This window comes from Streptomyces sp. NBC_00569 (assembly GCF_036345255.1).
Classification (GTDB): domain Bacteria; phylum Actinomycetota; class Actinomycetes; order Streptomycetales; family Streptomycetaceae; genus Streptomyces.
In genome coordinates this window covers 9,774,229-10,004,914 of sequence record NZ_CP107783.1, presented here as the reverse complement: position 1 = coordinate 10,004,914, position 230,686 = coordinate 9,774,229, and the positions used below count along the sequence as shown (strand labels likewise).

197 protein-coding genes and 15 pseudogenes (2 of these 212 running past the window's edge) are annotated in these 230,686 nt (G+C 69.2%); 90 read left to right on the top strand and 122 right to left on the bottom strand.

Features of this window, described 5'->3' with window-relative positions:
• The 4 genes from OHO83_RS45175 to OHO83_RS45160 form a co-directional block, all read right to left on the bottom strand.
• Positions 1–112: the 5' portion of a DUF6381 family protein gene (locus OHO83_RS45175; protein ID WP_266681474.1), read on the bottom strand. It extends 77 nt beyond the left edge of the window; the window shows 112 of its 189 coding nt (coding positions 1–112); it begins with the start codon at positions 110–112; the stop codon falls past the left edge of the window.
• A gap of 248 nt (positions 113–360) precedes the next feature.
• Positions 361–1,014 (bottom strand): Type 1 glutamine amidotransferase-like domain-containing protein, encoded by a 654-nt coding sequence (locus OHO83_RS45170; RefSeq protein WP_266681472.1) that lies wholly within the window; start codon positions 1,012–1,014, stop codon positions 361–363.
• A 970-nt stretch (positions 1,015–1,984) separates the two neighbouring features.
• Positions 1,985–2,266, bottom strand: a complete 282-nt coding sequence (locus tag OHO83_RS45165) for a hypothetical protein (RefSeq protein ID WP_266681470.1) — start codon at positions 2,264–2,266, stop codon at positions 1,985–1,987.
• A gap of 2,327 nt (positions 2,267–4,593) precedes the next feature.
• Complete coding sequence (locus tag OHO83_RS45160; protein ID WP_266681468.1) at positions 4,594–4,965, bottom strand: hypothetical protein; 372 nt, start codon at positions 4,963–4,965, stop codon at positions 4,594–4,596.
• Between OHO83_RS45160 and OHO83_RS47195 the strand changes: the two are divergent.
• The 3 genes and pseudogenes from OHO83_RS47195 to OHO83_RS47190 form a co-directional block, all read left to right on the top strand.
• Positions 4,901–5,031, top strand: a pseudogene (locus OHO83_RS47195) (polyphosphate kinase 2); the annotation flags it as partial. The gene OHO83_RS45160 and the pseudogene OHO83_RS47195 overlap by 65 nt on opposite strands.
• Positions 5,032–5,537: 506 nt before the next feature.
• Positions 5,538–6,221 carry a snapalysin gene (gene snpA, locus OHO83_RS45155; RefSeq protein ID WP_266681466.1) on the top strand — a complete coding sequence of 228 codons (684 nt, stop codon included), beginning with the start codon at positions 5,538–5,540 and terminating at the stop codon, positions 6,219–6,221.
• A gap of 63 nt (positions 6,222–6,284) precedes the next feature.
• Positions 6,285–6,630, top strand: a pseudogene (locus tag OHO83_RS47190) (IS256 family transposase); the annotation flags it as partial.
• Between the two features lie 13 nt (positions 6,631–6,643).
• On the opposite strand, the gene OHO83_RS45150 reads toward OHO83_RS47190, so the two are convergent.
• The 3 genes from OHO83_RS45150 to OHO83_RS45140 all read right to left on the bottom strand — a co-directional run bounded on the left by OHO83_RS45150 (position 6,644) and on the right by OHO83_RS45140 (position 9,670).
• Positions 6,644–7,345: a class I SAM-dependent methyltransferase gene (locus OHO83_RS45150; protein ID WP_266681464.1), complete on the bottom strand. Its 702-nt coding sequence runs from the start codon at positions 7,343–7,345 to the stop codon at positions 6,644–6,646.
• A gap of 757 nt (positions 7,346–8,102) precedes the next feature.
• On the bottom strand, positions 8,103–9,101 hold the full coding sequence (locus OHO83_RS45145) for a hypothetical protein (RefSeq protein ID WP_266681462.1): 999 nt from the start codon (positions 9,099–9,101) through the stop codon (positions 8,103–8,105).
• Complete coding sequence (locus tag OHO83_RS45140) at positions 9,098–9,670, bottom strand: RNA polymerase sigma factor (RefSeq protein WP_266681460.1); 573 nt, start codon at positions 9,668–9,670, stop codon at positions 9,098–9,100. Before OHO83_RS45140 ends, OHO83_RS45145 begins: the two co-directional genes overlap by 4 nt.
• A 335-nt stretch (positions 9,671–10,005) precedes the next feature.
• Between OHO83_RS45140 and pyrE the strand changes: the two genes are divergently transcribed.
• A complete protein-coding gene (gene pyrE / locus OHO83_RS45135) occupies positions 10,006–10,533 on the top strand; it encodes an orotate phosphoribosyltransferase (RefSeq protein ID WP_266681458.1) in 528 nt (175 codons plus the stop codon).
• 90 nt (positions 10,534–10,623) lie between these two features.
• Here the strand turns inward: pyrE and OHO83_RS47185 are convergent, their stop codons facing one another.
• A complete protein-coding gene (locus OHO83_RS47185) occupies positions 10,624–10,950 on the bottom strand; it encodes a transposase family protein (RefSeq protein ID WP_443066089.1) in 327 nt (108 codons plus the stop codon).
• 146 nt (positions 10,951–11,096) lie between these two features.
• Here OHO83_RS47185 and OHO83_RS45125 point away from each other — a divergent pair, with 146 nt between their 5' ends.
• On the top strand, positions 11,097–11,747 hold the full coding sequence (locus OHO83_RS45125; protein ID WP_266681456.1) for an HAD family hydrolase: 651 nt from the start codon (positions 11,097–11,099) through the stop codon (positions 11,745–11,747).
• Positions 11,748–11,970: 223 nt separating this feature from the next.
• Here OHO83_RS45125 and OHO83_RS45120 read toward each other — a convergent pair whose 3' ends face one another.
• Entirely contained in the window at positions 11,971–12,186 is a 216-nt protein-coding gene (locus OHO83_RS45120; RefSeq protein WP_266681454.1) for a hypothetical protein, read from the bottom strand.
• Positions 12,187–12,943: 757 nt separating this feature from the next.
• Here OHO83_RS45120 and OHO83_RS45115 point away from each other — a divergent pair.
• Positions 12,944–13,159 (top strand): hypothetical protein, encoded by a 216-nt coding sequence (locus tag OHO83_RS45115; protein ID WP_266681452.1) that lies wholly within the window; start codon positions 12,944–12,946, stop codon positions 13,157–13,159.
• 352 nt (positions 13,160–13,511) lie between these two features.
• Here the strand turns inward: OHO83_RS45115 and OHO83_RS45110 are convergent, their stop codons facing one another.
• From OHO83_RS45110 to OHO83_RS45090, 5 genes and pseudogenes are all read right to left on the bottom strand, one after another.
• The gene (locus tag OHO83_RS45110) at positions 13,512–14,414 is read right to left on the bottom strand and encodes a DUF4344 domain-containing metallopeptidase (protein WP_266681450.1); all 903 of its coding nucleotides are present in this window, start codon (positions 14,412–14,414) and stop codon (positions 13,512–13,514) included.
• A 273-nt stretch (positions 14,415–14,687) separates the two neighbouring features.
• Positions 14,688–15,067 (bottom strand): annotated as a pseudogene (locus OHO83_RS45105) (transposase); the annotation flags it as partial.
• 215 nt (positions 15,068–15,282) lie between these two features.
• Complete coding sequence (locus OHO83_RS45100) at positions 15,283–16,032, bottom strand: hypothetical protein (RefSeq protein ID WP_266681448.1); 750 nt, start codon at positions 16,030–16,032, stop codon at positions 15,283–15,285.
• Positions 16,033–16,527: 495 nt separating this feature from the next.
• Positions 16,528–17,643, bottom strand: coding sequence for a PP2C family protein-serine/threonine phosphatase (locus tag OHO83_RS45095; RefSeq protein ID WP_266681446.1), 1,116 nt, complete (start codon positions 17,641–17,643; stop codon positions 16,528–16,530).
• Positions 17,644–19,265: 1,622 nt separating this feature from the next.
• Positions 19,266–19,862 carry a TetR/AcrR family transcriptional regulator gene (locus OHO83_RS45090; protein WP_266681444.1) on the bottom strand — a complete coding sequence of 199 codons (597 nt, stop codon included), beginning with the start codon at positions 19,860–19,862 and terminating at the stop codon, positions 19,266–19,268.
• A gap of 95 nt (positions 19,863–19,957) precedes the next feature.
• Here OHO83_RS45090 and OHO83_RS45085 point away from each other — a divergent pair, with 95 nt between their 5' ends.
• A complete protein-coding gene (locus OHO83_RS45085) occupies positions 19,958–21,202 on the top strand; it encodes an NADH:flavin oxidoreductase/NADH oxidase family protein (RefSeq protein WP_266681442.1) in 1,245 nt (414 codons plus the stop codon).
• Positions 21,203–21,572: 370 nt separating this feature from the next.
• On the opposite strand, the pseudogene gabD2 reads toward OHO83_RS45085, so the two are convergent.
• Positions 21,573–21,799: pseudogene (gene gabD2 / locus OHO83_RS45080) on the bottom strand (succinic semialdehyde dehydrogenase); the annotation flags it as partial.
• A gap of 69 nt (positions 21,800–21,868) precedes the next feature.
• Between gabD2 and OHO83_RS45075 the strand changes: the two are divergent.
• Positions 21,869–22,363 (top strand): GNAT family N-acetyltransferase, encoded by a 495-nt coding sequence (locus OHO83_RS45075; RefSeq protein WP_266681440.1) that lies wholly within the window; start codon positions 21,869–21,871, stop codon positions 22,361–22,363.
• 164 nt (positions 22,364–22,527) lie between these two features.
• Positions 22,528–22,857 carry a hypothetical protein gene (locus OHO83_RS45070; RefSeq protein ID WP_330280684.1) on the top strand — a complete coding sequence of 110 codons (330 nt, stop codon included), beginning with the start codon at positions 22,528–22,530 and terminating at the stop codon, positions 22,855–22,857.
• 46 nt (positions 22,858–22,903) lie between these two features.
• On the opposite strand, the gene OHO83_RS45065 is transcribed toward OHO83_RS45070, so the two are convergent.
• Positions 22,904–23,224 (bottom strand): DUF6191 domain-containing protein, encoded by a 321-nt coding sequence (locus OHO83_RS45065; RefSeq protein WP_266681436.1) that lies wholly within the window; start codon positions 23,222–23,224, stop codon positions 22,904–22,906.
• Between the two features lie 918 nt (positions 23,225–24,142).
• On the opposite strand from OHO83_RS45065, the gene OHO83_RS45060 reads away from it, so the two are divergent.
• Positions 24,143–24,301 carry a hypothetical protein gene (locus OHO83_RS45060; RefSeq protein WP_266681434.1) on the top strand — a complete coding sequence of 53 codons (159 nt, stop codon included), beginning with the start codon at positions 24,143–24,145 and terminating at the stop codon, positions 24,299–24,301.
• A 467-nt stretch (positions 24,302–24,768) separates the two neighbouring features.
• Here the strand turns inward: OHO83_RS45060 and tnpA are convergent, their stop codons facing one another.
• Positions 24,769–25,125 carry an IS200/IS605 family transposase gene (gene tnpA / locus OHO83_RS45055; protein WP_266681811.1) on the bottom strand — a complete coding sequence of 119 codons (357 nt, stop codon included), beginning with the start codon at positions 25,123–25,125 and terminating at the stop codon, positions 24,769–24,771.
• Positions 25,126–25,223: 98 nt separating this feature from the next.
• On the opposite strand from tnpA, the pseudogene OHO83_RS45050 reads away from it, so the two are divergent.
• Positions 25,224–26,379 (top strand): annotated as a pseudogene (locus OHO83_RS45050) (RNA-guided endonuclease InsQ/TnpB family protein).
• A 219-nt stretch (positions 26,380–26,598) separates the two neighbouring features.
• On the top strand, positions 26,599–26,769 hold the full coding sequence (locus OHO83_RS45045) for a hypothetical protein (RefSeq protein WP_266681432.1): 171 nt from the start codon (positions 26,599–26,601) through the stop codon (positions 26,767–26,769).
• A 372-nt stretch (positions 26,770–27,141) separates the two neighbouring features.
• On the opposite strand, the gene OHO83_RS45035 is transcribed toward OHO83_RS45045, so the two are convergent.
• Positions 27,142–28,371 (bottom strand): cytochrome P450 family protein, encoded by a 1,230-nt coding sequence (locus OHO83_RS45035; RefSeq protein ID WP_266681430.1) that lies wholly within the window; start codon positions 28,369–28,371, stop codon positions 27,142–27,144.
• A gap of 105 nt (positions 28,372–28,476) precedes the next feature.
• Here OHO83_RS45035 and OHO83_RS45030 point away from each other — a divergent pair, with 105 nt between their 5' ends.
• Both OHO83_RS45030 and OHO83_RS45025 read left to right on the top strand, forming a co-directional pair.
• On the top strand, positions 28,477–29,709 hold the full coding sequence (locus tag OHO83_RS45030; RefSeq protein ID WP_266681428.1) for an FAD-dependent oxidoreductase: 1,233 nt from the start codon (positions 28,477–28,479) through the stop codon (positions 29,707–29,709).
• A gap of 121 nt (positions 29,710–29,830) precedes the next feature.
• The gene (locus tag OHO83_RS45025; protein WP_323187162.1) at positions 29,831–30,091 is read left to right on the top strand and encodes a hypothetical protein; all 261 of its coding nucleotides are present in this window, start codon (positions 29,831–29,833) and stop codon (positions 30,089–30,091) included.
• A gap of 64 nt (positions 30,092–30,155) precedes the next feature.
• On the opposite strand, the gene OHO83_RS45020 is transcribed toward OHO83_RS45025, so the two are convergent.
• The 8 genes and pseudogenes from OHO83_RS45020 to OHO83_RS44985 all read right to left on the bottom strand — a co-directional run bounded on the left by OHO83_RS45020 (position 30,156) and on the right by OHO83_RS44985 (position 37,789).
• Positions 30,156–31,127, bottom strand: coding sequence for a cyclase family protein (locus tag OHO83_RS45020; protein WP_266681426.1), 972 nt, complete (start codon positions 31,125–31,127; stop codon positions 30,156–30,158).
• A 20-nt stretch (positions 31,128–31,147) separates the two neighbouring features.
• The gene (locus OHO83_RS45015; RefSeq protein ID WP_266681424.1) at positions 31,148–31,906 is read right to left on the bottom strand and encodes an IclR family transcriptional regulator; all 759 of its coding nucleotides are present in this window, start codon (positions 31,904–31,906) and stop codon (positions 31,148–31,150) included.
• Between the two features lie 107 nt (positions 31,907–32,013).
• Positions 32,014–32,289 carry a hypothetical protein gene (locus OHO83_RS45010; RefSeq protein WP_266681422.1) on the bottom strand — a complete coding sequence of 92 codons (276 nt, stop codon included), beginning with the start codon at positions 32,287–32,289 and terminating at the stop codon, positions 32,014–32,016.
• A gap of 27 nt (positions 32,290–32,316) precedes the next feature.
• On the bottom strand, positions 32,317–33,654 hold the full coding sequence (locus OHO83_RS45005; protein WP_266681420.1) for a TRAP transporter large permease subunit: 1,338 nt from the start codon (positions 33,652–33,654) through the stop codon (positions 32,317–32,319).
• Positions 33,651–35,045, bottom strand: coding sequence for a DUF1932 domain-containing protein (locus OHO83_RS45000; protein WP_266681418.1), 1,395 nt, complete (start codon positions 35,043–35,045; stop codon positions 33,651–33,653). The genes OHO83_RS45005 and OHO83_RS45000 overlap by 4 nt, the downstream gene beginning before the upstream one ends.
• A 683-nt stretch (positions 35,046–35,728) precedes the next feature.
• The gene (locus OHO83_RS44995; protein ID WP_266681416.1) at positions 35,729–36,571 is read right to left on the bottom strand and encodes an alpha/beta fold hydrolase; all 843 of its coding nucleotides are present in this window, start codon (positions 36,569–36,571) and stop codon (positions 35,729–35,731) included.
• 67 nt (positions 36,572–36,638) lie between these two features.
• A pseudogene (locus tag OHO83_RS44990) lies at positions 36,639–36,740 on the bottom strand (dihydrofolate reductase family protein); the annotation flags it as partial.
• A gap of 518 nt (positions 36,741–37,258) precedes the next feature.
• A complete protein-coding gene (locus OHO83_RS44985; RefSeq protein WP_266681414.1) occupies positions 37,259–37,789 on the bottom strand; it encodes a DinB family protein in 531 nt (176 codons plus the stop codon).
• Between the two features lie 496 nt (positions 37,790–38,285).
• On the opposite strand from OHO83_RS44985, the pseudogene OHO83_RS44980 reads away from it, so the two are divergent.
• Positions 38,286–39,103: pseudogene (locus OHO83_RS44980) on the top strand (IS5 family transposase).
• 9 nt (positions 39,104–39,112) lie between these two features.
• On the opposite strand, the gene OHO83_RS44975 reads toward OHO83_RS44980, so the two are convergent.
• The 7 genes and pseudogenes from OHO83_RS44975 to OHO83_RS44945 all read right to left on the bottom strand — a co-directional run.
• Positions 39,113–39,856 (bottom strand): MFS transporter, encoded by a 744-nt coding sequence (locus OHO83_RS44975; RefSeq protein ID WP_266681412.1) that lies wholly within the window; start codon positions 39,854–39,856, stop codon positions 39,113–39,115.
• Positions 39,856–40,098 (bottom strand): hypothetical protein, encoded by a 243-nt coding sequence (locus tag OHO83_RS44970; RefSeq protein ID WP_266681410.1) that lies wholly within the window; start codon positions 40,096–40,098, stop codon positions 39,856–39,858. The genes OHO83_RS44975 and OHO83_RS44970 overlap by 1 nt, the downstream gene beginning before the upstream one ends.
• Positions 40,095–41,300, bottom strand: coding sequence for a bifunctional class I SAM-dependent methyltransferase/NUDIX hydrolase (locus OHO83_RS44965; protein ID WP_323187161.1), 1,206 nt, complete (start codon positions 41,298–41,300; stop codon positions 40,095–40,097). The genes OHO83_RS44970 and OHO83_RS44965 overlap by 4 nt, the downstream gene beginning before the upstream one ends.
• A gap of 46 nt (positions 41,301–41,346) precedes the next feature.
• The gene (locus tag OHO83_RS44960) at positions 41,347–42,876 is read right to left on the bottom strand and encodes a methyltransferase domain-containing protein (protein WP_330280683.1); all 1,530 of its coding nucleotides are present in this window, start codon (positions 42,874–42,876) and stop codon (positions 41,347–41,349) included.
• Positions 42,877–42,979: 103 nt separating this feature from the next.
• Positions 42,980–44,323 (bottom strand): NUDIX hydrolase, encoded by a 1,344-nt coding sequence (locus OHO83_RS44955; protein WP_266681406.1) that lies wholly within the window; start codon positions 44,321–44,323, stop codon positions 42,980–42,982.
• Positions 44,324–44,498: 175 nt separating this feature from the next.
• Positions 44,499–45,140: pseudogene (locus OHO83_RS47180) on the bottom strand (methyltransferase domain-containing protein); the annotation flags it as partial.
• A 672-nt stretch (positions 45,141–45,812) separates the two neighbouring features.
• A pseudogene (locus OHO83_RS44945) lies at positions 45,813–46,337 on the bottom strand (hypothetical protein); the annotation flags it as partial.
• A 38-nt stretch (positions 46,338–46,375) separates the two neighbouring features.
• Here OHO83_RS44945 and OHO83_RS44940 point away from each other — a divergent pair.
• Both OHO83_RS44940 and OHO83_RS44935 read left to right on the top strand, forming a co-directional pair.
• The gene (locus OHO83_RS44940) at positions 46,376–46,519 is read left to right on the top strand and encodes a hypothetical protein (RefSeq protein WP_266681402.1); all 144 of its coding nucleotides are present in this window, start codon (positions 46,376–46,378) and stop codon (positions 46,517–46,519) included.
• 96 nt (positions 46,520–46,615) lie between these two features.
• Positions 46,616–46,825 carry a DUF6243 family protein gene (locus OHO83_RS44935; RefSeq protein WP_266681400.1) on the top strand — a complete coding sequence of 70 codons (210 nt, stop codon included), beginning with the start codon at positions 46,616–46,618 and terminating at the stop codon, positions 46,823–46,825.
• A 468-nt stretch (positions 46,826–47,293) separates the two neighbouring features.
• On the opposite strand, the gene OHO83_RS44930 is transcribed toward OHO83_RS44935, so the two are convergent.
• A complete protein-coding gene (locus OHO83_RS44930) occupies positions 47,294–48,025 on the bottom strand; it encodes an HAD family hydrolase (RefSeq protein ID WP_266681398.1) in 732 nt (243 codons plus the stop codon).
• Between the two features lie 753 nt (positions 48,026–48,778).
• On the opposite strand from OHO83_RS44930, the gene OHO83_RS44925 reads away from it, so the two are divergent.
• The 3 genes from OHO83_RS44925 (at position 48,779) to OHO83_RS44915 (ending at position 51,903) form a co-directional block, all read left to right on the top strand.
• Complete coding sequence (locus OHO83_RS44925; RefSeq protein WP_266681396.1) at positions 48,779–49,531, top strand: hypothetical protein; 753 nt, start codon at positions 48,779–48,781, stop codon at positions 49,529–49,531.
• 1,193 nt (positions 49,532–50,724) lie between these two features.
• A complete protein-coding gene (locus OHO83_RS44920; RefSeq protein WP_266681394.1) occupies positions 50,725–51,456 on the top strand; it encodes a TNT domain-containing protein in 732 nt (243 codons plus the stop codon).
• Positions 51,457–51,519: 63 nt separating this feature from the next.
• A complete protein-coding gene (locus OHO83_RS44915) occupies positions 51,520–51,903 on the top strand; it encodes a hypothetical protein (protein WP_266681392.1) in 384 nt (127 codons plus the stop codon).
• Positions 51,904–52,068: 165 nt separating this feature from the next.
• On the opposite strand, the gene OHO83_RS44910 is transcribed toward OHO83_RS44915, so the two are convergent.
• The 8 genes from OHO83_RS44910 to OHO83_RS44875 all read right to left on the bottom strand — a co-directional run bounded on the left by OHO83_RS44910 (position 52,069) and on the right by OHO83_RS44875 (position 62,432).
• Entirely contained in the window at positions 52,069–52,827 is a 759-nt protein-coding gene (locus OHO83_RS44910) for a PIG-L family deacetylase (protein WP_266681390.1), read from the bottom strand.
• Between the two features lie 251 nt (positions 52,828–53,078).
• Positions 53,079–54,275: an NAD(P)/FAD-dependent oxidoreductase gene (locus OHO83_RS44905; protein WP_266681388.1), complete on the bottom strand. Its 1,197-nt coding sequence runs from the start codon at positions 54,273–54,275 to the stop codon at positions 53,079–53,081.
• 113 nt (positions 54,276–54,388) lie between these two features.
• Entirely contained in the window at positions 54,389–55,357 is a 969-nt protein-coding gene (sigJ, locus tag OHO83_RS44900; protein ID WP_266681386.1) for an RNA polymerase sigma factor SigJ, read from the bottom strand.
• Between the two features lie 370 nt (positions 55,358–55,727).
• The gene (locus tag OHO83_RS44895) at positions 55,728–56,291 is read right to left on the bottom strand and encodes a lamin tail domain-containing protein (RefSeq protein WP_266681384.1); all 564 of its coding nucleotides are present in this window, start codon (positions 56,289–56,291) and stop codon (positions 55,728–55,730) included.
• 564 nt (positions 56,292–56,855) lie between these two features.
• Positions 56,856–58,505 (bottom strand): hypothetical protein, encoded by a 1,650-nt coding sequence (locus tag OHO83_RS44890; protein WP_266681382.1) that lies wholly within the window; start codon positions 58,503–58,505, stop codon positions 56,856–56,858.
• 136 nt (positions 58,506–58,641) lie between these two features.
• Complete coding sequence (locus tag OHO83_RS44885; protein WP_266681380.1) at positions 58,642–60,162, bottom strand: sodium:solute symporter family protein; 1,521 nt, start codon at positions 60,160–60,162, stop codon at positions 58,642–58,644.
• 27 nt (positions 60,163–60,189) lie between these two features.
• The gene (locus OHO83_RS44880; protein ID WP_266681378.1) at positions 60,190–61,458 is read right to left on the bottom strand and encodes a glucarate dehydratase family protein; all 1,269 of its coding nucleotides are present in this window, start codon (positions 61,456–61,458) and stop codon (positions 60,190–60,192) included.
• Complete coding sequence (locus OHO83_RS44875; RefSeq protein WP_266681376.1) at positions 61,455–62,432, bottom strand: 5-dehydro-4-deoxyglucarate dehydratase; 978 nt, start codon at positions 62,430–62,432, stop codon at positions 61,455–61,457. Before OHO83_RS44875 ends, OHO83_RS44880 begins: the two co-directional genes overlap by 4 nt.
• 78 nt (positions 62,433–62,510) lie before the next feature.
• Here OHO83_RS44875 and OHO83_RS44870 point away from each other — a divergent pair, with 78 nt between their 5' ends.
• The 4 genes from OHO83_RS44870 to OHO83_RS44855 all read left to right on the top strand — a co-directional run bounded on the left by OHO83_RS44870 (position 62,511) and on the right by OHO83_RS44855 (position 68,911).
• Positions 62,511–63,509, top strand: coding sequence for a LacI family DNA-binding transcriptional regulator (locus OHO83_RS44870; RefSeq protein WP_266681374.1), 999 nt, complete (start codon positions 62,511–62,513; stop codon positions 63,507–63,509).
• A gap of 141 nt (positions 63,510–63,650) precedes the next feature.
• Entirely contained in the window at positions 63,651–65,288 is a 1,638-nt protein-coding gene (locus tag OHO83_RS44865; protein WP_266681372.1) for a glycosyl hydrolase family protein, read from the top strand.
• Positions 65,289–65,603: 315 nt separating this feature from the next.
• Positions 65,604–66,302, top strand: a complete 699-nt coding sequence (locus OHO83_RS44860) for a hypothetical protein (protein ID WP_266681370.1) — start codon at positions 65,604–65,606, stop codon at positions 66,300–66,302.
• A 353-nt stretch (positions 66,303–66,655) separates the two neighbouring features.
• On the top strand, positions 66,656–68,911 hold the full coding sequence (locus OHO83_RS44855; RefSeq protein WP_266681368.1) for a SpoIIE family protein phosphatase: 2,256 nt from the start codon (positions 66,656–66,658) through the stop codon (positions 68,909–68,911).
• A gap of 219 nt (positions 68,912–69,130) precedes the next feature.
• On the opposite strand, the gene OHO83_RS44850 is transcribed toward OHO83_RS44855, so the two are convergent.
• Positions 69,131–70,303, bottom strand: a complete 1,173-nt coding sequence (locus OHO83_RS44850) for an RNA-guided endonuclease InsQ/TnpB family protein (protein ID WP_266681366.1) — start codon at positions 70,301–70,303, stop codon at positions 69,131–69,133.
• A 249-nt stretch (positions 70,304–70,552) separates the two neighbouring features.
• Between OHO83_RS44850 and OHO83_RS44845 the strand changes: the two genes are divergently transcribed.
• Entirely contained in the window at positions 70,553–72,145 is a 1,593-nt protein-coding gene (locus OHO83_RS44845) for an ABC transporter ATP-binding protein (protein ID WP_330280682.1), read from the top strand.
• The gene (locus OHO83_RS44840; protein WP_266681362.1) at positions 72,078–73,838 is read left to right on the top strand and encodes an ABC transporter ATP-binding protein; all 1,761 of its coding nucleotides are present in this window, start codon (positions 72,078–72,080) and stop codon (positions 73,836–73,838) included. Before OHO83_RS44845 ends, OHO83_RS44840 begins: the two co-directional genes overlap by 68 nt.
• A 554-nt stretch (positions 73,839–74,392) precedes the next feature.
• On the opposite strand, the gene OHO83_RS44835 is transcribed toward OHO83_RS44840, so the two are convergent.
• Positions 74,393–75,097 carry a TetR/AcrR family transcriptional regulator gene (locus OHO83_RS44835; protein ID WP_266681360.1) on the bottom strand — a complete coding sequence of 235 codons (705 nt, stop codon included), beginning with the start codon at positions 75,095–75,097 and terminating at the stop codon, positions 74,393–74,395.
• A gap of 127 nt (positions 75,098–75,224) precedes the next feature.
• On the opposite strand from OHO83_RS44835, the gene OHO83_RS44830 reads away from it, so the two are divergent.
• The 4 genes from OHO83_RS44830 (at position 75,225) to OHO83_RS44815 (ending at position 79,553) form a co-directional block, all read left to right on the top strand.
• On the top strand, positions 75,225–75,524 hold the full coding sequence (locus tag OHO83_RS44830; protein ID WP_266681358.1) for a hypothetical protein: 300 nt from the start codon (positions 75,225–75,227) through the stop codon (positions 75,522–75,524).
• Positions 75,521–76,720, top strand: coding sequence for an MFS transporter (locus OHO83_RS44825; RefSeq protein WP_266681356.1), 1,200 nt, complete (start codon positions 75,521–75,523; stop codon positions 76,718–76,720). Before OHO83_RS44830 ends, OHO83_RS44825 begins: the two co-directional genes overlap by 4 nt.
• 77 nt (positions 76,721–76,797) lie before the next feature.
• Positions 76,798–78,300 (top strand): sulfatase-like hydrolase/transferase, encoded by a 1,503-nt coding sequence (locus OHO83_RS44820; protein WP_330280681.1) that lies wholly within the window; start codon positions 76,798–76,800, stop codon positions 78,298–78,300.
• Between the two features lie 272 nt (positions 78,301–78,572).
• Complete coding sequence (locus OHO83_RS44815) at positions 78,573–79,553, top strand: threonine ammonia-lyase (protein ID WP_266681352.1); 981 nt, start codon at positions 78,573–78,575, stop codon at positions 79,551–79,553.
• Between the two features lie 93 nt (positions 79,554–79,646).
• Here the strand turns inward: OHO83_RS44815 and OHO83_RS44810 are convergent, their stop codons facing one another.
• Entirely contained in the window at positions 79,647–80,114 is a 468-nt protein-coding gene (locus OHO83_RS44810) for a GNAT family N-acetyltransferase (RefSeq protein ID WP_266681350.1), read from the bottom strand.
• A 665-nt stretch (positions 80,115–80,779) separates the two neighbouring features.
• Here OHO83_RS44810 and OHO83_RS44805 point away from each other — a divergent pair.
• Positions 80,780–81,037 (top strand): hypothetical protein, encoded by a 258-nt coding sequence (locus OHO83_RS44805; RefSeq protein ID WP_330280680.1) that lies wholly within the window; start codon positions 80,780–80,782, stop codon positions 81,035–81,037.
• 378 nt (positions 81,038–81,415) lie between these two features.
• Here OHO83_RS44805 and OHO83_RS44800 read toward each other — a convergent pair whose 3' ends face one another.
• Both OHO83_RS44800 and OHO83_RS44795 read right to left on the bottom strand, forming a co-directional pair.
• Positions 81,416–81,955 (bottom strand): DoxX family protein, encoded by a 540-nt coding sequence (locus OHO83_RS44800; protein ID WP_266681807.1) that lies wholly within the window; start codon positions 81,953–81,955, stop codon positions 81,416–81,418.
• 144 nt (positions 81,956–82,099) lie between these two features.
• The gene (locus tag OHO83_RS44795) at positions 82,100–82,840 is read right to left on the bottom strand and encodes a helix-turn-helix transcriptional regulator (protein WP_266681346.1); all 741 of its coding nucleotides are present in this window, start codon (positions 82,838–82,840) and stop codon (positions 82,100–82,102) included.
• A gap of 602 nt (positions 82,841–83,442) precedes the next feature.
• Between OHO83_RS44795 and OHO83_RS44790 the strand changes: the two genes are divergently transcribed.
• Positions 83,443–83,910, top strand: a complete 468-nt coding sequence (locus OHO83_RS44790) for an HIT family protein (RefSeq protein ID WP_266681344.1) — start codon at positions 83,443–83,445, stop codon at positions 83,908–83,910.
• A 60-nt stretch (positions 83,911–83,970) separates the two neighbouring features.
• Here the strand turns inward: OHO83_RS44790 and OHO83_RS44785 are convergent, their stop codons facing one another.
• Positions 83,971–84,105 carry a hypothetical protein gene (locus OHO83_RS44785; RefSeq protein ID WP_266681342.1) on the bottom strand — a complete coding sequence of 45 codons (135 nt, stop codon included), beginning with the start codon at positions 84,103–84,105 and terminating at the stop codon, positions 83,971–83,973.
• Between the two features lie 51 nt (positions 84,106–84,156).
• On the opposite strand from OHO83_RS44785, the gene OHO83_RS44780 reads away from it, so the two are divergent.
• The 5 genes and pseudogenes from OHO83_RS44780 (at position 84,157) to OHO83_RS44760 (ending at position 86,893) form a co-directional block, all read left to right on the top strand.
• A protein-coding gene (locus OHO83_RS44780; RefSeq protein ID WP_443066088.1) for an IS5 family transposase occupies positions 84,157–85,007 on the top strand; the annotation gives its coding sequence in 2 pieces (ribosomal slippage) (positions 84,157–84,514 and positions 84,514–85,007; 852 coding nt in all).
• Between the two features lie 157 nt (positions 85,008–85,164).
• Positions 85,165–85,419: a transposase gene (locus tag OHO83_RS44770; RefSeq protein ID WP_266681340.1), complete on the top strand. Its 255-nt coding sequence runs from the start codon at positions 85,165–85,167 to the stop codon at positions 85,417–85,419.
• 199 nt (positions 85,420–85,618) lie between these two features.
• On the top strand, positions 85,619–86,494 hold the full coding sequence (locus OHO83_RS44765) for a Na/Pi symporter (protein ID WP_266681338.1): 876 nt from the start codon (positions 85,619–85,621) through the stop codon (positions 86,492–86,494).
• Positions 86,473–86,601: pseudogene (locus tag OHO83_RS47175) on the top strand (thymidylate synthase); the annotation flags it as partial. The gene OHO83_RS44765 and the pseudogene OHO83_RS47175, both read left to right, overlap by 22 nt.
• A gap of 133 nt (positions 86,602–86,734) precedes the next feature.
• The gene (locus OHO83_RS44760) at positions 86,735–86,893 is read left to right on the top strand and encodes a hypothetical protein (RefSeq protein WP_266681336.1); all 159 of its coding nucleotides are present in this window, start codon (positions 86,735–86,737) and stop codon (positions 86,891–86,893) included.
• A gap of 105 nt (positions 86,894–86,998) precedes the next feature.
• On the opposite strand, the gene OHO83_RS44755 is transcribed toward OHO83_RS44760, so the two are convergent.
• The 3 genes and pseudogenes from OHO83_RS44755 to OHO83_RS44745 all read right to left on the bottom strand — a co-directional run bounded on the left by OHO83_RS44755 (position 86,999) and on the right by OHO83_RS44745 (position 89,787).
• Complete coding sequence (locus tag OHO83_RS44755; RefSeq protein ID WP_266681334.1) at positions 86,999–87,418, bottom strand: Imm1 family immunity protein; 420 nt, start codon at positions 87,416–87,418, stop codon at positions 86,999–87,001.
• 437 nt (positions 87,419–87,855) lie between these two features.
• Positions 87,856–89,078 (bottom strand): annotated as a pseudogene (locus OHO83_RS44750) (RNA-guided endonuclease InsQ/TnpB family protein).
• A 10-nt stretch (positions 89,079–89,088) separates the two neighbouring features.
• Complete coding sequence (locus OHO83_RS44745; protein WP_266681332.1) at positions 89,089–89,787, bottom strand: hypothetical protein; 699 nt, start codon at positions 89,785–89,787, stop codon at positions 89,089–89,091.
• Between the two features lie 274 nt (positions 89,788–90,061).
• Here OHO83_RS44745 and OHO83_RS47170 point away from each other — a divergent pair.
• Together OHO83_RS47170 and OHO83_RS44740 are read left to right on the top strand one after the other, a co-directional pair.
• Positions 90,062–90,268: pseudogene (locus OHO83_RS47170) on the top strand (hypothetical protein); the annotation flags it as partial.
• A gap of 549 nt (positions 90,269–90,817) precedes the next feature.
• Positions 90,818–91,531: a phosphatase PAP2 family protein gene (locus OHO83_RS44740; RefSeq protein ID WP_443066087.1), complete on the top strand. Its 714-nt coding sequence runs from the start codon at positions 90,818–90,820 to the stop codon at positions 91,529–91,531.
• A gap of 12 nt (positions 91,532–91,543) precedes the next feature.
• Here the strand turns inward: OHO83_RS44740 and OHO83_RS44735 are convergent, their stop codons facing one another.
• The 21 genes from OHO83_RS44735 to OHO83_RS44635 all read right to left on the bottom strand — a co-directional run bounded on the left by OHO83_RS44735 (position 91,544) and on the right by OHO83_RS44635 (position 119,112).
• Positions 91,544–92,878: a glutamate-1-semialdehyde 2,1-aminomutase gene (locus OHO83_RS44735; protein WP_266681328.1), complete on the bottom strand. Its 1,335-nt coding sequence runs from the start codon at positions 92,876–92,878 to the stop codon at positions 91,544–91,546.
• 7 nt (positions 92,879–92,885) lie between these two features.
• Entirely contained in the window at positions 92,886–93,437 is a 552-nt protein-coding gene (gene rfbC, locus OHO83_RS44730; protein WP_266681326.1) for a dTDP-4-dehydrorhamnose 3,5-epimerase, read from the bottom strand.
• On the bottom strand, positions 93,434–94,657 hold the full coding sequence (locus OHO83_RS44725; RefSeq protein ID WP_266681324.1) for a polysaccharide pyruvyl transferase family protein: 1,224 nt from the start codon (positions 94,655–94,657) through the stop codon (positions 93,434–93,436). The genes rfbC and OHO83_RS44725 overlap by 4 nt, the downstream gene beginning before the upstream one ends.
• Positions 94,654–95,601, bottom strand: a complete 948-nt coding sequence (locus OHO83_RS44720) for a glycosyltransferase family 2 protein (protein WP_266681322.1) — start codon at positions 95,599–95,601, stop codon at positions 94,654–94,656. The genes OHO83_RS44725 and OHO83_RS44720 overlap by 4 nt, the downstream gene beginning before the upstream one ends.
• The gene (locus OHO83_RS44715) at positions 95,598–96,908 is read right to left on the bottom strand and encodes a hypothetical protein (RefSeq protein ID WP_266681320.1); all 1,311 of its coding nucleotides are present in this window, start codon (positions 96,906–96,908) and stop codon (positions 95,598–95,600) included. Before OHO83_RS44715 ends, OHO83_RS44720 begins: the two co-directional genes overlap by 4 nt.
• 5 nt (positions 96,909–96,913) lie before the next feature.
• The gene (locus OHO83_RS44710) at positions 96,914–98,188 is read right to left on the bottom strand and encodes a DUF4910 domain-containing protein (protein WP_266681318.1); all 1,275 of its coding nucleotides are present in this window, start codon (positions 98,186–98,188) and stop codon (positions 96,914–96,916) included.
• A complete protein-coding gene (locus OHO83_RS44705; protein ID WP_266681316.1) occupies positions 98,185–99,210 on the bottom strand; it encodes an NAD-dependent epimerase/dehydratase family protein in 1,026 nt (341 codons plus the stop codon). Before OHO83_RS44705 ends, OHO83_RS44710 begins: the two co-directional genes overlap by 4 nt.
• Before the next feature lie 3 nt (positions 99,211–99,213).
• On the bottom strand, positions 99,214–99,861 hold the full coding sequence (locus OHO83_RS44700; RefSeq protein ID WP_266681314.1) for a PIG-L deacetylase family protein: 648 nt from the start codon (positions 99,859–99,861) through the stop codon (positions 99,214–99,216).
• Complete coding sequence (locus tag OHO83_RS44695) at positions 99,858–100,652, bottom strand: glucose-1-phosphate cytidylyltransferase (RefSeq protein WP_266681312.1); 795 nt, start codon at positions 100,650–100,652, stop codon at positions 99,858–99,860. Before OHO83_RS44695 ends, OHO83_RS44700 begins: the two co-directional genes overlap by 4 nt.
• Positions 100,649–101,899: a class I SAM-dependent methyltransferase gene (locus OHO83_RS44690; protein WP_266681310.1), complete on the bottom strand. Its 1,251-nt coding sequence runs from the start codon at positions 101,897–101,899 to the stop codon at positions 100,649–100,651. Before OHO83_RS44690 ends, OHO83_RS44695 begins: the two co-directional genes overlap by 4 nt.
• The gene (locus OHO83_RS44685; protein ID WP_266681308.1) at positions 101,896–103,137 is read right to left on the bottom strand and encodes a glycosyltransferase; all 1,242 of its coding nucleotides are present in this window, start codon (positions 103,135–103,137) and stop codon (positions 101,896–101,898) included. Before OHO83_RS44685 ends, OHO83_RS44690 begins: the two co-directional genes overlap by 4 nt.
• A gap of 2 nt (positions 103,138–103,139) precedes the next feature.
• Positions 103,140–104,444, bottom strand: coding sequence for an O-antigen ligase domain-containing protein (locus OHO83_RS44680; RefSeq protein WP_266681306.1), 1,305 nt, complete (start codon positions 104,442–104,444; stop codon positions 103,140–103,142).
• Between the two features lies 1 nt (position 104,445).
• The gene (locus OHO83_RS44675; protein WP_266681304.1) at positions 104,446–105,987 is read right to left on the bottom strand and encodes a right-handed parallel beta-helix repeat-containing protein; all 1,542 of its coding nucleotides are present in this window, start codon (positions 105,985–105,987) and stop codon (positions 104,446–104,448) included.
• Positions 105,988–105,995: 8 nt separating this feature from the next.
• A complete protein-coding gene (locus tag OHO83_RS44670) occupies positions 105,996–107,972 on the bottom strand; it encodes a heparinase II/III family protein (RefSeq protein ID WP_266681302.1) in 1,977 nt (658 codons plus the stop codon).
• On the bottom strand, positions 107,969–110,152 hold the full coding sequence (locus tag OHO83_RS44665) for a bi-domain-containing oxidoreductase (RefSeq protein ID WP_266681301.1): 2,184 nt from the start codon (positions 110,150–110,152) through the stop codon (positions 107,969–107,971). Before OHO83_RS44665 ends, OHO83_RS44670 begins: the two co-directional genes overlap by 4 nt.
• Positions 110,153–110,184: 32 nt before the next feature.
• Positions 110,185–112,113: an asparagine synthase (glutamine-hydrolyzing) gene (gene asnB / locus OHO83_RS44660; protein ID WP_266681300.1), complete on the bottom strand. Its 1,929-nt coding sequence runs from the start codon at positions 112,111–112,113 to the stop codon at positions 110,185–110,187.
• Between the two features lie 3 nt (positions 112,114–112,116).
• On the bottom strand, positions 112,117–113,628 hold the full coding sequence (locus tag OHO83_RS44655) for a Wzz/FepE/Etk N-terminal domain-containing protein (RefSeq protein WP_266681299.1): 1,512 nt from the start codon (positions 113,626–113,628) through the stop codon (positions 112,117–112,119).
• The gene (locus OHO83_RS44650; protein ID WP_266681298.1) at positions 113,625–114,992 is read right to left on the bottom strand and encodes a Wzz/FepE/Etk N-terminal domain-containing protein; all 1,368 of its coding nucleotides are present in this window, start codon (positions 114,990–114,992) and stop codon (positions 113,625–113,627) included. The genes OHO83_RS44655 and OHO83_RS44650 overlap by 4 nt, the downstream gene beginning before the upstream one ends.
• Positions 114,989–116,254, bottom strand: a complete 1,266-nt coding sequence (locus OHO83_RS44645) for a glycosyltransferase family 4 protein (RefSeq protein ID WP_266681297.1) — start codon at positions 116,252–116,254, stop codon at positions 114,989–114,991. Before OHO83_RS44645 ends, OHO83_RS44650 begins: the two co-directional genes overlap by 4 nt.
• Positions 116,244–117,560, bottom strand: a complete 1,317-nt coding sequence (locus tag OHO83_RS44640) for a nucleotide sugar dehydrogenase (protein ID WP_266681295.1) — start codon at positions 117,558–117,560, stop codon at positions 116,244–116,246. The genes OHO83_RS44645 and OHO83_RS44640 overlap by 11 nt, the downstream gene beginning before the upstream one ends.
• Positions 117,561–117,633: 73 nt before the next feature.
• Complete coding sequence (locus OHO83_RS44635; RefSeq protein ID WP_266681293.1) at positions 117,634–119,112, bottom strand: sugar transferase; 1,479 nt, start codon at positions 119,110–119,112, stop codon at positions 117,634–117,636.
• A gap of 857 nt (positions 119,113–119,969) precedes the next feature.
• Here OHO83_RS44635 and OHO83_RS44630 point away from each other — a divergent pair.
• From OHO83_RS44630 to OHO83_RS44620, 3 genes are all read left to right on the top strand, one after another.
• A complete protein-coding gene (locus tag OHO83_RS44630; RefSeq protein ID WP_266681291.1) occupies positions 119,970–120,425 on the top strand; it encodes an MFS transporter in 456 nt (151 codons plus the stop codon).
• Positions 120,326–121,222, top strand: coding sequence for an MFS transporter (locus OHO83_RS44625; protein ID WP_266681289.1), 897 nt, complete (start codon positions 120,326–120,328; stop codon positions 121,220–121,222). The genes OHO83_RS44630 and OHO83_RS44625 overlap by 100 nt, the downstream gene beginning before the upstream one ends.
• A 157-nt stretch (positions 121,223–121,379) precedes the next feature.
• Positions 121,380–121,919: a dihydrofolate reductase family protein gene (locus tag OHO83_RS44620; protein ID WP_266681287.1), complete on the top strand. Its 540-nt coding sequence runs from the start codon at positions 121,380–121,382 to the stop codon at positions 121,917–121,919.
• A 399-nt stretch (positions 121,920–122,318) separates the two neighbouring features.
• On the opposite strand, the gene OHO83_RS44615 is transcribed toward OHO83_RS44620, so the two are convergent.
• Positions 122,319–123,521: an outer membrane protein assembly factor BamB family protein gene (locus OHO83_RS44615; RefSeq protein ID WP_389566748.1), complete on the bottom strand. Its 1,203-nt coding sequence runs from the start codon at positions 123,519–123,521 to the stop codon at positions 122,319–122,321.
• Positions 123,522–124,628: 1,107 nt separating this feature from the next.
• Here OHO83_RS44615 and OHO83_RS44610 point away from each other — a divergent pair.
• Positions 124,629–125,288 (top strand): GNAT family N-acetyltransferase, encoded by a 660-nt coding sequence (locus OHO83_RS44610; RefSeq protein ID WP_266681283.1) that lies wholly within the window; start codon positions 124,629–124,631, stop codon positions 125,286–125,288.
• Between the two features lie 138 nt (positions 125,289–125,426).
• Here OHO83_RS44610 and OHO83_RS44605 read toward each other — a convergent pair whose 3' ends face one another.
• Entirely contained in the window at positions 125,427–126,548 is a 1,122-nt protein-coding gene (locus OHO83_RS44605) for a lipid II:glycine glycyltransferase FemX (protein WP_266681281.1), read from the bottom strand.
• On the opposite strand from OHO83_RS44605, the gene OHO83_RS44600 reads away from it, so the two are divergent.
• The gene (locus OHO83_RS44600) at positions 126,549–126,947 is read left to right on the top strand and encodes a hypothetical protein (RefSeq protein ID WP_330280679.1); all 399 of its coding nucleotides are present in this window, start codon (positions 126,549–126,551) and stop codon (positions 126,945–126,947) included.
• 351 nt (positions 126,948–127,298) lie between these two features.
• Here the strand turns inward: OHO83_RS44600 and OHO83_RS44595 are convergent, their stop codons facing one another.
• Both OHO83_RS44595 and OHO83_RS44590 read right to left on the bottom strand, forming a co-directional pair.
• On the bottom strand, positions 127,299–128,390 hold the full coding sequence (locus tag OHO83_RS44595) for a PP2C family protein-serine/threonine phosphatase (RefSeq protein ID WP_266681805.1): 1,092 nt from the start codon (positions 128,388–128,390) through the stop codon (positions 127,299–127,301).
• Positions 128,391–128,829: 439 nt separating this feature from the next.
• Positions 128,830–129,687 (bottom strand): phosphotransferase, encoded by an 858-nt coding sequence (locus tag OHO83_RS44590; protein ID WP_323187159.1) that lies wholly within the window; start codon positions 129,685–129,687, stop codon positions 128,830–128,832.
• 471 nt (positions 129,688–130,158) lie between these two features.
• On the opposite strand from OHO83_RS44590, the gene OHO83_RS44585 reads away from it, so the two are divergent.
• The 6 genes from OHO83_RS44585 to OHO83_RS44560 all read left to right on the top strand — a co-directional run bounded on the left by OHO83_RS44585 (position 130,159) and on the right by OHO83_RS44560 (position 136,490).
• Positions 130,159–130,683, top strand: a complete 525-nt coding sequence (locus OHO83_RS44585) for an ATP-binding protein (RefSeq protein WP_266681275.1) — start codon at positions 130,159–130,161, stop codon at positions 130,681–130,683.
• A gap of 380 nt (positions 130,684–131,063) precedes the next feature.
• Positions 131,064–132,203, top strand: a complete 1,140-nt coding sequence (locus OHO83_RS44580; protein WP_266681273.1) for a PQQ-dependent sugar dehydrogenase — start codon at positions 131,064–131,066, stop codon at positions 132,201–132,203.
• Positions 132,204–132,631: 428 nt separating this feature from the next.
• Positions 132,632–133,231 (top strand): hypothetical protein, encoded by a 600-nt coding sequence (locus OHO83_RS44575; RefSeq protein WP_266681271.1) that lies wholly within the window; start codon positions 132,632–132,634, stop codon positions 133,229–133,231.
• Positions 133,232–133,443: 212 nt separating this feature from the next.
• Positions 133,444–133,947 (top strand): DUF5987 family protein, encoded by a 504-nt coding sequence (locus tag OHO83_RS44570; RefSeq protein WP_266681803.1) that lies wholly within the window; start codon positions 133,444–133,446, stop codon positions 133,945–133,947.
• Complete coding sequence (locus tag OHO83_RS44565; RefSeq protein WP_266681269.1) at positions 133,944–135,539, top strand: GMC family oxidoreductase N-terminal domain-containing protein; 1,596 nt, start codon at positions 133,944–133,946, stop codon at positions 135,537–135,539. Before OHO83_RS44570 ends, OHO83_RS44565 begins: the two co-directional genes overlap by 4 nt.
• 12 nt (positions 135,540–135,551) lie before the next feature.
• Positions 135,552–136,490 (top strand): hypothetical protein, encoded by a 939-nt coding sequence (locus OHO83_RS44560; protein WP_266681267.1) that lies wholly within the window; start codon positions 135,552–135,554, stop codon positions 136,488–136,490.
• A 45-nt stretch (positions 136,491–136,535) separates the two neighbouring features.
• Here the strand turns inward: OHO83_RS44560 and OHO83_RS44555 are convergent, their stop codons facing one another.
• Positions 136,536–138,116: a GMC family oxidoreductase gene (locus OHO83_RS44555; protein ID WP_266681265.1), complete on the bottom strand. Its 1,581-nt coding sequence runs from the start codon at positions 138,114–138,116 to the stop codon at positions 136,536–136,538.
• A gap of 22 nt (positions 138,117–138,138) precedes the next feature.
• Here OHO83_RS44555 and OHO83_RS44550 point away from each other — a divergent pair, with 22 nt between their 5' ends.
• The gene (locus OHO83_RS44550; protein WP_266681263.1) at positions 138,139–139,503 is read left to right on the top strand and encodes a PucR family transcriptional regulator; all 1,365 of its coding nucleotides are present in this window, start codon (positions 138,139–138,141) and stop codon (positions 139,501–139,503) included.
• A 414-nt stretch (positions 139,504–139,917) separates the two neighbouring features.
• On the opposite strand, the gene OHO83_RS44545 is transcribed toward OHO83_RS44550, so the two are convergent.
• The gene (locus OHO83_RS44545) at positions 139,918–141,117 is read right to left on the bottom strand and encodes a PucR family transcriptional regulator (protein ID WP_266681261.1); all 1,200 of its coding nucleotides are present in this window, start codon (positions 141,115–141,117) and stop codon (positions 139,918–139,920) included.
• 113 nt (positions 141,118–141,230) lie between these two features.
• On the opposite strand from OHO83_RS44545, the gene OHO83_RS44540 reads away from it, so the two are divergent.
• The 5 genes from OHO83_RS44540 to OHO83_RS44520 all read left to right on the top strand — a co-directional run bounded on the left by OHO83_RS44540 (position 141,231) and on the right by OHO83_RS44520 (position 147,281).
• Positions 141,231–141,473, top strand: a complete 243-nt coding sequence (locus OHO83_RS44540) for a hypothetical protein (RefSeq protein WP_266681259.1) — start codon at positions 141,231–141,233, stop codon at positions 141,471–141,473.
• A gap of 116 nt (positions 141,474–141,589) precedes the next feature.
• The gene (locus OHO83_RS44535) at positions 141,590–142,513 is read left to right on the top strand and encodes a TauD/TfdA dioxygenase family protein (RefSeq protein WP_266681257.1); all 924 of its coding nucleotides are present in this window, start codon (positions 141,590–141,592) and stop codon (positions 142,511–142,513) included.
• A gap of 111 nt (positions 142,514–142,624) precedes the next feature.
• Positions 142,625–143,923 (top strand): MFS transporter, encoded by a 1,299-nt coding sequence (locus tag OHO83_RS44530; protein ID WP_266681255.1) that lies wholly within the window; start codon positions 142,625–142,627, stop codon positions 143,921–143,923.
• A 55-nt stretch (positions 143,924–143,978) separates the two neighbouring features.
• Positions 143,979–145,688, top strand: coding sequence for an aldehyde dehydrogenase family protein (locus tag OHO83_RS44525; protein WP_266681254.1), 1,710 nt, complete (start codon positions 143,979–143,981; stop codon positions 145,686–145,688).
• Between the two features lie 114 nt (positions 145,689–145,802).
• The gene (locus OHO83_RS44520; RefSeq protein ID WP_266681253.1) at positions 145,803–147,281 is read left to right on the top strand and encodes a long-chain-fatty-acid--CoA ligase; all 1,479 of its coding nucleotides are present in this window, start codon (positions 145,803–145,805) and stop codon (positions 147,279–147,281) included.
• A gap of 514 nt (positions 147,282–147,795) precedes the next feature.
• Here OHO83_RS44520 and OHO83_RS44515 read toward each other — a convergent pair.
• Both OHO83_RS44515 and OHO83_RS44510 read right to left on the bottom strand, forming a co-directional pair.
• Positions 147,796–149,724 (bottom strand): lamin tail domain-containing protein, encoded by a 1,929-nt coding sequence (locus OHO83_RS44515; protein ID WP_266681252.1) that lies wholly within the window; start codon positions 149,722–149,724, stop codon positions 147,796–147,798.
• A gap of 652 nt (positions 149,725–150,376) precedes the next feature.
• Positions 150,377–150,493: pseudogene (locus OHO83_RS44510) on the bottom strand (helix-turn-helix domain-containing protein); the annotation flags it as partial.
• Between the two features lie 158 nt (positions 150,494–150,651).
• On the opposite strand from OHO83_RS44510, the pseudogene OHO83_RS44505 reads away from it, so the two are divergent.
• Positions 150,652–151,447, top strand: a pseudogene (locus OHO83_RS44505) (IS5 family transposase).
• Positions 151,448–151,455: 8 nt separating this feature from the next.
• Here the strand turns inward: OHO83_RS44505 and OHO83_RS44500 are convergent.
• The 6 genes and pseudogenes from OHO83_RS44500 to OHO83_RS44475 form a co-directional block, all read right to left on the bottom strand.
• Positions 151,456–152,550 carry an alanine racemase gene (locus tag OHO83_RS44500; RefSeq protein ID WP_266681251.1) on the bottom strand — a complete coding sequence of 365 codons (1,095 nt, stop codon included), beginning with the start codon at positions 152,548–152,550 and terminating at the stop codon, positions 151,456–151,458.
• Positions 152,551–152,833: 283 nt separating this feature from the next.
• Positions 152,834–154,066 carry a threonine aldolase family protein gene (locus OHO83_RS44495; RefSeq protein ID WP_330280678.1) on the bottom strand — a complete coding sequence of 411 codons (1,233 nt, stop codon included), beginning with the start codon at positions 154,064–154,066 and terminating at the stop codon, positions 152,834–152,836.
• A 17-nt stretch (positions 154,067–154,083) separates the two neighbouring features.
• Positions 154,084–154,659: a helix-turn-helix domain-containing protein gene (locus tag OHO83_RS44490; protein ID WP_266681240.1), complete on the bottom strand. Its 576-nt coding sequence runs from the start codon at positions 154,657–154,659 to the stop codon at positions 154,084–154,086.
• A complete protein-coding gene (locus OHO83_RS44485; RefSeq protein ID WP_266681238.1) occupies positions 154,659–155,366 on the bottom strand; it encodes a metal-dependent hydrolase in 708 nt (235 codons plus the stop codon). The genes OHO83_RS44490 and OHO83_RS44485 overlap by 1 nt, the downstream gene beginning before the upstream one ends.
• Before the next feature lie 697 nt (positions 155,367–156,063).
• Positions 156,064–156,528 (bottom strand): TetR family transcriptional regulator C-terminal domain-containing protein, encoded by a 465-nt coding sequence (locus OHO83_RS44480; RefSeq protein WP_266681801.1) that lies wholly within the window; start codon positions 156,526–156,528, stop codon positions 156,064–156,066.
• Positions 156,529–156,564: 36 nt separating this feature from the next.
• Positions 156,565–156,702 (bottom strand): annotated as a pseudogene (locus tag OHO83_RS44475) (TetR family transcriptional regulator); the annotation flags it as partial.
• A 136-nt stretch (positions 156,703–156,838) separates the two neighbouring features.
• On the opposite strand from OHO83_RS44475, the gene OHO83_RS44470 reads away from it, so the two are divergent.
• Entirely contained in the window at positions 156,839–158,173 is a 1,335-nt protein-coding gene (locus OHO83_RS44470) for an NAD-dependent succinate-semialdehyde dehydrogenase (RefSeq protein WP_266681236.1), read from the top strand.
• A gap of 363 nt (positions 158,174–158,536) precedes the next feature.
• Here the strand turns inward: OHO83_RS44470 and OHO83_RS44465 are convergent, their stop codons facing one another.
• The gene (locus OHO83_RS44465) at positions 158,537–159,538 is read right to left on the bottom strand and encodes a CapA family protein (protein ID WP_266681234.1); all 1,002 of its coding nucleotides are present in this window, start codon (positions 159,536–159,538) and stop codon (positions 158,537–158,539) included.
• A gap of 93 nt (positions 159,539–159,631) precedes the next feature.
• On the opposite strand from OHO83_RS44465, the gene OHO83_RS44460 reads away from it, so the two are divergent.
• A complete protein-coding gene (locus OHO83_RS44460) occupies positions 159,632–160,072 on the top strand; it encodes an SRPBCC family protein (RefSeq protein WP_266681232.1) in 441 nt (146 codons plus the stop codon).
• Positions 160,073–160,218: 146 nt separating this feature from the next.
• Here the strand turns inward: OHO83_RS44460 and OHO83_RS44455 are convergent, their stop codons facing one another.
• Together OHO83_RS44455 and OHO83_RS44450 are read right to left on the bottom strand one after the other, a co-directional pair.
• On the bottom strand, positions 160,219–161,202 hold the full coding sequence (locus OHO83_RS44455; RefSeq protein WP_443066086.1) for a DMT family transporter: 984 nt from the start codon (positions 161,200–161,202) through the stop codon (positions 160,219–160,221).
• Positions 161,203–161,246: 44 nt separating this feature from the next.
• Entirely contained in the window at positions 161,247–161,855 is a 609-nt protein-coding gene (locus OHO83_RS44450; protein WP_266681228.1) for a TetR/AcrR family transcriptional regulator, read from the bottom strand.
• A gap of 150 nt (positions 161,856–162,005) precedes the next feature.
• On the opposite strand from OHO83_RS44450, the gene ltnD reads away from it, so the two are divergent.
• The 8 genes from ltnD (at position 162,006) to OHO83_RS44410 (ending at position 171,049) form a co-directional block, all read left to right on the top strand.
• The gene (gene ltnD / locus OHO83_RS44445; protein WP_323187156.1) at positions 162,006–163,196 is read left to right on the top strand and encodes an L-threonate dehydrogenase; all 1,191 of its coding nucleotides are present in this window, start codon (positions 162,006–162,008) and stop codon (positions 163,194–163,196) included.
• A 1-nt stretch (position 163,197) separates the two neighbouring features.
• Entirely contained in the window at positions 163,198–164,478 is a 1,281-nt protein-coding gene (gene otnK, locus OHO83_RS44440) for a 3-oxo-tetronate kinase (RefSeq protein ID WP_266681224.1), read from the top strand.
• Complete coding sequence (locus OHO83_RS44435) at positions 164,475–165,179, top strand: class II aldolase/adducin family protein (protein ID WP_266681222.1); 705 nt, start codon at positions 164,475–164,477, stop codon at positions 165,177–165,179. Before otnK ends, OHO83_RS44435 begins: the two co-directional genes overlap by 4 nt.
• A 66-nt stretch (positions 165,180–165,245) precedes the next feature.
• The gene (locus OHO83_RS44430) at positions 165,246–166,553 is read left to right on the top strand and encodes an MFS transporter (protein WP_266681220.1); all 1,308 of its coding nucleotides are present in this window, start codon (positions 165,246–165,248) and stop codon (positions 166,551–166,553) included.
• A gap of 31 nt (positions 166,554–166,584) precedes the next feature.
• Positions 166,585–167,379, top strand: coding sequence for a 2-oxo-tetronate isomerase (otnI, locus tag OHO83_RS44425; protein ID WP_266681218.1), 795 nt, complete (start codon positions 166,585–166,587; stop codon positions 167,377–167,379).
• Entirely contained in the window at positions 167,376–168,410 is a 1,035-nt protein-coding gene (gene denD / locus OHO83_RS44420; RefSeq protein WP_266681216.1) for a D-erythronate dehydrogenase, read from the top strand. Before otnI ends, denD begins: the two co-directional genes overlap by 4 nt.
• A gap of 5 nt (positions 168,411–168,415) precedes the next feature.
• Entirely contained in the window at positions 168,416–169,177 is a 762-nt protein-coding gene (locus OHO83_RS44415) for a FadR/GntR family transcriptional regulator (RefSeq protein WP_266681214.1), read from the top strand.
• A 732-nt stretch (positions 169,178–169,909) separates the two neighbouring features.
• Entirely contained in the window at positions 169,910–171,049 is a 1,140-nt protein-coding gene (locus OHO83_RS44410; protein ID WP_266681212.1) for a winged helix DNA-binding domain-containing protein, read from the top strand.
• A gap of 21 nt (positions 171,050–171,070) precedes the next feature.
• On the opposite strand, the gene OHO83_RS44405 is transcribed toward OHO83_RS44410, so the two are convergent.
• Positions 171,071–171,202, bottom strand: coding sequence for a hypothetical protein (locus OHO83_RS44405; protein WP_266681210.1), 132 nt, complete (start codon positions 171,200–171,202; stop codon positions 171,071–171,073).
• A 338-nt stretch (positions 171,203–171,540) separates the two neighbouring features.
• Between OHO83_RS44405 and OHO83_RS44400 the strand changes: the two genes are divergently transcribed.
• Genes OHO83_RS44400 through OHO83_RS44390 form a run of 3 tightly spaced genes read left to right on the top strand, consistent with a single transcriptional unit; the run spans position 171,541 to position 175,334 of the window.
• The gene (locus tag OHO83_RS44400) at positions 171,541–172,110 is read left to right on the top strand and encodes a 2Fe-2S iron-sulfur cluster-binding protein (protein ID WP_266681208.1); all 570 of its coding nucleotides are present in this window, start codon (positions 171,541–171,543) and stop codon (positions 172,108–172,110) included.
• Complete coding sequence (locus OHO83_RS44395) at positions 172,107–173,090, top strand: FAD binding domain-containing protein (RefSeq protein ID WP_266681206.1); 984 nt, start codon at positions 172,107–172,109, stop codon at positions 173,088–173,090. The genes OHO83_RS44400 and OHO83_RS44395 overlap by 4 nt, the downstream gene beginning before the upstream one ends.
• 9 nt (positions 173,091–173,099) lie before the next feature.
• Positions 173,100–175,334 (top strand): xanthine dehydrogenase family protein molybdopterin-binding subunit, encoded by a 2,235-nt coding sequence (locus tag OHO83_RS44390; RefSeq protein WP_266681204.1) that lies wholly within the window; start codon positions 173,100–173,102, stop codon positions 175,332–175,334.
• 74 nt (positions 175,335–175,408) lie between these two features.
• On the opposite strand, the gene OHO83_RS44385 is transcribed toward OHO83_RS44390, so the two are convergent.
• Positions 175,409–176,539, bottom strand: coding sequence for an RNA-guided endonuclease InsQ/TnpB family protein (locus tag OHO83_RS44385; RefSeq protein ID WP_366121846.1), 1,131 nt, complete (start codon positions 176,537–176,539; stop codon positions 175,409–175,411).
• Between the two features lie 466 nt (positions 176,540–177,005).
• Positions 177,006–177,737 carry a helix-turn-helix domain-containing protein gene (locus OHO83_RS44380; RefSeq protein WP_266681200.1) on the bottom strand — a complete coding sequence of 244 codons (732 nt, stop codon included), beginning with the start codon at positions 177,735–177,737 and terminating at the stop codon, positions 177,006–177,008.
• 367 nt (positions 177,738–178,104) lie between these two features.
• On the opposite strand from OHO83_RS44380, the gene OHO83_RS44375 reads away from it, so the two are divergent.
• The 3 genes from OHO83_RS44375 to OHO83_RS44365 are packed head-to-tail and all read left to right on the top strand — an operon-like array spanning position 178,105 to position 180,564.
• Complete coding sequence (locus OHO83_RS44375; RefSeq protein ID WP_266681198.1) at positions 178,105–178,776, top strand: DUF4097 family beta strand repeat-containing protein; 672 nt, start codon at positions 178,105–178,107, stop codon at positions 178,774–178,776.
• Between the two features lie 31 nt (positions 178,777–178,807).
• Positions 178,808–179,776 carry an ATP-binding cassette domain-containing protein gene (locus OHO83_RS44370; RefSeq protein ID WP_266681196.1) on the top strand — a complete coding sequence of 323 codons (969 nt, stop codon included), beginning with the start codon at positions 178,808–178,810 and terminating at the stop codon, positions 179,774–179,776.
• Entirely contained in the window at positions 179,773–180,564 is a 792-nt protein-coding gene (locus OHO83_RS44365; protein WP_266681194.1) for an ABC transporter permease, read from the top strand. The genes OHO83_RS44370 and OHO83_RS44365 overlap by 4 nt, the downstream gene beginning before the upstream one ends.
• A gap of 341 nt (positions 180,565–180,905) precedes the next feature.
• Here OHO83_RS44365 and OHO83_RS44360 read toward each other — a convergent pair whose 3' ends face one another.
• Complete coding sequence (locus tag OHO83_RS44360) at positions 180,906–181,787, bottom strand: LLM class F420-dependent oxidoreductase (RefSeq protein ID WP_266681192.1); 882 nt, start codon at positions 181,785–181,787, stop codon at positions 180,906–180,908.
• Positions 181,788–182,102: 315 nt separating this feature from the next.
• Here OHO83_RS44360 and OHO83_RS44355 point away from each other — a divergent pair, with 315 nt between their 5' ends.
• Positions 182,103–182,324 carry a response regulator transcription factor gene (locus tag OHO83_RS44355; protein WP_323187175.1) on the top strand — a complete coding sequence of 74 codons (222 nt, stop codon included), beginning with the start codon at positions 182,103–182,105 and terminating at the stop codon, positions 182,322–182,324.
• A gap of 291 nt (positions 182,325–182,615) precedes the next feature.
• Here the strand turns inward: OHO83_RS44355 and OHO83_RS44350 are convergent, their stop codons facing one another.
• A complete protein-coding gene (locus tag OHO83_RS44350; protein ID WP_266681190.1) occupies positions 182,616–183,098 on the bottom strand; it encodes a GNAT family N-acetyltransferase in 483 nt (160 codons plus the stop codon).
• A 615-nt stretch (positions 183,099–183,713) separates the two neighbouring features.
• Complete coding sequence (locus tag OHO83_RS44345; protein ID WP_266681188.1) at positions 183,714–185,099, bottom strand: aldehyde dehydrogenase; 1,386 nt, start codon at positions 185,097–185,099, stop codon at positions 183,714–183,716.
• Between the two features lie 188 nt (positions 185,100–185,287).
• Here OHO83_RS44345 and OHO83_RS44340 point away from each other — a divergent pair, with 188 nt between their 5' ends.
• On the top strand, positions 185,288–185,962 hold the full coding sequence (locus OHO83_RS44340) for a TetR/AcrR family transcriptional regulator (protein ID WP_266681186.1): 675 nt from the start codon (positions 185,288–185,290) through the stop codon (positions 185,960–185,962).
• A gap of 39 nt (positions 185,963–186,001) precedes the next feature.
• A complete protein-coding gene (locus tag OHO83_RS44335) occupies positions 186,002–186,694 on the top strand; it encodes an NAD(P)H-binding protein (RefSeq protein ID WP_266681184.1) in 693 nt (230 codons plus the stop codon).
• A 127-nt stretch (positions 186,695–186,821) separates the two neighbouring features.
• Here OHO83_RS44335 and OHO83_RS44330 read toward each other — a convergent pair whose 3' ends face one another.
• Genes OHO83_RS44330 through ilvN form a run of 4 tightly spaced genes read right to left on the bottom strand, consistent with a single transcriptional unit; the run spans position 186,822 to position 190,762 of the window.
• A complete protein-coding gene (locus tag OHO83_RS44330; RefSeq protein ID WP_266681182.1) occupies positions 186,822–188,126 on the bottom strand; it encodes a dihydrolipoamide acetyltransferase family protein in 1,305 nt (434 codons plus the stop codon).
• A 31-nt stretch (positions 188,127–188,157) separates the two neighbouring features.
• Positions 188,158–189,186 carry an alpha-ketoacid dehydrogenase subunit beta gene (locus tag OHO83_RS44325; protein ID WP_443066085.1) on the bottom strand — a complete coding sequence of 343 codons (1,029 nt, stop codon included), beginning with the start codon at positions 189,184–189,186 and terminating at the stop codon, positions 188,158–188,160.
• The gene (locus tag OHO83_RS44320) at positions 189,183–190,253 is read right to left on the bottom strand and encodes a thiamine pyrophosphate-dependent enzyme (protein WP_266681180.1); all 1,071 of its coding nucleotides are present in this window, start codon (positions 190,251–190,253) and stop codon (positions 189,183–189,185) included. The genes OHO83_RS44325 and OHO83_RS44320 overlap by 4 nt, the downstream gene beginning before the upstream one ends.
• 23 nt (positions 190,254–190,276) lie before the next feature.
• Positions 190,277–190,762 carry an acetolactate synthase small subunit gene (gene ilvN / locus OHO83_RS44315; RefSeq protein ID WP_266681178.1) on the bottom strand — a complete coding sequence of 162 codons (486 nt, stop codon included), beginning with the start codon at positions 190,760–190,762 and terminating at the stop codon, positions 190,277–190,279.
• Positions 190,763–190,971: 209 nt separating this feature from the next.
• Here ilvN and OHO83_RS44310 point away from each other — a divergent pair, with 209 nt between their 5' ends.
• Positions 190,972–191,433 carry an Lrp/AsnC family transcriptional regulator gene (locus OHO83_RS44310; RefSeq protein ID WP_227292180.1) on the top strand — a complete coding sequence of 154 codons (462 nt, stop codon included), beginning with the start codon at positions 190,972–190,974 and terminating at the stop codon, positions 191,431–191,433.
• A 91-nt stretch (positions 191,434–191,524) separates the two neighbouring features.
• On the opposite strand, the gene OHO83_RS44305 is transcribed toward OHO83_RS44310, so the two are convergent.
• Complete coding sequence (locus OHO83_RS44305; protein ID WP_266681174.1) at positions 191,525–192,292, bottom strand: FadR/GntR family transcriptional regulator; 768 nt, start codon at positions 192,290–192,292, stop codon at positions 191,525–191,527.
• A 23-nt stretch (positions 192,293–192,315) separates the two neighbouring features.
• On the bottom strand, positions 192,316–193,749 hold the full coding sequence (locus OHO83_RS44300) for an amidase (RefSeq protein WP_266681172.1): 1,434 nt from the start codon (positions 193,747–193,749) through the stop codon (positions 192,316–192,318).
• A gap of 124 nt (positions 193,750–193,873) precedes the next feature.
• Between OHO83_RS44300 and OHO83_RS44295 the strand changes: the two genes are divergently transcribed.
• From OHO83_RS44295 to OHO83_RS44260, 8 genes are read left to right on the top strand one after another with little or no spacing between them, the layout of a single operon-like run.
• Complete coding sequence (locus OHO83_RS44295) at positions 193,874–194,947, top strand: isocitrate/isopropylmalate dehydrogenase family protein (RefSeq protein ID WP_266681170.1); 1,074 nt, start codon at positions 193,874–193,876, stop codon at positions 194,945–194,947.
• Positions 194,948–194,952: 5 nt separating this feature from the next.
• Positions 194,953–196,476, top strand: a complete 1,524-nt coding sequence (locus OHO83_RS44290; RefSeq protein WP_266681168.1) for an ABC transporter substrate-binding protein — start codon at positions 194,953–194,955, stop codon at positions 196,474–196,476.
• A 37-nt stretch (positions 196,477–196,513) separates the two neighbouring features.
• Positions 196,514–197,464: an ABC transporter permease gene (locus tag OHO83_RS44285; protein ID WP_266681166.1), complete on the top strand. Its 951-nt coding sequence runs from the start codon at positions 196,514–196,516 to the stop codon at positions 197,462–197,464.
• Positions 197,461–198,339, top strand: a complete 879-nt coding sequence (locus OHO83_RS44280; protein ID WP_266681164.1) for an ABC transporter permease — start codon at positions 197,461–197,463, stop codon at positions 198,337–198,339. The genes OHO83_RS44285 and OHO83_RS44280 overlap by 4 nt, the downstream gene beginning before the upstream one ends.
• The gene (locus OHO83_RS44275) at positions 198,336–199,376 is read left to right on the top strand and encodes an ABC transporter ATP-binding protein (RefSeq protein ID WP_266681162.1); all 1,041 of its coding nucleotides are present in this window, start codon (positions 198,336–198,338) and stop codon (positions 199,374–199,376) included. The genes OHO83_RS44280 and OHO83_RS44275 overlap by 4 nt, the downstream gene beginning before the upstream one ends.
• The gene (locus OHO83_RS44270; protein WP_266681160.1) at positions 199,369–200,250 is read left to right on the top strand and encodes an ATP-binding cassette domain-containing protein; all 882 of its coding nucleotides are present in this window, start codon (positions 199,369–199,371) and stop codon (positions 200,248–200,250) included. Before OHO83_RS44275 ends, OHO83_RS44270 begins: the two co-directional genes overlap by 8 nt.
• The gene (locus tag OHO83_RS44265) at positions 200,247–201,740 is read left to right on the top strand and encodes an aldehyde dehydrogenase family protein (RefSeq protein WP_266681158.1); all 1,494 of its coding nucleotides are present in this window, start codon (positions 200,247–200,249) and stop codon (positions 201,738–201,740) included. The genes OHO83_RS44270 and OHO83_RS44265 overlap by 4 nt, the downstream gene beginning before the upstream one ends.
• A 5-nt stretch (positions 201,741–201,745) precedes the next feature.
• Entirely contained in the window at positions 201,746–202,543 is a 798-nt protein-coding gene (locus OHO83_RS44260; RefSeq protein ID WP_266681156.1) for an SDR family NAD(P)-dependent oxidoreductase, read from the top strand.
• A gap of 99 nt (positions 202,544–202,642) precedes the next feature.
• Here OHO83_RS44260 and OHO83_RS44255 read toward each other — a convergent pair whose 3' ends face one another.
• From OHO83_RS44255 to OHO83_RS44245, 3 genes are all read right to left on the bottom strand, one after another.
• Positions 202,643–204,910 carry an arylsulfatase gene (locus tag OHO83_RS44255; protein ID WP_330280676.1) on the bottom strand — a complete coding sequence of 756 codons (2,268 nt, stop codon included), beginning with the start codon at positions 204,908–204,910 and terminating at the stop codon, positions 202,643–202,645.
• Between the two features lie 170 nt (positions 204,911–205,080).
• On the bottom strand, positions 205,081–206,061 hold the full coding sequence (locus OHO83_RS44250) for a formylglycine-generating enzyme family protein (protein WP_443066084.1): 981 nt from the start codon (positions 206,059–206,061) through the stop codon (positions 205,081–205,083).
• A gap of 331 nt (positions 206,062–206,392) precedes the next feature.
• Entirely contained in the window at positions 206,393–207,064 is a 672-nt protein-coding gene (locus OHO83_RS44245; protein ID WP_266681152.1) for a TetR/AcrR family transcriptional regulator, read from the bottom strand.
• Positions 207,065–207,211: 147 nt separating this feature from the next.
• Between OHO83_RS44245 and OHO83_RS44240 the strand changes: the two genes are divergently transcribed.
• The 3 genes from OHO83_RS44240 to OHO83_RS44230 are packed head-to-tail and all read left to right on the top strand — an operon-like array spanning position 207,212 to position 210,239.
• Positions 207,212–208,414: an acyl-CoA dehydrogenase family protein gene (locus tag OHO83_RS44240; RefSeq protein WP_266681150.1), complete on the top strand. Its 1,203-nt coding sequence runs from the start codon at positions 207,212–207,214 to the stop codon at positions 208,412–208,414.
• Entirely contained in the window at positions 208,411–209,439 is a 1,029-nt protein-coding gene (locus OHO83_RS44235; protein ID WP_266681148.1) for a phosphotransferase family protein, read from the top strand. Before OHO83_RS44240 ends, OHO83_RS44235 begins: the two co-directional genes overlap by 4 nt.
• Positions 209,440–209,480: 41 nt before the next feature.
• A complete protein-coding gene (locus tag OHO83_RS44230) occupies positions 209,481–210,239 on the top strand; it encodes an SDR family NAD(P)-dependent oxidoreductase (RefSeq protein ID WP_266681146.1) in 759 nt (252 codons plus the stop codon).
• A gap of 54 nt (positions 210,240–210,293) precedes the next feature.
• On the opposite strand, the gene OHO83_RS44225 is transcribed toward OHO83_RS44230, so the two are convergent.
• From OHO83_RS44225 to OHO83_RS44140, 18 genes are all read right to left on the bottom strand, one after another.
• Positions 210,294–211,334, bottom strand: a complete 1,041-nt coding sequence (locus tag OHO83_RS44225; protein ID WP_266681144.1) for an MBL fold metallo-hydrolase — start codon at positions 211,332–211,334, stop codon at positions 210,294–210,296.
• A 56-nt stretch (positions 211,335–211,390) separates the two neighbouring features.
• Positions 211,391–212,917 (bottom strand): class I adenylate-forming enzyme family protein, encoded by a 1,527-nt coding sequence (locus tag OHO83_RS44220; protein ID WP_266681142.1) that lies wholly within the window; start codon positions 212,915–212,917, stop codon positions 211,391–211,393.
• Between the two features lie 110 nt (positions 212,918–213,027).
• On the bottom strand, positions 213,028–213,348 hold the full coding sequence (locus OHO83_RS44215; RefSeq protein ID WP_266681140.1) for an EthD domain-containing protein: 321 nt from the start codon (positions 213,346–213,348) through the stop codon (positions 213,028–213,030).
• Positions 213,349–213,419: 71 nt separating this feature from the next.
• Positions 213,420–213,812: a hypothetical protein gene (locus OHO83_RS44210; RefSeq protein ID WP_330280675.1), complete on the bottom strand. Its 393-nt coding sequence runs from the start codon at positions 213,810–213,812 to the stop codon at positions 213,420–213,422.
• Positions 213,809–214,174, bottom strand: coding sequence for a nuclear transport factor 2 family protein (locus OHO83_RS44205; RefSeq protein ID WP_266681136.1), 366 nt, complete (start codon positions 214,172–214,174; stop codon positions 213,809–213,811). The genes OHO83_RS44210 and OHO83_RS44205 overlap by 4 nt, the downstream gene beginning before the upstream one ends.
• Before the next feature lie 77 nt (positions 214,175–214,251).
• Positions 214,252–215,445: an ABC transporter substrate-binding protein gene (locus OHO83_RS44200; RefSeq protein ID WP_330280674.1), complete on the bottom strand. Its 1,194-nt coding sequence runs from the start codon at positions 215,443–215,445 to the stop codon at positions 214,252–214,254.
• Between the two features lie 193 nt (positions 215,446–215,638).
• Positions 215,639–216,259 carry a TetR/AcrR family transcriptional regulator gene (locus OHO83_RS44195; RefSeq protein WP_266681132.1) on the bottom strand — a complete coding sequence of 207 codons (621 nt, stop codon included), beginning with the start codon at positions 216,257–216,259 and terminating at the stop codon, positions 215,639–215,641.
• An 80-nt stretch (positions 216,260–216,339) separates the two neighbouring features.
• Positions 216,340–217,488, bottom strand: coding sequence for an acetyl-CoA C-acetyltransferase (locus OHO83_RS44190; RefSeq protein WP_266681130.1), 1,149 nt, complete (start codon positions 217,486–217,488; stop codon positions 216,340–216,342).
• Between the two features lie 35 nt (positions 217,489–217,523).
• Positions 217,524–218,318, bottom strand: coding sequence for an enoyl-CoA hydratase-related protein (locus tag OHO83_RS44185; protein ID WP_266681128.1), 795 nt, complete (start codon positions 218,316–218,318; stop codon positions 217,524–217,526).
• Entirely contained in the window at positions 218,315–219,106 is a 792-nt protein-coding gene (locus OHO83_RS44180; protein ID WP_266681126.1) for an SDR family NAD(P)-dependent oxidoreductase, read from the bottom strand. Before OHO83_RS44180 ends, OHO83_RS44185 begins: the two co-directional genes overlap by 4 nt.
• Positions 219,103–219,879, bottom strand: a complete 777-nt coding sequence (locus tag OHO83_RS44175; protein ID WP_266681124.1) for an SDR family oxidoreductase — start codon at positions 219,877–219,879, stop codon at positions 219,103–219,105. Before OHO83_RS44175 ends, OHO83_RS44180 begins: the two co-directional genes overlap by 4 nt.
• Positions 219,876–221,108, bottom strand: a complete 1,233-nt coding sequence (locus tag OHO83_RS44170) for an acyl-CoA dehydrogenase family protein (RefSeq protein ID WP_266681122.1) — start codon at positions 221,106–221,108, stop codon at positions 219,876–219,878. The genes OHO83_RS44175 and OHO83_RS44170 overlap by 4 nt, the downstream gene beginning before the upstream one ends.
• 37 nt (positions 221,109–221,145) lie before the next feature.
• A complete protein-coding gene (locus OHO83_RS44165) occupies positions 221,146–222,120 on the bottom strand; it encodes a phosphotransferase family protein (RefSeq protein ID WP_266681120.1) in 975 nt (324 codons plus the stop codon).
• Positions 222,117–223,319, bottom strand: coding sequence for an acyl-CoA dehydrogenase family protein (locus tag OHO83_RS44160; protein ID WP_266681118.1), 1,203 nt, complete (start codon positions 223,317–223,319; stop codon positions 222,117–222,119). Before OHO83_RS44160 ends, OHO83_RS44165 begins: the two co-directional genes overlap by 4 nt.
• Positions 223,320–223,350: 31 nt before the next feature.
• Positions 223,351–224,496: a thiolase family protein gene (locus OHO83_RS44155; RefSeq protein WP_266681116.1), complete on the bottom strand. Its 1,146-nt coding sequence runs from the start codon at positions 224,494–224,496 to the stop codon at positions 223,351–223,353.
• A complete protein-coding gene (locus OHO83_RS44150; RefSeq protein WP_266681114.1) occupies positions 224,493–224,864 on the bottom strand; it encodes a Zn-ribbon domain-containing OB-fold protein in 372 nt (123 codons plus the stop codon). The genes OHO83_RS44155 and OHO83_RS44150 overlap by 4 nt, the downstream gene beginning before the upstream one ends.
• A 4-nt stretch (positions 224,865–224,868) precedes the next feature.
• Entirely contained in the window at positions 224,869–225,657 is a 789-nt protein-coding gene (locus tag OHO83_RS44145) for an enoyl-CoA hydratase/isomerase family protein (protein WP_266681112.1), read from the bottom strand.
• Between the two features lie 88 nt (positions 225,658–225,745).
• A complete protein-coding gene (locus tag OHO83_RS44140) occupies positions 225,746–226,798 on the bottom strand; it encodes a 2,3-butanediol dehydrogenase (RefSeq protein ID WP_266681110.1) in 1,053 nt (350 codons plus the stop codon).
• A gap of 206 nt (positions 226,799–227,004) precedes the next feature.
• Here OHO83_RS44140 and icmF point away from each other — a divergent pair, with 206 nt between their 5' ends.
• The gene (gene icmF, locus OHO83_RS44135) at positions 227,005–230,256 is read left to right on the top strand and encodes a fused isobutyryl-CoA mutase/GTPase IcmF (protein ID WP_330280673.1); all 3,252 of its coding nucleotides are present in this window, start codon (positions 227,005–227,007) and stop codon (positions 230,254–230,256) included.
• 53 nt (positions 230,257–230,309) lie between these two features.
• Positions 230,310–230,686, top strand: partial view of a 3-hydroxybutyryl-CoA dehydrogenase gene (locus OHO83_RS44130; RefSeq protein ID WP_266681106.1) — the beginning only. 487 nt of this gene lie beyond the right edge of the window; 377 of the gene's 864 nt are visible here — the first part of the coding sequence; it begins with the start codon at positions 230,310–230,312; the stop codon falls past the right edge of the window.

The following is a 230,686-nucleotide window of genomic DNA, read 5'->3' as shown; positions in this document are numbered from 1 at the left end:
CCTTCAGACGCTGACGCTCCTGCGGGTCAGTGGCACGTTCCGCGGCCTGTTCCAGGTCCTGGGCCTTAGCACGCATCTGCTGGGCACGACCGGACTCGCCTGCAGCGCTCATGATCACTCCTTGGGTGATGAGGAAGAGCGGGCCACATCAGAGAAACAGGCCCCGACACTCCCGGCATCTCGAGCGGTCACCCACTGCTACCTACGCAGTTGGGAGAGGCCTTCCCGGAACGGCTTCCGTGCCGGACCTCGCTCACCGTGTGGAGTGCTCTCGCTCAGCGGCCCCGGTCCCACGGGATCGGGTGCGAGACGGTCGGCGTCGGCCGGGGCTTGCGGCGAGTAATAGTCAAGACCTGTGGATCAAGAAGATGGCGGCCAGGTGACCGGCCTGGTGGTGTCATGGACGTTCACCGCCTCCCCGTCTCGCAGGCAGTGGTGCCATAGCCCGCACTCGGCAAGATGGGCGGCGGCTCGCTCTGCACCTTCCGCGTCACGGTGTTCGGATCGCCAGTGGGGAACGATCCGGTAGGGCACCAGGCAGAGGCAATTCGGTGCGATAGTCGACGGATAACCTTCGGGCAGGACGGTTGGATCATCGATGAGGTCGATGCCCTGGAGGTCCGGGCCGGCGACACAGGCTCCTGCTGAGTAGCCGCCGTAGGTGAACTCGGGTCGATGCAGCTGCTCTTGGAGGGCATCGCGGAATCGGGACTGCGTCATGGCGCGGGCCAGGACGAACGCGTTCCCACCCAAAGCCCAGACGAGGTCGAGGCCGTCCAGGCGTTCGGGGAGTCCCTCGGGGGCATTGAAGTAGTCGCGGAGATCGAGTTCTTCGCAGGTGTAGCCAAAGGTTTGCAGGGTGCGGCTCTCGCGGGCGAAGTCGCGGGCGCGTGAGCCGACGTATTCGTCGAGCGCGTTCAGGACGATGCCCGCTCTGCCGGTGGCCAGGATGCCGGGCAGCGCCGGAGGTCGGCTGCCAGGGGTCAGAAACCAGGAGCTCAGCAGCAGCCTCATCAGCACCTCTCGGTTCGGATCACGCAGTGGTGATCATTCATGCTGCCGTGAACGGGGCCTGGCTACCAGGGGGTTCGACGAGCTGGCCGACGCCCCCGACCATCAGTCGCCTTGCCTGGATCTCCGCCCAGGCAGCGCGTGATGCACCCCGCCTCTGGCCCTCTTCCCGCCGCGGCCCGTCTCACCGGGCCGCGAGCGCGAGGCCCCCGGCCGACGCGCAACAAGACAGAACGCGGCCCGAACCCCGAGCACGCACGCGCCGGCCCGGTCCTGCCGTCTGCTCTTTCTCTTCTTCTTCCTTCCCCACTTCTGTTACCAGGCCGGAGTGTGCGTGAGAGGGGTTGTCGGCAAGGCTGGTACGCCCGCACCGGCCTATCTGACCTGCCGTTTTCCTGATACTCGCGAAGGAGGGTGCACTAGGGGCTTTGAGGCCCGTTTTGCGGGTGACTTTGTCAGTGGCTTTGAGGGTTACCTTGTCGGCGATGCGAGTGCTGGCGGCTGTAATGCTTGGGGAGTTCACGGGCGTTGAGTCTCCCTCGCCCGCCCGGGCACTACCGCTCCATTGCGAACGTCTCGTTCATGGCCTTCCCCGGATCCGGCCGGCCGCCGGGTCACCTTCGCCTTCCAGCCAACTGCCCTTCTGATCCCGGCCAGTTGGGTTGTCCATCTGGTGTGCAGACCGCCTCAGGCGAGCGACGAGGGAGATCAAGTACCTGGTCCAGGGACTGAGGGCTGCTGCCGCGGGCTGCGTTCCACCACGTCTGGCCCCACGGCCCGCGCTCGTGCAGGCGAGTCAGGGTGGTACCGATGACCGGGAACGGCAACTTGAGGCTGTCGACCAGGTTCATCACAACCGCGGCCCGGTTGAGGACGCTGGATTCGCTGCGTCCACTCAGCACGAGGGCGACTGCCGGCTGCTGATCCTCGGGCAGGTGTCAGCGAGAGCGCCACCGCAGACCGACCTCGGTGCTCATTGCCTCCAGAGTGCCGACACCAGGCGGCTGTCCACCACGGCGTGATCGGCAGGGCTGAGACAGTCGTAGGCATTTTGCGTGGGTCGGGGTTGCAGCAGTCCCAGCACGGCGGCGTTGACGTCCAGCGCATGCGCGGCGCCGTGGGAGGCAGCACCCCGCGCGATCGAGCCCATCTCCCCCAGCAGCCGCTCCAGCACGCGAGCGGCCGCCTCCAGCACGCTGGAAGTCAGCCCGTACAGCTTGGCGCCGACCAGTCTGCAGCCTGCTTCTCGCCTCATCACCGTTGCTCGGCGCCGCCCCTACAAAGCAGCGACCGTCGATGAACTGCGCACCCGCGCCGTGTATCTCGCCGCTGCCGAGCCCGCCACAATTCGCGGCCTGAGATCCGGCCGACCGGTACGAGCCGCGCCGGTGACCGCACCGATCACGTCGATGGCCATCGGGCCACGCGGGATCATTCCTGCGAATCCCCTGTGCTGCGCTCACTGCTCACCCCGTCCGTCCACGATCCGCATCCCGACTGGTGTTGTGGATCTTTGGTCCATCGGAGTTGATCCGGCAGGGCGTACCGAAAGGCGTACCGGAACGATAGGTCCGCGATCGCGGTGGAATCACCGTCCGTCACGGCCGGCCCGGACGCGTCTGACTGCACCGCGTCGCCGGGCGCCATTGCGCACCGGTTGCGCACCCGCCTGTCACCGGCTGCGCAACGGCTCGCGAATGGTTGCGCAGCATGACCCGATCGTCCACTGCGCAGCACCCGCCGGAACCTGCGCAGCGGGGAACCCAGAGTGCGCGGTCAGGGTGCGCAGCGGAGGTTGCGCAGCACCGTGGCTGCTCTTTCGCGGCAACTGCGCACTGACCGCGCTGGTACGCATTTGGTTTCCCAACGCGTACCGGCAGCCTCGGCTGATTCCGTGCCACTCGGTTTCGAGGGCGCCGCAGCGGCTGACCGCCCTCCGGCCACCGGTACGCGTTTTGCGGGGGCGGACAAGCACGTACCGAAACGCGTACCGGTCTACAGAACCCGCAGGTCACAGACCTGTCAGACGAGCCCCGGCCAGCAGTACGCAACCGGTCACACTCAGATACCGGTACACGTTCTTGCCGTACCGCTCTGGCCGCCCGGTACGCGTTTTGGCGGGCGCCACATAGGGGCGTTCGGGCCTCTCGCAGTCGTCCGTAGAGGGTTGCGCAGTACCTGGTGCGCAACGCGCCTCAATTGGCAGTGCGCAGCCGGAGTCAGGGTAGGGCGGGCGCACTGCGCAACTCCCAGGACCCCGTTGCCCAGCGAGCCCGAGCCCCTGCGCACTGCACCCCGAATGCGAGTTTTATAGGGCACTGCGCAGTCAAAGGCCGGCACCAGCACCGGTCACTGCGCACCGGGTCGTGAGAGCGGGCCAGGGGCCGACCCCCACTCTTTGGTTTCAAATGAGACTGTATTGAACGAGTAGATAGCGTTTCACCCACTCGGCCGGAGTGTCCCAGCCGTCACTCAGCGTTGTGGACGCGTCACCGAAGTAGAACCAGAACCCGAGGTCGGGAGTCGTTTATCTGACGGCTGCGGGAGTCACTGCGCAGCCCCGCGACTTGATCAAGTCGACGAGTTCGGGAGTCACTCACGGCCCCGGTCGATGACTATAGGGCCCCCATCGGCGAATGCCTTCAGCTGCGACATACGGAGCGACAGCGGATCACGCGCTGAAACTCGGTCGAGTCGAGCGCCTTGACTTCCCAGCGCATCCCCCTCGCATGCCGTGAGGACGTTACGGGTGAACTGTCGAGTCGACCAACTGCCAAACCCAGCTGAGGAATTGAGGGCAGCGCGGGTCCAAGAATCCGCAACCATCGCGTCCATCGTTGGTGGGTGCCAGAGTCTGTGGTGAGTCGGATGCCGGATTCGGGAAAGGCTGGGCGGCGACGGCGGATGCACTGGTCAGCAAGGCACCCGAGATCAGCACCACAGCTGCCGCGATGCGAGCGGCGCGGGAAGAGAAGGACATGCGGTATCTCCTGGAAGCGACGTGCGTTTGTAACGCAAGGCTTGCACCACGCAACACACAGTGCGCTTGGAGCGAGTCCGAACGAGGACCTGCACGTAGTTCTGGCTGTCGAACCTCCTGACGACAAGCACGAGCGGGCCCACTCTCCGCACATTCCGCCGGTCAGCGAAGAACAATTGCACGTGCCCCCCATTTGCGCTCACCTGCGGTCATGGAGCGTGCGCGAAGATACGAACCCTCCGCGTTCTTCGAAGGGGGCCCAAAAGAGGGGGTGGCGGGCGTCGTGCGGTTCAGCGCCGGCTGGACAGTACGAGCAGGCGCAGGAAAGCCTCGATGGCGACGATCTCAGCAACCTGGTCAGGGCCGCTCATCACGGTGCCGGAAGCCGCCAGAATGGCCCGCCTTTGCCATGTTCGGACGCTCTGGTCGGCTGGCGTCACCGTGACCTGGAAGTCCTGTCGGGCGATGTGCTCGGGTCCACGTGGCGGGTCGCCACCATCAGCGCCCGCCCCTCCTCTACCGGCATGTGGCCACCCAGGACCGGTTTGCCGTTCAGCGGCCCGTCGATCGCCTTTGTGAACCCTCGGGCGGCGGCAGGATCGTCAGCGATCAGGCTGCACGGCACCGCACGACCGCCCGCAGCGGGTCGCGGCGACAAGCTGCTGCGGTTTGTGGGCGGCCAGGCGGTCGGCGTGCGGGTTGCTGATCCACGGGACGACCGGCAGTGCAGCAAGGACGTTCACGAGGGCGGCATCCGCCTGGCTCTGCGCCCACGTCCGGTAGGGCTTGGGAACGGTGTCCGCGATGTGGGGGCGTTTGGGCCGCCGGCAGTGGACGGCCCGGACGTCCTCGAGCCGCGCCGTCCGGCGCCCGTCGTCGAGGATCCCGCTCCCGCCCGCGTGACGCGGCGGGAAGCCGGGCCCGCTCATCGTGGGTGCGGCGGACACGCTGCTGGAGGCGGGCGAGGAACCCACGGGCGCTCCCCCACGCCGCCCGCCGGGCTGCCCGGCGGGCCCGGCCTCCAGCGTGATCACGACTGAGCGGCGGCGGCTCAGCAGTGAGGGATGCCGCCCAGCGCCTCGGGTGACTCCCCGGGGGCGACCCGGGGCCGACGGAGGGCGCGAAAGGGACGGAAGCCCCTGTTCTATGACATCGGTCACGGCGCTTCGCCAACCAACCGGTGCGCTTAGTAGATACGGCATGACGGGCATCTGGGCATTTGTCCGTTTTGGCGCAATTTAGACCCCGCCGCGCATCTCGGGATTCCGCCCGGCCGTCCCGCACGCCCGTTGCCCCATGGTGTACGGCTTCTGACGCCGCGACAGCTTCCGCTCCTGCCGCCATGTGCGGACCTAAGACCCGCACACAGCCTGTCAAGGGTCCCGGGACCTACGAGGCGACGTAGTTTCGGGACCCATTGTGCTCCCTGTTGAGCCGTTCTAAGAATGACGACCCACAGGACGTCGCCGTACTTCGGAACCGGTGTCCTCGCTGAGTCGGCCACGCACCAGGCGCTCGGCGCCGCCGAGCGAGTAGGAGCCCCCGTATGAAGTCATCTCGAATGCCCTCGAGGCTCACCGCCCTCACTCTCGGGCTGGGTCTGGCCTCCAGCGTGCTGGGCGCGGCGGTGCCGGCGAGCGCCCAGACGGCCACCACTCCGTCCGCACCCGCGGGTACCTCCGTGGCGCGGTACGCCGGGTCGGTTCAGGAGGCAGCGAACAACAAGGCGTTCTTCGGGGCCGTGCTCAAATCGGTCGCCGAGAAGCGCGCCGTCCAGCCGAATGCACGGGCGGTGACCGTCTACTACAACGCCTCCCAGGCACCGAGCTTCCGTTCGCAGATAGCGAGTGCGGCCGCGATCTGGAACAGCACCCAGTTCAACGTCAAGCTCCAGCCGGCATCGAGCGGTGCCGACTTCTCCTACCGCGAGGGCAACGACCCAGAAGGTTCCTACGCCGCCACCAACGGCCACGGAGACGGCTACGTCTTCCTCGACTACACCCAGAGCCGGCAGAACGACTCGGTCCGCGTCGCCACTCACGAGACCGGGCATGTGCTGGGCCTACTGGACGACTACAGCGGGCCGTGCAGTGAGCTGATGTCGGGCGGCGGCCCCGGCCCGTCCTGCACCAACCACTACCCGAACGCCACCGAGCGCGCGAAGGTCGACCAGCAGTGGGCCACCCAACTCGCGCAGAACTCGGATTCGCGCGGAACCTGGGCACACTGAACCAGGCCCGCTGACCACCTGAGCGCTGCACCACCGGTACGGGCCGTGGCGCCAGACCGCGGTGCGTACGTGAACACCTATGGCGCGAGGTTCCCCAAGGCCGTCGCGAAGATCACCGAGGATCGGGACGAACTGCTCGCGTTGCACGACTTCCCCGCGGAGCGCCGGATTCGCCTCCGGATCACGAACCCGATTGGGTCGACCTTCTCCACGGTCAAGCTCCGCACCAAGATGACGCGAGGCGCGGGCAGCCCGGCGACCGATCCTCGCAATGGTGTTCAAGTTGGTCGGGTCCGCCCAGGCGCGATGGTGCGCGATCACCGGCGCCCGCCTGGTGCCCCTCGTCCGCGCAGGTGCGCGGTTCCAGAACGGCGTTCTGGCCGAACGGTCTGAGATTGATGCCGCCTGAACACCTCCTTGAGCTACGGCTCACGTTGGTCCTGCGGTGCGGGGTTGCTCCGGCCAGGGGCTTCTGCCACTGCAGTCTGTCGGAGCACGTCGTAGCCGACGAACTCGAACAGGCGGGTGCCGCGGCGTAGGGGTTGAGGTGTGCCGACGAAGCGGTGCACCCCCACTCCGAAGCCCGCGTCCACTGGCGAAAGCCACTGCAGTTCGAAGCCTTGAGCGTCGAACCATTCGCAGATCAGTGGGACCCGGTCGGGGGCAGCGCGGTGTCGGGTCCAGATGATTGTGCCGCCGGTCTTGCACAGCTGGCTGCAAGCCCCGATGGTCCGCTCGATATCTGCCTCGGTGATGTTGCCGAAGACGCCGCAGACCAGGACGAGATCCGCAGGGGCCACGTCCTCGTACTGGTCGATGAGGGCGGCGTCACCGGTCACCACCTCCACCTGGCACAGGCCGGCCCGCCCGATCCTTTCCAGGGCCGCCGCAGTGATGCGCGGGTCCAGCTCGACGAGCCTCGCCTGCACATCGTCGCTGCGCGGGTGGTCGGCGAGAACGTCGAGCAGATCGCGGCCTTCCCCGGCGCAGATACTGATCACCTTCAAGCCGCCCGCCGGGGCCTTGGACAGTGCGGCGTGAATCTGTGCTTGAACCGTCCGCAGCCGTCGTGCCATCCACGAGTCGGCAGAATCGTACTGATCGTGCCAGGTGCTCCAGTCCATGGCCGGACGCTACGGCTACCCATACTTACGGGCCACCCAATTTTGATCGCCGGACCGGACAGGAGCCATCCACAAGTCTTGTAGATGGCTCGGTCTCATGTTCATAGGGCAGGATGTCTCCGATTGCCGCGTGAAGACCCTGGTCACTGAACCAGTCGACCCATTGCGCGGCGGCGAATTCGATGTCGGCCAGGCACTTCCAGGGCCGACGGGGCTTGATCAACTCCGCCTCGTAGAGGTCTATCCGGGCTCTCTATGAGCGCGTTGCCCAGGGCGTCGCCGACAGTGCCGATCGAAGCGTCGACGCGGGCCTCGAGGAGGTGCGCGGTGAACTTGAAGGTCGTGTACTCGGTGGATTCAAGCGGTCGTCGCAACGGTCACCACCGCCGCGCCCATGCCCCACCACCGTCTGCTCACCGGCAGCACCCTGCGCTCAGCTTCCCCAACAAGCGTGCTCCGCGCACTCGAAGGAACCGGCAGGTGCACAGGAAGCCACCGAGGTCGTCCCGATGGGACTGTCCAATCAACCGGCCTTCCAAGATTTCGTAGCTGTAGATCGGTTCAGCCGAGCAGGATGTGGTGGCGGAGGAGTCGGCAGCCTGCGCTGCCGACGCCCTCGGTCCGCTCATCGTGATGGGTCAGAGTCAGTGCGGCGTCGACAGCGAGACAGCCTCGCTCGACACCGGTGGAGTAAGGGCGGGGACCGCACAGGGCGCAGGCCCCGTCCGGAGGGAGGCGGCCTGCGCCCTGTGCGGGATCAGCTGATCCTGTTCACCGGACCGTTGAAGAGGAACGTCTGCCGGCTGGTCAGGTCGCCCTCGGAGAGAGACGGCGTGCACTCCTTGTCCACGCCGTCCGAGGGCTCGCAGCCCGAGCCGTCGTAGTCCTCGGCAGCGGTGCGGCTCTCCTCGAGGATTCCGCCCGTGGCCGGGTCGATGATCCAGTGAGGATCGCTGGCGATGCCCGGGCCGTCGGCGCCGACGTACTTCCAGTTCACCTCCGTGCCCTTGCGCCCCTTCGCATCGCTGACCTCGGTGCGGATGTCGGCGCCGGGGGTGGCTGCCATCACCCGGTAGAGGGCAGCGCGCAGTTCGGCCCGGGCCGGGCTGAAGGAGAGCAGCGCTCCGGCCTCGGTCACGACCTGTTCGTCCGCCGCCGTCCCGGTCTTACCCGCGGCGAGCTTGGCGCGGAGCGCGGACGGGTCGGTGGGGAGGTTCTTCAGGCCGTTCCAGCCCATTCGCTTGTTGCCGACGAGCCAACTCATGCCGTTCGGCTGGGGCTTGGAGAGCGTCTCGCCGTTCTCGACGGCGGTCAGTCCGTCGGGACTGAGAAAGACGGTCCGGGTCTTGGTTGCCGTGCCCGGAGCGGAGGTCGTCGACGTGATCTTCCAGTACGGGCCGTCGGCACTGGTGGCCGCCTTCTTGGCCATCGAGTTGAAGAACGCCGCCGCCTCCGCGCCGGCCGCGGGCTCGCCGCCGTCCATGCTGACCACGGGGGCAATGATCGCCGCGGCGGCGACGGCCGCGACCGCCGCTGCCGAGGCGAGGACGCGGCGCCTGCGATACAGGGGGATCACCACCCGGGGTTCGGCAGCAGCGGGGCCCGGCGCCTTGCCGGCCTCGGCGTCGATTGCGCCGCGGACAGCGGACAGCGCCGCGGCCAGGACCGCAGGGGCGGGCTCGGGCGTACGGCCGGCCGCGACCAGGTCCGCGGCGCCGGGGAAGTCGAGTACATCGTCGTGTTGCTGCGTGCTCATGCGAGCTCTCCCGTCAGGGTGTTGAGGGTGCCGTTGGACAGGTGGGCCCGGAGTCGGGCTCGGGCCCGGTGCAGGCGGGAGCGGGCGGTGCCGGCGGGGATGCCGACGACGGCCGCAGCCTCGGTGGGTGTGAGACCCTCCCAGGCGACGAGGAGCAGCAACTCGCGCTCGATTGCGGGCAGTTCGGTGAGTTTGCGGTGGATCAACGGTCCGGCCGCCACGGCGTCGAGTCGCTGGTCCACCGCCTGCCACGGGTCGCTCGCCGCCTGCTCCTCCGTGGGCGGCGGGCCGGGATCGCGGGCGATCCGTTGCCAGTGGCGGGCCAGCACGTTGCGTGCCACACCGAAGAGCCAGGCCCGGGCCGCTCCGCGGGCAGCGTCGAAGGTGTGCCGGTGGGCGAAGGCCTGCAGCCACACTTCCGACAGCAGATCGTCGGCGGCGGCCGGTGCTCGTCGTGCGAGATAGCCGTGCAGCGCGACGGAATGCCGGGCAACCAGCGGTTCGAATGCCGCCGGTTCCGTGGCGGCACGCGCGAGCAGTTCCTCGTCCGCAACGGGATCGGGATCCATGAACCCCCCTGTCCTTGACCGCCCGGACGGCGGTCTCACCCCTACTTGCACCTGGCGGGGCAAAGCGTTCGCGCGGGATTCACGTCAAGGTGCCTCTTGAGGCCTCGCGCCTGGACGAGTCATTCCGATGCGATCGGTGGCCATAGGCCATCAATGATCGTATGACGGGCTGGTCGGTCTTGTGGCTGTGCCAGATCGCGACGGCCATCGCGAGAATGCGGTGGGCGACGCGGACGGCGACACAGCTTCCTGTTGAAGCCATCGCTTTCCGCGGAGTTCGGCACCCACTCCGGCGCCGTCTTGGATGGGACGGGCGTCTGGAAGACTGAACGTCTGTGACACATTCTGATCTTGCTCGCCGTATCCATGCCGCTTCTCATTTGACCGGGCATTTCACGCTTCGGTCGGGACGCACTGCCGCTGAATATTTCGATAAGTACCGATTCGAGGGCGACCCGGTCCTGCTCGATGAGATCGCCCGTGAGATGGCCCCGCTCGTGCCGTCCGGCACTGAGGTCCTGGCCGGCTTGGAGATGGGCGGCATCCCGGTGGTGACCGCGCTCGGGCGACACACGGGTCTGCCCTGCGCGTTCGTGCGCAAGCAGGCCAAGATGTACGGAACCTGCCGCCTCGCCGAGGGGGCCGAAATCGAGGGTCGGCGGGTGCTTGTCGTCGAAGACGTGGTCACCAGTGGTGGGCAGATTGTGCTGTCGACCGCAGATTTGCGCGGCTTGGGAGCTCAGGTTGACCACGCTCTTTGCGTAATCGACCGTGAGCAAGGTGGTTCCGCTGCCCTCAAGGCCCAAGACATCGGGTTGTTGTCGCTGTTGACGGCCGGGGAGCTGCGGGTTGCGGGAGCTTGAATCGCCGTGCCCGTGTGATCGGTTCCATGCCCCCGACTGTACGAACGAGTCATAGCTGGCCGCGCCTCACAAGTGCGTTCGAGACCTGGATCATGTGGTCCGAGCTGCTCTCCGCCAACTGGCAAGAGACTCAGGTACACGGTCGCGACCACCGACCCGGAACCCGGCAGCAAGTCGTGCGTCGGTGTCGCCGCATCTCAAGTAGGCCAGGGCGAGCAGAACTTGGCGATCGGCCGGCAGTCGCCGCCATCCCGTCCCGATCTCGCGCTGGTGAGCCCGGACTGCCCCGTCAGTTAGCGCCGGGTGCGACGCTACGGCCTGCCGAACCCCGCGGTCTTCGGCCCCCCGCCCCTCACCGACGTCGACGACGATGGCTGCGTCTTCGTGACCGCGAAGAACACGAAGACGCCCGAGCACCCCGACTCGAACTCCGGGGTCTTGAGCCCATGAGAGACGAGGCGCCAGTCCTCGCCGTTTGATGGACCATGCGACGGCAACGATGACGCAGGTGGAGGAGTGCGCAGCAAGGTACGGCCTCGGCGCCCCTCCCCTACGATGCAGGCGTGATCAAACCCATTGAACTCTTGATATTTGACTGTGACGGCGTTCTGGTGGACAGCGAGCGCATCGCCGTACGCGTGGACGCGAGGAGCCTGGCGTTGCTCGGCTGGCCGCTCAGCGAGGCCGAGATCGTCGAACGCTTCGTAGGCCGCTCACATGCCGACATGATCGCCGAGGTCGAGAAGCACCTCGGCCACCGGCTCCAGGACGGGTGGGAGGCGGAGCAGCACCAGCTGTACCGCCAGGCCATGGAAGCCGAACTCACCGCCGTCGACGGCGTGGTGGAGGCGCTCGACGAGATCCAGTTGCCCACCTGCGTAGCCTCCAGCAGTACGCATGCCGGTCTTCGCCACACTCTGGGTCTTACCGGGCTGTACCCGCGCTTCGAAGGTCGCATCTACAGCGCGTCGGAAGTGGCCCACGGCAAGCCGGCACCCGACCTCTTCCTCCACGCGGCACGGCACATGGGATTCGACCCTGAGGTCTGCGCCGTGGTCGAGGACAGCCGCTACGGTGTGCAGGCTGCCCGCGCCGCCGGCATGCGCGTGTTCGGCTACTGCGGCGGGCTCACGCCGGCAGAGTGGCTGCACGGACCAGGCACGGTGGTCTTTGACGACATGCGCGAGCTGCCGGCTCTCCTCGCCCAGACGTGATCCTCGGATCTTGATCACTGTCCGGGCGACAGTGAGATTGACGTTCCCTCCTTGACCAGCCGCTTGAACCGCTCCGCGACCGCCACTCGACCGTGGGCCCAGCACGCATCATGGCAACGGCGTGGCAGCGCAGGGACCCGATCATTACTGGGGACTCATCGCAGACACGGCGAAGCGAGTACCGATGTGCAACTGACTGCCGCATGACGGAGCACCAAACGCGTCAGTCCGACTCCTGCCGAAGGACGCGGCGAGCCGCCTCAGCTTCGGCTGCCGGCGGGGACAACTCGTCGAGGACATCAAGTTCGTCATCCCCCTCCAATTCCCGTTCCCAGGCCGCGGCGAGCCGTTCCTGCTCCTCACCGGGCCTGGCCACGACGGCCTGTCTGTCCTCGGGCGCCAGGGCAGCCAGGAAGCGTGCGACTGAGTCGTTCGGCATGCTAAACACCCCTTTGCTGGGCATGGTGCTGGTCTGGGCTCAGCATGATCAGTCGGAACGGCGATCGCGGCCCGACACAGCCGCTGCACACTCGGATGGCGCCATCTCGAGCGCCCGGCCGCGCACAGCTCGTACCGCCCCGAGCACGCCCTGCTCCTTGCTTACGCGCTCGGGCGGGCGGGCGATCGAGAGGACTCACTACGTCGACGACCATGCACGCGCGCAGACTCCACCTGCTCTGCCCTTGCTCGGGCTCGCCCGCGGCGAGCGGAGGCTTCTCACCTACGGCGACAGACAGCAAGTCACCGCCTGCGGCTTCGATACCCGCAGGCCATGCGGATGTCCCTGCCGCATTGTCGACGCCAGGCCGCCGCGGTCATCGAGGAACAACGGCACTGGGGCTCCTCAGACGGCGAGTGCGGGCCGCCCCCGCCTTCCGCATCCGGCCACTGTGATGAGCTGGGCAAAGGTCGCACGTCCCACTGATGAGCTGCTGGCTTTGTGCACGAGAACGAGCAGAACCTGTTCACCAGTTCGGGAGGCTCGGCGACCGGTGACTGTTCGAAAGCCATGAAGGCAATGCCACTCACCTTGAGGTGTTGAACGGCCGACGTTCAGGAGGCTGGACTGGCACTGATGTGTTCTGCCTGTCGGGCCAGCAGGCCGGAGGCGGTGACTGCCGTTGTCCGGCGGACCAGGTCGGTGAAGTCCAGGCGCATGGACGCCAGTTCCGGGTCGGAGGCGTAGGCGGCCAGTCGTGCCGTCCCAAGGGCCGGAACAGGGCGCAGAACCCCTGCTGTACGCCGCCACCAGCCCCGACGCCGGCGGCTACTACGGCCCGCGCTGGGCAATGGTCGGCCCGACGAAGCCCACCTCGCTGCCGCGCAGCGCCCAGGACAAGGCCGTCGCGGCACGCCTGTGGACCGAAGCCGAACACCTCACCGACGTCTCCCTGCCGCCCCAGAAACTCTGATCGATGTCCACGCATCGCCCGCGGCGTAGCCCAGGAGGGCGGTGGCCACGGCCAGTTCGACGGCGCCGCTCTCTGGGCACAGTCAGCTGTTGGGCGCGGTCCGAGCGCAGCTTCAGGGTCTGCCAGTGACCGGCTCCAAAAATCCTGCGGCTAACCGGCCGGCCAACTCAGCTGATCAGACCCTCAAAGCAGTCCACTCAGCCGCCAGATCGGCCACTCAGACTCAGTACAGTGACTGGGCGCTCCAAGGCTTGTCTCGTAAGTGACTCAGACGTACCTGATGACGTTTCCGTCCCGTCGTCATCCGGTGAGACTGAGGTCGTGCAGGCGGGCGATGCCGAGCGGAGCATGCTCATTGCTCGCTGCGGAGCTTGTCGAGTTCCTTCTCGAAGGCTTTCCGCGCCGCGATCAGCTGGTCGTGTGCGTTCTCCTGCGTCTTGTCGCCCTGGTTTCTGAATGCCTCGCTGAAATGTGGCTTGAGTTGTGTCCACCAGCCGTAGTCCAGCATCGCCCATGCCTGGGGACACAACGGGGCGCGGGTTTTGGGCAGGTAACCCGCACCGACCAGGGGTTCGTAATACGCCTTCTGGTCGCTCCCTTCGAGGTAGCAAAGGAAGTTGAAGACTCGCTGCTGGGTGACGGGGTGATCGCTCGAGAGTCCCTCCAGTGTCAGCTTGCCTTCCTTGCGCGCGATTTCGTCGAAGAGGAGTGCGGCTGACAGCGACGGTCCCGGCCCAACCTCGTTGACGGTGTAGAACGACGCGAACCCGTCGGCGGCATCCTCCTCCAGGCCGAGGTTCGCAAGGAGGAGCTGACGCTGCAGGGCATGGCCCATTTCGTGGCCGAAGATGAACTGGGTCGACAGGGCAGTCAGGTCGTCGACGTTGTACTGGGCCTGGGGGAACACAGCCGGGCGCTTGACCGTCTTGACCACGTCATTGAGGACCCCTTCGACCTGGGTCAGGAACGCTGGGGGCACATAGATCGTCCGGCCGTCGGGCTGGGTGACCGCATCCGTAACCCCTGGCGGGACCTTGTCCGTGACCTTCACGTCCATGTCGTACGGGAGGGCGACTCTCTCGTTCACCCAGTCGGCGAGCTGCTCGAGCACGCGAGACTTCCGGATCAGCCCTGCCACCTGGCGGTTCTCCGGCTTGATCGCCTCGTCCTCGTAGACGACCGTGACCCGACCGTTCGTGGCAGCCGTGTCGCCGGCGTCGTCACACGAGACGACCGCGTAGCCGGCGACGAGCACCGCTCCCGCGAAAGCAGCCCTCGACATTGCCGAGTGTCCACTTTTGCTCAGCATCCTGGTCAGCTCTCTTCTTTGACCGCGCTGTTGGGGCGGGCGGTTGCAGTTTCGCGGCCTCCGGAGTCGCTTACCGATACCGCGGGCAGGACTCCGCCCTGACACCCGGATTATGATCGACAGACACTGCGTGCACAATCATCCCTTTATGTCGATTTATGTCCCGCTGGTTCGAGCCAAATGATCTCAGGCGTGCCGGTTCGCCTCCAGGGTTCCTCGTCATCCGGCGAGGCTGAGGTTGTGCAGGTGGGCAATGCCGAGCATGGCGAAACGCACGTCGTCGCCCCTTCAGGCGACAGTCGCGGAGGGTCTTCCAGCCCCTCATTCGCGCGAAGGCGTGCTCGACACGAGCGCGGACCTTGCGGTGGGAGGGGTTGCGCTCCTCTTTCCAGGCACGGAGATCGGCCTGGCCGGGCCAGCGGCGATACGGGATGACCAGGCCGGTGCTCCGGTAGCCGCCGTCCGCGATCACTATGTTCTTGCCGATGACGGCCTTCGCACCGGACAGTTCCCACGCCTTGCGGCCGTTGGCGGTTGCCGGGCACTGGCCGGCCGACAGCGACAACCAGGCGGTTGTCGGCGTCGATAACCACCTGATGGACACCGCACAATGCGCCGGCCAACGGTGCGGGGTTACGGGCTGCCGGTGGAGGCGGCCCGTAACCAGTTGTCGCGCGGCCCAGAACTGCCGGCCGGGTGCCGCAGGCTGGGGCATCGCCCACGTCGGCCTGCGGGGCGAGGACGCGGGTGGCCGGGACCGCGCGCCCCGGTCAGCAACTCAACGAAGCGTCCTGCGGTGCGTTCCCTGCAAGCCTCACCTCAGCTTCGTGACCTGCTTCTCGATCACGGCGGTCGGCTGGTCGAACGCCTCACCGCGGGTGACCGCCGCGATGTTGAACGACGAGAACCCGGCGAGCGTGTTGCCCACTCGAAGGACGACGACCTTGGTATCGGCGGTCGTGCCCGCCGCCTTCGTCCCCACGGTCCAGGCAACGGCATCGTCGCCGGCCGAAAGCTTCTCCTGTGTCACCTTGGTGACCTGCTGCTTCTCCCCGTCGGTCGTCATGGTGAAGCCGCCGGCGCACTTCTTTCCAGCGTCCCGGAGCGTGGCGAGGGCCTGTGCCGCGTCGTCGCCGTCGTAGGACCAGAGGGAGGTCATTGTCTTGGTGATGTCCAGCGAGTCGATGGTGGCCTGCTCGGCCTCGTCCTCCGTCAAGTCCGCGAGCTCCTTCATCGACGGCATGCCCTTCTTCGCCGCGGCGGACTCGTGCACGACGAGCCGCTGCACGCTCGCCACTGACTCGGTCGGCGGCAGGGCGGACAGCACCTGCCCGACGGGGTCGCAGGCGGCCTTGGCGACGGAGACCGAGCCGGGTGCGAAAGCGTCCTTCTTCCCAGGCTTTTTGATGTCGTGGTCCTTCACGTCGCCCTGGGTGACGACGCGCTTGTTCAGCTCTGCGGCGGTGAGCGCCTTCGCCGCGGGCTTCGATGCCGACGCGCCGTCCTTCGTGTCGGCACCGCCGCCGCACGCGGTGACCACAAAGGCGCAGGAAGCCACAGACACGGCCAAGGCCGTACGGCGAATAACGGTGGAACGCATGGTGCCTCTCTCAGTGCTCAAGCCCCTGCACCCAGACCGGGCCACAGGTTCGCACACACATGACCACCAAGATCGACTAAAGGTTGTACGCGGGAGTAGCCGTCCTTCTTTCCGCGGACCAGCGCACTTGCACCGGCCCCGTCACGACACTCCAAGCCGTCGTCAGGGGCTGCCGGGTGGGCTGGACAGGGACGCGTCCGGCGGTGAGTTGCAGCTCTACGAGGCGGGCGGATTCACTGGACTCTGCGTCCCTGCGTCCCTGCGTCCCTGCGTCCCTGCGTCGTACTGAGTGCCCGCTGGGAACCAGGTTGCCGCCACGTTGAGTGCGGCCTACAAGGGTGACCTGTCCGGCGGGGGGCAAGCGGGGTGCTGGGCCGGTGGCCTCGGTGAAGTTGACCGGGCCGACGGAGAATCCACCCCGTTGAAGCCGACCGTGTCTTCGGAGAAATCCGGCGGTGATCAGGCCAGGGTTGTGGCGGGGCGCTGTATGACGATCATGGCGGCGTCGTCGTTCAGGTGTCCGCCGACGTAGTGCAGCAGGTCACGCCGGAAACGGCCGAGGAAGGCGTCGGGGTCGTTCTCGGTCCAGCCGGTGATGCGCTCGGCAAGCGGATAGAAGGTGCCGGTGGAGTCGCGGGCCTCGGTGACGCCGTCCGTGTACAGCAGCAGAAGGTCTCCCGGCTCGAACTGGAAGCTGTCGACGTGGTAGCGCGGATGCGCCAGTTCGCCCAAACCCAGCGGAGGCGCAGGATGAAGGGCGTCCATCGTCGCCGGACTGCCGTTGCGAAGGACGACCGGCGACGGGTGCCCACAGGCGACCATCTGGACCTGGCCGTCCCCGTCGGGGATGTCGAGGACGAGGGCGGTGATGAATGTTTCTCCGTAGCAGCCCGTCTCGCCCGGCTCCATCAGGTCCCAGCACACACTGCGGTCGAGGTAGGCCACCAGCTCGCCCAGGCTCGCCTGGCGGTGGGCCGCGATGCGGAACGCTCCGAGCAGCAAGGCGGCGTCATTGACCGCGGTCATCCCTTTGCCTCTCACGTCGCCGACGATCAGCCGGGTGCCGGAAGCGGTGCGCGCGGCCGCGTAGAGATCTCCGCCGATCTGGGCCTCGGCCTCAGCGGCAAGGTAGAGAGAGGCGGCGCGCAGCGGTCCGAGCCGCCTGGGCAGTGGTGGCAGGACCACGCGCTGGGCGACCTCGGACACGTACCGCACTTGTGCCAGCTCTTTTGCGCGCCGCTCCCGCAGCACACAGAAAATCACGAGACATGTGCCGACCAGCACCAGGGCGATGATCTGCGCCTGATGGTTGGAAGAGAGCAATTGGTTGGGATCGCGCAGCAGCCCGATGATCGTCTGTGCGACCACCGCCAGCGCAGCGATCAGACCCACAGTCCGGGGCCTGCCGAACGACGCCGTGATCGCGGGGGCCGCGACGAGCAGCGGACCGAGGTGAATGTTGGCCGGCGCAAGGATGTCGATCACGGACACGGCAACAATCCACGCGATCGGGATGGCGAGCAATGCCCGCCCCGGTCGCTCAGGCCGTCGAAGTCCTTCGAGGCGCGGCGACATGACTCTTGTCTACACCGCCCGTGCTCGGCTCGCACGGGCTGAGACGGGCAGAGCGGTCGTCTGCCGCAGGCGGCGCCGACGCACCCTTCGCATTCACGAATCCGATGACTTTCAAGCTTCGGTGGCCAGGATCAAGGTTCGATGGCACAGGACAGCAGGCGGTATCACGGAGCGCGACGACCGGCGACGTAGTGTCGAATGACGGCCGGCAGGCAACCAGTAGGTCGCTCATGGTGTCGCGTTCACGCGGCGAGCGATGTTGAGAGCGCAGGGCGGTGCGGAGAGCGCAAACCCGGCGACGTCCCGGACATCGACCGGCTGGGTGTGCCGGACGGACCGTCCAGGGACGAGAGTCGTGCCGCCCTTCTCGGTCCGGCGCAGCCACCACGGAAGAAGGCTCACACACTCACCCGGGTCCAGGATCCGCCGGGTGTCGGCGTGGATGATGACCTGCACATTCCCCGGGAAGCGGTAGCCAGCGGAAGGCACTACGGCCGACCCCCTCACCGGGGCCGTTTCTACCTCGTCAGCGCACCGCTCTCAACAGCCGATAGAACTGCCGCATCCGCGGCCCAGTGAACGTCCCCCACCGCGGCCTATCCCTCAACGCCCCACCCATGCAGGGGACATGCCCGGTTCAGCCCTGGCTGCCGCATCTGGACACCGCAGCACGTTGATGGCGCCGGTGACAAGCGGCAACCCGGCGGTGACTCCTGGGAACCTCTGAGTGTGATCGCCGGCCGAGACATCAGCGAATTTCAGTACCCTCGAGGCCCTCATGCGGGGCGCGTCTCAGCGTGCGCCAAGACCCCGAGGAGTCTCCCCCGGGGTCTTGGCTGTGCGGCGGGACTACTCCGATGAGGTCGCGACGGACAACGCATAGTCCACACCGGTAGAGAAGTCATCTGACTGTCCGCGGATCTTCAGCGAGTGCTTTCCGGGAGCCAGGGAAGGCAACTGGACCCACAAGCCGCACCCTGTAGCTGTGAAGCGCTCTTCCTCCCCGGTAACTGCGTTGCCCCGAGCGCTTTGAACCGTGATCAAGTCGCCTTGGTAGGTCTCCGGCTCAATCTCCCTGCCGTCCAGGAGCACGGTCCCCTGCACGCTGCTCATGAAAGCCGCACAGTCCGAACGGTCCCCGAAGCGATTCACCAGAGGGAAGGCGACGGGCCGACCGCCCGGGACCTTGCATGCGCGCTCGGCCTGACCACCGAAGGTGCCGGCCAGGAACCACACGTCTTGCGGCTGATTGAGCCCGCACGCCGTCCTGGTCGGCAACAGGGTTGGTCTTCTCGGGCTCCGACGCTGCCCATGTCCACCATCGGCCCTGCAGTTCCGCAGAAGAGGGGCGAGCGTTCGCCGTTGTCGATGAAGTGAGGGGAGACGGCCTTGTCGACGCCTGTCCTGCCGCGTCGTCCGAGCCTGCCGTTGACTGTGTACCGCACCCGGCCAACGCAGCCAGCACTACGACGGTCAGCCCCGTCATTCCCGCCCTGAACCTCATACGTGCCCCTCCCCACCGGGCGCGCCGGCTTGTCTCCACAGCCTGCGCGCGACATGAGCGGACACCCTATCCACGGGGGCGGGAGCCAGCTGCCGGGCGCCGGACGTCGCGCCGGCCCCTACTCCGACCGCGACATCGCCGCCGGGGCCGTGAACAGCGCCTGGACTGCGGACTCGACCTGGGCTGCCACCACCTCGGGGGTCGAGGAGTCGAGCTTGCCGTCCAGGTGCAGGAAGGCCAGGCCGTGGACGAGGGCCCACACCGTGGTCGAGAGCACCTCCGGGTCGGCGCCGGGAAAGGCGCCGCGCACCATGTCGCGGACGTACTCGGAGATGGCGGCTGTCGCCGCGACACGTTCCTCGTCGGCCGGGTCGCACGGCTCCGCGAACATGACCCGGAACATGGCCGGGCGGTCGAGCGCGAAACGCACGTAAGCGACGGCGACCGCCGAGAGTTCGGTCGGAGTCGTGGGCGCGGGGTGCGCCGAGGCCAGCTCTCCTGCGAGTTCGCGGTACCCCTCGGCGGCGACCGCGGAGACCAGCGCGTCGCGGTCCGCGTAATGGCGGTAGGGGGCCGTCGCAGACACTCCCGCCCGCCGCGCCACCGCCCGCAGCGACAGCCCGGCGCTGCCGTCCTCTTCCAGCAGCTCCCGCGCGGCACGCAGACAGGCCGCACGCAGATCGCCGTGGTGGTACGAGCTGCTCGCTTGCGGCATAGGTCACACTCCCTCATGTTTACGACGCTTACATCGTTGCCCTAATGTGAACGCTGCACACATCGTAGGCGATCGAGATCGAGAGGAGAACTCGGATGACCAGCAAGCTGTTCTCGCCCATGTCTCTGCGCTCCGGGCAAGTACTGGACAACCGGATCGCGAAGGCGGCCATGGAGGAGAACATGGCCGGCGACGGCCAGTTGCCCGACGAGGAGCTGTTCGGGCTGTACCGGCGCTGGGCCGAAGGCGGCACCGGCCTACTGATCACCGGCAACGTCATGGTCCACGCCGAGGCGCTGACCGGTCCGGGCGGTGTCGTGCTCGACGACGCCGCGCCGCTGGAGCCGTTCGTCGAGTGGGCCAAGGCGGGCAAGGCCGCGGGCGGGGCGATCTGGATGCAGATCAACCACCCCGGCCGCCAGATCGGCTCCGACATGCCCGGCGTGGTGTGGGGCCCCTCCGCGGTCGGCGTCGACCTGGGCAAGCACAGCAGCCGCTTCGGGCGCCCGGTCGCCATGACCACCGAGCAGATCGAGGAGACCGTGACCCGGTACGCGGTCACCGCCCGGCGCGCCGAGGAGGCCGGGTTCGACGGCGTCGAGGTCCATGCCGCTCACGGCTACCTGCTGTCGCAGTTCCTGTCTCCCCTGGTCAACAAGCGCACGGACCAGTGGGGCGGATCCCTGGAGAACCGGGCCCGGATGCTGCTGGACGTCGTCCGCGCGGTCCGCGACGCCGTCTCCCCGTCCTTCGCGGTGGCGGTGAAGCTCAACTCCGCCGACTTCCAGCGCGGCGGCTTCGACGCCGACGACGCCCGCCAGGTGATCGCGATGCTCGAGCCGCTCGGCGTCGACCTGGTCGAGCTGTCCGGCGGCAGCTACGAGAGCCCGGCGATGTCCGGCCGCCCCGCCGACGCCCGCACCCAGGCCCGCGAGGCGTACTTCCTCGACCTGGCGAAGGACCTGGTCGGCACCAGCCCGCTGCCGCTGATGCTCACCGGCGGCATCACCCGGCGCGCGACCGCGGAGCGCGTCCTCGACAGCGGCGTGGCGATCGTCGGGATGGGCACCGCCCTCGCTGTCACCCCCGACCTGCCTGACCGCTGGCGCACCGACCGCGAGGCCGACCGGCCGTTGCGGCCGGTGACCTGGTCCGACAAGGCCCTCGCCTCGGCCGCGGGCATGGCGCAGGTCCGCCACCAGATGCGCCGCATCGCCCGCGGCAGCCGCCCCACGCCGGGCACGCACCCGGCGATAGCCCTGCTCGCCGAGCAGCGCAGACAGCGACGGGCCCTGCGCCGGTACCGCACCTGGCTCAACACGGCGAGGCGCGCCGCGTAGCCGACCACCGGCCACCAGCCACCGGCCACCGGCCACCGAAGACGCCCCGGATACTCGCGCCGGGACGCGAGCACCTGGGGCGCCTTCGGTCTGTCAGTGGGCCCTTCGGCCCCGCGCCCTCGGCCACGCGAGCGCTCACCCCGGCAACCACGCCGATTCCCCACGCCCCGCCTCCCAGACCGACATCCGCGCGGACATCCACGCCGGCCCCCCGGGGCGACATCCACGCTGGCACAGGCAGCCGTCCTCGTACCGCTTCCCCTACCGCAGACGGCGCGACCCCCCCCCGGAGCCGCGCCGTCTGTTTCTCTTCGCCTCAGCGGGAGCCGACCGCCTTCAGGACCTTCAACGCGCCGGTCAGCAGCGCGGCTCAGGTCTCGTGCGCGATGCCCGTCGGCGGGGTTAACCCCTGGAGCGCTGTTGGGCGACGGTCTGGGGCTCGGTGTACTTGAGGATTCCCTCAGCACCGCGGCAGCGGCCGAGGCCGGAGTCGCCCATGCCGCCCATCAGGCCGTCCCACGCGGCGGCGACTGCGCGGCCCCGCGCCCCGTCGCGGGACCAGACGCTCGCGTTGAGGCCGCACGGCGTGGCGTCGGCCCGTGTGCGATCGCATGGACGCAGGCTGCACCGTGGACGGCGTGCGACGAGCCCGGGACCATGGACCGCATGCCGACCTGGACCATCAGGCCCGAGCCCGTCACCGGTGCGGCTGTGGACGAGGCGATGCGGCGGTACTTCACGGAACTGGGCCGGCGGGTGCTGGGACGCTCGGCGACGGAGGCAGAGCTCCGCGCGGTGCTTACCGAAGACCCGCACCAAGACCTCGGGCCGCCCGGCGGCGAGTTCCTCGTCGCGCGCGGCGACAACGGCGAGCTCCTGGGCTGCGCGGGGCTGAGGATCCTTGCCGGCACCCCGAGAACGGCGGAACTCAAGCGGATGTACGTCTGCCCGGGCGGACGGAGAGCGGGGCTGGGCCGAGGCCTTCCGCTCGCCGTCGAGGACTCGGCCCGAAGACTGGGCGCCACCCGAATCGTGTGCGAGACAAACACCCAGCTCACCGAGGCGCGGGCGATGTACACGCGGTACGGATACGAGGAGACCCAACCGTATGAAGGCCACGGCGGGGCGGATCACTGGTACGCGAAAGCCCTCGGGCAGTGAAGCTGGCGGAACATCAGTCTGCCTTCTCTCGGCGAATATCGGTGCGGAAGATTCCGGATGCCCGGCTCTCGCGTCTCTGTCGTTGCCTGCACCCAGGGCTGAGGCGCCGCTTCGCCACCGGTGTTCCGCTGGTGCAGCCATGTCTGTGCCCGGTGGTGCGTCCCGTGCTCCAACCGGCTTGTCAGTACCTGGTGCCATCCCGCTTCGGGCTGTACGAGGTCGAGGCCGAGCACATGCCTCGCAACTGGCCGCGGTGGGCAGCGCAAACCGTACAGACGGACCTGAAGGTCACCCACGGCAACCCACGCGATGTGCAGCACGCCTCGCGCTTACCGGACTGCGATCTGTCCCTCACCGCCGACGAGAACTTCCTGAGGATGCTGGACCAGATCGCGGAACAGGCACCCGTCTCAGTGGGCCGTGACCGGCGCGTCGCCCAGCCAGCCCACGACGGCAACGTCGAAGCGATCCAGCCGGCGCTCCACACACTCTGAGACCCACAGCTCCAAAGAACTGTGGCGTCAGAGCTTCGGCAAGGCTCTACTGGGCGGCCGGTGGCATCCGGACAACCGCGGTCCCGCCGTCCAGATCCACCGTAGTTCGGTTCGGTGGAGCCCCGTCCTCTTCGTCGTCGCGCATGAGAAGTGCCGACTGACGCTCCTTCAGCTCGTTCTGCTTTCCTGGCGAAAGGCTCGCGTGCAGTTGCTCGAACCCGGTCGCCGAAATCTGGCCCTGCCGAGCTCCGTTCCGCCACGGAAGAACGCCGGCCCTGCCCGCACGCAACAGCAGCTGATCAGCGAAGGCCAGCGCAGTCAGGAGGATGACCAATCCTGGCAAGGTCATGAAGACGACGAAAACCATGCCCTCAGTATCCAGGCCCGGCCCACCCACGCGCCCTGTGGTTCAGTCGCCGGCCTCACGGACGCGCGGGCGGCGGCCTCGTGGACCAGGCTCTTGCCGGTCACGAAGGCAGCCGGCGAGGGCCTGGAGGGCGAGGGTTGTTGACTGCTCTCCGGTACGCGCGAGGTCGTGGAGATCAGAGTTCGGGGGCGGCATCGGGGATGACGACATCGGCTTCCTACGAGGCGACTACTCGCCCGCTCCCAAGATCCCATTCCCGGATCCTGTTCCCTCGGCACCGGGCATTGACTACAACGACCAGAACCTCAGGCAAGCCCGCCTGACCGTGCTCGCGTACAGCGGTTCATGATCGACCACGTCCTGGAGGAACAGTCGCCCCGTCCGGAACTGTCTTGAAGAGTCCACACGCCTCACCCCGATGACGCAGTGACCTTCCTGTTCCGCGGCGAACCGAGATCACGAAGTCCTGCTGGTACTCGGAGCCGACCGCGGAATGGATCCCTAGCCGAAGATTGCCGGACACCGGCAATGCGCGGAGGTCCGCCGAGCATGCATGCTGATGTCTGCCGGGAGAAACGGGGGGCGTCAGTGGAAGCAAACAACCCGCAGCGCAGTGCATGCACGATGGCTTCGGGCCTGGCGGTAACGGTCTTCTGCTGCTTTACGCGGCTATGGGCTGGCCAGGGCGGGGGTAGTTCCCGAAACCGGACCACTCTTCCTCGGCCTGCCGACCGCGTTCGCCAGCTCCTTCCTGCTATCGGCCCTGCGCGAGGAGCAAGCTCCATTCCGGCACTCATTGCCACATCTGACTGCGCAGACGTTGGCCGGCAAACGGCCTGTCGACATCACCAACACGCCTGTCCCACATAGACAGTTGAGCGACAACAGGCCGTGGTCACCACCAATACAGGAGGCGCTGTGTTTCCCAACCAATGGTCACACGATGCTGCGGAAATCAAGGCCCACACACAGGTGCGCCGCGACCGCATTGAGGGGAACGCTCCCCTCGGCAAATTCCTCGCGATGGTCGCGCTCATAGTGCTTGCCATGGCCATCTACGTCGTCCTGGCCAGATGACTGAGCCCCTTCCCAAGGCGGCCAATGACCGGCCTGGCCCGGCTGATCCGCAACGAGCCGTCCCGCGACCGCAGCAGAGCGGATCAGCCAGGACAGATTCCGGATTGAGCAGTGCAGAGAGGTACGCCCAGGTCGCGCACCGTGGCCGACCCCGTCTGGTCTGCCGGCGGGCGAGATCTCGAACAGGGCGGTGCGCCTCAGGTCGGCGTGGCGCCCTGAGGTCGGGAATCTCGTCGTCGGCGACGCCTCTGGCCGCGACATCCGGTCACCGCAGCACGTCGATGGCGCCGGTGACAATCGGCAGGGCCCGACGGTGAGTCCTGGGAGCCTCTGAGCGTGGTCGGCTGCAGAGAGGCCGGAGAAGTTCAGCATGATCTAGCGCGGAACCTCGGGCGTTCACGCCCGGGAGGAAGCGCTTCTCAAGATGGTGGTGACTCGCACGGGTGCACGAGTCCGCACTGTTGGCCTCAGTCGGGACGCTTCTGGTTCTCGATGTACTCCTTGATGATCGCCAGCTGTGCGCCGCCGCAGGACGCGGCGAAGTAGGACGGGGACCAGCAGTGGTCGCCCCACAGGTACTCGTGGATGTGGTTGGGGAACCCCTGACGGAGCTTGCGGGCTGAGACGCCCTTGCGGGAGCCGAGCAACTGGGAGATGGCGACCTTGGGCGGGTCGTGCACGAGCAGGTGGACGTGGTTGCGCTCGCCGTTGAACTCCGCCAGCTCGGTTTCGAAGTCGGCGCACACGGTCCGCATGATCTCTTCGCAGCGCGTAAGTATCTCGTCGCTGAACGGGCCGCGGCGATACCGGGGCGTGAAGACCAGATGGGCATGGGGGGTCTAGATGACCGTGCGACCCCGGCAAATATTGGGGTTTGCCTCTCGGCGTGGTGACATGGATCCACTGCAGTACGGTGATCCGCATGAAAATCGTGACGCAGGTGAAGCTGATGCCGGAGGCCGACCAGGCCGCCGCGCTGTCGGCGACTCTGCGCACGGTCAACGACCTGGCATGTTGGGTTTCCGAGGTGGCGTTCGCGCATGGTGTCCCGCGTGAGTACGAGCTGCGCAAGCACACGTACCCGCGGCTCAAGGCCGAAGGGCTCGGAGCGCAGGCGGCGCAACACGTGATCAAGAAGGTGCGCGATGCGTACACGACGCTGCACGCCAACATCCGCGCCGGGAACCTTGGTAAGCCGAAGTCGAAGCGGCGGATCAAAGCCGCCTCGAAGCCGATCACGTTCCGTCCCCGGGCCGCGCAGCCATACGACGACCGGTGTTTGAGCTGGCAGTACGACGCACAGACCGTATCCATCTGGACAACTGCCGGGCGCATCAAGAACGTCCGCTTCGTCTGTTCCACCGACGCTCTCAAGACGCTCCGTGACTACCGCAAGGGCGAGGCAGACCTGATCGAGCGTGACGGGGTGTTCTACCTGATCGCCACCTGCGAGGTCCCCGAGGCTGAGGCGTACGAGCCGGACGGCTTCGTCGGCGTGGACCTCGGCATCGTCAACATCGCCACCACGTCCACCGGATACCAGGCCGCCGGACGCGGCCTGGGCCGGTACCGCAAGCGTCAGCTCGCCCTGCGCCAAGCTCCAGAAGAAGCGCACCAAGTCCGCCAAACGCCGGCTCAAGGAGCGCTCCCGCCGCGAGACGCGGCACGTCAAGAACACCAACCACATCATCGCCAAGACGATCGTGACCGAGGCTGAACGCACCGCACACGGCATAGCCCTGGAAGAACTCAGGGGCATCCGCCAGCGGGTACGGCTCCGCAAGCCCCAACGGGTCACACTCCACTCCTGGGCCTTCGCCCAGCTCGGAGACTTCATCGTCTACAAGGCCAAGCGGGCAGGCGTGCCCCTGGTCTACGTCGATCCCGCGTACACGTCGCAGACGTGCGCCGAGTGCGGCCACGTCGACAAGCGCAACCGTGTCGACCAGGGGCTTTTCATCTGCCGGGGGTGCTGGGTCGTTGCCCACGCCGACCGGAACGCTTCCCACAACATCGCCGCACGCGGCGCTGCTGTGTGGACTGCGGGGCGTGAGTCACGCGTCCCTGCCACCCCATAGCGGGTGTCTGGACGGAGGAGCCAACCCAGCAGCCAGCTGGGCACTACCTCCAAGCCCGGTCCTTTAGGGCCGGGTCAAGTTGACTACCGTCGGGGATCGGCTGGGCTGCGCATCCGGCAGCTTCATGGGCTTGAAACGCGAGACGCAGTGCCGACTGGTCTCGCCCTGCGAGGGTCGACGGAGGAGCATGGGAGATGGGGCAAATAAGGGAGGCCCGCCATGAAGTCCAAACCCTCGGATTACGACACCTGGCTGTACTCTCACACACCCTCCCAAGCTGAGGGCGAGCGCGACGACCTGGCTGAGCGTGCAGCCCAGCACCCCGACGTCCCCAGGACCGAGCCGTCCCAGGCGGAGGGCGAGCGGGTGGACGACATCAAGACCAAATGACCGCACCGAGCCGGGCTGGCCTTGCCGGGCCAGGCTCGCTGCGGCTCGGCCCGGACGGCCGTCCCGAAGGGCATCGCCTGTCGCAGCGCCTTCGGCTGCGGCGAGCGTTCCGTCGTGTTCGCCGCCTCAGGTGCATCGTCCCGCCGGGTTGTTCACACGGCTGATGGACGGGCTTGCGCCGGGTGCGATGTGGCAACGATGGCAGTCTGAGGCAGCAGCGCCGCCCGCCACCGGCAAATCCACCTGTGGGCGGTGCCCCGCGAGATGCCCGTCTCGGCGGCGACAAAAGCAACAGGGCAGGCGGAAAGCCCACGTGCGACGAGCGACCGTCGGCCGTGATTGGTGGGGCACGAAGACCTTCGTGTGGTGCAGTCAGCTGGAGGCGTCGGGGGTGAACGTGACGGGCAGCTGTTCGGGGCCGCGCAGACCGCCCGAGCGCCAGCGCAGTTCGCTGGCCGGCACGGCCAGGCTGAGGTGAGGCAGGCGACGCAGGACGGTTCCCACGGCGATCTGGCCCTCGAGCCGGGCCAGTGGCGCCCCCAGGCAGTAGTGGATGCCGTGCCCGAAGGCGAGGTGCCCGTTGTCCTGCCGGGTGATGTCCAGGCGGTCGGGGTCCGGGAACTGCGCCGGGTCGCGGTCGGCGATGGCGGAGGCGACCAGCACGGTCGCGCCGCGCGGGATCGCCACTCCCGCGATGACGACGTCCTCGCGCGCGAACCGGGCGATGCCGGGGCTGACCGGTCCGTCGTAGCGCAGGAACTCCTCGATCGCACCGGGCAGCAGGCCCGGATCCTCCCGCAGCATCTGCAGCTGGTCGGGGTGAGCGAGCAGTGCGGCGATGCCGCTGCCGATCAGGTTGACCGTGGTGATGTATCCGGCCACCAGCAGCAGGAAAGCCATGGCGATCAGCTCATCCTCGTCCAGCTGGTGTTCCTCGTCCCGGGTGGCGATCAGCGCGCTGAGCAGGTCGTCGCCGGGCCGGGCCCGCTTGTCCTGGAGGAGTCCGGTCAGGTACGAGCGCATGTGCCGCCACGCTTGGTCCACCCGGGCCGGGTCCGGCGGCTCGGGTCCTTGAAGGATCATGGAGTCGGTCCACCGCTGGAAGTCGTCCCGGTCGGCGACGGGCACACCGAGCAGTTCGCTGATCACAGTGACGGGAAGCGGCAGCGCGAAGTCCTCGACGAGTTCTGCCTTGCCCGCCGGCACGATCACGTCGAGCAACCCGTCGGTGATCTCCTGGACGCGTGGCCGCAGCTCGGCCACCCTGCGGGCGGTGAACGCCTTGGAGACCAGGCGACGCAGGCGGGTGTGGTCGGGCGGGTCGGAGCGGAGCATGGTGCGCAGCATTGACTCGCGCTCCGTGGCCGGCAGCCGCTCGAGGAGCCGGGGGTCCGAGGCATCGTGGACGTCGCTGCTCAGCCGTGAGTCGGAGAGGGCTGCGAGGCCGTCTTCATAGCGTGTGACCAACCATGCCTCGAGGCCACCGGCGAGGACGGCGCGCCGTACCGGGCCGTCCTCGCGCAGCTGCCGGTAGAGCGGGAAGGGATCCGTCATGAAGGCCGGATCGGCATAGGGCAAAGGGACCGGCTGCTGGCTGCTCATCAGGCCTCCAGGGGTCGTCACGAACCCACACGGCAATGTTGTCCTTTTTGAGGGTATATGCCTCATCGACTCGGATCGCGGAGGCCACCGAAGGGAAGGGCTGAGATGGAGCGGACGACGTGCTGCGTGGTGGGTGGCGGCCCCGCCGGAATGGTCCTCGGCCTGCTGCTGGCCCGGGCCGGTGTGGACGTCACGGTCTTGGAGAAGCACGGAGACTTTCTGCGCGACTTCCGTGGCGACACGGTGCATCCCTCGACCCTGGCGCTGTTGGACGATCTCGGCCTGGCCGAGCGCTTCGCCCGTCTGCGGCAACGTCGGGTGACCGCGGTCCAGCTGCCGCTCGGCGCGGACGGTTCGCTGGTCACCGTCTCGGACATCAGCGCGCTACCGGAGCCGTACAACTACGTGGCGATGGTGCCGCAATGGGACCTGCTGAACCTCCTCGCCTACGAGGCCCGAAAAGAGCCGTCCTTCTCCGTGTTGATGAACACCGAGGCGACATCTTTTTTGGAGGAGCGCGGACGGGTCACCGGAGTGCGGTACCGCACGTCCGACGGCCGCACCGGTGCACTGTGGGCCACCCTCACCGTGGCCTGCGACGGTCGGAACTCGCTGGCCCGCTCGCGCCCCGAACTTCGGCTGCGGCAGTTCACGTGCCCCATGGACGCCTGGTGGTTCCGGCTGCCACGGCGGGAGGACGACCCGCACGGGCTCGTGGGAGGCGCCGGCGACCGGCTCCTCACCGCCATGATCGACCGTGGGGAGTACTGGCAGTGCGCCGCGCTGATTCCCAAGGGGACCGACGCCGAACGCCGTGCCGCCGGTCTCGAGCGGTTCAGGGCCGACTTCTCGGCCGCTGTGCCCTGGATCGGGGACCGGGCACATGCGCTGCGGTCATTGGACGAGGTGAAGATGCTCGACGTGCGGCTCGACCGCCTCCGCCGCTGGCACCGCCCCGGACTGCTGTGCATCGGCGACGCGGCGCACGCGATGTCACCTGTCTTCGGCATCGGCATCAACCTCGCCGTCGAGGACGCGGTGGCCGCCGCGCGCTATCTCATCGAACCGCTGCGCCGGGGTGCGGTCGGCCTGCGGGACGTACGCCGCGTCCAGCAGCGCCGGTGGCCGACCACGGCGGCGACGCAGGCACTGCAGCGGTTCGCTCACACCAGGGTCATCGCACCCGTACTCGCGGGACGCCCGCCTTTCGGCAATGCCAGGCGGGCGGAGCGGATGAGCCGCCTACTCACCACCTCACCGTGGCTCAAGCGCGTGCCGGCGTACTTCATCGGCTACGGCGCCGGACGAGAGCGTCCGCCCGCCGAATCGGTGCGGTGACCTGCGGCGCACAACTGACCGGCGGGCTTCGGCCTAGTCGACAGGACACGAACCATGACGTGAACGCCGCCCGTGCGCTCCTGGAACGGTCCGCCGAGACCGGCGTCCCAGGCAGCCATGAATGCACACTTTCACCGCCGAAATGCCGGCCGCGCACGGCCGCCCCGCTGGAACGGTCCTCGGCCTGCTGCCGGCCCGCACCGGTCTGGACTTCACTGCTCTGGATAAGCACGGTGAGTTTCTGCCCGACTTCCGCGGCGACACCGTGCATTCCTCGGCCCTGGGGCTGCTGAACGGTACTCAAGGGCTATTGAGACGCTCCGGAAATTGGCTCGCCCGGAAGGACGGCGTGGGCTCACAACTGACGCACGCCTTCGGCTGAGGAAGACTTGCGCCTCAACCGAATGAGCGCCTGGCCCGTGTCCTATGTCGCGGTCCGGAACAGCTCAGCGCAGTGCGGTGGCGTTGGCCGGGGAGCCGACTCCGCCGGTGAGATTGAGGGGCTTGACGGTCAAGAGGCTGTCCCAGTGCCCGGTGATGCGACTGTCTTGCACGAGTGCGGTGAGATTCCACAGTTCGCCGAGCGGAAGGCCCAGTCTCGCGATCAGCTCCTGGTGCATCATGCCTCCGTCCTCGGGGGCGCTGTCGTGGAAGTCGCTGTCGGGCATTACGGGGAGGACTTCGACGGCGAAGGTGTCGGTGGCCATCAGGGCGATGCGGTGATCCCAGCACCACGCGGCGAAGCCGCGTGTCTGGGCGAAGCCGGTGGCGCGTCGCCCGGCGCGGGTTTCGGTGCGCTGCTCGGGGGTGGTGGTCAGGTACCAGTGGGCCCATCCGGTATGGACCATGACCAGGTCACCGGGTTCGACCTTGTAGCCCTGGGCGGCGAGCGCGTCGTCGAGAAGGTCAGGGGTGAGGGCGGGGGCCTCTTGATGGTGTAGCACGGTGCCGCGTTCGCGGAACAGGCCGTCTATGTCGATGAGCAGTCCGCGGCCCGCCATGGGTTCTTCGGCCCAGAGCTGGACTCCGAGGCGGGGGCTGCGGGGTGTGATCTCGTCGTCAGGCACACCGTTGTAGAAGCCGTGTCCGGAGGCGCGGCGGTGGCGCAGCCCGTCGATCTGGGTGGTGGCCTGAAGATGGAAGTTGTCCAGGTGGTCGTCGCGGGCTTGGTCGTGTTTGGCGGTGATGTGGTGCTGGGGGATGCCGCGGGCCTTGGACATGGGCGGGTCGAAGGCGTCGAGTGCGTAGTCCAGGTTGAAGGCGAGGCCTCGGGTGACACAGTCGGCGGCGCGGCGTATTTGGTGTGGGCCGGCGAAGTTGGCCATGCCGCGGTCGGGGTGGTCGGTGAACAGGTGCCAACTGGATCCGGCGGGTGCGTCGGTGCGCTCGGTGAGCTGACGGTAGGTGGGCAGGGGCATGGGGGTGGAGGGGCTTTCTGTCAGGGGCAGCGTGCGGCGATCTCGTCTGCTGCCCTGCGGACTTCGCCGATGAGGCGGGTGTGGTCGGCTTCGGTGAGTTCGCTGCCGGTGCCGGTGATGCTGAGGGCGCCCATGACGTCGTGGTCGCGGCGGATGGGGGCGCTGACGGCTGTGACGTCGAGGACGCGTTCGCTGACGGACAGGGCGTAGCCGTCCGTGCGGACCTGGCGCAGGTCGGCCTCCAGGTCCTCGGCGGTGACGCGTTCGCCCGAGATGCGGGTGAAGGGGGTGGCGTGCTCGATGAGTGCGTGCAGTTCGGTGTCGGGGAGCCAGGCGGCAAGGGCCTTGCCGGCGCCCATGTGCAGGGGGAGCTTCTCCCCGAGGGGGAGCTGGTAGCGCAGGGGGTTGCGGCTCTGGACGCGGGCGATGAGGACTCGGGAGAGGCCGACGCGGACGTAGAGGCTGGCGGCCTGTCCGACGGTGGCGGCGAGTTCCTGCAGGACGGGGAGCGCGACCTGGCTGAGGCGGTTGTTGATCAGGAAGGCGTGAGCGGTGGCGACGGCGGCCGGTCCGGCGACGTAGCCGGTGTCGTCCTTGGCGGCGTAGCCGCGGTCGATGAGCACGTTGAGGATGCGCTGGGTGGTGGCGACATGCAGGTCCGCGCGGCGGGCGACTTCGCTCAGGCGCAGTGGCTGGCGGGTGTCCTCCAGGACGCCGAGGACGTCGAAGGCCCGGTCGAGGGATCGCATGGCGGAGGCTGGGGTGGCGGAGTTGGCCATGAGAGCTCCTGGATGGTCTGCTCGATAGAGAGTGTCTCGATAAGACTTATCACTCTACGAGCGGGTGGTGGATCGCACGTGATCCATCCAGGAGGTCGGTCGCCTCGCTACTGGGCGGTGCCGGCGGCGGCTGTGTGCTCGGGGATCGTGGGGCTGTGATCGGCTTCTTCTTCGTTCGTCCGGTACGACAGGACGAACGAGAGGATGCCGCCGATGCTCGCGGCGATGCAGGTGGGCGGCTGGAGGGTGGCTGCGACCTGCTCCACCCAGTGGGCGTCGCCGAGGACGATGCCCACGGTTTGGCCGAGGACGATGACCACTCCCCCGAGGAGGAAGACGACAATGCTGAGGCGGAAGAGGGGCTGCAGCAGGCGGGAAGCCATGGCGTTGCCTTTCTCTCGTACAGGTCTCTATACGGGCAGGAGGCCGGTGGCCACACCGGCGCCGATGAGCAGGATGGGCAGGCAGTAGTAGGCGACCAGGGGCAGGAAGGTGCGGGAGGGGTCCACGCCCGCGATACCGCTGGCCACGTAGATCGGCGCTCCTGACGGGGGTGAGGCACCCTCGGTCGAGGCGAAGATGAGGACGGCGACGCATGCGGTGGCGGGCGGCACCCCCGCGCCGACCAGGGACGTCACCGCGACGGGGCCGATCGCGGCCATGGTGGCGCTGGCAGTGAGCGGGATGGCCACGCCGACCACGAGGATGCCGACGATCAGGGTCATCGCCCACAGCGGGGCGTTGATGCCGGCCAGAAGGTCGGTCAGCTGCTGCGGCAGCCCCAGTTCTCCCAGCACGTTGGAGGCGGAGAAGGCGGCCACGATGGTTACGCCGATCACCCCGAACTGCGGAGCCGCACCGCCCAGTGCTTGCCACCACTCGCGGCTCGAGCGCGGCAGATGGCGCCGGCCGAGGAGGAGCACTGTGGCGATCAGGAGGACCGGGATCCAGGTGATCAGGCTGATGGCGTCCGACATCTTCGTGCCGACCCATTCGGTCACGGCGCCGCCGGAGGGTCCTCTGGTGAGCAGCAGAGGCACGATGATCGCCGCGAACAGGAACAGGCTGGTCCAGCCTGCTCCGAAGCTGGTGCGCAGGGGCAGCAGGTCGGCGCGGTCCATGGGCTGGATCTTGTGGCGGCGCACCATGATGAAGGCTGCGGCCATCCGGTAGCCCAGGCACCACAGGCCGCCCAGGAACAGGGGCAGGACGATGTCGTCGGTGGTGGCCAGGGATGCCACGCCGGCGGTGCCCATGAGGATGAACATGGTGGAGCTGAAGGGGAATGTCACGCCCATGCCGGCGCCGCCGGCGGCGACGGTGGCTGCAAGTTCGCCGCTGACTTTCGAGCGCTTCATCCAGGGGATGGTCACGGAGCCGACCGCCGCGGTCACCGCCGCTCCGACGTGGGCGATGGCGCCGAAGATCCCGGCGGCGAGGGTGGAGGTGTAGACGGGGCCGCCGCGCAGGCGGCCGAGCAGGGAGTTGAGGATGCCCAGGAGCTGGTCGAGGACGGGGGTTCGGGCGAGCAGGTAACTCATGAACACGAAGGCGAGAGCGGCGAAGGTGACCTCCTCCTGCATCGCCTCTGCGAACCCGGCCCACATGGCGTGGCCGATGTCGCCGCCCGCGAACAGGCCGGTGACCAGGAAGCCGACGATCAGGGCCTCGCCGATGTTGCGCTTGAGGACGGCGTTCCACACGATGATGGCCGCTATGTAGCAGCCCAGTGCCCAGACAGCGGTCACGATGCACCTCCTGGCATGACGGCAGCGGCCGCGGCGCGGATGTCGGCGCGCCGCCTTGCTTCTTCGGCCTCGACCTCGCGGGCGGCGGCGAGGACGTCCGCCGCGCGGTCGGCGGGGACGATCGCGACGCCGTCACCGTCCGCGGCGACCAGGTCACCGGGGCGGCAGACGACCCCGCCGACCGCAACTTGAACCCCGACCCGGCCGGGGCCGAACTTGTAGGGGCCGGCCGGGGTGACAGCGCGGGCCCACACCGGGAAGCCCATCTCGGCGAGGACCTCGACGTCGCGGGCGGCACCGTCCAGCACCATGCCCACCACTCCGCGGGCCCGGGCACGCTCGGCGATCAGTTCGCCGACGAGCGCACGGGACACATCACCCTCACCGTTGACGACCATGACGTCACCGGGTTCGGCAACCTTGAGAGCCTGATGAAGGGCCTGATTGTCACCGGCCCGCGTCCACACCGTCAATGCGCGGCCCACCGCCCTCGCCCCCGGCCACAGTGCGCTGATCCCGGAGTCGAGCAGCCCGAGCCGCTCGGTCGCGTCCCCAATGTTCGCCGTGGCCAGGCCCTGGTAGGCGGCCACAAGCTCAGGCGTGACCCTGCTGGTGTCGCGCAGCCCCTCGGAACGCGCGGCCAGGAAGTGGAGCTGGCTGATCTCCCGCGCCAGCCCGGTGTCGAGGCCGAGTTCCGCCACGAGCTCTGCCGCAGCGGCGACCTCCCGCCCGCGACGGTCACCGTGCTTGAACGTGCCCTGGTACAGGCGCTCCAGAGTGCCCTCGCCGTCGACGAGTTCCTTGGCGATCTGCTCGCGCACCCACAGCTCGTCTCCGGCCGCCCGGCCCGCGTCCACCGCCTCCACGATGACCGCGCCCAGCCCCTTCATGAACAGGCTGCGCAGCAGTTTGCGGGCGGAGGCCGCACCCGGGTCACGCCCCAGGTCCTCCACCGGGGCACCGAGCGACCCGAAGTAGTCCGCGATCACGGAGGCTCCGAGACCGCTGGCCACCAGGGCTGTGCGGTGACGGTACTTCGGTACCGACCCGATCACGGACACGTCCGCGAACACCGCCGACGAGGCCCTGGCGACGACCCCGGCGATCTGCCTCTTCAGCTCCGGTGCACCCGCGTTCATGTCCGCATACACCGTCGCCGCACCCAAATGCTCGGCCGCGTCCTGGGCGACGGCCAACGCGGCCCTGGCGCCCGTGAGGCTGAGCACCAGGTCGCAGTCCTGAACCCCTTCGGCCGCCGAGGCCGCACGGATCACGCCCGCCGGGGTCGGCACGTCACCGGGATCGAACCCGGCCACCTCCCAGCCATGCTCCGCGAACCCCGCCGCATACAGCGCTCCCGCCTCGCCCAAGCCCAGAATCCCGACTCGCATACCCATACCTTTCTCATACAGTGAGAAGCTCTCTCACTAGGTGCGGGAGGATGTTGCTCTGCCGTCACACGGACGTCAAGGGCTGACGAATGATCGATCAAAATCAGCCACCCTGGCCGGTCGACCGGGGCCAGTCTCTGAATGGGAAACTGGTGCGCCACATAGCGGCGGGACGCCACCTCTGCCCTTGCGGTCAAGCGGCTGGCTTGCCCGTCGCACCCCAGCGGATTCCGCAGCCCCCGCAGGCGCAGGGCCGACAGTCAGCGATCACTCACAAACACCCACAGTTCGGCAGTCAACTGGCACGTCTTGCACCGAGGTTGACAGCACGTCAGGCGCCCAAGCAGGCCACACAGGCCGACCAAGGGCATCCCTTGGCGCCAGAAGGCTGTTCCACTTGAGACCACTGCTAGCGCCGATCATTAACGGCATCCTGTCGTATGGCTGCGGATGTCTGCTCAGAGTGACAACTGGGACGCGCAGAAGAGAGAGACGGGCCGCTCAAAAGCCAGATAGCGCGCCCCGTCATAACTGAGACCGAGCGCGGGACTTGGCACCGCTGGACAACTTCGATGCTCACTGTCCGCGTGGCGGCATCGCGGGCCCAAGCCGTTAGGGTGGGATCTTGGCGAAAAGGCAGATATGGACGAGGCAGTGATGGCGGTCCTGCTTGTCGCCGTCCTTTATCCGAGCGTGAGCATCGCCTCGGTGACCTCGCCGACCGCCGCATCGGGGATGGCAGTGGCGGCCTCCTTGAGGACGAGCAGCCGTGCCCCGGGGATCTCGCGCGCGATCGCCTCGGCGTTGCCGACGGGGAAGAACCGGTCTCGGCGGCCGTGGACGACGAGCGTGGGGACCTCGATCTCGGGCAGGCGCTCGCGCCAGCGCGGCTTGCAGTCGAGCCTGGAAAACACCATGCCCATCTGGTTGGCCATCTGGACCGGGGGTGTGGTGCCGGGCGTGCGGTCCCAGATGCGCGCAGCGATGGCGCGCGCGGCGATGGGGTCGTCGCCCCGGATCTCGGCGCCAACGGCGGCGAACTCCGCGACCGCCTCGCGGTCCGTCCAATCAGGCATCGCACGCGCGAACAGCCGGCTCATCGTCGTCTGGTCATGGCCGGGGAGGTCATCGTCGGGCGGGCCAGGAGCAACCGCACGGGTGCCGACCAGGGTGAGCGCCGAGAACGCGCCCGGATGGTCAAGCACCGCAACCTGGGCCACCATCCCGCCGACGCCGATGCCGGCGAGGTGCGCAGGTCCCCCGCCGAGCGCGTCAGCAAGGGCCACCGCGTCGGCGGCGAGGGCGCGGAGGGTGTAGGCGGGCGCCTGCGGATCCGTCGTCGTCGACTCCCCGCTGTCGCGTAGGTCGTAGCGCACCACACGGCGCCCGCCGGCGGCGAGGCGCTCGCACAGCGCGTCGGGCCAGGAGAGCATCGTCGTCCCGCCCGCGAGCAGGACGAGCGGCGCGTCGTCGTCACCGAACGACTCGATGCCCAGGGCGATCTCGTTGACGTTGACCGTGGTCATCGGATCACCGGGAGACGTCGTAGGTCAGGTGCGACGCGATCGATGTCGAGATCACGCTCCGCAGCTGCAGGGCCTCGCCGCCAGTGCCCAGACCGTCGTCCGGGCTGGGGTCGGGCCCGGTGACGAAGCCGTCGAAAGAGACCGAGATGTCAGCGATGATTCGACTCATGCCAGGGCAGACCCGATCCGCAGCCCAAACTCATCGCTCACACTCAAGCGTGCGGCGGTGCGAACTCGACAGCACGACGTGCGAGGCGGTACGTCGGACGTACGGTGGAGGATCGCCACCGAGCACCTCAAAAGCGCATACGTACAGGTCAAAGAGACCCCGGCCGGTGCCGCTGCCCGGGACGCCACATGAATCTTCGCACCAGAGCCATCGCCGCCGGTTCAGGAGCAGAGGACAGCTCTGTCAGTGATCCCGACCAGGCGCGACCACGCCTCCCCCGACCGGTGAGGCTCAACCCACAGGCAGCTCTCCACGCGCCCCGTGTGCCGCATCCAGCCAGACAGCCCAGGTCAGCCACCTCGGGCGCTAGCCTGCGCTGCCAACTCAAATGCACGGCTGGGCCGATCCAGTGCTCATCCGACAGATCCAGCGCTCGTCACATCCTCTCGTGACTGAGCACCATGGTTGGCCTGTGTGCGCACTGCATTGGCCAGGCCCGGATTCCCTGTACTCGCTGCTTACAGGCCGTCGATGAGGAGGTAGCCGTCGACGCGGCGGACGTGGTCCGCCTTGGGGTCGGGTGGGAGCGGGTGCCCGAGATTGTCTGCGCGGACTTCGCTGATCCACTGGTCGTGCTGGTACTCGTGGTTGATGAGCGCGGTGAGCAGGTGAGCGCCGACGACGGTGAGCTGTTGCGGTGCGGAGACGTTCCCAGAGGCGATGTCGCGCATGCGGGCGTGGACGCGTTCGGCGACGGTGTCGCGGAACGCGTTGAGGCGTTCGACGGTGGGCAGGGCGCCGCGGAATTTCTCCGGGTTGGCCGAGTCCATGAGCCCGTCCAGTTCGGGGTCGGGGCTGGGTTCGGCGGCGGTGAGGTTGCGGACCAAGAAGTGGGCGACGTGGGCTTGGTGTCCGAGGTGCCAGCCGATGGCGCTGGAGTTCTCATGCGGTCGCCAGGTCACTTCGTCTGGTGTGAGGTCCTTCCACAGGTCGTCGGTGTAGGCGCGGGCACGGTCGTACTCGCGCAGCAGGGCGTCGATACGGTGCACTGGGTCACCTTTCTCAGAGACGGGTGTGGCTTCGGCGGGACAGGATCGCGTGCGTCGCTCGCTCCGCCACGGCGAGCACCGCGAGATCGTCGAAGCAGCAGTTGTGGGACCACACAGGCCCCACAGCGGACGGAGCGGAGGCGGTGGCGGTCCGCCAGCTGTCCTGTCTCAGATAAGTGTGGGTACCCCACGCCTCAGACCTGCGGTGCTCAGACTTGTATGAGACACCCGAGCGGACGACGTTTCACACCAGTAGAGGCAGTCCTGCCCCGTGGGGCTCTACTGAGCAGTCGCCGCGGCGGCTTGCGGCTCCTCGTAACTGCGTCAGCGCTCGCTGACACCGGTGATGCGTCCGCGAGCGAGGACGGGTAGACGAGAGGGCAAGAACCGGCGCCACTTCCCCGCCCGGCGTTCCGAAGTGGTCATGGTGCTAACACCAATTCCCCGGCCACTTAGACGGTGTCCTACATGGTGAGGCTGGGTAGTGCTCCTCAACATGGTGCAGGGGACGTGGAGTTGGATTGTTCCGGACGGGCTGTGGGAGATCGCCAGGCCGTTGATTCCGGCGGATCGGGTGCGGCCACAGGGTGGCGGAAAGCAGAACACGCCTGATGAGACGCTGTTCGCCGCGATCATCTACGTACTGGTAAGCGGTTGCGCCTGGCGGGCATTGCCGCCCTGTTTTGGGGTGTCGAAGTCGACGGTGCACCGGCGGTTCATGATCTGGTCGAGAGCTGGTGTGTGGGGGCGTCTGCATGAGGCGGTTGTGCACCGGCTGGACGATGCCGGCCTCGTCGATGTCTCCCGTGTCGTGCTGGACTCCGCGCACGTGCGGGCAAAAAAGGGGGCGAACACACAGGTCCGAGCCCCGTGGACCGGGGCAAGCAGGGTTCCAAGATGCACGTCCTGTCGGACGCGAACGGACTGCCCCTCATCGTCGGCCTCTCCGCCGCCAACGTCCACGACAGCCTCGCGCTGAAACCCATGGTCGAGGGTCACCAAACGAGACATGACCGCTACCGCGGACGCTACTTCAAGCCTCAACGCCTTCACGCCGACAAGGCCTACGACATACCTCACCTGCGGCGATGGCTCTAGGGCAAGCACATCGGGGTCCGCATCGCCCGCAAGGGTGTCGAGTCCAGCGAACGATTAGGGCGCCGCAGGTGGGTGATCGAGCGGACAATGTCGTGGCTGACGGGCTACCGCAGACTCAGCCCCCGTTACGAGCGCCAACCCGCCAACTACCTGGCCTTTCTCGGCCTTGCCGCAGCCCTCTGCTGTTACAAACGGCTCCTCACACTCACCATGTAGGACAGCGTCTTAGAGCTGCGCGAACAGACCGCAACCGAAGACCAGCTGTCCGGTAGGGCCGGGGTGGGCCAGCAGGAGCGGTAGTTGGCTGGCCGGTGCCAGGGTCAGTGCGCTGATCATGACGGATCCCGCTCCATAGCGCGCGGTGAGGCGCACTGTGGTGAGGGAGGCGAGGAATCCGCCGCTCGCCCCGATGCTCATGACGAGGGCGAACACCTGTGACGACCAGTGCAGTTCGCGGACCAGGTAGACGACCCAGATCGCGCTGGTGCCGGCCAGGACCGTTGAGGTGATCGCGTTCGTGGTCACGAGGGGGCCGATGACGGGATGGCGCCAGGTGTAGGCGAGGCCGGCCCGGATCTCACCGCGCAGTGACGGCGTTGTGGTGCGTGGTCTTGGGCCGGCCTCGGAGCTGTGGATGCGCAGCGTGCACCAGGCGGTGACGAGGTAGGAAACGGCGTCAGCGGCGACCGCGCGGGCGGCACCGATCACGCCGATCAACGCGCCGGCGAGGGCGGGGCCGCCGATGTCGGACAGGGTGTTGGCGCTGGCCAGTTTGGCGTTGGCTTCCAGGAGTCGGTGCGGCGGCAGGAGATGGGGGATGTAGGACAGGCTCGCCGCCATGCCCAGGACGTGGCAGGAGCCGACCACGAAGGCCACCAGCCACAGCTGTATCAGCGTCAGCCTGTCGTAAGCCGCTGCCAGCGGAATGGACCCCGTCCCCGCCGCACAAACCAGGCTGGTGGCCACCATCAGGGGGCGCTTTTGACGCGGTCGCACCACGCGCCGGCGGGCAGGGAGAACAACAGGGGCGGCGTCTTCTGGACGGCCGCGAGGATGGCGGCCTCCCACGTCGTGGCATGCAGCGTGACCACTGCTACCAGCGGAATGGCCACCGAACTGAGTGAGGAGCCGAGGACATCGCTGGCCTGGCCCGTCCAGTACAGGCGGAATTCGCGGTGCCGCCACAGGCTCGAGTCTGTGGCCGAGGTCATGCGCCGCGGTTCGATGCTGTGGACGAGGGCGCCGTGCCGCTCGCGAAGGGTGTGAAGTGTGCCGGAGTGTGGTCGATGGGCAGGTGGGGGCGCCAAGCGGTGAGGATCTGGGCGCTGCATACGAACAGTCCGTCGGGTAGCTGGTCGAGGGGATACCAGGCCCAGTCGCCGACGCTTTCGTCAGGCTGGGTGTCCGGCTGGCCCTGCCAGGCATGGACCAGAGCGGCGATGGTGACCCGCAGGACGTCACCGACGTGGTCGGCGAGGGTGCCCAGGAGCGTGACGTCGTCCGGGCGTGCGGTCAGTCCGGTCTCCTCGCGGAGTTCGCGGACCGCCGTCTCTTGGAAGGATTCCCCGGGCTCTACGGTGCCTCCGGGGAGTTCGAGCGTGCCGCGGCGGTGGCGACCCAGTAGTACGCCCTGGTCGCTGAAGAGGACGGCGCCGACGCCAACGGCCGCGTGCGGTGCGGGTGGCCGGGTGCTGCGAGGGCGGCTGGAGATGCGTGCGGGCCGGTCGGCGAGGCGGCGCGCGTGGATGAGTTGCTGCACGACCGACGCGCTGTCGTCGGGATGGTGCAGCAGGTCGATGGCCTCGACTCGGAAGCCGTATTCGCTGAGCAGGTCTTCCCACAGCTGGGGCGCCAGTACCCACATCTGCGTGGCCAGCGGCGGGTGGTCGCGCTGCGGGATCATCTGCTCCCGGGGCGCGACCGTCGTGGACGGGCCACGGTCGTGCAGGTCGGTGTGCAGGAGGGAGAGGATCAGTGGTGCGCCTGGGCATAGGCCCTGGCGCAGCGCGGGCAGGGCGCGGTGAGGGTCGGCGAACGCCAGGGTGCCGATGGCGTATGCCGCGTCGAAGGGCTCGGCGGTGCGGAGGTAGTCGACGACGTCACCCTGGACGAATTCGACGCCGTGGACGCCGGCGTGAGTGCCGACGGCACGCTCGTGCTGAGTGGGCGACTGTTCGATCGCGGTCATGCGCGCACTGTGGACCCGCGCCAGGTGCACGGCGTGATGGCCGGCCCCCGAGCCGATATCCAGCACTCTTTTGCCAGCGATCTCGCCGAGGAGTTCGGCCCCGGGGCCGATGCCCTCCCACGGGGTCCAGTTCAGCTTCTCCGGTACTGGTGGCATGAACGCGCGGTTGAGCTGGCGTTGGCCGTAGATGGTCCAGGCTTCGGCATTGAGGTCCTCAACTGACACGGGAACTCCCCTCACTGGTAAATGGGTTGGCTGCTTGAGCCGGGAGCTATGGGCCGCTCACGTAGTAGTTCGGGCCCTGGCCGCGACGCGCTCGCTCGATGGCGTCCAGGCGGGCGAAGAAGACCTCGCCCATCAGCCGCTGCCACTCGTCGAGATCGTGGATGGCCCACATGTCGTGCTCGGCCGGATCGAGGCGGATCCGGCTCAGCTGTTCGGCAGTGAGGCGACCGCCGTCGAAGATGAAGCCGATCCTGCCCAGGGGCAAGCGGGGTCCAGGGTGCTGATAGTGCGTCAGCAGCAGGTCTGGTGTGCCCTGGCCAAGTGCGAGCCCGGTCTCCTCGACTGTTTCGCGACGCGCGGTCTCCAAGGGGTCCTCACCATGGGCGTCGGTAACTCCTCCGGGAAACTGCCAGAGCCGATTGCCGTACACCGAGCGCAGCTGTACCGGCCGATCGTGCTCGTCGCGGACGTACAGGCAGCCGTACAGCGTGTGGTGAGGCACTGTCTGCACGTACTCGGAAGGCGTCATGGGGAGCGGGTGGCCCGGCCGCCCAGGTCGGTGATCGAACTCGAATGCCAGGGCGCCGAGGGCCTCTTTGTCCGGCGGGTAGATGCGGCGGAGGTTGACGAGCTGCTGCGCGCGTGAGGCGTCAGGATCCACTCGTGCCAAGTCCTCCGCGGCGAGAAGGTCGTCGAACGAGGCGTATGGAGTGATCCGCTTCACGATGACGTCGAGTTCACGACCAGCGTCGTGGTCGTGGTCGTGGTCGTGGTCGTGGTCGTGGTCGTGGAAGATGATCGTGTCAGCGACCCTGATGCCGGTTCTTTTGGCGGTGGCGACGCGGACTTCGATCGTCTTGCGTCCCGACTCCACCTGGTCGTAGTAGCGCCGGCGCAGGTTGAAGTGGTGGTTCCGGGGAGCGCTGGTCTGGGCGGGATCGGAGTTCCGGGTGTCGGCTGGTACGCGTCGCGGACCGGCCGGCGAGCAGGTGGCCTGTGGTGCTGTGCTCACGGTCCGGCGCGGGCCGCGCAGGACCACGAAGGCCAGTCCTTCAGTGTCGTGGCGCTCGGAGTTCGGCCAGGGGTGCTGGAGCTCGGCGAGTTCGTCTTCGCCGAGCGCGATGCCGCGTCGTTCGGCCGGGGTGTCGGCGGCGAGCGGCGTGATGACCACGAGTGCGCCACCGGGACGCAGGCGGCGCCCCAGCGCGTGCACGGTCTGATCCCGGTTGCTGAGGAACGGGTAGACGAACCGGAGGGTGATCAAGTCGTAGTTGTGGGCGTGCGGCGGTTCCCAGTCCAAGCTTTCGACGTCGCATGTCAGCCACCGGACGGCTTTCCCGTGTCGGGCGGTGGCCTCGGCCAGAGCGGTCTTGGACCAGTCAACGGCGTCCACGGCGTAGCCGAGCGTGGACAGATGGGCCGCGAGTTCGCCGGTTCCGCATCCGACGTCGAGGGCCCTTCCACCAGCAGGCGGCGGCGCATGCGTGGCCAGCAGAGACCGTTCGCCGTCGCTGAGTGGACGGTAGCGGCGGCCGTCCGCGTAGCCGCGGTCCCAGTCGTCTTGCGTGGTGAACATGCAGAGGCACGTCCTTCCCAGAAGCGGTGGTCTCAAGGAAGCAGCGGTGAGCGGCGGCCGGGCGCAGCGGGAGCGGCCCGGCCGAGCGGTGGATGGCAAGGCGTCAGCTCCACCCCATCGCGGTGTAGAGCGCGCCGCGAGACATGCTCTCCAGGGCGGCGCGGGTGTACGCCACAATCGGCTCGGGCAGCGCGGTCAGCGGCCACCACCGCCATTCGGTGCACCGGTCGGGTTCGCGGACGACGGGCTCGCCCTCCCACCGCGATGCGGCGAAGAAGAACTGGACGCGCGGGATCGGGCTGCCGGGATCGAGCAGGTCGACGACATGCACGAGTGACAGGTCGCCCTCGGCGATGACGAGTCCGGTCTCCTCCTCCGCCTCACGGATCATGCAGGAGGCGGCGGCTTCACTGTCCTCTCGATGGCCGGCTGGCAGGTGCCAGGTCGAAGGGGCGAAGGCACTGTTGGCGTGGCGTTTGCCGAGCAGCACGGCCCCGTCGCGGATGAGGACGAGGTGGGCACCGACGATGCTGCGGCTTCGGTGGTCGTTCGGCTCGTGGACCTGCACGGTGAGGAGGATCCCGTCGCTTCCGCGGGCGGAGTGCGAACCGCCGTGATGCGCTTGGAGCACCGCGGCTGTGCCGGGGTCCATGGTCATCTCCGCTGTCTCCTCGATGCGCGTCCAGCGCAGCTGGATCCCGTCGCGCAGCTGAATCTCGTGCGCCGGCAGGTTGAGCCTGCCCTGGTAGACGCGGACGCGGTCCTTGAGAGATCCGTTGGCTTCGAGCGTGTCCAGGGTGGCGAAGGTGGTGAGGCCGGGAATGGTGAGCCCGGTATCTTCGGCGAGTTCCCGCACGATCGCCTCGTCGCATGTCTCGCCCTTCTCGGTGTTGCCGCCGAGCAGAGCCCACTGCCCGGGCCGCCAAATCGGCTTGTTCGCCGAGCGCAGGTGCAGCAGGTAGCGGCCTTCGTCGTCAGTGAGCAGGGCCGCAGTGCCGGGAATGACCGGCCAGTCGACCGAGATCCGGGTGTGCTTCTTGCGGAACACATGCGGGGTATGGCCGTCGGAGGCTGAGCCGTGGCTGGCGACGGGCTGGACGGTGATGCACGGGTATGAGGCCGCTCGGTGGTTGCGCTGCCAGTGCTGAACCTGTTCCGCCATCTCCTTGGCGGCCAGGTGTCGCGTTGGTCCGTAGCCGTGGACGACCAGTTCGTACACGCCGTTGCCGTCGTCGCCGTCCGCAATGCGTTCGGTGGCCAGCCGTGCGAGGGAGGCGCCGCGCACGATGGCGGCACCCGGCCAGTGCGGGGGTGGTGGGTTCAGGACGCCGTTGTCGCTGTCGGCATCGACCGAGAGGCGGCAGAAGCCAGGCAGCGCCCCGGCCAGGTACAGGGTGAGGGCGTCGAAGGGCTCCTGGCCGCCGACCGTCACGTGCGTACGTGTCAACGCGCGAGAAGGCTGGGGCGAGCTGATCGACGGGCAGGGGTGTTCCGTCCTCCCACGCGAGATGGATGCCGTTGCCCGGGACGGTGCGCCGGTTCGCATCCCATGCCCCGGCGCCTTGCATGGGGACGAATCCGCACACGGTGAGCGGCCCGTCGCTGTGGAGTTCACCGTCGCGTTTGGTGAAGCCGATGGCCCATACGTACTGGTGCAGCCGGAGCGGTGCGACGAGGCGTCCGCCCTCTGCGAGGGCTTGGATCCAGGGCACGTCCCAGGTGTCGACGGTGGCCATGATGGCGTCGAAGCCTTCGTCCGGGACGATGCCTTCAGGCAGGTCTTCGGCATCGGCGGTGATGACGCGGGCGCGGTCGTACCCGGTCTCGGCCAGGAAGCGGGTCGCGCGTTCGGTGACGAAGGGATCGATGTCGAGGGTGGCGACATTTCCAATGGGCCCAACTAGCTCGGCGATCAGGGCGGCGTTATAGCCGCCGGAGCCGATCTCCAGGACGTGGTGTCCGGGCCGGATGCGGGCTGCTTCGAGCATGTCGGCCTGCAGCCAGGGGGCGGAGACGGAGCTGATGGTCCGGCCGTCGGACGCGTGGCGGGTGGGGATGGTGTCGTTGGCGTACGCCGTTTCGGTGGGGACTTCGGGGGCGAAGGCGTGCCGCGGCACGGTGCGGAAGGCGCTCTCGACCGGGCTGGTGCGGATATGGCCGGCTGACAGGAGCCGGTCGGCAAGCTGATGGCGCAAGTTGCTTGCTTCGTCGCGTTCGGTGGTGGGACGAGTCGCCACGGCGGGCCCTTCTTCCGGTGGGGTCATACGGGATCCGCGACGTCAACTGACAGCGGCGGGCGACCTCCAGGTCAAGGAAGCCGTTGGACAAGGGGGGTTGTGGGAGGGCTTCGGGTGCGATCTCACGAGCCGTTCTCTTCGGTCGTGTTCCACGGTGGACCAGCCCGGACTCTTCGGGAAAGGGTCTGGCCGGTCGTTAGGCGCTTCTATCCGAAGAGGAGCCCCCCGCCGGTCTTGGCCAGCAGTTCGGAGACGTAACCATCCGCCTGGGGCGGATGAAGACCCGGTCGTGGGCGAGGAGATCGAAGCGTCGCGGGCGAGCAGAAGCGCTGTGGTGAGTCAGCTCTGGAGCCGGTTCCACCCGCCGGGCCAGTGAAGCGGGAAGGCTTGCGGGTTCCGTCATGCCGGGCCCTCGTATCCGGTCAGGGCCCGTCGGCGAGGACTCTGGCGTAGCGTCAGCACGGTGAGTGGAGGTGTCCGAGCGCGGAGCTGCATTTTCGAACGCAGGATGAATGAGCGCAGGCGGATGCAATCGGTGCATGGGTGTTCCTCGGGGCGCGATGTGGACAGGCGATCGGTTAACTGGGCCATTCCTGTCGCCGTCACGGGTGTCCGGGGGCGAAATCTAGAACCGAATTTCGAATAGGCCGAGTGGCCCTTGGTGTGGCCGAGGGTGCTGCGCCGTGATGCTGCGTTCGATCACTCCTGTGGGTTTGGGTACCTCCTGTGGGGGATTGCGGAGAAGTAGCGCTGTGGCGCCAGCGTCTGTGCGCCTTGTACAGCGGCGTCCCTGCCGAAGGCCGGGCGACGCTCGGCCTCAACCCTTCCGAACGGACAACGCCGCAGAACAGCAGGTCCGGCGTCGTGGACTCCAGCGCGGCGCCCCCAGCAGACGGCGAGGCGTTTGAAGTGCTGGAGCAGGGCGAAGGTCTGCTCCAGCATGTAGCGGAGCTTGCCCCTGCCGCCCTTGATGTTCGGGGCGCCGCGGGTCTCCTCGTCCGCCTTGGTGTGGGTGCCACGGACCTTCCAGCAGCTGGCGGGCAGTGAGACCCATGCCTGCACGGGCATCCCGCCGCCGGAATACTCGATGTCCGGTTCGGCGCCTGTTGCGGCGGAGTCCGTGAGCGCGGCTGGACTGTCCGACGCCCCTGTGCCGCATTCCTCCCGCGGGGTGACCGCACCAGCGAGGACAGTGGTTGCCGCAGCCTTCAACTGGGTTTCGGTGTCGGCTGCAAGCCGCCGTAGGAAGGCTCCGTGGTCGGATGGAGAAGCAGAAGGGAACGGCTGACCTCGGGCGCTCGCTGAAGGCCCGGCCGGCGCCGGGGCGGCGAAAAGCTTGGTATGAGGGGCCGACGGAACCGGGTATCGTCTTTGTCATGTTCTTCCAGACGCCGATTTACGAGTGAGAGCGTGACGGGCCTCTGCTGACGTCCTTCGACGTCGCCGCGCTCGTCCCCCACCGATGAATCCGTAGATCACTTCACATCTTTCCGGGAGAACCCGTGAGCAAGAACATCAACAACCCCGTGGGCATGGGCGGCGGCCAGCGCAAGAGGCTGTCCCGCGCCGAACGCCAGAACAACGGTCCGCACCGCAACCTCGACCGCCGGGGTGCCGCCGACCAGAAGGCGGAGCTGGTGCGCAAGATGCGCGAGAAGGCAGGCGCAGCTGAGGGCGTCGGGCAGACGGGTGACGACACCGCGCAGAGCTGACGCACTGCCGCCGCAGGGCGGCACCGCACGGGGCAGGGCCCGGACCGCGACGCGGTCCGGGCCCTGCTGCCGTATCGGAGCCCTGCTGCCGTACCGGGCGCGGCCGGTCCCACTCAGCTCTCGGCTGGCGTCGCAATCGAGAACCGACACCGTTGCCGGGGCGCGTTGACCCTGCTCGATGCCGCGATGGTGGCCGACCTTCGACTCGTGTCAAGGTCATGCGTCCTCGGCTCCGCCTGCGGGCGCCTCCACCTTGACGCGGGCCTGCGGTCGACGAGGGCGGCACCTGTCGAGGAAGGGCTCCGTGTGGTGCAGGCGCGCCAGGGAGGCGGCCGGAATACACCAGAAAGGGACCGCGGGCCAGCGTTGTCGCTGGTTGGGGCGGTGGGAGGACGCCGGGATGACTCTGCGGGTCGTGCTATCTGGAGGTTTCCGGGGGCGTGGATGAACTACGGCCGGGAGAGCTGGTCAGCCGTTGGTACCGGATAGGTGGTCGGGGAGGTCGGTGAGCCGTTCGATGCGGAGCACCGTCTCGTCTGCCGTCGGCGATGGTCCACCGGTGACGAAGTCGATGCCGCGGTCCAGCCAGATCCCGGTGAGCCCGGCGAGGGCAGCTGCGTTCACGTCGCTTTCCAGCATGTCGCCCACGTTGACCGCCTGCGTGGGGTCCGTCCGCATCTGCCGGCAGGCGGTGGTGTAGGCGGCGGGCTTGGCCCCGCCGAGCTCGGTCGGGGTCAGGACGGTTTCGAAGTATTCGAGGAGGTCGAAGCGGGCGAGCTTGGCGCGCTGTTGCTCGGGGTCCCCGTTGGTGAGAACGGCCAGACGTGGTCCTCGGGGAAGCCGTTTCAGGGTCTCCAGGCATGGCTGGACATCGGGATAGCACCGCCAGGACTCCTCGAACACGGTGAGGTAGCGCTCGGCGATCCAGGCGTCCAGAAGGCCAGGACTTTCAGGAACGGGCTCGCCTAGCATCGGCAGGAAGGAACGGAGCCTGCGTCGGTGGTGCTCGGCGAAGGAGCACTGACCAGATAGGTATTCCCGCATGTGGCGCGCCTCCAGCGTCCACCACAACGTCACCAGCTCCTCCGGTGGAGCCGTCGCGTTCGGCGCGGCCTGGACGATCTGACCGATCGTTTCCATGACCGCGCTTCGATGATCGACCAGGGTGCCGTCCAGATCGAAGAAGATCACATCCACCATGGGAGGATCATCTCGTGGTGCCTACCTGTCGTGGATGTCGGGGTGCAGGTGTCCTGGTCCCCCGTCCTGGCCGCTGTGCAGGATGCGGTGGATGACCTTGGACCTCGGCGGCATGGACGACGCCCTTCTCACCACGCAGAGCAGTCCGACGTCCCACCGCAAGCACCCAAGTGGTGCCAAAACTTGGCGATATCACGCTCCGCCAGCACCGGGCGCTGTCGCCCCCGATCGACAACCGGTGCCAGCACCTACTGATAGAGCCAGCTCTCGGCCGACCACCCTAGGCAGCCGCAGGTTCGGCAGCCGTCACTGCCGCCACCCCGAGCTGCGCGAGCAGCGTCACCACGAGTGCGTTCCCCGTGCCCGGACCGGGCGGCACCGCCAAAAAGAGCAGTGCCAAGCGTCGCCACCCCACGGCAAGTGAGGACTGCTGCGCGGTCCGGCCTCGCTGCGTATCGAGTTCAACCTCGATACGGTCCGCACCCCAGCGCAGTGCCAGTACCTGCCTTCTTCGGCACCGGTGACGATCGTTCGGGGTCGTGGTACAGCGAGGGCAACACCGAGCCGACGTCTACGACGCCTCGCTCGAACCGGCCCGCTGTCTCATCGTCCAGTGACAGATCAACTCACTGCGCTTCAGCCGCGTATCGCTGGCAGGGCCGTGGGCCCGCGAACCCGTTGAGGGCCTAAAGTCGGTGCCTGTTGCAGCAAGTTGGGGCACGCGGGGTGATACCCGCGAAGGAGAGGGGCCCGATGTCGCACGACGATGGAGAAAGCCCGGCGCCGAGATCTGGCGCGCTGACGTACGCGATGGTGATGGCCGAGGCGCGGCGCCAGGCGGCGCTGCCCAGGCCCACGGCACGCAGTCGTCGCGAGGCTGACGTTCGCAAGGTGCGGTGGTGGCGGGTGGGGACGCTGCGGAGCATCTCGGGTTTGTCCACCTTGATCACGGCGCTGGTTTTCACGTGTCTTCTGCTGGCGATTTGCTTGCTGGCCGGCCCTTGGATATTGCCTGATGCCTGGGCCCCGCTTGTTGTGTCGGTGGGTCTGGCGCTCTACGGGACCTACCGTCTTCGTGGTGTCCCTGGGGAGACGGCCAGGACCCTGGCCCGTGCGGCCTGTGCGCCTGGCCCGGTGCCCAAGCGGTATGCCGTGGTGTACGACCCGCCGTGGGGCGGGGTCGCCCTGCTGGTGTTGTTTCCGGCCGCCGGGGGCGACGACGTCCAACCTGATGGGGTGCTGGAACTCATGCCTTTCCCGCAACCTTGGCTTCGGTTCGTGGGGGCGGGCAAGCTCCCGGCCGACCTGCCTGTGGAGCCCGCCGGCAACCTCGAACTTCGTGGCCCAGCGGACGGGTTGCTGATGGGTGTCCCCTGGATCGATGGGCAGGCGTACTGGCCGAAGCGCTCTTACGGGCCCGATGATCTGATGGGACAGGACGGCCTAGCCTTGATGGCCCGGCTGCTTGCGGATGCCACCGCGGAAGCGGACGCCATCGATTCGTGACGTCACTGCCCGGGCAGCTGTCCGGTGGACTGTGAGCGCTGGTGAGGTGGTTATGCCAGCGGACATGGCGCTCTCGGCAGGTGTTCGGCCCGCCCGCCGGGCCCGCTGTCCGTGATGCCAAGGGGGCCTATCAGCAGCAGGACGATCGCAGCGCGAATGCCGACGGTGCCCTGTCCCGGGCGTGCACCCAGGACAGGGCACCGTTGTGACTCGGCAAGCCTCTGTCGCCCACTCCGGTACGAGGGCGGCGAGGGCGGCGAGTTTGTCGGTGGTGTCCGGTGTTGGTCGTGGGCGCGGGCTGGTTCCGGGACTTTTTGGAAGCGTTCGTCCGGCCCATAGGTGATGACGTCCGTCGTTTGCCTGATTTCGCCTGTCGCGCGTCCGGCATAGAGCACCACCTCACCTATGCCGACGACGGCCCCTTGCAAACCGGGACCGCGGAACCGATCGCCATAGTCCTCAGGAACTCTGGCAGGAAAGGAATCGACGACAACAGCCTCATCAGCGTCGGCTCCAGAGGTGCGCGGCAATGAGGTCATTGAGGTCATCGAACGTGACCACACCAGCGGCCGTTCGAGCGCAGCTCTCGTGTGCAGCGAGTCGCGGTGCAGCACCTGGGCGGCGAACGTGTCGCCGCTCAGGCACTCGGCGATCGCCCCAAACGTCGTGGCGACGTTCCCGCGCTCAGTCGTTGCCGTCGCTACGGCCGGAACCGCCGCCGTCCGACGGCGTCATCCCGCGCTCCCGCGCGGCCGTGATCCGGCGCCTCGCCAGCAGCAGTCCACCCGCTGACGCTGAACTTGTCTCCTGAGCAAGGGTGTTGGACAGACCTTTCACGATGTCCTCCTCCCAACAAGGGGTGCGGTGCTCGGACCTTCACAGCACATCAAGCACCGGCCCCGCCGGGAATGGGAGGAGTGTGTGTCCACTGCGTGCATAGGGCGCAACGCCGTCTCGGCGCGTGCATCGCCGCGTCCCATCTGTACACACGCGCAGCGTCATCGCCCATTGGGGCGCGGCACGCACTCTTTCGGGCGCATCACCCGCGCCGTCACTCCCTCTCACCCTCCCCATTGGCTTGAGTGATCTTCCGCACGTCGCCATCCGTCCTTCCGTAGCTGATCCGCACGGCCTCTTTCGCCGTGCCACCCCGCACGGTGACGGCGCACCAGAGACGATCACCAGGAGTTGTAGTGACATCACCACGACGGTGTGCCGGGCTTGCCGCCACGGCTGGCCTGCTGGGCTCGCTGTTTCTCGGCGCTCCCGCCGCCCAGGCGGCACCAGCCGCGACGGCCGCAACGGCCGCCGGTGACACGTACCGGCCGTACGTCTGCCGAGGCCTGGTACCGGACCCCATTCCGTACCCTCTGCGCCCGGACTACTTCTGCGCCGACTGGCGGCTCGGCCCGAATCATCTGCCGACCCATGGGCTGGTGGCGCGCACCCTCCACCGCTACGAACGCCTCGGCCATCTCACCGCGACCCAGTTCCTGAACCGGTGGTGGAACCCGGCTGCCGACACCGGCCAGGGCGACTGGCGCTACCCGGACGCCGACGGCTACGCGAAGGACTCCCAGGGAAAGCCGATCGCCGCCGAACTCGAGCTCCACGTGGGTCAGAAGGTCGACCGCTTGGGCAATGAGGCAGGTCGCTACCTGGCCCCCGCCGGCACCAAGTACGGGAAGCGGAGCATCCCGCCGTCCAGCCTCAACACCGCCGATCCGCGCCACCCGTACAACTACTACCTGTACAAGGTGACGAAGGACTTCAAGGTGTGCGCAGGGCCGATCGCCCCGGCGTTCGAGCAGCCCGGCCTGGGCGTCCAGTACGTGACATCGAGCTCGTACTGCCCGAAGATTGAGCGCACCTCGGTGCTGGACCTGGTGCGCAACGGGACCCTTGTGCGGCTCGCGACCTCGTAGCTTCCCGGCTGCGACAACTGGCGCACACCTCGTACTGATCGCCCCCGGTGGGAGACTGGTTCCGTGGACCGTTACCAGCTCTGCGAGGCGCTGCGGGCAGCCGGGGTTCCCGATGCCCACTACGAGATCCCCGGCTGTCCGGGCGGCCACCCTTCGCTTGAGGGCTACTACCTGGCTCAACGCGAGGGCGAGTGGATCGTGGGAGTCCACGAACGCGGCAGACGCGAGGCACTGGAGACCTTCACCGACGAAGGCCGGGCCTGTGCCTGGCTCTATGAACGCCTCACCGACGAGAGTTCGCCGCCTGCCCGGCTCACAGCGACGGAGATGGACGAGATGCTGCACGACAGTGAGGGCATCGAACGGCGAGCACAGGAGCAGCTCGAACAGGCGCTCACGGAAAGCCGGCGCAGGACCCGCGACGACCCACCGACCGGTGACCACTGAGCGGTGCCGATCCAAGGGGCTTCCATGCCCCCGCCCTCTGCTCCTCCGGCCGCATCGGCATCGATCGCCTACCCCAGCAACAACGTCGGGGTAGGCGTCGAGCTGAGACCACGACCGTCGAAGGGCCCCTCTGCTTGCGGCGGGCCCTTCGACGGCCGTCTCCGGTCAAGTGGTCAGTTCCGGCTGGGTCGATGCTGCAGTGACGAGATCGTGGCGGATGTACCACTCGGTGGCGAACAGCCGCTTCCGGGCATCCGGCGGAAGACCGGCGATCACCCCCGGAAGGGCTCCCCGCTCCACCTCGGAGCGGTGCGCCAGCACTGCGGCGATCTTCTGCTCCATCCAAGGGCTGACGTCGACCGTCGCGGTGACCTGTTCGTCCGGAACGCTGTACACCGTTTTGCGAGCACCGATCACGTCTCTCAGCGCCGAAACGGCTGAGTGCGGGTGCGTGGCCAGGTAGAGGGCACGTGGCTGCCAGGGGGCGCCGGTGTCCGGGTACAGCTGTCCCAGCCCGGCGGCTTGAGCCGCGAGCATGGTCACGCGATGGGTGTGCACGTGATCCGGGTGACCGGGCAGGCCGCCATAGGCATCGTGGGTGACGATGACGTCCGGGCGGAAGTCACGGATGTGTGCCACCAACCGCTGCACGGCCTCGTCGAGCGGTGCATCGCAGAGCCGCCGGCAGCCCGGTGCCGATTGCGGAACGCGCGCATCGGCGTAGCCGAGCATCCGCGGTTTGCCGGCGCCGAGGATCCGCAGTGCCTCGGCCAACTCCGCGGCCCGCTCGGTGTCCGCGGCCCAGGTTGCGGTGACGACTGCGGTGGGCGCGCCCGCAGCTGCGTGACGCGCGAGCACTCCGCCGGCTGACAACGACTCGTCGTCGGGGTGAGCGAATACCGCGAGCAGGCTCGGCACGGGCATGGACAGACCACCTTCCAACGCGAGGCAAGACTGATCCTACGTCGATCAGTTGGCACGCTGCCGGCCTCGGCCTGCCGGGGAGCGGGACCTTGACGTGTCACCGCAGTGTGATCGCCCGGACAGGTCTCAGTTGGACGGTGTCTCTTCGGTCAGTGGGCTTGAGGGCGACCTGAGCGGCGCGGATGAGGGGGCGATCAAGTGCGGGAAGCGTCGCTGCAGGTCGTTGTTCCGCAGTGAGATGAGTACGCGCTTCACGCCGTCATCCGTGCCGCCCCCTCCGGCGCAACCAGGTCGGCCGCCACCCGCCGCCGTCGTACCGGAATGCCCATCGTCGGATTGGCGACGCCCCAGGCCGCGCCCTTGCAGACCAGCTCCTTGTAGCGGGCCGCGAAACGGCCGGTCAGGGCGCGGTCCACGGAGCGGTCGTCAGCGGTGACGAACTGGATCAGGCCCTCCTTGCGGCCCAGCGAGATGCACTGGTTGAAATAGCGCAGCGGGGCGTTCGGAAGCTTGCCGCCCGTCAGGCGCGCCGCGATGGAGTCGGCGGCCTGCCAGGCCATCGGGGTGCCCGAGGCGCAGGACATGCGCAGTGGCTTGTCACCGGCGCCCAGGGCGTGGCCGGCGTCGCCGACCGCGTACACGTCCGGGTGCGAGACCGAGCGCATCGTCGCGTCGACCACGATCCGGCCGGTGTCCGCGAGTTCGAGGCTGGTGGCCGCGGCCAGCGCGTGGACCGCGAAGCCCGTGGTCCACACGGTGACGGCAGCGGGGATGGTCCGGCCGTCCGCGGTCGTGACCCGGTCCGCCTCGACTCGGGTCACCGCGGCGTTCTCGTACACCGTGATGCCGAGCCCGTCGGTGACCTTGCGCAGGTGCGCGCGGCCCTTCGGGGAGAGCCAGTCGCCCAGTTCGCCGCGCGCGGCGAGCGCGACGTCGAGGTCCGGGCGGGTCTCCGCGACCTCCGTGGCGAACTCCAGGCCGGTCAGGCCGCCACCCACGACGACCACCGTCTCACCCTGGGAGAGCCCGGCCAAGCGCTCTCGCAACCGGAGCGCGCCGGGGCGGCTCGCGACCTGGTGGGCGTACTCGGCGACGCCAGGGACGCCGTTGTCGTCGTGGCCGCTGCCGAGGGCGTAGACGAGGGTGTCGTACGGCAGTTGCGCCGAGCCGTCGGCGCTCTCCACGTCGATGGTCTTGCGGTCCACGTCGATCGACGTGGCCTTCGCGAGGTTCACTTCGACGCCCGTGCCCGCGAACATCTCGCGCAGCGGGCGTGGCTTCAGGTCCTGGCCCACGGCCAGCTGGTGCATCCGGACCCGCTCGACGAAGTCCGGTTCGGCGTTGACGAGGGTGATGGCGACGTCCTCGCGGCGCAGCCGCTTGGCGAGCCGGCCGGCCGCGATCGCTCCGGAGTAGCCGGCGCCGAGGACGATGATGCGGTGCTGCATTTCCTGCTCCTGTCTGCACTGGTCCGGCGCCTTCTGGCCCGGTCACGCATCTTGAACCGGGCAGCCCGCCGATTCCTGACAGGAGAGAGGTGTGACCTGCGTCACATAAGAAGTCAGAGAGCTTTGGCCAGGACCGGAGTACCGAAACCGCCCGCCGCCCAGCGCTCCGTCGCGCGCTCCAGCTTGTCCGGATTGACCTGGCTACGGACCGCGACGATGCCTTCCCGCGTCTGCTCCAGGCACATGATGCCGAAGACCCGCCCGTCGACCACAGCGACGACCGCGGGGCCGCCGTTCGCGGTGGTGGCGTAGAGGTCGGGCGAACCGCCTGCCAGATCCCGCTTGGCCTGGGCCGGCTTGAACAACCCGCGCAGGAACTTCGCCACCGCCAGCGCGCCCTCGAAAGCCCTGGCCCGGGCCGGCACCTTCCCGCCGCCGTCGCCGACCGCGATGGCGTCCGAGGTGAGCAGCTCGATCAGCGGCTGGGTCTCACCGCTGGTCGCCGCGGCGAGGAACTCCTCGACGACACGGCGCGCGGCCGCCTGGTCAACCTCGATCCCCGTCCCGCCGGAAGCTGCCCGCGCCCTGCCCTGCGCCACATGCTTCTTCGCGCGATGGAAGATCTGCTGGCTGGCCGCCTCGCTCAGGTCCAGGATCTCGGCAATCTCCCGGTGGGAGTACGCGAACGCCTCGCGCAACACGTACACCGCACGCTCGTTGGGCGAGAGCCGCTCCAGAAGAACCAGCACGGCGTACGACACCGACTCGCGCTGCTCGGCCGTCTCCGCCGGGCCCATCATCGGGTCCCCTTCGAGCAGCGGTTCGGGCAGCCACTGGCCGGTGTAGGTCTCCCGGCGCGCACGGGCCGAGGTGAGCTGGTTGAGGCAGAGGTTGGTGAGCGCCTTGGTCAGCCAGGCCTCAGGGACCTCGATGCGCTCGACGTCGGCGGCCTGCCAACGCAGATAGGTCTCCTGTACCGCGTCCTCCGCCTCGCTCGCCGAGCCGAGCATGCGGTAGGCGATGGCTTCGAGACGGGGCCTGGCAGCCTCGAACCGGTCCACGTCGCTCAGGGTCAGGGCCATGCCGTGATCCTAACCGGCTGCGTTCGCGGGTTACACGGCCGCACCATGAGCCGGACGACGAGCATGCATTTGTTCGCTCGGGCCGGCGAAGCGGAGAGAGTCTCAGCTGCACGCGCCGTGATCACTCAACGCGACGGGTCAGGTCGCGCGTGACTCGAGGAGCGCCGGGCGCCGTATGCCTGTCGCGGACTCCGGTCGGCCACCGACTCCCTGACGCAGCGTCGCCAGGAGCGGAGGCCGGGCGCCAGGTGCGACGCAGGACCGTCTCACACGAAGAGGTGTGCCCGCAGACGGCGATCTGCGGGCACACCTCTCAAGACCCCGGCATGGAGGCACGGACAGCTCGGCCCGCGCTTCCCGTCATCTCAGTTCAGCGGCGCCCACCGTGGCCGTGACCGCCGTCGCGGTAGTCGCGGCGGTCGTGGCGGTCGCGGTCGTTGCCCCAGCGGCGGTCGCGGTCGTAGCGGTCACGGTCGCCGCCCCATGAGTAGGTGTCGACCTTCCAGTTGCGGTCGTCGCGCAGGGTGGCCGTGTCGGAGCGGTTGTCCCAGACGTGATTACGCCGGTCCTGGTAGACGTCACGGTAGGTGTCGTGGCCGGATCCCGTGTGAACGCGGACGGTGGAGCGGCCTCCCAGACGGTAGTGGTGGAAGGTGTAGGTGTGACCGTCCCTGCCCGACAGCGTCCATCCGTCGAGGTTCACCGCGCGGCGGGAGGTGTTGGTGACGTCGACCCATTCGCTGTTCAGCGAGCGGTAGCTGCGGTTGTCCCAACCGGGCGCGTTGTACTGCACTCCGCTGATCTCGACGTACTCGCGGTGCGAACGCGCCGCCGGGTCGGCGGAAGCCGATGCCGCGAAGGTGCCGACCAGCGCGCCTGCCGCCAGAACGGCGGCACCCGCACGACGGGCGGCGACGGACATGAAAGCGGACATGAATGCCCCTCATTTCGAACTCGCGGACCTGTTCCCGGCTTGTGCGCCGCAGGTCCGTTGTGTGCTGATCCCGGCCCGATGGCCGAGGACCCACAACGTGCCTCAGTCGCCGCCAGATGTGAGTAAGGCGTGAAGGCCGTTACAGTTCAGACACATTTCTGACACTCTCGCATGTAACGTCCATCTACCTACCGAATCGACCGGATTGCCGTCACAGCCCCTCCCCCGCAACGCATCGACGCCCGTGGTCCGGACCGCTTCCCTGCCCCGTCACCCAAAAGTGGGTAACGGCACAAACTGCTCACCGCTGCTCGGCGTCTGCATCAGCTGGTCCGCTGAGGCTCCGCGGCGCGGCGCCATGCGAGGACGGTGGCGACGTCGGTTCTGTGCGGGCCGTCGAGGCGGTTCGAAGTCGCCGGCATCACCCTGATCGCATCGGGCGTCGCCCTCCTCGCCACCGGCTTGCTGTTCACTGAACGTCGGCGCGGCGCACTCGCACCTGCGCGGACGCATGGTTGCCCAAGTCGTGGGGGTACCGCGTGGCGCGGGATGCGACGGCCTGCGTCATGGCCGAGTCGACGAGGTGACGACGGCGGCTTCGCCCGCCGCCAGGGTCAGGGCCGTCCGATTTCCGGTGGTCGGCAACACAGCCGGGTGAAAGCCGGGCCAGGTACCGTCGTCGGCGACGTACCGTCCGTCGATGCGCACCTGTGGAGCGTCGAGGGTTCGGCCTGCGCCGTCGGGATCGTACGGGGTCATGCGGGAGATCTCGGCCTGCGCTCCCTTCAACGGCACGGTGACACGCACCGGATGGTCGGCCTTGTTGATGACGAAGAGGCGGTGTTCGCCGGACCCGGTGGTCAGCCGCCAGGCCTCGGGCGTGCGGTCCTGTGCGCCTGCAGTGGTGACCGTTGCCGGGCGCAGGTCCCAAGTGCCTTGCGCGAAGCGGGCGAACAGCAGCATCGCGTAGTAGAGCGGGGCGGCTCTGGGCGCTCCCATCGTCTCGGTGGGGTCGTAGTCGATCGCGTTGTAGTAGGCGTTGCCTTCCTCGGGGTGGAAGAAGGCGCGAACCTCGGCGTTGTGGAAATTGACGCCCGTGGCGGCGGTGGTGCAGCTTGCGTTCGCCTCCGGCCGGTCCGGCGGGCGCGGGCAGGCGGTGTGGAACATCAGGGACAGGGCGTACGTGGCGGAGGCGGCGACGTCGCTGACGCCGGCCGCACCGCGGTTGGCCGCTGTGCCGGTCTCCTCCAACCGGTAGCCGAGGCCGTGCTCGGCCGCCTCGTCGGCGTGGATGTAGACCTCGTAGTCGAGGCTCGCCAGGTGCTCGTCGGAGAGCAGGGAGGTGGTGCTGGCGCAGCGGTACGGCTTGTTGGCGCAGGTGCGGGCCAGCGGATAGAAGTGGTCGGAGGCCCACGCGCCGAAGGCGCCGGCCCGCGGTGACATGAACGGGGCCGCGGTGTCCAGGATCTGCGGCCAGTCGTGGAGGTAACGGGTGGCGGCGGTCGGGTCGGCGAGGGTCGTCCAGGGGAGGATGTCCTCGCTGGTGTTGGGGGCGATGACAGGGAAAGGGCCGGAGACGGACGGGTCCGCGTAAGTGGCCAGGTCGCCGAGGTAGCGGTCGAGATCGGCGCCGTAGGACAGGTCCGGCTCGTTCCCGAGCTCGATGCCGGCGATGTCCTTTGCGGCTTTGCCCGGGAACGCCGGTTCGACCCCCTGGGTGAGGAACGTCCTGGCGTGCTCCGGGCCGACCCAGGGCCTGGCGTCGGTCGGCGGGGACATGGCTGTGCCGAGGACGGCGCCCCAGCGAGGCTTGCCGTGACTGTCGTGAGCCACCTTGCCGGCGGCGTCCAGGGTGGACCGCACATACGCCAGATCCTCCGGCGTGATCACCCGGTTGGTGTTGACGGCCGTCGCGTCGAAGGGCATCTGGTCCTGTGAGGAACCACCGATGCGGAGGATTCCGGTGTGCAGGTTGCGCAGCAGGTTGACGAAGGCCGGCCGGGCGGAGGGGTTCAGGTACCGCTCGACCAGGGACCATTCGATGCTGAGTCCCACGAAGTGGTCGGGGATCCGGCCGCCTTGGGCCGGGGCAGTTGCCGGCACGGGTGCGACTGCCTGTGCCGCCGTTCCGGGCGCGGCTGCTGCGGCGGCCAGAGCGAGGGCACACGCGAGCGCTCGTGCCGTACGCCAGGGACGTGCGCGGTGCCGTTCCATGCCGCTCCTTCGCTCGCAGGCCACGCCCACGGGCGGAGCCGTACCTAGATCAAGCAAGGGGGTGGGTGGGCGCCGATCCGTCGGCTGGGTACCGCATCTGAGGCACCCAGCCGACGGGCCGCGCCCGCTGCGAGGGTCAGTCGGCGGTCGCTGCGGTGGGCGTGGGCGCCTGAACGGCGGCTCCCGCGGGACCGTCGGAGGACACCGCGGCAACGATCGCGTCGGCCTCGTCGTTCGGCTCGGGCTTGAGCAGACCGAACCCCATGTACACGACGAGAGAGGTGACCAGCGGCGTGGCCACGAGCCATGTCTGGTCGGCCGGTTCGATGCCGTACTTGAGGAGGAAATACGCTCCCAGACCGAGTGCCCACGAGCTGAGCGCCGCGATCGGGCCGCAGCGCCGGAAGGCCGGCAGCAGGCCGAGGAGCATGGGGATGGAGATCGGCCCCATGACGGCCGCGACCAGTGCCACGATGATGCCGAGGACACCGCCGAAGTGGTCGGCCTCGATCGCCACGATCATGCTGACCGACACGAAGACGACTGTGCACACGCGGGCGGCCAGCAGCCCCGCCTGGGTGCTCATCGTGCGGGCCCGGCGGGAGACGACCGGCAGGATGTCACGGGTGATGACGGCCGAGATGGCGTTGGCGTCGGACGAGGCCATCGCCATGGTGTGCGAGAACATGCCGGCGAGCGTGAGGCCGACGAGCCCTGCGGGCAGATATGCCTTCGCCATCAGCGCGTACACCTGTTGCGGGTCGGCGACGTGCGGCATCAGTACCCCGGCTGCGACGGACGGGAACAGCAGTACAGCCGGCCAGATCAGGTAGAGGACGGCGGAGAGGCCGGCCGAACGGCGGGCGGAGCGGGCGGAGTCGGTGGCCATGTAGCGCTGGGCCAGGTTCCACATGCCGCCGTTGTACTCGAAGAGCTTGATGACGATGTACGCGGTCAGGAAGCCGGCGGTCCACTGCCCCACCAGCGGGTGTGTGTGTCCCTCGGGCAGCTTGTCCCACATCGAGCCGAGGCCGGCGAACCCTCCGAGCTTGACGATCACAGCGATGAGCATGGCCAGCGCCGCGACGCCCTGGATGACGAACTGCCCGAAGTCGGTGAGGGCGTCGGCCCACAGCCCGCCGACTGTGCAGTACAGCAGGGTGACGACGCCGGTGATGAGGATGCCGGTGGCCATCGGCACGCCGGTGAAGACGTTGAGCAGGATCGCCACCGATGCCCACTTGGCGGCGACGTCGAAGACCTTCAGCAACGCGCCGCTCCAGGCGAGCGCCTGCTGGGTCGGGACGTTGTAGCGCTTGGCCAGGTATTCCAGCGGGGAGACCACGTTGAAGCGGGACCGCAGCCGGTTCCAGCGCGGCGCGAAGAGGAAGGCGCCGACGCCGGTGGCCAGCGCCAGCGGCACGAAGGCCCAGAAGTAGACGGTGATCCCGTAGCTGTAGGCGACGGCCGCGTACGCGACGAACACCGCCGCGCTGTAGCCGGACATGTGGTGGGAGATGCCGGACAGCCACCACGGCATCTTGCCGCCGCCGGTGAAGTAGTCGCCGACGCCGCTGATGCGGCGGTGCGACCAGACACCTATCAACAGCATCACCAGGAAGTAACCGGCGAGGGCTGTCCAGTCGAGCCATGCCATGAGAACTCCTTTTGAGGAGGCCGTCGCCTACCAGCGTGGCGAGCGGAGCCGGTATCCGGGGTGGAGCCGTTGCATGTAACCGGTGTCGTCCCTGTTGCGCAGTCCGCACGCCAGGTACTGCTCGTGCAACCGGGCCAGCGCGTCGCGGTCGAGCTCGATCCCGAGGCCCGGGGTGCGCGGCACCCGTACCGCACCGTCGGCGAAGGTGAAGACGCCCGGCTGGATGACGTCCTCGTCCTTCCAGGGCCAGTGCGTGTCGCAGGCGTAGCTGAGATGGGGAGTCGCGGCGGCCAGGTGGGTCATCGCCGCAAGGCTGATGCCGAGGTGCGAGTTGGAGTGCATGGACAGGCCGAGGCCGAATGTCTCGCAGATTCCGGACAGCAGCTTCGTGCGGTGCAGCCCGCCCCAGTAGTGGTGGTCGGAGAGCACCACCTGTACCGCGTCCTGGGCGACGCTCTGCGGCAGTTCATCGAAGGCGACGACGCACATGTTGGTGGCCAGCGGCATGGGTGAGGAGCGAGCCACCTCTGCCATGCCTTTTTGACCGGGTGTCGGGTCCTCCAGGTACTCCAGGACTCCGTCGAGTTCGGCAGCGACCTTGAGCGATGTGGGCACGGACCAGGCGGCGTTGGGGTCCAGGCGCAGCGGATGGCCGGGAAACTCCGCTCGCAGGGCGTGTACGGCCTCGATCTCCTTCTCGGGCGGCAGGACGCCGCCTTTGAGCTTGATGGCGGTGAAGCCGTATGCGTCGATCATGCGGCGGGCCTGGGCGACGATACCGTCGGTGTCGAGCGCCTCCCCCCACACATCGGGCTCTTCCCCGGGATGGGCCGCCCACTTGTAGAAGAGGTAGGCGCTGAAGGGCACTTCGTCGCGGACCGCGCCGCCCAGCAGGTCGGACACGGGCCTGCCGACCGCCTTGCCCTGGATGTCCAGGCAGGCGACCTCGAACGGCGAGAAGACCCGGTCGACCGTCGAGCTGGAGGTGATCATTCCGGTGAGGCCGTGGCCGTCCGCCCCGGTGTCGCCGGCGAGTCCGGCCGCGATCCGCTGATACATGGGGCCGAGCGCGTACACGTCCATGCCGGTGAGTGCGCGGGCCGCCCGGCCGAGGCGGCGCAGGTGGCCCTCGTCGGCGTAGGTCTCGCCCAGGCCGGTGAGACCCTGATCGGTGGTGATCTCGACGATCGCCCGCAGCGCGTAGGGCTCATGAACGCCCACTGCGTTGAGCAGCGGCGGGTCGCGGAAGGCGACCGGAGTGACGGTGATGCCGGTGATGCGCAGCCGGTCGGTCATCGCGCACCCGCCTCGTCGCACACGGCCAGCCCGGCCTCGGTGATCCGGCGCAGCTCGTCGAGATGCTCGGGAGCCGGGTCGACGAGCGGCGGCCGGACACCGCCGACGTCGAGCCCGCGCTGTCGTACGCCGGCCTTCACCAGGGAGATCGCATAGCCCGGAACTTTCTCCCGCAGGCTGACGAGCGGGTGGAAGAACCGCGTCAGCAGGGCATCGACCAGCTCGTGGTCGGCGTCGCGCACCGCGTGGTAGAAGGCGAGCGAGATCTCCGGGGCGAAGCAGAAGACCGCTGAGGAGTACAGCTCGACGCCGAGTCCGCGGTAGGCGGCGACCGTGGCCTCCGCCGTGGGGAGGCCGTTGAAGAACTGGAACGGTTTGTCGCCGCCGCGCAGTTCGTCGCGGACTGCGGAGAGGATTCGGGAGAGGTCACCGAGGTCGCCCACGCCGTCCTTGAACCCGGCGACGTGAGGCAGCCGGGCGACGTCCACTGCCGAGGCGCAGTCGAAGCGGGCGTTGTCGCGGTGGTAGACCACGAGCGGCAACTCTGTGGCGGCTGCGACGGAGTCGACGTACGCGACCAGGCCCGCGGCGGGCGATTTGACCAGGTACGGCGGCAGCAGGAGCAGGCCGTCCGCGCCGGCGTCGCGGGCTGCTCGGGCGAACTGCCGGGCGAGCGGCAGCGGCCCGCCGGTGCCGGCGTAGACCGGCACCTGCCCGGCTGTGACCTCGACGGTGACGCGTAGGACCTCGGCGTACTCCTGTGGCTCCAGGGCGTGGAACTCGCCGGTTCCGCAGGCCGCGAACACGCCGCCGGGGCCTGCCGCCAGACCGGCTCTGACGTGCTTCGCCAGGGCGGAGGTGTCGACCTCGCCGGCCGCGTCGAAGGGGGTGACGGGAAAGAACAGCACGCCGTCGAGATTCGGCACCAGGAGGCTCCTCGCAATACTGAGGACATATATGTGAATGCAGACCATGCTTGCAAACGCTCGGCGTGGACTGTAGGGACCCGGCCGACGGCGGGTCAACCCCTTTGCATCGTCTAAGGTCCTCGCATGGCCCAGGTGATACGCAAGCCGACTGTCGTGGACGTCGCCCGTGTGGCACAGGTGTCGACGGCGACTGTTTCGCGAGTCCTCAACGGCAGGCGTGTGGCGGACCCCGAACTCGTGCACCGGGTACGGCTCGCGGCTGCTGAACTCAACTACCGGCCCAGCGGCACCGCGCGCAGCCTCAAGGCCGGCGTCACCCGGCTCATCGGCGTCGTGGTGCCCGATCTGGGCAACCCCTCGTTCTCCGAGCTGCTGCGCGGGCTGGCCGACGCCACCGGCGCCCAGGACCACCGGCTGCTGGTCGCCGACGCCAAGGAGAGTCAAGACGAGGAGCGGACGCTGATCCAGGAACTCGCCCTGCACTGCGACGGCTTGGTGCTCTGCTCGCCGCGGCTACCGCTCGAGGACCTGGCGCAACTCGTGGCAACCCCGATGGTGTGCACCAACCGCGAGGTCGGCGACCTGTCGATGAGCTCGGCCGGCGTGGACTCGTACGCCGGCATGACCGCGGTCGTGCACCACCTCGCCGGGCTCGGGCACCGGCACCTCGGCTACCTCGCCGGCCCTCCGACGTCCTGGTCGAACGCCGAGCGCCAGCGCGCCTTCGAGGACACCACCGCCTCCCTGCGGCTCCCGCGCAGCGTGGTGCAGGCCGGCTCCACCAGCGACGACGGCCATCGCGCCCTGCCCGCATTGCTGGCAGCGGGGGTGAGCGGCGTCATCGCCTTCAACGACCTGGTGGCGATCGGTGCGCTGGCCCGGCTGCGCGAACAGGGCCTCGACGTGCCGGGGGACATATCGCTGGCCGGGTTCGACGACATTCCGGTCGCCGAATTCCTCGCACCGCCGCTGACGACCGTACGACTGCCGACCGAGGAGGTGGGCCGGCACGCCTGGGCTCTGCTGCGCGAGCAGTTGGAACGGGCCGGCCGGCACGGCACGGTGCGGCTGCCGACCGAGCTCGTGATGCGGGCATCCACGGGCGCGGCCACCCGGGCCTGAGCCGCGCCTTTCACGATCGCCAATTCCGTCGCAGCCGTTGACACGGAACGCGACGACGCGGGAGGGTCCGCCAACGAGAAAACGTTTACTCAGTGGATCTTGTTCGTCGAGGCGTCCGCCCCCGTCCAAGGAGCCCCAGCCATGCGCCTTCGCCCCGCGCCGTCAACGCTCGCCCGCACGGCGGTCCTGACATCGGCCGTCGCCCTGCTCGCTTGTACGGGACAGGCCGACGCCGCCCCGGCACCCGACACCTCGGCCCTGTCGGCGACACCCTTCGCCCTGGACGCCACCGGCTCGCCCTCACGGGCCACCTTCGACAGCGGCATGCAGGGCTTCTCCGTCGAGTCCGCGGACTTCGCCCATGGCTACCTCACCGAGGACCTGCTCGCCGAGCGGCTCAAGACCCTTGGCCCGCACGGCGTGCTGCGCCTCGGGGGCTACTCGATGGACCTCGTGTGGCCCGCGTTCGGCGCCGCCGCCGACACCTCCGCCCCGGCGCAGGCCATCGGCGGCACCGTCGACCAGTCGGACCTCGACGGCCTCAAGCAGCTGCTGGACGCGACCGGCTGGAAAGTCACGCTGGGCATGCCGCTGAAGTCCCTGATCGACCCGGCAGAACTGAAGAATCCCGCGAAGGACCCGGCGCCGCAGGTCACGATGGACCAGGTGGTGGGTGAGGTGAAGGCCGCCCACGCCACCCTCGGCGACGACCTGCTCTCCGTAGAGGTGGGGAACGAGTACGACAACGTCACCACGCTCACCCCCGCCGAAATGTGGTCGACCGTCAAGCACTACCAGGCCGAGATCGACGCCGCACTGCCGCACGCACACCTGAAGATGACCGGCCCGTCGGCCAATACGGCACTCACCAACTCCGTCATCGACGGCTTCGCCGACGCCGCGCTCGCCGACGGCCCCGACGCCCCGCGGCGGACCCTGGCCGAAATGGCCTCGCACCTGTACGCCGGCAGCCACTGCGGCACCTCGACCACCACCATGGCCCAGCTCATGTCGCCCGACACCTACCTCAAGGCCCGGACCAAGCTCCAGGGCATCAAGGCCGTCGGCGACCGCCTGCACCACACCGTGCCGATGACACTCAACGAGTCCAACAGCGCCTCCTGCAGCGGCCAGCCCGGCGTGAGCGACGCCTACGGCTCTTCCCTGTGGGCGCTGGACCACCTCCTCGAAACATCCCAGAACGGCGTCAGCCGACTCCTGTTCCACACCAACACCGCAGCGATCTGCGGCGACTTCAAACCCCGGGACTCGACCGACTACCCCATCTCGTACCGTTACTACGGCGCCTTCTGCGCCACCGACCAGGCCCAGCTCGACGCCCATCAGCTCTCCGCCTCGCCCCTCTATTACGGCCTGTGGACCTTCCGCCGGCTCCCGAAGGGCCACTTCGTCGACCTCGCACTGCCCGACGACACCCTCGGTGAACTGCGTGCCTACGGGATCGAGAATGGCAACGGCAAGCTTCACGTCGTCCTCATCAACGTCCAGGACCCGGCCGCGGCGGACGCCACCGACGACACGGTCACGATCAAACTCCCCCGCGGCATCCACACCGCCCGCGCCACGACCCTCGTCAGCTCAGCCCCCGGCGGCCTCTCCTCAGTGGACGCCGGCGCCATCACCCTCGGCGGCGCCAAGATGACCCCCTCGGGAACCGCGGACCGGACACCGCGGAGCACACCGGTGCACGTCGGCGCCGGCACATCGACCGTCACCGTGGCCCCGGGCAGCGCGCAGATCATCAGCTTCTCCCGCTGAACGGGCAGGCTGCACAGCTCTGCCTGATCGACCGCATTTCCTGCCGACCGCGCGGTGTGGTGACGCAACATCTCGTGGCGCGGCACCGGGTCCCGGCGGTCGCGGGGCGGTGCCGTCGCCGGCCAGCCCGTTGCCGCTGTCCGAAGGAGCCTCGTGACCAGCCGGGAGCCCAAGCGGGCCGAGGACACCGCGGACGACAGACGGCCAGCAGCAGTGCCGGGCGGAGCAACACGGATCCGCAACTGCGCCCGCAACCGCTGACCTGCCCCGACCGCACCATCCCGCCACATCGCCCGTCCCCACGAAGGAGATGCAGTGACGACCAAGACAGCCACGCCCCTGCGGCCACGCATCCGCGCCGCCACCGTGCTCGCCGTGACGGCCGCGGTCGTGGCCCTGCTGCCCGCCACCTCTCAGGCGAACGTGAACAGGTACACCGTCCAACCGAACTCCCCCAAACCAGCGGTGTGCAACAACTCCGGCACGGTCCCCGCCGGCACCTGGCTGCAGAACAAGCCGTGCGGCTACTGGGTCGGCACCGCCATGGCCGGCTCATCCTTCGACGTCCACCAGACCAACCCCAGCGACTACCACTACGGGCGCAGCTGGGGCGGCAACAACATCTGCGGCTGGATCCCGCCCGGCGCCCTCGGCTCCAGCCCGACCGCATCCGTCTCGGAGTCATGCAGCGACGCGATCAAGGACGACATCTCGCACCGCCGGACGGTCGGCCGCAACTTCAATGCCGCCGCGCACGCGGCCACGGACGGCACCGCGATCACGGTCGATCCGGCCTGCACGGCGTACTACAACTACTACACGACCAGCGCGTACAGCGACGGTTCACTGCGCGATGTGGCGGGCAACCCGGGCTCCACGGTGATGTACCGCTTCACGACGAACGGGCCGAACCCGGCGATCGTCGTCCGCGACAGCGCGATCGGATGGATCTTCCTGAGCAGCTCGTGCGTCACCGACTGGCGCGGCATCACCTTCTACAACGACAACGACTGACATCACATTCGCCTCCTCAGGCCTTCACGGTCTCCGCAGTTGCCGTCGTCCGTGACCTTCAGAACCGGCTGCTCGACCCCGCCGATCTGCTTTTGCCCGGCCGCCCCGCCCGTGCCGCGTCAGCGGGGTGGCCACCCTCCCTCGGATGCCCCCTGGAGTCACCCGGACGGCCCACACAGACCGTCTGCCGCCGGGCGCGCGGCGTGGTGCGGGCCAAGCATGGGGATCAGCAGCCCGTGCCCAGCAGTCCGCGGCACACCGGGTGCGGGCCACACCGCATTCAGGGCTGCCGCATTCGTGGCTGTGGACCGACCCGTGGACAGTGATGCCGACACGAACTGGTGAGGGTGCTGATGCCCGCTCACGATGAGCCGCTCCTCACCGTGGACGATCACGGCCGGGTCGTCGAGTGGAGCGTCGCGGCGGAAGACCTCTTCGGCCGTCCGGCGGCCCACGTCCTGGGACGCAGCGTGTTCGACGTCGTCGGCGCCACGACCACGCAGGGGCGGTCGTGGCGCATCGGGCCGCTCGCGCCGGAATCCCGCGAACGGACCTGGGGTGTGTGGCAGGAAAGGGACGACGACGGAGAAGGAGGGATGGGCGGGGACGAGAACCTGCCGGGTCTGGCCGAGGTGATCCTGGACGCCGTGTTCACCCAGGCGGATGTCGGTCTGCACTTCCTCGACCCCCAGCTGCGGGTCGTACGGGTCAACCCCTCGGCCATCGGGATGCGTGGCATCCCTCTGGGGGACATCATCGGGCTCCCGGCCACGGAGGCGTACGCGGCCATGGGCGTGCGGATCGAAGAGAGCATGCTCCGTGAGGTCCTCGTCTCCGGCGAGCCGGCCCGCGACGTTCTCCTTCGGAGCCGGCCACCCACCGACCCCGAACGCGAGCACATCTTCTCGGTGTCGATCTATCGCGTGCGCAGCAGGGCGGGCCGCACCCTGGGACTGGTCGCGACGACGGTGGACGTGAGCGCGCGCGAGCACGCCCAGGCCCGCCTGCGCCTGCTGCACAGGGCCCGCGAGCTGATCGGGCGCACCCTCGACGTGGAACGCACGGCCGGCGAGCTGGTGGACGTCACGGTGCCGGACTTCGCCGACAGTGCAATCGTGGCACTCACCGATGCCGTCCTGCAGGGCAGGACGCCTGAACTGTCGGCTCACGACGACGAGTTGCTGTTGCGCTGCGCTGCGGCGGGCAGTACCGGGGCCGGCTACCCGCCGCCACCGACGGGTTCGGCTCTGCTGCCCGAACTGTTCGGCCCGAAGCTGCCGTCGACTGTCACCATCCTGCCGGTGTCCGAACCGGACGGCGCCGACGCGGACGACACCCCCTACGGGCCGCGGCTTGTGGCGCCGCTGTCGGCACGGGGCCAGATCCTCGGGGCGGTCGCCTTCGAGCGCCGGCGCGGCAGCGAACCCTTCACTCCCGAGGACGTGGACCTGGCGAAGGGCATCACCACGCGCGCCGCGATCAGTCTGGAGAACGCGCTGCGCTTCACACGCGAGCACGTCGTCATGACCGCGCTGCAAAGCTGGCCCAGCGGGCAGGAACGGCAGACCCAACGGGCCGCCGAGATCGCCCAGCGCCACCACGCGGGCGGCAGCGGCGCCGGATCGTGGTTCGACGCTCTGCCTCTGCCCGGCTCCCGCCTCGCGCTGATCGTGGGGAAGGTCGAGAACCCGGGCCTGAGCGCGGTCGCCACCATGAGCCGCCTGCGGACCGCGGCCCAGGCCCTGACCACCCTGGACCTCGACCCGCACGAACTCCTGGCCCGGCTGCATTCCACCGTCCTGCGCCTCGCCCGCGAGCGAAAATACGCGCAGGGAAGCACCGACGAACCCACCGTGCACTGCACCATCGCCATCCACGACCCCGTCAGCGGGCGGCTCGATGCCGCACGGGCCGGCCGCTCGATGTTCACGATCGTCCGCCCGGACGGCACCGTGGACACCGCCCCCCTGCAGGAAGGGCCGCTCCTGGGAGAAGAAGGCCCCCCGTTCGCCTCCACCAGCCTCGTCCTGCCTGAGGGGAGCACGGTCTGCCTCGCCTCCCCCGCGGCCACCCGCGCGCAAGGCCCCACCCGAGGTGGCCTGGCCGCTGCTCTCGCGCATCCGGATCGCGGACCGCAGCAGATGGCAGACGACGTCGAACGCCTTCTGGCACCTGACCGTGTCCTGCTCGTCGCGCGCACCCGGCACCTGCCCCCGGACGAGCTCGCCGAGTGGAATGTGCCGCCCGAACTCCAGTCGGCCAGACCGGCCCGGGAACAGACACAGACACGCCTTCAGGAATGGGGCCTCGACGTCGACCCGTTCAGCGCCGAACTGGTCGTCAGTGAACTGGTCACCAACGCAATCCGATACGGCGCTCCCCCGATCACCCTCCGCCTAATCAGAGGGGAAACAACGCTGACGTGCGAAATCGACGACGCCGCGCTCACCGCCCCCTACCCCCGCCACGCCAAGGCGACGGACGAAGGCGGACGCGGACTGCACATCTGCGCAACACTCGCCAAAAGCTGGGGAGTTCGTTTCCGCGATGACGGCAAGACCGTCTGGGCCGTACTGGACGCCCAGACCGCCGAGCCGGATGCCGGATGAACTGACGTCAACCGGCCGGCACGGGCGGCCGCCGCGTCTGCTGGTTGCACCGTACGTGCTTGGGGTCTGACGATCGGGGGACATCTGAACTGACTTGCCTGTAGGGCGGGTGACAGAGTTCGCTGTACCCAAGCCTCACGTCAACTACCCGGTCGTGAGCGACGGGGTTTGCTACTCGAATCCATCACTGGCTGTGATGGGTTCGGCTGCGTCCGGGACTCACGCGATGAGGGTGAGTTCGGGGGCCGTTGACTGGGCCCCGCAGACCCACGCCATCCAGCCGCGTCGGCGGATGTTGTGGGACGCGTTGTGGTCTGCGTGATCAACGAATCCGCAGACCCGGCACGCGAAAACGGCCTGGGAAGGCCGGTTGTGGCGTGCGGTGTGGTGGCACTGCGAGCATTCCTGGCTGGTGTAGGCCGGATCGACATACATGATCGGCACTCCGGCCTTTTTCGCCTTGTAGGCGATGAAGGAGCCGAGCTGGGCGAAGGGCCAGGAGTGGAGCGTGGTGCGTTGGGGCTTTCTCAGCCGTGCCCGCTCGCGGATGCCCGTGAGTTGTTCCAGGGCGATCCCGCGACCGGTGCGTTCAGCCTCCGCCACGATCCGCTTCGAAATCTTGTGGTTGATGTCCTTGGCACGGCGGGCTTCCTTGCCGGCGTGCTTCTTCGCCCGCCGCTTGGCGGACTTGGTGTTCTTTTTCTGCAGCTTGGAGCGCAGCTTGCGGTCGTTGTTCCGCTTGCGGTTGATGCGGCGACCGCAGTGCCGTGTCCCGTCGGAGGTGACCGCGATGTTCACGATGCCCAGGTCGACACCGAGGAAGCCGGCCGGGTGAGTGTTCGGGGTCGTTTCGTCGATGTCGCAGGTGGCGATCAGGAACCATTTCCCGCCCTGGTACACCAGGTCGGACTCGCCCCGCCGGTGCGCCGCCAGGACCTTGAGCTGGTCGGCCTGCCCGGTGAACGCGACGTTCTTCAGCCGTCCGGTGGTGGTCCAGATCGATACCGTGCATGTCTGGTGCTGCCAGGACAGCATCCGGTCGTCGTATGGCTGCGCCGCCTGGGGCCGGAAGGCGATGGGCTTGCCCGCGGCGCGAGTGTGCTGCCTGGAACCGGGCCGTCCGTAACGTCCCGCCCGCAGGTTCGCCTTCAAGGTCGTGTAGGCGTCACAGGTCTTCTTGATCGCGTGCTGGGCAGCCTGAGCGCCCAGCCCCCACCGCAGGCGGATCTCGGCATAGGTGTGCTTGCGCAGCTGAAGCGGACGTTGTGCCTTCGTCTCGAAGGCGACGGAGGCGGCCCATGTGGCGGCCTCGTTGCAGGCGTGCAGGGTCGCCTCAAGTGCCGCCGCCTGCACGGGCGTTGGCAGCAGCTTCACCCGCACCACCAGCTTCACCCCGGCAGCGTAGCCAATACTCCTGGCCCATGCCGCCGCGATGGGAACCAAACCCAGACCTGAGAAGGGGCAGAGCGGTTATCCATACCCGCCATGCCCATTGCTTGAGACTGCCCTGAGGGTCCCGGCCAATTCGGCGAGCGCGATAGGCCCCGAGAGACCATGCGAGCCTGGTCATGGTGACGGCCCTGCTGGATGGAGCGACCGGCACCCTGGAAGGGTGGTGGATCCCCCCGTAGGGTGCGGTGGATGACCGATACATCCATTGCTCCGGGGATTCCGGATCGGCGCGGCCCTGGCTGGTATCTGTGGTGGCTGGTCACCTGTCAGCGTGGCCGGTGCGGTGTCGGGGCGGTGTTGGGCAGTGTTTGGATGGTCGGTTTGACGCTGCCTCCTTTTGTGCTCTCCCGCGCGGTCGATGACGGGCTGGAGCCGGGGCATTTGGGTGCGCTGGCGGGTTGGTGCGCGGTGCTGCTGGCCGTGGGGGTGGTGAATGCCTGGCTGGCCATCATGCGGCACCGCACGATGACCAAGGTTCGGTTGGATGGCGCCTTTCGTACGGTGCAGGTCGTGGTGGAGCACGCGACGCGGCTGGGGGCTGTGCTGCCGCGCCGGGTCCAGGCCGGAGAGGTGGTCACGATCGGGTTCGGTGATGCCGCGGCGATGGCGAACACGTTGACCGTCACCGGCCCCGGGGTCGGCGCTGTGTTTGCTTACGCCGTCGTCGCCGCGTTTTTGCTCTCCGTCTCCTGGCTGCTCGCCGTGGTCGTGCTGCTGGGTGTGCCGCTGCTCGCGCTGTTGGTCGGGCCGTTGCTGGGCCGGTTGCAGGGGGTCCAGATGGCTTACCGGGAGCAGCAGGGTGGGCTCACGGCCCGGTTCGGGGACATCGTCGCAGGACTGCGCGTCCTGGGTGGTCTTGGTGGCAAGCAGGTGTACGCCGAGCGTTACCGCCTTGACTCGCAAGCGCTGAAGGCGCAGGGGTACCGGGTCGCGGCGGTGACCAGTTGGATCGGTGCCTTCGGCGTCGGTCTGCCCATGCTGTTCCTTGCCGTGGTCACCTGGCTCGCGGCCCGAATGGCTGCTCAAGGGGCCATCAGCGTCGGGGATTTGGTGGCCGTCTATGGGTATGTCGCGGTTCTCGTGGTGCCGGTGTCGTTCTTCATCGAGGGCGGCTCCGATCTCAGCCGTGGACTGGTCGCCGCACGGCGTCTGCTGCGCTTCCTCGACCTGGAGCCCGGCGTGGCCGACCCCACGGCAGGCGTGGACGCGCCCGGGCCGACGTCCGTGCTGTGTGATCCGGCCTCCGGCGTCGAGGTGGCGCCCGGGAAGCTGACCGCGCTGGTCAGCGCCCGGCCCTCGCAGGCCGCGGCCGTGATCGAGCGCCTCGGACGGTTCACCGACACGGCGGCGACCCGGGGCGCGGTACGGCTCGACGACATCGTCCTTGAGCAGGTCCGCGACGGCATCCTGGTCGCAGACAGCGAGGCCGAACTGTTCGCCGGCACACTGCGCGAAGTGGTCGCGGGTCGTCGGGAACAGGACGAGGCGGCCCTCGCCCGCGCCGTCCGCGCGGCCATGGCGGACGACATCGTGCTGGGCCTGCGCGGCGGGCTCGACTCGCCCATCGATGCGCAGGGCCGCAACCTCTCCGGCGGCCAGCGGCAGCGTATCCGCCTGGTACGGGCGCTGCTGGCCGATCCCGAGGTACTGATGACAGCCGAGCCCACCTCGTCACTCGACGCGCACACCGAAGCGGCTGTCGCGGCCGGGCTGCGTGCCGTGCGCGACGGCCGGCCCACTGCCCGTCGCCGAGCCGTCTCATCTACGCCGTGCGACGCTTGAGCTGATTCGTCTCGATCGACGCGCCTTCGCCACCCTGATCGCCCTCAACGCGCTGGCAGCCGGCGCCGGCCTCGTCGGCCCGTGGCTGCTCGGCGGGATCATCGACGCGGTCAAGGCGGGCGGTGGTACGACGGCCGTGGACCGGTTCGCGCTCGCCATCGTCGTATGTGCGGCAGCGCAGTTGGTGCTCACGCGGTACGCCCGGTTGGTGGGGGACCGTTTCGGCGAGCGGACTTCGGCGCGGGTGCGTGAGCGGTTCGTCGACCGCGTGCTCGCGCTGCCGGCATCCGTCGTGGAGCGCGCCGGAACGGGCGATGTGACCACCCGTGGCAGCACCGATGTCGCGTCTGTCGCCGTCACTCTGCGCGACATCGGGCCGGACGTGCTCATCGCCGCGGTGCAGGCGTTGTTCATCCTCGGCGCGGTCTTTGCTCTTGACCCGCTGCTCGGCGCCTGTGCGGTGGTGGGGCTGAGCGGCATCTGGTTCGCCGGCCGCTGGTACCTGCACCGGGCGCGCTGCGCCTATCTCGCTGAGGGAGCCGCCAATTCGGTGCTCGCGGAGCTTGTGGCGACCACGGCCTCCGGCGCGCGCACCATCGAGGCCTTCGGCTTGCAGCAGCGACGCCTCACCGCGTGCCGGGAGGCGATCGAGAGGTGCCGGCGCACGCGGATGCGGACGCTGTTGCTGCGCAGCGTGCTCCTCCCGTCCGTGGACGTCTCTTACGTCTTTCCGGTGGTCGGCGTGCTGCTCGTCGGCGGCGTGCTGCGCGACCACGGCGCCATGAGCCTGGGTGCGGTGGTCGCTTCCGCGGTGTATCTGCGGCAACTGTCTGCCCCGCTGGACACGATCCTGCAGCGTCTGGAGCAACTGCAGGCCAGCAGCGCCTCCTTCGCCCGGGTCGAGGGGCTGGGACAGATACCCCAGGTACCCGCCGGCACCTCCAGTGCTCCCGCCGACAACCGCATCGAGGTGGCCGGCGTGCACTATGCCTACGACGACGGCGGCGATGTACTGCACGGCGTCGACCTGACCGTGAAGGTGGGCGAACGGCTGGCGATCGTCGGCCCTTCCGGTGCGGGCAAGTCCACCCTGAGCAGGCTGCTCGCGGGCATCGACGCGCCACGCACCGGAACGGCGACGGTCGGCGGGGCCCCGATCCGCGGCCTCCGTCCCGAACTGCTGCGCCGACAGGTCGTCCTGATCACCCAGGAACACCACGTCTTCCTCGGCACGGTCCGCGACAATCTGCTGATCGGGGCGCAGGGCGCCACTGATTCTGAACTCCACGCCGCCCTGGCGGCCGTCGGTGCCGAGTGGGCCGATGATCTGCCGGACGGCCTGGACACCGATCTGGGCGCTGCAGGGCATCGGCTCGACGGCGCGCAGGCACAGCAACTCGCCCTGGCACGTGTGGTGTTGGCCGATCCACACACGCTGATACTCGACGAGGCCACCGCACTCCTCGACCCGCGCACCGCACGCCACACCGAACGCGCGCTGGCCGCTGTCCTCGAAGGGCGCACCGTCATCGCCATCGCGCACCGCCTGCAAACCGCCCATGACGCCGACCGGATCGCCGTGATGGAAGGCGGCCGCATCACCGAACTCGGCCCCCACGACGACCTCGTGGCCTCGAACGGCGCTTACGCCGCGCTGTGGCAGTCGTGGCAGGGCGAGCAGCCGTCGACGTAGGGCCTCATGGTTCCCGTCATCCTGATCCACGGGCGATGCAGGCTGCTGCCCGGCGGGAGCCGCATGCTGTCGAATCACGGTCGCGGAGCCGGGTGAAATCCGCGTCCAGTGTGGGGTCGTACGCCTCGTGCTGGATGCCGAGCTCGTGCGTGGAGCATGCGTGGAGCACTCACCGAACCGGTCGATGCGTTCGGTCGGGTACGGCGAGATGTGCGCCAGGTCTTCCGGACCGATCTCCCGCCCCTCCCCCAGCGGCTGGACGAAATCTTTGGGGCCCCGGTCGCCCCCGAACCGGGCCCGGCGCCCCCCGATCGGCCTGCCACCCCCGCAGGTCGGCACGATCCTCCCTCGAAGGACCGGACCCTGCGCGGTCGTCCGGCGCTTGACCCGGTTGCTCGACCCCTGCCGCTCGGCCTCGGTCAGGACCGGCGGCTCAAGTCTGCTGTCACCTCTGTCCGACAGCACGCCGAGACGCACCCGCAGCCGTCTTGCCGTATGCACCACCTGGTACGCGAAACGCCTCACGCCGTACCGAATCAACTCACGCCAGCTCCCTATGACGAGGGCGTGGCGGCCGTTCCTGCCGGCCCGGCGAGAAGGTGGCGGGTGGCCGGGGAGACGGGTGCGCTCAGCAGGGCGACGGCCGAGTCGACGAGGCCGGCCGCGAGCAGGTCCCGGGTGGCGAGGCCGCTGGGTGCCTCGCCGTGCAGCTGGAGCAGGTGCTCTTGCTGGGCGAGGGTGTGCAGCAGTAAGCCGATCAGGAAGTCCCAGCGCTGGGCACGGACTTCGGCGGGCAGGTCGGCCATGCACGCGTCGATCCGGCTGCGCAGGGCGTGCACGCCGCGGGTCCACTCCTGGGCGGTGAGGTCGAAGGGGGCGATCTCGTGCACGTACAGGGCGTTGGCGACGAAGCGGAGGAACCAGCCGGGTTCCTCCGGGGTGCCGAGCCGGCCTGTCATCGAGTGGACGAGGATCGCCACGAGAGAGCGCAGGTCGTGGCCTCGCTCCTGCTCGTCGAGCCCGGCGAGCAGGCGCAGTTGCTCCTCGGACGCCGGGGCAAGGCGGTGGGCGTAGATCGCGTCGATCAGGGCGCGCTTGGTGCCGAAGTGGTAGGCGACGGCCGAGGTGTTGCGCTGCTCGGCCGCCGCGGCGATCTCTCGGGAGGACACGGCGTTGAGGCCGCGCTCGGCATAGAGCCGTTCCGCCACTTCGATGAGCCGGACTCGGGTGCTCGTCGTCGGGGTTCGCACGGTCGCCATGATGCAAGTCTTGCCCGTCTAACGCAACTGCGTTAGAACAGACGCCTCACCCCGACCTCCTTCCGCGGCCGAGCCGGCACCACTTTCACCAAACAAGCGCTTGGTCGCCCGCATTCAGGAGTCACTCATGCGCGACGCTTCACCGTCCGACCCGGACACAGCCCCCGCCGCACTTCCCTCCTCGCGCGGCGCGAGGCGACTCGAAGGCAGGCCGACCGCCTTCTACGTCCTGCTCCTGGTGCCTCTCGTCCTGCTCACCGAGATCGCCGCGCTCGAAATCACCCTGATCTACCCGGCGTTGCAGGCCATGCAGGCAGAGTTCGACACCCCGTCCATCGGCTGGGCTCTGACGGTCACGAGCCTGATGGGCGTAGTGGCACAGCCGATGCTCGGCAAGGTCGCCGATGTCATCGGCAAAAAGCGGTGATCCTCTACGCCGCCGTCGCGTTCATGGCGGGCTCTGCGGTCTGTGCGCTGGCTCCGTCCTTCCCGATACTGCTCATCGGCCGCGCACTGCAGGGCGTGTGCATGGTCGTGGCCCCAGCGGCGTACGGGCTGATCCGCGACATCCTGCCGGCGCGTGCCGTACCCGTGGCCATGGGCGCCATCACGACAGGGCTCGGGCTCAGTTCCCTCGCGGGTCCGCTGATCGGCGGTGCGCTCGTCAGCGCCTTCGGGTTCCGGGCAGTCTTCTGGTTCTGCCTGCTCTACGCGGCGGTGCTCGCCCCGGTCGTGCTGCTGGTGCTTCCCGAGTCGACGGTGCGGCTGCGGCGGCGGATCGATGGCGCGGGCGGGCTGCTGCTCGGTTCGGGCGTCGGAGCCCTGCTGCTGGCGGTGGGCCAGGGCAGAGCCTGGGGGTGGCTGTCCCCCTCCACTCTGTCCTGCTTCACCGTAGCTGCCGGACTCCTCGCCCTCTTCGTACGGGTCGAACTGCGTGCCGAGGAACCCCTCGTCGACCTGCGGCTGTTGACCGGGCCCGCACTGCGCTGGACGTTGCTGGCCACGTACGGCGGCGCGTTCGCCATCGGCGGCTACGGCTATCTCATCCCGCTGCTCGTGCAGTCCCCCGAGTCGGCGGGATACGGACTCGGCCTCGGTGCGATGGGGGTGGCGCTGTTCCTGGTGCCGCAGGGGGTGCTGGCGTCGGTGTGCGGACCGCTGGGCGGCCTGTTGGCCCGGCATCGTGCGCCCCGTACGGCCCTGCTGGTCGCCGCGTCGGCACTGACGGCGAGCTCGCTGTGCGTGGCTCTTCTGCACACCGCCGCCTGGCAGTTCTTCCTCGCGGCAGTCCTGCAGGGCGTCGGGTTCGGGTTCTTCTTCGTCTCCGCGTCGAACCTGGTGATCGAGGCCGTGCCCGCCACGCACACCGCCGTGAGCGCCGGAATGATGGGCGTCGCCAACAACCTCGGCAACGCCACCGGTGTGACCGTGTTCGGTGCCGTACTCGCCGCCCATCTCCTCACCGGCGGCCACGACGGGCACCCCGCCGTCCACGCGGAGTCCGGCTTCGTTCTCGCCCTGCTCACCGCCGCCTGCGCTGCGGGGGGCGCCCTGCTGATCGCGGCATTCATGCGGCACGGCCGCACACCCGCGACCGGCGGCGCCACGGCCCCGGCGCACTGACACGTGCCGTACCGGCCCACACACCGAAGCCCGTACCGGCCACGCAACCCGTACCGCCCCTACCGAAAGGCACCCTCGTGAAGAAGAAGCCCAACATCCTGCTCGTCGTCTCCGACCAGGAGCGTCAGCGCGGCTGGCTACCGCCACAGGTCCGGCTGCCCTGGCGCGAGCGGCTGCTCGCCGAGGGCCTGGAGTTCACCAACTACTGGACTCACTCAGCCCCTTGCTCCCCCTCCCGCGCGACCATGATGACCGGGCAGTACGTGACCCAGCACCAGGTCGCCGAGAACGTGATCTTCCCCTGGCAGCCCGAACTGCCCACCACGGTCCCAACCATCGGCACCGCCCTGCGCAAGGCCGGCTACGGCACCTCCTACATCGGCAAGTGGCACCTGTCCCGATCCACGCGGCCCGACATGGAGGCGTACGGATACGGCGACTGGGACGGCAACGACCACCATTTCATGGGCATGGCCGGCACCGGCGTGCACTTCGACCCCGTCATCGCCGCCAACGCGGCCAACTGGCTCCGGCACAACGCCGGTTCGCAGGAGCCGTGGTTCCTGACCGTAGCGCTCGTCAACCCGCACGACGTGATGTGGTACCCGATCGACCAGCCGGAGTACCAGCGGGCCAACCCGAGGATGCTGGAGTTCGTCCGGAGTTTCCTGGACGCCGACGACTGGGGGCGCGGCCAGGCGATCCCGCCCTTCGAGGACGCCTACGACGAGATCTTCGACGAGCTCCCCGAGAACTTCGACGACGACCTCCACACGAAACCGGACACCCAGCGGCAGTGGCGGCACGACCAGCAGAACAGCCTGTGGGGGCGCATCGAACCAAAGGACAAGAAGTCCTGGCTGCGGCAGCTCGACTACTACGTCAGGCTCCACCAGCTGGGCGACGAAAGCCTCGGCACCGTCCTCGGCGCCCTGGAGGAGTCCGGCGGCTGGAACGACACCGTCATCATCTTCACCTCCGACCACGGCGACATGTGCGGCTCCCACGGCCTGCGCTCCAAGGGCCCCTTCGTCTACGACGAGATCATGCGCGTCCCCTGCTACGTGAAGGCAACCGGCCTCACCCGCCCTGGCAGCACCACCGACTCGCTCGCCTCGCACGTGGACCTCGCGAGCACCATCTGCGCGCTGGCCGGGGCCGCTCCCGCCCCCTCCTTCCGCGGCAAGGACCTCTCCCCGATACTCAGCGATCCAGCGGCGAAGGTGCGCGACTACGTGCTCTTCGCGCATGACTCGGTGCACACGCGGCAGATCCAGCAGACCCGCTACGCGGTGCGCGGCATGTTCGACGGCCGCTACAAGTACGCCCGTTACTTCGGCGTCGGCGGCGGCCTGCCCGCCGACCGGCCCGAGATCCCCGAACCCACGAAGATGCTCTTCGGCCCGGACGCCGACTTCGACGACTGCGACCATGAGCTCTACGACCTCCAGGACGACCCGCACGAACTGGTCAACCTGGCCATGGACCGCGGCCGCCGCAACGAAATGCGCGACAGGTTCACGCTGATGAGGTCCGTCGAGAGGACAGACCTGGCACCACTGAAGAGCACAGGCCCCTGACGGAACCAGTGGGACGGGGAGCAAGACTGCCCGGCAAACGACCTCCGGACAGATCGCCGGAACCAACGAGCTCGTGTGGCGATCCACGTCTCGTCTCAGTGGCAGTCGCTTCGACGTGCCTACGGGAGTCACCATCTGGCCGACGTGCCGCCGAAACGGGAGCCCAGCGGTCGAACCACCCGATCTCAGTGCCGCGTGAACCGCCCCAGCTGACCCACGGGAATGGAAAATTACTCGAGTAGAACCGACCTGCGGCACTAGCCTGCTATGTCGTGCAGGAGACACGCCTCGACATGGCTCGGATCCGGGCGGCTCGCCAGGTGATCGACCCGCTCTTTCTCGACACCCCGCTGTACCGCTGCGAGGCCCTGGAGCCCGACCTCGGGTGCACGGTGAGCATCAAGCTCGAGACGGCGAACCCGGTCCGCAGTTTCAAGGCCCGTGGCACCGAGGTAGTAGCGAACCTGCTCGCTGACAGAGGCACGCGAGCCGTGGTGTGCGCCAGCGCGGGCAACCTTGGCCAAGCCCTCGCCTGGTCCGGTCGCGGCCGGGGGCTCGACGTCACCGTCGTGGCATCCCGCTTCGCGACGGTGACCAAGCTGGAGCGTGTCCGGGCGCTGGGCGCCAAACTGGAACTGGTGGACGGCGACCACGAGATGGCGCGCGAGCGGGCGGCGGCGATCGCTCAGTACGAGGGCATCAGGCTGGTCGAGGACAGCCTGGACATCGAGACCTGCGAGGGCGCGGCGACCATCGGCCTGGAACTGGTGGACACTGTGGCGTCGTTCGACGCCGTCCTGATCGCTCTCGGCGGCGGGGCGCTGGCCACCGGTGTGGGGCATGTGGTGAAGGCCCTGGCACCCCGGGCCGAGGTGATCTGCGTCCAGCCGCTCGGCGCACCGGCGATGACACACTCCTGGCGCCAGCGCCGCGTCGTCACCACCGACTCGATCAGCACCATCGCCGACGGCGTCGCCGGCCGGTACCCCATCCCGGCCGTCCTGGACGACCTCCTCCTGGTCGCTGACGACGCCGTCCTGGTCCAGGAGTCGTCGATCGTCGCCGGTATGAGGATGCTCCTCACCCACGCCGGTCTGGTCGTCGAACCGTCGGCCGCGCTCGGCGTCGCGGCGATCCTCGAAGACCGTGACCGCTTCGCCGGCCGACACATCGTCACCATCGTGTGCGGCAGCAACGTCGACGTCGACGCCTATCACCGCTGGGTAGGTGCGGCTCCCATCGACCGATCTTGACAACCGCTCACTCCTCCCCGGAGTCGAGCGAACGACATCAAGACCTACGGCCTGGGGAGCGATTGCCAGTGACGGACGGCAGGTTGGTGAGGGTCACGAGACGTTGAGCGGCAGATCTCGGTGGAAGACGGCCATAGTCAGGCCGGGGCCGTTGTAGTCGTCGACGATCTCCGCGTCGAAGCCGAGGCTGCGGTGGAAGGCGATTGAGCCGGTGTTCTCGATTGATGTGATGGCCTTCAACTGTTGTGCACCGTGCCGTTCCGCTGCTTCGGCGAACGCTGCGTACAGACGACGTCCGAGACCGGTGCCACGGGCGTCGTCCCGTGTGGCGATCAGATGCACGTACCCGGTTCCGCCTGGGGTGACGAACCCGAAGATGTACCCGCGGATTCCGTCCTCGGCTCGGGCGACCAAGCAGGTGGAACCGAACTCCTGCACCAGCGCGAGAAGGTGCAACGACCGAAGATCGCGTTCGCCCCAGTAACGGGGGTGATCAGTCAGGACCTGATGGAAGTCGGCCACCCCGGCGGGTGCGATGTGTATGCCCATGATGACGATCATGGCAGGAGGGCTCGGCTGTTACAGGCGAAGGTCCGCGAGGAAGGGCAGGCAGAATACCCGTATGGTCGATCATCGCTTCTTCAACGACGAACCGTTTCTCCGCCTTGACGGCACGGACGTACATGGGCCCCATCGGTTCGCCCGGCGTGCGGTGACCCGTTCCGGACAGGACGCCGTAGCAGACTTGGAGTTTACGTGTCCCGCGAGCAGTTGATCGTATGCATGGACGCGAGTGCAGCGACTGACATCAACCAGGCCATCTCTGCCGCCATGGCACCCTTCGACAGGAATCGCGACCTCAGCAGCGACCAAGACAAGGGCGGAGAAGAATGGGATTCGTGGGACGTAGGCTCAACCAAGCTTGAGTTCCTGGTCCGAGTCGGCCATGAGAATGACCCTCGGCTTGTGAGGAATCCGAAAACCCCGCGTGGGGAGTTGCGGCCCCTCACACCTGGTCTCTGCGATGGAGGGCCGCTGGGCCTGCTCGACTTGAGGGAACAGAACTGCAGGCGGCTGCCGCGGCTCAGAAATTGTGGAATCAATGGACAGAGTTCAGCCAAGGCTTTCCGACAGCGCAGGGTCTGGATGACCTTATCGCAGCCGACCCTCACGCCTCGGAGCAAGTGCCTGGCCCCGCCTGGCATGCATACAGAAGACAACCCCTCGTGCAGGCCCTTTTCGCAGACCACGATCTGCGAGACCGTTTCGGGGATAACGCCGTCGGAAATTTCGGCGTCGGAGAGGACGCCTTCATCCATCGAAAGGCGAACGAAAGCGTCACCGCAGACGCACTGTTGGCCATCGACGGCCGCTGGCTCGCATGGGACTCGATGCGACACGATCCATACGTCCAGCTAGTCGGAGACTATCTCGACCGATTGCCTCAAAATGCGATCGCAGTGGTGGTGACCTACCACTGCTGAACTGAGCCGCTTTCGACACAATGTCGCGGATCTGGGAGTCACAGGGCCTCCGCGAAATCTCCCTTCAACTAACCTGCCGTGGCAGGCACTTGGCGGGACAGTTCGCCTTCGTCCAGGATCTCTCCGAGTGCTTCGACGATGCGCAGGCAGGGCCGCAGCGTCTCCACCAGGTCCTGCGGCCCGTATCCGTGTGCAAGTTGCAGTGCTGGACGCAGGCCATTGGGCGCCGGCTCGTCCGCGGGGTCCTCTGGCGCCTGTGGCGGAGCATTGCCCCTGGTCGGCATAGTCCTCGCCGACCAAGGACAACAGCGCCTCGCGCGTGATCGCCAGGTGAGCCAGTCGTTCTTCGGCCACCGTGGCGCCTTCGTCTCCCAAGGTTCAGAGACTCAGCGCGATGACGGCAGCGATTCCGCCGAGGCCCAGGGCGAACGCGCCCTCGGCCCAGCCGCCCGCACCCCAACGGAAGAACCGGTCGACGGCCAGCCGGCCGGGACCGATCATGGCGACGGCCAGAGCTACAACGGCGATGCAGACGCTGTACTCCACGCCGCCGCTCGTCTCCCACAGACCATGGGGACCGGTCACGGTCACCATGGCATTGATCATCACCCCGATCAGGGCGGCGGCCGCAAGAGGGGTGAACAGCCCTACAGCCAGGCCGAGGCCACCGAGGAATTCGGACAGACCCCCCACCAGGGCGAAGATCTTTCCCGGGTGATATCCAAGGGCTGCGAACCCTTTACCGGTTTCCGTCAGGCCCAGACCCCCGAAAATCCCGAACAACTTCTGAGCCCCGTGGCCGGCCATCAGCAGTCCGAAGGTCAGCCTGATCAGCAGCAGCCCCCAATCGTATGCGGATGACCTTGGCGTGGTGGTGATCGGCGCTGCCGGTTCCGTGCGAGCCAAAGCCCGATGCATATAACTCTTCGTAGTCATGGCGTGCTCCGGTGAGCATATGAAAACGGTGCTTCCTCCGCCCGAACCGCAAGAGGCCACCGATCGACGGTGAGCACTTACGCCATGTCGCGGAAGAATGCTTCCAGGCTGCAGCTTCTTCGCCGGCTACCGGCCGCAGGCGGTTCCGGGTCCTGAGGAGCCTTGTGCCACGCCGTCCGCGCGGAGTTCGACGCAGCACGCGTCGGGCCGTGGGGCGAGCACCGCTGTGGTCTTGTCACTTCCGAGGCCGTGCAGGTAGCCGGCCAGGAAAGCCTGGTTGACGGCGCAGACCAGTTCTGGGGCCTTGGCCGCCAAGGGGTGGAAGGGGCAGTTGCGCAGCCGCAGCAGGGTGGGCGCGGCGCGCTCCGGCTCGTACCCGAACTTCTCGAGGGTGTCGGCGGCCAGGCTGAGCCCTTGCTCGGCGCCGAGCAGGCCGGGACGTACCTGTTCCCGCCCGGCGCTGCCCAGGGTTTCCCCGCGCTCGTACGCCACATGAAGCGCGGTATCGCGGGCCGACTCGCCCCCGCCTTCGGTCAGGACGGCCTCGATCAGGACGTCGGCGAGCATTTCGTAGTGGCGCTCAGGGATGCTCACCGCGATGGCCTGGGCCATCGGCTCGTAGACCTTGGGCCTGCGGCCAACCTTGTGGATCATCCCCACAGGGGATTCGTAGTGCGATCGGAGCAGGCCGGCTGTCACCAGCTTGTCCAGGTGGAACGCCGCCAGCTTTCGGGAGATCCCGAGGGTCGCGGCCACCTCCTCGCGCGTGACCGGATGCCGCTCCTGCCGAATGAAGTCGAACATGCGGCGGCGCTGCTCGTCGCCGAGGACGGCGAGAGTGGTCAACGAGGTGTGATCCAGTCCCACGGCTTCATAATATCGCCAATGAGATTAGGCGAAACTGTCAATCTCCGATTTTTTTGGGCAAGCACCACAATCGGGCACCAAGCCCCCAGGTTCCCGATCCGCTGATCGCCCGTATTGGGCCGGCCCGGACCTGGGGCCACCCACCTGATCAACGGCTGGCCGTCTCCGCCGGAGTCTTCCGCGGCCGCCCCGCGGTCGTGGATGAGTTCAAGCCCTATCTGGACGACCACGGGAACCAGGGCTGCACCAATGCCTGGGAAGTATGGGAGGCGGTCGTGTCACTCGGGCGCACCCACAGCTACCAGCGAGCTCGTTCCTGCTTCCGCACCGAGCGCCCGTCGGTAGACCCGCTCCCCCGCGATCCCGCCATAGCCCCGCCGTGTCGCCGGCCGGGCGGTGCGGCACTCCGACTCCCTCACGGGACAGCCTCACCCTGCCCTGGAACCCCGGTGGCGCCGGTGCGGCATGTCGCCAGAATCAAGATGTTCAAGCGCCAGACGTTCGGATGCGCCGGCTTCCAATGCCTTTGAAGAGCGTTCCCTTGAAGTGCTTAATGACTGAGGCCGACCGTCTCCACAGAGAAACTCCTACGATCTGAGTTCATGACGACTCCCGACTGCTACGCATGCAGCAAGGAAGCAGAGTTCGACGACCTTCCGCCACGCGAGTGCGTGGCATTTGACCAGCACTGGCGGGTGGCCCACGCACTGAACACCGCAGTGCCCGGCTGGCTGGTGCTGCTGCCACGGCGTCACGTTGCCGCGGTTCATGACCTCACTGATATTGAGGCTTCCGCCCTAGGGGTGTGGCAGGTCAAGCTCTCCCGGGCGCTCCGGAACGTGACTGGTTGCGCGAAGACTTACGTCGTCCAATTTGCGGAAGCCGAAGGCTTCGCGCACGTGCACTTCCACATCGTTCCGCGCATGGCAGATCTGCAACCAGTGCATCGGGGGCCAGGCATCTTCGAGCTGCTTCGGCGACCAGAGCAGGAGCGAGTAACGCCTGACCAGGCGAACCGAATAGCCCACTCTCTCCGAGTTCAACTGCATGGGCGCCCGCACGCTCAGTAACCAGATCACGCAAGCTGAGCCAGTACCGGATTCGGATCAGGCGCACGTTCCGTGGGGCGATCACCGGGGTAACTCATCGGTCTTGAGCTCGTCGTGGGCGAGGGGCAGTTCGGTGGCCTCGCCCACGTAGCGATCGGTGTTGTCGAAGTGCCGGTTCAACTCCTCGACGGCAGCAGCCGTGTTACCGGCGGCCACGGCTTCCTAGGGCCTGTCTTCAAAGGGAGTTGATGGGGCATCATGTAGTGCATGGTGCGGCGGCATGAGCTCTCGGATGAGGAGTGGGATGTGCTGTCGAGGCTGCTTCCGAGGGCGGAGACGGGGCGGCCTCGGCGGGATGACCGGGTGGTGCTGAACGGGATCGTATGGAAGCTGCGGACCGGTTCGGCCTGGCGTGATGTGCCCGAGAGGTATGGGTCCTGGCGGACGTTGTACACGCGTTTCCGCAGGTGGGCGTTGGATGGGACCTTCTCGCGGATGCTGGAGGCGGCCCAGGCCCGCAAGGATGCAGTCGGGGACATCGACTGGCTGGTGTCGGTGGATTCCATGATTGCCCGCGCTCACCAACACGCGGCAGGTGCTCGTAAAAAAGGGCGGCCCCAGCGGAATCGGCACACTCTCACGCCCTCGGACGATCCCGTGGCGGACTGACCACGAAAATCCACCTCGCCTGCGACGGCCGCGGACGCCCGCTCGGCTTCCTCGTCACGGGTGGCAACGTCAACGATTGCACCCAGTTCGAGCAAGTACTCGCGCGGATCAAAGTCCGGCGCACGGGACCGGGACGACCGCGTACTCGGCCCGAACATCTCCTGGGCGACAAGGGATACAGCACGCGACACATACGCAGCTACCTGCGGAAACACGGAATCCCGCACACCATTCCCGAACGTTCGGACCAGCAGGTCAACCGCCGCCGACGCGGCAGCAACGGCGGTAGACCACCTGCCTTCGACAAGGAACGCTACAAACAGCGCAACGTCGTCGAGCGTTGCTTCAACGCGTTGAAGCAGTACCGGGCCATCGCCACCCGCTACGACAAGACCCGTGAATCGTATGAGGCAGCCCTCACCATCGCATCACTCCTGATGTGGATCTGACTCCTTTGAAGACAGGCTCTAGTGCCGATCGTGAAGTGCCTGGTCACGGACGGATCGTGGATCACCGGTCAGACCATCTTCGCCAACGGTGGCTACACCGTCCGCTAGGGCGTCTCATTCAGATCCTCGGCTTGTTGGCCCGGTGGGTCGTTGACTGATGCGCAGAGGGCGCGGCGCCATCGAGCCGTTGCTCCCGGACCGGACGCCGGTGCGGGGTGGCGCCTGGAGGGATCACCCGGAGGTGATCGACGCGATCGCATTCAAGTTCCAGACCGGAAGCCAGTGGGTGCAGCTGCCGGAGAAGTACGGAAACCGGCAGGGCGTCTACAACCGGCTGCGGATGTGGGCCGGCCGTCGACGGCCCGTGGCAGCGGGTGTTCACCGCACCGATGGCCCAGGCCGCGATGGCTGACGGGGACCTGGCTTGGGTGGTGTCGGTGGCCTCCAAGATCGTGCGGGCCCGTAGCGGAGGCCCGGCCGGCGAGCCCGACCATGGCCCACCTGGCGTCGGACCAGGAGAAGCCGCAGTCGCTGACGGCACCGGTCGCCTGTTGCACACGTACGGCGCTCAGCCACGCGCGCCCCTCGTCAGGAGCTCGTAGCCTTGATTCATGGCGGAAGCCTCTTCCGACAGCGGGCCGGACAACAGCCGTAAAAGGGGTGCCGCCTCCGGGCCAACCCTCTCCGGCGGCGCGGCGCTCAGGACTCCCGCGGCCGAGAACGGCGCCGGAGCCGTCCAGCTCCCCGCATGGACCAAGGCTCTCGGCTGGTGCGGTGTCGCTGGGCTGATCTACCTGCTGCTCTGTGCCGTCAGCATCATCAGTCGCGGCTTCGCGGGGCTGGGCACCGACGCGGCGCACACCATGTTCGCCTTCGCCGCGCACCCGTGGGTCGGGCTGAGCGTCGGCGTTCTCGGTACGGTCCTGATCCAGTCGTCGACCACGACGACGGCCATCGCTGTCACCGCCGTAGGGTCGGGCGCGTTGCCCCTTCAGGGCGCGATCCCCATCATTCTGGGCGCGAACGTCGGCACCACCGTGACGACGAGCCTGGTCGCACTGACCTTCATCGGCGACCGCACAGAGTTCCGCAGGGCGCTGGGCGCCTCGACCGTGCATGACTTCTACAACTGGCTCGCACTACTGATCTTCTTCCCGGTCGAGCTGATCTGGCATCCGCTGGAACACATCAGCGGGACGTTGACCAATGCGCTGTACGGCACAGACTGGCTGCCGAACCCGGCCCACTTCAACTTCATCCGGGCGGCAACCAGACCGGTGGAACACGGAGTGATCCACGCGACCTCGCACGTCAGCAGCACACTCGGCCCGCTGTTCACCATCCTGATCGGCGCCGCGCTGATCCTGGTCGCCGTCCGCTACCTGGGAAGGCTCCTCAAACTGCTCATGGTCGGCAGGGCCCGCGACGTTCTGATCAAGCCGTCGGCCGCAACGCCTACCTCGCCATGGCGTCAGGCATGGGAGTAACCGTCGTCACCCAGTCCTCGACCATCACCACGTCCGTGCTGGTCCCCTTCGCCGGGGCAGGCATCCTGACCCCGGCACAGGTGTATCCCGTCGTCGTCGGCTCCAACCTCGGCACCACGTTCACGGTGGTCTTCGCGGCGTTCGCAGGCGTCGGACAGGACGCGAAGATCGGCCTGCAGGCAGCCTTCGTGCATCTGATCTACAACCTCTTCGCGATCGTCGTGATCTACGTGGATCGTCGTGATCTATGTGATACCGCTCCTGCGCCCCGTGCCGCTGTACTGCGCCGAGAGCCTCGCCCGCGTCGCCTCCGAGCACCGGTGGGTCCTCGCCGTCTACCTCGGCACCGTCTTCATCGCACTGCCCGCCCTGGTCATCGTGCTGGTGGGCGTGCTCTGAGTGACCGTGTCACTGACGCCCGGGTACTCCTGCGGGGGACAAGGAGGCGGCCGACGCGACGTCGGCCGAGCTCACCGTGGCTGGCGTGTGTGGGATCTGTCGCCTTCACCAAATTTCCGGAACTTGCCATTCAATACACGCCGGACGCTTCCCCGCGGATGACAAGAACTCCTTTACGGCTTGACGCACAAGCATGATGGGAATTTCCGACCTCTCAGGAAATTCAGCCACATTCCCCATGATGGAATAAATGACTTCACCGCGCCCACCGCCGGGTCCAAGCGAGACGAAATTTCCGTCATCCATGAAGGCGAGAACTCCGCCCCGGAGGCCTCCGTCAGCCCCCACCATCAACTCGTGATCAGGAACCCCCGCAGGCATGAGCGGCCGTTCCAGGCTGTGCAGGACTGCCATGTCCTCCGAACGGTCGCTCGCCAGAAGCTCGTCGATCAAGTTGTCGACGTCCTCGGGGGAACGAAGCGCCACCGGGGACTCCCCGTGCTCATTCCGGTAGTAGGCCGCCATTCCACGCATTATTTACCCCCCCCCCCCCAAAAAAAAGACAGACGATTCCCATCCGCCGTTTCCGTCGGCCAGTTTATCGCTAGTACCCCATCGCCAAGGATTTGCATGGGCCGTATTCGCCGAACGGATGAGTCGGCTTGAACCGCCGGCTGTCCGGTGTGCTCCCGCGCCCATTGGACGGTCCCCCGCCCAAGGTTCAAAGCCGACAGCGCTCGCTGTGCTCCCCGCCGGACCTGAGTGGTGCGCCATCGGAGGGGTCGAGTCCGTCGACGCACCTTGGTCAGCGCGCGGCCGTCGGCGTCGCTGTTCCCGGGCCCGCGAGGCGCTCGTGCTGGGCCGCGCTGCGATAGGTGGCGATGCCGAAGGCAAGCAGCCATTGACTTGCACCTCGGGCTGAAGCCCGAGGATTCTGGCCTTCTCGAATGGTTGCCGTGCCGCTACGCGGCACGGTTTCCGGTCGGGAATCCGTGGCTTCCTGGTTCTTCGCGCTGTGCCGGGATTGCTCCTGGTCTTACCGGCGCTCCGCAGGCCGATGCCGCCAGTCCGGCGGCCTGTTTGACGTTGAGTGCGGCGTTGATGTCGCGGTCGTGGACCGTGCCGCAGGCGGCGCAGGTCCATTCCCGGACATCGAGGGGTTTGGGTCCGTCCACGGTGCCGCAGGCGTGGCAGGTCTGGGAGGTTGGCTCGAACCGGCCGATCTTCACCAGGGTGCGTCCGTACCGTGCCGCCTTGTACTCCAACATGGCCACGAACTGTGACCACCCGGCGTCGTGGACGGACTTGGCCAGCCTGGTGCGAGCCAGTCCCGCCACCGACAGGTCTTCCACGGCGATCCCTTGGTTCTCGAAGATCAGCCTGGTGGAGAGCTGGTGGTGGAACTCACGGCGTGCGTCAGCGACTTCGGCGTGGGCGCGGGCGACCTTGAGGCGGGCCTTGGCGCGGTTCCTTGATCCCTTCTGCTTGCGGGACAGCTCCTTGTGGGTCTTCTTCAACTTCTTCTCCGCGCGCCGCAGGAAGCGCGGGAGCCGATCTTCTCGCCGTCGGACAGGACCGCGAAGTGGGTCAGCCCGAGGTCGATGCCGATGGTGCGGTCGGTTGCGGGCATCCGCATCGCGTCGGCAGCGGGGTCGGTGTCGATGACGAACGAGGCGAAGTACCGCCCCGCCGCGTCCTTGATGACCGTGACCGAGGTGGGGGTGGTGGGCAGAGCGCGGGACCACTTCACCTTCACCGCCCCGATCTTCGGCAGGCTCAGACGCCCGCCATCGGTGATCGTCCATCGGGCGTTCGCGGTGAACCAGACCGACTGCCGGGCATCCTTGCGGGACTTGAACCGAGGCGGGCCGATCCTGGGGCCCTTGCGGGAACCCTTGAGCGAGGCGAAGAAGTTGCGGTAGGCGGTCTCGACGTCTCGCAGGGACTGCTGGAGCACCACCGCGGACACATCGCCCAGCCACGACCGCTCCTTGCTCAGCTTGGCCTCGGTGATCAGCTTCCGCGACAAATCACCGGCCGTCGGGAACGGCTGGCCAGCCTTACGGGCATCCTCGCGGGCGCGGAGGGCGTCGTTGAACACGACACGAGCGCACCCGAACGACCTCGCCAACGCGGACTGCTGGACGGCGTTCGGGTACAACCTGAAGGCGTACCGAAGCTGCATGATCCGGACGCTAACACCACACACTGACAACCCCGGGACGGAACAGCCGTATCCAGCCCCGCTGGAACGATACGGCGACGCTCCGCGCCGCCCCCACAAGATTCGCTTTCCCCCGGCCTGAAGGCCGGATCACTGCGAATGAATCCCGGTAGCTGAGCAGCGCGCCCATCAGGGCTGTCGTTCCCCAGCCGTGGGCGGCGTAGAAGTGGGCCGGGGTGTTGCCGAAGAAGAGCGAGGGCATGAAAGCGAGGTTCACGCCCGCCAGCACGTAGGCCGTGCGATGGGTCCAGCGGGGCAGCAGGCCTGTTCGGGAGATCGCGTACGCCGTCGCGGCGAGGAACATGGCCAGCAGCATGCGGGAGATCGACCCGTACAGGATGTAGGTGCCGTTGCCGGTGACGGTGGGGTCGATCGCGCGGTCGGTCGCAATCACGGCTCCTGCCTCCAGGCCGCTGGCGGTGAGCGTGACGATCGCGTATGCGAGGCCGGAGGTGAAGGCGAGCGTGCCGGCCCATTCCATGTCGGGGCGCACGTTCTTGATGAGTTCACGCAGGGCCGTCATGAAGACGATCAGGAATCCGAGCGCGAGGATTCCGATCAGCAGTCGGGCCAGCACGTTGGAGTCCGGCGGCGGCCCCGAGTAGACGAAGTACAGGGGCACTTCGAGGATGAAGGCGGCGGCCGCGGCGATGCCGCTGACTCCGGTCACGCGTCAGGCGATGGTTTCCTGCACGGGGTCCTCCTCGTAACTGGGCCGGCCCGGGGCCTGCTCACCCCGGCAGAAAAATGCTGTCAGCGGCGCGGCCCCCACGCAGTCGGCCTGGCACCCGGATCCGAGGGTGGACCTGACAACACCTCTGCTCGCCCCAGCTTCACCTCGACCGCAGCCCGTCGGGCGCCGACTGGCAGTTCTCATGCAGCCACGTGATCACACACCCCGCTGCTGATCGCCGGCCTCACCTTGCCGGCCGTGATCACCGCCCCTGATCCGCCTGGTCGCCGCGGTCCTGGCCAAGCAGAGCGACGAACGGACCGAGGCCCGCCCCTACATAGGACTCGGACTACTCGCCGAGGGCCGCCTCCACCCGATCGAGTCAGAATCCGTGGAGACCGGCCTGCCCACCGAACTCCCGCATAGCTCAGAGCGAGATCACCGAGTGGCCGCCCATGCATCTCTCCCGCGGACGTAACCGTGATGGACCGGCGCAAGCGGTCGCTCGCCAACAGGCCTGGTCGAGTGAGCAGTTCACGCCCCAGAGGGTCGCAAGGTGCCCTGCAGCGCCAGCGTGCCGAACAGGGCGCGGCTCGCGCTCCGTGTCTGTCCGACGGCGTTTGCCGTGGCCGGGTTGTTGGTTAGGGTGACAAGTAGAGACTTATCGCGACGCCCTTGACCAGGGTGATGGCCATGCTGACGGCTCCCGCGGAGTCGTACAAGCCAGGAGCGGCTGTCCATGGGGCAGTTGTGATCGCGTGAGGGTGAATCGGATACGACGGGGGCTCGCGTTGGATCGCCTGGACGGAGCGGGGCTGGGATGCTGCCCAGCCCAGTTCCTGTTTGACGGGTTTGTCATCTTGCTCGGTTCAGCCGTGCAGCCCGCGGGTGCGGGCCCAGGCGGTGGCGGTGGCGGTGGCGGCCGCAACGATGGTGTCTGCGACCTGTCCGCGGGAGCCTCGGCGCTCATGGGGCGCACAGGCCGTGTCGTGCCCGGACTTACGGTCACCGGGGCCGTCCGGCGACAATGCCCCGCCGTCGTCGCGGTGGGCGTGTGACCGTCCGGCCGGGGTCTGCGGTTCTGCCCCCGTCTCTGCGCGCCCGGCTGGGGCTGATCGCGGGCCTCGCCGCGCTGGTGCTCGTCGCGATCGGGGTCCGGTACGCCGGTCACAGCCAGCCCGGCATCGTGGACAGGTGGATCGTCAAGCCGACGGCGGACAGTGTGCGGCCGCCGTGGCGGTACGTCGCTGTGGTCATGGACTTCTGGGGCGAGCCCGCCGGAGCGGCGACGCTGGTCGTGGCCATCGTGACGGGCTGCCTGCTGCTACGGCGTCCTCGCGCCGCGGTGTTCGTCGTTGCCGGTCTCGGCGCGAGCGTGGGGACGGCGAGGCTGCTCAAGGCCCTGGTGGGACGCACCATCCACGGCGACGGCAACCTGTCCTATCCGAGCGGGCACACCACCTTCGCCACCGCGCTCGGCCTCATCGTGGCGCTGTTCGTGACCGGCCGGCTCGGCCTCGGCAGGACGGCCGGCACGTTGCTTGTGCTCGCCGCGGCGCTGGTTGCCGGCGCCGCGATGGGCTGGGCGGAGGTCGCCCTGGGAGCGCACTACCCGACCGACGCCCTCGGCGGCTGGTGCACCGCGCTGGCCGTGATCCCGGCGACCGGGTGGCTGGTCGACCGGGTTGCCGACCGGCGGCTCGGCCGGATGGCCGACGCCGGTCGGCGGGAGCGCCGCTGATGCCACGTCACGTCACGCCAAGCTCCGGAATACGGGCTTCACGGGCCGACCGGCCAGCCAGGGGGTGGGGTCGGCGTCGTCCAGTGCCTTCCGGTACACCGCACACGCCTGGGCCACGACATCGACGGTGCGGTCGATGTCTGCGTCGCTGAGCGCGCTGCTCACCACGAACGACGGGGCGAGCACTCCGCCCGCGAGGAGCCGGCGCAGGAACAGGGTGCGGTACTGCTGTGACGGCTGCTGGTTCTCGTCGAGCGTGGCGAAGACCAGGTTGCTGGCCCGGCCCCGGACGACGACGTGATCGCCGACACCCATGCTCGCCGCGGCGTCGCGGACACCGGCGGCCAGCCGCTCGCCGAGGGCGTGCAGCCGCGCGGTGATGCCCTCCTCGACATAGGTGGTCTGCACGGCCATCGCGGCGGCCAGCGAGTGCGTTTCCGCACCGTGCGTGGTGGACAGCAGGAACACCCGGTCATCGGAGTGACGCAGCCCGCCCCGCTCCATCAGCTCGCGGCGCCCGGCCAGCGCGGAGACGGCGAACCCGTTGCCCAGCGCCTTGCCGAAGGTGGAGAGGTCGGGGACGACGCCGTACAGGCCCTGGGCGCCGGCCTCGGACCAGCGCAGGCCCGTGATCATCTCGTCGAAGATCAGTACGCAGCCGTGCCGGTCGGCCAACTCGCGCAGTCCGGTGAGGTATCCGGGCGGTGGCTCGGTGTGGGAGGCAGGTTCGAGGATCAGGCAGGCGACCTCGTCCTGATACCAGTTCAGGAGCTCCTCGGTGGCGGTCAGGTCCCCGTACGGGAACGCCACGGTGAGCTCGGTGGTCGCCTCCGGAATGCCGGCGGACATCGGCGTGGTGCCGATGAACCAGTCATCGACCGAGTAGAACGGATGGTCGCCGCAGATCGCCACTCGCGGGCGTCCGGTGACGGCGCGGGCGAGGCGCACCGCGGCGGTGGTGACGTCGGAGCCGTTCTTCGCGAACTTCACCATCTCGGCGGTCGGCACCGTGGCCAGGAAGCGTTCCGCGGCCTCGAGCTCCACGATGGACGGCCGGACGAAGTTGCTGCCGCGGTCGAGTTGCCGCCGCACCGCCTCGAGCACGCGCGGGTGCGCGTGGCCGAGGCTGACCGATCGCAGGCCGGAGCCGTACTCGATGTACCGGTTGCCGTCGATGTCCCACACATGGGCGCCGGCGCCGTGGCTGATGACCGGGGCCAGGTGCTCGGGGTACTGGTCGTCGCCTTTGGCGTAGGTGTGGGCGCCCCCGGGGATCATGGCGTGCAGCCGCTCGTTCGCTTGGCGCGACCGGGGCAGGATGAGCTCTCCGGTGTCTTCGGTGTTCACGCGGATCTCACTTTTCGTTGTGCTTCAGGACCTCGGCGAGGCTCGGTGCCTCCCGGTCCCGCTGGGACATCGATACGGCCGGCAGCGGCCAGGGAATGGCGAGCTCGGGGTCGTCGAAGGCGATCGTCACGTCCTCGGACGGATCGTGCGGGCGGTCGATCCGGTACGAGGTGTCTGCGGTTTCGGTCAGTGCCTGGAAGCCGTGCGCGCACCCCGCCGGGATGTACAGGGTCACTTGCGTCTCGCCGGACAGTTCGAAGAAGGCCCGGTTGCGGTAGGTCGGTGAGTCCGTGCGCAGGTCCACGACGACGTCGAAGACGCGCCCGTACGAGCACCGCACCAGCTTGGCCTCGCCGGCGCCGGAGCGCAGGTGCAGGCCGCGCAGCACGCCACGGACCGAGCGGGACAGGCTGTCCTGAACGAAGGCGTCGGGGTCGAGGCCCACCGAGCGGACCACGTCGGCGTCGAAGGTGCGGCAGAAGAAGCCGCGTTCGTCGGCGTACGGTGTCGGCTCGAAGAGGAACGCGCCTGCGATCTCCGGGACTTCGATCGCTTTCATGGAGCCTCCTGCAGGGCGTGGGCCTGCTTGTGGTCGGTCGTCGGGAACAGGGTCGCGCTCAACTCGGTGAACTGGTCGTCGAGTTGCCGGGCTGCGGCGAGGTTCCGCTCGGCGAGGGTCTGGCGCAGATCCGCCGAGCGCTTCTCCAAGGCCCGGAACTGCTCGAGCAGCCGGTCGGCGTCGACCTCGCGGGCAGGATGGCAGTACGCGCCGAGACCCATCCTGTCCATGAGCGCGTCGCTCTTCGCCGCGTAGCTGAGTGCGAGCGTCGGCGTGCCGGACTTCAGCGCGCAGATCAGGTTGTGGTAGCGGGTCGCCACCACGGTGTCGGCGGCCGCCATCTCCTTCATCAGGTCGGCCAGTGAGGACGGCTCGGCAGCGGTGACCAGCGGCGAGTCCACCGCGTCGAGGATCGCGGCGACCACGGGCGCGTCGCATGTGTCGCCGGTGAGCAGGCGGACCTGTCTGCCCTCCTCGGCCAGCGTGCGGACGAGCCGGATCGTCCCGTCGAGGTAACGCCGGTGGATCTCGTCGGCGCGGGCGCGGTCGTCGTTGCTGCCGTGGAAGTCCATGACACCGACGCAGACCGGGCCCGGCGAGCCCGAGGGCGCGCCCGCCTCCGGCGTCGGCAGGGCGAACGCGAGGTCCAAGTAGACCTTGTCGCGCGCGGTGTCCACGCCCATCGCCCGCATCGCGTCGCGGGACGGGGCGTCCCGGTACGACCGGTACGTGGCCAGCCGGGCCGACCAGCGCACCAGGGCCCGGGTCGGCCGGCTGCCGATCTCGGCGGCGCCGACGCTGACCAGCGCGACCCGGGTGCGGAGCAGCCGGCCACTCGCGCAGAGCAGGAACAGCGAGTACGGGAAGCCCCACGGCCGCAGCGGCAGCGTGGCCTCCAGGACGCCCATGCCCGGCACGATCACCACATCGTGCCGGCGTACCCAGGCGGCGGTGCGGACGACGTCGACGAATTTGCCCAGTCCTTTCGCCGCGATCGCGCCGGTCCGCGAGGCGGTCCGGTACTCCCCGGCGTACCAGTGCAGCCGCGTCGCGGGGATCCCGAACCGTGCGGCGACCTCCTCGGGTCCGCCGCACAACGCGTCCAGGACCGCGTCCGGGTGCTCGGCGCGGAGGTAGCCGAGCACGGCTTCGAGCGACCCGTCGTTGCCGAGGTTGCCGGAGCCGAGCAGGCCGAACACCCCTATGCGAACAGCGGTCACGCCTGCCTCCCCTCACGGCCGGCGACGACGGCGTCGACGGAGACGGCGAACCGCCCGGGGTCGACCGGGGCCCGGTCCTCGACCCGCTCGCCGGCGCCCGGCCGCACCCGGCTGGTCATCCATGCCGCCAGGTGGCGGTAGCAGGCGCGCCGGTCGGCCTGGGACAACGGCGCCCGCCGGATCGCCGAGGCGAAGCCCCAGACGTACTCGGCGAGCAGCCGGGGCGTCGGGTGCAGCGGGCCTGCCCGGCGCGGGTCCAGGTTGACGCACCGGGAGCGCTTGCTGGGGTTCGCCCGCTCGGCGCGGGTGGGGTGGTCGCGGCGGAAGTACAGGAGTTCCGGCACCTGGTGGAAGCGCCCGTGCAGAGCGATCTCGGCGACGAACGTGCGGTCCGCGTGGTGATAGCTGTCCATCGGCTTCACCCGGCGCAGCGCGTCGGCCCGGATCACCCCGTAGAAGTCGTCACCGCCGGGCTCGAACAGCATGCTGCGGAAGCGCTCCGGAGGGTGCGGTGAGTCGGTCGCGAGCGTGTACTCGTACGGGACCTTCACCTGGCCGTCGCCGTCGATGACCGCCTGGTCGGCGTGTGCGAGGATCACGTCCGGCCGCTCGTCCAGCGCCTCGACACACCGCCGCAGCAGATCGCGGGCGTAAAGGTCGTCGTGCGAGGCCCACTTGAACAGTTCGCTGCGGCTCTCGGCGAACACCCGGTTGTGGTTCGGCGTGGCGCCGATGTTCCGGGGCAGTCGCAGGTACCGGATGCGCGCGTCCTGCGCGGCGTACTTGTGGCAGATGTCCTGGGTCCCGTCGGTCGAGGCGTTGTCGGAGATGACCAGCTCGAAGTCCTCGTAGGTCTGGCCGAGGAGGGCGTCGAGCGACTCGGCCAGGTACTCCTCGCCGTTGTACACGGGCAGGCCGATGCTCAGCCTGGGTTGCGCGGTCATGAGGTCCTCACTTCGGGGATGGGGTTCTGGAGGTGCTCGCGCAGGGCTGACCGCAGCTGCAGCCACCACACGGCCGAGCTGCCGACGGTCGCGGCGGCGACGCCCCAGGCAGAGCCGACCGTGCCGTCGATGACGGCCCCGCCGAGCCCGCCGCCGACGTAACAGGCGGAGGCGAACAGCTGGCAGCGCAGGCTGCGCCGGGCCGCGCCGAGCGCGCGCAGCCCGGCCGCCGCGCCGGTGCCGAGGCCCGCGCCCGTGACGCTGAGAGCGACCGGCACGATGAGCTGCGAGGCGGAAGGCCAGACGTCGCCGAGCACCAACTCTCCGAGCCGGTCCGGCATCAGCTTCAGCGCCGCGCCCCAGAGCAGCGCGGCGCCGGCCTGACCGCCGCCCAGCACGAGGCAGAACGCGCCGAGGCGGTGCGGGGCCTGCCGTAGCACCCGTGCCGCCTCCGGGACGGTGACCAGCGAAAGGCCCATCAGCACGGCGAGGAACGGGCCGAGCAGGAGCTCGGCGCCCCGCACCGCGCCCACCGCGCCGACCCCGACGATCGCGCCGAGACCGTACGCGCGCAGCTGGCTCGCGCCACTGAGGCTGACGTTCTCGACCAGGTACCGGTAGCCGAGATCGCGCTGCTCGCGCAGCCATGCGCGCGCCCCGGTCATCCGCGGTCGGATGCCGGACTGGAGGCAGCCGTACGCGGCGGCCACCGCGGCGGACGCGCCCCAGGCGAGCACGAAGGCGGCCACGCTGCCCACGCGGTCCGCCACGACCATGGCCGGGACGAGTGCGACGCCCCACACGAGGTCGTTGACGAACGCCTTTCGCCCGGTGCCGGCGGCGAAGAACGAGAACCGCCAGGCGTCCTGCAGCAGCAGCCCCGGCAGCATGACGCCGAGGCAGGCGAACGCGAGCCCCACGCGACCGCCGAGGGCAAGGCCGATCGCCAGACACGCCACGCCGATGACCGCGCCGACGCTGAGCGCGGTGCCTGAGGACCGGACCACCGCCCCGCGCCAGGACGCGTCCGAGACGCCGCTGAAGCGCACCACGAGCGGGTCGGTGGCAAGGCCGCGGGAGACGTTGAGCACCACGCCGTAGGTCACCCAGGCCAGGCTGAACACGCCGAACGCGGTCAGCCCCAGCGAGCGTGCCACGTAGACGCCCACCACGAAGTTGCTCAGGCTGGAGGCCGCCTGGTCGGCCAGTCCCCAGGACAACCGACCGACGAGGGCCCGCTTGGCGGTCCGCCGGGCGTCTTTGGCCCGGTCCGCCGGTGTCGTCGTCTTCTCCCCCTCGGTGGTCATCGGCGTCATGCCTTGATCAGCCCGGCGCCCTGCAGGGCGCCGGCCGCGACGGCGACGGTGTCGAACGGCAGCCCGGACCGCTCGGCGACGTCCAGCAGGCTGTGCTCGCCGTCGGAGAGATTGAGCACCCAGAGCATGGCCATCTGGGCCTGCTTGGTGTCGCTGCGGCCGCCGAGCGCGTCGTACAACCCGCGTCGGCCCAGCTGTGGTTCGCCGTACGGGCTGAGGTTGGTGTACTGCCGGTTGCGGTCGAGGACGGCGAACGCCTCGCGGCAGACTGCGAGGGTGTCCGCCATCGCCTCCGGGGAGACGAAGTCCGGGTTGTCCGCCGAGGTGTGGTACTCGGGGTATCCGGCGTACGGGGTCCGGCTGAGCGAGCCCACGCCGAGGTTGAACCCGGGCGAGCAGTACTGCCGCTCGTCGTAGCCGTACGGAGTGAACTCGGTGACGTGGTGCGGGCGTTCGGAGGCGGCAAGGACGTGCCGTATCACCCGGTCGATCTCCGCGTCGCCGCGTCTGCTCTGTTTGTAGGTGAGCCGGCCCGGGTCGCCGGCGCAGGCCAGCACGAGCCCGTGCTTGACCCGGTCGATCCGCTCGGCGTTGCGGGCCAGCCAGGTGATCGCCCCGATGGTGCCGGGCGCGTAGATGAACCGGTAGGTGTAGTACGGCGTCTGCTCGGCCAGCGCCCGAGCCAGGAACGTCGCCACCGCGATGCCGGCCAGGTTGTCGTTGGCCAGGGACGGGTGGCAGACGTGGCAGGAGACGATCACCTCGTCGGCGACCTGCCCGGGGACCACGTGCTCGGCGTAGGTGAGGTGGCCATCGGCGAGGGTGGAGTCGATGCGCACCTCGTACTCGCCGTCCGGCAGGGCGTCCAGGGTTTCCTGGGCCAGGCAGAATCCCCATTCCGGCTTGTAGTAGCTGGTGCGGTACGGCACCCAGGCCGGGTGGTCGGGCAGGGTGTGCAGGTGTGCGCGCAGCTCGGCCAGCGGCATGGTCGCCGACACGGGCACGCTGTAGCCGAGCACGTGCAGGCTGGACGCGGCGAAGTCGACGACCCGGCGCCCGGTGGCGTCGACGACGTACGCGTCCCGGATGTTCCACTCCTGCGGAACCGTCCAGTCGAGCACCTGCGTCCCGGTCGGCACCTCGTGCACCTGCAGTGGGACGTACTCGCCCACGATGTCCAGGGTGGCGCGCACACCGTCGCCGGTGATGCTGCGGCACAGCGGGTACAGCCGCTCCACCAGCGCGTGCATCTCTGCGCCGAGCTCGGTCATCGGCGCCACCGCAGGGTGTCGTCGACGGTGCCGGCGTCGGACGCCGCGCGCAGTACGGCGAGGCGGGTGAAGCGGCGCTCGAAGTCCTCCCGCGTCAGCCCGTGTTTGCGGTAGGCGTCGGCGAGTTCGAGCGCGCCGTCCTTCACCGTCCACTCGCAGTCGAAGCCGGGAATCGCGGCGCGGAACCGGGAGAAGTCCACCCGGTACGAGCGCGGATCGGCGCCGTTCTCCCCGGTGATCTTCACCTGTGCTCCGGAAACGGCCTCGGCGACCTGCTCGGCGATCTCGGCGACCGTGACGTTGTTGATCTCGCTGCCGATGTTGAACGCCCGGTCGTGCACCGCTTCCTGAGGTGCACCCAGCGCGGCCGTGAAGGCCCGTGCGATGTCGGCCGCGTGCACGAGGGGACGCCAGGGGGTGCCGTCGGAGAGCACGAGGACCTCCCCGGACAGGAGCGCGTGGCCCACCAGGTTGTTCAGCACGATGTCGGCGCGCAGCCGGGGCGAGTAGCCGAAGGCGGTGGCGTTGCGCATGTACACCGGGGTGAAGTCGCCGTCGGCCAGGGCGTGCAGGTCGTCCTCCACGCGCACCTTGGACTCCGCGTACGGCGTCACCGGACGCAGCGGGGCGTCCTCGGCCACCAGCTCGTCGCCCCCGGCAGCACCGTAGACCGAGCAGGTCGACGCGTACAGGAAACGCCGCACGCCCGCGTCGCGTGCCAGCCGGGCGAGCCGTACGGAGGCGTGGTGGTTGATGTCATAGGTGAGGTCCGGCGCCAACGATCCCAGCGGGTCGTTGGACAGCGCGGCCAAATGGATCACGGCGTCCACTCCGGCCACGTGTTCGGCCGTGATGTCGCGCAGGTCGACCCGGTGCCCCGACGGGTCCGCGGGCGTCGGTCCGAGGACACAGTCGGCGAACAGGCCGGCGTCAAGGCCGACGACCTCGTGTCCGGCTGCCGTGAGGACCGGGGCCATCACGGTGCCCAGGTAGCCCTGGTGTCCGGTCAGCAGTACGCGCAAGGTTCAGTCCCCCAGGTCGAGAGTGAGTTTGGTGACGGCGAACGCCTCGGCGTAGCGCACATGGCTTTCGATGCCGCGAATCCGGGCAAGGCCCAGGAAGGCCTCCCGGTCGTACCAGGACCGGTGGCGCTGCGAGGGGTAGTGCTCCTGCAGCAGCCGCACCTTGCGTTCGGCGATCTCCGGCGCCAGCGGCTGGTACGCCGCCATCCGGCCGAGGTCGCCGTCCCATTTGACGATCTCGTAGCCGAGCACGAGGTGGTCGCGGAACGCTGTGGGGATCAGCTGCGCCAGGCCGCGGTGGTCCTGGTGCGCGTCATCGGCGCGCGGGGCCAGGATCAGATCCGGCTCGGTCCGCTCCCGCAGCTCCTCGACCGCGGCCTTGGCCTCGTCCCAGTGCACGGGCATCCGGCCGTCCGGCAGCTTGAGCACCGTCAGCCGCAGGTCGGCGCCCGGGCAGAAGGCGGCGAGCGCGGCCTGCTCCTCCTGCTCCCGCTCGCTGCCACCGCCCGACAGCACCAGCGCGTCGACACGGATGCCCGGCCGCGCGAGGCACAGCGTCAGCAGCGTGCCGCCGGCGCCGATGGCGATGTCGTCGCAGTGGGCGCCCACCGCGACGATCCGGTCCAGGGGCCCGGCCCCGAGCCGGATCACGCACCCACCCCGGCGCTGTTCCGCTCCCACACGGCCCACGGGCGCTCACCCCGGGCGTAGGCGTCGTCGAGCGCGGCCCGCTCCTTCACGGTGTCGGTCGGCTTCCAGAAGCCGCGGTGCCGGTGCGCCACGAGGCGGCCCTGCTTGGCCAGTTGGGCGCATCCGTCAGCGACCAGATCCCCGCCCTCCGGTATGTGGTCGAAGACCTCCTGCCGGAGCACGAAGTAGCCGCCGTTCTCCCACAGCGGCAGTTCGCTCACCGCGGTGATGCCCCCCACCAGGCCGTCCTCGCCCAGGTCCACGCAGTGGAACGAGGACTGCGGCGGCACCACCATCATCGACGCGCCGGCGTCGCGCCTCGCGAAGGAGTCGATCATCTGCGGCAGCGGGGCGTCGGTGAGCACGTCGGCGTAGTTGGCGAGGAACATCTCGTCGCCGTCCAGGTGGTGCCGCACCCGCCGCAGCCGCTCACCGATCGGTGACTCGATACCGGTCTGCGCGAACGTGATCGTCCAGTCGGCGATGTCGGTGGACAGCAGCTCGGTCCGCCCGCCCCGCAGCACGAAGTCGTTGGACGTCGTCTCCTCGTAGTTGAGGAAGAAGTCCTTGATGTGGTGAGCCCCGTACCCGAGGCACAGGATGAACTCCCTGTGCCCGAAGTGCGCGTAGTAGCGCATGACATGCCAGATCAGCGGCCTGGGTCCGACCATCGCCATGGGCTTGGGCACGTCGTCGGCGGCGCCGCTGCGCATCCGCATCCCGTAGCCGCCGCAGAACAGAACGACCTTCATGCTGTGACCTTTCGAGACGCGACCTCGACAATGCTCAATTCCGGGATGGGGAAGACCAGTCGGCCGCCCCAGTCGTTGACGAAGGACAGCTGCTCGACCAGCTCGGCCCGCAGGTTCCACGGGAGGACGAGGACGTAGTCCGGTTTGTCGGCGGCTATCTGCTCGGGCGCCAGGATCGGGATGCGGGTGCCCGGGGTGAACCTGCCGTGCTTGTAGGGGTTGCGGTCGACCGTGTACGCGAGCAGGTCGGGCCGGATGCCGCAGTGGTTGAGCAGCGTGTTGCCCTTGCCCGGGGCGCCGTAGCCGACGACCGTCTCGCCGCGCTCGGCCGCCTCGATGAGGAACGTGAGGAGGTCCCGGCGCACCTTGGCCACCCGAGCGGAGAACTCGGTGTACCCGGACAGCTCTTGCAGCCCGGCGGCCTTCTCCCGGTCCAGTACGTCGGCCACCCGCTGCGTCGGCTCGCCGGCCGCCTCGGTGGGCCGGGCCCACAGCCGGATGGAGCCGCCGTGTGTGGGCAGCAACTCGACGTCCACGAGGGCGAGTCCGCCGCTCGCCAGCGCCCGGACCGCGGAGGCGACCGTGTAGTACTGGAAGTGCTCGTGGTAGATCGTGTCGTACTGGTTCTCCTCGATCAGGGTCAGCAGATGCTGCACCTCGATGGAGACCCAGCCGTCGTCGGCGACCAGGGCGCGCAGGCCCTGGGTGAATCCGACCACGTCGGGGATGTGCGCGTACACGTTGTTGGCCACGACCAGGTCGGCCGGGCCGTGTTCGGCGCGGACGGCCGAGCCGGTGTCCGGGCTCAGGAACTCGGTGAGCGTGGGTACACCCGCGTCCCGGGCAGCGGCGCCGACGTTCACCGACGGCTCGACGCCGAGGCAGCGGATACCCCGGTCCACCACGTGCTTCAGCAGGTACCCGTCGTTGCTCGCGACCTCGACCACGAAGGCGTCGGGGCCGAGACCCACCCGCTGTACGGCGTCGGCGACGAACGTGCGCGCGTGCTCCACCCAGGACGTCGAGAAGGAGGAGAAGTACGCGTACTCGCTGAACGTGTCCTCCGGAGTGATCAGCGGAGGTATCTGGGCGAGCCAGCAGTCGGTGCAGACCCGCAGGTGCAGCGGGTACGCCGGCTCCGGCTGGTCCAGTTGGTCCGCGGCGAGAAAGCTCTCGCATGGTGGCGTCGCCCCAAGGTCGACGACGCTCGCCATCGCCTTCGAGCCGCAGAGTCGGCATCGTGTCATTTGCTGTCCCCATCCCCCCTGCTCGCGCGGGTGTCCCCGGTGCGAGTCTGTGCTGACCGACCCGCGATCGCGGTGCGGTACTCCTCCACCAGGCGCTTCAGCCCGACGGCCGGGCTGAAGCCCTGTTCGTAACGGAGCCGGGCCGCTTGGCCCATCTCCTGGTTCCGGTCCGGCTCGCCCGCGATCCGGCGTAGGCAGGACGCGAGCGAGGCGGGCTCGCCCGGCTGGTGCAGCAGCCCGGTCACGCCGTCCTCGACGAGTTCGACGAAGGCGCCGTGACCGGCCGCGACGGTCGGTACCCCGGCCGCCATCGCCTCCACGACCACCAGGCCGAACGCCTCCAGCCACGTCGAGGGAGCCACCACGGCCACCGAGCGCGCAATGGCCTTCCGGCACTCCGCCAGGTCCAGCAGGCCGACGTAGCGCACGTCGTCCCGGCCCGCCGCCCAGGCGCTCACCTCTCGCTCCAGCGGTCCCGTGCCGGCGATGACGAGCGGTATGCCCACACCGCCGTTCGCCGTGATCTCGTCCCATGCGGCCATGAGCAGCCGTACGCCCTTGGCCTCCGCGAGCCGTCCGAGGTAGAGCAGATGCTCGCCGGTGCCTTCTCGGCAAGTGCCCGGGTCCGGCACGAAGTTGTGCTTGACCGCGAGGCGCTCGGGCGGCATGCCGGCCCTCACCAGGACGTCGCGCTGCGCCGCGGAGATGCAGAAGAAGCGCTCCACGCCGGACCACCACCGCCGCCGGTTGACCGACAGGCTGACCGCGAGCGGCACCGTCGCGAGGCGGGAGTTGCGGTAGCAGCCGTGCCGGACGGAGGGCAGCGGCGTCGACCCGACGCACTCGGTGCACGGTCGGCCGTCGCGCTGCAGCGTTCCGGGCGGGCAGATCTGGGTGTAGTTGTGCAGGGTGGCGACGGCGGGCACCCCGGCGTCGGCGCAGGCGGCGAGGACCGCGGGCGACAGGAGCGGGAAGACGTTGTGGACGTGGACGATGTCCGGCCGCTCGGTGCGGAGCCGGGCGGCGAGTTCTGTGCGGACCGCCGGGTTCCACGGCACGAGCACCGGCACCGCGGCCTTGGCGACGAGAGAGCGAGTGGCGATGTCGTCGCTGCGCCGCTCGAACATCTCGACCCGGTGGCCGGCAGCGCGCAGCAGCTCGACCTCCTGGTCGACGACCTTGTTCTCCCCGCTCGGCTGCGCCGAGGAGTAGCGGTTGTGCACCACGAGGACGTGCATGCTCAGCTCACCTCCGATTTCCGGGTCCATCGCGGGACGGATCGTCGAGCGGGTTCGGGCGTCGGGAGAGGAGCGGCCTCGGCAGGCGCCGCCAACAGCGCGGCGGCCAGGGCCAGATGCAGCAGATACGGCGAGGCGTCGCCGAGCCCGGCCTCGGTGTACGACGCGATCGCGCAGTAGCTGATCAGGAAGATCGCGCAGGCCCTCTGCAGGGACGGTGGCCGCAGCAACGCGACGCCGCCCAGCACGATGATGATCGCCGCCACCACGGCGACTCCGATCAGGCCCTGCTCGTTGTAAACGGCCAGCCAGCTGTTGTCGATCGGCAGCCCGCCGAACGACTTGTCGCCCAGGCCCACGCCGAACGCCTTCTCCCCGGTCGTGCGGGGCGCGGCCAGCAGGGCGTCCCAGACCTTGGCCCGACCGGTGAGGCTGGAGAAGTTCTCCTGGCTCTGTCCGCGCAGGAACCAGGTCTGGAGTGCGGAGGCGAACCCGACCGCGGCCACCACGGCGCACAGCACCGCCCAGGTGAAGAACCGCCGGGCTGCGGCGCTGGTCAGGATGAGCGAGCCGATCGCCAGCGCCAGCCCGACGAACAGGCCGAGGGTGGCCGTGCGGGTATGGGTCAGCGCGAGCAGGACGAGGGACGGCACGATGACGACCGCCGCGCTGGTCCTGTCGGTCCGGCGGCCCAGTACGAGCAGCGCGGTGAGCCCGATGATCACGGCTGCGTACTGTCCGATCTGGGGCGGGGTGAGCGGCCACAACGCGCCGACGAGGCGTCCTCCGTAGAGGTCGGGCAGGGCCGCGCCCGGTGAGATGACCAGGCCTGCGGCCACCGACGCGAGCACCGCGAAGTACATCCGGATGTGGTGCCGGACGAACGTCAGGCTGCCGTCCCACCAGCGACTGAGCAGCCACAGCGTGCTGACGAAGAGAGCCAGTCGGGCGCAGCGGAACAGCGCCCCGAACCCGGACTCCAGGTGCGCGCTGGAGATCACGCTCGCCACCAGCAGCAGGGTGAGCAGGAACAGGTAGGCGCCGGCTCGGATGCGCAGCCGGAGATTGACGGCGAGCGCCAGCGCGAACGCGGCGACCAGCGCGCCCATGGTGACCATCTGGATGAGGGAGCGGGGCAGCGGGATGACGGTCTCCGCTCCGGTGGAGCCGAGCGTGTTGAGGATCAGCAGCCCCCAGACGATCCCGGCGATCTTCGGTGTGCGGGCGGGTCGCGGTTCGGCGCCGGGCTGCGTTCCCGCCGCGTCCGGTCCGCCTGGGAGCCCAGTGCGCCGCAGTTGTCGGCCCATCTCAACCACCGGCCCGTAGGTCGAGTGTGCTGCCCGCGTCCTGCTGGTTCGGCGTGCTCTGCCACTGCCCGAAGTCGAGCACCTGGCTCGGGTCGTGGGCGACGAACTTCCATGGTCCGAGGTAGACGTTGTCGTGCCAGCGGTTGTGCTGCTTGCGGGTGATCGCCTCAGCCACCCCCTCGCCCTTGTAGGGCGACCAGTCCGGATAGGTGCCGTAGTTGGCGAGGACCGCCATGCGGTCGCACTTCACCGTGCACTTGACGACGGACGTGTCCAGCACGAAGCGGTTGTCATGGATGTCCACCCGCTGGGTCTTCCACCGGCAGTCGGCGTACAGCGGTGCTTTGGCGATCGCCGGTTTCGCGCAGCGGTCGGTGTCGGGGACCAGCAGCGTGCAGTCACCGGACGAGGTGTTGGCCGGGCTGTTGCAGAACCGGTCGGCGTTTTCCCACAGGGTGATCCCGGACCAGTTGTTCTCCATCACGTTCCGGTAGATCTCGATCTTGTCGGTGCGGGCTTTGATCCGTGGTTCGCCGCCCGACTCCGACAGGTAGACGGTCGCGTACGGGAAGGTGTCGCCGCCGTCGGCTTCCCTGCGGCCCTCGACCCAGTTGTTCCGCCGGATCGTGTTGTTCCGGATGACCGCGTTGTAGCTGGTCTCGTAGATCAGCGCGGCGCCGTCGTTGTCCTCGAGCACGTTGTTCTCGATACGGAAGTCGTTGTTGTTGGTGTCCGCCCACAATCCTGTTCCGCGGTTGTCGTGCACCCAATTGCCGCGAATCTCGGCGCCGTTGACGGCCCAGAACTTGATGCCTCCGGTGCAGCCGCAGCCCTCTCGCCGCCGCTCCCAGTCGCCGGTGTTGTTGCCGGTGATCTCGTTGCCCTCGACGACCAGGCCGCTCAGCGGGCCTTTGGCCTTGTACGCGTTCATGCCGTACTGGCCGTTGTCGCGCAGGCAGCTGGCGCGGACCTGCTGACGGGCACCGGCCATCAGCCCGGCACCGGAGTTGTCCTGGATCGTCGCGTGCTCGATCACCCACCCGTCGGCCGAGTCGTGGTTGACCACGCCCTCGTCGGGCGGCGCCACGAAACGCTGCACGGTCAGGTAGCGGATGGTGACGTCGCGGGCGGGACCCGCGAACGCGTACTGGTTCTTCTTCCCGCCGTCGAGCACCGCGCCCGGCGCACCGAGGTAGCGGTCCCCCTCCTTGGGAACGACCTGGGCGTAGCGGTCCGGGTCGAGCCTGTGCTTGCCCGGTCGCAGCCAGAACGTGGTGTGCGGGGGGCTGCTCTTGGTCTTGGCCGCCAGGTCGCCGACCACCGCGGGGTCGACCGTCACCGCACCCTCCGGCGCCTTCGCCGGCCCGGCCGTGGGCTTGGCGCACACCTTGGCCACGGCTCGCACCGCCGACGCGGCGGACGTGGGTGTCGCGGCCTTCGGCTCCGTCTTGGCTCCCGGCGTGCTCTCACAGCCGGTCGCCACCAGCAGGGCCAGCGCCAGCGGTGCCACCGCCAACGCCCTGTGCCGCCTCTTGTTCCCCACGCGCCCCCCTAACCGTGGAACCTGAGCACGGTGGTGAACTCCCCCGACAGCGCGGTGCCGTCGGCGAAGCCGGTGCCGACCAGAGTGGTCGTGGGTTCCTTGCGCCCGAATCCGGCGGAGTACCAGCCGAGCGGCGGATCGCTCTCGCCTCGATGTGCCTGCCAGGACAGTTGCCCGGGCAGCTCGAGCACCGCGGAGCGTGCCTCCCCGTCCCTGATCCAGGTGAGCACTGCCCGGTTGCCCACCAGGTCCGCGGCGATGGCCGGACCGAGGTGGAACGCCAGGCGCACGTCCCCGCCCGGGCCGCCCACCTCGTCGACCACCCGCAGTTCCCGGCTCTCGGCGGTCAGTTCGACCCGGCGACGGTGTACGGAGCGCTGGTAGCCGTCGTGCTCGGCACTCCAGCGGACCACTCCCGTTCCGGAGGCGTCGGAGGTGTCCGTGGCCAGGACACGGCTGCGGGCGTGCCGGGTCCACAGGAACGGGCCGCCGGAGACGGACTGGTCACCGCCGTCCAGCTGCAGGGTGTTGTGGCCGAGGGTCGACCGGAAGTACTGCCTCCACTCGGGCTGTCCGTGATAGCAGAACGTCCCCGGGTCGGCGAGCACGTCGACACCGTCGTGCCGGACCTCCACGGACAGTGCGTCCGCGTGGGCATGCGCGGCGATGGACAGGAAGCCGTGCGGACCCCCGTCGCAGCGGCACCAGATCTCTTCCGGACCGCGCAGGATGGTCATGCCCGCGTCGGCGAAGTGGGCCGGTCGGGTGGCCGGTCGGGACACGGCCGGTGCCGTTCCATGGTTCGGGTAGGGCCGGATGAGCGCGGCCAGCAGTGGCGTGCGCACGTCGGTGCCGGTCACTGCCGGCCACCAGTCGAGCCGGCCGAACACGGCGTCCCCGGTGGCAAGGAGCGAGGCCCAGCGGTCGGTGCCCGGGCCGTCCACGACCAGACCGTGACCGTCGTCCGCGTCTCCCTGGCGCGGCGGCCGCAGCCGGCTGTCCACGATGGCCGCGAGCGCGTCGGTCATCCGCAGCAGCACGAGCCGGACGGACGCGGGGACCGGCACACCGGTGGCGTCCGCCTCGGCCACCGCGGCCAGGCCGAGCTCCAGCACGAGGCCGTGATACTCGGTGGCCAGCTCGCGGTTGAGGCCGGAAGTGAAGGTGTTGCTGCGCAGGTGCCGCTCCAACGACCGCAGCGCGTCGGTTCGCCAACGCGCCGAGGAGGGGAACCATCCGAACGCGCAGGCCGCGGCGAACTGCCCGGCGGCCTCGGCGATGACGTGGTTGTTCGCCGAAGACCCCCGGCTGGGGAAGGCGGCCAGCCAGCGCTGGTGGTGCCAGATCTGGTTCTGCGCCACCGGGTTGTCCTCGAACAGGCCGGCCGCGCCCGGCCAGCCGTCGAGCAGCCGGCGGATCCACACCCAGGACAGCAGCCGGATGCCCAGCTCGATGCCGCTGATCCAGTGCACGCCGCGCAGCGGTGGGTTGGCCGTCCACCACGACCGCAGGTGCTCGGCCACTCGCTCGGCGTACCGCTCGTCCCCGGTGATCGCGTACGCGGCTGCGAGCACCGTGAGGTACTGATGCCGGGACAGTTCCCAGATCTGCTTGATGTCCCCGACCGCGTCCTCGTTGCGGTACGGCACGTCGAAGGCGTAGCCCCACGGGGCACGGCGCCCTGTCTTGGGGTCGCTCCACCAGTCCGGGTCGGTCAGGTCGTCGCGGACCACCCCGAAGAACTCGGCGTGCCCGTACATCAGCCGGTCCGCTTCGGTGATGAGACGCTTCGCGGCGTCCGGAGGTATGGCGGCGGTCGTCCCGGCGGGAAGTACCGCGGTGAACCGGGCGCCGGTCACGCTCGGGCAGTGCGGCCGCGCCGACCGCCACCGCCGTCTGCGCACCGCGTCGCCCGCCCGGCCGCCGACCTCCCGCGGTCCCATCCGGGACAGCCGCCGCAGGTACCAGCCCGCGCTCATGGTCATCGGGCGCTCGCCAACGTCACCGGCGCACCGCCGGCCAGGCCTGCCTGCACGGCGAGGGTGGCCGCCGTGGTGGCGACGAGGGACTCCAGCGGCACCGGCATCGGCCCGCCGGTCCGCACGGCCTTGACGAACGCGGCCAGTTCGGCGTTCTGGCCCTTGTCCCGGGCCTTGGGCAGCCGCGAACTGACCCACCGCTTGCGGCCGTAGACCGAGGCCCGGACGAAGTCGTCGAGCCGCAGTACCTTGCCGTCCGCGACAAGGTCCAGCGTCTCCTTGGGGAAGCTGGGCGCGCCGGTGGTGACGTAGCTGATGGTAGCGGTGGACCCGTCCGGGTAGCGCAGCACGATCTGCAGGTCCTCGTTGCCGGACGTGGCGACCGAGTACACCGAAACGGGGTCGGCCCCGAGCAGCCAGCTCGCCGTGTCGATGAAGTGCCCGCCCTCGCCGACGAACCGCGAGCCCTCGGTGCCTTGCTGGAGGTACCAGCTGCCGTGCTGCAGCCGGCCCGCGTTGACCAGGTAGCGCAGGTTCGCCGGACCGGTCCGGGCGCCGAATCGCTCCCTGGCCTCCTGCAGCAGCGGCGCGAACCGGCGGTTGAAGCCCACCTGCAGCCGGTCGTTGCCGGACTCCTCCACCGCCGTGAGTACGCCGGCCAGTTCGTCCTCGGTGAGGGCCAGGGGCTTCTCCACGAAGACGGTCTTGCCGGCAAGCAGTGCCCTTCGGGTCAGTTCGGCGTGCGAGCTGTGCCGGGTGACCACGAACACCGCGTCGATGGATTTGTCGCCGAGCACGGCGTCCAGATCGGTGGTCGCCTCGGCGAAGCCGAACTTACGCTGCGCGTTGGCCCCGGACAGCGCGGTCGTCGTGACGACGGTCGACAACTCGACGCCCTCGCGCTGTGCCAGATGCGGCAGCAGCATCGACGTCGCATAGTTCCCCGCGCCGACGAACGCCAGGCGCACCGGCGTCTTGGCGGCCCGGGCCGGGGTGGACACTGTGCCGCCGGGGCGCTTCACCGCGGGCACGGCCACCGAGGGCGCCACTGCTTGCCCCGCGTGCTCGGGGTAGCGGAACAGCACGGCCACGGCCTTCAGGTCGCCGCTCTCGAGGCGCTGGTATGTCTCGACGGCGTCGTCGAAGTCGGCGATGTGGGAAACCAGAGGCTCCACGTCGACGCTGCCGCGGGCGACAAGATCAAGGAAGCACGCCAGGTTACGGCGCTCGGTCCAGCGCACGTAGCCGATCGGGTAGTCACGTCCCTCCAGCTCGTACGCCGGGTCGTAGCGCCCGGGGCCGTAACTGCGGGAGAACCGGACGTCGAGCTCTTTCTCGTAGTACGCGTTCCACGGCAGGTCCAGGCGGCACTTGCCGATGTCGACGACCCGGCCGCGGTCCCGGCAGAGCCGGGCGGCCAGCTCGACGGGTTGGTTGCTGCCGCCGCCGGCGGCCAGGTACACCTGGTCCACCCCGTGACCGCCGGTGAGCTCGGCGACGGCGGCTTCCACGGCCGCGGAGGCGGGATCGCCACAGGCCGCGGCGCCCGTACGCTCGGCCAGCTCGCAGCGTGCCGGGTCGGGGTCGACCCCGATGACGCGGACTCCCGAGGCGGCGAGGAGCTGCACCACCAGCTGCCCGATCAGTCCGAGGCCGATGACCAGGGCCACCTCGCCGAGCTGCGGCTCGCCCTGGCGGACGCCCTGCATCGCGATCGATCCGACGGTGCCGAAGGCCGCGTGGCGCGGCGCGAGGCCGTCCGGCACCGGGGTGTACAGGTTCTTCGGCACCCAGTTCAACTCGGCGTGCAACGCGTGCTCGTTGCCGGCGCAGGCGACGAGGTCGCCGACCTTCACGTCGTCGACGCCGGAACCGACCTCCTCGACGACCCCGCACAGCGAGTAGCCGAGCGGCGTGTAGGAGTCCAGCTTGCCCATCACCTTGCGGTAGGTCGCGGGCACCCCGTTGGTGGCCACGCTCTGCACGACCTTGGCCACCTGGTCCGGCCGGGAACGGGCCTTGCCCACCATCGACATGCCGGCCTCGGACACCTTCATGAGCTCGGTCCCGGTCGATATCAGCGAGTAGGCGCTCCGGACCAGCACGCCGCCCGGCTTGCACCCCGGCACCGGCACGTCGAGCAGCGCCAGCTCGCCACTCTTGTAGTTCTGAACTACCTGCTTCACCCGAGCTCCTCTTGTTTCAACTTTCAACGCTGTCAGGCCGCCTGGCTCCGGCCGGAGGCAGAAGTCGCGCCGCGATACCAGTACTCGAGCGTCAGCACATGCCACAGATGCTTGGAGAAGTCCCGCTGCCCGGCGGCGTCCTCGGCGACCATCCGCGCCAGCGCGTCACGGCGCAGAAGCCCGGAATTGACGAGCACGCCGTCGTTCACCACCTCGCGCACCAGCGGTGCCAGATCCCGGCTCATCCAGGCGCGCAGCGGTGCGCTGAACAGGCCCTTGGGCCGGTACACGATCTCCCGGGGCAGGACCGAGGTGGCCGCCTCCTTGAGGACGGCCTTGCCCTGCCGTCCGACGATCTTGCGATCGCCGGGCACCGCGAACGCCGCCCTGACCACCTCGACGTCCACATACGGCACCCGCACCTCGGTGGACGCGGCCATGCTCGACCGGTCGGTGTACGCGAGGTTCAGCCCCGGCAGGAACATCCGGGCGTCGCCCAGGCACATGCGGTTGACGAAGTCGTCGAGGTCGTTGTCCTGGTAGATGTCGGCATGCTCGGTCAGCACGTCCTCGACCGTCCCGGCCAGGTCAGGATCGACCAGGGCGAGCAGCTCGTCCTGGTCGTACATGGTGTAGCTGCGCCGGAACGCGGTCTCCTCGGGCAGATCGGCGAAGGAGAGGAACCGCTTCGCGAAGCGCACCGACCGGTACCCCCGGCGGGCCGTGGCGACGGGCAGCCTGTCCACGGCCCTGGACAGGCCGTGCCGCAGAGGCCGGGGGACGCGCTGGTAGCGCAGGGCGAGCAGGTTGGCCAGGTGCTTGCGGTACCCGGCGAACAGCTCGTCGGCGCCCATCCCCGAGAGCATCACCTTGACCCCGGCCTCCCGGGCGGCCGAGCAGATCAGGAACGTGTTGATCGCGGCGGGGTCGCCGATCGGCTCGTCCAGGTGGTACGTCATCTGAGGCAGCAGGTCGAGCACATTCGGAGCGATCTCGATCTCGTGCAGGTCGACGCCGAACCGCTCGGCCACCTGCCGGGCGTAGCGCAGGTCGTCCGGCATCGCCTCGAACCTGGCGTCCTCGGCGCGGAACCCGATCGTGTAGGCGGAGATCCCGGGCCGGTCGCGGGCCGCCAGCGCGGTCAGGTAGCTGGAGTCGAGACCGCCGGAGAGGAAGGTCGCCACGGGCACGTCGGAGAGCAGGTGCTGACGGGTCGACTCCTCGACGATGGCGGCAAGGTCCGGCTGCTCGCCGCTGCGGGCCCGCTCCCGGCCCTCGGCGGCGACGTCCCTGAGGTTCCAGAACCGGCCGCGCTCCACCCGGCCGTCGGGCCGGCACCGGAGCCAGCTCCCCGGCGGCAGCTTCTCCGCTTCGCGGAACGCGCACCGCGAGTCCGGCACCCAGTAGTACAGCAGCGAGGCCACCAGCGCCGCATCGTCCACCTCCAGCGTCCCGCCGGTCGCGGCGGCGAGCGCCTTGAGCTCGGAGGCGAACACCAGGCCCGTGCCGCGCCGCAGCAGGAACAGCGGCTTGATGCCCAACTGGTCGCGGACCAGCACCAGTTCACCGGTGCGCTCGTTGAAGATACCGAACGCGAACATGCCGCGCAGCCGGGGCAGACAGTCCGTACCCCAGCGCCGCCAGGCCTCGAGGAGCACCTCGGTGTCGGAGGTACCGCGGAAGCGCACCCCGGCGGCCGCCAACTCGGCCCGCAGGGCGGGTGCGTTGTACAGCTCGCCGTTGTACGTGAGGACGAGACCGTCCTTGACCATCGGCTGGGCGCCGGTCTCGGACAGGTCGATGATGGACAGCCGGCGGTGTCCGAGGTGCACTTCGCCGTCACCGACGGGGTGGCTGTACCGGCCCGCCCCGTCCGGACCGCGGTGGGCGAGCGTGTCGGTGAGCCGGTCGGTCACGACCTTCCCGTCCGGCCATCGGTAGGTGCCTGCGACGCCACACATGTCCTACCGCCCGTCCTGGTCGTTGTCCGGGACCCGTGCGGCCCACATCGGCAGCCGCTCCGTCCGTCGCCGGCCCGCCCCGTTGTGCCGGGCCGGCGCCTGGTTCCGGCCGCGCAGCGCGGTGTGCAGCCCGTCCCACAGCGTGCCGTCGGTCCGGTCACGCGGATCGGGGTCGATCAGCACCACACCGATCACCGCGATGCGCTGGTCCGCGAGCTGCCGCGCCACGGTGTGCAGCCATGCGGCGCTGCCGTGCCCGGCCCGCACGACGAGCACGGTCTGGGCACCGAGGTACTGGAGATCGGTCCACGCGGTGCCGGGCGCGACCGAGCCGACGCCGAGCCGGCGCTCCTGATCCGACGCGGCCGCGGCACGCTCGCCGCTGACCACCGTCGGATCTCCCGGCTTCGGGCGGCGGCCTGCGAGCTGCGAGCCGGGCAGACCGTCGATGACGACCACTGGTCCGTCCTCCGCCAGTGCCCTGGCGAGGTCCAGGGCGATCACGCCCGTGCTGCGCGCACAGCCCAGTTCCAGCAGGGACAGCGGTTCCGCGGAGCCGCGCACGGTGCGGGCGAGACTCACGGTGAGCCGTGCCCGTGCCGCGCGGGTCCGTCGGCGCCTGCCCGACCGGCCGGGCAGTTCCGCGATGACCGAGGCACCCAGGTTCGCCGCGATGTCCCGGCGCAACACGGGGCGGTCCGCCACCACCACGCCGACCGCGGCCAGCGCGAGCCCGAGGACGAGCCCGAGGACGAGCCCGATCGCGGAGTCGGTGGCAACGGCCTTGGTCAGGGAGTGCCGCACCGCGCGCGGGGCGTCCACGATCTGAGTGCCGACGATGAGCTGGGGTGTACCGACACGCGCTTCCTCCGCGCGCTGGTCGAAATCGGTGATCCGCGAGGTGAGTTCGGCCCGGCGCGCGAAGAGCGACTCCAGGTTCGCCGACGCCTTCGGGTCGGTCTCCGGCGATCCGTCTCCGATCGCCTTGTTGACCTGTGCGAGTTCCTTCCGCATCCGGTCACGCTGCTGGCGCAGGGCATCGGACTCGGCGTCCGCGGCCTGCTGTATCTGCCGCACATGTTCCGCGACGAACGCATCGGCCAGCGCCTTGGCGCGGGCCACCGCGTCCGCGTCGCTGTCACCTGTGACATTGATCTGCATCAGGTTGTTGGTCAGGCCGACACCCCCGTAGTCCTCCATGAAGTCCTCGGGCTTTTCCGTGGACTTGAGGGACTTCAGGGCCTCGTTGGCGATCCGCGTGGTCTGCAGCAGCGCGACGTCGGTGCGGATCAGCGTCCCGGGGTCGTTCGGCTGGTCCTCCTGGTGCGCGACCAGCACCTTGGCCACCGCGGTCGGCGGAGGCGGCATCAGGACCGCCACCGCCGCGCCGACCAGCAGGCCCAACAGCGCCATCGCGCCCCAGAAGCGGCGGCGCCTGCGCACCGCCACCACCAGCGCCTGCAGGTCGAAGAGCGGAGCGGATGCCGACGACTCAGAAGTCGTGCTCGTCGTCACGCTGAACCTCCCCTCACGTGGCCGCGCACCGCGAACGCCGGAGCGGAGTCATCCGGCGCATGGCCGGCAGACCCCGTCGGACGGGCCCGGACCGTGCCGGCGACGACGATGCCGACGACCTCATGCCTGCCGTCCGCACACGCCTCGGCGATACCCCCGAGCTGCTCCGCGGTCCAGCTGCCCGCGCTGAGAACGACCAGGACACCGGACTCTGTGTCGCGGTCCGGCACCAACGGCCGGTCCACCGACACCTCCACCACCCGCAGCAGCGGATCGCCCTTCGCCTCGGTGACGAGCTGCCCGGCGGCCCGACGGGCGATCTCGTCACCCTCCGGTACGACAACCAGCAGCCGCCGGGCGGCCGGCAGTTGCTCCCGCAGGCGAGCGCACACCCGCCGGTAGCGGATCCGCCTGCCGGCCTCGTCGCCGTAGCTCTGTGGGGTCGGTGTGTCCCACCGCGTGTCGACGCCGAGGAGGCGGCGGAACCAGGCTCGTGGGCCCCCGCCTTCCGGCCGGTGGGCGGATCGTTCACCAGCCACGTCGACCGTGCCGAGCAGCTCCGAACCCAGCGCCGCGGCGATCTCCGGTTCGGTGCGCAGCCGGCGATTCACCCGGGCGGCAATGAGATGGCCGATGACCGCGAGCAGGAAGAACAGCAGCGCCCCGGCGACGATGAGCTGCACCCTCGTCGGCGGCGCCTCGGTGGTCGGCCGGGCGGCCGGCCCCATGACGACCATGCCGGCCTTGTCGGTCGCCGGGTCGGCCTGGTCCAGCTTCGTCATGGCCTCCTCCAGCGAGGTACGCAGCTTCTCGAGCGCGGTGCGGGCCTGCACGCTCTCCACGGTCTGCCCGGGATCGGCCGCATTGGCCAGGTCGGTGATGCGACGGTTGGTCTCCTGCACCTGCTGCCGCAGCGCCTCGGGACCCGTAGCCGCTTCGGAGTCGGTGCTGCCGCCCGCGATCCGCTTGGCGAATTTGACGAACTGCTGGGCCATCCGGTCGGAAAGCTGCTGCGCGCGCTCCGGACTGTCGGCCGTACCCGAAATCTTGATGATGTTCCCGTCGGCGGCCTTGGCGCTCACTCGATCCCGCAGCTCGGTACCGCTGACGCCGCTCCAGTCGAGGGCGGCGGCCGCGCGGTCCACCACCGTCGAACTGGTCGCGATGTCCACCTGGGTCAGCAGCTCGCGCTCCTCCCACTGCCCTGGCAGCAGTACCGACGCCGACGCCGTGTAGCGCGGCGGGAACAGCACCGAGGTGCCGTACCCGACGAGCGCCCCCACCACGGCGAGGACGGCGAGAAGCCGCCAACGCCGACGGAGAATCCGCCCGATCGTGACCAGGCGTATCGTGTCCTCGCTCAACTGCGCTGCCTCTTCCCTGTGCGGACCGGGCCGCCCGCCGACACCGGCGTGCGCTCACCACAGGCCCTGGTGTAGGCGGCGAGCAGCGACGCTTGCGAGTTCCGCCAGGAAAGCGGCCCGCTGATCCGCTCCTGGCCGATCTTCCCCATCCGGGCCCGCTTCTCCGGATCGTCCATCAACAGCGTGATGAGCTCGGCGAATTCGGCTTCGTCGTTGGCGGGCGCGTAGACGGCGGCCTCACCGGCGGAGACGCGCGCCTCCTTCAGATCGAACGAGACGATCGGCCGGCCCATCGCCATGTACTCCAGAACCTTGTTCATGGTCGACACGTCGTTGAGCGGATTGCGCGGATCGGGGGAAAGGCACACATCCGCGGTGGACAGATAGCGCACCAATTCGGCGTCCGGAATGCGCCCCGTGAACTGCACCTGCTCGGAGAGACCGAGCCGCTGGGACAGCTCCACCATCGCGTCGAAGGCGTCGCCCGCGCCGACGAACACCGCATGCCAGTCGGTCCGCCCGAACTCGTCGCGCAACTTGGCCAGGGCCCGCAAGGCGTAGTCGACGCCGTCCTGGGGGCCCATGACACCGAGATAGCACAGCAGATGAGTCTTGCCGCGCTTCAACTCCGGCTCGGGCGGGACCGGTTGGAACCGGTCGACCGCGGGCGCGCTGCGCACCACGAACACGTCCTCAGGCCGCTGCCCGCCACGGCTCATCGCGACGTCCCGGTAGCTCTCGTTCGTGGCGAGCACGACGTCCGCTGCCCGGTAGGTCCGCCGTTCCAGCGCGCACACGGCGCGGTAGAGCAGATCCTCGCCGCGGCCGAACCGGGAGAGGTACAGCTCGGGGACCAGGTCGTGCTGGTCGAAGACGAACCGTGCGCCGCGCCGCTTCAGCCACCGGGCCGACAGGAACAGCAGGTCGGGCGGGTTGCAGGCGTGGACCACATGGACCGGGCCGACCTTGCGGGCCAGCCGGGCCGTGTGCCACAGGGCCGATCCGTACTCCCGCAGGTAGCCGGCCGGTCCCCCGGTGGCCGCGCGCAACGGGTAGCGGTGGATCCGCACCCCGTCGATCACGGCCTCCGGTTCCGTGTCGCGCTTCTCCCCACGGGGACAGATGACGTGCACCGTCCAGCCCGCGTCGCGCAGCGTCGTGCACTCCTGCCACACCCGCCGGTCGAACGGCACCGACAGGTTCTCTACGAGGATCAGCGCGCGCCGGTTCGACCCGTCGCCGCTCGTTGCGTTACCAAGCAAGGCCCACGTACCCCGGTTCGGTCCGACGCGTCTCGGCGTCGGGAAGGCGGATCAGGTCGACAATCACCGGGCCGTCGCCATGGGGCAACGCCGAGAGGACGGCTGGATCCCTGGTCCCGACCAGGCACACCTCGGCGTGCTCGAGCACCTCGTCGACGGAGTCCGCGAGCAGCTGCGCGAGGTGCGGCAGCCGCGTCTCGATGTACTCGCGGTTCGCGCCGATCAGCCGGGAGAGGCTCACGTTGGCGTCGTAGATCTTCAGGTCGTAGCCCTTGCCGAAGAGCCTCTCCGCCAGCTCGACGAGCGGGCTCTCGCGCAGGTCGTCGGTGCCGGGTTTGAAGGACAGCCCGAACAGACCCACCCGGCGCTTGCCGGTGCGCTCGACCAGCTCCACCGCGCGCTGCAGATGGTCGGCGTTGGAGGGCAGCACGTGAGCGAGGATGGGCACCGAGACGTCTGCCCGCTGCGCCGCGTGCACCAGGCTGCGCAGGTCCTTGGGCAGGCAGGAGCCACCGAAGGCGAAGCCGGGCCGCAGGTAGGCGGGGCTGACGTTCAGTTTGCGGTCGGCCAGGAACACGTCCATCACCTGGTGCGAGTCCACCCCGAGCGCATGGCACACCGCCCCCAGCTCGTTCGCGAAGCCGATCTTGAGGCCGTGGAAGGCGTTGTCCGCGTATTTGATCGCCTCGGCCGTCGGGACGGGCACCCGGAACACCTCGCCGGGCAGGCCCTCATACAGGGCCGCCACCGCGTCGCCGCTGGCCGGGTCGAGCTCGCCGATGACGGTCTTGGGCGGGTCGAAGAAGTCCCGCACGCTCGTGCCCTCGCGCAGGAACTCCGGGTTGACCGCGACCCCGATGTCCACCCCGGCCGTGCCGCCGACGGACTTCTCCAGGATCGGAACCAGCAGGTTCAGACAGGTGCCCGGGAGCATGGTGCTGCGGAACACGACGGTGTGCTGCCCGCCCCGCTCGGCGAGCGCGGCGCCGATCTGCTCGGTGACCCGCTCCAGGTACGTGGTGCACAGGCTGCCGTTGGGCTCCGACGGCGTGCCCACGCAGACCAGCGATATCTCGCTGCCCATGATCGCCTCACGGACGTCGGCGGTGGCGCGCAACGCCCCGGTCCGCACGACCTCGGCGATGAGCTCGCCGATCCGCTCCTCGACCACCGGGGCCTTGCCGTCGTTGACCAGGTCCACCTTCACCTGGTTAACGTCCACCCCGATGACCTCGTGACCCATGCTGGCCAGGCACGCGGCTGACACGCAGCCCACGTAGCCGAGCCCGAAAACGCTGACTCTCATGACCCGTCTCTCCCCCCAAGCAGGCCCTTTTGGCCTGCGGTCCGCGCGCCGATCGGCCGGCGCCCCCCGCGCATCAGTACGCCCCCTGCCCGTGGAGCACCGCACGCAGCGTCTTCCACAAGATCACTGCGTCCAGGGCGAGCGACCAGTCCTCCACGTACCGCAGGTCGAGGCGGACCGCCTCCTCCCACGGCAGGTCGCTGCGTCCGCTGATCTGCCACAGACCGGTGAGTCCGGGCTTGACCAGCAGCCGCCGCCGGATGTCCGGGCCGTACGCCGCGGACTCCTCCGGCAGCGGAGGCCGCGGACCGACGAGCGACATCGATCCGGCGAGTACGTTGAAGAGCTGCGGGAGTTCGTCGATCGAGTACCGGCGCAGCACTGCTCCCACCCGGGTCACCCGCGGATCCCGGCGGAGCTTGAACAGCAGCCCTGCGCCCTCGTTGCGGTCGGCCAGCTCGGCACGTGCCCCGTGGGCCCCGGAGACCATGGTGCGGAACTTGAAGATGGTGAACTCGCGGCCGTCCTTGCCGACCCTGCACTGGCGGTACAACGCCCCACCCCGGCTGTCCATCAGCACGAGCAGCCCGACGAGCACCATCAGCGGCGCGAACAGCAGCAGCAGGACCGCCGCGCCCAACCGGTCGACGACCCCCTTGATCGCCCGGCGGCCACCGGTGAAGGTCGGCATGCTGACCCGCAGCAGCGGGATCCCGAGCACCGCGTCGACGTGCAGCCGCGGGCCGGCCACCTCCATCAGCACCGGGGCCACGACCATCTCGGCATCGCTGCCTTCGAGGTTCCAGGCCAGCCGCTGCAGCCGGTCCGGTGACCAGTGCGAGTCCGGTGTGACCGCGACGACACGGTAGCCGTCGCGGCGGACGTGGCTCGCGACGTCCGCCAGTGGGCCGACGACCGGCACCCCGTCCAGTTGGTCACCGTCGAGCCCCAGCCCGTCCGGTGTGCACACCGCCTCCACCCGCCAGCCGAGGTGAGGGAACTTGCGGGTTCGGGTGATCAGGTCGCGCACGGTGGCCGGACTCCCGGCAGCGAGCACCGGTCTCAGGCATCGTCCTTCCTTCCGCTGTTTGTGCAGCGAGAGGCGGAGCACATACCGCGAGGTCATGGTGACGAGCGCGATCGCCGGGATCGCGACGAAGATCCAGAGCTTGATGTTGCGCGAGGTGAGGGCGATCCCGCCGAGCGCCAGCGCGACGGTCGCCGTGAACAGCGAGCGTCCGAGCCGGCGGAACTCCTCGGCACCCTGGCCGAGCACGGCCGGAGCCCACGCCCGGCTCACCGCAAGCGCTCCCAGCACCAGCAACTCGGTGCCGAATGCGAGAATGCCCCACTTCTCGTGCCAGTTGGCCGCGTCCCGGGCCCCGAAGAAGTTGCCGATCCCCCCCACCACCAAGGCGGTGGCGACGGTATCGCTGGTGATCACGGTACGGCGGTACCGCTGTTCCCACTCGTTAGCGGGCTCGCTGATCGACCCGTTCGCCAGACGCCCGCGCGCCGACGGAAAAGGGTCGACTAATCCCCCCTGCCGCACAGAACCCCCCAGGTCCCCAGTGGTTCGACGTGTTCGCCCAACACTGTTCCTCCCCCCGGGAGGCCCCCGCCCCCCGCACGCTTCCTCCCCTCGGGGCCCCCGCCCCCGCGCCGCGCTGTTCTTCCCCCACGGAAGGCCCCCGCCCTCCGCGCATCACACCCCGGCCACTTCAGCACCACGGGCACAACCCGCCCTGACATCAGCAGAGTTGCGAGCCGCCAGGACTCGATCCCCCCGCGTCCGGCCGCCGGAAACGCTGCAACCGGCCGTCCGTGGCGCCAGACCTAACAGTTCACCATTTGTCGCTCAGTGTCCGTGCTTGTGAAGCAGCGTCAATCTAGACCATCGGGGCCCATCTGAAGATAGAGATGTGTGTAATTTGTGCTCAAGTTTTGAAGCCGGATCCACGGACCGGTGGCCGCCTGCGGGTGCCTCAACGACAGACATGCCCTGTGACCTGCGAGAACTGACGTTCTCCCGGCTGCTGACACCGGCAGCCCCGAGACCTCCCGACACCGCCCCCGGCCCACAACCAGGGCCGGTCCGGCGGGACTTGTCGGCGAACGCGGGGCGGCGAGCGTGCCTGTGGGCGATGGACAGCCCAGCGGGAGCAAGAAGCCGACGGGTATGGTCCGTTCGACCAGTGAGAATGAAAGCGCTGACCCTGCCACACCCGTGCCGATGCCCTCAGCGCTCATCGTTCAATACGCGACCGACCTGAACCGCGCGACACCGACGGCTCGGGTGAAGGTCGACGACGTCGCCACTGCGCCCACCGGCGAGGTCCGCGCCGTCCGGCCCACTCCACCCGACTCCTACGTCAGCCCACAGCGGCGGCGCAGAAAGCACGACTGCCCATGACACGCACGAAGACGTCCGTCACCACCGCCCCCGGCATACGGCACCTGCTCCTGCTGGTGTTCTTCTGCCTCTCGGGCTTCGCGCTCCTGCTGCCCGTCTCCCCGCAGTGGGCCGTGCACGGAGGCGCCGATGAGTTCGGTGCCGGACTCGTCACCGCCACACTGATGGCCACCACCGTCCTGGCCCAGCTCCTCGTCAAGACAGCGCTGCGCAGGCTGGGCTGGCCACGCACCCTTGCCCTGGGGACCCTGCTGCTCGGCCTGCCGGCGCCGGTGCAGGCGTTCAGCGACAGCCTGTGGGCGATCCTGCTCACCACCGCCCTGCGGGGGCTCGGCTTCGGCATCATCACCGTGTGCGGCTCCACCGCCGCAGCGATGCTCGCTCCCCCGGACGCCAAGGAGCGGCCATCGGCCTGTACGGCCTGGCCCTCGCCCTGCCCCAGATGGTGCTGACCCCGGCCGCCCCGGCCCTGGCCGCGACACTCACCCTCCCGGTGATCATCGCCTGCGGTGCACTGCCCGTCCTCGCCCTGCCGTTCACCCGCGGCCTCGGGCGCGCGGTCGACGCCCGCACCATGACGCCCTCACCGGAGCAGGCAGCCGCAGCCGCCCCTACGACCACGGTGCTCCGCCGCATCCTGCTGCCCCTGGGCACCCTGCTGTTGGTGACATCAGCCGGAGGTGCGGTCCTGACCTTCACTCCCCAGTTCGCCGGCCGTCCGGCTCTGGCCGTGACGGCGCTGTTCCTCTTCACCGCCACCGCCGCGGGTGCCCGCTGGGTCTGCGGAGTCCTGGCGGACCGCTTCGCACCCCGCCCGTTGACCTGCATCCTCCTGATCACCGCCTGCGCCGGCCTGGCCCTCATCGCCGTCGCCGTCCGCTCCGGCCAACCCCCTCTCGCCGGACTGCCGGCCGGTCTCGTCCTGCTGGGGGCAGCGTACGGAGGGGTGCAGAGCATCACCCTCGTGCAAGCCCTTGCCGACGCCGGTGCCGAGAACCGGCAGACCACTTCCGTCGCCTGGAACATCGGCTACGACTCCGGAACCGGCCTCGGGTCCCTACTGCTCGGCCTCGCCGCACAGGTCGCGACCTTCTCGACCGGATTCACCGCCCTGTCCGCGGCCATGGCGCTCGCCGCGGCCGTGGTCGTCACGGCAGGCAACCGTCCGCGCAACAAGCCCACCGCGTCCACAACCGACCCGGCGGACTCAGCTGACCGCGATACGCACCAATCGCTTTCCGGCCAATAGTGGTACTTCGTCAGGTCGGATTGCGGGGAGGTGCATTCGGCGTGTGGACTTCCTTTCGGGCAGGGGTGATGTCTCAACTGTCACAACAACAGGGCCTTTTCTGCACCACCATGTTCTCGAACAGTTCGTGTCGTTCGTCCCGCGAAGGAAGCAGCGCATGGCCTCACTGGTCCTCAAGATGTCTGTCTCGCTCGACGGCTACGTCGCACCGATTGACGGGAGCTCCGATTGGATCACTGCGGGAGACTCCGATGACGCCCTCAGCTGGATTGTCGAGACCGTGAGCAATGCCGGCGCTCACCTCATGGGTGCCACCACGTACGCGGCGATGGCCGCCTACTGGCCCGGCGCCTCCGGGCCGCTCGCCAAGCCGATGAACGCGATCCCCAAGGTGGTGTTCTCGGACTCGCTCGCGTCTCCGCAGTGGGGCGAGACGACGATCGTCGCCGGAGACCTGGCCGAAGCCGTCACGCGGCTCAAGCAAGAGCGCTCCGACGGATACCTGCTCGCCCACGGCGGGGCACGGTTCGCCCGATCACTGGTCGGGACCGGCTTGATCGACGAGTACCGCCTTGTCATCCACCCGGTCGTCCTGGGTGCGGGCGAGCGGCTCCCGGCACCGCTCACCATCGAGCCGACGAGCACCACCGTCTTCAGTGGCGGAGCCGTCGCCCACGTCTTCGCGGCGCACCCGTGATCGAGCCCTGTTGCCCGTCACACCGCGCTATCTGTACACCTACAGAACAGGATTGGAACAACTCCCCGTCGCTCACGCGACTGTGGTGTCGGGCCGATATGTCTTCGGGGTCAGCGCGGGCGACAACGAAGCGCGAACCCGGCGACTGATACAAGCCCGTGGCGACGCATCTCGCCGAACAAGTCGATCCCGGCCCAAACGTGTGAGCGCTCGGCCTTCGTCCGGCCACCGGGCATTGTCGTGCCGCCGGGCCACATAGCTGATCGTCCCGGCGGCGAAGCCAGTCTCCTCTGCGCAATCGCGGCAGGTGCGGACAGCGGTGCCTTGGACGCGAAGCCAGTCGAGATCGATCCCGCGCCAGCAGATCGCTTTGCCCTCGCGTATCAGGCGTATTCAGTGTCAGCGCAATCGGAACATCTGGGCCGGATGCCAAGCCCCTTCCCCCCAGTGGGAAACGCGCACGAGGCGCCGGTCTCCATCGAGGTGATACCGGCCGCGCATGCCGGCTTGATATCCACGCAGTCGGCGCACCGCCCTCACCACGCCGGTGGCGCCGTTGAGCTGGTGAACATGGACGGTGCCGTCCGGCCCCTCCGAGGATTCCCATTTGCTCACCGCCACGACACTGTCGCCGGACGCAAAGACGCCGCTGATCGTTCCCTCGGACCGCCATGTCCAACGCGGCGTTCCGCGATCGAGGGTGAACGCGGTCAGATGGTCGCCGTAGGTACCCGGGGGACGGACCATGGCGACCAGCAAGTCCCCGACGGCCGCCACCGGCTGGTCGTCCAGCAGCCCGTACGTGGACTGGACGCGCAGCTCACCGTGCGGGCCGTGGACCGGTATCCGGGCGGTTGGCCGTCCGTCCTTGCTGTCAAGGACCAGCAGCATCTCTACCCCACGGCGTCCCTTTCCCAGACAGAGGATGGCCAGGGGATCCTCGAGCAGCACCTGGACCTCCCTGACGGGCCCGCCGGTGTCCGGCCTGGTTTCCCAGCGGATGGAGCCCTCGGAGGCGTCGAGGCACCGGACGGTGACGTCGCCGTCGGCGAGCCCGATCTGGACGATGCCGTGCCCGCAGACCGCGAGCCGGCTGTCCCCTTTCAGGGGTGCTATCGGCGGCCAGACGGTGTTCCCGCTGCTCAGTGCGTGGGCCGCGGGCCTTCCTTGCGTCAGGACGACGGCCCGGTCCGGGGCGAGGGCGATGGCGCCGGCGAAGCGGTCGTAGTCGTACGTCCAGGGCTCGTTGCTGAAGTCATAGGGAACGGACCACAACACGTTGCCGTCATCAGTGCTGAAAGCGGTGACGGTGCACGTGGCGGGCCACTCACCCGGACCGTTCTCGTCAGCGTGGACAGCCAGGCCCACCCCGCCCACGGCCGTGCGGCTCATGGCGAGCAACAGCCTGTGGTCCGGAGCGATCCAGGACCAGCGGGGTTCACCGGTCTCCAGGTCGTATCCGTGCAGCCCATCCGGACGCCCTCGGATCACCAGTCGCGCTGTGCGCCAATCGCCCACAGCGTCGTGAGTCCTGCCCGGGGCCCCCGGTACCTGCCAGACAGGCCGCACCTGCCGAAGGCGTCTCTTCCTGATCCGCTTCATAGCCATCGCTCCCCGCCGATCGGCGAATGCCTCCAACAGGCCCAAGATTATGCGTGCCTTGCACCGGCCATGCCGTTGTCCGAACCAAGCGGCCGTTGAAGTACTGCAGATGCTTCGACCACCATCATCCAGTGCGCGTCGATGGACTTCATCCGTCCCGCACATACGATCACGTCCACCCACCGCAGCAGCGGACCACCTCAGATCCTGCGAGGCCGCCACTGGCCTTGTAGGGGGCCACGCTGTTCGCGCTCTCTGTTCACCCTGGCCGTCTCATCGAAGTCCCCGGCACTTCCGCCACGACGGTGTCCTCGCCCAGCGCTCGTGACGAGACGTGACATCAGGCGGGCGAGCGCCGCTTCGACATGCCACCGCCGCGCCCGTTCAAGGGGATCAGCGACTCCAGACGGGCGCCTTTGACCGGCAAGTAGGCCTCGCCCCTCCACGGCTGGGATGCCACCATGCTCGACCGAGCCCGACCAAAAAATCGGATGCCTCCCGCACCGGCGACGGTTACGGTGACCTTCGTTCAGGTGCGCAGGTTGCGGCTCCTTCTCCTGTCAAGAGAGCAACGCGGGTTCGAATCCCGCCGCCGGTCACGGCCGGTGTCGTCCAGCGGCCCAGGACGCTTATGTTGCCGCTGCCGACCTTGATCTCTGAACGCCCGCGTCGCGAGCCGTCCATCACCGGGCAACCAGATGGACGGCTCGCGCATGCCGCCTGGCGGTGGTGCGCGCGCCAGCCGCGCCACGTCACCCCGTGGCGGCCGACCGGCGCGCTCTGCCTCGCACCCGGACGGCCTGGTCGTCCCCGCGGCGCCGTCCGCTGCCGGACCTGTCCGAGCCGAAGCCGGTACGCACCGCGGCAACGAGCCCGCCGGGGTGACAGCTGTCGTGCCGCGGCTCACGGAGTCCGGATCAGGCACGCGCCCAGGTGCCGTCGCAAGGACCCGGGTTCCCGTGCCGAGGTACAGCTCGTACGTCCTCAACTGCCGAAGCGTGTCAGGGCGTACCTGGCCCCTGAAGAATCTCGCGGGACATGGCGCGATGGCTCTGGGACCCTGTGGTTCGGCCCGGACAATCTTCGTCGAGACCGAAGTGATGACTCATGAGTTTCATGCTGGAGGGACCGGTTCTGGAGGGCGCGCTCGTGCGTCTTGAACCACTGGATCACCGCCACGCGGCGGACTTGGCTGTGGCAGCGGAGGAGGACCGCAGTTCATACCGGTTCACGTGGGTGCCGACGGCGCGTGAGGTCGAGGGGTACATCACTGCTCAGCTCGCGCGCTCCGCTGCCGGGAAGCTGGCCCCGTACGCGCAGGTTGAGCGTGTATCGGGGCGGGCGGTCGGAGTCACGGCCTACTGGGATCCGCGGTGGTGGCCGGCAGGAGACGGTCTGTGCGCGATCGAGGTCGGTTTCACCTGGCTGGCTGCGGCGGCCCAGGGCACGGGAGTGAATACCGAGGCCAAGTACCTGCTGTTCCGGCACGCGTTCGAGACCTGGAAGGTGGCGCGCCTCGACTTGAAGACGGACGCGCGCAACAGCCGTTGCCGGGCCGCGATCTCAGGGGTGGGAGCACACTTCGAGGGTGTGCTGCGCAACTGGTCCCGCTCGTGGGCACCGGGCGAGGAGGGTCTGCTCCGTGATTCCGCGATCTTTTCGATCACCGCGGCCGAGTGGCCGCACTGCCGGACCACGCTCGAGCAGCGAATCGCTCGTGACCTCGAACGCAGGCAGTCGGGAGCAGATCGGGCGGCCCCGAGCTGAGCCCCGTCCGCATGCCCGAGGCTCCGCCGGCAGCCATGTGCGGCCCACGGACCGGAGGCACCGGCGCTCCGCGCCGCGACACCAGGATGCAATTCCCCCGGCGTGAACGCCGTCGCCTCCTCGCAAGACGGAGGTGGATCAGCGGCGGGACATGTAGAGGTCGAGGGCCTTGTGCAGGAACTTGTTGAGCGGGAAGTCCCATTCGCCGAGGTATTCCACCGCCTCACCGCCGGTGCCGACTTTGAACCGGAGCAGGCCCAGGAGGTGGTTGCTCTCCTCCAGGGTGTCGGTGATGCCGCGGAAGTCGTAGATGCTCGCGCCGAGCTCATGAGCGTCGGACATCATCCGCCACTGGATCGCGTTGTTCGGCTGGACCTCGCGCTTTCGGTTGGTGGAGGCGCCGTAGGAGTACCAGACGTGCTCACCGACGGTCAGCATCGTCGCTGCCGCGAGCACTTCGCCGTCGTGGTGGGCGAGGTAGAGCCGCATGCGGTTGGGGTCCTCGGCCGTGAGCACGGTCCACATGCGCTGGAAGTAGGCCAGCGGGCGCGGGATGAACCGGTCGCGTTCGGCGGTCTCCACGTAGATGTCGTAGAAGGCGGGCAGTTCGTCGTAGCCGCCTAGGACGACCTTGACGCCTGCCTTCTCGGCCTTCTTGATGTTACGGCGCCACTGCTGGTTGAGGCCGCGCTCGATGTCCTCCAGCGAGCGGCCCGCGAAGGGAACTTGGAACACATACCGTGGCTGACCGGCGGCGAAGCCGTCCTCGCCGCCGGGCTCGGTCTGCTGCCAGCCCATCCGCCGAAGCCGGTCAGCGACGTCGAAGGCCAGCGGCTCGTGTGTGGTGGCCTTGGCATCACACAGTTGTCTGGCCTGCGGGTCCGCGATCGCGGCCTTGACCGCCTCCGCGCTCCAGCGGCGGGCGACGACGGGCGGGCCCATCTTCACCGAGAAAGCGCCCTGGGCCTTGAGATAGGTGAGCATCGGCTCCAGCCATCGCTGAAGATCCGGCGCGTCCCATGCGATGACCGGCCCTTCGGGCAGATAGGCGAGGTACCGCTTGAGCTTCGGCAACGGCCTGAACAGCACCAGCCCCACACCGACGAGACGGCCGTCGCCGTCGAACCAGCCCAGGCTCTCCGCCCGCCAGTCCGGTTTCACATCCCCCCAGGAAGGAACCTGCATGTGACTCGCCGAGGGCAGGGCCTTGACGAACGCCAGATGCTCCTCACGGGTGATCGCCTTCACGCGGAAACTCATGTGCAGCGCTCCTTTGCTCGACGCGTCAGCCTACTGAGGGCCCTAAGGTGCATCCGCCGCAACTGCTCCGGCTCGTGCGGGCAGATGCTTCACCGCGCCGCGTGGTGCCGTTCCGGCTCGGTGGCCTGGAAGCGGCAGCACTCGGTGCCGGTCTGGACGAGTGTGCAGCGGAACCTGATCCGGCCGGCGATGGTGGTGCAGAGCCGAGGATCGGCGAAGAACCCGGTCGACGGTGTGCTTCTGCATCTTCCACGTCTGACGGTCCTCGTGCAGCACGGCGTCGATGAAGCCTTCACCGGCTCCCCCATGCTCTTGCACGGGAGCGACTTCTTCCACCTTGAAGGCGTCGGAGGCACCAGCGGCCTCGCCACGGTGTTCCGCGACACCTTGTACCGCTGAGCCGGCATCCGCCCCGAGACCGTCGGATCCGACCGGCGATCACGACGGATCCACTCAAAGATCCACTCACGCGACCTGTACACCCACGGGCTCCTGACATCACCGTGATCGACGCAGCACAGCGTGACCGGCCCGACAGCCCAAAGCCTCGATTACGCCACTAGCGGCATGTCCCCTGCCATCAGGCACGGCGGCTCCCCATCTCGTTGCCGAAACACCGGCTCTCGCCCACACAGAAGCGGCGTCGCGCCCAGCGGTGCGTCGCCCCGGCGAGCGTGGGCCCGCTGGATCGGGGGAAACCGGCGGGCCGGCGCCAGGGCCGAGAGTCCTCTCCCGGATACAGGGAGGCGGTCACAGCGCTGAGCGACGCAGCGCGAGGAGCGCCTGGTCGTCCTGGGGCCGGCCGCCGGAGTGGCGCCGTACGTCATGGATCAGCATGTCGAGGACCTGGGCCGGTGTGGTGTGCTCGCCGGACCGGGCGCGGTGCCGCAGCAGAACGGGCAGACGCGTCGCAGCGTCGTAGAAGTTGCCTTCCTCGTCCCGGGACTCGGTGATGCCGTCCGTGTAGCACAGGAGCGTCGCGCCGGGCGGGAACGCAAAGGTGTCGACCGGTGCGGACCAGTTGCCCAGCACCCCCATCCCCAGCGGAGGCACTTCCTGAGAGGGTTCGAGGACGGTGGCCGAGCCCTGTGCGTCGAGGAGCAGGGGCGGCGGATGGCCGCGGTTGACGATGCGTACGGCGCTGAGGTCCGCGGGAAACTCCGCGATGAGGGCGGTGGTGAATCCCTCTTCCTGTTCGAGGCCTCCGCGCCGCCCGCCCTCACGCAGTAGTGCCTGCTCCAGCGAGCGCACGAGCTGTGCGAGGTCCTCGGCCTCGTCCGCGGCGTACCTGAACGCGCCGAGATCGGCGCAGACCGCGCTCACGGCGCCCAGGCCCTTGCCCCGTACGTCGCCGACGAGGACCCGTGTGCCGTACGGGGTGTCCTGTACGACGTACAGATCGCCGCCGATCATGGCCTCGTCCTCGGCGGGCACGTACCGGGCGGCAATGTACAGGTCTCCCAGCCGCGGCGGCGGTCTGGGCAGCACGGCGCGCTGGGCGACGGCCGCTACGTGCTGAGCACGCCGGGTCCTGATGTTGTGCCTCTTCAGGGTGCGGTTGATGAAGATGGCCAGCAGGGTCACGGCCAACAGGGTGAACTGGTTGGCCAGACCGCGGTGCCAGCCGAAGGTGCCGTCCACCCAGGCGAGCCCCGCATGGACGGCCATCGACGCGAGGCCCACCCAGATGATGCCCAACAGCGACAGGAGCGGGGCTGCTGCGACGGGCGCCGCCATGATGAGCGGGGCCGACGTCACCTCGGTCGGGGTCACCAGGTCGACCACTACGGCCAGCACGATCACGCCGGCGGGAATCCACTGGGCTTTGCTCTGCTGCACCACTCCCCCACGCTGGCGGCAGCCGGCGTTCGTCGCATCCCGGCGGACGCGGCGGAGAGCTCGTGCGACGAGAACACCGGGGTCCTGGGAGGCGGCGCGGGCGGCGTCGAGCCGGATGGGGTGGTTCATCACCGCATCCGGCTCGGCGACGCTGTCGACTCTGACGCCAGAGCTCTCCAGGACCGCCCGGTCTCCGATCTCGGGTGCGGGGACGCGCAGCAGGTTCGATCGAGGCGATCGCGACGAGCGGGCCGATGAGGGGCCCGCAGTTTGGACAGGGGCCCACCGGTACGTAGCAGCGCTGCACAGCGCGCGTCGGCGAACGTCCACACCTGTGCGACGCGTGGCCTGTCCCGGACTCTCCGCTTCCCGACGGCCAGGACGTGCATGGACCCGTTTCGGTCATTCACCGCGGGGTGAAGCGGCGGGCCGGCGAGCGTGGTCAGTACCGGGGCAGGTAGGGCGGGAACCTTTCTTTCTCGGTGAGGTCCTGGTCCGCGTCGGGCCAGCGGCGGCGCAGCACTGCGGCGATGCGGCGCATCCAGCCACAGACGTGCGGCAGGGCCCGGTACGTCTCGGCGGTGTGCGCGGCCGCTTCCAGAGTGGCGACGAGCTGGAGTCGGCTGGGGTCACCCGGTGAGCGGGTGTCGAGCTGGGCGAGCCGCTGCAGACGAACAAGCGCCCAGGACATGCAGGCGGCGGCAAGGCCGTCTCCGTACCGCCGGTCGTCCTCGGCTTCCGGGATGCCGCGGGCCAGAGCGTGGCGGTACTGGTCGGCGAGGCCTGTGGTGGTTGGATCGCCCACGGTCAGCCAGGCCGGGCCGGGCACATACAGGCACACGGCGTCGGTCAGCGCGTGGGTGTAGCCGGCGAATTCGAAGTCGATGAGGCGGGCGTCGGGCGGGCCGTAGGCGTGGAGCATCACGTTGTTGGCTTCTGCGTCACCATTGCTGAAGGCGAGAAAGGGGCCTGGATCAGCCAGCTCGTCCATGGCTGCGGCGAGTTCGTGGACCGTTCGGCCGCTTGGCGGCGCCCCGAGCCCCACCGCCTGCCCGATCGCGTCGTTGTGGACAGGGGCGCGCCGTCCCGTCTGGTCTGCCGCAGCGTCGAAGCGGCCCAGCCCGGCCCGGCGGGCGTAGTAGGTCTCGGCCTGCCCAGCGGTGGCAGCGCTCAGCTCACCGCGGGCGCGTGCGAACGCCGCCAGCCGGTCACCGTGCGCTGCCGCGCCGTCCCGTCGGAGCAACTGGTCCAGGCAGACACGAGGAGCGAGGTCTTCCAGCACGAGGAAACCGGCAGCCACGTCGGCATCGATGACGCGAGGAGTGAGCCCTGGACCCACGTCCTCGCTGAGGAACTGGAGAGCCGCCAGTTCCGTGTGCAGTCGCCAATGAGCGGTGCGGGCCTCGCGTTGCCCCTCCCGTATGCACTTGACGACAACGGAGCGCGGAAGTGCCGAAGTGCTCCGAAGCCAGACCCGGGCCACGGCCCATGGCTCCAGCGACTCCCAACGGCTGACAGCGACTGGCGCGGCACAAAGGCGGGTCAAGAGGTCCTGCAGCGCATCGACTGTGAGTGTCCCCGCTGGGGCATCCGCCATCCCTTCACCCTACGGACCTCCCTGTACATCGGGCATACGCGTGAGAAGACACGGCGAGCAAATCCGGCCACCCACCGAGCCCCCTGAAGGGAATGGGCGAAGAGCACCGACACCGTGCCCGCCCTGTGACGTCACAGCCGCCGGCTGCCGCCCGTTCACCGCTAGCCTCGGCCCATGATTGTGTGGCTCAACGGCACCCACGGCGCAGGCAAGACGACGACCAGTGCACTCGTGCAGCAACTGATCCCGGGTTCACGGGTGTTCGATGCCGAGAAGGTCGGCGAGACACTCATGGACATCACACCCGGGCTGCCCACGACGGACAATTTCCAGCACTGGCCCCCGTGGCGGCCGCTCGTCGTCGAGACCGCCCGGCGCGTACTCGACTACACCGGCGGCACGCTGGTGATGCCCATGACCGTCCTGGTCGAGGAGTACTGGCGCGAGATCAGCGCGGGCCTGGCCCAGCACGCCATTCCCGTACGGCACTTCGTCCTCCACGCCGACCAGGACACCCTCCGCGGGCGCATCGAGAGGGACACGGTCATGGGCCCCTCCCCGTTCCGTTTCGCCTACCTCAAGCCCTACGCCGAGGCGGCCCGCACGTGGCTGCACGCCGAGGCCGAGGTCATCGACACCACGCATCTCACGCCCGCCCAGGCCGCCCAGCAGGTCGTGACGGCCGTCAAGAGAGGCTGAGGGCGGACCGCCGCGGACTGCCGCGCTGCGCTGCCCGCGATACCGGCACCGCGTCGAGCGGGGACGGACGGGAAGGGCGACGCGCTTGTCCCCGAAGGGCAGCAGGGGGCAAAGCCGGTGCACCAGCAGCCGGGGAGCAGGCCGCAACAGCAGTGGACGCTGCTCCTGGAATTCGCCAAATCCGGTAGGCGCTTCTCAGTGCTCGGCGCAGACAAGCGAGGCATTGGTCTAGGCCAGCCGCTTCCATCCCGGTATCCTCACCCGTAGCCAGTGGCACACAATCCCCCACCCCCGTTGCGTGCCGGCTCGGGCGACTCCCACTCAACTCCGCCCGAAGCAGCCGGGTGCACTCCCCCCACTCGCCGCCTCTAGGAGTAACGGTGAAATTACGCACCAGAAGCTCTGCGATCATCGGCACCATCTGCCTTGCCACCACCCTCGCTTTCGCCACGGCGTACGCCGACGAGCCGGCCGCCCCGCCCCATGCGGCGGCAGACGTCGCGCTGACGGAAGTGGCCACGGCCCGGAATCCGACCGCCGGCGCCGCCGGACCCGACGGCACCGTCTGGATAGCCGAACGCGCGGGCACCGTAAGGGTCTTGGACGACCAGGGACTCGGTGAGCCCGTTCTCGACATATCCAGCGAGACGACCACCGACGGTGAACGCGGCCTGCTGGGCGTCGCGTTCGACAACGGATTCGAGCACTTCTACATCTCGTACACGGACCTCGAGGGCACCAGCACCATCGACGAGTTCGCCATGCGGTACGGCGCGATCCAGAAGGACTCCCGACGTACCGTCCTCACCCAGACGCAGCCGTACGACAACCACAACGGCGGCGACATCAAGTTCGGCCCCGACGGCTACCTCTACATCGCGTTCGGCGACGGCGGCTCGGGCGGTGACCCGCACGGCAACGGGCAGAACCTCGACACGCTGCTCGGCAAGCTCCTGCGGATCGACCCCAGCGGCGGCGAACCGTACGCCGTCCCGGCGGACAACCCGTTCGTGGGCGACCCTGACGCGAAGGACGAGATCTGGTCGTACGGGCTGCGCAACCCGTGGCGGTTCTCCTTCGACTCGGGCACCGGCGACCTGCTGATCGGCGACGTCGGCCAGAGCGACTGGGAAGAGATCGACTGGGCCTCGGCGGACAGCCAGGGCGGCGAGAACTACGGCTGGGCCTCGATGGAGGGGACCCATCCCTTCCGGGGCGGCACGGAGCCCGCGAACCACGTACCGCCGGTCCACGAGTACGACCGCAACGGGCTGGGCTGCTCGGTGACCGGTGGATACGTCTACCGCGGCGACGCGATCCCGGACCTTCAGGGCCAGTACCTGTACAGCGACTACTGCGACGGCACCGTGCGCGCTCTGACGATCGAGAACGGCGAGGTGACCGGTCAGAGCGACCTCGGCGTCAACGGCGGCGAGGTCGTCTCGTTCGTGGAGGACGGCGACGGGGAACTGTACGTGCTCGCCCTCGGCGGCAGCGTCTCTCGCATCGACCCGGCGTAGCGGCTTCAGCCGGCTCGTAGGAGCGTGAACCGTTCACGGCATCCTGTCCGATCACCTCGATCGGGCAGGATGCTGTCGTTCCCAGCGACGACTGACACCTGGACCCGGCAGCGCGGTGTCCGGACCGGTATCAGCCGTTCCCCCTACTTGGTGATGCGTCCAGCGACGACCCGGATCGCACTGACCGTCAGATCCGGCTCATGGATCTGTACGTAGTGATCACTTCCGGTGGTCAGGAACCTACTTACACACCACGGCGCTCCAACCCCCGCGAAGCGGGTCCGCTCTGGCGCTCGCGCTTCTCCGGCGACCGGGATCACCTCTGTCCCACGTCTTGTGCCGACAGCACGCAGCGATCAAGATGACGCCTGCATGTGACCGCTGGTAACCGTCGCCCATCAGGGCTGGGACACGAAGAAGGTCCTGCTGTGCCCGTACTTCGCCACACGACGAACCCCCTCGGCGCCCCGTCGACAAGCGTTCGCCTCACCGTCCTCGGCGCGACGGTGGCGGCAGCCGCCGCGTTGCTCCCCGTCGCTTCCGCCTCGGCCGCAGAGCCAGGTGCCGGCGGATACGCCGACCCGTCGTACGCGTCCGCGTGCACCTTCCACCGCTACGGCGAGGGCGAGACGCCGCCGCTCTCCCTGTTCAGCGCCGACCCGCTGTGCGTCGAGTACGCCAAGCGGGACATCACCGTGACCAACGGCGGCGCGGCGCGCTTTCTGCTGGCTGAACCGGCGCGCTTCGCGATCGCCGTACCGGCCTGCCGGTACTGGCAGTTGGACCATTGGAGCGTGCAGGCCACGCCCGGCGGAACCGAACTGGTCGGTTGGGACGGCAGTTACTGGTTCGACAAGGCCGAGGGCAGTGCCGCGGCGAGGGTACGCAACATCACCGTCGCCGGGCAGCCCGCCCGGGCCGAGGAGGCCGCGAAGGTGATCCGGCCGTACGACGTCCGGCTCGCCGACGCGCTCGTGCGCGACGCCGCGGGTGTGAAGGTGCGGCTGCCGGTGAGCGGGCTGTGCTGAGGGAACCGCCCGCGCGTCCCACTCGGCGCCGGCTGCTTGTCGGGCTGACCGCCGCCGTCGCCGCCCTGCGGGCCGGGGAGCTGACCGCCGACGCCGCACCCTCGGTGCTTCCTGTCCCCGAACAGGTGCCGGTGGCCGGGACCGGGCTGCGGCCCGCTTCCCTCTCACTGCCCGACCCTACGACCGCCACGCTGGAGGCGTTCGCGGACACCATGGTCCCGGGCGAGAAGCGGCACAGCGGCGACCTCGCGATCGCGGGGGCGGCGCCCGGTCCCGGCGCCGTACAGGCGGGGGCCATCGAGCTGCTCAACCTTCCCGATCTCGGCATCGGCGCACTGCTGCCCGAGCTGGCGCTGCTCGTCAACACCCGTGCCCTCGCCTATGCGGCCATCCACGGCCGGGTCCTGCTGCCCACCCAACCCCCTTTCGTCGCCCTCCGGTTCACCGACCGGACCGCCCTCGCCGGCGAGCTGCTCACGCCGGGCGCCCCGGACCGGCAGCTGTACGTGCTGCTCGCGCTTTTCGCCGCCGCGGCCTTCGACACCGCAGCCCATCTGCACACCACCGAAGCCATCCGGCAACGCCACCCGGGGCTGGCCTGGATCGGCTTCCCGGCGCCCGACGCCGACGGACTGTGGCGCTTCCCCGACTATTCGTACGGCCGAAGGCTCGCCTCCGAGCACCCGCTCACCACCCCCGGAGGGCACCCCGCATGAGCGTCACCGAACGCACCGACGTGCTGGTCATCGGCAGCGGTTTCGGGGGTGCCATTCCCGCGTACCATCTGGCCGCGGGCGGCGCCAAGGTGGTGATCCTGGAACGCGGACCGCATCTCACCGCCCCGGACTTCACCCATGACCTGCGCCTGGGCAGCTATACCCGGATCGTCGACCTCGTGCAGGGCGACGGCATCACCGTCGTGGCCGGGAACTGCGTCGGCGGGTCCAGCGTGGTCTACTTCGCCGCTTCGCTGCGGGCTCCGGGCTTCGTCTTCGACCGCCGCGGCAGTCTGGGCCACCGTCTGTGGCCGTCGACCCTGACGCGCGCGGCACTCGACCCGTGGTACGACCGGGTCGAGGAGGCTCTGCCCGTCGCCGAGCCGAGCTGGGACCAAGTCCCCTATCCCGGAGGGCTGTTCGCCGCGGCGTGCGCCCGTGCCGGCCGCACCTGCAATCCGGTGCCCGTCGCCGTCGACCTGGCCCGCTGCACCAACTGCAACTGGATGCTCAACGGCTGCCATTTCGACGCCAAGCGGTCCATGCTGCTGAACTACCTACCCGCCGCTGCGGCTCACGGCGCCGAGATCCGCCCACTCCACGAGGCGCAGACGATCGCTCCTGCCACCACACCCGGTTACCGCTACCGCGTCGCGTACACGCAGCTCGACGCCGGCGACTACCGGCTGCCGGTCGGCGTGGGCGCGATCGAGGCCAAGACCGTGGTGCTGGCCGCGGGCGCTCTGGCCACCCCGGTGCTGCTGCAGCGCTCGGCTCCCTTGCTCGGTGGTGTCCCGCAAGCCGTCGGGCGCTACTTCTCGGGCAACGGCGACCGCGTCTCCATCGCCGACGCCGACGAAGACAAGGTGCGCGACCTGCTCGGTCTCGAGCGCGCACCGGGCATCCCGTACCAGGGCTTCCCCATCGGCAAGCCCATCGGCTCCATGTCGTACGACCGGCTCGACGCGGCAACGGCGGAGTTCACCCGTTTCTCCCTTCAGCAGATCTACTTCCCCGGCATCACCGACCTGCTGGCCCAGGCCACCGACACCCCGGCGACGAGCTGGTTCGGTGTCCGCAAGAAGGAGATGCGTGCCCGCTGGCCGTCGTGGTTGTCCGTGCTCGCCATGACCGAGGACGACAACGAGGGCGTCTTCGGCGCGCCGCCGCCCACGGGAAGTTCGACGCGCGTGGCCACGTCGCTCTGCCTGTCCACGCTCTCGTACCGGCCGACGGCGAACACCCTGCGCGGCTGGGCCGCTGCGGATGCCGAGGCCCGCGCGGTACTCGAGCGCGACGGTCTTGCGCGGGTACGGCCCTGGAGCGAGAACGCCGCCGGGTCCGTGAGCGCACACCCCCTCGCCTCCTGCCGGATGGGTGACGACCCCGTCACCTCGGCACTCGACGAACGCGGCGAACTCCGGGGCCATCCGGGCCTGTTCGTCACCGACGGCTCGGCCGTCCCGACCTCGCTCTGCGTCAACCCCTCACTGACGATCGCGGCACTGGCCGAACGGGCCTGTCCCGGCATCGTGGCGAGCACCGCCGAGGCAGGCGTGCGCGCACGGTACGGGGCCCCCACGCCCCGGTGAAAGGAATCCCTCATGAACTCCCTCTACACGCCACGGATGACCGGCCGGCCAGGGCGGCTCGAAGTGTGGTACGCGACGTTGACCGACCCCCGCACCGGGACCGGCGTGTGGATCCACCACGAAGTGGTGGCACCCAAGCAGGACGGCCCGGCCCGGGCGCACGGCTGGATATCCGTCTTCCCACCCGACGGGCCGCCGGTCACCGAGCGGTTCGGGGTCCCGGGCTCTCCACCGCCCCAGGCCGAGGCGTACTTCGAGGTGCCGGGGGTGCGGGCATCGCCCCAGCTGCTGGAAGGCGCGGCAGGCGCGATCACCTGGCGCCTGAAGGTCACCGGGGGCGGGGAGCCTCTCTACACGTTCCCGCGCTGGTCCTGGCAGCGTGAACTGCTGCCCGCCGCCCAGATCGTGCCCGCCCCCGACGCCATATTCGAGGGGGAACTCGTCGTCGGAGAAAGGCGGTTCACCCTCTCCGACGCCGTGGGGGGCGTCGCCCGGATCGCCGGGCACGGCAATGCCCAGCGGTGGGCGTGGCTCCACGCGGGCCTCGGCGGCGGCGACGTACTGGAAGTGGTGGCCGCCGTCGCCCGCCGTCCCACCATGCGGTGGCTGCCACCGCTGCCCATGCTTCAGCTGCGGATCGGTGGCACCGACTGGCCGCGCGACCCGTTGCTGACCGCGCCACTGTTGCGGGCACGGGTCGGACTGCCGGACTGGTCGGTCGCAGGCAGCACCGCACGGCGGAGAGTCCGCATCGATGTGACCCAGGACCCGGACGACTGTGTGTCACTCTCCTACACCGACCCCGACGGAACGACCGCCACCTGCACCAACACCGAACGCGCCAGCGTTGACGTGATCGTCGAACGCCGCACGGGACTGCGCCGATTCGAGGTGGAGCACCGCTGGCATCTGGATCGCACGGGTCACGCGGAGGTGGGGACGCGCCCGTGAGCGGAGGGCTCACGGCTCACGGTTCCCGATCACCGATCGAGGTGCTCATCGGGCCGCCCCCATCAGCTGTGCCGCCTTCTCTCCCACGAGGACCGTCGGCGCGTGCGTGTTTCCGTGGGGGATCGTCGGGAACACCGACGCGTCGGCGACACGTAGTCCGGCGACTCCGTGCACGCGCAGTTGTGCGTCCACGACTCCGTCGGCTTCCGTTCCGATGCGTGCCGTGCAGGAGGGGTGGTAGGTGTGGGCGACGTTGCGTCGAATCTCGGCCTCGATCTCCGGACGGCGGGCAGCGTCTCCTCCGGGATGAAGCTCACGCGTGGTGAGACCGCGCATGGCCGACGAATGGGCCACCTCACGTGCCCGCTCGATGCCGGCGACCATCGAGTCCATCTCTGCCGGGTCGGAGAGGTAGTTGAACGTCAGCGCGGGTTTCGCCGTCGGGTCGGCTCCCCGCAGACGGACCTGGCCACGGCTGAGGGATCCCACCAGCGAGAGCCCGATCGCATACGCCGGCTTGTCGTGCGTCGTGAAGCCGTTGTCCCAGAAGTACGCCGGCGCGCCGAACATCTGTATGTCGGGCGCGGCTTCTCCCGACCGTGTGTGGAAGAACGCCCCTGCCTCGGCGATGTTCGATGTCAGCGACCCGCGTCGTGCTGCGAGGTACTTGGCGAGCTGTACCGGCGACTGCGCGTTCGCCAGCGTTCCGCGTGCCGTGGTCTCGAAGTTCGCGAGGTAGAACGGGTGGTCCATCAGGTGTGAACCGACATTGGGGTTGTCGACGACCACCCGGATCCCGTGCCGCGCGAGATGCTCAGCCGGCCCGATGCCCGAGAGCATCAGGATCTTCGGCGTGTTGAAAGCACCCGCGGACAGGACGACTTCGCGGTCAGCCTGATGGACCTCCTGCCGCCCGGCACGCGTGACCTCGACTCCAACGACCCGTCCGCCCTCGATGCGCAGACGATCGACATGCGCCTCCGTGAGCACGGTGAAGTTCGGGCGCTTCGATGCCGGCGCCACGAAGGCATCCGCGGTGGTCCAGCGCCGTCCACGCCGCTGCGTCACCTGGTTGAGGCCGGCGCCGACCTGTTCCGCGCCGTTGAAGTCGGCGTTCCGGGGCAGTCCGGTGGAGACCATGCCTTCGATGAGGCGCTCGGAGAGGGGATTCGGGGACCGGAGGTCCTCGATGTGCAACGGGCCGGTCGCACCGTGGTACTCGTTCGCGCCGCGCGAGTTGCGCTCCGACTTCTTGAACAGGGGAAGGACGTCGCTGTACGACCAGCCTGTCGCACCGTCCTTCGCCCACGCGTCGTAGTCGTGTCGGCTGCCGCGGATGTAGACCATCGCGTTCATGCCGCTGCAGCCGCCCAGGTACTTCGCCCGAGGGTGGTACAGCGAGCGGTCGTCCAGACCGGCTTCCGGCTCCGTGTGGTAGTCCCAGTCGAGGTTCGTCCGGAACTGGGTGGCGAACGCCGCCGGGATCTGAACGTTCATCGGCTTCTTGGCGCCACCTGCTTCGATGAGCAGGACTCGTATGTCCGGATCGGCCGAGAGCCTCCCGGCCACGACCGCTCCGGCCGAGCCCGAGCCCGAGCCCACCACAATGTAGTCAAATGCCGCCATCAGTTCCTCACCAGAGTCGTCGGTGGAGGAAATCTCGCACCGTGCCAGGGGACGGCGCTTGGCATTGCGTCCAGGATTCGGCTCCTGCATTGTGTGCGTGTCCAAAGCCCTGTTTCATCGAGGACTACGTCGCCCAGGAGGTGCCCGAGTGGCCGTGACGGCTTCCCCCGCTCTTTTGGCGTGGATGCGTGGATTCGCCGAGGAGGCCGTCACCGATTCAGTGGTCGCCGCGTTCGTCCGGAAGGTCGACGACCGCGTGATGGATCAGATCCCCACCATCGCCACCGATCCGATGCTGGCCGAAATCCTGCACGGGAGCACCCGCTCGCAGTGGCGGTCATTCGTGACGAACCTGACCTCTGAGCACCAATTCGCGTTGCCTGGACCGGCGGCCGACCTCGCCCGCTCGCTCGCCCGACGTGGCACTGACCTGGGTGTCCTGCTCAAGGTCTACCGCGCCGCACACCACAGCGTCTTCGCCTTCTTCACCGAGGTCACGGACACTCTCGACGAGTCCGCGCCCCCGCGCGACGAGGCCCTCAAGTACATGTGGTCCCGCGCCGAGCAGTGGATGAACGACTCGGTGGAAGCCCTGATCGAGACCTTCTACGAAGAGCGACAACAGCTGCTCGAAGGCGCTCTGCTCCGTCGCACGCGATTGGTCGAGGACATCCTTCGAGGTTCGCCGACCGACATCGATCAAGCCTCGGCCGAGCTGTCCCATCCGCTTGCGCAGTGGCAGAGCGCTTTCATCGCGTGGACGGCGAACCCGGACGCGGCGGACGCCACGGACCGGGTTCTCCATATCGCCAACCGCGTGGCGCGGGAACTGAACGCCCCGCGCGCGCTGACCGTGATGGCCGGCAGCCGCGACTGGTGGTTCTGGGTCGCGACCCCGACACGTCCCGAACTCGGCTCCATTGCCGATCTGGAAGCCTCTCTCGAGAAATGGCAGATTCGCCTCTCAGCCGGATCGCCGTCGCGCGGGGTGCAGGGATTCCGCGCCGGGCACGCCGAGGCCAAGGCCGCTCAAAGGGTCGGTCTCAGCGCCGTCAGCCCGCGAGCGGTCACAGAATTCTCCGACGTCGAACTCCTCTGCCTGGTCACCGACCGTCCTGAGATGACTCGACGCATGGTGCTCCGCGAAGTCGGGGGCCTCTGTGGGACGGACAAGAACCTCGCCCAGCTTCGCGACACCGTCCTCGCGTACTTTTCCAACAGTCACAACGTGGAGGCCACGGCCGAGCAGCTCTTCGTCCACAAGAACACCGTCCGCTACCGGCTGACGCGTGCCGAGAAGATCTTGGGCCACCCGTTGACCGATCGCACCGCGAAGGTCGAGCTGGCACTGCGGTACATAGCCGCATTCGGTCTCCCCAAGCCCTGACCGTCGCTCCGAGCCGGTAGCCACAGAGCGCCAGGGCCGCGTGACGTGTCGCGGTGGAGGGGGCCGGTCCTGCTCGTCGGGGGCCGGTCGCTGGCGCCGACCCGGTGGGCCACGATCTCCGCCGCTGGAGACAGGCTGCCTCCTGCAGCGCGCGCCGGGTCGAGGCCGATCGGGCGGCCCGGATCGGCGTCGGCCTCCCACTTCTCTGGGCTGCTCTGCACTCCTCTCACCGCCTTCTCGACGACGAACTCGCACACGTCGGTGCGGCGGAGCGGAACGGGCTGCGGACCGGACGCTCGCTGCGGAGATACTCACGGTCGCGACGCCACCGGAGCCATGGGCACAGGGCCGGCACGTGCCGCCCGTGCCTGTGCTCGGGCACAAGGGGGCAAGAGGGCCGACGGGCGTCGGCGCCTACTCTTCGGTCACGCCGAGCCGCAACGCCCGAAGGGCTACGTAGAGTTCCGCGGCGTCCACCGGCCGGGTGGGAACACGGCCGGTGAGTTCGGCGATGCGGGTCATGCGGTACAGCACCGTGTTGCGGTGGCAGTGGAGTTGTCGCGCCGCCTCGGCGGTTGAGCCGTCCGCGGCGAACCACGCGTGGAGGGTCTCCAGCAGCGCCGCGTCGCCGGCCTCGCCGGTCAGCAGGGCCTCCAGCACGCTCTCACTCAGCTCGCCCGCGGACTCGGCGTGGCTCGCGACGAACTCGTCGATCGGAGCGCTGCCGTAACGGTGCACGCCCGCCGGCGGCGTGGCGCACCGCACGGCGATGCGGGCCTCCTTCACCGCCCCAGGCGCTGACGCGAGCGAGGTGAACGGACGGCTCAGCCCCACGCGCGAGGTGGCAGCCCTTCCCACCACCCGCAGCACTCCTTCGGAGTCGGCCTCGCCGACGGCCGCGACCAGGCCGATCCGCTCCCCGAGTTCGGTCGTCCAGGCGGAGCGGATACGGGCGTGGTCCAGCAGCGCGGCAATACCAGGCAGCGGGTCCGCTCCTTGCGCCCCGATCTCGCCGATCACGACGCAGTACGACGCCCGCTCGGGCAGACCGAGGGCGCGGGGCGCCCCCGCCCCGGGGACTCCGTTCGGGCCCCGGCCGGCTGCCGAACCCTCCAGAACGGCCAGCAGAGCGACCCGGCGGGAGACCCGCTCCCGCTGTTCCCTGTCGTCGGTGACGTGCCGGTACGCCTCCGCCGCGGCAGTGGTGAACCGTTCGAGCGTCCCCCAGAAGTGGGAGGACCGGCGCAGCAGAGCACTCGCCTGCTCGCCGTCCGCGGCGCGTGCGATCGCCCATTCCCAGATCTCCAGCCCGCCGAGGCGAAATCCGTGGAGCAGTCCCGAGATCGGCACGCCATGGTCGGCCTTGACCTGTCCCGCCCAACGGGCGGCGTCGACACCGACGTCGGCATCTCCGGCCACCACCCGCAGGATGGCCTCGATGTTCGCCCGCACCACGTCGTGGAGCAGCTGCGGTGGAAGAGCATGCTCTGCGAAGTCCTCTTCTTCGGAGACGATCTGGCGTACGGCGGAGTTGGCGAGATCGTCGACGAGGTCGAGCATGTCGGTGAAGACGTCGGCGTCGTGCGCCTCGGCACGTGTGGCGGTCCGGCTCATGGCCGAGACGGTATCCGCTCCCCTGCCAAGGCTCTTGTGCCCAGGTACAAAGAGGTACGGGTCCCCTTGGATGCCCGCCCATAGCCAGCAGGTCCGCCGTGCGCGATCTTTGCATGCGTCAGGGCTCCTTGTGCCAGGAGCCGACCTCCACGGTTGCCATGGGCGAGACCGGACGCATCCTGGAGGGCGTCATCGCATGCCGGGACGTGCGTACGGACACCGACATCCGGACGCGCGCGTCCGTCGTGGCGACGCCGCTGCTGTTCCTCCTGGTGGCGCGGGACAGCGCTGCCGGGCGGCAACTCCGTGGACGCGGTGGTCGAGCTCGTTCCCGCGCCGTGGAGGCACAGCCCTGACCGCGTGCCGGGTCTCTCCGCCGACATGAAATTGATGGACGAAGCCCCTTGCCCCGGCGCATCCCAATATCGATACTCCCGGTATCGAATTAATCCTCGCTCTGGAGGAAACACCCATGACTGCACTCGCCGCCACGCCCCAGCCCGCCCTCGACAAGCCCTTGATGCGCTACGGACACCGCGTCCTGGACCGCACCGCCCCGGGCAGCCCCGAGGCGGAGTACCGGATTCTCGGCATCCAGCCGCTCACCCCGCACATCGGCGCCGAGGTCAGCGGTGTCGACCTCTCGCAGCCGATCGGTGAAGACCTCGGCGCCGAGCTGCGGCAGGCCCTGCTGGAGTGGAAGGTGATCTTCTTCCGCGACCAGCACCGCTTCACTTCCGAGCACCACGTCGCGCTCGCAGCGATATGGGGCGAACCGGAGGTGAACCCCTTCTTCCCCAAGGGCGACACCGTCGGCGTCTCCCGCCTGGCCAAGGACGCCATGGCCGTCGGCAACGAGAACATCTGGCACAGCGACCACTCCTTCATGGCCGCGCCCGCCCTGGGTTCCGTACTGCGCGCCGTCGAGGTGCCACCGGCCGGCGGCGACACGATGTGGGCCGACATGGCGGTCGCCTACGACAACCTCTCCGAGGAGACGAAGGCCCGGATCGACGGACTCACCGCAGTGCACGACTGGGTGCCCAGCTGGGGTTCGCTGATGACCGAGGAGCAGATCGCCCGGATGCGGGAGACCCTGCCTGCCGTGGAGCACCCGGTGGTCGTCCGCCACCCGCAGTCGGGACGCAAGGTGCTCTACGTCAACGAGCCCTTCACCACGCGGATCGTCGGCCTGTCCGACGCCGAGAGCCGTGAACTGCTCGACGAACTCGTCCTGCAGGCCCGTATCCCCGAGTTCCAGGTGCGGTTCCACTGGCAGCCGGACTCCGTCGCGATCTGGGACAACATCGCGGTCCAGCACTACGCGATCAACGACTACTACCCACAGCGGCGCGTCATGGAGCGCATCGCGATCGCGGGCGTCCCCCTCTCCTGAGGCCCCCTGCGCACACGGCCCGCCCGGGCGCGCCCGCGCACGGGCCCACGGCGCCGCCCCGTCTCCGCACGTGCCCACCCCCTCGTCAGCGCCCCTTTTCCGGAGGACCCCGTGACCGCCGCCGACACCACCCCCAGACAGACCGAACCACCGACGGCAGACCGCAGCTCCGGCTCGCGCACCCGCGCCTGGATCGTCACCGGCCTGCTCGTGGTCTTCATGATGGTCAACTTCGCGGACAAGTCCGTGCTCGGCCTCGCTGCCGATGAGATCCGCGCGGACCTGGGCCTGTCCGCCACCGACTTCGGGCTCGCCAACAGCGCCTTCTTCCTGCTGTTCTCCGTCGCCGCCGGCGCAGTGGGGCTGCTCGCCGACCGCGTCCGGCCCAAGTGGCTGCTCCTGGCCATGGCCCTGCTCTGGACGGTTGCGCAGACGCCGGCCGCCCTGGGCGGCGGCCTGGCCGTACTGGTCGGCTCACGCATCCTCCTGGGCGCGGCCGAAGGTCCCGCCTTCCCCGTCGCGCAGCAGGCCGCACTCTCCTGGTTCCCCAACCACCGGCGTAATCTCCCCGGCGCGCTGGTCACCTTCGGCGTCACCCTCGGCGTGATCACCGCCGCCCCCGGCCTGACCTGGGTCATCCACCACCACGGCTGGCGCGCCGCCCTCTGGGTGGTCGCGGCCGCCGGTGCGCTGTGGGCCGTGGCGTGGGCCGTGTTCGGCGCCGACGGGACGTACCGGACCGACACCGCGGCGACGCTGTCCTCCGAGCCTGCCGCGAAGCCCGCCTACCGGCGCGTCCTCGGCACCCGCACCTGGATCGGCACCACCGCCGCCTACTTCACCAGTTACTGGGCCGTGGCGCTGATGGTCGTATGGCTGCCCTCCTACCTGCGCAACGGCCTCGGCCACTCCCCCGACGCCGCCGGCAGACTCATCGTCCTGCCCTGGGCGGTCGGCGCCCTCGCACTGCTCGGCCAAGCGGCGCTCACCGGGTGGCTCATGCGCCGCGGAGTCAGCAGCCGCTGGGCGCGCGGCTGGGTCGGCGGCGGCTTGCTGCTGCTCGGCGCGGTCGCCTGCCTGGCCGTACCCCTCGTGGAGGGTGCGGCGGCGAAGACCGCGCTGCTGGCCGCCGGCTTCGGTCTGGGCGGATCCTTCGCCACCGTCGCGGTCACCACCGTCGCCGAACTGGCCCCGCCCGCACGGCGCGGCGGTGCCCTCGGCACGATGAACGCCACCGTGACCACCGCGGGCCTCATCGCCCCCGCTGTCGTCGGATCGCTGGTCGACAGCCAAGGCGCAGCGGGATACCAGACCGCCGTCGTGCTCTTGGGCGGCTTGCTGCTGCTGGGTGCACTCGCCGCCTTCACCCTCATCGACCCGGCGCGCGACGCCCTCCGGCCGAACGTCTGACCCACCGGAAGCCCGCCACCACCCACCCCCTCCCCCGCACCCCTGGAGCGAACCCGTGCACTCCACCGCTGTCGACACCGAACTGCTGGACCAGTCCCTCGCCGAACTGCGCGACGGCGCAGCCTCCTGGACCACCACCCCGATCGCCGAACGGATCGCTCTGCTCGAGCGGTTGATGCCGCGGATCGTCGACAGCGCCGCGGACATGGCCGCCGCCGGTGCCCGCGCCAAGGGATACGGGCCCGACTCCCCCTGGGCGGCCGAGGACTGGATCGGCGCCCCGTGGGCGCTCGCCCAGAACGTCAGCGCCTGCCTCCACGTACTGCGCCGGATCGCGGCGGGCAAGGATCCGGTCGAGGCCGGGGCAGTACGGACGCGCGACGGCCGCACCATGGTCGACGTCTTTCCCGCCACCGGCTGGGACGCCCTCCTGCTCAACGGGTTCACCGCCCAGGTGTGGATGCGCGCCGGCACCACCGCACAGCAGGTACGCGACCGGGCCGCCGGCGAGTACCGCGGCCGGCCCGGACGCCCGGCCGTCGCCCTGGTCCTGGGCGCGGGCAATGTCGCGGCCATCACCGCGCTCGACATCCTCCACAAGCTGTATGTCGAGGGCCAGGTCGTCATCGCCAAGATGAACCCGGTCAACGCCTATCTCCGCCCGCACTTCGAGCACGTCTTCGCCGAGTTCGTCGAACGCGGCTGGGTGCACTTCATCGACGGCGGCGCGGCCGAGGGCAGTTACCTCTGCGCACACGAAGGCGTCGACGCCATACACGTCACCGGCAGCGACCGCACCCACGACGCCATCGTGTGGGGCACCGACGAGCAGGCGAACGAGCGCCGCCACAACGACGAGCCGGCGATCGCCAAACCGTTCACCAGCGAACTGGGCGGGGTGAGTCCCTGCATCGTGACTCCCGGCCCGTGGAGCGCGGCGGACTTCCGCTTCCAGGCCGAGCACATCGTCACCAGCAAGATGAACAACTCCGGCCACAACTGCATCGCCAGCCAGATCCTGGTCCTGCCCCGGGAGTGGGACGGCACCGAGCGGCTCCTGGAGGAGATCAGGCGGGTGCTGCGCGAGCTGCCGCCGCGCACCGACTACTACCCCGGTGCCGCCCATCGCCTCGGCGCCGTGCTCGAGGCCCACCCGCAGGCCGAGGCACACGGCGAAGGCAACTGCCGCATCCTGGTCCCCGACATCGCCGACCACGACGACATGCTGATCACCGGCGAGGTCTTCGGCAGTGCCCTCGGCGTCGTACGGCTCCCCGGCGACGCTCCGGCCGAATTCCTGCGTCACGCCGTCGACTTCGCCAACGACACACTCCCCGGCACCCTCGGCGCGACCCTCATCGTCCACCCCTCGACCGAGAAGACCCACCGCACCGCGGTGGACACGGCTGTCGCCGAACTGCGCTACGGAACCCTCGGTGTCAACTGCTGGTCCGGAATCGGCTTCCTGCTCGGCTACACCCCCTGGGGCGCCTACCCCGGCCACACACGCCAGGACATCGGCAGCGGCATCGGCTTCGTGCACAACGCCTTCATGCTCGAGGACATCGAGAAGACCGTCCTGCGAGCACCCTTCGCCCCCACTCCGCGCGGTCTGTTCACCGGCTCCCCGTCGCTGTCCCCGCGCCCGCCGTACTTCGTCACCAACCGCACGTCGCGTACGACCATCGAACGCGTCACCCGCTTCACCGCCGCGCCCGGCATCGCCAAGCTGCCGGCCATCTTCGCCTCCGCGCTGCGCGGCTGACGACACCGCACCCCACACCCGAACCGAACACGACCCGGCACCCCGCCCGCCCAGGCGTCACCGCCCGCAGCGGGCGGCCGGGCCCTGCTCGGAACCTGAGACGAAAGGCCCCCGGTGAACCTCGCCGATCTCCTCAGCCGCAGCGCCGCGGCGCACGGCCCCAAGACCGCCGTCGAAATCGGCGACCGGTCGCTGACCTACACCGAACTCGACACCCTTGCCGGCCGGGTGGCCGCGCTGCTCACCGTGCGCGGTGTCGTCCCGGGCGACCGGGTCGCCCTGATGGTGCCCAACCTGCTGGAATTCCCGCCCCTCTACTACGGCATACTGCGCGCAGGCGCCGTCGTCGTTCCGATGAACCCGCTCCTCAAGGCACGCGAGATCGCCCACTACCTCGGTGACTCAGGTGCGGTACTGCTGTTCGCCCACGAGTCGTCCACGGCCGAAGTGGCCACAGGCGCGGAGGGCACCGCAGCCGAGGTGATCCCGGTCGGGCCGGGCTCGCTCGCCGACCTGCTCGCCGCCCACCCGGAACCGGTCGCCGCAGCGCGCGGCGGCGGCGACGACACCGCGGTCATCCTCTACACCTCCGGGACCACGGGAGTCCCCAAGGGGGCCGAGCTCACCCACGCCGGCCTCACGCGCAACGCCGACATCACCGCACGGTCGCTGATCCGACTGGGCCCCGACGACACCGTGCTGGGTTGTCTGCCGCTCTTCCACGCCTTCGGCCAGACCTGCTCCATGAACACCGCGATCGGCGTGGGTGCCCGGCTGACCCTGCTGCCCCGCTTCGACCCCGTCGTGGCGCTGCAGACCGTCCAGCAGCGACAGGTCACCGTCTTCGTGGGGGTGCCCACCATGTATGCGGCCATGCTTGCCGTGCACACACAGCAGCCCGGCACGTACCCCTGTGCCACCCTGCGGGTGGGTGTCTCCGGTGGCGCCGCGCTGCCCGTCGAGGTCCTGCACGGCTTCGAGAGCGCCTTCACCTGTCCTGTACTGGAGGGCTTCGGCATGTCCGAGACCTCTCCGGTCGCCTCCTTCAACCACCCGGACCGCGCCCGCAAACCCGGCTCCGTCGGCACCCCGATCGAAGGGGTCGAGATGCGTCTGCTCGACGAGCACGACGGCGTCGGCGAACTGTGCGTACGCGGCCACAACATCATGAAGGGCTACTGGGGCCGCCCCGAGGCCACGGCCGAAACCATCCAGGACGGCTGGCTGCGCACCGGCGACCTCGCGCGCGTCGACGAGGACGGCTTCTACTACATCGTCGACCGCAAGAAGGACCTGATCATCCGTGGGGGCTACAACGTCTACCCCCGCGAGATCGAGGAAGTCCTCTACGAACACCCCGCAGTCGCCGAGGCGGCGGTGATCGGCGTCCTGCACCCCACCCTCGGCGAGGAGGTCGCCGCGGCCGTGGCCCTGCTCCCCGGCGCCGGGGCCACCTCCGACGAGCTGCGGGAGTTCGTGCGGGCGCGGGTCGCCCCGTACAAGTACCCCCGAGAGGTCTGGCTGGTCGACGCGCTCCCCAAGGGGGCCACCGGCAAGATCCTCAAGCGGGAGATCGCAGCCCCGGGCTCCTGAGGCCCCGCTCCTCACTCGTTCGCCTCGGCTCGCTGTCACCTACAGGCCGTCAACTTGGCCTCCCACCCCTTGCATTACGGCCGGCAGGAACGGCGTTGGCGCCGGCAAGGTCAGATCGCAAGGACTGCACCTTCTGCGAGCTGATCCGGGCCAACGCCGCCCGGTGGGTGGCACGCGGGCCCGTGGCCGGTGCGTTCGCTCCGCCGGATCCCCTCGCACCAGGCCACACCCTGGTGATACCCACCTCCCACTGGGCGGACATCGTCGACGCTCCCCCGGAGGTCCTGGGGTACACCGCCCGAACGATTCGCGCGGCGACCCCAGCACCCGGAGCGCGGCTGAACGACGCGGTCTCGGGGACCGGCACGACGAAGCTCCTGGCAGTCAGCCGGTGGACACGGCCGGTGGAGATGGCCGTCGCCCCGTCTGCCAGGAGCTTCATCACTGTGTACTGCTCGGGCGCCTCACCCTGGAGGCGTCCCTGTGCACGAGTCGTACCCCGTGGTCGGCGAGATCAGCAGGGGAAGGTGCCGCTGTAGAGAGCGTGTCCGTAGGAGGAGCTTGCGGAGCCGAAGCCGTAGATGCCGTCGTCGCTCCAGACCGCTTCGCGGAAGCCGTTGACGCAGGCCGAGGTCGGCGCGATGGCGAAGCCCTCCATGTTGTCGGTCGGTATGACGGCCGGGTTCGTGTAGGTCACGTCCGGAACGAGCGCGCCGTCGGCGTTGACCTTCATGAAGGTGTGCGTCTCACCGCAGGTGTTGTCGCAGGTCGCGATGACGCGCTGGGTTCCGGCGTCGAACGTCACGTCCATCACGGAGGCCTTGCCGGTCGCGATCGTGCCGAACGTGGTGAACGTGCCGTCGGAGTTCAGGCCGTAGACGTGCAAGGTGCCGTCCCATTCCAGGCCGGCGAAGAACAGGCCCGACCCGTGCAGCGGGTAGTTCGCCGGGTTGTAGGCGGCGCCGGTGAGCGGGTCGACCCAGCCGTTCGCGGTGAGCCAGCTGTCGGGTACGTAGCCGACGCCCTCGAAGCCCAGGTTGGCGTCGTCCTTGTCGCCGGTGTTGAGCTGCGGGAACTGCGAGGTCATGTCCCACTGGTGAACCGGCGTCAGCGTCGATCCGGTCGCCGCCGGGTCGAACTCCATGATCGTGTCCTTGGGCGCCGTGTTCTTGGTGTTGTCGCGCTCGGAGGTCACGTAGATGTGGCCGTTACCGCCGACGGTCAGACCCTCGGAGTCCGGCTCGCCGGAGCCGCCCGTGAAACGGATCTGCTTGCCGGTCGCACTCCAGGTCGCGTCCGGGACCCACTTGCCGTTGCTCTTGACCAGCTTGTACAGCCAGTTCTTGTTCTTGGCGGCCCACAGCACCGACGGGTTCGCCGGGTCGAACGCCAGGCCGCTCAGGTCCCGGCCTTCAGGACCGGTGGACGTGGTGAACGCGCAGACGTTGTCCGCGATCGTGACGTCCAGGCCGCCGGGCCAGGCCAGAGTGCCCGCCGGAGTGGAACCCGTACCGGAGGGCGCCTCGGGGGTGCAGCCGCTGGTGAGCGAGCCTCCGCCGCCCAGCAACTGGCCACCCTGACCGCCGCCACCGTCATCACCACCGCTGCCCGAGCAGGAGTTCACGCTGCCGAGCGTCGCGGTCGTGGCGGTCCGGAACGCGCCGGTGCCGTTCGCGCAGCGCTCGTCGGACGGGGTGGCACCGCCGGTAGCCCAGGTTGCCGAGTCGACGGTGTTGCCGCTGCTGTCGACGAGGAAGACGGAGTCGTTGTCGCCCAGTCCGATGGTGGAGTCGAACGTGACGTAGCCGCCCGCGGGGATGCTGGTCGCGCTCGGCGAGGAGGACGAGATCGAGGCCGCGGAGTGCGAGGTGTCGTTGTCGACGTACTTCCACGAGCCGATGCTGACCGCGCTCGTTCCGCCGTTGTAGAGCTCCACGGTGTCGGAGTCGTTCGAGGTGACCTCGTTGATCCGCACCCGGCTCGCCGCCGGGACCGACGACGGGCAGCCCGAGGCATTCGAGGCGCCGAACGTGGTCGCCGAGGCCGTGGTCACCCACGCCCCGGTGCCGTCGCCGCCGCAACGCGCCATCGTCGGCTTCGCCTTGCCTGTCGCCCAGTCGACACGGTCGACCACCGTGCCGCCGGACGTGTAGATCACCAGCTTGTCCGAATCACCGAGCCCCTTGGGCGAGTTGAAGGTGATGAAGCCACCGGACGGGATCGTGCTGGAGGAAGGGCTGAACGACTGCGGCGAGAAGCTGTCGTCGGACATCTTCCAGCCGCTGATGCTCACCGCGGTCGAGCCTGTGTTGTACAGCTCCACCGTGTCGTTGTCCGACGAGGTGACTTCGTTGATCCGGACGTTCTGGTAGCCGGACGGGTCCGCGGCAGCCGCAGGCTGAGCGGCCAGCATCCCCGTGGTGAGCAGTCCCGAAAGCGTCAAAGCCGCGGCGCATACAGAGGCGACGCCGGCACGCGAGTGTGAGGTAGGCACGAGGCGGAACTCTGGCGACACGATCTTGAAACGGCGTGTACTCCACGTGAATGCCACGTGCTCGGCGCGAGAACGCCAGGCCTGGATACCGGGCGCTCTCGCCAGACGTGATGAACGCCCGGTCGCAAAAGTCGCCGTCCGAGGTGACAGCGGCAGTCTTCACGCCCCGGTCGATTCCGACCGACGTCTCCGCCATGGCGTGCCGCTGGGGAGTGACGGCCTGGTCGTCCACGAGAAAGGAGACAGACCAGCGCCCCGACCTGCGGCTGACCGTCGCGGAACGGATCTGTCCGCCCAGGGGGCGCGACCAGCGAAAGCGCACCCATCCAAGCTTCGGGAGCTTCACACGACCCCACTTACGGCCCAGGCGCTCCACGGTGATCAGACTCCCGGCAGGGAACCGGAACGAGGGAGACCAGCGGGCCTTGGACCGCCACCGCACCTTGAACGTGCCATGGTCCCGGCACGCCTTGTCGAGATCCCTCAGGGTCTGCCGCAACACATGCGACGGCGCGGCCTTCAACCACCCGTACTCACGCTTGGCATCAGCCAACTCACCCGCCTGCGGGACGTAGTTCATCCACGCGCCCCGACGCCGATACGCCCGCCGCTGCTCCAGGCCGGTGTTCCACACCGACCGGCAGACATCAGCGAACTCCTGACACTGCGCAGTGTGACCCACCGTCACCTCAAGCCGATACCTACGACCAGTCAGCACAAGAACACCCCCCTCCAACCGAAGCGATCAGGCTAGCGAGAGCCACTGACAACACAGCCAACTACGCCGCTTCACGGCTCCGGTCCGAGGATGAGCCAACCCCTCCCTAAGAGACCGTCTCAACTGGCTTGATCACTAGGCTGATGGCCGTGATGGCGATGGTGGAGCGTCTGGTGCCGAACGGGCTGTGGGAGTTGTTTCAGCGGGTGGTGCCGGCCGCTCCGGTGCGGCCGCAGGGCGGGGGCCGACGTCGGTATGGGGACCGGCAGGTGTTGGCGGCCATCGTGTTCGCGGCCACGACGGGGTGCCCGTGGCGCCAACTGCCGTCGAGCTTCGGCCCGTCTGGACCGACCGCGCACCGGCGGTTCACTGAGTGGAGCGGGGCCCGGGTGTGGGGCAAGCTTCACCGCCTGGTGCTGGATGAGCTCGGCGCCCGCGGCGAGTTGGACTGGTCGCGGTGTGCCACTGACTCGGTGAACATGCGGGCAGCGAAAGGGGAGACCTGACGGGTCCGAATCCCGTAGATCGCGGCAAGAAGGGCTCAAAGAACCACTTGATCACCGAGAGGTCAGGTCTGCCCCTCTCAATCGGCATCTCCGCTGCAAACACCCATGACAGCCAGGGACTGGAACCCCTGGTGCGGGGTATCCTGCCGATCCGTTCTCGTCGTGGACCGCGTGGCGTCGGCGTGCCAAGCTCCACGCCGACAAAGGCTATGCCTACGACTACCTGCGACGGTGGCTCCGCAGCCGGAACATCGTCCCGCGTATCGCGCGCAAGGGGATCGAGTCCTCGCAGCGGCTGGGCCGCCACCGCTGGACCGTGGAGCGGACGGTGGCCTGGCCGGCCGGGTGCCGACGCCTTCACGGTCGTTACGAGCGCAAGCCGGAACACTTCCTTGCCTTCGCCGGGATAGCCGCAACTCTGATCTGCTACCGCCACCTCTCGGCCTGAGACGATGCTCAGGTATTGGCACCTCGTGCCGTTACCGGCCAGCGGTCGATCACCTCGCGGTCTTGGACGACCAGCAGCTCATCGGCGAGATTCACCGGCGTGCAGATGTGGTTAGGGACGACAGCGACCATCGACCCAAGGCGTGGCCCTCGCACCCCCTCCGGAAGCCGGACAACGGCGTGGTGCTCCCACAACCCAGCGATGGTTCCCTGCGGAAACTGGGGCAGGTAGCCGTGGCCCGTGACCCAGGACGACCGGTCGGAGCCGAGGACTTTGCTACCGACATCCAGCACAAAGCGGTCCGGGGCGGGAACGCTGATCACCGTCGTCGCGGCGACCAACGCCAGATCCTCCACCCCACAGGTGCCGATGGCCAGCTGGGTGGCGTCGTTGAAGACGTAGACACCGGGCCGCAACTCGTTCACCGCGCCCGGCTGCCACTGCCCCACCGTCGGAGTCGATCCGCCACTGACCACGCGGATGTCGAGCCCAAGGTCCCGCAGCGCCTGTGCGGCCTCGCCCAGAGTGCGTTCCTCGTCCCGTGCGGCGCGCTCGCGTGCCTGCGCGTCATGACCATAGCCGTGTCCCGGGAACGTGAACACGCCGACGACATCCAGTCCCGCGTCGGCAGCTGCCTTCCCGACCTCACCAGCATCGTGAGGCTGCACTCCCGTCCGGTGGCTCCCACTGTCGACCTCGACGAGCACCTCGACCGGCCGGGCACTGCCGTGCACGGCCTTCGCCAGCCGCTGCGCGCCTTCGACCGACTCGACGCCGACTCTCAGGGCAACGTCGTCCGCCAACCGGCGCAGCCGCTGCGCCTTGTCGGCATCGAGCCACACGGGGTAAGCGATGAACAGGTCATCCACGCCGACCCGGGCGAATGCCTCGGCCTCGCCGATCGTGGCCACCGACAGCCCGCGCGCGCCCGCCCGAAGCTGACGGTCGGCGATCTGCGCGCACTTGTGGCTCTTGGCGTGCGGTCGCAGGGCGAACCCTTGGGACCGCGAAGCCTCGGCCATCCGCGAGATGTTTCTGTCCAGCACATCCGGATCGACCACGAGCGCCGGCGTCGCCAGCCCATCGGGCAGCGCTATCGCCATCTCTTGCCTCCCACCATGGAACACGTCGAGATGATCATGACAGGTCGGTGGACCAGGCCCGCAGGGCCATCCCCCCAGACCACACGAACCAAGGGAGACGACCCCTAAAGGAAGGGGTCTGCGCTCAAGAGACCCGATCACACATACCCGAACCGACCAAAGCCGGGACACCCACCCCAAGAACCACCGAGTCGATCGCGGCTACGACAACTCAAGATCGAGATCGTCTCGACAAGCGGGCCGCCGTCGGGGCCGGTCGGACACCGGCCCGACAGGCGCGCGCTCAATTGCTTGACATGTCCCTGACTTGAGAGCACTCTCGCGGCAGCCTCCCCCCGATCAACTCGGCGCGACCGCCGAAGACAAGGGATTCGCCGTGGGTACGAGCACCGGACAGACGGCTGCCACGCGCAGCCACCGCAACCGAGCCGTCGTCGCCAGCACGGTGGGCACCGCTATCGAGTGGTACGACTTCTTTCTCTACGGGACGGCCGCGGCGCTCGTCTTCCCGCACCTGTTCTTTCCCGGACAGTCCGACTACACCGGCGTCCTCGCCTCCTTCGCCACCCAGTTCGTCGGCTTCGCGTCCTTCGGTGACCTGCTGGGGCAGGCGGCAGAAGAGGATGTTGGCCTGGGGGACGGCCAGCAGGCCGGTGCCGGGGATGGCTTTGAGGCCGTCGCCGAGCCGGGTGGCCATCGCGTTGGCCTGGCGGGCGTTGCGCAGCCACAGGTCGTCGGTGAGGTAGGCGTCGATCTGGGCGGCGTGAAAACGCATCTTGGAGGCGAGTTGGCCGGCGCGCTTTGCGCGGAAGGCGAGCTCGGCGGCCAGTGCGGGGTCGAAGGAGACGATGGCGTCGGCGGTCATCGCACCGTTCTTGGTGGCACCGAAGGACAGCACGTCGATGCCGGCCTTCCAGGTCATCTCGGCCGGGGTGGCGCCGAGGTGGTCCAGTGCGTTGGCGAAGCGCGCGCCGTCCATGTGGACGCGCAGACCGGCGTCCTTGGCGATGGCGGACAGGCGGCGGATCTCCTCCAGGGTGTAGACGCTGCCGCTCTCGGTGGCCTGGCTGATGCTCACCGCGGACGGCTGCACGCTGTGTACGTCACCGGCCCGGCGACCCGCCGCCGCGGGCACCGCGTCGGGGTCGATCTTGCCGTCGTCACCCGGGACGGAGACGAGTTTGGCGCCGCCGGTGAAGAACTCAGGTGCGCCGCATTCGTCGTGGTTGATATGGCTGTCGGGGTGGGACAGCACGCTGCCCCAGGGCGGGGTGAGGGCGGCCAGGCTCAGGCCGTTGGCTGCGGAGCCGGTGGAGACGATGAAGACATCGACATCCCGCTCGAAGATCTCGCCCAGCCTGCGGCGGGCGTCGGCGGTGAAGGGGTCGTTTCCGTACGGCAGGACCTGCCCGGTGGCCGCTTCGGCAACGGCCTTGGCTATCTGCGGGGAGGCTCCGGCCATGTTGTCGCTGATGAAGGCGCGACTGGAAGGGGTGGTGGTGATGGTCGTGCTCATGAGCGGTTTCCTTGGCTTCAGGTGCTGATCGGGGAGGCGAAGACGACGGTGATGTCCACTTCTTCGGCGCCGGTGCGGTAGAAGTGCGGGGCGTCCCCGGCGAAGGCGAGCATGTCGCCGGGACCCAGGTCCTGAGGGGAGTCGACGGGGCCTGCGGTGACGTGCCCGGTGGCGATGAGCAGGTGCTCGATCGTGCCGGTGGCGTGCGGGACGCCGGGCAGTTCCGTCTCGGGCGGGATGCGCAGCCGCCAGATCTCCAGGCTGTTGCCGCTGCTGATGCGGCGCAGCAGTTCCCGGGAGACTTCGCCGGGCTCCGCGTCGGTGCCCGGCCGGAAGACCGGCCCGGTGTCTGCGTCGCGCGCCAGAAGGTCGGCGATCGGGATACGCAGAGCGATCGCGATCGCGTCCAGGGTGTCGATCGTCGGGTTGCCGTTGCCGGCTTCCAGCTGCGACAGCGTGGCCTTGCTCAGTCCGGCGCGCCGGGCCATCTCCGCCGCGCTCATGCCGCGCTGCTGGCGGCGCAGACGAATCTTCGCCCCGACCGCGGCCGCGGTACTGCTGGCCGCCTGGCGGCCTGCCGCAGACGGCGTCATCAAAGACTCCTGTGGGCTGCGGTGTAGGACACGCGGATGCGGCCCTTCTTGACCTTCAGCGCCGGCAGGACCACCTCGTCCAGGTCGCCGAGGCTACGCACATGCGTGCCGCCGCACGGCGCCGCATGCAGCTCGCCCAGGTGCACCACACGCCGCCCCCCGGTGAGATACCGGGCAGTGACCGGCAGGTCGTCGGCGATCGCGGCCTCCACTGCGGCACGCAGCTCGGCGGTCACCTCCTCCCGTCCTTCCGGGTCGGTCAGCCGACCGTCGGCCTCGGGCACCTGGAACTCGATGCGGGCCTGGCCGGGGAAGTGAATGCTGCCGGTCATCTCCCAGCCCTGCATCCGCCCGGCCGCCTCGACCAGATGTCCGGCGGAGTGCAGGGCCGCGTGCGTCATACGGAGCTGAAGGTCGATCCGCGAGCGGACCTCCTGCCCCTCGGCCAGGGGCGGCAGAGTCCCGCCCTCGGGCGCCATAGCCACAATCAGTCCCGACTCACGGTCCCGGACCGGGACGATCTCCGCGTCCTCCAGCCAGCCCGCGTCGGCGGGCTGGCCGCCGCCTTGCGGATGGAACAGACAGCGCTCGACGGCCGCCCATGGCATCCCGTCCCGCTCGCCGACCGCGATCACCCGCGTATTGACCTGCTCCAGGTAGGTGTCATCGAGATAGGCCCCGGCCTGGGAGGTACTCCGGAGAGTCACATTTGAATGAACCATCTGTTCACTATAACAAACGAAGGCTAGAAAGATGAACCCATCGTTCACTTTACTGAACGACTGCATCGTCTTCCGCTGTTGAGCGCGGCCTCCTTCGGCCACCCTGGACAGTCCATCCCCCTCGTGGACCTGGCCGACTTTCGGGCGACCCCTCCCATGGGGCGCCCCCTCTGCAGGTCAGGTGCCGTATGAGCGGGGAGTTCCATCGACTGAATGCGGGTTCATTACCGGGCGGGGGTGGACTCCTTCAGGCAGGGCGTCGACTCGTGCGGCCGACCGATGACGCCACTCCTGCCTGAGCCCAGGCCCATCCCTCGGGCCACGAACTCTCGGGCATGGAAGGCCAGTTCATCGACGCCCGCCGGTCTGGGAAGTGGACTGCGCCACGGGACGCACTCGCCCCGCTGCAGGAGAACCCGACTACGCCGATGTCCGGGTGATCGAGCGGGCCTTGCAGTTCCCGGATCTCGCGAGCGTCCACCCCGAGCGCATGGCCTCCGCCGGTCGGTTGGCGCCGATGTTCAAGGACCAGGAACTGCCCGAGGTCATTACCGGTCAGAGGCCGGCCGGGGTGAAGGGAGGCGGCACTGGCGGCCGGGCCCTCCGTGCGGCCCGGGATCTGGTCCAGGTGCAGGGTTGTCGTGTCGGGCGGCGTCGGCGAGCCGTCCTTGGCCGTGGCTCGTCAGGAGGATCGCAGCGTGCCGGACGGCAGTCGCAGTTCAGCTTCTGCGATGGTGCGGGCCAGGTCGGTGAGGGGCGCCATGCGGTGATCGGCGCTGGTGTTGATGTAGGCGCTGATCCCGTCGATCACGGCGAGAATGCGCACGGCAGCCGCCCACGGATCGGAGCACTGGAACGCCTGCTCCCTCACTCCTTGCGTGATGATCTCTTCGATGCGGCCGCACCACCGCAGTTCCTGGTTCACCACCTGGTCGTGGAGCACGGGTCGGTAGCGCGACAGGTTCCGCGCGTTGAGCCAGAGCTTGCTGATGTTGTCGAACTCGGTGCCCGAAGTCAGGGTGAAGAAGCGCTGGAGGATGTGCAAAGGGCAGCCGTTTTCGCGCTCGGTACCCGCCTCCGGCAACAAGCCGTTCAATTCCGCCGTGGTGGCGCTGGTGAACGCCTCGGCCACGAGCTCTTCGACCACCGGGAAATAGTGGTGGATGAGTCCGGGCTGGACTCCCAGGGCGTCGGCGATCCGCTGCCGGGTGACGCACTCAAGCCCTTCCTGGAGCCCGACCGCCGCGGCCGCTGCCACGATCTCGCGGCGACGCTCGGCCGCTGACTTGCGAACTTGCTTCCCAGGGCCCCTTGACGTCATGACGCCGATGCTATTGGCTGTGCAGCCAAAAGATCAATTGGCTGTACAGCCAATTACCGAAGACCGCCCCGGCCTCGCAGCACAGTCGCCGCGAGGCCTGCCCCTATGCCGCCGCCCCAACCCTCCTGGAGACCTGATGTACGCCATCACCGACCCGTCCACCGGCAAGACCACACAGACCTTCCCGACCGCCACCGACGCCGACATGACCGCGGCCGTCGACGCCGCCCACGCGGCCACCGCGTGGGGACGCAGCAGCTCGGTCGCCGAGCGCGCCGCGCTGCTTCGCCGCCTCGGCGAGCTGCATGTCCAGCATCGTGCCGAACTGGCGACGAACATCGTGAAGGAGATGGGCAAGCCGCTCGAGGAAGCGGAGGGCGAAATCGACTTCTGCGTCGACATCTACCACTACTACGCCGACCACGCCGAGGAGTTCCTTGCCGACGAGGAGCTCACCGTCACCTCCGGCCCCGGCCGCGCCGTTGTCCGTCGTGCCCCGGTGGGTGTGCTGCTCGGCATCATGCCGTGGAACTTCCCCGCCTATCAGGTCGCGAGGTTCGCTGCCCCGAACCTCGCCCTGGGCAACACCATCGTCCTCAAGCACGCCCCGCAGTGCCCCGCCACCGCGGCCCTGCTCGAGCGCCTGTGCGCTGAGGCAGGCTTCCCCGTCGGCGCGTATGTCAACGTCTACGCCACCAACGAGCAGATCGCCCAGGTGATAGCCGACCCACGCGTCCAGGGCGTGTCCCTCACCGGCTCGGAACGGGCCGGCGCCGCCGTCGCCGAGATCGCCGGACGGCACCTCAAGAAGGCCGTACTCGAACTCGGCGGCTCCGACCCGTTCATCGTGCTGTCCACCGACGACCTCGACGCCGTCGTGGAGGCGGCCGTCGCCGCCCGTCTCGACAACACCGGCCAGGCCTGCAACGCCGCCAAGCGGTTCGTCGTCATCTCCGATCTCTACGACACGTTCACGGAGAAGTTCACCGCTGGGCTCCTCGCCCGCCAATCCGGCGCTCCGTTGTCCTCGGTCGCGGCGGCCGACACCCTCGCACGTCAGGTGGACGCCGCCGTAGCGGAAGGCGCGACGCTGCACACCGCGGGCGAACGCAGCGGCGCCTACTTCCCGGCCGGAGTTCTCACCGGCCTCACCACCGACCACGCCACGGCTCGCCAGGAGCTTTTCGGCCCGGTCGCCATGATCTTCCAGGCGGCCGACGAGGAAGACGCCTTGCGGATCGCCAACGACACCCCCTACGGCCTGGGCTCGTACGTCTTCACGACGGATCCCGCACAGGCCACGCGCGTCGCCGACCGCATCGAGGCCGGCATGGTCTTCATCAACGGGGTCGGCGCCGAGGGAGCCGAGCTGCCTTTCGGCGGCATCAAGCGCTCCGGATACGGCCGGGAACTGGGCCGGCCGGGAATCGAGGAATTCGTCAACAAGAAGCTCATCCGCACCGTCGCCTAGTGGTCGTTCACACGTGAACAACGTTGACGGCTTGCTTCCGGCCCGTGTGCAGTAAAAGGGCAGGAACCAGGCAGAGCATGGAACACCGCGGCGAGGTCTCTCGCCCCTCGCCGTGGTGAGGTCGTTGCCCTACACCGTATTGACGACCAGCTGCAGGGGCATGGCGACCTGTTCCGTCTGCCGGAGGCACGAGCGCGTGCCGCCCAAAACAGCTGCGGGCCGCGGGTCTCGGCCGGCGAGGAAGCCCGCGAGCGGGAGCGGGAAAGCGGTACGACCGGGACGGGTTCCGTGTTCGGCCCGCGGATCCGGGCAGAGCCGGTCATGGTGTGTTCGCGAAGGCCGGGGCGTCGACCGGCCGCCTCCTCAGCCCGCGTTCCGCGGGCAGGGCGCGTCGCTGCTCGTCCGTACGGCCAGCCGGCGGCCCTCGTCGGTGACCTCGGTGCCGAACTCGGCGCAGGCCCGGGCCAGTCGCTCGCGGATCCAGCGGTACTCGGCGGGGCGGGCGAGCCGGGTGTGGCAGTACTCCAGGGCTATCGGCACCGCCTCGATCCGACCGGGTCCGTGCTCGTCCAGCTCGACCAAGAACAGCAGTCCCAGGTCATTGCGGAGTTCCGGGTCGACGGCGTAGTCGTCGATGAAGTCGCCCAGGTCGAACAGGACCTGCGGGGCCATCCCCTGGAAGACGTGCGCGGAGTGGCCCACCACCAGCGTCGCGCCGGCCTGAAGCAGCACCGGTGCCGCCTGCCTCACGTGCGTACGGGGCAGGGCTTCCATGTTGGGGCCCCAGTGCACCTCGACCAGGACGGCGTCGGTGCGCCGGCGCAGCTCGCGGACGGACGCGACCACCCACTCCGGCACCACGCCGCTCCACAGATCGGCGTAGGCGACGCCGGGTGTGTCCGGTCCGGCCGCGTACTCCTCGGGGTGGTCACAGAGACCGAGCAGCCCGATCCGCCGTCCGCCCACGGTGAGCACCTCGGGGGCGCGTGCCTCAGCCTGGCCGGGGCCGGCGCCCACCGCGCGGATCCCGGCCGCCTCCAGGAGCGCGAGGGTGTCCAGCAGCGCCTGGGGACCGTAGTCCAAGGCGTGGTTGTTGGCCAGCGTCACCGCGGTGACCCCGAGGTCGTTGAGTGCCTCGACGGCGCGTGGCGGCGCCCGGAAGAAGAACGGCTTGCCCGGGACGGCGGTGGTGGGCTCGCCGCGTGCGGAGATACAGCACTCCAGGTTGAGCAGGACGGCGTCCGCCTCGGCGGCCACCTCCACCAGCCCGGGCGCGAAGAGCCCTCCGGGGCCGCGGCGGACCGTCCTCTCGGCGACCGCCCGGCCGAGCATGGTGTCACCGGCCAGGGCCAGCGTCACGGGCACCGGGAACCACCTCTTCTCAGAACCCGGCTGCCTTCTCAGCGTAAGACCGGGGAGCGGGTCCGTCCCCGGGCTGTCGCTCCTTAAGATCGTCCCGTGGTCGACTTCCTGCTGCAGCGCACGGCGCCGCTCCCGATCGACGAGGCGTGGCGCCGGCTCACCGAGTGGCCCCGGCACGCCGGCATGGTCCCGCTGACCCGCGTCACCTTGGTCACGGACCCGCCGAACCGGGTGGGCACACGTTTCGTGGCCCGCTCCGGCATCGGGCCGCTCGCCTTCGACGACCCGATGGAGGTCACCGTCTGGTGCCCGCCGGTGGACGGGCAGCCGGGCCGGGTCCGCCTGGAGAAGCGTGGGCGGTTCGTCCTCGGCCACGCCGAGCTGGAGGTACGGCCCGGCCCCGGTGGCCGTACCCGCGTGCTGTGGCGGGAGGAGCTGCGGCTGCGGTGGCTGCCCTCGCTCTTCGACCCGCTCCTGGCGCGGGTGGCACGCGCGGTGTTCGGGCGGGCGGTCAACGGGCTGCTGAGGAGGGCATGACGGTCACCTGCCGGTGAGGTGTTCCGGTCGGACCTGCGTGTGGTCGAGCTCCATCGCGGTCGTGTTCCGGATCGCCGCGAGGACGGCCGGGGGGTGAGCCCGAACCCGATTGCGGACAGCGCCTGTTCATGGCTTCGGGCGGGGCATCAGCTGTGTCGTGTCCGGTGTTCACCAGAGGTGGCTGGTACAGCGCCTACTGCCTTCCCGGGAGGGCCGCTGTCGTGGTCCACAGAGTTGTTCCGCACCTGTCCGCGTGGGTGGCGGGTGGGTGTGGGGGTGGTGAGGACGGCGAGGCAGGCGATGACGAGGGCGATGCCCATCCAGCCGGCCGCGGGCAGGAGTTCGCCGACGACCAGGACGGCGAGGACGGCGGCGACGGCCGGTTCGAGCAGGGACAGGGTGGTGGCGGTGCTGGCGGGTACGTGGGCGAGGCCCCAGCCGAACAGGACGTACCCGGCGAGCATCGGGACGAGCGCCATGTAGGCGCCGACGGACGCGTTGGACCAGGAGGCGAGGAGCGGGGCACCGGTGGCGAGGAGGACAGGCACCAGGAGCAGTCCGCCCAGTCCGAAGACGGCGCCCATCGCGGCCCGGGAAGGGATCTGGCGGGTGATGAGCCGGTGTGCGGCCCAGGAGTAGAGGGCGTACGTGGCGGCGGCGACCAGGCCGAGGCCGATGCCCAGCAGCGTGCCGGCCATGGAGGTGCGGCCTGTGCCGTCGGTGGCGTGGGCGGCTTCGGCGACGCACAGCAGGGCGGTGCCGAGCAGGCCGAGTGCGGCGGCCAGCATCCAGCGGCGGGTGAGCCGGCGGCCGTCCACGACGCGCTCGATCAGGGACGATGCCAGCGGGGCGGTGCCGATCGAGACGACGGTGCCGACGGCGACTCCGGCCAGGTGCATGGAGGTGTAGAACGCCAGGGGGTAGACAGCCACCGAGACGGCGCCGAGCAGGACCGTGCCGCGCCGGTCACGCAAGCGGGACGTGTGACGGCGGATCTGCGGGGCGGCGATCAGGGCCTGGAGGAGACCTCCGAGGCCCATCGCGACGGCCCCGATGGCGAGCGGTCCCACGTCCGGGGCGAAGGTGGCGGCCGTGCCGGTCGTGCCCCACAGCACGGAGGCGGCCAGCACACACAGGGCTCCCGTGCCTGCGGACCGGCCGCGGCCGGTGCCCTTCACAGCCGGTCCAGCAGGGCCGCGGCCATCGAGCGGGCGTGCTGGACCCGCTCGCCGTCGCCCTCCAGGCCGGCGCGGGCCATGGCGCCTTCCAGCAGGAAGGAGAGATGCTCGGCCGTCGCTCGGGCCTCGTCGGGCCGGCCGGGCAGCAGTTGCTCCAGGTGGTCGGCGATCAGGCGCTCGACCTGTTCCTTGTGGGCGCGGACCACGGCCCGGCCCTCGTCGCCGGCAGGCAGTTCGGCGGCGGCGTTCAGTAGCCCGCACCCGCGGAAGCCGTGCTCGTACGCGAAAGCTGCGTGATCGCCGTAGGCGTCGAAGACCGCCAGCACTCCCTCACGCGGGCCGTCGGCCTGCTCCAGGCGTGCCCGGTACAGGTCGAGCCACTCCTCGTGCCGGGCGTCCAGGTAGGCCCGGACCAGGTCGGCTTTGGAGGAGAAGTTGTTGTACAGGCTCATCTTCGCCACGCCGGCCTCGGCGGTGATCGTGTCGATGCCGGTCGCCGCCACACCATCGGCGTAGAAGCGCCGGGCCGCCGCCTCCAGGAGCCGTTCCCGGGCCGGCCGCCGCACACGCCCCGTCACGCCCGTATCGGTATCGGTCTTACTCATCACAATCCAAACTAGGTAGGTCAGTCTACCTAGCCTATCCGACCTGACTGAGTGCCGCGCCCGTCATCGTTCGGTTCAGGGCGAGGCGGCGATGCCCGCCGAAGCCGCGAAACACGCGCTGTCGCATTTCTTGAATCCGCCCTCACATGAATGAGGGGAGTTTCCGGCTCGGGCCGGCTCCAGGAGCAGCACACCGCGGAGCGACCGCCGCAATGCAGACCGGGCACCGAAGCCGGTGCCGGCAGGGACAGGGGCGGCGCCGCGGATGTGACGGGCATCACTTTGTGCTTCGCGACATCCGCAGGTCATCATATGACCCGATCGCTGCTCGTGACTGGAGCAGCACATCGACACGTACGAGTCGACGAGTCAACGATGACGAGGGCGGACATGAACGACCAGCAGCGGCCGACGCGGGCGCGTGTGGGCGTGGTGGGGCTCGGGGCCATGGGCCTCGGCATGGCCCGCAGCCTGCGCAACGCCGGATACGACGTGGGGGTCCACGACCTGCGGCCGGAGGTGGCCGCCGGGTTCGCCCGTGACGGCGGGACGGCGTTCGCCTCCCCCGCCGAGCTGGCGGCGGAGGTGGACGTCCTGATCGGCGTCGTGGTCAACGCGGCGCAGGTCGAGTCGGTCCTCTTCGGCGACGGCCGAGCGGCGGAGCGGCTGCGCCCCGGTTCCGTCTACGTGATGTGCTCCACGGTCGACCCGGACTGGTCCGCCGGGCTGGAGGGCCGTCTGGACGAGTTGGGCGTGCTCTACCTGGACGCGCCCATCTCCGGCGGCGCCGTTCGCGCGGCCGCCGGTGAGCTGACGATGATGACGTCGGGCCGCGCCGCGGCGTACGCCGTCGCCGACCCGGTACTCGAGGCCATGAGCGCCACCGTGTACCGTCTCGGCGACCACGCCGGGCTGGGCTCGAAGGTCAAGATCGTGAATCAGCTGCTCGCCGGCGTGCACATCGCCGCTGCGGCCGAGGCGATGGCTCTGGGGATCAAGGCCGGCGTTCCGGCCGAGGCGCTCTACGAGGTCATCACGCACAGCGCCGGCAACTCATGGATGTTCGAGAACCGTATGGCCCATGTGCTGGCGGGCGACTACACGCCACTGTCCGCCGTCGACATCTTCGTCAAGGACCTGGGACTCGTACTGGATTCGGCCCGGCCGCAGAAGTTCCCTCTGCCGCTGTCCGCCACCGCCCACCAGATGTTTCTGCAGGCGTCCGCCTCCGGACTCGGCGGTGAGGACGACAGTGCGGTCATCAAGATCTTCCCCGGCATCGACCTGCCGCAGCCCGTGAACCAGCCCCAGCCGACCGACCAGCCCAAGAAGGAGGACTGACGTGAGCGTCCGCCTCGGGTGCATCGCCGACGACTTCACCGGCGCCACCGACCTGGCCAACAACCTGGTGCGCGCGGGCATGCGCGTGGTCCAGCTGATCGACGTACCGGCCGGGGGCACTGATCCCGCGGCCGACGCGGACGCGGTGGTCATCGCCCTCAAGTCGCGTACGGTCCCGGCGGCCGAGGCCGTCGAGGAGTCCCTTCGCGCCCTTGAGTGGCTGCGCGCCGCGGGCGCCGAGCAGATCTACTTCAAGTACTGCTCCACCTTCGACTCGACGCCGGCCGGCAACATCGGCCAGGTCACCGAGGCCCTGATGGACGCGCTCGGCACCGACTTCACCGTGGCGACGCCCGCGTTCCCCGACAACGGGCGCACCGTCTTCAAGGGGCACCTGTTCGTCGGCGACGTCCTGCTCGCCGAGTCCGGCATGCGCCACCACCCGCTCACGCCGATGACGGACTCCAATCTGGTGTCCGTGCTCGACGCGCAGACGACGCGGCCCATCGGCCTCGTCGACCACAAGGTGGTGGCACAAGGCGCTGACGCGGTCCGGGCCCGGATCGCGCAGCTGCGGTCGCAGGGGGTCGGCGCCGCGATCGTCGACGCCGTGTCCAATGACGATCTCGTACGGCTCGGTGCGGCGGTCAAGGACCTGCCGCTGGTGACCGCCGGTTCGGGCCTGGCGATCGGGCTGCCCGCGAACTGGGGTTTCGAACCGTCCTCGGCCGCCGCCCAGCTGCCGCCTGCCGGCGGCCGGCAGGCCATCGTCGCCGGTTCCGTGTCCGCCGCCACGAACGGCCAGGTACGGGAGTTCCTCAGCACCGGCCGCCCCGCGTTCAGCGTAGACCCCCTGCGGATCGCCGCCGGCGAGGACGTCGCCGCCCAGGCGCTCGCCTTCGCCGACAAGCACCTCGCCGACGGGCCCGTGCTCGTCTACTCGACCGAGTCGCCCGACGCGGTCCGCTCGGTGCAGGGGCAGCTCGGCGCCGCCGAGGCGGGTGAGCTGGTGGAGCAAACGCTCGCCCGCGTCGCCCAGGGGCTCGTCCGGCGCGGCGTACGGCAGCTCGTGGTCGCGGGCGGCGAGACCTCCGGCGCCGTCGTACAGGCGCTCGGCCTCACGGGCCTGCGCATCGGTGGGCAGATCGACCCGGGTGTGCCGTGGTGCGCGGCACCGCTGCCCGGCGGCGACACCCTCCACATCACGCTCAAGTCGGGCAACTTCGGTGGCCCGGACTTCTTCACCGCAGCCTTCGCCGTCCTGACCGGGGAGTCCGAGTGACACAGGACCGCGACACGCCGGACCGCGGGACTGGCGGCATCGACACGGCCGCCGACCGCGCACGCGCCGAGATCGTCCGCGTCGGCACCAGCCTGTTCGCCCGCGGCTACGTCCACGCCAGCGCCGGCAACATCAGCGCGAAGCTCGACGACGGCCACCTGATCACGCCGACCGATGCGGCCCTCGGCTTCCTCGACGCCGCCCGGCTCGCCCAGGTCGACGGCGACGGCGAGCAGATCGCGGGCGACCGTGCCAGCAAGACGCTCACCCTGCACCGGCGCATCTACGCGGCCGACCCCACCGCCCGGTTCGTCATCCACACCCACTCCACGCACCTGGTCGCGCTGACGCTGGCCGGGGTGTGGCAGCAGGACGACGTGCTCCCTCCTCTCACCCCGTACTACGTGATGAAGGTGGGTCACGTCCCGCTGGTCCCCTACCACCGGCCCGGTGACCCGCGCGTCGCCGATCTGGTCACCGAACGGATCAACTCCCGTGCGGCGAACGGCACTCCTGTCCGGGCGGTGCTGCTCGACCGGCTCGGCCCCGTCGTCTGGGGCCCCGACGCCGCGTCCGCACTGGCCGTCCTCGAAGAGCTGGAGGAGACCGCACGCCTGTGGCTGACGACCGGCCGCCGGCCCGAGCCCCTGACCGACGACGCCATCGCCGAACTGAGGACCGCCTTCGGCGCCTCCTGGTAGAACCCCGCTCCCGCTCCCGTCCCCATTCGCTCGAGAACCACTGAGCCGCACAAGGAAGTGCCCCTCATGTCCACGACTGTGACAACGGCCGACACCCCCGAACTCGCTCGCGAGAACGCCGTGTTCCGCAAGGTCATCCGGCACATCGTCCCCTTCCTCATCCTCTGTTACGTCGTCTCCTACCTGGACCGGGTCAACGTCGGCTTCGCCAAGCTGCAGATGTCCGAGGACCTCGGCTTCAGCGAGGCGGCGTACGGCCTCGGCGCCGGACTGTTCTTCATCGGCTACTTCCTGTTCGAAGTCCCCTCGAACCTGATGCTGCAAAAGGTCGGTGCCCGCACCTGGATCGCCCGGATCATGATCAGCTGGGGCGTGGTCTCCGCGTTGTTCGTCTTCGTCAACAACGAGGCGACGTTCTACGTGCTCCGGTTCCTGCTCGGCGCCGCCGAGGCCGGGTTCTACCCGGGCGTGATCCTCTACTGCACGTACTGGTTCCCGTCCGCGCGGCGGGCCCGGGTGATCGCGATGTTCATGTCGGCCATCCCCGTGGCGGGCATCTTCGGCAACCCGCTCTCGGGCTGGATCATGGACGTCTTCGAGGGCACCGGCGGCTGGAACGGCTGGCAGTGGCTGTTCCTCATCGAGGCGCTGCCCGCCATCGCGGTCGGCGTGATGACGCTGTTCTACCTGGACAACAGTGTGCGCGACGCGAAGTGGCTGAGCGACGACGAGAAGAGCGTGATCGAGCGCGCAATCGCGAAGGACACCAAGCACCACACCGAGCACGGCAAGACGTGGGACGCGTTCCGCGACCCCAAGGTGTGGCTGATGTGCCTCATCTACTTCTTCTTCGTGATGGGCCAGTACGCGCTCACCTTCTGGATGCCCACCTTCGTCGAGTCCACCGGCATCAAGGGCGGTTTCGCGATCGGCGCGCTGAGCGCCGTGCCGTACCTGGCCGCGCTCGTCGCGATGAACCTCTTCGGCCGCTCCGCCGACAAGCGGCGCGAGCGCCGCTGGCACCTGGTGATCCCGAGCCTGATGGGCGCCGTCGGCTTCTCGCTGGCCGCGAGCTGGACCGGGTCGACCGCCCTCTCCCTGGTCGCGCTCTCGATCGCCGCCGCGGGCGTGCTGACCTGCGCCCCGCTGTTCTGGTCGCTGCCGACCGCCTTCCTCAGCGGGACCGCGGCCGCCGCCGGGCTCGCCGTCATCAACTCGGTGGGCAACCTGGCCGGCTTCGTCAGCCCGTACATGATCGGCTCGCTCAAGGACGCCACCGACTCGACGGCGATCCCGATGTACGTCCTGGCGCTGGGCCTGGTCATCGGCGCCGCGGCCGTCCTCGTCACCAAGAAGAGCGTCGTCAACCGCTGACCGAGCCTGCCTCACACCTTACGGAGTCACCATGCCGAGGTTCGCCGCGAACCTGTCCACCCTGTATCCCGAACACGACTTCCTCGACCGCTTCGCCGCGGCCGCTGCGGACGGCTTCGAGGCCGTCGAGTACCTCTTCCCGTACGCGTACGAGGCGACCGAACTGCGGCGCCGTCTCGACGCGCACGGACTGCGGCAGGTGCTGTTCAACGCGCCGCCCGGGGACTGGGACGCGGGTGAGCGCGGGATCGCGGCGCTGCCCGGACGCGAGGCGGAGGTGCGCGACGGCGTCGACCGCGCCCTGGAGTACGCCGCCGCGCTCGACTGCCCGCGCGTGCACATGATGGCGGGCCTGGTACCGCAGAACGCCGACCCGGCGCCGTACCGCGCGACCTACCTGTCGAACCTCGCCTACGCCGCCGGACAGGCAGCGGCCGTCGGCGTCGACATCCTGATCGAGCCGATCAACGGCCGCGACATGCCGGGCTACTTCCTGAGCCGGCAGGCCGACGCCCACACGGTCGTGAAGGAGGTGGGCGCTCCCAACCTGAAGGTCCAGCTCGACCTGTACCACTGCCAGATCGTCGAGGGCGACCTCACCGCCACACTCCGCCGCGACCTGCCCACCGGCCGCGTCGCCCACCTCCAGATCGCGGGCGTGCCCGACCGTCACGAGCCCGATGCCGGGGAACTGAACCTCCGTCATCTCATGTCCGTCGTCGACGAGCTGGGCTTCGACGGCTGGATCGGCTGCGAGTACTTCCCCAAGGCCGGCACAAGCGAGGGTCTCGGCTGGCGACACAAGTTCCAAGGAGACAACGCATGAGGATCGTCATCACGGGTGGCTTCGGCTTCCTGGGCCGCCAGGTCGCACAGGCCCTTCTGGAGCAGCGCTCGTTCGACGGCGCACCCATCACCCGCCTCGTGCTCGCCGACCTCTTCGTGCCGCAGGACTCGACGCTGGCCGCCGACCCGCTCGTGGACGTGGTCCAGGGTGACCTGACCGAGCACCTCGGCGACCTGTTCGCACAGCCCGTGGACGTGGTCATCCACCTCGCGGCCGCGGTCTCCGCCGAGTGCGAGGTGGACTTCGACCTCGGTATGGGCGCCAACCTGGACACGACCCGCGCCCTCCTCGAGGCCGCGCGCGCCCAGTCGGCCGCCGGCGGTGCGACGGTACGGGTGGTCTTCGCCAGCAGCGTCGCCGTCTACGGCTCGGACGCGGCGCTGCCGCTTCCGGAGGTCGTCAGCGAGTCGACGCTGCCCACGCCGCAGTCCAGCTACGGAGTCCAGAAGCGGATCTGCGAGCAGCTGATCGCCGAGTACACCCGCCGCGGCTTCCTCGACGGGCGCGTCACCCGCCTGATGACGGTCTCGGTGCGCCCCGGCAAGCCGAACGCGGCGGCCTCCGGTTTCCTGTCCGGCATCGTCCGCGAGCCGCTGGCCGGCCTCGAGGCGACCTGCCCGGTCAGCCCGGATCTGCGGGTCGCCCTCGCCTCCCCGCGCCGCACCGTCGAGGGCATTCTGCGCGTGGCGCAGGCCGAGCGCGGCGAGGGCCCCGGGCAGCTGTCCGGCGGCCTCCCGGTCAACCTCCCTGCCCTCACGGTCACGGTCGCCGAGATCCTCGACACGCTGCGTCAGGTCGCAGGGGACGCCGTCGCCGACCTGGTGAAGGTCGCGCCGGACCCGGCCGTCGAAGCCATCGTCGGCTCCTGGCCGGCCGCCTTCGACAACGCCCGCGCGGCCCGGCTCGGCCTTGAGCCCGACGCGGACTTCGCGGCCGTGGTGCACCAGTACGTCGCCGACCACCCGCAGGCAGTCACCGCCGAGGCGGCCAAGCCCACGCCGATAGACTGACGACCATGTTTACCAAGGTGGACGGGCCGGTCCGGCTCGCGGACCGCGTCGCCGCGATGCTCGCGGACGAGATCGAGTCCGGGCGGCTGACCACGGGCGACAAGCTGCCGACCGAGGTGGAACTGGTCAAGCAGCTCGGCGTGAGCCGCACCGTGATCCGCGAGGCCGTGTCCCGGCTGAGCAACGCGGGCCTGGTCGAGGCGCGCCAGGGGCGGGGCGTCTTCGTCCTGCCCCGGCGCACCCGTCCCCTTGACCTCGAAGCCGACACCACCGGCACCTCCGACACCAAGGCCAAGGTGCTGCAGATCGTCGAGGTCCGCCGCGCCATGGAGGGCGAGGCGGCCGAACTGGCCGCCACCCGTGCCACCGCCGCCGACCACGCCCGGATGCGGCAGGCCCTGGACGCGATCGACGCGGCAGTCGCGGCGGGCGGCGACGGCGCCGACGAGGACCTGGCCTTCCACCGCTCCATCGCGGAGTCGACCGGCAACGCGGTCATGGTCTCCACCGTCCGCTACCTCGGCGAGGTGTCCCGCGGCGGTATCCGCGTCACCCGCGCGAACGAGGCCCGCCGGAACGACTTCTTCGACGCGGTCCGCGAGGAACACCACGCCATCCTGGCGGCCATCGAGGAGGGCAACGCCAAGGCGGCCCGCACCGCCGCCCGCCGCCACCTCAAACACGCGGCGGCCAGGCTCCAAAAGGCGGGCCCCGAGTTCTGGAACGCGGCACAGGACCTGGGCGTGGAACTCGACGCGGCCGAGTAGTCCCCTTCGGGGCCAGACCCCTTGATGCCCCTCGCCCGCAGCCACAACTCTCCGCCCGTCGCTGCCGTGTCCCGCTCGTCGAGACGCGACGGCGGGGGAACGAGAGGCGAGCACCACCGGCACGCACCACGGGAGCGCGAGCTCGCCATTCCGGAACTGCTGTGCACCGAGAGGGAGTTGCGTCACACCTGGGCCACCGACCGGCCTCGTCCTCTCCCTCAGCGCACCTCACCGCGTACCGGACACGCACCGCACCCGCTGGCATCCGGCCTCGCCAAGGGTCGCAGAAAACCAGGTGGAGCGCCTTACACGCAAGCCTCCTCCACCGGCATGAGCTCGTACGGCTCGCCCCCGTTGGGTAGCGGACCGTACGAGCGCGGGGAGCGGTTGACAGAGGGAGCCCGGCGATTCGGGGTACCGGGCACCTTTCGCATTCTGGCGACGGAGCACCCCGTACACCACCCGTGCCACCCGCCCACCAATGTTGATGCCGACAGTTCATAACTGTGCTCGAACCCGGCGTCATTCCGGCCCCAGCACAACCAGGTATCGCTCGCTTCGGATGCCGGCGCCCGGTTCCAACGCGGTCAATTCATCCAGCGCCAAGGTTCTACGCTGCCTGACCGAATCGACCTCGAAGAGGCGGGAAGCTCGAACAGCAAAGCTCCTTCAACTGACCTCCCCCCATTGGCAATTGCTTCGCGCGAGAGCCCGAGGTGGCATGATCCGGCCATGAGCCTCACTGCGCGACAGCTCACCCTGGCCACCTTGGACCGTCAGCTCTTGCTCGAACGCCGGCGCCTCGATGTGGCGGAGGCTGTACGCCGGGTCTGCGCTCTGCAGGCGCAGACACCGGCGTCCCCGTATCTGGCGCTGTGGAACCGTGTGCAGGACTTCGCGCCCGAGGACCTCGACGCAGCGTTCACACACGGCCGGATCGTGAAAGCAACCCTCATGCGGATCACGCTGCACGTCGTCCATGCCGAGGACTACGAGCCCTACCGCGCCGCCATGCTGAGCACGCTGCGGGCGTCGCGGCTGTACGACCGCCGTTTCACCGCAACAGGGCTGACCCCCAACGACGCCGACGCGCTGCTCCCAGAGCTCGCCGCGTTCCTGGAGCGGCCCCGCACCGGCGCTCAGGTGGAGGACGAGGTCGCGGGGAGACACGGCGAGCACGCACACCGCGTGTGGTGGGCGCTGCGTACGTTCGCGCCGGTGCACCATGCCCCGACCGGCGGCCCGTGGTCGTTCACACAGCCAAACACCTACCGCGCCTCCACGGCCGGTCCTGCGGCCGCGCCGCAGGAGGCCGACGCCGGGGTCCAGCGCCTGCTGCTCGCCTACCTGCGTGCGTTCGGTCCCGCGTCGGCCCAGGACTTCGCCCGGTTCACCCTGCTGACACGCACCGTGATAACCAAAGCGCTGAATGAGCTCGGCGACCAGGTGGTACGGGTTCCAGGCCCCGGCCGCGCCGCCCTGTTCGACCTGGCCGGCGCTGCCGTGCCCGCCGATGACACTCCGGCGCCGCCGAGGTTGCTGCCGATGTGGGACAGCACGCTGCTGGCTCACGCCGTCCCCGGGCGGCTCATGCCCCCGGAGTACCGGCCACTAGCCGTCCGGCGTAACGGCGACGTGCTGCCCTGCATGCTCGTCGACGGGCAGGTCGTCGGAGTGTGGCACGCAGTCCACGGCGGACTGGAACTGACCGCCTTCCGCAAGCTCGGCAGGGCTGCGTGGCAAGGTCTGACCGAGGAAGCGGAAAAGCTGTCATTGCTGCTCGCCGACCGCGATCCAGCCGTCTACCGGCGCTACGGACACTGGTGGGACAAGGGGTTTCCCGAGGTCGAGCGGACGATCGTCAAGGGCTGACCGCGTCCGACGAGCACGTCCTCATTCGATGGCGCTGAGGGCCGCGAGGTGGTCGGCGCAGCTGTTCCGGGCGGGCGCCGCCCACTGGGTCGCGGTGTTCCTGTGCACGCCGAAGAGGCCGCTGATCATGTTCGGCGCCCGTTCCCCGACCATGCCGCACAAGGCCGTGCTGCGGGCGGCGAAGGTGTGCCGCCCCCGCGGTTGTCCTGGTGGAAGCCGCCGGTCGTCAGGTGGACGATGCAGACAAGCGCATATGGGGCGGGCCGACGCCCGGGCCCGTCTTCGCCACCCGGCGCCGGTTCTCGCGGCGGCCGCATGAGATGCGCGCCCAGCTGTCGCGTGGAAGCGCCCGGCCGGGTGAGGCGGGCGCCGTTGAGCGCCTTCCGGCGAGCGGTTCAGCGGTTTCTGCGAGACCTTGAGGAGGATGCCGCCCCACAGCGGCGACGCATATCCAGGGTGACACCCACATCCAGCGAGGAAGGCGGGCCGTGGTGAGTGATGCGGATCCGGGCACCGCGGGGCGGAGCCAGGGTGAGCTGGCCCAACTCTCGGCGATCGAGTTGAACGTCAATGACCAGGTGCGACGGCTTGAGGTGGATCCACGGACCTCGCTGCTCGACGCGCTGCGCGAGCACCTGCGCCTGAGCGGGACCAAAAAGGGGTGTGATCACGGGCAGTGCGGCGCCTGCACGGTGCTGATCAACGGCCGGCGCGTCAACTCCTGCCTGACGCTCGCCGTGATGCATGAGGACGACGAGATCGTGACGATCGAAGGCCTGGGCGTTCCTGATGCCCTGCACCCCATGCAACGCGCCTTCATCGAGCGTGACGGTTTCCAATGTGGCTACTGCACCCCCGGCCAGATCTGTTCGGCCGTAGGCATGATCGCCGAAGTGGAGGCGGGCTGGCCCAGCCATGCCACCGCTGACGTGACCTCGCCGCGGATCGCGTTGACCGATGAGGAGATCCGCGAGCGGATGAGCGGCAACATCTGTCGGTGCGCCGCCTATCCGAACATCGTCGCGGCCATCCGCGGCATCGCGGACGGAGGCTCTGCATGAGGTCCTTCACCTACGAGCGGGCGACGGACGCACAGGCCGCCGTCACTGCGGTGTCCAGAACCGGCGCGAAGTTCATCAGCGGCGGCACCAACCTGCTCGACCTCATGAAGCTCGACATCGAGAAGCCCAGCCACCTGGTCGACATCAGCCGCCTGCCGTTGCGGGACATCGAGGAGCTCCCGGACGGCGGACTGCGGATCGGTGCACAGGCGGCTAACTCCGATGTGGCCGCCGATGCCCGAGTCCGTACCCGCTACCCGGTGCTGTCGGAGGCACTGGTGGCCGGTGCCTCGGGCCAGCTGCGCAACAAGGCGTCCACCGGGGGAAATCTGTTGCAGCGCACTCGCTGCCCCTACTTCTACGACACAGCTGCGGGCTGCAACAAACGGGATCCCGGTTCCGGATGCTCGGCCATCGGCGGATTCAACCGGATTCACGCCGTCCTCGGAGTCAGCGACTCCTGCATCGCCACCCACCCCTCGGACATGGCCGTCGCGATGACCATGCTGGAGGCGGAGATCGAACTGCTCGACGCCGACGGGTCGGTACGCCGCGTCGCCATCGCGGACTTCTACCGGCTGCCGGGCGACACCCCACACATCGAGACCGTCCTGCGTCCTGGCGAGATGATCACCGGCGTGCTCCTTCCCCCGCCGCCGTCGGGCCGGCAGGTCTACCGCAAGGTGCGAGACCGGGCGTCGTACGAGTTCGCGCTGATCTCCGTGGCGGCCGTCGTCTCGACCGATCAGGGAGCGATCAGTGAGGTGCGGGTGGCTTTCGGCGGTGTCGCGCACAAGCCCTGGCGGTCCATCGAGGCGGAGGCCGCGCTGACCGGCCGTCCCGCCACGATGGCCACCTATCGCGCCGCCGCCGAGGACGCGATGCGCGACGCCGTGGGGCAGGGGCACAACGACTTCAAGATCGAGCTGGCCAAGCGCACGCTGTGCCGCACGCTGGCACAAGCAGCTCAGGCGAGCTGAGGAGACGAGATGATCGGGCAAGCTCTGAACCGCGTCGACGGCCCGCTGAAGGTCACCGGGCAGGCCACCTACGCCTACGAGCAGTGGGGGGCCGGCCAGCCTCTCTACGGGTTCATCGTCGGCGCGACGATCGGCAAAGGCCGCATCACCCGAATCGACACCGAGGACGCCGAACGCGCACCCGGCGTAAAGATGGTGATGACCCATCACAACGCCCCCACACAGGGTGTCCGTGACGAGTCCGTTCCGGCCGAGTACTGGCGCGCCCAGCCGGTGCTGACCGGCCCCGACATCCACCACTACGGCGAGCCGGTCGCACTCGTCGTCGCCACGGCCTTCGAGCAGGCCCGAGCGGCGGCCGATCTGGTCGAAGTCGAATACACCAGCGGGCAGGGGCGTTTCAATTTCGCCGAACAGGACGACGAGGTGTACATCCCGAAGGTGGTCAACGCCGGTCTCCCCACCGACACCGCGGTCGGCGACTTCGACGCCGGGTTCAACAGCGCGGCGGTCAAGGTCGACCAGCAGTACACGACACCGTACGAGCTCTCGATGCCGATGGAACCGCACGCGTGCCTCGTGGAACCCCGCGACGAGGACCTGGTCGTCTACGTCAGCTGCCAGATCGTCGACGCGGCGCGGGCCTCGGTCGCCGCCACGCTTCGGATCGCCCCGGAGCGCGTGCACATCGTCACCCCCTTCGTCGGCGGGGGATTCGGCTCCAAGCTGGGCATCCATTCCGAGACGATCCTGGCGGCGCTCGCCGCCCGCGAGTTGCGCCAACCGGTCAAGGTAGCGATGACCAGGCAACAGATCTTCCAGCTCGTCGGCAACCGCCCCACCACCAGCCAGCGGGTTCGACTGGGCGCGGAGCCGGACGGACAACTGACCGCGATCGCCCATGACGTCACCATGCACACCAACCCCGACGTGGAGTACGCCGAACAGACCGCCGCCACGACCCGCAGCCTCTACGCCGCACCCCACCGGTTGACCAGCCACCGGCTGGCGCCGCTCGATCTGCCGCCGGGGACCGACGTACGCGCACCGGGCGAAGCGCCGGGCATGCTCGCGGTCGAGTCGGCGATGGACGAACTGGCCCACGCGCTCGGGATGGACCCCGTCGAGCTGCGCATCCTCAACGAGCCCACCGTCGATCCCGAGCGAGCCGTCCCGTACAGCGACCGGCACCTGATCGACTGCCTGCGCGAAGGCGCGCGCCGGTTCGGCTGGGAGCACCGCCCGGCCACCCCGGCGAGTGTGCGTGACGGCCGATGGCTGGTCGGCTACGGCATGTCGGCCGCCATCCGCGGGCACTTCCAAGGGCCCACCGCGGCACGGGTCCGGCTGGAGGCCGACGGCACCGCCGTCGTCCAGACGGACATGACCGACCTCGGCACGGGCACGTACACCGTCCTGACCCAGGTCGCGGCCGACGGGCTCGGACTGCCGCCCGATCGGGTGCGGATCGAGCTCGGGCGTTCCGAGTTTCCCACCAGCTGGGGGTCCGGCGGCTCGTGGGGCGCCGCCAGCTCGGGCAATGCGGTGCACGGCGCGTGTATGGCCCTGCGCGAGCAGCTCCTGGACGCGGCATGCGGCGACACGCGCTCGCCGCTGCACGGACTGGACCCGGCAGACGCCGTGTTCTCCGATGGCAACGTGGTCATCGGCGGCGCGTCCGAGGCGCTGAGCAAGATCGTCGCACGCAACCATCCGGAAGGCGTCGAGGCGGAGGGCGGTACCCGCTTCATGGGCGACGATCCGAACTACACCGACTACTCGATCAACACCTACGGAGCCCACTTCGCCGAAGTGGGGGTCGACGCGGACACCGCCGAGATCCGGCTGCGGCGCATGCTCGGCGTGTTCTCCATCGGCCGCGCGCTCAACGCGAAGACGGCTCGCTCGCAGCTGATCGGCGGCATGATCTGGGGAGCCGGCGCAGCCCTCGAAGAAGAGGCCGTGGTCGACCTGCGAACCGGTGCCTTCGTCAACCGGGACTTCGCGCAATACCTGGTGCCGGTCCACGCCGACATCCCCGACGTCGACGCGGTCATCCTTGACGGGTACGACGACAAGGCCAACGCCCTGGGCGCGAAGGGCGTCGGCGAGGTGGGCATCTGCGGGGCCGGTGCGTCCATCGCGAACGCGGTGTTCAACGCCACCGGCCTGCGCGTGCGCGACTTCCCCATCACCATCGAGAAGGTGCTCCCCGGTCTGCCACTGATGGAGACGTCAACTTGACCCGGCCCTTAAAGAACCGGGCTTGGAGGTAGCGCCCGACTGGCTGCCGGGTGGACTCCTCCGTCCAACCACCCCTAGGAGGTGGCAGGGACGCGTGACTCACGCCCCGCGTTCCACACGCTCTCGCCCTTGCGAGCGATGTTGTGGGAAGCGTTCCGGTCCGCGTGCGCAACGACGCCGCAGCCCCGGCAGATAAAACGTGCCTGGTCGACACGGTTGTTCTTGTCGATGTGGTCGCACTGGCAGCACTGCTGCGAGGTGTAGGCCGGATCGACGTGGACGAGTGGTACACCGGCCCGGCGGGCCTTGTAGACGATGAAATCCCCGAGCTGGGCGAAGGCCCAGGAGTGGAACGTGACCCGTTGTGGCTTGCGGAGCCGTACCCGTGCGCGGATGCCCTTGAGTTCTTCCAGGGCAATACCGCGTCCGGTGCGTTCAGCCTCGGTCACGATCGTCTTGGCGATGATGTGGTTGGTGTTGCGGACGTGGCGAGCTTCCCTGGCGCGCTGACGTACCAGGACCCGGCGCGCCGACTTGGTGCGCTTCTTCTGGAGCTTGCGCCGCAGATTCAACTGCCGCTTGCGGTACCGGTTGAGGCCGCGTCCGGCCGCCTGGTGTCCGGTGGAGGTGGTGGCAATGTTGACGATGCCGAGGTCCACGCCGATAAAGCCGTCCGGCGCGTACGCCTCTTGCTCGGGGACATCGCAGGTGGCGACCAGATAGAACACGCCGTCCCGGCTGATCAGATCACACTCGCCGCGCCGGTGCTCGCGCAGCGTCTCGAGCGCGCCTGGCGAGCAGGCGAACCGTACGCCTCGCATACGTCCGGCGGTCGTCCAGACAGACACGGTCTGCGCGTCGTACTGCCACGACAGGCACCGGTCGTCGTACGGCTGCGCCGCCTCCGGCCGGAACGTGATTGGCTTGGACTCTGCTTTGCGCCGCCGCTTCGAGCCCGGCCTGCCCAGGTTCCCGGCGCGCAGGTTCGCGGCCAGGGTGGTGTAGGCGTCGCGGGTCTTCTTGATGACGTGCTGCGCCGACTGCGCCCCGAGACCGCGTGCTTTCAACTGGGCGTAGGTGTGCTTGCGCAGCTCGTACTCACGCGGAACACCATGTTCGAACGCCACCTGTGACACCCAGCATGCCGCTTCGTTCACGGTGTGCAGGGTCGCCGCCAGCGCGGCGGCCTGGTCGGCCTCCGGCATCAGCTTCACCTGCACCACAATCTTCACGCGTTCAGCCTAGCCAGAGCCACTGACAAGCGTGCATATCCGTGCGTCTGCTCCACAAGAGAGTCCCCCACGAAGCCAACGACCTGGCCGACGCCATGGCCCGGGTGAGCGAGGAGGCTCACCTGGGCCATGGCGTCGGCCAAGATCGGACCGAATCGCAGCGGGCGCAGACCCGGCTCGCCACCACCCGACTGGTCTTCGTCATCGCTGTCCGCCAAGCCCTGATCCGAAGCAGCCCGCGGCGCGGGGCCGGCTGGGCGGGCCGTTCATCGCGTCACAAGATCCCGGCACATAACGGCCCTTGGCCGCGCAGGTGCTGCCACAACCCGCCGACGCCTTCTGATCCTGCGCTCACCGACCGGTGCGCGAACTCACCAACTCGCGTCGTCACTCGTCATCGACGCAGCCGGCGGCTGTCCGGCTGCGGCCTCAGGGCGGCTCAGGTGGTGCTGTCCTTGGGTGGTTCGGGTTGGGTGTGGAGGATGTCGCGGGCCTGTTCCGCCGCGCGCGCAATGCTTTCGGAGACGTAATCGAGGAAGCGGGCGATGTTCTCCAGACGGGTCGCGGCCGGAGTGCCTGAACCGAGGACACCGACACCCTGCCGCGCGATGTCGACCATGTGGGCGGTGGAGCGGGCGGACGCCATCATCGACTGGTACATGATGTCGTTGTCCACGACATATCGCTCACGGCGACGCTCATCGCGCTCCCGGCGGACCATGCCCTGACTCTCCAGAAACGCGACCGCCTTCGAGATGGACGCGGGGCTGACCTGGAGACGCTGGACGAGTTCGGCGGCGGTGAGACTGCCGGTGTCGGTGAGGGTGAGGCAGGACATCACCCGCGCCATCATCTTCGGTGTGCCCGACTGTATGAGGACGGTCGTGAACGTCTCCTCATACGCGCGCACCGCCTCCGCGTCACGCCCATAAGCCTGCGCCGGCGTTCCCGCTTCCCGGGGCGTGGCCTGCTTGCGGCGGGCCCGCTGTTCCGTGGCCCGGTGTGCGAGGTCCGCGCGGTAGGCGGTCGGGCCGCCGTTACGCATCACCTCACGCGTGATCGTCGACGTCGGGCGCTCCAGATTTCTGGCGATCTCGGCGTAGGCGAGGCCGTCGGCCAGCCCCAGCGCGATCTGCTGACGCTCCGGCTGGGTAAGTCTGCCTCCCGGCATTTACGCTCTCCCTCTCCTTCACAGCCCTGCACCGGCCCCGGCGCCCGTGCGTGGCATCCGTACCCGGCAACTGCGCCCGGACGCCGGCGTTCGCCTCCGGTGTCCGGCGCCCTGACTCCATACCCAGCAACCAGTACCTGGCGGCCGGCATCCGTAGCTGGGGTCCGGCGGGTCGACTATAGCGTTCACTCTCATTTCATTGCAACGACCGGGGGTGAGTTCTGTTGCATTCGAGTCCAGACCATTGCAATGAAATCTCGGCAACTACCTGCGGTTATAGGGTTATTGAGCAACAAGACCGTTGCCCGATCCTTGAATGCAACGTAGCGTTTCGCCCATCAGAAACAACGGAGCCAAGGAGCACACCATGCAGAAGTTCGACACCCCCACCCCCATCACCACCACCCTGAACATCCCCGCAGGCCGCATCCAGTTCATCGCCGCTGACCGCGCCGACACCACCGTCGAGATCCTGCCCGCCGACAAGTCCAAGAGCCGCGACCTCAAGGCCGCAGAACAGACCACGGTCACCTACGCCGACGGTGTTCTGCGCATCGAGGCTGCCGCCGCGAAGAACCGGATCCTCGGCAACTCCGGTTCCGTCGAAGTGACCGTCCAACTGCCCGCCGGCTCCCGCATCGAGGCGAAGACTGCCGCCGCCGAACTGCGCGGTGTGGGACGTCTCGGCGACGTCACCTTCGAAGCCGCACAGGCCACCGTCAAGCTCGACGAGACCACCAAGACCCACCTCACCCTCCAGGCCGGCGACATCCTGGTCGGCCGCCTGAACGGCCCCGCGCAGATCAGCACCCAAAAGGGCGACCTGAACGTCGCCGAGGCCACGAGCGGGACGGTCGAACTGCGCACCGAGTTCGGTGACATCACCATCGGCGCCGCCCGCAACACCTCCGCCACCCTCAACGCCGGCACCACCTACGGCCGCATCCACAACACCCTCCAGAACACCACAGGCACCAACGCCGCACTCACCATCCACGCCACCACCGCCCACGGCGACATCACCGCCCACAGCCTCTAACCCACCCACAACCCCCAAAGGAACACCCCTCATGAGCACTTCGGCCATCGCGGCGAACGGGCTGCGCAAGTCGTACGGCGACAAGACCGTCCTGGACGGCATCGACCTCGCCGTCCCCGAAGGAACGGTCTTCGCCCTGCTCGGCCCGAACGGCGCCGGCAAGACCACCGCCGTCAAGATCCTGTCCACCCTCCTCTCCCCCGACCCCGCCTCCGGCGAGATCCGCGTCGGCGGGCACGACCTCGCCACCCAGGCGCAGGCGGTGCGCGGAGCGATCGGTGTCACCGGGCAGTTCTCCGCCGTCGACGGCCTGATCACCGGCGAGGAGAACATGCTCCTCATGGCCGATCTCCACCACCTCCCCAAGCGCGAAGGGCGCCGCGTCGCCGCCGAGTTGCTGGAGCGGTTCGACCTGGTGGACGCCGCATCGAAGCCCGCCTCCACCTACTCGGGCGGCATGAAGCGCCGCCTCGACATCGCCATGACCCTGGTCGGCAACCCCCGGATCATCTTCCTCGACGAGCCGACCACCGGCCTCGACCCCCGCGCCCGCCACAACATGTGGGGCATCATCCGCGAACTCGTCACCGACGGGGTCACCGTCTTCCTCACCACCCAGTACCTCGACGAGGCCGACGAACTCGCCGACCGTATCGCCGTCCTCAACAACGGCAAGATCGCCGCCGAAGGCAGCGCCGACGAACTCAAGCGACTCATCCCCGGCGGACACATCCGGCTCCGCTTCACCGACCCCGACGCCTACCAGAACGCAGCCTCCGCAATGAGCGGCTCCAGCCGCGACGACGAGGCCCTCACCCTGCAGATCCCCAGCGACGGCAGCCAGCGCGACCTGCGCTCCGTCCTCGACCGGCTGGACTCGGCCGGCATCGAGGCGGACGAGCTGACCGTGCACACCCCCGACCTCGACGACGTGTTCTTCGCCCTCACCACCACCAACGTGCCGGCCCAGCCCAACCAGCCCAAGGAGACCGTCCGATGAGCTCCCTGTCCCTCGCCGTGCGCGACTCGACCACCATGCTGCGTCGCAACCTCCTGCACGCCCGCCGCTACCCGTCGCTCACCCTCAACCTGCTGCTCACACCGATCATGCTGCTCCTGCTGTTCGTCTACATCTTCGGCGACGTCATGAGCACCGGCATCGGCGGCCACGACGCCGACCGCTCCGTCTACATCGCCTACATCGTCCCCGGCCTGCTGCTGATGACCATCGGCTCCACCACCATCGGCACCGCCGTCTCCGTCTCCAACGACATGACCGAAGGCATCATCGCCCGCTTCCGCACCATGGCCATCCACCGCGGCTCCGTCCTCATCGGACACGTCATCGGCAGCGTCCTGCAGTGCATCGCCAGCGTCATCCTCGTCGGGGCCGTCGCCGTCGCCATCGGCTTCCGCTCCACCGACGCGACCGCCCTCGAATGGCTCGCCGCGTTCGGACTCCTCGTCCTGTTCGCGACGGCGCTCACCTGGATCGCCGTCGGCATGGGCCTCATCAGCCCCAACGCCGAAGCCGCCAGCAACAACGCCATGCCCCTCATCCTCCTCCCCCTCCTGTCCAGCGCCTTCATCCCCACCGACACCATGCCCGGCTGGTTCCGACCCATCGCCGAGTACCAGCCCTTCACCCCCGCCATCGAAACCCTCCGCGGCCTCCTCCTCGGCACCGAGATCGGCATCAACTGCTGGCTCACCATCGCCTGGAGCCTCGGCCTGACCGTCCTCGGCTACTACTGGTCCAAAGCCAAGTTCAACAACGACCCGAAGTAGCCCGCATGACCAGGCGGACCACCACGCAAAACCCGCACGCACCACCCCGTGACGGCAACACAACCCCTACCGCACCACCTCGTGGCGGCGCACCCCGACACCACGTCGGAGTACGCCGCCACACCCATACGCGCGTGCAGAGCGTTCAGGTTGGAAGGGCTCGCTCATTCTTGACGCGAAGAAGGGCTGCCTTTTCATGACGGAGCCTGCGGGCCTTGCCCCCTGCTGTACGCCAAGTGGCGCGCGCCCGCCGGGGCTCAGGTCTGCCACCCTGTCGCCTGGGAGACGACTTGCGAGCGCGAAACGGTTCGGCTGGTGCTCCGGCCGGCCCGGGTCATCCCTCAGGACGAATCCAGGTCCGCAGGACGAATCCAGGTCCGGGCGAGTTCCGCGACCCAGTCGGCTGCCGCGTCGGCAGCGGGCGGCGGCGCGCCGACGACGACGAGTTCGGTGACGCCCGCCGCATCGAGTGCGGGAAGGTGCTCCGGGACACCGTCGCTCAGCGCTACGGCGACCGTGAGCTCGTCGAAGGGGCGACCGTGGCGGGCGCACTCATCGGCCAGGACAGCGATGCGCGCCGGGACGTCGGCCGCCGCAACGTTGAAGCCGTACCAGCCGTCGGCGAGCGTGGCCGCGCGGCGCAAGGCGGCGTCGCTGTTGCCGCCGACCACGACCGGGAGCCGGCCGCCGCGCAGCGGCTTCGGATTGACCCGGATCGCCTCGAAGCGGGTGAACTCCCCTGTGAAGGAGGCCGGGTCCTCGGCCCACAGGGTGCGCATCGCGGCGAGGTACTCTTCGGCCCGCCGCCCGCGCTTGGCAAAGGGGACCCCGAGCGCCGCGAATTCCTCGGCCGACCAGCCGACCCCGACCCCGAGGGTGAACCGCCCGGCGGAGAGCACGTCGAGTGTGGCGGCCTGTTTGGCGACCAGGACCGGGTTGTGCTCAGGCAGCAGGAGTACGCCGGAGGCGATCTCGATCCTGCTGGTGACCGCCGCCGCGAAGGTCAGGGCAAGCAGCGGGTCCAGCCAGTCCGCGTCCGGGGGCACGGCGATCCGGCCGTCGGCGGAGTAGGGGTAGCGCGAGGCGGGCGCGTCCACGAGCACCACGTGCTCGCCGCACCAAAGCCTTGCGAAGCCGTGTGTCTCCGCGGCTGTGGCCACCGTACGGATCACCTCTGGACGAGCACCGTCACCGATACCGAGCGCGTGCAACCCCACTCGCATCTTCCACCTCCGGGCGTCACCTTAAATGCGAGCCGGACGCTCACGCGTGATGTGGCGCGCCGCGCGCGAAGGAAGCGCTGGCCCACGCGGACGAACGGACCCGGACAGTCCGCGTGTCACCTCCTGCACGGCCCGCGCACTGCCGCCGCAGCCCGCCGACTACTTGACCCGGCATCAGCCGACGGCGACCGGGCTACCCCACCGCTACGAATTGGCGCAGAGCCTGTTGCACGGCGGGCGGGCCGCGCGCGCTGCCGGTGACCGAGACGGCGTCCGGCCGTTCCTGCAAAGAGGGCGGCGCCCCTCGGCCGCCAGATCGCCCTGGCCACGTGTCCTGCCCCCGACGCGGGCAGGCTCACCTCACGGGAACGCGATGTGCTGACCCTGATCGCCGAGGGATTGGGCAACCGCCGCATCGCCGAACGGCGCCGCATCTCCCCCAGCACAGCAGGCATGCATGTCTCCCACATCCCGGCCAAACTCGGCGCCGAAACCCGCACCGAATCAGCGACCATTGCCCCGACCGGCGAGGACTGACGTAGGGCCGACGAGGGGCGCGGACCGGCCGCTGCGGCGTGCAGCAACTGGGCTTCGACGTATGCGGATCGGCTTGCGGTCGTCATACGTCCGCCATCGTGTCCGGGGTGCGGGGCGGGAGCCCGGTGGGTGCACTCGCCGGGCGCCTGCGCTCCGCACTCGCCGTGGGGTCCCGTCCTCCTGAGCAGGGTCTCCAGTGGGGCACAACATCACTGGCGCTGATGGATCACCCGTGAGCTCACCCCGCCCGGGTCGGGTGCGTGGGTGCGGTCCGTCCCGGGCGAAAGCTCGTCAGAGCTGGCGGAAGTAGACGGCGGCCGGGACTTGGATGCACCCGAGGCTCTCGTACAGGGCTCTGGCCGGCGCGTGGAAGGTGTCACCTCCGGTGCCGATCTCGACCATCTCGGCTCCGAGCGATTTCATTTCGTCGAATGCGTGCCGGCAGACCACGGTGCCCGCGTGGTCGCGGCGGTGCTCGGTTGCGATGGCCAGGATCGCGATGGTTCCGTGCCTGCGGGCCGGGTCGACGCTCCACCCCACGTACCCGGCGATGGCACCGTCGATTTCGGCGACCGCGACGTACTTGTGCCGGTGGGGGTTGTGGAGTTCGGCGACCTGCTTGCGGTAGTCGTCACGCCAGTTGCCGTGCTGGAGAGTGAAAATGGCATCGCCCACGAGAGGGCGGAAGGAACCCTCGAAGAACGGCCGGAACGTCTCGATGGTCAGCTCGATCAGACGTGCCTGGTCACGCTGAGCGAAGGGGCGAATGAACATGGAACATGCCTCTCTGAACGAGGGGTCGAACGCTGAACACAACAGTCGTCGACTGGCTCGCTCGACCGCAGACGCGGCAGCGGGCCGATCCTCAGTGGCGAATGCGCCAGGCCGCGAAGCACTCCATGCGCGTCACGCTACCTGACTGAGGTGCAGGGATGCGTCAGGCAGCGATGCGGCTCGATTGCTGTGACAGCGACGGCAGTTGAGAAGCCGCCCGTTCCGATGAGGCGGAGGGTGAACCTCCCGGCTGCAGCGCGACACGACTCGTGCCTGCCTGACTCACGGCCACTCCAGCAGTCCAGTCGGTGGAGAGTCAGGCGCGAGAGTGTGCAGCGGAATCCCAGACCTCAAGGGAGGCCCGCCAAGGGGCGCGACGCCAGCCCCCGCCCTTCCGGTGGTCCACCCCACACACGCGTTTCGGTGTTGCTGTGGGGTCTCCGCTTCCGTGGCATTCGGCGCAGCTGTACGTGCGACTTCCCTGGCTCGCTCACGGATCGGCAGGAGCGGTGCTGCTCACGGCCGCGTCATTTCCTCTGCGCGCCTGAGGCGGGCTCGGCCGCGGATTGCGACACCGTGCGCCAGGCGGCGTCGGCCTCGGACGGGTAGTACGGATCAGACGGCGATGGTCTTGTACTCGATGTACTGGCCCAGGCCGACGGCCCCGAACTCGCGGCCTGTGCCGCTGGCCTTGAAGCCGCCGAAGGGGCCGTCGAAGGCAGGCATGGCGCCGTTGACGAGCATCAGTCCGGTGCGCACCCGGCGGGCGACGGCCAGCGCGCGTTCACGGTCGGCGGACCAGACGCCGCCGCCCAGGCCGTAGTCGGAGTCGTTGGCGATGCGGACCGCGTCGTCCTCGTCGTCGAAGGGGATGACGACCAGGACCGGGCCGAATATCTCCTCGCGGGCGATGCGCATCGAGTTGTCGACGTCGGCGAAGAGGGTCGGGGAGACGTAGAAGCCGCCCTCCAGGCCCTCGGGGACCTGCGGCCCGCCGGTCACCAGGCGCGCGCCCTCGGCGATGCCGAGTTCGATGTACGAGCGCACGCGCTCCTGCTGGTCGGCGCGGACCATGGGGCCGATGAACGTGGCCGGGTCGGACGGGTCGCCGACGGTCAGCGACTCCATCATCGTCCTGACCGCGTCGACGACCTCTTCGTAGCGGCTGCGCGGGACCAGGATCCGGGTGTGGGCCTGGCAGTTCTCCGCGTTGTTGCCGAGCGAGTGGTACTTCAGGCCCTCGGCGACCGCGGTGACATCGGCGTCCTCCAGGATGATCGCGGCGGACTTGCCGCCCAGCTCCAGGCTGACCCGCTTGAGCTGCTCACCGGCCAGGGAGGCGATCTGGCGGCCGGCCGCCGTCGACCCGGTGAACGCGATCTTGTCGACGCCTGGATGGGCGACGAGGTACTCGCTGGTCTCCCGGCCCGCGGGCAGCACCGAAATGACACCCTCGGGGAAGCCGGCCTCCGCGAAGACCTCCGCGAGCGCCAGGGCATCGATCGCCGTCTCCGGCGACGCCTTGAGGACGACGGTGGCGCCGGCGAGCAGCGCGGGAACCATCTTGGCCAGGGCCGACTGGTGCGGAGCGTTCCAGGGGATGACGGCGGCGACGACGCCGACCGCCTCGCGGCGCAGCAGCGCCCCGGACGCGAGCTGCTGCTCCCACTGCAGGCTTGCGGCGGCGCGCAAGTAGGCGGCGGTCTGTTCGGACAGGCCGTGCACGTTCAGGCCCGTGGTGACCGCGATCGGCGAACCGTTCTCCGCGGTGATCAGTGCGGCCATCTCGGCGGACCGGTTGTTGTACAGCTCCTGGAAACGCGTGACCGTCGCCTGCCGCTCCTCGGGCGTCAGCCGTGGCCACGGGCCGTTGTCGAACGCCTCGCGGGCGGCGGCCACCGCCGCGTCCACGTCCGCCGCGGTCGCGTGCGGCACCGTACCGACGAGCGACTGGTCGTGCGGGGAATGGACCTCGATGATCTCGGAACCGGCCGGGGCCACCCAGTGGCCACCGATGAAGAGCTGGTCGTAGGACGTCGTGACGTATCTCGCCTTCTGCCTGCGGCGGGCGTGGCTCGCTGCATGGGGAATTCCGGCGAGCCATTTCAGACCGCCGGTCTATTACGTGCTCGAACGTAAGGGACCGTCGGTCTGATGTCAAAAGACCGCGAGTCTGTAAAGTGGGGTGCATGACGACTTTCCAGCGCGCGCGCAGCGAGGAGCAGCGCGAGGTGCGCCGCCAGGCGATCCTGGACACCACGGCCGCGATGCTCGACGAGATGCCCGTGACCGCGGTCGCTCTCAACGAGCTGAGCCGCCGGGTCGGCCTCGCCAAGTCGAACGTGCTGCGCTACTTCGAGTCGCGCGAAGCGATTCTGCTGGAGCTCCTCGACCAGGCGTGGCAGCAGTGGAACGCCGACCTGCCCGAGCAGCTGGACGCCGCCGTCGACGCCGCCGCACCGGTGGTCCGGCGCGGCGAGCAGTTCGCCGGCGTCATCACCCGCACCCTCGCGGACCGGCGGATCCTGTGCGACCTTCTCAGCGCGCAAGCCGGCGTACTGGAACACAACGTCTCACCCGAAGTCGCCGCTCGCTACAAGAAGGCCGCGCTCTCCAGCGTCGCCGGCCTCGCCGCCCTGGCCCGCGTCCACCTGCCCGAACTCGGCGAGCGTGCCGAGCAGTTGTGCGGACAGATGATCATGGCTGCTGGGGCAGTATGGACACACGCCCGCCCGTCAGCCGCCATGCTCTCCGCCTACGAGGACGACCCCTCCCTGGCCGTGCACCGGATGGAATTCGCGCCCTCCCTGCACGAAATCCTGGCCACCCTCGTCGCCGGCACCCTGGCTCGCGCGCAATCCTGACGCGCGTGCCCCCTTCACTCAACTCCCCCTGGAGCAGATATGCGTGTGGTCATCTTCGGCGCCTCCGGCATGGTCGGGCAGGGCGTCCTGCGCGCCTGTCTCCTGGACGACAGCGTCACCGACATCCTGTTGGTCGTCCGTAAGCCCCTGAACAAGATCCACCCGAAGATCCGTGAAGTCGTGCACGCGGACTTCACGGACTTCTCAGCGATCGAGGACGAGGTGAAGGGACTGGACGCCTGCTTCTACTGTCTGGGCGTCTCGGCGGCAGGGTGCAGCGAAGCCGACTACACCCGCATCACGCACGACTACACGCTCGCCGCCGCCCGCGCGGTCGGCGCAGACAACCCCACCCTGACCTTCATCTACGTCTCGGGCGAGGGTACCGACAGCACAGAGCGGGGCCGCGCGATGTGGGCGCGTGTCAAAGGCCGTACGGAGAACGCCCTGTTGGCAATGGACTTCCACGCCTACATGTTCCGCCCCGGCTACATCCAGCCCCGGCACGGAGCCGTCTCGCAGACGGGCAGTTACCGGGTGCTGTACCGGCTCACGGCGTGGCTCTACCCGATCCTGCGCCGCCTCGTGCCGCGTTACACCACGACGACCGAGCACCTCGGGCAGGCGATGATCGCCGTCGCCAGGCAGAAGGGCGAAGGGTCGCACGTACTCAACAGTGACGACATCAATCGGCTTGGCACACCCTCACCCCAGCCTGCCGCCGCAGGGTGAGCGGGCAAGACGGACGCATGTCGGCAACACCTGCGATGTCCGCGGCACCCGTTGATGAACTGTTGGGCGCTGGTTCACCGCCTGGAGTGCCGCGACGTCGCCACACCTCCACGCCGTCAGTGCCGGGTCAGTGATGGAGCACCATCAGGTCCGGCCGCTCCAGGAACCGGGCGATGTCGCGCAGGACGAGTGAACCGAGCTCGCCGTCGACGAGGCGGTGGTCGAACGACATGGCCAGGGTCGTGGTGTCGCGCAGCCGTACACGTCCCTTGTGCTCCCACGGCGTGCGCCGCACCTGGCCGAAGCAGAGGATCGCCGCTTCACCCGGGTTGAGGATCGGTGTCCCGCCGTCGATGCCGAACACACCGATGTTGGTGATCGTGAATGTCCCGTTCCTCATCCGCTCCGGCGGCGTCCGGCCGGCGCGGGCCTGATCGATGAGGTCGGTGAGCGCCAGGGCGATCTCCCGCAGCGACAGCCGCTGGGCCGCGGCGATGTTGGGGACGATGAGCCCTCTCGGTGTCGCCGCGGCGATGCCCAGATTGATGTCGGAGTACTGGACGATCTCACCGCCCGCGGCGTCCCACTTCGCGTTGATCTCGGGATGCCGCGCGATCGCGGTCAATGCCGCCTTGATGACGAGGCACAGCGGTGTCAGGCGCACACCGGTGAACGCCTTGTCAGCGCGCGCCCGTTCCAGCAGCCTGAGGGACCGCGTCACGTCCACCGTGACCCACTCCGTGGCGTGCGGAGCGGTGAAGGCGCTCTCGACCATGGCCTCCGCGACGTGCTTGCGCACTCCGCGAATCGGTGTGCGCATCACGTCCTCGCGGGGGACGTCGGGGGTGTTCGGCGCGGTGGCCCGCTGCTCGACGGCGTGGTGGATGTCCTCGCGTGTGATGCGTCCCGACGGGCCTGTGGCAGTCACCTGGTGGAGGTCGACCCCGAGGTCACGGGCGAGCTTGCGCACCGGCGGGGTGGCGAGGAACGTCTGCGTGGAAGGTGCGACGGCCGGGGGCTCGGGCTTCGTCTTTCGCGGGCGTCGCTCAGTCTGCGCGTGCGCCGGCCCGTAGCCGACGAGGACGGGCTCACGGGCGGGGACGGATGCAGGCTCGTCCTCCTCCGGTGACTCGGCCGGCTGGTGGGCCGTGCCGCCGGGTTCGGGTTCCGCCTGCCGGCCGCCGTCGTCCTCGACCGCGATCGCGATGATCGGCGCGCCGACGGCCACTTCCTCACCTTCGGCGCAGAGAACTTCGGTGACGGTCCCGGTGTACGGGCTGGGCAGTTCCACCGCCGCCTTCGCCGTCTCGATCTCCACGATGATGTCGTTGACGCCGACCCGGTCGCCTGGTCCCACGCGCCAGTCGAGGATCTCTGCCTCGGTGAGTCCCTCGCCGACATCGGGGAGACGGAAGTGCTTGGTCACGAGCATGGCGTCCTCCAGGACAGGCGCGCCGCACGGCTCACGGAGCGGACACTCGGTCAACGGCGTCGAGAACTCGATCGAGATCGGGCAGGTAGTCGTCCTCGGCGCGGGCCGGCGGATAGGGGATGTTGTAGCCACCGACCCGTTCTACGGGGGCGCGGAGGTCGTAGAAGCAGTGCCGCATGACCGTCGCGGCGATCTCCGCGCCCAGGCCTACGTTGACGGGTGCCTCGTGGACGACCACGACGCGTCCCGTCTTCGCTGCCGAGCGGCACAGTTCGGTGGTGTCCAGCGGTGACAACGAGCGGAGGTCCAGTACTTCCAGCGAGCGGCCTTCGGAGGCGGCGACCTCGGCCGCGTTGAGTGCGAGCGCGACCGTGGGCCCGTAGGCGACCACGGTGACATCGGTGCCCTCGCGCAGAACGTGGGCGCGCTCCAGCGTGTCACTGTCCACGGGACGGCCGAGGTCGACCTCGGCCTTGTCCCAGTACCGGCGCTTGGGCTCGTAGAAGATGACGGGATCGTCGCAGGCGATCGCGGCGCGCAGCATGTCGTGCGCGTCCTGCGGGTGGGAGCACGCGACGACGCGCAGGCCGGCCGTGTGGCAGAAGTACGCCTCGTTCGACTCGCTGTGGTGCTCGACCGCTCCGATCCCGCCGCCCACCGGAATCCGGATGGTGACGGGAAGGCTCAGGAGCCCGCGGGACCGCGCCCGCATCTTCGCCAGTTGGCTGACGATCTGGTCGAAGGCGGGGTAGACGAATCCGTCGAACTGGATCTCGCACACCGGTCGGTAGCCCCGCAGCGCCAGGCCGATCGCCGTTCCGATGATCCCCGATTCGGCCAGCGGGGTGTCCACGACGCGGTCTCCGAACTCGGCGGCCAGGCCGTCGGTCACCCGGAACACCCCGCCCAGGGATGCGATGTCCTCGCCGAGCAGTACCACTCGATCGTCGTCGCGCATCGCCTGCCGCAGGCCCTCGTTCAGTGCGCGTCCGAGCGTGGTCCTGGTGGCCTTGCCGCGGCCGGCGTTCCTGGCAGGGGCGGCCCCAGCGGTGACGGTCACAGGAAGGACTCCTTGAATGTCTCGTAGCCTTCGCGTTCGCGTCGGAGGGCCACGGTCTCCTCGTGCAAGGTGGTGCGGAAGGTGTCGCTCAGGGACGGCTCGGGAAGTGCGCGACACTCCTGGCGCGTCCGCTCCGCGAGTTCCTCGGCGTCGGCTGCGACCGTGGCGAAGTAGTCCTCGTCGGCCCAGTCACGCGCCTTGAGCAGCAGGCGTACACGTTCCACCGGGTCGTTGGCCTGCCACCGGGCGAGCTCGTCGTTGTCGCGATAGCGCTTGGGATCGTCGGACGTGCTGTGCCCGGACATACGGTAGGTGTGCGCTTCGATGAACCCGGGTGCCCCACCGGCCCGGATGCGCTCGGCCATGCTCCGAGTGGCGGCATAGACGGCCAGTACGTCGTTGCCGTCCACGGACACCGCGTCGAGTCCGAAGCCTTGCGCGCGTGCGCGGAGTGGGCGGGCGTACTGCTTGCTCGCGGGTGTCGAGATCGCCCATCCGTTGTTCTGGCAGAAGAACACGATGGGGGCGGATGTCACAGCGGCCCAGTTGAGTGCCTCGTTGGCGTCACCCTGGCTGGACGCGCCATCGCCGAAACAGGCGAACACGACGCTGTCGCTGCGGTCGTAGCGGACACCCATCGCATAGCCGACCGCATGCAGTGTCTGCGTGGCCAGGACGAGGCTGTAGATGTGGAAGTGGTACCGCTCGGGGTCCCAGGCACCATGGCTCGTGCCGCGCCACTGCGACAGCAGCTCGGTCGGTGAGACACCGCGGCACAGGGCCGCCACGTGTTCGCGGTAGGACGGGAAGACCCGGTCGTCGGCCCGCAGCGCGCGGATCGACCCGACCTGTGCGGCTTCCTGTCCGAGGGACATCAGCCAGAGTCCGAGTTCACCCTGGCGCTGCAGGGAGTACGCCTCCTGGTCGAAGCGGCGACCGAGCACCATGTCCCGGTACAGCCCGCGTACCAGCTGTCCGGTCACGTCGAGCAGGCCCGCGGCCCTCTGTTCGTTCAGGTTCCCGGAAAGATCCACCAGCTGCAGGACGTCGTCGGTGCCGGAAGACATGGACGCCGCAGGGGAGTCGGGGCTCACCACTGGTGTCCCTTTCGGGATACACGCGCGATCCGTAGCGGCGACGCCATCACGAGGTCCCGAACCGTGAAGCCGGAGAGGGCTTTGACGAGAGCGTCGACCCGAGCGGGCTCGGCGGCGGCGAACACGGTGCAGCGCGTGCGGTCGGCGTCCACGATCTCGGCGGAGAACGCCTGCGCGATGGCGACGGCATCGGCAAGTCGGCCCTCGGGGAAGGTGACCGTGACGAACACCTCCCGCCGGGTGTGCGACCTTTCGTCGGAGAGGTGTACGACCTTGACGACGTCGGGCGACCGGTTCAGGAACTTGACGAGCCTGCCCAGCCTGATCTCGTCCGTCGTGTCGACCTCGACGGTGATCCTGCGCAGCCCGTCGACGGGCGCGGCGACGTCCATGGTCACCACGTCGAACTGGCGCTGCGCCATGATCGACGCGACCCGGGTGATCGCCAAGGGCATGGCGACGACGTCGATGCGCAGCACGGCGCCCAGTTGGTGTGTGCGTGGTGTCTCAACGACGGAGGGGACAGGGCGTGTTGGTGTCTCTGTGGCGGCTGGCATGAAGGACACGGTTCCAAGGGCCTGATCCGTCCACAACAGAAGTGCGCACAGCGATACGGATCACGCTCCTTTCGGGAAGTCCATCCAGGTGGAGAGTGGGCAACGAGGTAAGTGCTACGTACACTTGTGGAATGCCAGCGCCGGTACATCTCGACTCGGTAGACCTGCAGATCCTGGAGTTGTTGCGAGCCGACGGGCGGCGCACCGTCCGCGACATCGCCCGCCTGGTGAAGCTCTCACCGGCGCCGGTCCGCCGGCGTATCCGGCACCTCGAGGAGTCGGGGGTCATCACCGGTTACACGATCACCACGGATCAGGCCAAGCTCGGTCCGGGCCTTCAGGCGGTCACCGAGCTGCGGTTCACGGGCGACACCGACATCCACGACATCGTGGAGTTCGCGTCGACCCTGCCGGAGGTCGACGAGGTACTGACGCTCACCGGTGACGTGGACGCACTCGTCAGACTGCACGTCGACAACGTCGACGAGCTGCAGAAGGTGGTGAATCGCCTGCGCCGCAAGGGTGTTGGCGTGCTGCAGACAAAGACGCTGATCGTCATCGCCTCGTGGCATCGGGGAACTCCCGTGCCCTGAGCACGGCGTGGCGGCATCTCATATCCGAAGACAAAAACGCCCGCGCCCCCGGAGAGACATCTCCGGGGGCGCGGGCGGGACGAAGGCGGCCTCAGGCGTCTTCGTCGTCCACGAGCGCGATCAGCAGCCCCTGTTCGTCCTCGGGGACGTAGCCGGCGTAGTAGTCGTAGAGCGAGCGCCGTGAGAGGCGTGCCGCCGCCAGGCCGTCTCTCACGCGGATCGCCTCCAGTACCTCCTGATGGTGATGGAGCGACTCCCGCATGAGCTCCGTGCTGTTGGTCGCGTGGGCGACCTTGTCCGAGATCAGAGAGAGGACCGCGCCCCTGACGACGTGATTGCACACCTCGATGAGGGAGTTGCGGCTGGCCACGGCCACCGCCTCGTGGAAGGCGACATCGGCCTTGCTGAACTCCTCGTAGCCTTTCTCGATCGCGTCCGACATGACGGCGAGCGTCCGCTCCATGGCGGACAGCTCCTCCTCGGACCGCAGCCGGGCCGCCAGCTGGCTCGCCGAGCCGTCGAGCATCATGCGGAACGAGATCAACTCGGCCATCGACATGTTGTCGAACTGGACGAGCCGGGTCATCTCCTTGGTCAGGCCGGCCGGCGAGAACGGCAGGATCTCCGGGCCGTTCGGGTCGCCCGGGCGGGAGCGGACGAGCCCGTTGCTCTCCAGTACACGCAAGGCCTCCCGCACGGTGGGCCGGCTCGCCCCGAACTGTGTCACCAGCTCCCGCTCGCTCGGCAGCCGTTGACCCGGCTTCAGGTCACCTCGCGTGATCGCCTGCTCGATCTGCTCCACGATGCGCTGGTAGAGCCGTACCGGCGCCACCTGCCGGAACTGTGCCCCGCTGCTCACGGCTGTTTCCCCTCGAGCGTCGTTCATGTCGTCCTCTCCCCCGTGGGCGTCCCGGGGACGCTGTCCGGCCAGTGCGGAACCGCCCCGGCAGGACGGTTCCGTTCGTACCATGCCGCCGCCCTCAGGACCCCGAGATCGTCGAAGCGGCGACCCGAGATCTGCACTCCAATGGGCCGGCGGTCCACCGTGAAGCCGCAGTTGACGGTCGCGGCAGGCTGCCCCGACATGTTGTACGGCGCGGTGAATCCGATGTGGTACATCGTCTTCCCGTCCCCCATGAACGGCATCGGCTGATCAGCGGGGAACGCCGCCACCGGAGCGGTCGGCGAGAGCACCAGATCGTACGGGAGCGTCGCCGCCACGGTCTGCTCCTGGATGCGCATGACCTGCTGGTAGCACCGGAGCACCTTCGTGCCCGGCACGTCAGCGCCTTCCTGGCACCACTGGACGATGTAGGGCAGGACACGCTGCCGGGCTTCGGGCGTCAGGGCACGGAAGTCGTTCCAGGACCGCACGCGCCAGAACAGATCCAGGTCGTCCAGGAGATCCTGGGTCATGAACGGCTCGACCGGCTCCACGACGGCTCCCGCCGCTTCGAAGACCTCGGCGGCACGCCGCACCGCGGCGACGGTCTCCGCGTCGGCCGGCTCCCCGCACCCGGCGTCCATCTGCACCCCCACGCGCAGTCCACGGACCTCGACGTCCAGGGCCGACCAGTCGATGTCCTGCGGCGGCAGGCTCGACCAGTCCCGGGGATCCGGTTGGCTCAGGACCCGCATGAGCAGGGCGGCGTCCGCCACGGTGCGCGTCAGGGGGCCGGCGCAGCGCCCCTGGTACGGGGCGTCCAGCGGGATCCGCCCGTAGCTGGGTTTGAGTGTGGCAAGTCCCAGCCAGGTGCCCGGCAGCCGGATCGATCCGCCGATGTCGGTTCCGACGTGCAGCGGCCCGTATCCCCCGGCGGCCGCGGCGCCCGCGCCGGAGCTGGAACCGCCCGTCGTCCAGCCGGAGTTCCAGGGGCTGCGGGTGATGCCGTGCCGGCTGGAGACGCCCGAGGAGAGCATGCCCCAGTCGGGCATGACGGTCGACCCGAGGACCACTCCGCCGGATTCGAGCACCCGGGCGGTGATGGGCGCGTCCGCGTCGGGGACGACCGGTTCGGCCCCCGCGTTGCCCGAGGACATGGGCACGCCCGCACGCGCGACGTTCTCCTTCAGCGTCACGGGCACGCCGTCGATGGGTCCGAGCGGTTCGCCCGCCGACCATCGGGCCTCGCTGGCCTGAGCCGCCTTGCGCGACTCGTCCGGGTCCCGCACCCAGAACGCGTTGAGCACGCCCTCACGTGCCTCGATCACCGACTGGACGGCCTCGTGGACGTCGACCGGCGACAACGTGCGGTCTGCGAATCCGGCCACCATCTCGACGGCCGACATGGCGGCCAGGCTCTGTTCGATGGGCACCCGCACTCTCCTTCACTCGCGATGCCTGAGGTAGGCGAACCCTTGACAACGACAGTTTCAGTCGTCACGGTACCTGGCAAGTGAGCTTACTGGTCAGGCCAGTTGCAGCGAAAGGGTGGCGTGCATGACGCGAGACACCAAGACGGTTCGGCTCGCCGTCATTCCGGGCGACGGAATCGGCCCCGAGGTCGTCGCGGCGACCGTGCCCACGCTCCGGGCCGCGCTGGAGGCCGACGGTCACCGGCTGGACGTGACCGAACTCGACTGGGGCGGCGAACGGTTCCTCCGGGAGGGCGCGGCGATGCCGGCCGACGCGGCCGACCTCGTCAAACAGGCTGACGCCGTGCTCTTCGGCGCCGTCGGACGGCCCGACGTGCCCGAGCACGAGCTGATCTGGGGCCTGATCATCGGTCTGCGGCAGCAACTCGACCTCGCCGTGAACATCCGCCCGGTGCGCGCGTTCCCCGGCGTTCCCACCAAGGTGCGCGACACCGACGGTGTGGACCTGGTGATCGTCCGGGAGAACACCGAGGGCGAGTACGTCGGCGCGGGCGGGGTGGCGCACGCGGGCAGCGGCCACGATCTCGGCATCGAGGTCGCCGTGCACTCCCGCCGCGCCATCGAACGGGCGGCGCACCAGGCCTTCGCCCTGGCCGGGCGGCGATCGGGCCGCCTGTGCCTGGTGACCAAGTCCAACGCGATGCGCCACGGCTATCCGCTGTGGGACCGCGTAGTGCGCGAGATCGGCTCGCAGTACCCCGAGGTCGAGCTGGAGACGGTGCTGGTCGACGCCATGGCCGCCCGGATGATCCAGGCTCCGCGCTCCCTCGACGTGCTGCTCACGAGCAACCTGTTCGGCGACATCCTGTCCGATCTCGCCGCAGTGCTCGCGGGCGGCATGGGAATGGCGCCCAGCGCCAACGTCCTTCCCGGCGCGGACGTGCCAGGCATCTACGAACCAGTGCACGGCTCCGCGCCCGACATCGCCGGGAAGGGCGTGGCGAATCCGGTGGCCTGCCTGCTCTCTGGTGCGCTGCTGCTCGACGACCTCGGACACACCGACGCGGCCGTACGCATCCGCGACGCGGTGGCGGACGTCCTGCGCGATGCCCGGAACCACACAGCCGACCTCGGCGGCAACGCGACGACTGCGGACGTCTCTGCCGCCGTGCTGCACGCGATGGAAAGCCGGAGGTAGCGCGTATGTGGCGCAACAAACCGCTGATGCGGCATGTCGGGGCGGCCGCGGCCACGCTCACCTGCCTGCTGCTGACCGCCTGTTCGGCCGGCTCCCTGGCGGCCGGGGGCAGCGCCGGCGACCCCGAGACCACCTTGAGCGTCGGCCTCACCGCCGAGCCGGCGAACCTCGACTTCACCAAGACCGAGGGAGCCGCCATTCCGCAGGCGCTGCTCTACAACGTCTACGAGAACCTGGTGAAGCTGGACCAGGCCGGGAAGATCCGGCCCGCTCTGGCCACGTCGTGGAAGCTGTCGAAGGACCGCAGGACGTACACGTTCCATCTGGTGAAGGACGCCACGTTCAGCAATGGCGCCCGGTTCACCGCCGAGGACGCCAAGTTCTCCATCGAGCGCGTCGCGTCCCGCTGGACGGTGGCGCAGAAGTCCCAGATGAGTGTCGTCGACACGGTGCGGGTGGTGGCCTCCGACGAACTGAGGGTCACCCTCAAGACACCGAGCAACGACTGGCTGTACCGGATGACCACCCGCGTCGGCGCCATGTTCAGCCGGACCGGCGTGAAGAAGCTGGCCACCGAGCCGGTGGGCACCGGACCGTACGTGGTGAAGCGGTGGAACCGCGGCGACTCGATCACCCTGGCCCGCAGAACCGACTACTGGGGCCGGACGCCGCACTTCAAGACGGTCGCCCTCAAGTACTTCAAGGATCCGACGGCCCTCAACAACGCGCTGCTCACCAACACCATCAACGTGATCGGCGCGATGCAGTCCCCGGATTCCCTGTACCGGTTCGAGAACAACCCGAAGTACAAGGTCATCGAAGGCTCGACCAACGGCGAGGTGCTCCTCTCCTTCAACAACGGCTCGGGCCCGCTGCGCAATCCCAAGGTCCGCCGGGCGGTCCGCTACGCGATCGACCACAAGGCCCTGCTGGACACCTGCTGGGCAGGCCGCGGCAAGCTCATCGGCAGCATGGTCCCGTCGACCGACCCCTGGTACCAGGACCTCACGGACCTGTATCCGTACGACCGCGACAAGGCCGAGAAGCTGCTCAAGGAGTCCGGTGAGGCCGGCCGTACGCTGCGGCTGCGGATTCCTACGCTTCCCTATGCCACGGCGTGCGGCACTGTCGTGAAGAGCCAGTTGGAACAGGCCGGATTCAAGGTGAAGCTCGACCAGCTGGAGTTCCCCGCCGCCTGGCTGACCACCGTGTTCAAGAACGCGGACTACGACATGTCCATCATCTCCCATGCCGAACCCCGGGACATGCAGGCGGTGTTCGGATCCAAGACGTACTACACGCGCTACGACAGCCCTGCTTTCCGCGCCCTGTTGAAGAAGGCGGACCAGGGCACCCAGGAGCAGCAGGTCGCGTCCATGAGGGCGGCTGCCCGGCTGCTGTCGAAGGACGCCGCGGCCGACTGGCTGTTCCTGCTGCCGAACCTGATGGTGGCGGACGCGGACATCACCGGCCTGCCCAAGAACTCCATCTCCGAATCACTGGACCTCACCGGCCTGGGCCGGTCATGAAAGGCGACCTCATCATCATGAAAGGCGGCCTCATCCCATGATCGTCCGTCTCGTGCGGCGGATCGCTGTCCTCCTGGCCAGCCTCGTCGTGTGCTCCGTCGTGGTGTTCGCGTTCATGGCGGTGCTGCCGGGGGATCCGGCCCGCGTCGCCCTCGGCGTCAGCGCGTCGGACTCGGCGGTGGCACAACTGCGTACGGAATTCGAGCTCGACCGGCCGCTGGTGGCCCAGTACTTCAGCTGGGTCCACGGCCTGGTGACCTTCGACCCGGGCTCCTCCTACATCTCCCACACGGCGATCGGCCCGCAGCTCGCCGACCGCCTCCTGGTCACCTTGTGGCTCGTCGGCACCGGGATGGTGATCGCGTGCATCCTGGCGATCCCCATGGGCACGATCATGGCCGTGCGGCACCGCAAGCCGTCCGGGCTCATGCTCTCCGCCGTTTCCCAGATCGGCGTCGCCGTCCCTGCCTTCCTCGCGGGCATCCTCATGATCACCGTGTTCGCGGTGGGGCTCGGATGGCTGCCGGCGAACGGCTGGACGCCACCGGTGCAGGATCCGGTCCTCTTCCTCAAACAGCTGGTCATGCCCGCGCTGTCGCTCGGCATCGTGCAGGCGGCCGTACTCACCCGCTATGTGCGCAGCGCCGTGCTCGACGTCCTGCGCGAGGACTATCTGCGCACTGCTCGCGCCAAGGGACTTCGCCCTACGAAGGCGCTGCTGCGGCACGGTCTTCGCAACGCATCGGTGCCCGTGGTCACCGTCCTGGCGTTGCAGCTCGCCACGCTGCTGGTCGGCTCCGTCGTCATCGAGCGGGTCTTCGTCATACCCGGGCTCGGAAGTCTGCTGCTGGACAGCGTCGCCGGCCGGGACCTCACCATGGTGCAGGACGTGGTCATGATCATCGCCGTCGCGGTGCTGCTCGTGAACTTCCTGGTGGACATGGTCTATCTGTTGATCGACCCGCGACTCAGGGTGGGTGCGTCATGAGTGTTCTGGACCCGCAGACCGCCGTCGCCTCAGCCGCGCCCGAGCCTCGGCGGCGGCGCCGCCCGATCACGGGCAGCCTCCTGGTGGGCGGCCTCATCGTCACGCTCGTGATCGGCATGGCGCTGCTGTCCTTCGTGTGGACCCCTCACGACCCGACCCTGGTCGATGCCTCGGTGCGGCTGCAGAAGCCGTCGCCGGAGTACTGGTTCGGCACGGACAAGTTCGGCCGCGATGTGTTCAGCCAGATCCTGGTGGGTTCGCGCACCACGCTGTTCGTCGGCTTCGTGGCCGTGGGGGTCGCCGCCGTGGTCGGCGTGCCCCTCGGCATCGTCGCCGGGATGGCGCCCCGCTGGTTCGGCGAGCTGCTGATGCGCGGGAACGACCTGCTTCTCGCCTTCCCCGCGCTCCTGCTGGCCATCATGTTCGCCGCCGTGTACGGCGCCGGCACGCTGGTCGCGATGATCGCCATCGGCATCGCGTCCATCCCCACGTTCGCCCGGCTGATCCGCGGCGGCACGCTGCAGGTCATGCAGACCGAGTACGTCACCGCCGCGCGTGCGGCGGGCCGTGGACCGTTCGCGATCGGACTGCGGCACGTCCTGCCCAACGTCAGCAGTCTCGTCATCGTGCAGGCGTCGGTCGGTTTCGCCATCGCCGTACTCGCCGAGGCCGCGCTGTCCTTCCTGGGCTTCGGCACCCCGCCCCCGACTCCGTCCTGGGGCCGGATGCTGCAGGAGAGCCAGGAGCTGCTGGCGTCCGCTCCCCGACTCGCCGTATTTCCGGGCGTGGCGATCGCGGTGGCGGTGCTCGGATTCAATCTGCTCGGTGACGGCCTGCGCGACCGTTTCGACCCCAAGCTGGAGGACCGCCGATGACCGCGGCACCCGTATCCGACGATGTCCGGGACGTCCTGGCCGTACGCGATCTGGACGTGACGGTGGGCGGCCGCAAGCTCATCGACAGCGTCGACTTCACCATCCGGGCCGGCGAACGCGTCGGCCTGATCGGTGAGTCGGGGTCCGGCAAGTCGCTGACCTCACTGAGCGTCATGGGCCTGCTCCCCGAAGGGCTGCGGGCCACGGGATCGGTGCGGCTCGCCGGAGTCGACCACGACCTGGTCGGCGCCGACGAGGCGCGGATGTCCCGGATCCGGGGCAAGGAGATCGCCATGGTCTTCCAGGAGCCCATGACCGCGCTGAACCCCACGATGCGGGTCGGACGGCAGATCGCCGAGGTGCTGCTGATCCACCGGACCAGGCCCGACCGCGCCTCCGCCCGGAACGCCGCCGTGGAGCTCCTCGCCCAGGTGGGGCTGCCCGACCCCGCGGCTGCCGCGCGGGCCTATCCGCACCAGCTCTCCGGCGGCCAGCGCCAGCGCGTAGTGCTGGCCATCGCCCTTGCGAACGACCCCGCGCTCCTGGTCTGCGACGAACCCACCACCGCACTCGACGTCACCGTGCAGGCCCGGGTCCTCGACCTGATCGTGCGCGGCGTGCAGGACCGCAGGTCGGCCATGCTCTTCATCACCCACGACCTGGCCGTGGTGGCCACCGTCTGCGAACGCGTCATGGTCATGTACGGCGGGCGGGTCGTCGAGTCGGGACCGGTCCGCGAGGTGTTCACCCGCCCCCGACACCGGTACACCCAGGGCCTGATCGGTGCATCGGACCTGACCGTGGTCGACGACCGCGGGCGGCTTGCCACGATCGGCGGCTCGGTTCCGTCGGCGGGACAGTTCCCCGCCGGATGCGTGTTCAGGAACAGGTGCGCCCAGGCCACCGACGTGTGCGCCACCAGGCCGGACTGGGTCGCGAGCGGGCCGGACTCCGGCTACGCCTGCTTCCACCCGGTGTCCGAGAGCGACACACATACGACCGGCGTACCCACGAACCAGGAGGCCGGCCTTGGCTGAGCAACTGACCGACGCCCCCCTCTCCCCCGGTTCCCCGTCCGGCCCCGTGGACGCCATCAGTGTCCGCGACGTCACCCGCGACTACCGGCGCCCCCGCACCTCGCTGCGCCACCCGAGCCCACCGGTGCACGCCCTGCGCGGCGTCAGCTTCACCGTCCCGCAGGGTCAACGCTTCGGCATCGTGGGCGAGTCGGGCTGCGGCAAGTCGACCCTGCTGCGGATCCTGGCCGGGCTCGACCGTCCCACCGGCGGAAGCGTCGAGATCGACGGCCGGGACATCACCAGGCTCCGGGAGAGACAGCTCCGGTTCGTCCGCGAACGACTCCAGGTCGTCTTCCAGGACCCGATGAGCGCCCTCGACCCACGCATGCGCGTGGGCGACATCGTGGCCGAGCCGCTCGTCGCGCAGGGGCACGGGAACCGCCGGGAGCGGGTGGCCGAACTGCTCGAGGCGGTCGGCCTGCGGGCAGACGCGGCGAACCGGTATCCGCACCAGTTCTCCGGCGGCCAGCGCCAGCGCATCTCGATCGCCCGCGCCCTCGCCCCCCGCCCGAAGATCATCGTGGCCGACGAGCCCGTGAGCGCCCTCGACGTGTCCGTACGGGCCCAGGTGCTCAACCTCGTCGCGGACCTCGTCGACGAGCTGTCCCTGACGCTGGTCTTCGTCTCCCACGACCTGTCCGTGGTGCGTCATGTGTGCGACCGGGTCGCGGTCATGCACGACGGGCAGATCGTGGAGACCGGGTCCACGCAGGAGGTCTACGAGGATCCCCAACACCCCTACACACGCAGGCTGATCGCCGCCGTGCCGACGCTGGGCAAGGCACTGTCCGGAGTGACGGCGGCCGACCTCAACCGGGAGTACCGACCGTGACTACGCACGACCAACCCACCAGCGGCGCAAACCCGTTGGTGAAGGAGTTCCCCGAGGGACTTCCCATCGGCGACAGCTGGGTGGCGGCCCCCGCCGCCGAGGACGTCCGCTTCCCCTACGACGGGACGCTCGTCGCCTCCGCGCCGGTCGGGGACACCGACCTCGCGCGTCAGGCCCTGGACGCGGCGGTCGCGGTCCGCCACCAGGTCGGCCGACTCCCCTCACACCCCCGCAGAGCGGCGCTCCTCGCGACGCACGAAGCGGTCACCGCCCGCCGCGACGACTTCGAGCGGCTCCTGGTCCTGGAGACCGGCAAGCCGCTGGTCGACTGCCGCGTCGAGGTGGACCGCACCCTGCTGACCCTGCTGACCGCGGCCGAGGAAGTGGCCCGGCTGCACGGCGAGACGGTGCCGCTCGATTTGCTTCCGTCGGGCGAGGGACTGCTCGGCTTCTGGACCCGCAAGCCGATCGGCGTCGTGGTGGGCATCGCGGGCTTCAACTACCCGCTGCTGCTCGCCACGCACAAGATCGCGCCCGCCCTTGCCGCGGGCTGCCCGATCATCGCCAAGCCCGCGCCGCAGACACCGCTGGCCACCCTGTGGCTGGTGCACCTCCTCCGCGAGGCCCTGCATGCCTGCGGCGCGCCCCAGGCAGCGGTGCAGCTGGTGACCGGCGGTCCGGAGGTCGGCTCCGCGCTGACCACCGACCGCCGGATCGGAGCGGTGTCCTTCACCGGCTCCGCAGCCGTGGGCCACCGGATCGCCAAGGACGCGGCCCCCACCAAGGTGCTGCTCGAACTCGGTTCCAACGCCGCCCTGGTGGTGGCCGCCGACGCCGATCTAGACGCCGCCGCCGACGCGGTGGTGCGCGGCGGGTTCTACGCGTCGGGCCAGGCCTGCATCAGTGTGCAGCGGGTCGTCGTGGTGGACGCCGTGCGCGAGGAGTTCGTGGCCCGCGTGAAGGAGCGGGTGGCCGAGGTGACCGTCGGCGATCCCCGCGATCCGCAGACACGTGTCTCGGCCCTCATCGACGAGCGGTCGACCGAGCGGGTGTGCACGTGGCTGGAGGAGGCGGTGACGGCGGGCGCTTCGCTGCTGACCGGGGGCAAGGTGACCGACGGGGTGATCGAGCCCGCCGTGCTGCTCGACGTGGACCGCGGCCTCCCCCTCTGGGACGAGGAGATCTTCGGCCCTGTCGTCGCGATCCGCTCGGTCCCCGATCTGGAGAAGGCCTTCGACCTGGTCAACGACTCGCGCTACGGACTGCACGCGAGCGTCTACACCAGCGCCCTCGACACCGCGTTCGCCGCTCTCGACCGCCTGGAGGTGGGCGGAGTGGTCGTCAACGAAGTTCCCGGCTTCCGCTCCGACGTCATGCCGTACGGCGGCGTGAAGGACTCCGGGGCCGGACGGGAGGGCCCGAGGTTCGCCATCGAAGAGCTCACCGTGACCCGTATGGCAGTGATCCGCCCGACGACGAAGAAGCCGTGAGGACCATGCAGGACAACGACCACACCGATGCGGTGGACACCTACTCCCGTCTGTTCCGGCTCGACGGCCGCAAGGCCGTCGTGGTGGGCGCCGGCAGCGGAATCGGCCGCGAGAGCGCCCTGGCGCTCGCCGCTCACGGCGCCACGGTGGTGTGCGCCGACCGCGACCTGAAGGCCGCCACGGAGACGGCGTCGATGGGCAAGGAGATGTCGGCGTACGCCCTTGACGTACTGGACGGCGAGGCGGTCGCGCGCGCCGCCGAGAACCTCGGCGCCGTCGACGTGCTCGTCTTCACCGCCGCGACGAACGTGCGCAAGCATCTGCTCGACTACACGACGGACGAGTTCGACCGAGTCGTGTCGCTCAATCTGCGCGCCTCCTTCGACCTCGTGCGGGCGTTCGGCCGCGGCATGGCCGAACGCGGCCGCGGGAGCATCATCGGCTTCAGCTCGATCCGGTCGGTGGCCGTCGAGCCGGGCCAGGGCGTGTACGCGGCCACGAAGGCCGGCCTCGTCCAACTGCTGCGCACCGCGGCGGCCGAGCTGGGCCCCTCGGGCGTGCGGGTCAACGCCGTCGCTCCGGGCGTCGTGGACACACCGCTGACCGCGCAGATCAGGTCCGTGCCGGAGTGGTCGGAGGCCTACGCGTCCAAGAGCGCCCTGGGCCGCTGGTCCCGGCCCGACGAACTGGCCGGCGCCGTCGTCTATCTGGCGTCGGACGCGTCGTCCTTCGTGACGGGGAGCCAGCTTTTCGTGGACGGAGGCTGGACGGCGATCGACGGACGCTACACGCCGCCCAGCTGACAGTTCGGCATGAGAAGGCCCGCCACCGATTCGGTGGCGGGCCTTCTCATGCCGCTGCGAACTGCTCACCCTCCTGGGGAGGGTGAGCAGTCAGAAGGGTCAGTCGATGCGCTCGAAGGGCTCCGCGCCCTCTTCGTCGGGTGCGACGTCGAAGACGACCTTCTCGAGCTTTCCGGTGAACGCGAATTCGCCGTCGTAGCTGGGCGAGGAGGGTGACAGGGTGTCCCGGCCGACGTCGAGGCCCTGCCATCCGAAGAAGTGCGGCAGGACCTGCGGCATGTCCGTCTCCCCGGCCGGCTTTCCCGACACGTACAGGTGACCGACACCCTGCACGTCACCGGTCTTGATGAACTCGAAAATCAACTCGACTGCTCCGATGGGGAGTTCGTCCTCCGATGTCACCGTGTAGCGGGTGCCGAGGAAGTTGTACTCGTAGACGAGCCTGTTGTCCTTGATGTACAGGACGTATCCGCTGCTGATGTTGCCCAGTGACACCAGGACACCCTCGTCCGACGCGGTGGCCCGGTCGACGAACGCGGTGATGCGGTGGGCGCGGTTCATCACCGGTGGCACCGCGGCGCCGGGCAGATGGGCCATGTCCGGGTAGTACGTGAAAGTGGTGCGCCTGCGCGGGGAACCGGGGCGCGGAATCTTCGCCCGGAGGGCGAATCCGTTGTCGTCCAGCGGCAGCACATCGTACTTCCCGGCTTCCACCCAGAAGCGGGCAACCATCTTCTGGAGTTGCTCAGGCCGTTCCTCCGCCAGGTCGTTGCACTCCGAGAAGTCGGTGTCGTGGTGGTAGAGCTCCCACTTGTCGTCGTCGAAGGACGATCCGCGCTGGTGGAAGGAGACCGCCTTCCAGCCGTCGTGCCAGATCGCGCGGTGCCCGAACATCTCGAAGTACTGGGCCTCCTTGCGCGTCGGCGCGGTCGGCGCGTCGAAGGTGTAGGCCATACTGGTGCCGTGGATCGGCATCTGCGGGATGCCGTTGTAGACCTCGGGCGCCTGCAGACCGAGCAGTTCGAAGAGGGTCGGCATGATGTCGCTGACGTGGTGGAACTGCTGCCGGTTCTCGTCGGTGCGGGGCAGCCCGCGGGGCCACCGCACAATGAGCGGGCAGCGGACGCCGCCTTCGTGGGTGTTCTGCTTGTAGCGCTTGAAGGGCGTGTTGCCCGCCTGCGCCCAGCCCCAGGGATAGTTGGCGTGCGCGCGCGTGGTGCCGATCTCGTCGATCCGCGCGAGCATCTCGTCGAAGTCCTCGGAGAGACCGTTCTGGAACGCGGTCGGGTTGAGGGAACCCTTCTGCCCGCCTTCCTGGCTGGCCCCGTTGTCCGAGAGCAGGATGGTGATGGTGTTCTCCATCTGCCCTATCTGCTCCAGGAATTCCATGAACCGGCCGATGTGGTGGTCGGTGTGGTCGAGCATCGCCGCGTAGGCCTCCTGGAGGCGTACGGACAGCTTCTTCTCGTTGTCCGACAGTGCGTCGAAGGGCTCGACCCCGGGATTGCGCGGGGCCAGTTCGGTGCCGGGCGGCAGAATGCCCCGCTCGATCTGGCGGGCGTGGCGTGTGGCGCGCTCGACGTCCCAGCCGTGGTCGAACCGGCCCCGGTACTTCTCCAGGTACTCCTGCGGAGCCTGGTGCGGGGCATGCGCCGCACCGAAGGCCATGTACATGAAGAAGGGCTTCTCCGGAGTGACCGACGTCTGGTCCGTGACGAATTCGATCGCCCGGTCCACCAGGTCCTCACTGAGGTGATAGCCCTCTTCCGGGGTCTTCGGCGGAGCCACGGCGTGGTTGTCGTAGAACAGTTCCGGATAGAAGCTGTCGGTCTCGGCCTCCAGGAAGCCGTAGTAGCGCTCGAACCCGCGGGACAGCGGCCATTGGGTGTACGGCCCGGACGCGGTGGTCTGCTCCATCGGCGCCAGGTGCCACTTGCCCACGGCCATGGTGTTGAAGCCGTTGTCCCGCAGCACCTCGGGCAGCATCGCGGCGGCCTTGGTGACCCGTCCACGGCCGCTGGGGAATCCGGTGTCGAAGTTGGACAGCATCCGCATGCCGACGGAGTGGTGGTTCCGGCCGGTCAGCAGGGACGCCCGCGTCGGAGAACACAGCGTGGTGGTGTGGAAGTTGGTGTAGCGCAGACCGCCGGTGGCGAGGGCGTCCATGGCCGGGGTCTCGATGTCCGAGCCGAAACAGCCGAGGTCGGAGAAGCCGACGTCGTCGAGCACGATGACCACGACATTGGGCGTGTCCTCGGTAAGCGCCTGCTGTTCCGGCCACCACGGCGTCGACTCGTCGTAGGTCGTACCGATCTTGCCTTGGAAAGTACCGCTGGTGGACGACTGATGTGGAGAGGCGTTGGTCATCGAGGACGCTCCTTTGCGCGGGCGTGAGACCGCTCAAGTTAACTGGCCTTACCAGTAGCCTGAGGCAACTCTGTCCTCCCTCCATTGCCATGTCAACCAGTCGCCGCATGCCCATGTGTCCGTCTGCGGGCGGCAGTTCATCCACCGACGCCCCGGCCGCCGGCGAGACCTCAGCGTGTCCCGGGGAGATCCGCCGCGCAGCGGAAGCCCATGTGCCCAGTGCTGCTGTCAGGTGTGTTGGAGGTGCGCGCGGCGACCCGGTAGCGATTGCAGTACGACGCGTGGCACAAGTACGAGCCGCCGCGGATCACCTTCGCCGCCCCCGCGGGAGGTCCGGCCGGGTCATGGCGGGTCTCCGGGCGGCCGGCCGTGTGCCATGTGGTGCTCCACCAGTCGGAGCACCATTCCCACACGTTGCCCGAAGTGTTGTACAGGCCGTAGTTGTTGGCTCGGTAACTCTTCACCGGCGCGGTTCCCAGGTACCCGTCCTCGCCCGTGTTGTCCTGCGGGAACCGCCCCTGCCAGATGTTGCAGCGGTGCTGTCCCCGAGGCAGGAGCTCGTCCCCCCAGGGGAAGCGGGCACCCTCCAGACCGCCGCGCGCCGCCCTCTCCCACTCCGCCTCCGTGGGCAGGCGCTTGCCCGCCCATGCCGCGTAGGCGGACGCGTCACGCCAGGAGACATGGACGACGGGATGGTTAGGCAGATCGGTCCAGGCCGACCCCGGCCCGTAGGGGGCACTCCAGCACGCCCCCTCGACCGCGAGCCACCAGGGCGCCTGCTCCACCGCGCCGTCGCGCACCGCGTGCCGGGCCGCCGGGTGGACGAGTGCGTAGAACACGAAGGACCAGCCGTAGTGCTCGGCGTCGGTCCGGTAGCCGCTGCTGCGCACGAACTTCGCGAACTGCCGGTTGGTGACCGTGGTCGCGTCGATCAGGAACGGCGCCAGCCGCACCTCCCGGACCGGCCCTTCACCGTCCTCGGGAAACGCGTCAGCATCGTCGCCTCCCATGAGGAAGGCCCCTCCAGGGATACGCAGCATGGCGCGCAGCCCCTGCTCCCGGTCGCGCTCCGGGGCCTGGGGCCGCACGGCGGACGGCTCCGGAATCCCCCGGTCGCCCCCGGCCCCGGGGGCACAACATGCTCCAGACATCGTTCCTCCCACCGCGGGCGGCCGTTCCTCGGCGAGTGATCATGCATCCGCCCGCGAGCTGGAGGGTACGGCCCGCCGCTTCGGAGCACGCCAAAGGGGCCGCCGTCACTGAAGGTGGGGCGAGCTTGTCGACCCGATCATCCCTGCGTCTACCTGTGGATTCGTTGATCACGCAGACCACAACGCGTCCCACAACATCCGCCGACGCCGCTGGATGGCGTGGGCCTGCGGGGCCCAGTCAACGGCCTCCGAACTCACCCTCATCGCGTGAGTCCCGGACGCGGCCGGACCCATCACAGCCAGTGATGACGCGAGCAGCAAACCTGGCCGTTCACGACCGGGTAGCTGACCGCTCCGCAGCCACACCGACGATGCGAAGCGCGATGTCGCCGTACTGATACGCGAGTTGGTCGACGGAGAACTCGCCCACCTCGTGGAACCAGCTGGACACACCGATACCCATGTCCAGGATCGAGTACGAGGCGATCCTCGCCGACTGCACATGAAAGACGCCCTCGGCGACGCCCCGCTCGATGAGTTCGCGGAAACGGCCTTCGTAGGCGCTGCGGCGGCTGAGCACCCGGTCCTGGTCGGGCTGCTCCAGGCTGCCGATCTCACGGTTGCCGACGAACGCCTCCAAGCGATGGCGCGCGTGATAGCGGATGTGCGCCTCCACAGAGCGGCGCAACTGCTCGTGGACGTCGTCCACCCCGGCGACGGCCGCCATGTTGTCGGCGATGAGCTGCTCCATCGTGCCGATCATGATCTCGACCAGCAGCTCGTGCTTGGACGCCACGTGTTTGTACAGGCTGGGACCGCGGATGCCGACGGCGGCTCCGATGTCGGCCATCGTGGTGGACCGGTAGCCCTGCGCGGCGAACAGCTGCAGCGCGGCCTGCAGGATCGCCGACCGACGGTCGGCCGGGGAGGCGCCCCCGGGCCGTGCGGGCCGGTGCGCACGTTCGTAGGACCCACCCTGGGCCGCACCTTCAGATGTACGCATGCGAACCCCCGAAGCTATCCATCATTAGCCGAGCTTCCGACCTCAAGTCACCACACTATAGCGGTGGCATTCGCCAACCCTCTTGACATAGGACTTCCAACACGCCTCTCATGGCTAATGGTCATTAGCCAGGATCAGAGGTGAAGCATGACCATCGGGTTCGAGATCGACGACAGGGTCGCCGACATCGCGCGGCGCACCACCGACTTCGTACGAGATGTGGTGATACCTGAGGAACAGGCGTGCGACGGGAACGTCCATACGGGGCCGGAACCACTGCGCCGCCGATTGCAGGAGGCCGCCCGTGCAGCAGGGGTGTTCGCCCCGCACGTGGGCGCCGAGTGGGGCGGGCTCGGGCTCGACCTGTGTGGGCAGGCCGTGGTGTTCGAGGCGGCGGGGCACTCGCTGCTGGGGCCGCTCGCACTCAACTGCGCCGCGCCCGACGAGGGCAACATGCATCTGCTCGAAGTGATCGCCACCGGGGAACAGAAACAGCGGTATCTGCGAGGTTTGGCCGCCGGTGAGATGCGGTCCTGCTTCGCGATGACCGAACCCTCGCCGGGCGCGGGTTCCGACCCGCGTGCGCTCGCCACGACCGCGACGAGAGTCGACGGCGGCTGGCGGATCGACGGCCGCAAGTGGTTCATCAGCGGCGCGGACGGCGCCGACTTCGCCATCTGCATGGCCCGCACCAGCGGCGGCCCCGGCGACGCGGGCGGCGCGACGATGCTCCTCGTCGACGCCGACAACCCTGGCATGAAGATCGTCCGGAACATCGACACCCTCGACCAGGGGCTGTTCGGCGGACACAGCGAAGTCGTGTTCGATCGCTGCGAAGTGGGCGACGACGCCGTCCTCGGCGAGGTGAACGAAGGCTTCAGGTACGCGCAGGTGCGGCTGGGCCCCGCCCGGATGACGCACTGCATGCGCTGGCTCGGGGTGGCACGCCGGGCGCAGGACATCGCCCTGGAGCGCGCGGCGGAGCGCTCGGCCTTCGGTATGCCGCTGGCCGAACTGGGCATGGTGCAACAGCTGTTGGCCGACTCCGAGATCGACATCGAGACCAGCCGCGCGGTCCTGTGGCGGGCCTGCTGGGAGCTGGACCAGGGCCGCTCGGCCGCCCAGCACACCTCCATCGCGAAGACATACGTCTCCGAGGCCGTGAACCGGGTCGTCGACCGCGCGGTGCAGGTGTGCGGCGCGCTCGGCATCTCGGGGGACGCCCCGCTGTCGCGGCTGTACCGGGAGGTGCGTCCGTTCCGCATCTACGACGGACCGTCCGAGACCCACCGCTGGGCGATCGCCAAGCGCGCGGTGCGGACGGCACAGGAACGGAGGGCCGCGCGGTGACCACCTCCCAGGAGGCCGTGGTCGGCGTCGACGTGCCCGCCCTGCGACGCTACTTCGAGCACCATGTACCTGATTTCACGGGCCAGTTGCGGATCGCACTGCTGCAGGGCGGGCGCTCCAACCTCACGTACGACGTCGCTGACGGGACACACCGGTGGGTGCTGCGCCGGCCGCCGCTGGGCGTGCTGACGCCGACCGCGCACGACATGGACCGTGAGTACCGCGTCGTCGCCGCGCTCGGCGACAGCGGGGTGCCGGTCGCCGGGGCCGTGCTGTCGTGCACGGACGCGGAGGTGATCGGCGCGCCGTTCTGCGTCGTCGACTTCGTGGAGGGCACGGTGCTGCGCGACGGCGACCGGGCCACCGAGCTTCCGCCCGCCGACGCGCGAAGCGCCGCCGAGGCGCTCGTGGACGCGCTGGTGGCACTGCACTCGGTCGACGCCGCCGCTGTCGGACTCGGCGACTTCGGCCGCCCCGACGGCTACCTGGAGCGCCAAGTGCGCCGGTGGCGCGGCCAGTGGGACAAGGTCGCCACCCGGACGCTGCCCGACGTCGACGAGCTGCACCGCAGACTCGCCCGCGCGCTACCCGCGAGCGGCGCCCCGACGATCGTGCACGGCGACTACCGCCTCGACAACACCATCCTGGCCCCGGGCGACTTCGGCCGGATCGCCGCCATCGTCGACTGGGAGATGGCCACGCTCGGCGATCCGCTCGCCGACCTCGGAATGCTCCTCATGTACTGGGACGCGACCTGCGAACCGGTCCTGGGGGCACGCCACGTCCCGACGGCCAACTCAGGATTCCCCTCCGGGCAGGAGCTGGCCGAGCGCTATGCCGCCCAGTCCGGCCGTGACATTCAATCTCTGCACTGCTACCAGGCGTTGGCCTGCTTCAAGCTCGCCGTCATCGCGGAGGGCATCCACGCCCGCTACGCGGCGGGGCAGACCGTCGGCACCGGTTTTGAGCGCGTGGGGTCCGCGGTGCCCGCGCTGCTGAACTCAGGTCTGGAGCTGCTGTCGTGACCGCGACCACACCGTCGTACGAAAGAACCGAAGGAGACACCGTGCGAGACCGACTGTCCGGACAGATCGCCCTCGTCACCGGAGCCACCGGCGGCATCGGAGACGCCGTGTCGCGGCGGCTGGCGGCGGAGGGCGCCGCGGTCGTGGTGACCGACGTCGACGCCGGCCGCTGCGAAGAGATGGCGAAGGAGCTGACGGCCGGCGGGGCGCGAGCGCTCGGCCTCGCCCTGGACGTCAGCGATGAGGCCGCGTGGCGCGACGCGGTCGAGCGGGTGGTCGCCGAACTGGGCGGCCTGACGGTACTCGTCAACAACGCGGGCATAGCGGAGATGCGGACCGTGGAGACGGAGACGCAGGAGTCCTGGGACAAGGTCATCGCGGTGACGCAGGGCGGAGTCTGGCTCGGCATGAAGCACGGCGGACCGGCGATCGAGCGCTCCGGTGGCGGCTCGATCGTCAACGTCGCATCGATCTTCGGCACGGTCGGCGGCTTCGGCAGCCAGTTCTCGTACCACGCGGCCAAGGGCGCGGTCCGGCTGATGACCAAGAACGCGGCCCTGCACTGGGCCACGCGCGGCGTCCGCGTCAACTCGATCCACCCCGGCTTCATCGAAACGCCCCTGTCCCGCGAACTGTGGCTGGGCACGCCCCGGCACACCGCGATGGTCGAGGGCACGCCCATGGCCCGCCTCGGCAGCCCCCACGAGGTCGCGGGGGCGGTCGCGTTCCTGGCCTCGGAGGACGCAAGCTTCGTCACCGGCTCCGAGCTGTACGTGGACGGCGGCTGGACGGCGCGCTGACAGCGAAGAGGGGAACGGCAACCGCCGCTCCCCTCTTCGCCCGTGCGTGCGCCGTCACCGCACGCGCGTGTACCGGTTCACCCCGTCCCGGAACGCCACCGTGCACCGGCCCCGCAGCACGAGCACGTCCAGGTGCGCCGCCGTCTCGTTGACCGCGAGCATCTGGTTGAACTCGCTGAGCTCACCGAAGGGCACCTCGCGGCGCGTCCAGCCCAGTGCGCGTGCCACCGCATGGGCATCGAGTGTGCCGTCACCCAGCGCCGCCAGGCTCTTCGCCAGCCGGTCGTCGTGGTGCGTGAGCAGCTCGGCGACGCGGGTGTGGGCGCTGTCGGTGACCGGTCCGTGCGCGGGCAGCAGGCGCGCGTCCGCGTACTGGGTCATCAGGTGCAGGGAGTCCAGGTAGTCGGCGAGCGGCTTGCCCCCGGGCTCGGCCAGTTCGAAGCCGATGGACGGCGTGATGTGCGGCAGGACGTGGTCCCCGGAGAACATCAGTCCGCGCTCTTCGTCCAGGAAGACCACATGTCCTCTGGTGTGTCCAGGAGTTGGTACGACGCGTAGTGCACGGTCGCCGAAGCTCAGGGTCTCCGCGCCGAGCCAGCGGTCGGGGGCCTCCCACACGCTCGGGTCGTAGCCGCCGTGGTGCATCGCCTGGACGCGGTCGGCCAGGTCGCCGGCGCCCGCCCTGCGCAACGTCTCCAGCGAGCCCGCGGGTTCGTCGCTGCGCAGCCGGTCCAGCATCTCCAGACCCGGGCGCTCACCCGCGCCCAGGTACACACGCGAGCCAAGGAGTCGGCGCAGCTCGACGGCGTTCGTGTAGTGGTCGCGATGGATGTGTGTGACCAGGATGTGGCTGATGTCGCCGAGATCGCGGCCGATGGCGGCGAGGGCCTCCTCAAGTGCCTTGCGCGCCTCGGGGATCGCCCAGCCGCCGTCGATCATGACGATGCCGTCGTCTTCCGCCAGGTTCTCCAGCAGATAGACGTTGACGGCGTGCAGTCCGTCGTTCGGCAGCGGCAGGGGAACGCGGTGTACCCCGGGCTGCACGGTCTGGATTCCGGCTGCGGCCCATGGGCCCTGGTCGAACCGCGTGGTCATGATTCTCCCTTGCTGGCTGGTGCTGGTGTGTCTGTGTGTCGGCCCGGGCTCGTGGATCAGGCCGGGCCGGGAGTCTGCGTGCGCAGCCGGTGGGCCAGTTCGCGGGCCCCGGACCGGTCGAGCTTGCCGACCTTGGTCTGCGGCAGCTCCTCGATCCCGTAGACGAACTCGGGCCACTTGGTCCGGGACAGGCCGACGCTGTCGAGGTGGCCTGTCACCTCCGCCAGGTCGATGTCGCCGCCGTCCTCGGTGACGACGAGCAGCGCGATGCGTTCGCCGAGCACCTCGTCCGGGACGGCCGCGACGCAGGCCCGTGCGACCCGTGGATAGCTGGCGACGGCTCGCTCGATCTCGGTGATGTCGATGTTCCGGCCGCCGCGGATGATGATGTCCTTCTCGCGGCCCATGATGGTGACGGTCCCGTCGTCATGGGTCATCAGCAGGTCGCCGGTGGGGAAGTAGCCGTCCTCGGTCAGTGCCGGCGCCTCGACCTTGCCGTCGCGTGCGTAGCCGACGAAGAGGGAGGGGCCGCGCACCTGCGCCCGGCCCGACACCCCCGGTCCGGCCGGGTCGCCCTCGGGGGTGACGGCGCGCAGGTCCGTGCCGGGAAAGGGGCAGCCGTCCCTGCCGAGCCGGATCTCCTCGGGTTCGTCGGGGCGGGGTGAGGTGTGGCCGAGGCACTCGGACATGCCGAAGACGCGCAGGATCTTCGTACCCAGGGACTGTTCGGCGCGCGCGAGGGCGCCACGGTCCATCGGGCCGCCCCCCACGGTGATCGCGCGGACTCCCCCGAGAATGCCGGAGCCGGCCGCCTCGGCCCCCATCTGCAGGGCCATGGTCGGCACGCACATGGTCCAGCGGACCTGTGCCTCGGCCATCCGCCGCAGCGCGACGGCCCGGTCCCACTTCGTCATCAGGACGAGCGGACCTCCCAGGAGAAGTGCGAGATAGACGCCGAAGCAGTACGCGGCCGTCGACGACAGCGGGACGATCGCGGCCACCGCGTCGCCGCGCGTCAGGCCGTTGATCTCGATGGTGCTCGTGCCCGCGTAGCGCAGGGCCCCCTCGGACTGGACGACGCCTTTGGGGCGCCCGGTCGAGCCGGAGGTCAGCCCGATGAGGACGCCGCCCGACCAGCGGCCCACCTCCCGCTGCCCGGGCACGGCGTGACAGGTCCAGCCGTCGAGCACCGGGTCCGAGGTGAAGGCGGTCCCGGCCTCGCCCTTCAACAGCTCGGACACCCCCCATTCGGCCATCGCCGAGGGCTCGGCGACCACGGCGTCGGGGCGGATGTCCTCGAAGGCGGCCGCGAACTCGGCACGTGTGGTGTGCCGGTTCACCACCGCCAGAACCCCGCCGCCGAGGCCCACGGCCAGCGCGCCCGCGACGGTCCGCCATGAGTTGTCGGCCTGGAGCATGACGGTCCCGCCGCACTCGTCGCCCGCGCCGGCAGACATCGCCGACGCGAGCCGGCCCGCCTGGGCGAGCAGCTCGCGCGCCGTGTGGCTGCCCGAGTCGTCGATGACAGCGACGAAGTCCGCTTGCTCGGCCCGTCGTTGGAACTCCTGCACTACCTGTCGCATCCCGCTTCCTCGCTACGCTGTGCCGAACTCCGCGATGAACCCTGCTCTGTGCATGCCGTGCTGGATGTACTGGACGTTGTGGAAACAGTCGTGCTGGAACTGTGGTGACCTCAGGCGGTGAACATCTCCGCCTCGCCGCCCATCACCGCGATCCGGCGGCCCTTCATGTCACCCACCTGGGCCACCGCGTCCGCCCACTCCGGGCTCGCGAGCGCCTTCTTCAGAGCTTCCGGGGAATCGAAGCTGAGCACGGAGATCCCGTCCCAGCCCTCGGAGCGCGGCTCCAGAGCCTGGTCGATCTCGGTGTGCCGCCATGCGCGAAGACCGGGCAGCCGGTAGGTCAGCTCCGCGTGGTCGCCGCGCCACCAGTCGATGAACCGCTCGTGCGTCCACTCCGGCGGGCGGGCGGCCAACAGAACGAGGTTGTACATGAGTTGCCTCCGAATGTGGTCCCTGACGCGGTCCCGTAGGTGTTCCCGTACGTAGTCCTGACTGGCTGGAGTCAGGCGAAGCGGATCTCGGACGACCGCCCGATCAGCAGCCGCTGCAGCCGGCCGCCGTCGTCCACCCGCCCTGCGGCGACGAAGGTCGCCTCGGGCACGCCCGCGCGCCGCACCTCGCCGAGGAACAGCTCCTCCTGGCCCAGAGTGGTCGCGGACAGCCGGTGGTGGGTGCGCGTGCCGCGCTCGCGCTGTTCGAGATAGCCGACCAGAGCGGCCCGGTCGCCCGCGAAGTCGGTCGCGTTCCCGTCACCGGTGGAGAACAAGATGGAGAGCGTGAAGTCGTCGCTGATCAGGTCGAGAATTCGGTTCGGCTCATCGGTGTCGAGGATCTCGAACCAGGCGGTGAGGAAAGGCGCGGGGGTTGTGTCGGTGGACATGGTGGTATCGCTCATGACTGCTCCGGAAACTCGATGAGGTCGTAGGTCGTGGTGAAGTACGACTGGTAGCGCGCCATCTGTCCGCCCGGCGTGATCACGGCGGCGGAGAGGAAGGATCCGACGGCCTTGCCGGACTCGACGACCACTCCGTACACGGTCTCCAGGTCGCCGTCGGAGCTGTGCCGGAGGATCTCGTGGGTCCGCTCTACGGCGTTGCGGCCGGAGATGTACGCCGCGAAGTCGTCCCTGGACCAGCCGGTCTCCTCACGGTTCGGCAGGGCGATACGGAAACGGAAGTCGGGCGCGAGGAGTTCGAGAGCCGTCTCGGGCTGCTCGCTGTCCATCCGTGCCATATAGGCGCGCAACACACTGGCCATGGGGTGGTCCTCTCGCTCTTCGCACAAATTGATCACTAGCGGTCACTGTCGGGACCGTTGCGGGCCGCGGACAGATGTCAGTCGCGGGTCGGCGGGGTGAAGAAGTCGCCCTGCGACTCCCAGCGCCCGTTCCTGACGACGACCTTCTGTACGTCGCGGGTGCCGAGGTGGTTGTCCGTGGAGAAGTTCAGGACCGGTCCGACCCCGGTGTCGACCGCTTTGGCTTTGTCGTACGCGGCGGTCAGGGCCTTGGAGGTGACCGGACCATCGATCGTCTTGGCGATCTCCACGAAAGCCTTGGCGGCTTCCCAGCCCCACAAGGTGATGAAGTCGGCCGGCTGCCCCTTCTCGTACTTCGCCATCGCCGCACGGAACTCCTCGACCGCGGGGTCGTCGTCGTTCGGCGACTTGACCAGCTGCACCGCCCTGACCCCTTCGGCCGCCTTGCCCGCCAGCGTGAGCGTGGACTGGGCGGCCACGGGCGCGTAGCCGTACACGGGAGTGGACAGTCCCTGCAACTTCGCCTCCTTGAGGTACGAGGCGGCCTCGGCGGACGCGAGGATCATCACGACCGCGTCGGGCTTCTCGGCCTTCACCTTGCTGATGACCGGGCTGTAGTCGGAGGTCTGGAACTTGACCTTCAGCTGCTTCACCCGGACCGACGGGTCGACCTTGTGGGCGGCGGGGCCTATCTCCTTCGCGACGTTCACGAAGGCGGCCGGGTCGCTGTGCACGACCAGCACTTTCTTGGCTCCGTCGCGCGCGACCCAGTCCCCGAGCGCGGCCGCCTGGTCCTCGTAGAGGGTCTGCAGACCGAACAGTCCGTCCCTGGCAGGCTGGTACCACGTCGCGTCCCCGCCCAGCGGGTTCAGCACCGGCACCTTCCTCTGGTCCAGGACGAAGGGGAACGTGGCCTGGGACTGAGCGGTGCCGTTGGCCGCGACGATCGCGACGACTCCGTCCTGGTCCACGAGGCGGCGGGCCACCTGCACGGTCTGCTGCGGATCGAAGGCACTGTCCTTGACGACCCAGTCGATCTTGCGGCCGTTGATCCCGCCGGCGGCGTTGACGGACTTGAAGTACGCGTCAGCACCTGCCCGTTCAGGGATGCCGAAGGATGCGAGGGCACCGGTGAGCGGGTACCAGGCACCGATCTTGATGACGTTGTCGTCCCCTACCGCCGAGGGGTTCTTGGTGCCGCAGGCGCTGGCCACCACGGCGAGCATGGCGGCGAGTGCGGCGATGAGCGCGCGTGTCGTGCGGCGTCGCATGACCCCTCCAGGAATCAACCTGAGTTCAGTTCAATTCACACGTCGGATCTTAATCCTGAGGAAACACCGCTGGCAATGGCTGGTTACGTACGCGATCACCGCGGATTCGCGGCGGGGCACCGGCCGCGACAGCACGGCGGCCCCCTGACGGGCATCCGTCAGGGGGCCGCACGATCGTGGGACGCTCAGTGCGTCAGGCGGCGACCATCCGCACGCAGGCGCCCTCGATCAGCTCGCTGATCTCGGAAAGCGGAGTGGCTCCGGACGGCCGGTACCAGCGCCACACGCTGACGATCAGACCGAGCACGCCCGCGCCCAGCAACTGCGCGTCCCGCAGCGGGAACGCGCCCTGGGACATGCCCTTCACCAGCAGGTTCGTCCAGTCCCGCTCGACGACCTGCACGAGCTGGCGGGCCGCGACGCGCTCGGCCTCCTCGCGCTTGGACCTGCGCGAACCCGAGAGCAGGTCCATATGGTTCTGCAAGATGCGCATCTGCAGGACCTCGTGCGGGGAGACGTCGTACGCCGCCCGGACTGCGGCGCGCAGCGCCTCGACGGGGCCCTCGGCGTCCGTGGTGGCTGCCACGAACTGGTCGTGGGAGCGCTCCAGTTCGAGCCGCATGATGGTGAGCAGGCAGTGCGTCTTCGACTCGAAGTAGTGGTAGAGGGCGGTCTGTCCGATACCGACCCGCTCCGCCACGGTGGACCACTTGGTGGCCTCGAAGCCGGCTTCGCCGAAGCAGTCCACAGCGGCCGCGAGAATGGCCGCGCGCTTGGACCTCGGTCCGGCCTCCGGTTCAACGATCCTTGTCATGCTCCCTCTCCTGGCCGTCACTCACCGTGTCCGTACCCGAGAGTAAACCCAAGTTGAACTCAGTTGCCAACCGGATCCGGTCAGAGACGTTCGAGCACGGTGGCGTTCGCCATGCCGCCGCCCTCGCACATCGTCTGCAGACCGTAGCGCCCCCCGGTCCTGCGCAGCTGGTGAACGAGTGTGGTCATGAGCCGGGCGCCCGTGGCGCCGAGCGGATGACCGAGCGCTATCGCCCCGCCGAAGGCGTTGACCTGCTCGTGGGCGGCGCCGATCTCCATCTGCCAGGCGAGGACCACGGAGGCGAAGGCCTCGTTGATCTCGACCAGGTCGATGTCGTCGATCGCGAGGCCGGCCTTGTCGAGCACCTTCTCGGTCGCGGGGATCGGTCCGGTCAGCATGTGGATCGGATCGGAGCCGACCACGGCCGTGGCGTGCACGCGGGCCAGCGGGGTCAGGCCGTGGCGGCGTACAGCCTCCTCGGAGGCGATCAGCAGGGCGGCGGCTCCGTCGGAGATCTGGCTGGAGACCGCGGCGGTGAGCCGGCCGTCCTCCCTCAGGGTCTTCAGGCCCGCCATCTTCTCCAAGGTGGTGTCGACGCGCGGGCCCTCGTCGGCGCTCAGCCCGAAGGCCGGGGTGATCTCGTCGTCGAAGTCGCCGGCCGCCTGCGAGGCGAGCGCCCGCTGATGGCTGGAGAGCGCGAACCGCTCCATGTCCTCACGGGTGACGCCCCACTTCTCGGCAATCAGCTCGGCGCCCCGGAACTGCGAGACCTCCTGGTCCCCGAAGTGCTCGCGCCAGCCCTCGCCCGCGAACGGGCTGCCCATACCGGCCTGTTCGCCGACGAACATCGGGCTGGCGATGGGCACCAGGCTCATTGCCTCCACACCCCCGGCAATCACCAGATCGGCGGCGCCGGACCCGACCGCCTGCGCGGCGAAGTGCACGGCCTGCTGGGAGGAGCCGCACTGCCGGTCGATGGTGGTCCCGGGCACGTGCTGGGGCAGGCCCGCCGACAGCCACGCGGTGCGGGCGATGTTCCCGGTCTGGGCGCCGATCTGGCTGACACACCCGAAGTACACGTCATCGACCGCGCCCGGGTCGACGCCTGCGCGCTCGATGAGCGCACTCAGCACATGCGCGCCGAGGTCCGCGGGGTGCACGCCGCTGAGCGTGCCCTTGCGGCGGCCGACCGGGGTGCGGACGGCTCCGACGATGAATGCTTCCGACACTGTGGGCTCCCTCTGGAACAGGTACGGGTACAGGTTCAGTCGTTAGGGGTGACGCCGGTGAAGTTCGGCGCCCGCTTGCCGAGGAACGCGGCGACGCCTTCGCGGCCCACGGCGGACGTGGCCGCGGCGGCGAGCGCGCGGGACTCGCGGTCGAGGTGCGTGCCGAGGCCGGAGGTCAGACCGGCGGCGACGAGCCGCCGGGTGACGCCGAAGGCGGCGGTGGGGCCGTCGCGCAGGGCCTCGGCTGTCCGCACGGCCTCGGCTGTCAGCTGATCCGCAGCGACGACCCGGCTCACGAGTCCGATCGAGGCGGCTTCCGCCACAGGCAGCCGCCGGTTCGTCAGCAGCAGGTCCAGGGCGCGCTTGGGCCCGATGAGGCGCGGCAGCGTCCAGCTCACTCCGGCGTCCGGCGCGTAGCCGATGCCGGTGTAGGCGGCGGTGAATGTGGCGTTGTCGGCGGCGAGAGTCACGTCGGCGGCCGCGGCCAGGCCGATGCCCGCGCCCGCGACGGCTCCCTGGACCGCGGCGACCATGGGCGCGTCGAGCGCGGCGAACACGCGCAGGGCGTCGTGCAGCGCGCCGGTGACCGCGCCGAGGTGCTTCTCCAGCACTTCGCCGGAGAGCTGGGCGAACTCCCTGAGGTCGCCGCCGACGCAGAAGGACTTCCCCTCGCCGGTGAGCAGCACGACCCGCACGGCCACACGTTCGCAGGCATGGGCCGCATCCAGCAGGCCGCGGGCCGTCGCCAGGTCGATGGCGTTGCCGGCCTCGGGGCGGCGCAGGGTGACCCGGGCGAGGCCGTCGTCCTGGATCTCGACCTGGACGCTCATCGCGCGGTCCATCCGCCGTCGACGGTCAGGACCTGCCCGGTGCAGTACGAGGACGCGTCCGAGGCCAGGAACAGCAGCGCGCCGTCGAGTTCGTGACCGTGGCCGCCGCGCCGCAGCAGGGTGTTGCGCTCGATCCAGCGGCTGGAACGCTCGTCGCCGAAGAGGTCCGCGGTCATCTCCGTGCGGAACCAGCCGGGTGCGAGGGCGTTGACCCGAATTCCCGCACGACCCCACTGACCCGCCAACTCCCGTGTCAGGCCGATGAGTCCGGCCTTGGACGCCGAGTAGCTCGCGCCGCCGAGGGGCGCGGCGGAGACGAGGCCGAGGATGGAGGAGACGTTGATGATGCTCCGGCCGCTCGCGCCTCCCGTGCTTTCCCCGGCGGATGCCTCGGCGGTGAGCCGGGCGAGGTGGAAGGGCGCGGTGAGGTTGACGCCGAGGACGTCGGCGAAGGCGTCCGGGGTCTCGTCATGTGCGCGCGTCTCGCCGGAGGTGGCCGCGTTGTTGACCAGGATGTCGATGCGGCCGGTGGTGGTCAGTGCCGTGTCCACCAGCCTCGTACGGTCGGCCTCGACGGAGACGTCGCAGGCGACGGGCTGGATGCGCGCGTCGGAGTCGGCGAGTTCCTTGAGCCGGTCGATGCGGCGGGCGGCGGCGAAGACAGTGGCGCCGGCCTGTGCGAGGACGGCGGCGAAGCGGGCGCCGAGTCCCGCGGAGGCGCCGGTGACAATGGCCGTCCGGCCCTCCAGGGAGAACAGCTCGGTGGCGGACGGCGGTGGCGCGTTCACTCGTCCACCCCGATGGGCAGGGCGGTCGCGCCGCCGTCGAGGACCAGGGTCTGGCCGGTCATCCAGGAGGAGGCGTCGGAGGCGAGGAAGAGGGCCGCGTTCGCCACGTCCTCCACCGTGCCGAGGCGCCGCATCGGCAGCTTGGCGGTGAGGACGGGCTCGCGAACTTCCCATACAGCGCGGGCCAGTTCGGTCTTGATGAGGCCCGGGGCGATGGCGTTGACCCGGGCGCGCGGACCGAGTTCGTAGGCCAGCTGCCGGGTCATGTGGAGCATGGCGGCCTTGGTGGCGTTGTAGTAGCCGATGTGCGGGTCGACGATCAGGCCGCCCACGGAGGCGATGTTGACGACCGCTCCCCCGTGCTCGGCCATCCAGGCCCGCCAGGCGCAGCGGGTCCAGGCGATCATCCCGTACTGGTTGACGCGGACGGTCTTCTCCGCGCGCGGCAGGTCCAGGTCGAGGAGATCGCCGTGGTAGGGATTCGTCGCCGCGTTGTTGACGAGGATGTCGAGCCGGCCGAAGCGGGCCATGGTCTCCTCGACGCAGGCCTCGGCCTGGTCGGGTTCGCCCGCGTTGGCGACGACCGTGTGCAGGTCACCGTCGCCCTTGACGCGCAGCAACTCCTCGCGCGCCTCGGCAAGTCCGGCGGCCTTGCGGGCGGCGATCACCACGTGTGCGCCGGCCGCCCGGTAGGCGGTGGCGATGCCGAGGCCGATGCCGCGGGATCCGCCGGTGATGACGGCCACCTTGCCGTCGAGGGTGTTGGCACTCACGCTGCTCCTGCCTTCATGTCGGACTTCTTCTTGTAAGGGGCGAGTTCCTGGCGGGCGACGGTCCGCAGATGCACCTCGTCGGGGCCGTCGGCGATCTTCAGCGCGCGCGTGATGGAGAACAGTCGGGCCAGCACGGTGTCGTCGCTGACCCCGGCCGCGCCGTGCGTCTGGACCGCCCTGTCCACGACCTTGTGGGCGACCTCCAGCGCGGCCACCTTGATCGCGGCGACCTCCATCCGCGCGGCAGCATTGCCCACTGTGTCCATCAGCCAGGCCGACTTGAGGACGAGCAGCCGCAGTTGCTCGATCTCGATGCGGCTGCGGGCGATCCACTCGCGCACCACGCCCCGCTCGGCGAGGGGCCCGCCGAAGGCGACGCGTTCGGTGGCGCGCTCGCACATCAACTGCAGTGCGCGCTCGGCGAATCCGACGGCCCGCATCGCGTAGTGCATACGACCCGGGCCGAGACGCCCCTGGGCGAGCGCGAAGCCTTCTCCCTCGCCGCCAAGGACGTTCTCGACGGGCACGCGGACGTTCTCGAAGAGCACTTCGCCGTGCCCGCACCGGTCGGTGTAGCCGAACATCGGCAGGTCGCGCACGACGGTGACGCCGGGGGTGTCGCGCGGGATGAGCAGCATGCTCTGCTGCCGGTAAGTGGGCGCGCCCGGGTCGGTCTTGCCCATCAGGATGATCAGCTTGCAGTCGGGGTCGAGGATCCCGGAGGTGTACCACTTGCGGCCGTTGACGACGTAGCTGTCGCCATCGCGGGTGATACGGGTACGGATGTTGCGGGCGTCGGAGCTCGCGACCTCGGGCTCGGTCATGGCGAAGCAGGAACGGATCTCTGCTTCCAACAGGGGTTGCAGCCAACGCTGTTGCTGCTCGGGCGTGCCGTACAGCGCGAGGAGTTCCATGTTGCCGGTGTCGGGCGCTGAGCAGTTGAACACCTCGTTGCCGATGATGGAGCGGCCCATGAGTTCGGCGAGCGGCGCGTATTCGAGGTTGGTGAGGCCAGCGCCCCGGTCGCCGTGCGCCATGAAGAGGTTCCACAGGCCTTCGGCCCGCGCCTTCTCCTTGAGCTCGGTCATGACCGGTGGCAGCGCGTGCGGGTCGTCCGCCTCGGCCAGCTGCCGGTCGTAGACGGGCTCTGCGGGGATGACGTGCTGCTCCATGAACGACCGCATACGGTCCTGGAGTTCGCTCGCCCGTGGCGAGTACCCGAAGTCCACGATTGCTCCTTTTCGAGAGTGGGGCGGCCGGTCCGGATCAGCCGAGGATGTCGAGCGCCGTGCGGATCATCGCGGCGATGGTGGGCGGCAGCCGTTCCTGGTCCGGATCGTGGTGTTTGCCCTCGCGGTGCCGGCGCAGGTTGTGGCCCATGATCGCGGCCATCTTCATGCGGCCCAGGGCCCGGAACCAGTCCATGTCGGGAAGGCCGGGGCCCCCGTCGCCGTACGCGTCGAGGAGTTCGGCCTCGGTGGGCAGGCCAGGCACGGCGCGCCCCAGCTGCGGGAAGTTGCGGTGGTCGGCGAAGAGCAGGAACCAGCCGAGGTCGATGCGCGGGTCGCCGACGCTCCAGATCTCCCAGTCGACGACCGCCGCCACCCGCTCGCCGACGCACAGCACGTTGCCGAGCCGGAAGTCGCCGTGCAGGAGGACCGGCGGGAGATCGTCGGGAACGTCGTCGGCGAGGCGCTTCAGCAGCTCTTCACCACCCGGCCGCAGTTCGGCCGGTACGGCGTGCAGAGTGCGGCTCCAGCGCTCCAACTCACCAGCTGCATCGAGCGGTTGCGGGGCGTCGAGGCCGGGTGCGCGGATGTCGGTGGCGTGCAGCCGCCCCAGCACGGAGGCGATCTCCAGCATCCGCGCCCGCGCGAGGGCCGCGGACAGCTCCGGCTCGTCGAGTACGGGCTCGACGGCCTCCCCGGCGGCGAAGTCCATGGCGAACCAGGCGGGTTGCGCCTCGTCGACGGCTGCGACACCCGGCACCGGAACATCGGTCCCGGCGAGCGCGGCCAACACCCGCGCCTGGCGCAGGACATCATTGCGCCCGACCGGCCGCTGCCCCGGTGGCACCGCCTTGACGACGTACTTCACGTTCCCCGCACCGATCGAGTACGTCAGCCCGGAGTGGCCGCCCGGCAGCGTCTTCAACTCGCCGATCGATGCTCCCGGATGCCTGCGCGCGAGCCGGTCACCGACCCGGACGGCCAGCTCCACCACCTGCGTCGACGTACTCATCGGACCGGCTCCCTGGGCAGGCCGAGCACGCGCTCGGCGAGGATGTTGTGCTGGATCTCGTCGGTGCCGCCCGCGATGCTGTAGCCCGGCGCGCCGAGCAGGTGCTCCGTCCAGGCGTACGTGCCCCACTCCCCCGTGTCCGCGACGAGCCTCGGTCCGAGCAGCTCCGACACCAGGTCGCTGGTGCGCCGCATCGTCTCGGTCGCGTACAGCTTCCCGACCGAGGCCTCCGCGCCGGGCTCGCGTCCGGCGACGAGGGCGCCGGTGATGCGCAGGCCGATGAGGCGTTGCACGAGGGCGCGGACGTAGAGGTCGGCGGCTTGCTGCTGTTCGGCGCCGGTGAGCGGTCTGGGCAGGTTCCGGGCCAGGTCCATCGCGCGGTCGGCGTTGTCGAGACCGAGGTTGCCGGAGTCGAGGCGCTCTGCGGCCAGCACGCTGAGCGTGACCCGCCAGCCCTCGCCGACCGGTCCGAGCCGGTCGGTGTCGGGCACGACGACGCCGTCGAGATAGACCTCGTTGAAGCTTGCTCCGCCGGTCATCTGCTGGATGGGGCGGACCGTCACGCCCGGCGCGTCCATGCGGACCAGGAAGACGGTGATACCCGCGTGCTTGCGGACCTCCGGGTCGGTGCGGCACACCGCGACGCCCCAGGTCGCCACCCGGGCCCCGGAGGTCCACACCTTGTGGCCGTCGAGGACCCAGCGGTCGCCGTCGCGGACCGCCTTGGTGCGCACCGCGGCGAGGTCGGAGCCCGCCTCGGTCTCCGAGAACAACTGGCAGGCCAGTTCGTCGGTGCGCAGCATCGGCCGCAGCCAGCGAGTCTTCTGCTCCTCGGTGCCCCAGATGCCGATCGCGGAGGCGACGAGCTGCTGGGTCACCGGGAAGATCTCGGTGCGATGCGGCACGTCGAAGGCCGCTTCCTCGGAGCGGTAGAGCTGCTCGTAGTACGCCGGCAGGTCGCGCCCTCCATACGTCGCCTGCCAGTTGAGCGCACCCCACCCCTGGTCGTGGCGCGTGCGCTCCCAGTCCTGGGTGCGGGCGGTGTGCTCGCGCTCCTGCTCCTCGGTCCAGTTCTCGAACACGGCGACCGAGTCGGAGCCGCTGCCCCACGCGCCGTCGGCGGCGCGCGGTCTGGCGACCGTGGCGAGCCACTGCCGGGCCTCGGCGCGGAACTCCTCGGGTTCCGGGATGCCGCTCATCTCTTCCTCCACCTCGGATTTCAGCGGGCGTTCAGCGGGCCAGGACCGTGCACGCGCTCACGCCCGGGGCGCCGTACACATGGGTGAAGCCGACCCTGGGTGTGCCGGGGACCTGGCGTTCACCGGCCCGGCCGCGCAGTTGCTGGACGACCTCGTAGACCTGACGCAGTCCGGAGGCTCCTATGGGTTCACCGTTGGCGATGCAGCCGCCGTCGGTGTTGACCGGCAGCGAACCGCCGATCTCCGTGGCACCGGAGGCGACCAGCCGCTCCTGCTCGCCGTCCTCGCAGAACCCGCACTCGGCCATGTGCATGACCTCGGCGCCGCTCTCGGTGTCCTGGAGCTGACAGACGTCGACCTCGCCGGGGCCGATCCCCGCCTCCGCGAAGGCGGCGGCCGCTGCATCCCGGCTGACGCTGGTCAAGTCGCCTCCGGGGATCGACGGGCTGAACACCTCGAACGAGCCGAAGCGCCGGGTCCGTACGGCCGCCGATCGCAGGGTGACCGACGGGCCGTCCAGGGTGCGGGCGATCTCGGGCGAGCAGAGCACCAGCGCGGCGGCGCCCGCTCCCGGGGAGCAGAACATGAAGCGGGTGAGCGGGTCGCTGACCATGCCGGAGTCCAGGATCTCCGCGGCGGTCACCGGCTTGCGGCGCCAGGCCTCGGCGGTGCGGGCCCCGTTGCGGTACGCCTTCTCGGCGACCAGTGCCAGGGTCTGCGGCGTGATGCCGTGCTCGTACATGTAGCGCTGGATCTTCATGCCGAAGAACTGCGTGGTGACCATGAGCCCGTCGCTGCCGTACTCCACGCCCAGGCCCCAGTCCTCGGGGCGGGGGTCGAAGGCACCGCGCGGGTGCTTGTCGAAGCCGACGGCGAGGACGACGTCCGCCATGCCCGAGCGGATCGCGTTGACGGCGGAGATCAGCGCGCTGCCGCCGGTCGCGCAGCCGTTCTTGACGTTCACGAACGGCAGCCCGGTCAGACCGAGTTGAGCCACCAGGGTGTCGGCGAGTCCGGCGCTGTCGCTGCCGCCGAACGCGGCCCGCACCCGCGACCACTCGATCCCGGCGTCCGCCAGCGCGGCGCGCACCGCGCTGACAGCCAGTTGCCTTCCGCTCGCTTCGGACCGGCCGAACGGGGTACGCCCGGCTCCGCAGATCAGGACGTCGCTGCTCATGCTTCCTCCTGTACGGGCCTGGCCCGGGGGACGCCGCCGCCCGCGGTCACGGTGAGCGGCATCCCGATCCGGACGGTGTCGAGGTCGTCGACGTCGAGCACGGCGGCCACCCGGACACCTTCTGCCAGCTCGACGTAGCCGACCGCGAACGGCGCGAACCCGCCGTGCGGTTCCTGGTACGGGGGCGACTTGGGGGCGTAGCGCTGCACCGTCCACGTCCACAGGGTGCCCGCGCCGGACAGGGCCGCCGACTCGGCCGGCCCTCCGCAGCGCGGGCACGTGTCGTCCGCGGGGTAGACCGCCACCGAGCAGCCCGAGCAGCGTGCGCCCTGGAGCCCGGTGGCCGGACTCCGCGGATCCGTGGTCATGGGATCAGCGCCCCTGCCACTTCGGGTCGCGCTTCTCCAGGAACGCCGACACACCCTCGGCGGCGTCCTCGGAGTTGAGCGCCACGCCCACGGCGAGGTGCTCCATGACCATCAGCGACTGCGTGTCGGCGTCCAGGCTGCGGTCGATGGTCATCTTGGTGAGCCACATGGTGAACGGGCTCTTGTCGGTGAGGTGGGAGATGAACTCCTCGACCCTCTCGTCCAGTTGCTCGGTCGGCGCGTGGTCGTTGATGAGGCCGAACTCGGTGGCCTCGACGCCGGAGAGCAACTTGCCGGTGAGCATCAGCTCCTTGGTCTTGCGGATGCCGATCATGCGCGGCACCCGGTAGATCGGGCCGGCCCCGCCGAACAGTGCGCGACGGATGTGGAAGTCGCCGATCTTGGCGTCGTCCGCCGCGATCGCGAAGTCGCAGGAGATCATGATCTCGAAGCCGCCGGCGGTGACGTAGCCCTCCAGGACCGCGACCGAGGGGGTCTTCATCGAGTACAGCCGGTCGCACACCTTGGCCGACTTGACCGCGACGTCGATCGCGTTCGACTTGCCGACGAAGTCCGCCTTCAGGCTGTCCAGGTCGAAGCCCGAGCAGAAGGTGCCGCCGCGGCCGCGGAACACCAGGACCCGCAGCTCCGGGTCCTCGTCGACCTCGGTGATGATCTCGTCGAGCCGGTCCAGGATCGGCACCGTCACGCAGTTCTTCTTCCAGGGGCGGTTGAGCCAGACGCGGGCGACGTGGCCGTCACGCTCGAACTGGATCTCGTCTTCCACTGCCATCTCTGATCCCTCCGGTCCAAACTGAACTGAATTCATTCCGAGTTTGCGGAGCTGGTGATCCACTGTCAACCCCCGAATCGAAATTGGTTCAGGAGTGGGTTGACGGGATGTCGACGAGGACCTTGACGCACCGCCCGTCCCGGACGTCGTGCAGCCCCGCGACGGCGTCGGCGAGCGGGATGTGGTCGAGCCAGCCGTCCGTCGGGTAGCGCCCGGCAGCCATGTACTCGATGACCCGCTCGAAGACGCCGTCGGGATAGGCCTCGGCGCCGAGCAGGGCCAGTTCGGCCAAGCGGACGACGGAGGCGTCGACCGCGACCGGGCCCGAGTACAGGGCCACCATCACGACGGGCGCCTGGGCGGCCACCGACCGGATCGCGGCATCCAGCGCCTCCGGCCGGCCCGAGCACTCGACGGCCGCGTCCACGCCGCGGCCTCGGGTGTGCCGCATCACCTCCTCGGCCACATCGATCGCGGCGGGATCGAGCACACGGGCGCCGTGCCGTTCGGCCGCGGCACGCCGGGCCGGCGAGGGTTCCACCACGGTCACGTCATGGACCCCGTGCGCCTTCAGCGCGAACAGCACCCCCATGCCGACCGCACCCGCTCCGGTCACCAACGCGCTGCCACCCCACGGGACATGGGCCCGCTCGACGGCGTTCAGACCCACCGCCATGGGCTCCACCAGAGCGCCCTGCTCCAGCGACAGGCCGTCCGGCAGCGACACCGCCGCACCGGCCGGCACGACCACGTACTGCGCGAGTCCGCCGCCGGGAGCGGTCACCCCGATCGCCGCCAGCGCCGTGCACAGGTGGGACAGGCCCGCCGTGCAGCGCGGGCAGACGCCGCAGGTTCGGATCGGCCGGACGCAGACACGGTCGCCGGGCGCGACCCGGTCGACCCCGTCACCGCAGGCCACGACCGTCCCGGCGAACTCGTGCCCCAAGGTCTGCGGCAGGGTGGCACCGGTCAGCGGGTTGGGCTCGTGCGTGGCGCGGGGCGTCTCGAAGTACTCGTGCAGATCCGTGCCGCAGATCCCCGCGTGAGCCACGCGGATCTTCACCTCGCCGGGGCCCGGCTCGGGCTCGCGCATCTCCTCGATCCGCAGATCCTTCGTTCCGTACAGCCTGGCGGCGAGCATCGTTCCTCCTGGGAATCGCTCCAGTACGACACTGTCGAGACTGTCACTGAACTGAATTGACTTCAACGGCTATGCTTGAAGCCTGCACCTACTTTGATTCAGGCCCAGGAGGGGCTCAGGGGTTCCATGCACCAGCCCTCGGCCCCGACCGGTCCCACCCGTATCCGCCCCCTGTCGACGCGGGCAGAGGGCAGTCAGGAGTGCATATGTCCGCCGGTGACGCGGCGGCGCGGCCGTACCGCGCTCAGCATCCCGTCCGCTTCGTGACCGCCTCGAGCCTCTTCGACGGCCATGACGCGTCGATCAACATCATGCGGCGCATCCTGCAGGCCCAGGGCGCGGAGGTGATCCACCTCGGGCACAACCGTTCGGTGAGCGAGGTCGTGGACGCCGCCCTGGAGGAGGACGTCCAGGGGGTGGCCGTCAGCTCCTATCAAGGCGGCCACATCGAATACTTCGAGTACCTCGTCGAGTCGCTGCGGGAGCGCGGCGCCGGACGGGTGCGCGTCTTCGGCGGGGGCGGCGGCGTGATCGTGCCGCAGGAGATCGAGCGTCTCTCGCGGGCGGGCGTACGGATCTTCTCGCCCGAGGACGGGCAGCGGCTCGGCCTGGTCGGCATGATCCGGGCGATGATCGAGGAGTGCGACACCGCCCCGTGGGAGGAGGCGCCCGCCGAGATCGGCCGGGTGCTGGCCGGTGAGCGCCAGGCACTGGCCCGGCTGTTGTCCGGGGCAGCCGCCGGTACCGTGCCCGCCGCGGATCTGCGCGCGCTCGAGAAGGCGGCCGGGGCGCGGCCGGTGCCGGTGCTCGGCATCACCGGCACCGGCGGATCCGGCAAGTCCTCGCTGACCGACGAGCTCGTCCGCAGGCTCCGCACCGACCAGCGGGACGCGCCGCGGGTGGCGGTCCTCGCCGTGGACCCCACCCGGCGCCGGGGCGGCGGCGCCCTGCTCGGCGACCGCATCCGCATGAACTCCCTCGACGGCGACCGGGTCTTCTTCCGCTCGCTGGCCACGCGGGGCAGCAGTGAACTCCCCGAAGGTCTGGCAGAGTCGATCACGGCCTGCAAGGCGGCCGGCTACGACCTGGTCATCATCGAGACGCCCGGCATCGGCCAGGGCGACGCGGCGATCGTGCCCTACGCGGATGTGTCGCTGTACGTCATGACGCCCGAGTTCGGCGCCGCCTCTCAGCTCGAGAAGATCGACATGCTCGACTTCGCGGACGTCGTCGCCATCAACAAGTTCGAGCGGCGTGGCGCGGCGGACGCGATGCGCGACGTCGGACGCCAACTCGTGCGCAACCGAGAGGCGTTCAGCTCCCGCCCCGACGAGATGCCGGTCTTCGGCACCAGTGCCGCGACCTTCAACGACGACGGCGTCACCGCGCTCTACCAGCATCTGCGCACCCTGCTCGGCGAGCGGGGCATGCCGGTCCGCCCCGGCGCGCTGCCCGCGGTGGCGGTCCGCCATTCCAGTGGTGCGGCCCAGATCGTGCCCCCGTCGCGGGCGCGCTATCTGTCCGACATCGCCGAGGCGGTGCGTACGTACCATGCGCGCACCAGTGACCAGGCCGAGGCGGCCCGACGGGTTCAGCAACTGACTTCGGTGCGCGCGGAGTTGGTTGGTGCGCACGCTTCGGCCTCCGACGTCGACCGGTTGCTCGGCGAGGCACGGGAGCGGTTGGGCGAGGATGCCCGGAGTGCGCTGGAGCAGTGGCCGCGCACCGTGCAGGCCTACAGCGGCGACGAGTTGGTGTTCACCGTCCGCGGCCGGGAGCTGCGCACCGGCCTTGTGCGAGAGTCGCTGTCGGGCAGCCGGATACCGCGCGTGGCGCTGCCGCGGTACACGGACCACGGGGAGCTGTTGCGATTCCTGCGGGAGGAGAACCTGCCGGGCTCGTTCCCCTTCACGGCCGGGGTGTTCCCCTTCAAGCGGGAGGGCGAGGACCCGGCGCGGATGTTCGCCGGCGAGGGCGATCCGTTCCGTACCAACCGCCGGTTCAAGCTGCTGTCCGAGGGTGGCGAGGCGACCCGCCTGTCCACGGCCTTCGACTCCGTCACGCTGTACGGCCGCGACCCCGATCCGCGCCCCGACGTCTACGGCAAGGTCGGCACCTCGGGAGTCTCGGTGGCAACACTGGACGACATGAAGGCGCTGTACGACGGGTTCGACCTGGTCGCACCGACCACGTCCGTGTCGATGACGATCAACGGCCCGGCGCCCACGATCCTCGCGTTCTTCCTCAACACCGCCATCGACCAGAGGCTCGACGCATACGCCGCCGAGCATGGCCACGCGCCCGGACCCGAGCAGGACCGGGAGATCCGGGCCGAGGTGCTCCGCACTGTGCGCGGCACCGTACAGGCCGACATCCTCAAGGAGGACCAGGGCCAGAACACCTGCTTGTTCTCGACGGAGTTCAGCCTGCGCATGATGGGTGACATCCAGGCGTGGTTCATCGAGCAGGACGTCCGCAACTTCTACTCCGTGTCCATCTCGGGCTATCACATCGCCGAGGCCGGGGCGAACCCGATCAGCCAGCTCGCCTTCACGCTCGCCAACGGGTTCACGTACGTCGAGTCGTACCTGGCGCGCGGGATGGACATCGACGACTTCGCGCCGAACCTGTCGTTCTTCTTCTCCAACGGCATGGATCCGGAGTACTCGGTGCTCGGCCGGGTGGCCCGGCGCATCTGGGCCGTCGCCATGCGCGACCGGTACGGGGCGAACGAGCGCAGCCAGAAGCTCAAGTACCACGTGCAGACCTCCGGCCGCTCCCTGCACGCCCAGGAGATGGACTTCAACGACATCCGCACCACCTTGCAAGCCCTCATCGCGATCTACGACAACTGCAACAGCCTGCACACCAACGCCTTCGACGAGGCGGTCACCACCCCCACCGAGGACTCCGTCCGACGGGCACTCGCCATCCAGCTGATCATCAACCGCGAGTGGGGCCTGGCGATGAACGAGAACCCACTGCAGGGCTCGTACATCATCGACGAACTCACCGATCTCCTGGAGGAGGCGGTGCTCACGGAGTTCGAGCGGATCAGTGAGCGGGGCGGGGTGCTCGGCGCGATGGAGACCGGCTACCAACGCGGCCGTATCCAGGACGAGTCGCTGCTCTACGAGGAGCGCAAGCACGACGGGTCCCTGCCGATCATCGGCGTCAACACCTTCCGCGCCCCCCGTGCCGAGGAAGGGCAGGGCGCGCCCGTCGTCGAACTGGCCCGCGCCACCGAGCAGGAGAAGCAGTCCCAGCTCGACCGCGTCCATGACTTCCAGGTTCGCCACGAGGACCTGGCCCGCGCCGCCCTCGCCGAGCTCAAGCGGGCCGCGGCCGACGGGGAGAACGTCTTCGCCGTGCTGATGGACGCCGCGCGGGTCTGTTCGCTCCAGCAGATCACCGAGGCCTTCTTCGAGGTGGGCGGGGCGTACCGGCGCAACGTCTGATGCCCCTCCACAACACCGACTCCCGCCAACTCCTCCAACAAGAAGGGATGTTCATGACTGCCATCTCCCGCCTCGGCGTCGTCGGCTGCGGCCTCATGGGCTCCGGCATCGCCGAGGTCGCCGCGCTGCGCGGCCTGGACGTGACCGTCGCCGAATCGACCCCCGAACTCGCCGCCATCGGCCGCGCCCGCGTCACCGCGTCCCTCGACCGCGGGCTGCGACGCGGCAAGCTCACCGAGGCCGACCGTGACCACGCACTCGCCCGGCTCTCGTTCACGCATGACCTGGGAGACCTGTCCGACCGGCAGTTCGTCGTCGAGGCCGTCGCCGAGAGCCGGGAGGTGAAACTCGAGGTCTTCCGTCAGCTGGACAAGGTGGTGGCCGATCCGCACGCGGTGCTCGCCACGAACACCTCGTCGATCCCCGTCGT

What these genes read in the sequence shown, in the direction of transcription:
- OHO83_RS45170 (WP_266681472.1), bottom strand. Translation starts at nt 1,014, where the DNA reads ATGAGGCTGCTGCTGAGCTCCTGGTTTCTGACCCCTGGCAGCCGACCT.
- OHO83_RS45165 (WP_266681470.1), bottom strand. Translation starts at nt 2,266, where the DNA reads ATGAGGCGAGAAGCAGGCTGCAGACTGGTCGGCGCCAAGCTGTACGGG.
- snpA (WP_266681466.1), top strand. Translation starts at nt 5,538, where the DNA reads ATGAAGTCATCTCGAATGCCCTCGAGGCTCACCGCCCTCACTCTCGGG.
- OHO83_RS45150 (WP_266681464.1), bottom strand. Translation starts at nt 7,345, where the DNA reads ATGGACTGGAGCACCTGGCACGATCAGTACGATTCTGCCGACTCGTGG.
- OHO83_RS45145 (WP_266681462.1), bottom strand. Translation starts at nt 9,101, where the DNA reads ATGAGCACGCAGCAACACGACGATGTACTCGACTTCCCCGGCGCCGCG.
- OHO83_RS45140 (WP_266681460.1), bottom strand. Translation starts at nt 9,670, where the DNA reads ATGGATCCCGATCCCGTTGCGGACGAGGAACTGCTCGCGCGTGCCGCC.
- OHO83_RS45120 (WP_266681454.1), bottom strand. Translation starts at nt 12,186, where the DNA reads ATGCCGAACGACTCAGTCGCACGCTTCCTGGCTGCCCTGGCGCCCGAG.
- OHO83_RS45095 (WP_266681446.1), bottom strand. Translation starts at nt 17,643, where the DNA reads ATGTCGCCGCGCCTCGAAGGACTTCGACGGCCTGAGCGACCGGGGCGG.
- OHO83_RS45090 (WP_266681444.1), bottom strand. Translation starts at nt 19,862, where the DNA reads ATGCCGCAAGCGAGCAGCTCGTACCACCACGGCGATCTGCGTGCGGCC.
- OHO83_RS45085 (WP_266681442.1), top strand. Translation starts at nt 19,958, where the DNA reads ATGACCAGCAAGCTGTTCTCGCCCATGTCTCTGCGCTCCGGGCAAGTA.
- OHO83_RS45075 (WP_266681440.1), top strand. Translation starts at nt 21,869, where the DNA reads ATGCCGACCTGGACCATCAGGCCCGAGCCCGTCACCGGTGCGGCTGTG.
- OHO83_RS45065 (WP_266681436.1), bottom strand. Translation starts at nt 23,224, where the DNA reads ATGGTTTTCGTCGTCTTCATGACCTTGCCAGGATTGGTCATCCTCCTG.
- OHO83_RS45045 (WP_266681432.1), top strand. Translation starts at nt 26,599, where the DNA reads ATGAAGTCCAAACCCTCGGATTACGACACCTGGCTGTACTCTCACACA.
- OHO83_RS45035 (WP_266681430.1), bottom strand. Translation starts at nt 28,371, where the DNA reads ATGAGCAGCCAGCAGCCGGTCCCTTTGCCCTATGCCGATCCGGCCTTC.
- OHO83_RS45030 (WP_266681428.1), top strand. Translation starts at nt 28,477, where the DNA reads ATGGAGCGGACGACGTGCTGCGTGGTGGGTGGCGGCCCCGCCGGAATG.
- OHO83_RS45025 (WP_323187162.1), top strand. Translation starts at nt 29,831, where the DNA reads ATGCACACTTTCACCGCCGAAATGCCGGCCGCGCACGGCCGCCCCGCT.
- OHO83_RS45020 (WP_266681426.1), bottom strand. Translation starts at nt 31,127, where the DNA reads ATGCCCCTGCCCACCTACCGTCAGCTCACCGAGCGCACCGACGCACCC.
- OHO83_RS45015 (WP_266681424.1), bottom strand. Translation starts at nt 31,906, where the DNA reads ATGGCCAACTCCGCCACCCCAGCCTCCGCCATGCGATCCCTCGACCGG.
- OHO83_RS45010 (WP_266681422.1), bottom strand. Translation starts at nt 32,289, where the DNA reads ATGGCTTCCCGCCTGCTGCAGCCCCTCTTCCGCCTCAGCATTGTCGTC.
- OHO83_RS45000 (WP_266681418.1), bottom strand. Translation starts at nt 35,045, where the DNA reads ATGCGAGTCGGGATTCTGGGCTTGGGCGAGGCGGGAGCGCTGTATGCG.
- OHO83_RS44995 (WP_266681416.1), bottom strand. Translation starts at nt 36,571, where the DNA reads ATGACCACGGTCAACGTCAACGAGATCGCCCTGGGCATCGAGTCGTTC.
- OHO83_RS44975 (WP_266681412.1), bottom strand. Translation starts at nt 39,856, where the DNA reads ATGGTGGCCACCAGCCTGGTTTGTGCGGCGGGGACGGGGTCCATTCCG.
- OHO83_RS44970 (WP_266681410.1), bottom strand. Translation starts at nt 40,098, where the DNA reads ATGACCTCGGCCACAGACTCGAGCCTGTGGCGGCACCGCGAATTCCGC.
- OHO83_RS44960 (WP_330280683.1), bottom strand. Translation starts at nt 42,876, where the DNA reads ATGTTCACCACGCAAGACGACTGGGACCGCGGCTACGCGGACGGCCGC.
- OHO83_RS44940 (WP_266681402.1), top strand. Translation starts at nt 46,376, where the DNA reads ATGGAGAAGCAGAAGGGAACGGCTGACCTCGGGCGCTCGCTGAAGGCC.
- OHO83_RS44930 (WP_266681398.1), bottom strand. Translation starts at nt 48,025, where the DNA reads ATGGTGGATGTGATCTTCTTCGATCTGGACGGCACCCTGGTCGATCAT.
- OHO83_RS44925 (WP_266681396.1), top strand. Translation starts at nt 48,779, where the DNA reads ATGTCGCACGACGATGGAGAAAGCCCGGCGCCGAGATCTGGCGCGCTG.
- OHO83_RS44910 (WP_266681390.1), bottom strand. Translation starts at nt 52,827, where the DNA reads ATGCCCGTGCCGAGCCTGCTCGCGGTATTCGCTCACCCCGACGACGAG.
- OHO83_RS44905 (WP_266681388.1), bottom strand. Translation starts at nt 54,275, where the DNA reads ATGCAGCACCGCATCATCGTCCTCGGCGCCGGCTACTCCGGAGCGATC.
- sigJ (WP_266681386.1), bottom strand. Translation starts at nt 55,357, where the DNA reads ATGGCCCTGACCCTGAGCGACGTGGACCGGTTCGAGGCTGCCAGGCCC.
- OHO83_RS44895 (WP_266681384.1), bottom strand. Translation starts at nt 56,291, where the DNA reads ATGTCCGCTTTCATGTCCGTCGCCGCCCGTCGTGCGGGTGCCGCCGTT.
- OHO83_RS44890 (WP_266681382.1), bottom strand. Translation starts at nt 58,505, where the DNA reads ATGGAACGGCACCGCGCACGTCCCTGGCGTACGGCACGAGCGCTCGCG.
- OHO83_RS44885 (WP_266681380.1), bottom strand. Translation starts at nt 60,162, where the DNA reads ATGGCATGGCTCGACTGGACAGCCCTCGCCGGTTACTTCCTGGTGATG.
- OHO83_RS44880 (WP_266681378.1), bottom strand. Translation starts at nt 61,458, where the DNA reads ATGACCGACCGGCTGCGCATCACCGGCATCACCGTCACTCCGGTCGCC.
- OHO83_RS44875 (WP_266681376.1), bottom strand. Translation starts at nt 62,432, where the DNA reads ATGGTCTGCATTCACATATATGTCCTCAGTATTGCGAGGAGCCTCCTG.
- OHO83_RS44870 (WP_266681374.1), top strand. Translation starts at nt 62,511, where the DNA reads ATGGCCCAGGTGATACGCAAGCCGACTGTCGTGGACGTCGCCCGTGTG.
- OHO83_RS44865 (WP_266681372.1), top strand. Translation starts at nt 63,651, where the DNA reads ATGCGCCTTCGCCCCGCGCCGTCAACGCTCGCCCGCACGGCGGTCCTG.
- OHO83_RS44855 (WP_266681368.1), top strand. Translation starts at nt 66,656, where the DNA reads ATGCCCGCTCACGATGAGCCGCTCCTCACCGTGGACGATCACGGCCGG.
- OHO83_RS44845 (WP_330280682.1), top strand. Translation starts at nt 70,553, where the DNA reads ATGACCGATACATCCATTGCTCCGGGGATTCCGGATCGGCGCGGCCCT.
- OHO83_RS44835 (WP_266681360.1), bottom strand. Translation starts at nt 75,097, where the DNA reads ATGGCGACCGTGCGAACCCCGACGACGAGCACCCGAGTCCGGCTCATC.
- OHO83_RS44830 (WP_266681358.1), top strand. Translation starts at nt 75,225, where the DNA reads ATGCGCGACGCTTCACCGTCCGACCCGGACACAGCCCCCGCCGCACTT.
- OHO83_RS44810 (WP_266681350.1), bottom strand. Translation starts at nt 80,114, where the DNA reads ATGATCGTCATCATGGGCATACACATCGCACCCGCCGGGGTGGCCGAC.
- OHO83_RS44800 (WP_266681807.1), bottom strand. Translation starts at nt 81,955, where the DNA reads ATGCATCGGGCTTTGGCTCGCACGGAACCGGCAGCGCCGATCACCACC.
- OHO83_RS44790 (WP_266681344.1), top strand. Translation starts at nt 83,443, where the DNA reads ATGACGACTCCCGACTGCTACGCATGCAGCAAGGAAGCAGAGTTCGAC.
- OHO83_RS44770 (WP_266681340.1), top strand. Translation starts at nt 85,165, where the DNA reads ATGCGCAGAGGGCGCGGCGCCATCGAGCCGTTGCTCCCGGACCGGACG.
- OHO83_RS44765 (WP_266681338.1), top strand. Translation starts at nt 85,619, where the DNA reads ATGGCGGAAGCCTCTTCCGACAGCGGGCCGGACAACAGCCGTAAAAGG.
- OHO83_RS44755 (WP_266681334.1), bottom strand. Translation starts at nt 87,418, where the DNA reads ATGGCGGCCTACTACCGGAATGAGCACGGGGAGTCCCCGGTGGCGCTT.
- OHO83_RS44740 (WP_443066087.1), top strand. Translation starts at nt 90,818, where the DNA reads ATGCCCCGCCGTCGTCGCGGTGGGCGTGTGACCGTCCGGCCGGGGTCT.
- rfbC (WP_266681326.1), bottom strand. Translation starts at nt 93,437, where the DNA reads ATGAAAGCGATCGAAGTCCCGGAGATCGCAGGCGCGTTCCTCTTCGAG.
- OHO83_RS44720 (WP_266681322.1), bottom strand. Translation starts at nt 95,601, where the DNA reads ATGACCGCGCAACCCAGGCTGAGCATCGGCCTGCCCGTGTACAACGGC.
- OHO83_RS44715 (WP_266681320.1), bottom strand. Translation starts at nt 96,908, where the DNA reads ATGACCACCGAGGGGGAGAAGACGACGACACCGGCGGACCGGGCCAAA.
- OHO83_RS44710 (WP_266681318.1), bottom strand. Translation starts at nt 98,188, where the DNA reads ATGACCGAGCTCGGCGCAGAGATGCACGCGCTGGTGGAGCGGCTGTAC.
- OHO83_RS44695 (WP_266681312.1), bottom strand. Translation starts at nt 100,652, where the DNA reads ATGAAGGTCGTTCTGTTCTGCGGCGGCTACGGGATGCGGATGCGCAGC.
- OHO83_RS44690 (WP_266681310.1), bottom strand. Translation starts at nt 101,899, where the DNA reads ATGACACGATGCCGACTCTGCGGCTCGAAGGCGATGGCGAGCGTCGTC.
- OHO83_RS44685 (WP_266681308.1), bottom strand. Translation starts at nt 103,137, where the DNA reads ATGCACGTCCTCGTGGTGCACAACCGCTACTCCTCGGCGCAGCCGAGC.
- OHO83_RS44680 (WP_266681306.1), bottom strand. Translation starts at nt 104,444, where the DNA reads ATGGGCCGACAACTGCGGCGCACTGGGCTCCCAGGCGGACCGGACGCG.
- OHO83_RS44670 (WP_266681302.1), bottom strand. Translation starts at nt 107,972, where the DNA reads ATGACCATGAGCGCGGGCTGGTACCTGCGGCGGCTGTCCCGGATGGGA.
- asnB (WP_266681300.1), bottom strand. Translation starts at nt 112,113, where the DNA reads ATGTGTGGCGTCGCAGGCACCTACCGATGGCCGGACGGGAAGGTCGTG.
- OHO83_RS44640 (WP_266681295.1), bottom strand. Translation starts at nt 117,560, where the DNA reads ATGAGAGTCAGCGTTTTCGGGCTCGGCTACGTGGGCTGCGTGTCAGCC.
- OHO83_RS44630 (WP_266681291.1), top strand. Translation starts at nt 119,970, where the DNA reads ATGACACGCACGAAGACGTCCGTCACCACCGCCCCCGGCATACGGCAC.
- OHO83_RS44620 (WP_266681287.1), top strand. Translation starts at nt 121,380, where the DNA reads ATGGCCTCACTGGTCCTCAAGATGTCTGTCTCGCTCGACGGCTACGTC.
- OHO83_RS44615 (WP_389566748.1), bottom strand. Translation starts at nt 123,521, where the DNA reads ATGAAGCGGATCAGGAAGAGACGCCTTCGGCAGGTGCGGCCTGTCTGG.
- OHO83_RS44610 (WP_266681283.1), top strand. Translation starts at nt 124,629, where the DNA reads ATGAGTTTCATGCTGGAGGGACCGGTTCTGGAGGGCGCGCTCGTGCGT.
- OHO83_RS44605 (WP_266681281.1), bottom strand. Translation starts at nt 126,548, where the DNA reads ATGAGTTTCCGCGTGAAGGCGATCACCCGTGAGGAGCATCTGGCGTTC.
- OHO83_RS44585 (WP_266681275.1), top strand. Translation starts at nt 130,159, where the DNA reads ATGATTGTGTGGCTCAACGGCACCCACGGCGCAGGCAAGACGACGACC.
- OHO83_RS44570 (WP_266681803.1), top strand. Translation starts at nt 133,444, where the DNA reads ATGGTCCCGGGCGAGAAGCGGCACAGCGGCGACCTCGCGATCGCGGGG.
- OHO83_RS44565 (WP_266681269.1), top strand. Translation starts at nt 133,944, where the DNA reads ATGAGCGTCACCGAACGCACCGACGTGCTGGTCATCGGCAGCGGTTTC.
- OHO83_RS44560 (WP_266681267.1), top strand. Translation starts at nt 135,552, where the DNA reads ATGAACTCCCTCTACACGCCACGGATGACCGGCCGGCCAGGGCGGCTC.
- OHO83_RS44555 (WP_266681265.1), bottom strand. Translation starts at nt 138,116, where the DNA reads ATGGCGGCATTTGACTACATTGTGGTGGGCTCGGGCTCGGGCTCGGCC.
- OHO83_RS44545 (WP_266681261.1), bottom strand. Translation starts at nt 141,117, where the DNA reads ATGAGCCGGACCGCCACACGTGCCGAGGCGCACGACGCCGACGTCTTC.
- OHO83_RS44540 (WP_266681259.1), top strand. Translation starts at nt 141,231, where the DNA reads ATGCGTCAGGGCTCCTTGTGCCAGGAGCCGACCTCCACGGTTGCCATG.
- OHO83_RS44535 (WP_266681257.1), top strand. Translation starts at nt 141,590, where the DNA reads ATGACTGCACTCGCCGCCACGCCCCAGCCCGCCCTCGACAAGCCCTTG.
- OHO83_RS44500 (WP_266681251.1), bottom strand. Translation starts at nt 152,550, where the DNA reads ATGGCGATAGCGCTGCCCGATGGGCTGGCGACGCCGGCGCTCGTGGTC.
- OHO83_RS44495 (WP_330280678.1), bottom strand. Translation starts at nt 154,066, where the DNA reads ATGAGCACGACCATCACCACCACCCCTTCCAGTCGCGCCTTCATCAGC.
- OHO83_RS44490 (WP_266681240.1), bottom strand. Translation starts at nt 154,659, where the DNA reads ATGACGCCGTCTGCGGCAGGCCGCCAGGCGGCCAGCAGTACCGCGGCC.
- OHO83_RS44470 (WP_266681236.1), top strand. Translation starts at nt 156,839, where the DNA reads ATGTACGCCATCACCGACCCGTCCACCGGCAAGACCACACAGACCTTC.
- OHO83_RS44450 (WP_266681228.1), bottom strand. Translation starts at nt 161,855, where the DNA reads ATGAGTAAGACCGATACCGATACGGGCGTGACGGGGCGTGTGCGGCGG.
- ltnD (WP_323187156.1), top strand. Translation starts at nt 162,006, where the DNA reads ATGAGGGGAGTTTCCGGCTCGGGCCGGCTCCAGGAGCAGCACACCGCG.
- OHO83_RS44430 (WP_266681220.1), top strand. Translation starts at nt 165,246, where the DNA reads ATGTCCACGACTGTGACAACGGCCGACACCCCCGAACTCGCTCGCGAG.
- otnI (WP_266681218.1), top strand. Translation starts at nt 166,585, where the DNA reads ATGCCGAGGTTCGCCGCGAACCTGTCCACCCTGTATCCCGAACACGAC.
- denD (WP_266681216.1), top strand. Translation starts at nt 167,376, where the DNA reads ATGAGGATCGTCATCACGGGTGGCTTCGGCTTCCTGGGCCGCCAGGTC.
- OHO83_RS44415 (WP_266681214.1), top strand. Translation starts at nt 168,416, where the DNA reads ATGTTTACCAAGGTGGACGGGCCGGTCCGGCTCGCGGACCGCGTCGCC.
- OHO83_RS44410 (WP_266681212.1), top strand. Translation starts at nt 169,910, where the DNA reads ATGAGCCTCACTGCGCGACAGCTCACCCTGGCCACCTTGGACCGTCAG.
- OHO83_RS44405 (WP_266681210.1), bottom strand. Translation starts at nt 171,202, where the DNA reads ATGGTCGGGGAACGGGCGCCGAACATGATCAGCGGCCTCTTCGGCGTG.
- OHO83_RS44395 (WP_266681206.1), top strand. Translation starts at nt 172,107, where the DNA reads ATGAGGTCCTTCACCTACGAGCGGGCGACGGACGCACAGGCCGCCGTC.
- OHO83_RS44390 (WP_266681204.1), top strand. Translation starts at nt 173,100, where the DNA reads ATGATCGGGCAAGCTCTGAACCGCGTCGACGGCCCGCTGAAGGTCACC.
- OHO83_RS44385 (WP_366121846.1), bottom strand. Translation starts at nt 176,539, where the DNA reads ATGCCGGAGGCCGACCAGGCCGCCGCGCTGGCGGCGACCCTGCACACC.
- OHO83_RS44380 (WP_266681200.1), bottom strand. Translation starts at nt 177,737, where the DNA reads ATGCCGGGAGGCAGACTTACCCAGCCGGAGCGTCAGCAGATCGCGCTG.
- OHO83_RS44375 (WP_266681198.1), top strand. Translation starts at nt 178,105, where the DNA reads ATGCAGAAGTTCGACACCCCCACCCCCATCACCACCACCCTGAACATC.
- OHO83_RS44370 (WP_266681196.1), top strand. Translation starts at nt 178,808, where the DNA reads ATGAGCACTTCGGCCATCGCGGCGAACGGGCTGCGCAAGTCGTACGGC.
- OHO83_RS44365 (WP_266681194.1), top strand. Translation starts at nt 179,773, where the DNA reads ATGAGCTCCCTGTCCCTCGCCGTGCGCGACTCGACCACCATGCTGCGT.
- OHO83_RS44360 (WP_266681192.1), bottom strand. Translation starts at nt 181,787, where the DNA reads ATGCGAGTGGGGTTGCACGCGCTCGGTATCGGTGACGGTGCTCGTCCA.
- OHO83_RS44350 (WP_266681190.1), bottom strand. Translation starts at nt 183,098, where the DNA reads ATGTTCATTCGCCCCTTCGCTCAGCGTGACCAGGCACGTCTGATCGAG.
- OHO83_RS44340 (WP_266681186.1), top strand. Translation starts at nt 185,288, where the DNA reads ATGACGACTTTCCAGCGCGCGCGCAGCGAGGAGCAGCGCGAGGTGCGC.
- OHO83_RS44335 (WP_266681184.1), top strand. Translation starts at nt 186,002, where the DNA reads ATGCGTGTGGTCATCTTCGGCGCCTCCGGCATGGTCGGGCAGGGCGTC.
- OHO83_RS44330 (WP_266681182.1), bottom strand. Translation starts at nt 188,126, where the DNA reads ATGCTCGTGACCAAGCACTTCCGTCTCCCCGATGTCGGCGAGGGACTC.
- OHO83_RS44320 (WP_266681180.1), bottom strand. Translation starts at nt 190,253, where the DNA reads ATGTCTTCCGGCACCGACGACGTCCTGCAGCTGGTGGATCTTTCCGGG.
- OHO83_RS44310 (WP_227292180.1), top strand. Translation starts at nt 190,972, where the DNA reads ATGCCAGCGCCGGTACATCTCGACTCGGTAGACCTGCAGATCCTGGAG.
- OHO83_RS44295 (WP_266681170.1), top strand. Translation starts at nt 193,874, where the DNA reads ATGACGCGAGACACCAAGACGGTTCGGCTCGCCGTCATTCCGGGCGAC.
- OHO83_RS44290 (WP_266681168.1), top strand. Translation starts at nt 194,953, where the DNA reads ATGTGGCGCAACAAACCGCTGATGCGGCATGTCGGGGCGGCCGCGGCC.
- OHO83_RS44285 (WP_266681166.1), top strand. Translation starts at nt 196,514, where the DNA reads ATGATCGTCCGTCTCGTGCGGCGGATCGCTGTCCTCCTGGCCAGCCTC.
- OHO83_RS44280 (WP_266681164.1), top strand. Translation starts at nt 197,461, where the DNA reads ATGAGTGTTCTGGACCCGCAGACCGCCGTCGCCTCAGCCGCGCCCGAG.
- OHO83_RS44275 (WP_266681162.1), top strand. Translation starts at nt 198,336, where the DNA reads ATGACCGCGGCACCCGTATCCGACGATGTCCGGGACGTCCTGGCCGTA.
- OHO83_RS44260 (WP_266681156.1), top strand. Translation starts at nt 201,746, where the DNA reads ATGCAGGACAACGACCACACCGATGCGGTGGACACCTACTCCCGTCTG.
- OHO83_RS44255 (WP_330280676.1), bottom strand. Translation starts at nt 204,910, where the DNA reads ATGACCAACGCCTCTCCACATCAGTCGTCCACCAGCGGTACTTTCCAA.
- OHO83_RS44250 (WP_443066084.1), bottom strand. Translation starts at nt 206,061, where the DNA reads ATGTCTGGAGCATGTTGTGCCCCCGGGGCCGGGGGCGACCGGGGGATT.
- OHO83_RS44245 (WP_266681152.1), bottom strand. Translation starts at nt 207,064, where the DNA reads ATGCGTACATCTGAAGGTGCGGCCCAGGGTGGGTCCTACGAACGTGCG.
- OHO83_RS44240 (WP_266681150.1), top strand. Translation starts at nt 207,212, where the DNA reads ATGACCATCGGGTTCGAGATCGACGACAGGGTCGCCGACATCGCGCGG.
- OHO83_RS44225 (WP_266681144.1), bottom strand. Translation starts at nt 211,334, where the DNA reads ATGACCACGCGGTTCGACCAGGGCCCATGGGCCGCAGCCGGAATCCAG.
- OHO83_RS44220 (WP_266681142.1), bottom strand. Translation starts at nt 212,917, where the DNA reads ATGCGACAGGTAGTGCAGGAGTTCCAACGACGGGCCGAGCAAGCGGAC.
- OHO83_RS44215 (WP_266681140.1), bottom strand. Translation starts at nt 213,348, where the DNA reads ATGTACAACCTCGTTCTGTTGGCCGCCCGCCCGCCGGAGTGGACGCAC.
- OHO83_RS44210 (WP_330280675.1), bottom strand. Translation starts at nt 213,812, where the DNA reads ATGAGCGATACCACCATGTCCACCGACACAACCCCCGCGCCTTTCCTC.
- OHO83_RS44205 (WP_266681136.1), bottom strand. Translation starts at nt 214,174, where the DNA reads ATGGCCAGTGTGTTGCGCGCCTATATGGCACGGATGGACAGCGAGCAG.
- OHO83_RS44200 (WP_330280674.1), bottom strand. Translation starts at nt 215,445, where the DNA reads ATGCGACGCCGCACGACACGCGCGCTCATCGCCGCACTCGCCGCCATG.
- OHO83_RS44195 (WP_266681132.1), bottom strand. Translation starts at nt 216,259, where the DNA reads ATGACAAGGATCGTTGAACCGGAGGCCGGACCGAGGTCCAAGCGCGCG.
- OHO83_RS44185 (WP_266681128.1), bottom strand. Translation starts at nt 218,318, where the DNA reads ATGAGCGTCCAGGTCGAGATCCAGGACGACGGCCTCGCCCGGGTCACC.
- OHO83_RS44165 (WP_266681120.1), bottom strand. Translation starts at nt 222,120, where the DNA reads ATGAGTACGTCGACGCAGGTGGTGGAGCTGGCCGTCCGGGTCGGTGAC.
- OHO83_RS44160 (WP_266681118.1), bottom strand. Translation starts at nt 223,319, where the DNA reads ATGAGCGGCATCCCGGAACCCGAGGAGTTCCGCGCCGAGGCCCGGCAG.
- OHO83_RS44155 (WP_266681116.1), bottom strand. Translation starts at nt 224,496, where the DNA reads ATGAGCAGCGACGTCCTGATCTGCGGAGCCGGGCGTACCCCGTTCGGC.
- OHO83_RS44150 (WP_266681114.1), bottom strand. Translation starts at nt 224,864, where the DNA reads ATGACCACGGATCCGCGGAGTCCGGCCACCGGGCTCCAGGGCGCACGC.
- OHO83_RS44145 (WP_266681112.1), bottom strand. Translation starts at nt 225,657, where the DNA reads ATGGCAGTGGAAGACGAGATCCAGTTCGAGCGTGACGGCCACGTCGCC.
- OHO83_RS44140 (WP_266681110.1), bottom strand. Translation starts at nt 226,798, where the DNA reads ATGCTCGCCGCCAGGCTGTACGGAACGAAGGATCTGCGGATCGAGGAG.
- icmF (WP_330280673.1), top strand. Translation starts at nt 227,005, where the DNA reads ATGTCCGCCGGTGACGCGGCGGCGCGGCCGTACCGCGCTCAGCATCCC.